Below are 230,686 nucleotides of genomic sequence, written 5' to 3' on the forward strand. Positions count from 1 at the left end.
TCAGACTTTCGTCCATTGCGGAAGATTCCCTACTGCTGCCTCCCGTAGGAGTCTGGGCCGTGTCTCAGTCCCAGTGTGGCCGATCACCCTCTCAGGTCGGCTACGCATCGTCGCCTTGGTGAGCCGTTACCTCACCAACTAGCTAATGCGCCGCGGGCCCATCTATGAGTGATAGCCGAAACCATCTTTCAGCTTTTCTACATGAGTAGAAAAGAATTATCCGGTATTAGCCCCGGTTTCCCGGAGTTATCCCAGTCTCATAGGCAGGTTGCCCACGTGTTACTCACCCGTCCGCCGCTAATCTTTGGGAGCAAGCTCCCAAAGATCCGCTCGACTTGCATGTATTAGGCACGCCGCCAGCGTTCGTCCTGAGCCAGGATCAAACTCTCCAATAAAGAGTAAGATTAGCTCTTAAAGTTAAAACGTTGGCTAGTGTATTTTTCAACACTAATCATTTTTTTGTTGACGTATGATTTGTTTAGTTTTCAAAGAACAATCACTGTCGCAACGAGGCGACTTTAATAATATATCATGTTTACTAAATCATTTCAACTACTTTTTTAAAAAAGTTTTAATAACAATTTAAAGTACCTGTTGAACTGACTTTTAATAGTATAACAAGTCATTGTTTATTATTCAATATCTAATAAATGGAAACATTTAAGAGCCAAATAGATAACACCTACTTGGCTCTACCATCCTAAGGAATCTTTACTTCATCGATAAAAATCATCCGGTTTCTCTGCAAATGAATAATTTCAGCAGTAGATAATACTTTTACCAGCGGCCTTGTTGGAGCATTCTCATCAATATATAGAATTTCTGCTTCTTGTCCATTTGAAAGTTTTACTAAACTTCCAATAGAAATATTCATAATTCCAGCTTGAAGTGCACGGATGGAGGCAATATCAAACTGTCCAAATAAATCTTGTAGCATCATCTCTAATACTTTAAAAGGAGACTGCTTTTTTCTATATAAGCGTTGTGAAGTCATTGCATGGAAGGTGTCAGCGACCCCAATAATTTTTGCATATTGGTGGATTTTCTGTCCTTTTTCACCAAGTGGATACCCACTTCCATCCAAACGCTCATGATGTTGAAAGATGGCAATTTTACCAGCCTCTCTAATAAAAGGTGTACTTTGAATAAGTCTATAACTATACGTTGGATGGTTTTTTACCTCTTGATACTCCTCTTGTGTAAGAGGTGTTCTTTTATTTAATATTCCTTCAGAAAGCTTTGCCATACCACAATCGCTTAAAGTCCCAGCCAAAGCAATCTGAACAATTTCCCCTTTATTAAAACCTAGTTTCTTAGAAATAAAACTACTAATTAATCCAACCGCAACCGCATGCTGGTACAAATAGTCTTCCTCAGTTGAAAAGTGATGAAGTTGAAAAAGGTCTGCTTGATTGTGTTCTATTTTTTCGATTAACGGAAATATAATACTTCGCACCTTTGTAACATCTACTGGTAAACCCGCCTGCCAGCTTCGAAACTCCTTTTTAAAGCTTCTTGATGCTTGAAGAAAGAGTTCGGTGAATGTAAGTTCCCTTTGTGCTTCATTTTCCTCATTCCTCACTTCTTCATCATCCATAAGGATCTCATTAGGTATAAAAGGATGCCCGCTAGACAGAGTCTTTTCAACCTCTAATTCGGGTATTAAGAAGGCTTTTAATACTCCGAGTAATTCGGAAGTTAATACTGTTTTCCTTTGGACAATTGCCCGTCCTGAAGACCCCATAACATCTTCAGAAAGAATGCATCCTTCTTGAACTTCTTTTATAAGAACTCGCACTAAATTACACCCTCTAGTAATAATATTCTTAGTCTATTTTACCCAATTCATAAAAAAAGAGGAACATAATAATGTCCCTCTCTTACAAATTATTCTTCTTCCGCTGGTTCAACGTCTTTTACTTCTTCTTCACCAACGATTAATTCTTCTTTTTCTTCATCTTTTTCTTCATCTTTTTCTTCTTCTTTTTCAACCATCGCTACAGTGGCTACGAATTCTTCTTCTGACTCATTCAATCTGATCAATCTCACACCTTGAGTATTTCGTCCCATTGTTGAGATATCACTAACCGCCATACGGATTAAGACTCCGCCTGTAGTAATTAACATGACATCTTCTTCACCTGTTACAGCCTTCATCGAAACTAAGTTTCCGTTTTTATCTGTAATATTGCAGGTTTTAATCCCTTTACCGCCACGACCTTGTATTCTATATTCATCAGCAGGTGTACGTTTACCATACCCATTCTTTGTAACAATTAATATTTCAGTGTTTTCCTCAAGAACTTCCATTCCGACTACTTCATCTGAAGCGTCAATGTTAATTCCTTTAACTCCTGTAGCAGTACGCCCCATAGAACGAACATCTGTTTCAGGGAAACGAATGAGTAACCCTTTCTTCGTTCCAATAATAATTTCCTTACTGCCATCTGTAAGACGAACAGAGATTAACTCATCTTCCTCACGTAAGTTCAAGGCAATTAAACCATTGTTTCGGATATTTGCAAAGGAAGTGAGTGGTGATCGTTTCGATATTCCTTCTTTGGTAGTAAAGAATAGGAACCAGTCATCTACAAACTCTGAGACAGGAATAATGGCATTCACCCATTCTCCTTTATCCACTTCTAATAGATTGATGATTGGAATTCCTTTCGCTGTTCTTGAGAACTCAGGAATTTCATATCCTTTCGAGCGATACACTTTCCCTTTATTTGTAAAGAAAAGGATTGTGTCATGTGTGGACGTTGTAACAAGATGTTCAACGAAATCATCTTCATTCGTTCCCATTCCTTGTATTCCTCGACCACCACGTTTTTGCGCGCGGTAGGTTGAAACAGGAAGACGTTTGATATATCCATTATGAGTTAACGAAATAACGATATTTTCAACCGGAATTAAATCCTCATCTTCAATGTTTTCGACTCCACCCGTTACGATTTCAGTACGACGAATATCGTTGAAGCGTTCTTTAATTTCAGATAGTTCTTCTCTAATTATTTCAAGAACCTTCTCTTCATTTGCCAAAATTTCCTTCAGCTCTGCAATTAGCTTCACAAGGTTTTGATACTCTTCTTCGATTTTTTCACGTTCTAAACCCGTTAAACGCTGTAATCGCATATCTAATATTGCCTGTGCTTGCTTTTCAGAAAGCTCGAAGGTAGTCATTAACCCCTCACGAGCAATATCTGTTGTTTGTGAAGAACGAATTAAGCTAATAACCGCGTCTAGATGATCTAGTGCAATTCGTAAACCATCTAAAATATGCGCACGTGCTTCGGCTTTTCGTAATTCAAATTCTGTTCTTCTACGAATGACTACTTTTTGGTGATCTAAGTAGTAAACTAAACATTGTTTTAAGTTCAATACCTTAGGTTGTCCACCAACTAACGCTAACGTATTGATTCCAAAACTAGTTTGTAGAGCGGTTTGCTTGTAAAGATTATTTAATAATACATTGGCATTTGCATCCTTACGAACCTCAATAACAATACGCATACCATTTCTATCGGATTCATCACGAAGGTCTGTTATACCATCAATTTTTTTCTCACGGGCTAGCTCAGCAATTTTCTCGATAAGCTTTGCCTTGTTTACCTGGTATGGAATTTCATTAACAATGATAACTTCCTTGCCATTGGCCTTTTGTTCAATAACAACTTTTGCTCGTAATGTAATAGAACCTCTGCCTGTTTCGTAAGCCTTTCGAATCCCACTTCTCCCCAGTATTAATCCTCCTGTTGGAAAATCAGGACCTGGAATAATCTCCATGAGCTCTTGAGTGGTTATCTCTGGGTCTTTACTAACTGCCAACACACCGTCAATAACTTCACCAAGCTGATGTGGAGGAATATTTGTTGCCATTCCTACCGCAATCCCTGTTGTTCCATTGACTAGAAGATTCGGGAATCGAGCAGGTAGAACAACTGGCTCCTTTTCTTCTCCATCATAGTTATCTTGGTAATCAATCGTGTCTTTATTTATATCTCGCAACAGTTCCATAGAGATTTTTGACATTCTTGATTCTGTATAACGCATGGCTGCCGCTGAATCTCCATCAACCGATCCAAAGTTTCCATGGCCATCAACAAGCATGTACCGATAGTTAAAATCCTGAGCCATACGTACCATTGTCTCATACACTGCTGAGTCTCCGTGTGGATGATATTTACCAATTACATCTCCTACGATACGAGCAGACTTTTTATATGGCTTGTCAGAGTGCATCCCAAGGTCATGCATGGCATATAGAATACGACGGTGAACAGGCTTTAATCCATCTCTAACATCTGGCAAAGCACGGGAGACGATTACGCTCATCGCATAGTCTAGGAATGAAGTCTTCATTTCTTGGCTTATATTTATTTCTTTAATTTGTGAATTTGGTGTTTCAGCCAACGTGTGTACCTCCTTTAAAGCTAATGATGATCCTTTGTAAGCCTTCTATGAAAAGAAAAGGAGGATAGTGGTTACCCTCTACCCTTTTTTAAATATCTAAGTTTTTCACGTACTGTGCGTTTGCTTCGATAAAGTTACGACGTGGCTCCACTTTATCTCCCATTAACATTTCGAATGTTTCATCAGCTTCAATGGCATCTTGAAGACTAACCTGTAACATGGTTCTCGTCTCTGGGTTCATGGTTGTTTCCCAAAGCTGATCAGGATTCATCTCGCCTAATCCTTTGTAACGTTGAATATTAGGTTTCGGTTGACTCGGAAGCTCTGCGAAAATACGGTCTAATTCTTTATCGTTATAGGCATATTCAATACGTTTCCCTTGTTGAACTTTATATAACGGTGGCTGAGCGATATAAATATAGCCCGCCTCTAAGATTTGTCTCATATATCGATAGAAGAATGTTAGTATCAGTGTTCGAATATGCGCACCGTCAACATCAGCATCCGTCATAATTACAACTTTATGGTAGCGAGCTTTCGAAAGATCAAAGTCTTCGCCAATCCCTGTTCCAATAGCTGTAATCATGGCACGTACTTCATTATTTGAAAGGATTTTATCCAATCTAGCTTTTTCTACGTTAAGGATTTTCCCTCTAAGTGGAAGAATCGCTTGGAAATGACGGTCACGTCCTTGTTTTGCTGATCCACCCGCTGAATCTCCCTCAACGATATATATTTCACTTATTCCAGGATCTTTAGAAGAGCAGTCAGCAAGCTTACCAGGTAAGCTCGATACCTCAAGGGCACTCTTTCGACGTGTTAACTCTCGTGCTTTTTTGGCAGCTAAACGGGCTCTTGCCGCCATTAAGCCTTTTTCAACTATTTTCCTTGCAACTGTAGGGTTTTCAAGAAGAAACTTATCCAGTGCCTCGGCAAAAATCGTATCTGTTGCTGCTCTTACCTCAGAGTTACCAAGTTTCGTTTTTGTTTGGCCTTCAAACTGTGGATCTGGATGTTTGATTGATACGATAGCTGTTAAACCTTCTCGTACATCATCACCAGACAGATTCGAATCGTTTTCTTTTATCTGACCATATTTTCTCGCATAGTCGTTTATGATTCTTGTAAGAGCTGTTTTAAAACCAGATTCATGTGTCCCACCTTCATGGGTATGAATATTGTTCGCAAACGAGTAAATATTACTTGTATAACTATCATTGTATTGAATGGCGACCTCGATGGTAATTCCCTCTTTTTCGCCTTCGATAAAGATCGGCTCTTCATGTAGAACTTCCTTTGATCTATTCAAGTGTTCTACATAAGACTTTATACCGCCTTCATAGTAATATTGGTTGCCTTTATTTTCTTCACGCTTATCTTCAATCGTTATTTTTAAACCTTTGTTTAAAAAAGCAAGCTCACGGATACGATTGGCAAGGGTCTCATAATCATACTCAAGAGTCTCTGTGAAAATTTCGCTATCTGGAACAAAGTGAATCGTCGTACCGGTATGGTCTGTTTCTCCGATCACTTCTAGGTCAGCTACAGGCACTCCACGCTCAAATTTCTGGTAGTGAATTTTCCCTTCTCGATGAACATACACTTCTAATAACGTAGATAGCGCATTAACAACAGACGCACCCACTCCGTGAAGTCCTCCAGAAACTTTGTAACCTCCGCCACCAAACTTTCCGCCAGCATGAAGAACAGTCATAATAACTTCAACAGCCGGTCTTCCCATCTTTTCATGGATCCCGACCGGAATTCCCCGTCCATTATCAATAACGGTAATGCTATTATCTTTTTCAATTACAACATTTATCTCTGAACAGAAGCCAGCTAGAGCTTCGTCAATACTATTGTCAACGATTTCCCAAACTAAATGGTGGAGTCCTTTGACACTTGTGGAACCTATATACATCCCCGGTCTTTTTCTTACGGCTTCAAGACCTTCCAGAACCTGTATCTGATTTTCATCATATGATTGTTCTTGGACTTCTTTTTGTTCCATTGCCATAAACCGTTCACCTACTCTTTCTTTCACAATTAAGCAAAAATCATCTGATTTTCGCGTACCAAATATATATTTTCACTTAGCAAGAGAGCTAAGATTATTCTAATACTGAGCTGCTAGTTTATAAGAGCGTTTTTTTAATGTTCCAGATGATAACGGTGAATAATAGACTTTATCTTTTGTGACCACGATAGATTTATATCCACCTTTTGAAAGATCGACAACCACTAAACAATCATGCATTAAAAATTCATTCATCTGTGATGAAGAAACGACACTTTCTTTACTTATGATGGCAACGATATCTATTGCTCGAACCAATGTCTCTTCTCCAATATGAACATACATATGACCACCTCATAAGATTTGTTTAATCGTCCCACTATCAACGGTAAAGGTTGACGCTTCTTTTAGTGTTTGATGGTCAATTCCATCTACATTTGTTGTTGTCACAAATGTTTGTACTTTACCCTGAATGGTATTTAACAAGTGAGATTGGCGATAATCATCCAGCTCTGAAAGAACATCATCAAGAAGCAAAATAGGGTATTCCCCAATTTCCGCATGAATGAGTTCGATTTCTGCAAGCTTGACGGATAATGCAGTCGTTCGTTGCTGGCCTTGAGATCCAAAAGTTTGCACATCACGCCCATTTACAAAAAAGAGCATATCATCACGATGAGGTCCAAACAGTGTAGTGCCACGTTCGATCTCTCTTCTTTTTATTTTATCAAATTTATGAGTAAATACTTCTACCATTTTCGACAAATCTTGTTCTTCTGATACATCAACAGAAGGTTTATACTCAATCTTTAATGTTTCTAACCCTCTAGAAATTCCACTATGGATTGGAATAGCCCATTTTTGAAGCAAACGGAGGAATTCATAACGTTTGGCAACGATACGAACAGCCTTGTCAATAAATTGCTCCGTTAATATATCAAGCATCGTTTCGTCTGATTGCTTTTTAATCTGCATCATTTTTAAATAATGGTTTCTTTGCTGGAGAATTTTCTGATATTGCCCCATTTCATGAAGATAAATAGGGGATACTTGTCCAATCTCCATATCTATAAATCGCCTTCTAACCTGCGGACTTCCTTTCACGAGTGTAAGATCCTCAGGCGCAAACATAACCACATTCATATTCCCTACATACTGGCTTAATTTTTGCTGCTCAAGATGATTGCATTTTGCCTTTTTTCCTTTTTTAGAAATAATCAGCTGCATTGGGAGAGGACCGTGACTTTTTTTTACCCGTCCCTCTATTGTAGCATATTCTTCATCCCAGCGAATAAGTTCTTTATCATTAGAGGTTCGATGAGATTTAGCCATGGCTAAAACGTAGATGGATTCCATGACATTTGTTTTCCCTTGAGCATTTTCACCTAAGATGACATTAACCTTGTTTTCAAAAGTCATAGTCAAATCTTCGTAATTACGATAATTTTTTAACCCTAAATGCTCAATATACATATTCAAAACATCCTTTATCCCTATACAGTAAGCGAGACTTCAACACATATGTCGAAGCCTGCTTCCTTTTACATGACAATGTATGAACCGATGGTAGGAATTTCAACAACATCTCCAGCTCTAAGCTTTCGACCTCTCCTTTGATCTTGCTCATTATTGACAAATATTTCATATTCACTAAGGAACCACTTTGCCATTCCTCCGGTATCTATAACGCCTGCTAGCTTTAAAAATTGACCTAACGTAATATACTCTGTGTCAATTTTTACTTCTTCTCTCAAATAGCCTCACTCTTTTCACGTTATTTTTCATGACGAGCGTTTTTCGTGTCTACTCTTTATTTTACTAAATAATTGGCTTATATACAAAGGGTTAAACGAAAAGCCACCAGAGACCTGGCAGCTTATTCTTAATATGTTCTTACAGGGAGAATCAATTGCAGAATCGAATCGTCATTTAAAGGTTGGATAATAAACGGTCTCATTGCCCCTGTAAAACTAATTTTTATTTCTTGTCCTTCTAAAGCTTTTAATGCATCCATTACATATTTTGCACTAAAAGATATTTTTAACTCTTCACCAGTAATGGCTTGTGCTTGCAGCTCTTCAACTACTTTTCCGATTTCTGGTGTATTAGAGGACACCTCTATCACTTTTTCTTCAATCGTTGAAAATTTAACTACGTTATTTCTCCCTTCTCTTGCCAGCAAGGAAGCACGATCAATGGATTGTAAAAACTCTTTTGTATTAACAGTTACTTCTGTCTTACTCTCTGACGGAATCAATCGAGTTGTATCAGGATAGTTCCCTTCAAGCAATCTTGAGAAAAACAATAGATGCTTGGCTTTAAATAACACCTGGTTTTCTGTTATAACGATGTCAACTAGGTCATTTGTATCATCTAGGATTTTACTCAATTCATTTAAGCTTTTCCCTGGAATAACTACATTGTAATTCACATCGTTCTCAATATCGACCTTCGCTTTTCTTAAAGCTAATCTGTGACTATCTGTTGCAATACAGATTAACTCTCCGTTTTCGACCTTCCAGTTTACACCTGTCAACACTGGGCGTGTTTCTGAGGTGGACACTGCAAAAACCGTTTGACGAATCAGAACTTTTAAGAGGTCTGTACGGATCTTAAAAGCATTTTGCTCTTCTATTTGTGGTAAATGCGGATACTCTTCTGCATCAAGACCATTTAAATTAAATTCAGATTTACCTGAACGAATAACGGTTTGAAAATGATTTTGAACATCTATTTCAACTGTATCTGTAGGTAATTTTTTTACAATTTCACTGAAAAACTTTGCTTGTAGAACGATAGAACCTGTTTGTTTGATTTCGACAAGTTCATCACCAGCTTCTTCTTTAGGTATAAATGATTCTATAGAAATGTCTGAGTCACTACCAGTTAATGTAACACCATCTTCAGTTACAACGATTTTTATACCGGTTAAGATTGGGATAGTTGTTCTGCTAGTTACTGCTTTCATAACATCTTGAACGCTTTGAACTAAACGGTCCCTTTGAATAATAAAACGCATAAAAAAAGTCCTCCCGTTATGAATGGAATATCAGCTTATTTATATATATTTTTATTATTAAAAAATAGTAGAAGTAATAGTAGGGCCTGTGAGTATGTGGATAACTCCCTTAAGTGAAAGGAAATACAGCCTATCCACATGTGGACAGACTGTGAGTAAACAAGTGAAAGTTATACACAGTATTAAATTTTCAAAAGCTCATTAATCTCATTCAATTGTTTTTGGAACTGAGCATCTGATTGAATCAGCTTTGAAATTTTTTCATGAGCATGAATAACTGTCGTGTGATCTCGACCTCCGAACTCTTCACCAATTTTCGGAAGGGAAAAGTCGGTTAATTCTCTTGATAAATACATAGCAATTTGCCTAGGAAAAGCTACAGACTTTGTCCGTTTCTTTGCTTTAAAATCCTCGAGTTTTACATTAAAGTGCTCTCCAACGACTCGTTGAATTTCATGAATCGTTATGACTCGTGGTTTTGAACTAGGAATAATATCTTTCAAAGCTTCCGCAGCTAAATCAGCATTAATATCTTTATTTATTAGAGATGAGTAGGCAACCACTCGAATCAATGCACCTTCTAGCTCTCTAATATTGGAATCAATTTGATTTGCTATATATAGCATAACTTCGTTCGGAATATCCAATCCCTCAGCTTTTGCTTTTTTACGAAGAATGGCAATCCTTGTTTCTAAATCTGGTGGTGTGATGTCTGTGATTAATCCCCATTCAAAGCGTGAACGGAGTCGATCTTCAAGCGTCGGAATTTCCTTCGGCGGGCGATCACTGGATATAACGATTTGCTTACTTTCTTCATGTAGCGTATTAAACGTATGGAAAAATTCCTCTTGAGTTTGTTCTTTTCCAGCAAGAAATTGAATATCATCAATAAGAAGAACATCTACATTGCGATATTTATTTCTAAAATCAACTGCTTTATTGTCTCGAATAGAGTTAATGAACTCATTCGTAAATTTTTCAGAAGATAAATATACAACCTTTGCTGATGGATTATGATCCTGCACATAGTGCCCAATCGCATGCATAAGGTGAGTTTTTCCTAAACCTACGCCCCCGTAAATAAAAAGGGGATTATATGCTTTAGCTGGTGCTTCAGCGACTGCTAATGAAGCAGCATGTGCGAATCGGTTCCCAGAACCAATAACAAATGTATCAAAAGTATATTTCGGATTGAGCATATTTAACGGTAGCTCTTGATGGTCATCATCTTTAATATTGCGTTTTTGTGGGATAGGAATATCATCTTCCATTTCATTTTGATTTTGCGGAATGATGAATTTTACCCCTAATTCTTCTCCAGTTATATCGTAGAGAATTCCAGCGATTAATTGCGAATAACGTTCTTCTAGCCAGTCACGAGCAAATTCATTTGGAGCCGTTACGGTTAACGTATCACCTTGCAAAGAATGGGCTTTAGTAGATTTTAGCCACGTTTCAAAGCTGGGTTTGCTTATTTTTTTCTCTATATTGGCTAACGCGTTATTCCAAAGATCCGAAATATTTTCCACACTGATCCCTCCTTTTAGGAATATAAATGCCATCTTTGAAGCGGCTAAACAGTCTACTAATTTTTCTATGTTTCCCGTAAGGATTACAAAAAAACATAGGTTATACAAGCTGTACAACCTATAAATTTATAAATATACAAATCTGTTAATGTGGGTAAGTATATATATAAGAAGTAATGAGGGATTTCGACAATATCCACGACTTGTGGACAACGTTCTACATAGGCTCTGAATAACCTATCCACAAGATATCCACAATCTGTGGATAGTCTATTTATCCACATGTTTTTATCCAGAGTGAAAACACAATAATAATATCAAATAAATTAAGTAGACGCAATGGTTTTTTAAGTTTATCCACAACAAGTACAAGCTGTGAGTATTAATTGTCCACAGCAAAAGAATCTGTGAAAAAGCTGTCAATAAGCGTTGTGGATAATGGAGAAACGTGTCGAAAGTTATTAACAGGAGCTAAAAAAGCTGTTTGGAGGACACTACATCAAAACATTAAAATAAAGAAAATCGTATCTTTTATTCTGTTCGTCAAAAGGAGTCGAAGATAGGCTATTGACTTTTTTTATAGGTCGCCTCTATAATTAGAAGGACTGTCTTTAAAGTTATTCCTCAGGGAGGTGTCATATAATGAAAAGAACGTACCAACCAAATAAGCGTAAACACAGCAAAGTTCACGGTTTCCGTAGTCGTATGAGCTCTGCAAACGGACGTAAAGTATTAGCACGTCGTCGTCGTAAAGGAAGAAAAGTATTATCTGCTTAGGCCACTGAAACGTCAGTGGTCTTTTTTCTCATTCAAGTGGAAGAAGAGTTCGATTTATGTATAGATGTTCACACAGAAGAAAATAATGGGAAGGGCAGTGTGCGCCTCCAGAAGCTAGAGCACTTGCTTTAATCTAGATCGTAGGTGTAATAAATGAAAAAGGAATTTCGAATTAAAAAGAATAAAGAATTTCAAGAGATATATAAAAAGGGAAATTCTGTAGCAAATCGTCAATTTGTGGTTTATTTGCGAAAAGTTCCAGAACAAACTCATTTTCATGTGGGTTTGTCTGTTAGCAAGAAGATTGGAAATGCTGTAACTCGTAATCAAGTGAAAAGGTATATTAGACAATCCTTACTAGAGCTTCAAGAATATATGAAAAATGACTTGGATTTGATTATCATTGCGAGAAAACCAGCTTCTGACATGACGTTTCATGAAGTGAAGGGAAGTTTAACTCATGTTTTAAAACTTGCGAAGGTTTTAAATGGTAGAGTAGAAAGAAGGAAATAAAATCTTTGTGTTTGCATTTTTTTAAGGAAATGTACTTATAAAAAATGATACAATACACTTGGATTATTAATAGACGAACAAGTAGTGTGTTTCTTTTTTTATCTAAAGATTGAAGTGGACATACTTGGAGGATATAAGATATTAAGGAGGAAAAAACGGTTGAAAAAGAAACTTCTTCTTTTAATCGGCCTCATATTTCTGATGGCACTACTTACGGGCTGTACAGAGTATAATAAGCCGATTACAGCAGAAAGCGAAGGTTTTTGGAACGAGTATATTGTATACCCATTATCGTTATTAATTGTCAAAACAGCGGAGTTTGCTGGTGGAAACTTTGGTTTAGGTATTATTTTAGTTACACTTTTGATTCGTTTGGTGATTTTGCCATTAATGATCAAGCAAACAAAGAGCTCAAAGGCTATGCAAGCTATTCAGCCTGAGATGCAAAAGTTAAGAGAAAAATATAGCTCAAAAGATCAAAAAACGCAACAAAAGCTTCAACAGGAAACAATGGCGTTATTTCAGCAGCATGGAGTAAATCCGCTTGCTGGATGTTTTCCATTAATCATTCAAATGCCAATATTAATTGGTTTTTATCATGCTATTTCTCGTACAAGAGAGATTGCAGAGCATAACTTCTTATGGTTTGACCTTGGGTCTCCGGATCCGTTTTATATTTTACCGATTGTAGCGGGGATCACAACATTCATCCAACAGAAAATTATGATGGCGGGTGTAGAGAATAATCCTCAAATGCAAATGATGCTTTACATTATGCCAGTCATGATTGTCGTGTTTGCATTTACTTTCCCAGCTGCTTTATCACTATATTGGGTAGTCGGGAATATCTTTATGATTGTTCAAACTTATTTTATTAAAGGTCCAGATTTAAAAAAGGTTGCTGAAACTGGTAAATCAGGAGGAGCGAAAAAGTGAGAGAGGTAACTGCTACGGGTAATTCCGTTGAGGAAGCAGTAGCGTCAGCTTTAGCTCAACTAGAAACAACAAGAGATCGTGCAGAAATAGCGATAGTTGACGAAGGGAAAAAGGGGCTATTTGGTATTTTTGGTACCCGCCCGGCTATTGTTAAAGTAACTAAAAAGATTGATGCGATTGAAGAGGCAAAAAACTTTTTAACTGATGTAGCAAACAAAATGGGTTCGCCAGTTGATATTGAAGTGATAAAAGAAGGCAAACAAGTTCAATTTATTCTTTCTGGGGACAAGATTGCTCTCCTAATTGGAAAAAGAGGACAAACTTTAAACTCCCTTCAATATTTAACGCAGCTAGTCATTAATCGATATGCGGAGCAATATGTAAATGTATTGCTTGATGCAGAAGATTATCGAAAAAGAAGAAATGATACACTAATGCAATTAGCTGAAAGACTTGCTTTTAAAGCTGTTCGTACAGGCCAAAGAGTATCACTTGAACCAATGCCATCGTATGAAAGAAAAGTGATTCATACCGCTTTAGTGGATAATAAGCGAGTGAAAACATACTCTGACGGAGTCGAGCCAAATCGTTATATCGTTATTACACCGAATAAATAAGAGTTAGGGCGATCCCACTTAGTGGGGTCGTTTTTTTTTGTTTTTTTGTGGTGCTGCTGTGAGTGGGTACTAGGAAAGCTTCCTCCGCTTTTCTTTGTCCAGCTCCGCCTCCTTGACCCTCGAGGTCATAAGTCAATCCCTTCCGGAAAGCAGGCTTTCCTACTGGGCTTGTCTTATGCTTGTCGGGTCAGAACAGTCGGCTCCGCTTTTCTTGTTATTCACATGTGGATAAGTTATGATAGAGCATAATGCGCTTTTTTATTTGTGGATAAATCTTTTTTATTAGAAATGGCTGTGCTATTCTAATAATTTGGGAAAAGATGCTTTTAATGAGTAAAGTTTCGTGACATAGATGAAGATAAGGAATATACAGTCCCTTAGTGGGAAGAGGTGAAGGCAATGGAATTTGATACAATTGCGGCGATATCGACTCCGCTTGGTGAAGGAGCGATTGCGATTGTTCGTCTGAGTGGAGACGAAGCAATCCAAATTGCCGATAAGCTATTTAGAGGAAAAAGAAATAAACGTTTGATAGATGTACAAACACATACCATCCATTACGGTCACTTACTGGATCCAAAAACAGGTGAGGTTGCTGAAGAGGTAATGGTGTCTGTGATGAAAGGACCACATACATTTACAAAAGAAGATGTAGTAGAAATCAATTGCCATGGTGGGATTGTGTCAGTAAATCGTGTCCTGCAATTGGTATTACGATTTGGAGCAAGATTGGCAGAACCAGGTGAATTCACAAAACGTGCCTTTTTAAACGGAAGAATTGATTTATCACAAGCGGAAGCAGTGATGGATTTGATTCGTGCCAAAACGGATCGTGCCATGAACGTAGCACTTGGGCAAATGGAAGGACGATTATCCAAGCTTATTCAAAGATTGAGGCAGGAGATTCTTGAAACCCTGGCTCATGTTGAAGTGAATATTGACTATCCAGAGTATGATGATGTGGAAGAAATGACTCATAACATGCTTTTAGAAAAGGCAAACCTCGTTCGAGTAGAAATGAAAAAGTTACTTGAAACGTCTCAACAAGGAAAGATTTTACGTGAGGGCTTATCAACGGTGATTGTTGGAAGACCTAACGTTGGGAAATCCTCCTTACTAAATAGTTTAGTTCAGGAAAATAAAGCTATTGTTACGGATATTCCTGGAACGACTCGTGACGTCATCGAAGAATATGTTAATGTTCGAGGAGTGCCGCTTCGCTTATTAGATACAGCGGGTATTCGTGAGACAGAAGATATCGTAGAAAGAATTGGCGTGGAAAAATCACGACAAGTGCTAAAAGAAGCAGATCTTATTTTACTAGTTCTGAACTATTCGGATGATTTAACAAAGGAAGATGAAAACCTGTTTAAGGCTGTTGAAGGAATGGATGTTATCGTCATTATTAATAAAACAGATCTTCCTCAAAAGATTGATATGGAGAAAGTTAAAGAACTGACAGGGAAAGGTCCACTTGTAACGACCTCATTGCTTGAAGATCGAGGCGTCGATGATTTAGAAGAGGCGATTGCTGCTCTTTTCTTCTCTGGATCGATTGAGTCAGGTGATATCACGTATGTATCTAATAGTCGTCATATCGCTCTTCTACACCAGGCGTTACAAACCATAGAAGAAGCGATTTCAGGTGTGGTAAGTGGAGTTCCAATTGATATTGTGCAGATTGATTTTACAAGAACTTGGGAGCTATTAGGGGAGATTATTGGAGAGTCCATTCATGAAAGCTTAATTGACCAGTTATTCTCGCAGTTCTGTTTAGGTAAATAATTTTTTATAGATACAAGGAGGCAGCATGATGCAATATAGTGCTGGAAATTATGACGTGATCGTCATTGGAGCGGGACATGCCGGCTGTGAAGCAGGTTTGGCAGCTGCACGTCAAGGTGCAAAAACATTAATGATTACCATTAATTTAGATATGGTGGCTTTTATGCCATGTAATCCTTCTGTTGGTGGACCAGCAAAAGGAATTGTTGTGCGCGAAATTGATGCTCTTGGTGGAGAAATGGGGAAAAACATCGATAAAACGCATATTCAAATGAGAATGCTGAATACAGGTAAGGGACCAGCTGTACGTGCATTACGTGCACAAGCGGATAAATTTAGTTATCAGCATGAAATGAAAAAAACATTAGAAAACGAAAAAAATCTTACATTAGTTCAAGGAATGGTAGAGCGTCTAATTGTTGAGGACGGAGTTTGTAAAGGAGTCATTACAAAGACTGGTGCTACCTATGAAGCAAAAACGGTTGTTATTACTACTGGTACCTTCCTTCGTGGTGAAATCATTCTTGGTGAATTAAAGTACTCAAGTGGTCCCAATAATCAGCAGCCATCCATCAGGCTTTCCGAACACCTCGAAGAGCTAGGCTTTGATCTTGTTCGTTTCAAAACAGGAACTCCGCCACGTGTGAATAGTCATACCATTGATTATAGCAAGACGGAAATCCAACCTGGTGATGACGAACCTAGAGCATTTTCTTATGAAACAACCAAGTTTATTACAGACCAACTGCCTTGCTGGTTAACATATACGAGCGAACAGACTCACCAATTAATTGATAATAATTTGCACCGTTCTCCTATGTATTCAGGCATGATCAAAGGGACAGGTCCAAGATACTGTCCTTCCATAGAAGATAAGGTAGTTCGTTTCAACGATAAGCCAAGACACCAAATTTTCTTAGAGCCAGAGGGACGAAATACACAAGAGGTATACGTTCAAGGATTATCAACGAGCTTGCCTGAGGAAGTTCAGCATCAAATTTTAAAGACCATTCCAGGTCTTGAAAATGTTCAAATGATGAGACCAGGATACGCAATAGAATATGATGCGATCGTGCCGACACAGCTATGGCCAACACTTGAAACGAAAGTGATTCAGAACCTTTATACAGCAGGTCAAATTAATGGTACTTCTGGTTACGAGGAAGCCGCAGGGCAAGGTTTAATGGCGGGTATGAACGCGGGTCGAAAAGCATTAGGCGAAGAAGAAGTCATTCTTAGCCGTTCGGAAGCTTATATAGGGGTATTGATCGATGACCTTGTAACTAAAGGAACGAATGAGCCGTACCGATTACTTACTTCCCGTGCGGAATATCGATTGTTGTTACGTCACGATAATGCCGATTTACGTTTAACCGAAACTGGTCGTAAAGTGGGACTTATTTCTGAAGAACGCTATGAGCGCTTCTTAACGAAAAAAGCTGCCATCGAAGCAGAGAAGGAACGTTTAGAAGGAATCATCATTAAACCAAAGCCTGAAGTGCAAGAACTAATTAAAGCTCAGGGTGGAAGTGAGTTAAAGGATGGTATCCGTGCTTCAGACCTATTAAAACGACCAGAGATGACCTATCAGCATATTGAAGCAATTGTCCCATCTGAGAAGGACTTAGATTTTGATATTAAAGAACAAGTAGAGATCCAAGTGAAATACGAAGGGTATATTGAAAAGTCTTTACAGCAAGTGGAACGTTTGAAGAAAATGGAGAATAAAAAAATTCCTGATAATATCGACTATGATGCCATTTCTGGAATTGCGACAGAAGCCAAACAAAAAATGAAGCAGGTACGACCATTATCAATCGCTCAAGCATCAAGAATATCAGGAGTAAACCCTGCAGATATCTCCATCTTACTTGTTTATTTGGAACAAGGAAAAATAGCACGTGTTTCAAATGATGCATAAAGTAAAATTTTTCCGGTGTGAGGAAGAAGGTACCGCATGAATACAGAGTTATTTATTAAAATGTTACAGGAGAAGGGGATTGAACTTTCTCCTCAACAGGTTAAGCAATATGAACAATATTTTCACTTATTAGTTGAGTGGAATGAAAAGATGAATTTGACGGCTATTACTGAGAAAGAGGATGTCTATTTAAAACATTTTTATGACAGTGTATCAGCTGCGTTTTATTATGACTTCTCTAAACCGTTGAGCCTTTGCGATGTGGGAGCGGGAGCAGGATTTCCTAGCATTCCAATTAAAATAGCCTTTCCTCATCTACAGGTAACTATTGTAGATTCTTTAAACAAACGTATTACATTTTTAGAGAATCTAGCGAAGGAATTAAAACTTGATGGAGTAACCTTTATTCATGACCGAGCAGAGACATTTGGTCAAAACAAAGAATACAGAGAACAATATGATCTCGTTACAGCTCGAGCGGTAGCACGATTATCTGTATTAAGTGAGCTTTGCTTGCCGCTTGTGAGGGTAGGTGGAAGCTTTGTGGCCATGAAGGCTGCTCATGCAAAAGATGAGTTAGAAATTGGGAAAAAAGCAATTGTCACACTCGGAGGATCCTTAAAAGAAACTCATTCATTCTTACTTCCTGTCGAGGAAAGTGAGAGAAATATTATTATTGTAGAAAAGGTAAAAACAACACCAAAAAAATATCCTAGAAAACCTGGGACTCCGAATAAAGCACCAATCGAATAGAGTTACATTTTAGCTCATTTTATGGCATAATTTTAATAAGTATGTAGGATAAAATAATCAATCATTGCATGTTTGGGCAGGAACTTGATTTTTTTTATAGAATACATTAATAGGGAGTTTCGTAAAGGTGGTGCAGGGTGATGAAGCAGACTTTCACACGCTTTTTTGGCCTAGGCGAAAAAGAGGGACAAGCTGAAGAGACGGAAGAACAGGTTGAAGTATTAACCGAAGCAGATCATGAAGAGATAAAAAAAATACCAATCGATTCAATTGTACCGAATCGCTTCCAACCAAGGACGGTATTTGATGAGGACAAAATTGAAGAACTCTCACGGACGATTCACATACACGGAATCATCCAGCCAATTGTTGTAAGAGAATTTGAAGAAGGTACGTTTGAAATCATCGCTGGCGAGCGAAGATGGAGAGCGATGAAAAAGCTTGGCTGGGATGAAGTCCCTGCCATAGTGAAAAATATGAATGATACAGAAACGGCTTCTGTCGCATTAATAGAAAACCTTCAAAGAGAAGAACTTTCACCAATTGAAGAGGCTATAGCCTACGGGAAACTATTGGAATTACACAATTTAACTCAAGAAGCTCTTGCGCAAAGGTTAGGGAAGGGGCAATCGACCGTAGCGAATAAGCTTCGCCTATTAAAGCTGCCGCAAGAAGTACAAGAAGCATTATTAAATAAATCAATAACCGAAAGACATGCGCGATCTCTTATTCCTTTGAAAGATGCAGAGAAGCAAATAAAATTATTAGAAGAAGTTATCGAGAAAAACTTAAATGTGAAACAAACAGAAGATCGAGTGGCCAAGCTTTTAGCAGATACGTCTGAAAAGCCAAAACCGAAGCGGAAGGCTTTTAGCAAAGATGTAAGAATTGCTGTTAATACCATCCGTCAATCTCTGTCCATGGTTTCAGATAGTGGCATCAACTTAAACTCTGAAGAGGAAGAGTTCGATGATTTCTACCAAATAACAATTAAAATTCCTAAAAAGAAATAATAGATTAAGAGAAGCTTTTTGAGGCTTCTCTCTTTTTTTTGTTATTTTTTTCAATTAACATCCTAGGGAAATAAAAAATATGATTCTCGTATCTTTTTCATGATAGAATAGAATACGTGATTGTTTTTTTAAAGTTTTAAAATGTAAATGTTATTATTGAAGATAAAGGTAGGTGACACCATTGGGGAAAGTTATTGCCATTGCGAATCAAAAAGGAGGAGTTGGTAAAACAACAACTTCTGTAAACCTAGGTGCCTGCTTAGCATATATAGGGAAAAAAGTATTGCTAGTCGATGTTGATCCACAAGGAAATGCCACAAGTGGTGTTGGTATTGAAAAAGCTGACGTGGAGCAATGTATATATGATGTATTAGTTGATGACGTTGAGGCAAAGGAAGTTATCATGCCTACATCCGTTGAAAACCTATATGCTATCCCCGCTACGATTCAGTTAGCAGGTGCAGAAATTGAACTTGTTCCAACCATATCAAGAGAAGTGAGATTAAAAAGGGCTCTTGAAGAAGTAAAGGGATCGTACGATTATGTCATTATCGACTGTCCACCATCATTAGGCTTATTAACCTTAAATGCGTTAACTGCCTCAGATGCTGTTCTTATTCCAGTTCAGTGTGAATTTTATGCACTGGAGGGGTTAAGTCAACTTCTAAATACGGTACGACTCGTTCAGAAGCATCTAAACCAAGATTTAAAAATCGAAGGTGTTCTGCTCACGATGCTAGATGCCAGAACAAATCTTGGACTTCAGGTTATTGAAGAAGTAAAAAAGTATTTTCAAGATAAAGTATACAAAACGATTATCCCCCGAAATATCCGCTTAAGTGAAGCACCGAGTCATGGGGAGCCGATTATCATTTACGATCCAAAATCTAGAGGTGCAGAAGTCTATTTAGATTTGGCAAAGGAAGTGGTTTCACATGGCTAAAGGACTCGGAAAAGGGTTGAACGCGTTCTTTGCAAACATAGATGAGCCAAACAAACAGGAATCAATTACGGATGTTAGTTTGAAAGAAATACGACCTAATCCTTATCAGCCGAGGAAGATTTTTACCCAAGAGGCAATTGAAGAGCTAAAGCAATCCATTATTGAGCATGGAATCTTACAGCCTATAATCGTTAGAAAAAGTATAAAGGGCTATGATATTGTTGTTGGTGAAAGACGATTTCGAGCAGCAAAAGAAGCGGGGCTCGAAAAAGTACCTGTTGTCATTCGAGAATTAACTGAACAACAAATGATGGAACTTGCCGTACTTGAGAACTTACAAAGGGAAGATTTGACACCAATTGAAGAAGCAGCAGCCTACCAGCTTTTAATGGAAAAGCTCTCTTTAACACAGGAGCAGTTGGCTAAAAGACTTGGGAAGAGTCGGCCGCATATTGCCAATCTTGTTCGTTTATTAACACTGCCACCAAAAATCCAACAGCTGATCTCAGATGGAAAGATTTCTATGGGACATGGCCGCGCCTTACTTGGACTTAGAAAAAAGGAAAAGTTACCTCTTATTGCTGAAAAAACGATGAAAGAAGGCTTGAATGTTCGCCAGTTAGAACAACTTATTCAACAGTTGAATGAAAATGTTCCACGTGAAACAAAGAAGCCAAAGCCAGAGAAAAATGTTTTTATTAAAGAACGCGAAGGATTTTTGCGTGAGAGGTTTGGCACAACGGTAAATATTAAAGAATCAAAAAATAAAGGGAAAATTGAAATAGAATTTTTCTCAAAAGATGATTTAGAAAGAATTCTCGAGTTATTAAATAATAATCAGGAATAGAAAGTGTAAAAACCATCAAATGGGATGGTTTTTTTTGTGAGTTTTATGCTATATTGATAGCATGTTTTTTCGAGAAACGAAATAATTATAATAGGTGAATAGAATGTTTTTATTAGGTACTCTTGTAAATGGTTTATTGATCGTGGTAGGGGCATTGTTAGGGAAGCTTCTTCATAGAATTCCGGAAGCAATGAAAACAACTGTTATGTTTAGTATTGGTCTTGCTGTGGTTGTCCTCGGACTTCAAATGGGTTTCAAAAGTGCAAATTTCCTCATTGTCATCATTAGTCTTGTCTTTGGCTCAGTGCTTGGAGAATGGCTAGACTTAGACGGGAAGTTGAATGCTCTAGGTGCATGGCTGGAGAGGAAGGTAGGGGGTTCCCAGCAAGGAAGCATTGCAGAAGGGTTTGTAACGGCAACGCTTATTTTCGTAATAGGTGCTATGGCTATTATTGGTGCACTCGATAGCGGTATTAGGGGTGACCATGATGTATTATATACAAAATCCATTATCGATGGATTTACTGCATTAATTTTGACGACCACACTTGGAATCGGTGTTATTTTTTCTGCTATTCCAGTCATGCTCTATCAAGGAGCTATAGCTGCTTTTGCTACCCAAATTGATCGTTTGGTACCAGATGCACTTATGACTAGCTTTATAGCTGAAATGACTGCTACTGGTGGAATTATGATTCTTGCCATTGGATTAAATATTACCGGAATCACGAAAATACGTGTGGCCAATATGCTTCCAGGTATTTTAGTCGTTGCCGTAATAATAACTATCATGTCATTAACAAAAACTATACTAGGATAACAAAAGAGGCCTACTAGTAAGGGCCTCTTCTTTTTATTCTCTACCACTAATTGCGTCTTTTGTTGTATGATTTCCAATGTTTTTCCATTTAGTAATAGGTTGATAAGTAACACTTGCTTGATAAATTCCGTTCGCAATGACTTTAGCCATTTTTAAAACTAAGTTCAATCTTGTGTTTTGTAGGACGAAATATTCCATAAATCCACTCACATTAACGATTCCAGTTATATGGTAATCACCAACAGATGGAAGCTCTTTATTTACTCCAGCTCCTGGCTTAACAGGACCATCAGCTAGTTGAATAAAACCAACACTTTTTAGACGACCTAAGCAAGCATCAATCGCAATAATGATAGGGTTAAAATGTTTCGCTTTAATTTCCTCAAGCTTTTCAACTAAGTTCACTGCATGAATAGGGTTCTCGAGGGTTCCATATACGTAAAAGGAGTTCATTCTTTTTTCTTCAAGAAGTGTGCCGACGAGTGGTCCCAATGAATCCCCTGTAGAACGATCAGTTCCAATACAAACAAATACAATCGGACGTTCAATGGTAGCTACTGGTAGAATGGATACTAGTTCAATTGCTAGTTTGTGAGAAGCACGTTGATCCTCGTAGGAAATCCTTGCAGCATTGTCTTCTTTCTTATCAAAAAAGCTAGATTTCAAGTTCACTGGGTCCACTCCTTCGTAAATTGTAGTAACAGTATACGGAAGAAAAACGAATTGTATACGTACTGTTTATGTAATTTGGAAAAGGGGTAGTTGGAAGGAGACTTTCTATTTTAATAGACAGGTCTTGGGAACTCTTTGGTAGTAAAATTATAGGTAATTTGAAGGAGGAAACCCTTTATACTACTAAGGGAGTATAGAAATTGATAAAATAAGTAAAATCTCCAACAATATATGATGAGGTGATTCGATGAAGTACTGGGAGAAAATAATAAATGATTTAAAAGAAAAAGCGATGAACGAAGATTTATGGCTTTCTTTAGGAGAAGGAGCGCTGAAAATCATAGCAATCTTTATCCTTTCAGGAATTTTCATAAAGGTTGGAAAAGTGATGATTGAAAATGTTTTTAAAGTCCGAACTCGTTCACCCTTACGCGTATCGGAGCGAAGGGAAGCAACATTACTAAAATTGCTTCAGAACGTCCTAACATATGTAGTGTACTTTATAGCCTTTATGATGATATTATCAACATTAACGATAGATGTAAGTGCAATGCTAGCAGGAGCTGGGATTGTTGGGCTTGCCGTTGGTTTTGGAGCTCAAAATCTTGTTCGTGATATTATCACGGGGTTCTTTATTATTTTCGAAGACCAATTTTCTGTGGGTGACTTTGTTCGAATAGGACAATTTGAGGGAACAGTTGAAGAGATTGGTTTAAGAACAACAAAGATTAAGACATGGACAGGGGAACTTCATATTTTACCAAATGGGAATATTACAGAAGTAACAAACTTCTCCCTGTATAATAGTATGGCAGTTGTTGATATAAGTCTTTCATATGAAGGGGATATTTCAAGAGCTGAACAAGTAATTACAGAATTATTAGCTGGTTTGCCAGAAAAATACGAGGAAATGGTTAAACCACCTGAAATACTAGGAGTTCAAAATTTAGCTGCATCCGATGTTGTATTGCGAATAGTGGCGGAAACTTTGCCAATGAAGCATTTTATAGTGGCTCGTGCCTTACGTAAGGAACTAAAAGCCTGTTTAGATAAAAATGGTATTGAAATCCCTTATCCACGCCTTGTCATGTACTCTCGTCAAGATGAGGTTACCCCTAAGAAGGCATTGGGAAATGAATAGGAGTGAGAGCATTGGAGCAAAAGGAATTTAACTTGAATGACGTGGTTGAAATGAAAAAGCCCCACCCATGTGGAGCCAATCGTTGGAAGATCATACGTTTAGGGATGGATATCCGTATCAAATGTATCGGATGTGACCATAGTGTGTTAATTCCAAGAAAGGAATTCTCACGTAAGATAAAAAAAGTATTAGAAAGAGCGGAGAGCTAGAGAAGTAGGGGGATGAGTATGGCGAGTACGTATACTTCTGCATGTCCGTTAAATTGTTGGGATAGCTGTGGATTTAAAGTAACAGTCGAGGATGGAAGGGTAATTCGGGTGGAAGGAGATGAAACCCACCCGATTACAAAAGGGAAAATCTGTGGAAGAGGTCGGATGCTTGAAGCACGAACCAATTCTGCTGAACGAATTCTCTATCCTTTAAAAAAGATAAATGGCGAGTTTCATAGAATTTCATGGACCCAGGCACTAGATGAAATAGCTGAAAAGATGTCCTGGTTAAGGGAAAATAAGGGAACCACTTCTATTTTGCATAGCCATGATTATGCTAATGGAGGTTTATTAAAAAATCTCGATCAGCGTTTCTTTAATAGTTATGGTGGTGTAACAGAGTTAACAGGCTCACTATGCTGGGGTTCAGGAATTGAAGCACAAAACTGGGATTTTGGCGATGCATACAGTCATGCTCCTGGAGATGTGCTGAATAGTAAAAATATCGTGATATGGGGCAGAAATGTAGCTCGAACGAATATGCATTTCTACTCTGTTCTACAAGAAGCAAAACGTAACGGATCCAAACTTTACGTAATAGATCCGTTATATAATGCAACTGCGAAGATAGCGCATAAACATATTACAGTTAAACCAGGGACAGATGGAATTCTAGCAGTAGGTATAATGAAAGAGCTCTTACGATTAAAACTGGCTGACGTAGACTTTATTGAAAAATATACAGTTGGATTTACTCATGTTAAGGAATTAATTCAATCTGTTTCTCTTGAAGAGATTAGTAGAATCACGGAAGTATCGATAGATGTCATAACAGAGCTTGCGTATTTATATGGAGATGGTCCAACATCCACGTATTTTGGGTTAGGAATGCAGCGTTATGGGAATGGGGGAAATACCATTCGACTCATTGATGCCCTAGTTGCTATAAGTGGAAACATTGGAATTCGTGGCGGTGGAGCAAACTATGCGAATAAGCAGGTAGGACAGAGCTTTCAGTTTGGTGAATTAACATTATCGGAGCGACGGAAAGAGGCTCGGAATTTTACCATGATGAAGCAGGCAAAAGGGATATTAGAAGCAGTGAACCCAACAATTGAAATGATTATTGTGACTTGTGGAAATCCGATTGCACAAGTGCCTAATACAAATGAGATGATTCAAGCTTTTTCTTCTGTTGATACGTTAGTGGTGATTGATTCATTCATGACAGATACAGCAGAAATGGCTGATTATATTCTTCCGACAACAACAGCATTTGAAGAAGAAGACATTTATTATTCTTCCATGTATCATCATTATGCTAACTATGGTCCAAAGCTTGTTGAGGCACCAGGAGAAGCAAAATCAGATTTATGGATTTGGACAGAATTAGCGAATCGACTTGGTTTTGGTGAGGATTTCAACTACTCTAGAGATGACTGGATGACAATGGCCATTCAACATTTAGAGGGTAAAGGAATTACGCTTCAAACATTTAAAGAAAATGATCATGTAGAACTTCCAATAGATGAAGTTCCATGGAGTGATTTTCATTTTAAAACACCAAGTGGCAAATATGAATTTCTTTCTAACCGAGCGATCCAACAGGGGGGAGATGGACGTTTGTCTTTATCTTTACCTAATGAATCGACCATCACAACTCCTGAGTTAGCTCAGAAATACCCATATCAGCTTTTAACTATTCATCCGATGCGCTCCAACCATTCTCAACACTATCATTTATTTGCTCAACAACCAAAGCTTCGAGTTGAACTATCGGTAAATATTGCTGAGGAGCTTAATTTAGCAGAAGATGATTATGTAGAAGTATGGAATGATCGTGGAACGGTAAAAGGCTATGTTCAAATCCTTACTAATGCACACCCAAATACTATTAATATAGATGAGGGCATTTGGAAGAAGTATGGAGGGTCCGTCAATCTCTTAACCCCAAGTGAGGAATCGGATAACGGACTGGGCAGTACTTTGTATGATTGCTTAGTAAATATTAGAAAAGTAGAACAAGAAGCTGCCGATTAGGTGGCTTCTTCTTGTTTGTCCAGCTCCAGCAGCTAGCCCCTCGGGGTCATAAGCTAAATCTCTCTAGAAGGCAGGCCTTCCTCCGAGATTCATCTTATGCCTGTCGGGGCTTACCGAGCTGCTTCCGCTTTTCTTAACTTGTTTTTTTTTCATCATATCTCTATAATTGTTTAAGGCTAAAGGCTTTAAAAAATAGAAAAAATGAAACAAATAGATATAGTTGTATCGACGAATTTTGGTGCGAATATATAAATGAGGAGTGACTTGGATGGCACTAACAGCAGGAATTGTAGGTTTGCCAAACGTAGGGAAATCTACATTATTTAACGCGATTACACAAGCAGGAGCAGAATCTGCGAACTATCCTTTCTGTACAATCGATCCGAACGTAGGAATTGTAGAAGTTCCAGATGAAAGACTACAAAAATTAACAGAGCTTGTTCAACCGAAAAAAACGGTACCTACAACATTTGAGTTTACTGACATTGCAGGGATTGTAAGGGGTGCGAGTAAAGGGGAAGGTTTAGGAAACAAGTTTCTTTCTCATATTCGTGAAGTGGACGCTATTTGTCAGGTTGTACGTTGCTTTGCTGATGATAATATTACTCACGTCTCTGGTAAGGTAGATCCTATTGATGATATTGAAACGATAAATCTTGAGTTGATTTTAGCTGATCTTGAATCAGTAGAAAAAAGACTTGCTCGTGTTGGGAAAATGGCGAAACAAAAAGATAAGGATGCTGTATTTGAAGCAGAAATTCTTGAAATGCTTAAGGAAGCATTTGAAGCGGACAAGCCTGCTCGTACAGTCGAGTTTACTGACGAACAAATGAAAGTAGTAAAACAACTTCACTTGTTAACGATTAAACCGGTCCTTTATGTGGCTAACGTAGGGGAAGAAGATGTCGCTGACCCGTCATCAAATGAATATGTACAAAAAGTAAGAGAGTTTGCTGAACAGGACAATGCACAAGTCATTGTCGTTTGTGCAAAGATTGAAGAAGAAATTGCTGAGCTTGAAGGCGAAGAAAAGGAAATGTTTCTTTCTGAGCTGGGTATTGAGGAATCAGGTCTTGATCAGCTGATTCGTGCAGCTTATCATTTACTAGGATTAGCAACATACTTTACGGCAGGTGTTCAAGAAGTGCGTGCATGGACATTCCGCAAAGGCATGAAGGCACCTCAATGTGCAGGAGTTATTCACTCTGACTTTGAGCGAGGGTTCATTCGTGCAGAAACCGTTGCTTATGAAGATTTACTAGCTGGCGGTACCATGGCTGCTGCTAAGGAAGCTGGTAAAGTAAGATTAGAAGGAAAAGAATACGAAGTAAAAGACGGAGACATCATCCATTTCCGCTTTAATGTATAAAATGAAAACCACCTTGTGAAATCAAGGTGGTTTTTTACGTTTTCTTAACAGTAAATCAACCTGATTTCAATGTTTTCGACTTAAACTGAAAGCATTAGAAAGGTGGGTGTTTAAGTGAAACGAACAATGGATTGGATTGTAAAATCTGATGAAATCATTTTCTACTTATTAAACAAGCAGCCGTCATTATTAATTCAAATCTTTAGATGGATTACTCATCTAGGTGGTGCTCTTTGCTCAATCGGGATACCTTTACTCGTCTGGGTGTTTGGTCCGTTAGAGCTTAGAGAAGTAGTTATCGTCGTTTACTTTTCTTTGACCTTAAGCCATTTGTTTGTCTTTTTAGCAAAGAGACAATTTCGACGACTTAGACCTCACTTATCTACTTTACAGGTTACCATACATGGACCAACATTAAAGGATCCCTCCTTTCCGTCTGGCCATTCAACAGCAATATTCTCAGTTGTAACACCATTTATCTTATTTGATCCATTTTTAGCTCCTTTTTTGTTTCCTATTGCAATCATGGTTGCACTTTCTCGTGTAATACTAGGCGTCCACTATCCAACCGATGTATTAGCAGGTTCGTTACTAGGTACGTTCACTGCAATGGGATTTTGTCATTTATTTTTCTAGGGGGGATCAGTATGAGAATAGCTATTTTTACTGATACATTTTTTCCGCAAGTAAACGGTGTAGCAAAGTCATTGAAAAGATACTCTGATTACCTTCTACAAAAAGGGCATACCGTAGAGATATTTGCACCTGAGTTAGAGGGGAGTAATACCTACCCCTATGTTCATCAATTTATGAGTATTCCCTTTTTTATCTATCCAGAATGTCGAACAGCATTGGCTCTACCGAATACTATCCTTGAACGGGTAGAAGCATTTTCTCCAGACTTAATCCACGTGGCTACGCCATTAACGATGGGAGTACTAGGTTCCCATGCAGCAAAAAAATTGCATATTCCTATCATTTCCTCTTATCACACACATTTTGATCAGTATCTTGATTATTACAAGCTTAGTTGGATATCCCCTATTCTGTGGAGATATTTAAAGTGGTTTTACTCTTCCTCAGAACGAATTTTTGTTCCCTCCAAGGAGACGTTAACGCATCTACAAACAAAAGGCTTCACTAACTTATCTATATGGTCGAGAGGGGTAGACTGCTCACTTTTTCACCCATCTAACCAAACCGTCAATATTAGGGAACAATATAATATAAGAGCTCCTTACATTCTGCTTTATGTAGGAAGACTTGCTCCAGAAAAAGACCTATTAACATTACAAAAGATCATTGAATATTTCTCGGGAAAGTGGAAAGAAAGCGTCCATTGGTTGATTGTAGGGGATGGCCCTAGTTTTGAGGAAATATCTAGTCTTTTGAGCGAGAGCACAAATATAACAATGACGGGGTATTTAAGTGGGAATGAGCTGGCTTCTTGTTATGCAGCTAGTGATTTACTCGTCTTTCCATCTCAAACAGAAACATTTGGGAACGTTGTACTAGAGGCACTTGCTAGTGGAACTCCTGCAATTGTCTCTAATCGTGGAGGAGTAAGTGGAATTGTAGAGCATAATGAAACAGGAAAGATATGTAGAGCGGGTGATTATCAAGATTTTATTAAGCAAACGGAACAATTACTCACTAATAAAGTAAGCAGGCTCATCATGGGTAAAAATGCAAGAGAATATGCACTAAAGCAAACATGGGAAGGAATTTTTGACGATCTAATCAATGAGTGTAAACGAACGATTAAGCAGAGATTAGTAACTTTAAAAAAGAATGCATAACCGTAAAAACGAGAGACTTTAATCTAATCTTGTGTTTCGCTACTTACTGTGATATAATCTCTTCTTGTGAGTAATGAATATTGCTCCTTGCCCAATTGGGCCGTTTAGACCAAAAGGAGGTGAACGTGATGAGAGCGTACGAAATTATGTACATCATCCGCCCAAACATTGAAGATGAGGCTAAAAAAGCCTTAGTAGAGCGTTTTAACACAATCTTAACTGATAATGGTGCGGAACTTACTGAATCAAAAGAGTGGGGTAAGCGTCGTCTTGCATACGAAATCAATGATTTCCGTGATGGCTACTACCAACTTGTAAAAGTTAACTCTAATGCAGCTGCAGTGGAAGAATTCTCTCGCTTAGCTAAAATCAGCGAAGATATTATCCGCCACATGGTTACTAAAGACGAAAAATAAGAATAGATAAGCACTTCTAATCTTGATGTTTCACGTGAAACATTAGACGTAGAAGAAAGGGGGTTGATTCTGATGATGAATCGTGTTGTTCTAGTCGGTCGGTTGACGAAAGATCCTGAATTACGCTATACACCAAATGGGGTTCCTGTGGCTACTTTTACACTTGCGGTCAATCGTACTTTTACGAATCAGCAAGGAGAAAGAGAAGCAGATTTCATCAACTGTGTGATTTGGCGTAAACCTGCAGAAAACGTAGCAAACTTCTTGAAAAAAGGTAGTCTTGCTGGCGTAGATGGTCGTGTTCAAACACGCAGCTATGATGGACAAGATGGTAAGCGAGTATATGTCACTGAAGTATTAGCTGAAAGTGTTCAATTCTTGGAGCCAAGAGGTGCTTCTGGTGGTTCTGCTCCTAGCGGAAACGCAGGAGGCTTCGGAGGGCAAAGAGAAGCTTCACCATACGGGAATAACAATCAGAATCAACCATATAGAAACAACAATAATAATAACCAAGGTTTTACAAGAATGGATGAAGATCCATTTGCAAATGATGGTGGTCAAATCGACATTTCTGATGATGATTTACCATTCTAAATCCTTGAACTTACGATAACTTTTATTAAAGGAGGGAAATACTCATGGCAATGGGCGGAGGACGTAGAGGTGGACGCGCGAAGCGTCGTAAAGTTTGCTTCTTTACAGCAAACGGAATCACTCATATCGATTACAAAGATGTAGATCTTCTTAAGAAATTCATCTCAGAACGTGGTAAAATCTTACCTCGTCGTGTAACAGGTACAAACGCTAAATACCAACGTAAATTAACAGTTGCTATCAAGCGTTCACGTACTATGGCATTACTACCATACGTTACTGGTGAATAATGAACGGAAAAAGACACCCTTAGTGGTGTCTTTTTTTATACTTCGTTTTGGTAACGAATCTCTATGAGTTGAATCCGTCTCTAGAACTAGATAAAATAGAAGTGATGCAATTAAATGAGGTGAGAGATTGAATAATGTTCGACAGTTAACAACAGGAGCTTTGCTACTAGCTATTTATGCAGCTCTTCTTTTTTTAACAACGTATATGCCCCTTTTAGGGATGGTAACCAACTTGTTCTTGGGATTACCTTTTATTCTTTTTGCGTATAAAAATGATCGCAAAAATATGCTAGTGTTTTTTGTTGCTTCCATTTTACTATCACTAATTGTGGGAACAGTATTTGCCATCCCATTAGCTATTACCTTTGGTCTAACAGGCTTAGTGATGGGGGACTTTATAAGAGAGAAGAAAAGTAGGGAAGCGATTTACTTTGGTGGCTCCATAGCCTTTCTATTAACCGTCGTGTTGACCTATGCTATTTCAGTCGCTTTTTTTCAAATCGACTTTATAGATGAAACGATAGCAGCAACCAAAGCTTCCATAGAATCATCCCTTTCCATCATGGATTCATTAGGACAAACTCCGAATGAAAAGCAGATGGAAGAATTACTTGCTGGAATAGATGCAGGGAGATATTTAAAACCAACTTTGTTTGTAATGGCTGCCTTTCTTGCCGTCTTCTTTATTCAACTAGTTAGTTTTCCTATTGCCAAACGTTTTCAAGTTGAGATTTCTAGTTGGAAGCCTTTTCGTTATCTTCAGTTGCCAAAAAGTATTTTATGGATCTATTTATTTTCCATTATTGCTTCGATGATTTTTAACCCTGAAGAGGGAAGTTTTGCATTTATGGCTATAGTAAATATCGCCTTTTTGCTGCAATGGTTGATGGTTTTACAAGGATTGGCTTTCATTTATTACTTTAGTCATGTAAAGAAATTTCCTAGAGCAGTACCGATAATGTTCACAATTGGAGTCTTGTTATTTTCACAATTACTTTATATTGTACGGATATTAGGTATAATTGATTTAGGCTTTGATTTAAGAAAGAGGTTTAAGAATCAATAAAATACACTACTGTGTGGGAGCTGAAATTATGCCTTCTTATCTAGAAAAGCGATCGATTCGCTACCCCATCTACGCATTAATTGCCATAACAGTGGTGCTTCTCGGATTAATTGCTGTGTACAATTGGTTACTAGGCTTAATCGGATTAATAGTAGCATTCCTTCCCTTTTTCTATATCTTTCAGCTTGAAAGAAAACAAAGAAAAGAAATGGAAGAATACATAACTACATTGTCCTATCGAGTAAAAAAAGTGGGCGAGGAAGCGCTCATGGAAATGCCAATTGGTATTATGTTAATTAATGATGACTACTATATTGAGTGGACGAACCCGTTCTTAGCTTCATGCTTTGAAGAGGATTCACTTGTTGGTAGGTCACTCTATGATGTAGGCGAATCACTTATTCCTTTAATTAAGCAAGATGTTGAAACAGAAATTATCACGATTCATGATCGGAAATTTAAAGTCATTCACCGTCCTGAGGAAAGACTACTGTACTTCTTTGACGTAACTGAACAAACAGAAATTGAAAAGTTATATGAAGATGAACGAACGGTCATTGCAATTATTTTCTTAGATAATTATGATGAATTAACCCAAGGGATGGAAGATCAGACAAGAAGTAGTTTGAATAACCTTGTTACATCCATTTTAAATAAGTGGGCTCAAGAAAATGGCGTCTTTCTAAAAAGAATTACTTCTGAACGATTCATTGCTGTATTCAATGAAAATATCCTACAGCTGCTCGAAAAAGGGAAGTTTTCTGTTCTTGATGACGTGAGAGAAACGACTTCAAAGCAAAACGTCCCGTTGACCTTGAGCATTGGAGTAGGTTCTGGTGTATCGTCACTACCAGAATTGGGCTCACTAGCACAATCTAGTCTTGATTTAGCGCTAGGTCGTGGTGGTGACCAGGTGGCCATTAAGTTAACAAATGGTAAGGTTAAGTTTTTTGGTGGAAAGACGAATCCAGTTGAAAAACGGACAAGAGTACGTGCTAGAGTCATTTCTCATGCGCTTAAGGAGCTTGTATCAGAAAGCGATAAGGTCATCATTATGGGGCATAAAAGTCCGGATATGGACGCTATTGGAGCTTCAATAGGTATACAAAAAGTTGCTCAAATGAATGAACGTGATGCTTATATCGTCTTAAATCCAAATGATATTGATACAGGTGTTCAAAGATTATTAGAAGAGATCAAAAAACACGAATCATTGTTTGAAAAATTTGTTACACCAGAGCAGGCACTAGAGCTTGCAACAGAGGACACCCTGTTAGTGGTTGTTGATACACATAAACCTTCATTAGTTATTGAAGAGCGTTTATTATCAAAAATCGACCATGTTGTGGTTATTGACCATCATAGACGAGGAGAAGAGTTCATTAAAAGTCCACTACTCGTTTATATGGAGCCATATGCGTCCTCAACAGCAGAGCTCGTTACTGAGTTATTAGAATATCAGCCAAAACGTGGAAAGATTGATATGCTTGAAGCAACAGCACTTTTAGCGGGTATTATTGTTGATACAAAAAGCTTTACGCTTCGTACAGGAGCTAGAACCTTTGATGCTGCTTCCTATTTAAGAGGCCAAGGGGCAGATACGGTTCTTGTTCAGAAGTTTTTAAAAGAAGATGTTGATTCATTCTTAAAACGTGCTAAATTGATTGAAACGGTTTACTTTTTCAAAAAAGGGGTCGCCATTGCAAAAGGAAATAACACGCAGATTATTGATCAAATTTTAATTGCACAAACAGCAGATACCCTGTTGACGATGGACGGAATTCAAGCTTCATTTGTTATTTCGAAGCGGTCGGATCAAACGGTTGGCATTAGTGCCAGGTCGTTGGGTGACGTAAACGTCCAAATTATTATGGAGAATCTCGATGGTGGTGGCCATTTAACAAATGCAGCAACACAGCTGACTGATGTAACGATTGAGGAAGCGGAAGAAAGACTGCAAACGGCCATTCATGAGTATATGGAAGGGAGAAAGAAAGTATGAAAGTGATCTTTTTGAAGGATGTTAAAGGAAAAGGAAAAAAAGGCGAAGTGAAAAATGTTGCCGATGGGTACGCACAAAACTTCTTGATTAAACAAGGACTTGCAGTAGAAGCGAATTCAACAAATGTTAGTACCCTTGAGGGACAGAAAAAAAAGCAAGAGAAGCTAGCTGCAGAAGAGCTTGCTGAAGCAAAAAAACTAAAAGAAACGATTGAAAAAATCACAGTAGAATTAAGTGCAAAAGCAGGCGAAGGTGGACGACTTTTTGGTTCGATCACTAGTAAGCAAATCGCAGAAGAGCTTCAAAAAAAGCATAGTATCAAAATTGATAAACGTAAAATCGAACTAGAAGATGCGATCCGTGCTTTAGGGTATACAAAGGTACCAGTAAAACTTCATACCGAAGTTCAAGCTACATTAAATGTACACGTAAAAGAATTAAACTAAATTTGGAAGTTCCATTTCGGTATATTCATGATAAAATAGAGTAGTTAACAAAATGTGGCCCGTTTTTCTGGTCACATTTTTTCTAGTTTTTATCATATCCTCTAAGAAAGTAAAGGGAGGTTACTATAAATGAATGATTTATATGCTGACCGTCTCCCTCCTCAAAATATAGAGGCTGAGCAGGCGGTTTTAGGTGCGATATTTTTAGAACCATCTTCTCTTACAATGGCATCGGAAATATTAATTCCTGATGATTTTTACCGAGCGGCACATCAGAGAATTTTCCAAATGATGTTACAACTGAGCGACAAAGGAAAAGCCGTTGATTTAATAACAGTGACAGAAGAACTTTCAGCTGCGAAACTCCTTGAAGATACGGGTGGAGTAAGTTATTTAAGTGAATTAGCTGGTTCAGTTCCGACAGCTGCAAATATAGAGTACTATGCTAAGATCGTTGAAGAAAAATCTTTGCTTCGACGATTGATTCGTACAGCAACAACGATTGCAACGGATGGATACACACGAGAAGACGAAGTTGAAGTGTTGTTAGGAGAAGCAGAGAAAAGTATTTTAGAAGTATCCGGGCGAAAAAATGCCGGTGCTTTTCATAATATAAAGGACGTGTTAGTCCGAACATATGACAATATTGAAGTCATGAATAACCGCGCGGGTGAAGTAACGGGGTTAGCAACAGGGTTCTCAGAGCTCGACCGTATGACAGCAGGGTTTCAACGGAATGATTTAATCATTGTAGGAGCACGTCCATCCGTTGGTAAAACAGCCTTTGCCTTAAATATTGCGCAAAACGTCGCATCAAGAACCGGTGAAAATATTGCTATTTTTAGTCTCGAGATGGGTGCTGAACAGCTTGTAATGCGTTTGCTTTGTGCAGAAGGAAATATTGATGCACAAAGGCTTAGAACGGGTTCTTTAACCGATGAGGACTGGGGTAAACTGACGATGGCTATGGGAAGCTTATCGAATGCTGGAATCTTTATTGATGATACCCCAGGGGTAAGAATTACAGATATTCGTTCAAAATGTCGCCGATTAAAGCAGGAACATGGCCTAGGAATGATTCTAATTGACTACTTGCAGTTAATTCTAGGAAGTGGTCGTTCTGGCGAGAACCGTCAGCAAGAAGTATCAGAAATCTCTCGTTCCTTAAAGGCTCTTGCTCGTGAATTGAAAGTACCTGTGATTGCCTTATCACAGCTTTCCCGTGGAGTAGAACAGCGTCAAGATAAGCGTCCAATGATGTCAGATATCCGTGAATCAGGAAGTATCGAGCAGGATGCCGACGTAATTGCCTTTTTATATCGTGATGATTATTATGATCGTGAATCGGAAAGTAAGAACATTATCGAAATCATTATTGCGAAGCAACGTAATGGTCCGACTGGAACCGTATCATTAGCTTTTGTGAAAGAATATAATAAGTTTGTTAATTTGGAGCGGCGTTTTGATGATAATGGAGTTCCACCTGGAGCTTAATAGATTAGAAGAAAAAAAGACTAGCTGACTGGTTAGTCTTTTTTTCTATGAAAAACGAATTAATTACGAACAAAAAATATTAATCTTACAAAAAACGTTCGGGTTTTATTGACTTTTAGTGGTTCACATTGGTAAACTAATCTTGTTTGATTTTGTACGAAAAAATGTTAAGTTACCTTTGGAGGTGCTGTTATATGTCATCAGTAGTTGTAGTTGGAACACAGTGGGGAGACGAGGGAAAAGGTAAGATCACAGACTTTTTATCAGAAAATGCAGAAGTGATCGCTCGTTACCAAGGAGGAAATAATGCCGGTCATACGATTAAGTTCGGTGGAGAAACGTATAAGCTTCATTTAATTCCTTCTGGGATTTTCTATAGTGATAAGGCTTGTGTGATTGGAAATGGAATGGTTGTTGATCCAAAAGCATTAGTAAAAGAGCTTGCTTACCTACATGATAAAGGTTTAACAACAGATAATCTTCGCGTGAGCAACCGTGCACATGTCATTTTACCTTACCATTTGCGTCTTGATGAAGTTGAAGAAGAGAGCAAGGGTGCAAATAAGATTGGTACGACGAAAAAGGGAATTGGCCCTGCTTATATGGACAAGGCAGCGCGTATCGGAATTCGTATTGCTGACCTACTTGACCGTGAAGTATTTGAAGAAAAGCTGGCACGTAATTTAGAAGAGAAAAACCGTTTGCTTGAGCGTATTTATGAAACAGAAGGCTTTAAAATTGAAGATATTCTGGATGAGTACTATGAGTATGGTCAACAAATTAAGCAATATGTGTGTGATACATCGGTCGTGTTAAACGATGCACTTGATGAAGGCCGTCGCGTTCTTTTTGAAGGTGCTCAAGGAGTTATGCTTGATATTGACCAAGGTACATACCCATTTGTTACATCTTCCAATCCTGTTGCTGGTGGAGTGACGATCGGATCGGGTGTAGGTCCTACGAAAATTAAGCATGTAGTTGGGGTATCTAAGGCTTATACGACTCGTGTAGGGGATGGTCCTTTCCCAACGGAATTAGATAACGAAATTGGTCACCAAATCCGTGAGGTTGGCCGTGAATATGGTACAACAACAGGGCGTCCGCGTCGTGTCGGTTGGTTTGATAGCGTAGTTGTAAGACATGCTAGAAGAGTTAGTGGAATTACAGATCTTTCTCTAAATTCCATCGACGTGTTAACAGGGATTGAAACGTTGAAGATCTGTGTGGCATATCGATACAAAGGGGAAGTAATTGAGGAATTCCCAGCAAGCTTAAAAACATTAGCTGAATGTGAGCCAGTCTTTGAAGAGCTGCCAGGCTGGACGGAAGACATCACAGGCTGCAAATCACTTGCTGAGCTACCAGCTAATGCTCGTCACTATTTAGAGCGAATTGCACAGTTAACAGGTATTCCATTGTCAATTTTCTCTGTAGGTCCAGATCGTACACAAACGAATGTTGTGTTAAATCCTTGGAGACAAAGCTAATTAAGCTAAGTCAATATTCGCCACTCAAAGTAGTGGCGAATATTTTATTTAACAAAATAATTTTTTTTATTAAAACATATTGCAAACTATAAAGCTATTATGCTAATATAAAAAACGTCGTCAGAATATGTCGAAATAGCACATGGCCCCTTGGTCAAGCGGTTAAGACACCGCCCTTTCACGGCGGTAACACGGGTTCGAATCCCGTAGGGGTCATCACACTATTCCAATCTCTTCAAAAGCAAGGGGTTGGAATTTTTATAAATACGGCTCAGTAGCTCAGTTGGTAGAGCACGATGAATAAGCTCCAAAGGAAAGACATCCAGCGTACCGATTGGTAAATCGGGACGAAGGACGAAGCAATACATATCTAGGGAATAATATTAAATTACGGCTCAGTAGCTCAGTCGGTAGAGCAAAGGACTGAAAATCCTTGTGTCGGCGGTTCGATTCCGTCCTGAGCCATCTATGAAAGAGGAGTTTGTCCTATGACAAATTCCTCTTTTTTGTTACAGAGATGTAATATTTGAGTAAATTTCTCCCAAGAATTTTGTCGAAAGTAGTCTCAGTGATTTTTCTGAAAAATGAAAGCGTTTCTCTTGGAAAAGCTGTTATATCAATGTTTTGCTAGGAAACATAATCAAAAAAGCATTCTACTAATTCGACTAACCTTTGTAATATAATGTCATTAATTATACAATTGTGTTACATATCAGGTGCTAGTAAACTCTTTATGGTTTATTTATGGTAAAGTAAAGAAGTCTTATTATGCAATAAAGTAAAAATAAAAAGAGTTAAAAGCACTAAAAGTGTTTTGTTGCGCTAGTCTAGGAGGATTAGAGAATGGGTTTTTTCAATAAGAGACTTTCCGAACTAACGATCAACGCATCTAATAGTCTAAAACCTACAATAAAAATGGCAGCTATATCAGCAATGGCATTAGGAGCACTTACATTTGGTGTAAGTACGGCATCTGCTAATGGCTCTAAATTAAGCACCGTATACTATGTATATATGAATAAAGAATATGTTGGTACTGTTTCTGACAAAGAAGTAGTTCAAGAAATCTTAGATGAAAAAGTAGAAGAGTTTAAGCAAACATATACAAATTTAGATTTATCAGCTGATTCACAACTTACATATGTTTCAGAGCAAGTATTTAGTTCTAATGCCAAAACAAATGACGAAGAAGTTGTAGAAATCATCCAAAGTAAGCTGGCCGTTCAAGCAAATGCTTCAGCCTTAGTGCTTGATGGAAAAGCAGTAGCTTATGTAAAAAGTGAAGCTGAGGCAGAGCAGGTATTAAATGCTTTGAAGTTAAAGTATGTTTCACAGGAGCAACTAACAGAGTTGGAATCTCGTAAAGCAACTCCTGAAGTGGTATTACCTACGCTAAAGGAAAATGAAGTTCGTCTATTAGACGTTTCATTCACAAAAGAAGTTTCACAAAATGTAGAAAAAGTTACTCCAGATAAAATACTAACTGTTGAGGAAGCAGTTAATTTTTTAACTAAGGGTACATTAGAAGAAAAGAAATACTCTGTGAAAGAGGGAGATGTGTTAGGTGGAATTGCCTCAGCACATGGAATGGAAATCGCACAATTATTGTCCATTAACCCTGGTATGACAGAAGATAGTGTGTTAAAGATTGGGCAAGAATTGAATGTAACCTTCCTACAACCCCTTCTTCAAGTAGTAGTAGTGAAAGAAGAGGCAAAAAAGGAAGCAATCGCATTTGCTAACCAAGTAATAGAAGATGAAACTATGTATAAAGGTGATACAAAAGTAGAACAAGAGGGGAAAGAAGGTGCTCGCGAGGTAACATATAAAGTCTCTGAGCAAAATGGAATCCGTGTAGCTCAAGAGGTTACAAGCGAAAAGACCCTTCAAGAACCTGTTAATTATATTGTTAGAAAAGGAACAAAAGTTGTACCATCTCGTGGTGACGGGTCCCTTGTATGGCCTGCAAATGGAGGGTATGTTTCCAGTCAAATGGGCTTTAGATGGGGCAAACAACATAAAGGTATTGATATTGCACGCCCTAGCAGTGGAACGATTAAAGCTGCTGACAATGGAACAGTCGTATCTGCTGGGTTTGATGGCGGGTATGGAAACAAGATTGTCATTGACCATAATAATGGGGTGCGTACCGTATATGCGCATTTAGCTTCGATTAGTGTAAGTGTTGGTCAAACCGTTGTTAAAGGGTCAGCTATTGGTGTGATGGGTTCAACTGGAGATTCAACAGGTGTCCATCTTCATTTTGAAGTTTATAAGAATGGTAGTTTAGTAAATCCACTAAATTATGTAAATAATTAATATATTCATACCTCTAGTGAAAACTAGAGGTTTTCTATTTCTAATGAAGTGATCTGCCTTCTAAAAACGTGAATTCATAGGCATATCATGATAAAGTAAGGATTATGAACAGTAAAAATAGTGGAAGATAAAATAAATAGACAGTTCAAATAAAGGAGCTATGAAATGGAAAAACGTATACTAGTTGTTGACGATGAAAAACCGATTGCTGATATCCTTCAATTTAATCTTAAGAAGGAAGGGTACGACGTATATTGTGCATATGATGGTAACGAGGCATTAAAGATGGTAGAGGAAATTATGCCAGACTTAATCTTACTAGATATCATGCTTCCTCAACGTGATGGAATGGAAGTATGTCGTGAAGTTCGTAAAAAGTATGAAATGCCTATTATCATGCTAACAGCAAAGGATTCAGAAATTGATAAAGTTCTTGGTCTTGAGCTAGGCGCAGATGACTACGTAACAAAACCATTTAGTACAAGAGAATTAATTGCACGTGTGAAAGCAAATTTAAGAAGGCATCAAACGAATATAAGTCAACAGGAAGAAGATGAGACAAATGAGATTGAATTAGGCTCATTGACGATCCATCCAGATGCTTATATTGTTTCAAAGCGCGGGGAAATGATCGAGCTTACTCACAGAGAGTTCGAACTGCTTCATTACTTAGCCCAGCATATCGGACAAGTGATGACGAGAGAACATCTATTACAAACTGTTTGGGGTTACGATTATTTTGGTGATGTTCGTACAGTCGATGTGACCGTTAGACGACTTCGCGAGAAAATCGAAGATAACCCAAGTCACCCAACATGGATCGTGACAAGAAGAGGGGTTGGATACTATTTACGAAATCCTGAACAGGAGTAATCAGTAAATGAAAAAGGTTGGTTTCTTTCGATCTATCCATCTTAAATTTGTAATGATTTACGTATTGTTAATTTTAATTGCGATGCAAATAATCGGTGTTTATTTTGTTAGACAGCTTGAGAGCACTTTATTACGGAATTTTGAAACCTCAATTGAAGAGAGAGTGAATCTTTTAGCTTATTACTTAGGGGAAGAGCTAGGCAAGGAACGTAACCCAGATGATGAAGGACCAACTCTGGAAGAGGCTGTTAAGAAGATTCTAGCTGATTTTCCAACGACAGATATCTCGGAGGTTCGTTTAATTGAAGCAAGTACACAAAAAATTATCGGCACATCAGATCAATATAATCAAGGAATTGTTGGCCAAAGATCTACTGACACCTTAATTAGACGTGTCATCGCTACTTCAGCTGAAGGGGAGGAAGTAACCCAAATCGATCCTGAGTCATTAAAGCGTATCTGGGTGTTAGTTACGCCCGTTCGATCCGATGATGAGGTCACAGGTGTTATATACTTAGTAGCAAAGAAAGAAAATGTGTATTCCCAAATGAAGACCATTAATAATATCCTGGCCACAGGGACGGGTATTGCATTATTGATTACAGCAGTACTTGGGATTCTACTTGCACAAACGATTACAAGGCCTATTTCTGATATGCGAAAGCAGGCACAGGCAATGGCTAAAGGGAACTTTTCTCGAAAGGTAAAAGTTTTCGGATATGATGAGATTGGACAATTGGCCATTACTTTTAATAATCTCACAAAAAAGTTGCAAGAGGCACAAGCAACCACTGAGGGAGAACGTCGAAAGTTATCCTCTGTTCTTTCCTATATGACAGATGGTGTGGTTGCTACCGATCGAAAAGGTCGAGTAATCCTTATCAATGAACCTGCTGCAAAGCTTTTGAGTGTTTCACGTGAAACAATACTATCTAGCTCCATTGTGTCTTTATTAGGCTTAGAAGAAGACTATTCGTTTGAAGATTTACTTGTTGAGAAAGAGTCACTTATTTTGGACTATAGCACGGCTACAAAGCCTCTTATTCTACGGGCGAATTTTTCGGTCATTCAAAAGGAAACTGGATTTGTAAATGGTTTAATAACGGTTTTACATGATATTACAGAACAAGAGAAAATTGACTTAGAGAGACGCGAATTTGTTGCCAATGTGTCACATGAGTTACGGACACCTTTAACGACGATGAGAAGTTACTTAGAAGCATTATCAGATGGTGCCTGGAAGGACGAGGAAATCGCTCCGAACTTTTTAAGTGTTACGCAAACAGAAACAGAACGTATGATACGTCTAGTAAATGATTTGCTTCAGCTTTCCAAGATGGATAGCAAGGATTATCGACTTAAGAAGGAATGGTTTAATTTCGTAGATTTCTTCAATCGAATTATTGATCGTTTTGAGATTATAAAGGACGAAAATACTGCTTTTGAACGAAAACTATTAGATTATGCTGCCTTTGTTGAGGGAGATGCGGACAAGCTTACACAAGTCCTTGATAATATTATTTCAAATGCAATGAAGTATTCTCCACAGGGTGGGAAAATCACTTTTAAAGTGGAGGAAAAGGAAGATCATATTGTAGTTAGTGTTAGTGATCAGGGGATGGGAATTCCAAAAGAAAATCTTCAGCAAATTTTTGAACGATTTTACCGAGTTGATAAAGCAAGAACTAGAAAGCTTGGTGGGACAGGTCTAGGACTAGCCATTGCAAAAGAAATGGTAGAAGCCCATGGAGGAGAAATTTGGGCGGAAAGTGTGGAAGGGAAAGGGACGACGGTCTCATTCACTCTCCCTTATGATCCTAATGAGGAGGATGACTGGACATGAAATATGAAACGATAAAGTCTATCGTCCTATTAATTCTTGTTGTTTTTAGTATTCTTCTTACATGGATGTTGTGGACATATCAGCCGAATTATGACACTTTGAAGGAAAGTGGAAATACCGTTGAAGAAGTATCGTTTGGTGAAACGAAGGAATTGAGCAAAATTGTTCGTCCTGAACGATTGTTTTTCCATCAAGGGGAGAAACATTACGGTACATTTGATTCCTTTGAAATTGATCAGACAATGAAAGAACTTAGCTTATGGGAATTTAGTGAGTTTGAAGATATATCCGATCTCGTAAAAAATATCCCTTCGTTTATTTATGATAAGAACGTTTTAGAACTTATTTTTCCTGATATTGTTCCTTTAAAGGTGTACCGTAGCGCGTTACAATTACCTAGTAATGATATTCCCAAGAGTAACTTTGACCGAATTGTTATTGATTTAGAGCCAGAAACAAGAGAGGGAGGAGCCGTTTATTTTATTTCCTCCAAAGAGAATGAAGTGCTTCGAGCATATGTTACAGCCACTTATATCAAAGATTTTAAAGAACGATATCTAGCGGACATAAGTGAGAATGAAAAGTTTGCACTATATGAACCAATTAATCGAGAAAGTTTTACGATGCTTCGAAAAGAGCCAGTAAAAGTTGCTTTATATAATTACCTGTTTTTGAAGTTATCGACAGAAAAACTTCGTGATGCCCTATTTAGCGATCCGAATCTAGTGTCAAAAAATTTCAGCTCTTTTGGTGAAGAGTATACTGATACAACTACTTTAATGAGTGTCAATTATGAAACGAGTACTGTTTCCTATGTGAAAACAGAAGATGTTGAAAGTGGAGCAACAGCGAAATCGAGTCACCTTCTGGAAAAAAGTGTTGATTTTATTAATAGTCATGGTGGCTGGACGGATAATTATCGATATGTAGGAATGGACCAGTCAGAACAGGTCATATTATTCCGATTATACGATTTAAGTGGTTACCCCATCTTTGGTGATAATGGAATATCGGAAATTTTACAAATCTGGAATGCTAGTGGAATTAATAAGTATTTTCGAAGTAATTTCATGTTAGGAAGTAGATTGGATGCCACTGAAATTACCCTTCCATCTGGTGTCAGTGTGCTAGAAGAGTTGAAAAAAGTAGAAGATTTTGACCTCGATTTTCTTCAGGACATTTCGATTGGCTATCACATGTCTAAGATTACTGATATTAACCAGAATTCACTAATTCATTTGGAACCAGCTTGGTACTATAAGTATAACGATGAATGGAAGATGGTTCCGAGTAGCGAGAATGGGGGGATAAAGCATGGATTGGAGTAGAATTAAAACCATCTTTATCCTTTCCTTTTTCGTTTTAAATATCTATCTTATGAATGAGTTCTTAAAGATTCGTACCGCAACTAAATACGAATATGCGACCAATCCTTCTCTAGAAAACCGATTAAAGGCAGATGAAATCACATACAATGATCTTCCAAAAAACTTTGAAAAGGACACGTACTTAAGTACGGTTCCAAGAGTGTTTACAGAGGAAGAGGTTGAAATGCTTATAGATACAACGCTCAGCGGTCAAACCATTACAATAAGAAACAACCAGTCTATTGAATCAGAATTGGATACACCTTTAAAAGTGAGCAGCAAAGGTCAACCACCTGAATTAGATACATTTTTAAAAGGATCAGTCATAAATGGTGACCAGTATCGTTATTGGGGTAGAGATGAAAGTGATAATAGTATAACTTATTATCAGCAGTACCAAGAAAAGCTATTTTATAAAAATCCAAGCGGTCAAATCACGTTCAAATTAAATAGCGATAATGAAGTAGTTTCCTACAAACAAACCATACTCGATAGTATCGAGGAACTTTCGGAAGATGAAAGAATTATTCAGCCCATTAAGGCGATAGAAACACTATATGAAAATGGCTATTTACCTTTTGGAACAAAGATAGAGAGAGTCGAGTTTGGTTATTACACACTTGTTCGTTTAACTTCTTCACAGGTTTTGACACCTGCGTGGCGCTTTGTATTAGACGAAGGGGATAATTTATTTGTGAATGCATTTGAAGGACAAGTCATTCAACTAAAGAATGAAGAAAACAATTGGAGTGAGTAGTATGTCATTGCATTTTAGTATCCTAGCGAGTGGGAGTACAGGGAATGCGATTTATGTAGAATCGGAAGATCAGTCCTTTCTAGTAGACGCAGGACATAGTGGGAAGCAAATGGAGGCTCTTTTTCAAAAGATTGATCGTGACATTAGTAAGCTGTCGGGACTTTTTGTCACCCATGAGCATAGTGATCATATTAAAGGAGTCGGAATATTAGCGAGAAAGTACAAGCTTCCTGTTTATGCTAACGCAAAAACATGGGATGCCATGAATCATTTAGTAGGGGAAATTCCTGTAGAACAGAAATTTACGTTTGATATGGAAACAGTAAAAAGCTTTGGTGGGGTGGATATTGAATCATTTGGCGTGTCTCATGATGCAGCAGAGCCCATGTTTTATGTATTTCACCATAATGGAAAGAAGCTAGTTCTAATTACAGATACAGGATATGTTAGTGATCGTATGAAGGGAATCATTCAGAACGCAGATGTGTTTGTTTTTGAGAGCAACCATGACGTACAAATGCTTCGCATGGGAAAGTATCCATGGAGCATTAAGCGCCGTATTTTGAGTGATGTTGGACATGTATCGAATGAAGATGCAGCCATTGCAATGAGTGAAGTAGCTGGTGATAACACAAAACGTATTTACTTAGCTCATTTAAGTCAAGACAATAATATGAAAGATTTAGCTAAAATGTCTGTCGAGCAAACACTTCAAAGCAAAGGCATCATCATTGGTGAGCAATTTGATTTATACGATACCGACCCTAAAGTTCCAACGGTGTTAACTGCGGTATAAAAAGGTGATTCCGACTTTTTCGGGTCACCTTTTTGGTTTATTCTCTGGCAAGAAGGGATTATATTATATATAGGGATAAAAACTACATAGATAATGATTGTTTGAAAGGATTGGTGAATCGTGGGTTATTATGATCAAGACTACGAAACACGGTACAGAAAACAAAAGGGAAATCGAGGAGGGTACTTTTTAGCGAGTCTAGTTGGAGCCATTTTAGGGGTTTTTCTTATTGTGGTTGCCTTGCCTCGAATTGGTTTTGATGTTCTTCCTTATTCCACAGAAACAGATTCGAATCTAGAAGAAGGTATGGCAAACAACGATGCGGTTAGGACAGAAAATGTTAGTTTAAACGTAGTGACAGATATAACAAAGGCAGTAGAAAAAGCTGGAGATGCGGTAGTTGGAATTACGAATCTTCAAACGACAAGTTTTTGGTCAGAATCAAGTAGTCAGGAAGCAGGATCAGGGTCCGGTGTTATTTATAAAAAAGTGGATGGCAAAGCATATGTTGTAACAAACCATCACGTAATCGAAGGGGCAAACTCACTTGAGGTGACATTGTCTGATGGAACAAAGCTTGAAGCCAAGTTAAGAGGTAGTGACGTTTGGACCGATTTAGCTGTTCTTGAGGTTGATGGAAGCAAAATTGAAACCGTTGCTGAGTTTGGAGATTCGGATGCTTTAAAAATTGGTGAGCCAGTGATCGCTATTGGAAATCCACTTGGAGCAACGTTTTCTGGCTCTGTTACACAAGGGATAGTATCAGGTTTAGAGCGTGCGATTCCTGTTGATATTAACCAAGATGGTGCAATTGATTGGCAGGCTGAAGTACTCCAAACGGATGCCGCAATTAACCCGGGTAATAGTGGTGGAGCATTAATTAATATCAGTGGCCAAGTGATTGGAATTAACTCTATGAAGATTGCCCAGAGCTCCGTAGAGGGAATCGGTCTCTCCATTCCAATAAAGTCTGCTGAGCCAATCATTAGTGATCTAGAGGAGTTTGGTGAGGTAAAACGACCTTACATGGGAATCCAACTTCAATCAGTAAATGAAGTATCAGCTTATCATCAGAAAGAAACACTGAAACTTCCGGAAGATGTAACTGCGGGAGTCGTAATTATGACGGTGGATCCAAACTCACCTGCAGAACAAGCAGGATTAGAAGATTTAGATGTGATTGTTGAAATGGACGGCGATCCAATTAAAGATGTCATTGATTTAAGAAAGCATCTATATAATAAAAAGAAAGTCGGAGATCAGCTGAACATTAAATTCTACCGTGCTGGAAAGCTTCAAGAAACAACGATGAAGCTAGGTGGAAATACCTTATAGTTGTGAGAGAAATGCAGGCGTCATGTCTGCATTTCTTTTTTGTGGATAGAAATTTCTCGATAGTTTTGGTAGGATGGGATAGGAATGTGGATAAGTTTTTGGATAAACTATATACATCATTTTTTGTTGAAGTTTGGAGAATTTTGAAGGAGGGAAATAACTTGATTTACTGCTGTGAGGAACATGTAGATCTTGCCATAGATACGATTGTAGATGAGTTTGAGACATTTCCAACCTTACTAAAAGTTGAGGGAAATGAGTTATCAACAACCTGTGAATATTGTCGAAATGATGCTGTATATATGGTAGGGAACAAATGATCCTATACAATATGTGGATGAAAAATGTGGACATGTGGATAACTTCTGTGGATATCTTGTTCGTAAAGTGAGGATGAAGTGTGAATATCTCATTATTAACAATTGGCAAACTTAAAGAAAAATACTTAAAGCAAGGAATCGATGAATATTTAAAAAGACTAACGGCCTATGCGAAGGTCGAAGTGATTGAGCTCCCAGATGAAAAAGCTCCAGAGCAATTAAGTGACATAGAAATGGAACAGGTAAAGAATAAAGAAGGAGAGAGGCTGTTAGCAAAAATTTCTCCAGATACATATGTCATTGCCCTAGCCATAGAAGGCAAGCAACGATCGTCAGAAGAACTGGCGGAAATGATTGATAAGTTGGCTACATACGGAAAAAGTAAAATTGCCTTTGTTATTGGAGGTTCGCTGGGTTTAAGTAAGGATGTTCTAAATCGTGCAGATGAGAAGTTATCATTTTCTAAAATGACATTCCCTCATCAACTTATGAGGTTAATTCTGCTTGAACAGGTGTATCGGGCTTACCGGATTAATAGGAATGAACCTTATCATAAGTAAGGCCAAATGTCTCTCCTAAGGATGGGAGGCTAAAACAGCAGAAGATCAGGTTAAATATCCAGTCTGATTAATAGAAGGAAGAATTCCGCTTAATGTATAAATTGGCTGAAATATTGGTTAAATAGACGGAGAAATTCCGCCTATTGGCTCAAAAACAGTAATAATGGGGGAAAATGTTGTGCATAATCGGAAATTCTCCGCTTATACATCATGAAAATAAGCTCCATTATGCATTTAACAGAAAAATCTCCGCTTATTTGCTTTTCGGAGGCTACCGGAATAAGGACTAGACTACTTATTTAAGAATACAGGAAAACCTCATCATAAATAATGAAGTTTAATTTGTAAGAAAATTTAAATAAGAATATTTTTCTACTTGAATGCTAGTAAAGAAGTTGTTAGAATATAAGAAATAAAAAGACTATGTGTAACTGGCGAAACGCGGATAACCGCGAGGGAGCACATGGTGTCGTAGCCGTTCGCCTGGGCAGAGGTAAGGGTTATAACCCCTTGCCTCTTTTTGTTCAAATTTATAATAAAAAAGGAGAAACAATATGAGCCCAATTACATTAAAAAAAGTGAACCAAATTAAAACATTAAATAATATTGCAGAAAGCGGATTAAAAGTCTTTAAAAAGGATAATTTTGCAGTCGACAATGATTGTGAAAATCCAGATGCAATCATTGCACGTAGCTTTAATATGCATTCAATGGATTTCGGTAGGAATTTAAAAGCAATTGCAAGAGCTGGAGCAGGTGTTAATAATATTCCAGTCGACAAATGCACAGAGCAAGGAATTGTCGTTTTTAATACTCCTGGAGCCAATGCAAATGCTGTAAAAGAAATGGTTTTAACTACAATAATGGCGTCATCAAGAAACCTTTTTGCTGGTGTGTCATGGACAAAGACCTTAGAAGGCGAAGGGGACCAAGTTCCAAAGCTTGTAGAAGCAGGGAAAAAGCAATTTGTAGGAAAAGAAATTAAAGGTAAGACTCTAGGTGTTATTGGACTAGGTGCAATTGGGGCACTTGTAGCGAATGACGCTATTGCTTTAGACATGGATGTAATTGGTTTTGACCCATTTATCTCTGTTGATACAGCATGGAATTTATCACGTACGGTCCAACGTGCTTTAACCATTGAAGAATTGTTTGCAAACGCTGATTATATTACTGTACACACACCATTAACGGATGATACAAAAGGAATGTTTAATCAAGCTACATTTAGCATTATGAAACCAGGTGTTCATATTCTGAACTTCTCACGTGGGGAACTAGTGAATGAAATAGATTTGGCGGTTGCGCTTGAAGAAGGTATCGTGGGTCAATATATTACAGATTTCCCTAATGAAAATGTATTGAAAATGGAAAACACTATTTGTGTTCCACACCTTGGTGCATCAACAGCAGAATCTGAGGAAAATTGTGCAATTATGGCAGGTCGCCAAATAAAGGATTTTCTAGAGACTGGGAATATTAAAAACTCAGTGAATTTTCCAAATGCCTCTCTTCCATATTCAGGGAAGCAACGTGTAGCAGCTTTCCATCAAAATGTTCCTGGCATGGTTGGAAAGATTACATCAGCTCTTTCAAGCTATGATTTAAACATTGCAGATATGGTCAACAGAAGTAGAGGGGAATATGCCTATACTATGATCGATATTGATAACAATGTAACGAGTGAAATTATCCCTCAGTTAGAGGAAAAAATCGGCTTGATTGAAGGTATTGTTACGGTACGTATAATTTAATAAGAGTTTACCAAAGGTGATACAAATTTTTGTATCACCTTTTTTGTTTCTAAAAAAGGGTCCATTTAAGGTTCATTTAAGATAATTGGTGTAAAAATGATATATACAAACAAGGAGGTTTAACATTGAATAGAAAACTAGGAAGCATTCTTTTAATCATATCACTCGTAGTGAATCTTTTATTAGTAGGTAAGATCATGATAGATTCAAGTGAAACAGAGCTGTCTTATGCTATTAGTGAATATCAAGGGAGCCCAGAGGAAGAATTAATAGACGTAATTAATAGCGCTAAAGAAGAACTTAATATTGCCATCTATAACTTAGATAATGAAAATATTGTAGAAGCTATTTCAGCCGCAGCGGAAAGAGGAGTTTCCATTAAAATCATAGCTGATGGGGAAAATACAGAAAACAAAGATAGTAAGAAAATATTCGATGAGCTAGAGGCACTGAATATACCGGTTAAAATAAATACAGATGAAAAAATGCATATAAAACTAACCATATCAGACAACGAAACCGTCGTAACAGGCTCTTTTAATTACACAAAAGACTCTGCAGAAGATAATCAGGAAATTCTCTTAACCGTAAGTGATTCGACATTAACTTCAGCTATGAATGATACATTTAATGAAATGTGGGATAGTGGTGATTTGGAGGAGTGGTAGAAATAAGGAAATTAAATCAATAAAAACACCTCTATGCCATTCGCAAAGAGGTGTTTCACTATTATTGATACCTGTCTCTAAAGGAAGTGTCAGCAATCGTTTCTACACTAAATTCACCGTTAGCATACTTAATGACGGAAACACTGCAATTATCATGGTGCGGATAATCGCTCATTTTTGTTAATTGCATTAAGTAGTTACCAATCGTTACTCCATGTGAGAAAACCAGTATATTTCCGCCTTCACTTTTATGCTTGTCGATGATTTCCTTAACGATAGAGGTTGTACGTGTATAAAGCTGGGAGTAGCTTTCTCCTTCTGGTGCAGCCATATTTAGGTCGTTAAGGGTAAATAATTGTTCAAGTATATCTCCGTATCGCTCGGTGATTTCTGATTCTACAAGTGATTCTAAAGCACCAAAGTTCATTTCTTTCAGGCGTGGGTCTGTCATTGTTGGAAGATTACGATGACCAACTGCATACTTAGCTGTATCTATAACTCGTTGGCTTTCACTAGTGTATACTGCTGTAAATTCAATATCATCAAGGCCCATACCTACAGACTTGGCTTGAGTAATTCCGCGTTCGGTAAGAGGGGAATCACAAAAACCTTGCATACGTTTTTCTATATTATATTGAGTCTCACCATGACGAACAAAATAAAGCTTTACTTCTTTTTCAGAGGACAAGCTATAACACCTACTTTGTATTGTAATATTGTTTAGTTACCAAGAATTTTACCATACCTACTGAAGAATTGTTAATTTATATAATGAGAAAGGAATTTTACCCCTTTTGGTTAATTTATATAATGTAAAAAGATACTCGTTCTTGTGTGCTTATATTGACTGACAATTAGGAGTGAAGAGCTATGCTAAAGTTAATAAAAAACGGAGAGGTCTATGCCCCAAACTATCTTGGTGTAAGGGATATTCTTATTGCTGACGATAAAATTGCTTTTATAGAAGAGCAAATAAATACTCCTATTTCTTTTGTCCCTATCGAAGTGATTGATGCATCTGGTCAACTTATCGTACCTGGATTTATTGATTCTCATGTTCATATTATTGGTGGTGGAGGAGAAGGTGGATTCAAAACAAGAACCCCAGAAATTATGTTAACGGATATAACGATGTCCGGTGTAACAACCTTAGTTGGTGTACTTGGAACGGATGGTACAACCAGGAGAATGGAAAGCCTTCTAGCAAAGGCTCGAGCACTAGAAGAAGAAGGCGTTACCTGTTATATTCATACCGGCTCTTATCAAGTACCAGTCAAGACATTAACCTCAAGAATTGAAGATGATCTAATTTTAATTGATAAAATTATTGGTGTTGGAGAAATTGCCATTTCTGATCATCGTTCCTCTCAGCCTACGTTTGATGAAGTAGTAAAAATTGCTACAGCAGCTAGAAATGGTGGCATTTTATCTGGGAAAGCTGGACTTATAGAAATCCATGTAGGGGATGGAATTGAAAAACTCTCATTACTAGAGGAGATCATCGAGAAAACAGAAATTCCTGCTAGGCATTTCCATCCTACTCATATTAATCGTAATAAAGAATTATTTGCTGCAGGGATTACATATGCAAAAAAGGGTGGATATGTTGACTTGACCACTAGCACCATTCCTCAATTCCTAGAAGAGGGGGAAGTGAAGTGTTCGACCGGTTTAAGATTAATGCTTGAAAAAGACATCCCCATTAGTAGTATTACTTTTTCGTCAGATGGGCAGGCAAGTCTTCCTTATTTTGATGAAATGGGTGAATTTAAAGGATTAAAAGTGGGGAAAACGGCTTCTTTATTCCGGGAGGTAAGGGATGCAGTCTTTAATGAGAAGATCCCTCTAGAGCAAGCAATCCAAGTAATTACATCAAATCCAGCACAAGTTCTCAAACTTTCTCAAAAAGGCAATATTCAAAAAGGGAAGGATGCGGACCTTGTAATTTTAGATAAAGAAACATTAACGATTCAAACGGTTATTGCAAAAGGTCAACTAATGGTGGCCCAAGGTTCTCCATTAGTAAAAGGGACATTTGAATAAAATCCTACAAGTAAAACCTGTACTAAAAAGGTAAGTAGTTCGGTTGTGAAGTACGAAATAGAACGAACCCAAAATAAACGGAGAAATTCTGTTTATTTTGGGAAATACCAACATTTCCCGCAAATTAAACGGAGTGTTTCCGCTTATATGAACCTAATCTTTAGATTTAGGTAAATATAGAGAAGTTAATCGGAATATTTCCGCTTATATCTGCTTCTTGAGCCCCTACTATACACATTAACCGGAATTTCTCCTCCTATGAATTCCTATACCTCCACGAAAAATTCAACAATGTCTTTTCTTTTCACCACATCAATCCCCAATAGTTTTTGTACTCGAAAACGGAACCCGTTACTAAGATGGTGCGAGTTTTTGCTTCCTCAAATTATGTAGTCTATCCTTTCAAGTTCTCAAATAAAATTAGAGGATGGGGATTTTTGTTTGTAAGGGGGAAGAGCATGATAAAACCTTTAAACAGTGAAGTATCTGATGTTCATACCAGGATAACCATCCAAGCGGCAGTGGACGCCATTCTGCAGGCTTCTCCAATGGATGAAGTGATTTATGGGTATGTTATAGCGGTTTTGGATCAGACTTTGCCTTCTACAGGAAATCAAGGAGAAACGATCTCTTTGTCAAAACAGACAGCAGATTTATTAGATCTGGCTGCTTTTCAACTATTGTACATAGAAAAAGGAATTATATCGGTATTTTCTATAGAAGGGGTATTCACTACTCTGTCACGTAGTGAGCGGTTAAAGGCAATCAATTTGTTAGAAAGATTAGAAGTCCCTTTGGAGAGCTTGCCAGAACCTTTTACTAATAATCCAGGTTTAACGCAAAGTATGAAGAATACGATAATCCAGCTTACATTTTTGGGCTTTTATTCGGAGTGGACTGGATATGGGACCACTAGATTTAATCGACCTGAATATAAATGTATCGAGTGTTTTCCAGTTGGGTGGATTCAAACAAAATACCCAGGACCAGCATTTGGGTATCGAAATCTTCGTGGATTTTCATTAGGTGATCCGAACAAAGGGGGAAATCATCATGTCTAATCCAGATGTTATAGTCATTGGTGCAGGAGGTGGTGGAGCAGTAATAGCGAAGGAGCTTGGGGAAAAGGGATTAAAGGTATTAATTGTAGAGGCGGGCCCATGGTACGGAAATCAAAAGTGGCCGAGTCCCAATCTTCAATCTGGGGATAAAGAAAGTTCCGATAAAAATGATTTAGATATTACTCTTTATAGGCAACAACTAAACAAGTATGAAGACAATATGAATAATCTGGTTACAGGTAGATTTCGATGGGGCCCAGCAAATAGAGATCGGGCACCATGGGTTCGCTTGGCACCACATAAGCAAATTATTTGGCAAAGTGCGGGTGTGGGAGGGTCCACACAGCATTATACAGCAAATTCTCCTCGTGCTTTCCCATCAGCCATTGACCAAGTATGGCCACTTTCCTATCGAGAACTCATTCCTTATTATGAAAAGGTAGAAGCCACACTGCCCGTTCACTTTGCCCCAACAACGGCAAAGGAAGAATTATTTTATTTCGGAGCAAAAAGAGCGGGGTGGCAGCTTAATGCCACCTTAAATGTTACAAGTCCGGCCTATCGTCCACAGCCAAACGCAATCTTACCAGTAAATAAGAATCTTAATAATGTAAATGTTTCACTTGAACAATTATCGTGGATGGAAGGATGCACCCTTTGTGGCCACTGTATAAATGGCTGCCCACATGGCCCTTCCATAGATAAGGTTGCAAAAAGGTCAACCACCGTTAGTTACATCCCATTGGCTTTAAGTACTGGTAATGTCACGATTAGACCCAATTCGTTTACAATAAAAATCTTAACAGAGACCAGTCATTCACGAGAGTTACATGCGACTGGAGTACGCATTAGGGATACATGGACAGGTGAAGAGGAAGAATTAAGAGCAAAGGTGATTGTTCTTGCTGGAGGTAGTATAGAGAGTCCGCGACTCTGGCTAAATTCTAATCTCCCACAAAATCCATGGGTTGGAAAAGGGCTAACGAACCACTATATGGACTGGGTAACGGGAATCTTTAATGAAAAAGATCTTATGTCTATCTTAGGCGAACCTGATCTCCATCCTTTTATTGGACATACATGTGGTGCAAGACTAGACTTTCCTGGCTTAGGTTCGATTCAAACGGCCGGAATGAGCCCAGGTCTAACAGCTACTCTTTCCTATGGAATTAGTCAATTTGGGTGGAGTATCTATCAAAAGGAACAGTCCAAATGGGAATTTTATCATCAAATTGTTGGAAGCAAATTACAAGATTTAATGTTAAATTACAGAAAAACATTGAATGTATTAATCATCACAGACGATGAGGTTGATCATAGAAATGGAGTGAACCTCCACCCTACAATTAGCGATGAACATGGTCCAGTACCGCACTTGAGCTATACTCCTACGAAAAAGTCCATGAAAAATAGAAAAGAATTAATGAAAATGGCTATTTATATTTTGCATAAAGCGGGTGCAAAACAAATGATTTCATCTAACTGGCCAGCAGGAGTCATGATTCATTTGGAAAGTACAATGAGAATGGGGTATGTAGTTGATTCTAATTGTGAAGCTTACCAGGTAAAACAGTTATTTATCGCTGATAATAGTGTTCATTTTAACGGTTTGGGTGGAGTAAATCCCACTCTTACCACTCAGGCATTAGCGACACGTACAGCTGAAAAACTAATTGAAAAATATTTCAATTAGTATGATTACTAAATGAATGGTTACGCATTCCTCCTTATTATAAATCATAAATACAAATTTAGGTCTTACTTGAAGTAGGGCCTTTTTGAATATTAACGATATTAATCAGATCATTTCCTTTGTTTACAAAAGCCGTATACATGTTTACTTAATGTAAACAACTTGTATACTTTTATGTTTACATGTATACAAAAGTGTATACATCCCGGTTTAATCATATGTATACGTGTTTGTAGGGATTGTTTACAATTACGTATACAAAATACAGTTTGTTTACAAGTTGTTTACAGGTTTACAATTTCATTTCTTTTCAGAAAGGTTCATTGAATAATCTAGCAATATCCTATACGCTTTAATAGAAAGATACATAGAAATGATCAGCAACTAAGAGCTATAAATCTATTAAAAATAAGAAGGGATGATCTATTATGTCAAACTCTAGAATTGCAGCAGTAGATGTTGGAAATGACTCGATTAAAGCAATCTTTGGGGAGATGGAATATGAAATTAATATTCCTAATATTGTTGCCAGGGATACAGAAGATAGACCGGTCATTGGAATAGAGGAACTGGATAGTAAAAATCCCTTTGATGGCATTCACATTAAGGTGCATTCTCCGGCCTTAAAAGACAATAATGCCATTTATCGTGTAGGCCATCTTGCAACAAAAAGCAACAATGCAACAGAATTGGACCCAGGAAGTAGCAAGTCAGAAGAGGATCAAACATTGGTCATGCTTTTTGCTACCCTTGCATTGGATGCTGTGAAAGAAGAGAATACGGGTATTTTTCCGAGATCAAAACAAGTGATAGATGCGAATTATACGCTTGGTACGGGTCTTCCGCTTCGAGAAGTAAAGGAAGGAAAGGATGCTGGGTACCGCTCTAAATTAGTCGGTTCTGTCCATCAAGTAGAATTTCTTGTTACCCCTAAATATCAAGGGTTAAAAGTAAATATTAAATTTAACGAAGTGAAAATATATCCAGAAGGTTTTGCAGCTTATATTAATCTTGTGATGGATACCCAGCTCAAGATTATTAATAAGGATTTAATAGATAAAAGAATTCTTATTCAGGACATTGGAGGACTTTCCACAGATATTGCAGTGATAAAGAATCGAAATGTCGACGATGACAAGGCACAAGGATTCAATCTAGGCGTATCAGAATCTCTAGAAGCCATAAGAGAAGAAATAAGAACAAAACATGGGGTAGAGTTAGATAGCCGTCGTGATGTCGTAGAAATTATCACCAGAAAAAATGACCGTAATCATATTATGGTGAAAGGCAGTCGTACGAGTGTTCATGACATTACCGATCGTATTTTACTGGAGCTAGCCAAAAAACAATACCGTTTGTTGCGGAATATTTGGCAAAAGAACTCACAAACGGAAATCTGTTACTTTGTTGGCGGCGGCGCACATGTATTAAAGGATTATATTAAAACACTAAATAATAATTTAGATGGTTATAATATTGAATTTTTTGAAGATGAAAAAGAGAGTATTTGGATGATGGCTAATGCCTATTACAAGCTTATTACGGATTATGTAAGAAAAGTAGAAAAGCCAAAGAAAGCCCAAGAACCAGTTAAGAATTCATAGGTGATGATATGAAAAAATCAGCTTCCAATGAAGTGAAGAGAGGCCAAGCTATTTCCTTTCGAATTCCTTCTGATACACCAGATCATTTATTAAAGTATTTACAAAAGCTGAAGGAAACCGAAAGAAGAAATTTTTCTAGTAAAATAGCTGAATTTGTCATGCAGGGAGTTAGCCAGTCTTCGTCCAGGGAACAGGAAACGATCACGATTCCGATTCCTCATAAATTAAGCAAATCCCAACGAAACTGGTTAAAGCATGAGCATTCAGAGGCTTTACTTGGAAGTATCATGTACCAGCTGTTAACGGATCCGGTTCGAGCAACTGCATTGCTCGCTTCCTTAAATAGTAATGCTCTAGATATCTCTGAAGCACTATATTTACAGGAGGAATCCAATCTTGATGAGCATTTCATTGAGCCTATCCCTGAAATAGCCGTTTCAAAAGAGCTAGAGGCATCAGAAGACGATCTGGATGCCTTTAGCTGGGAGAGTATTAGCCAGGAAGAACCTGAAACAACGGACGAAGAGGAAGATCATGAGAATGACCTTGATAGTCTTTTAGGCGATTTCCTTTCAAAAATGAATAAATAGAAATGTTTGATCCCTTGTCTATTTCTAGATGAGGGATTATTTATTTTTCTAAAAAAATTTCCCAGGAAGTTATTCGGCAACTTTGAATGAATATATTTTTCTTGTAATATACTTCCTTTATATATTAAGATTTCCATAATTAGTAAGGGTCATCTTATGATGGAGGAGAAACAAGTGAAGCTATTTTTAATTATTACTCAAATCCTGTATGTTCTATCTTTACTGCCTTGGTTTGTTATTTTGGGTATGTCTTTTATGAGCTTTGATGCGGGCATAGGTCTCTATAATTCTTTATTTGTCATCACTATTACCTTATATCCGGTTGCGGTCATTGTTGCCTCGATTCTTTCTTGGGTATTCCACCGAAAAAGAAAGAAGCTTTCCGTTACTTTTAATTTGGTTCCGATGGTATGGGTCATTGCCTTCGCTATATTTATGTTATGGGTGTAATAAAACGAGAAGGACGATCATGATGAGGGATGTACTCATGATCGTCCTTCTGTTATATCATCGTATTTGTCCGTTACCAGACATCATAAATTTCACCGTTGTTAACGCAGGTAAGCCCATGGGTCCGCGAGCATGTAATTTTTGAGTAGAAATTCCAATCTCAGCCCCAAATCCAAGTGCTCCACCATCTGTAAACCGTGTGGATGCATTATGGTATATAGCTGATGCATCTACTAAACTCATAAACTTTTTCGCTGTTTCTATATTCTCGGTTACAATTGCTTCGGAATGCTTGGTTCCGTAAGCTTCAATATGATCAATGGCTTCTTCGACGTTGGTAACGGTTTTGACGGCTAAGTCTAAGCTTAAATACTCGTTTGCCCAATCTTCCTCCGTCGCTTGGACCGCATTGGGAATATAAGTTTGAGCCTCTTCATCACCATGAACTGTAATACCATGTTTATTAAAAATATCAACGAGATGACTCTTGTTTTTGATAAGCCATTCCTTATGAATAATGGCTGTCTCTAACGCATTACATACAGCAGGACGGTCCGTCTTCGCATTAACTAGGATGTTTAATGCTTTATCAACATCTGCTTCAACATCAATGTATAGGTGGCAGTTTCCAACTCCAGTCTCGAGTACAGGAACGGTTGCTTGGTTCACCACTGCATTTATTAGAGAAGCTCCACCTCTAGGAATGAGCACATCGATATGTTCCTTCATTGTGAAAAGCTGTTGAGTAGCTTCGCGATTTGTACTTGCGATAAATTGAACAGCTTCTTTTGGGACCAGTGTGTGATCTAGTGCTTCATGCATGACTTGAACGATCGCTTGATTTGATAATAAAGCAGATGATCCGCCTTTTAACACAATAGCATTTCCTGATTTAATGGCGAGCCCGGTGGCATCAACGGTCACATTTGGACGTGCCTCATAGATCATTCCAATGACGCCTAATGGAACGGATACTTTTTCAACTAATAAACCATTGTCTAGTGTCCAACTTGATAGAATCTTTCCCGTTGGATCCTCTAGAGTAGATACTTGTCGTAGACCTTCAGCAAATTCCAATACTCTTTCTTTAGAAAGGGCCAGACGATCCATATAGGCGGTGTCATAACCTTTTGCTCGACCCGCATCTAAGTCTAGCTTATTTGCTTCTAAAATTACGTCTGTCTTTGTTTCTAACGCGTCAGCTAAAACATGCAAAACTGTATTTTTTTCAGAAGTTGATAATTGGCTTAGGACTTTTGCTGCTTGTTTTGCAGCAATGGCTTGCGCTTCGACATTTGATATTTCCTTTGTTACTGACATGCAATTCCTCCTTTTATATGACAACAGGCAGTGAGAGCTCTAGTTCACACACAAAGTGTTCGAGTTGAATAACTTCATGATGACTCAATTCTTTATCTGAAGAGTTCAAAATACTTTCAAGTTCTTCAGTTGAATAATTTACTACACCTAATCCGACTCTTTCGCCCTGGTGATCTAGAATTCGAATAACAGAACCTTTTTCAAACCGTCCGTTCACTTTCGCAATATGGGAAGATAGAATGCTCTGTTTACACTCAACAACGGAAAGCTTTCCCTTTTCATTTATAAAAATTTCTCCCTTTGGACCGGAGTGGAAGGCAATCCACTGTTTCTTTTGATCTAAGTTGACCATCTCGGTAGAAACTTCGAAATAAGTCCCTTTGGCGGTACCTTCAACAGCATCATTTAATATATTTGAAATGGTTGCTTTGCCAAGAAACGTGCTTATACCAGAAGCCATAGCAATCTTCACGGCGTCAATCTTAGACTTCATTCCTCCCGTTCCAACAAGACTTCCCGAACCACCTGCACCTTGTTCAATTTCCGGTGTAATTTCGTATACTTTTTCTAGAAGTTTGGCCTGCTCATTTTTCCGGGGATCTGAATCGTAAAGGCCATCTATATCAGATAAAATGATCAGCTGGTCAGCTTCAATTAATCCGGCTACTTTAGCAGATAAAGTATCATTATCTCCAAACTTCAACCTGTCGACTGTGACGGTGTCGTTTTCATTAACAATAGGTATAATTCCTCGTTCTAATAATACGTTTAGTGTATTTCGAACATTGTGATACCGAGTTTCATCGGAAAAATCACTACGTGTAATTAATATCTGAGAGGCAATATACCCATGGGATAGGAAAATCTCTGAATAGGCTTCAATTAGTAGCCCTTGGCCAATAGAGGCTGCGGCTTGTTTCTCTGGGAGAGAAGTGGGGCGATTAATGCAGCCTAGTTTACGATATCCAGCCGCGACAGCTCCGGAGGATACAAATACAATTTCATGACCAGCATCCTTTAAAAGAGCAATCTCATCTGCTAATTTTTCAAGTTTCCGCCGACTAATTTCCCCGTGTCGACTGGTTAAAGAACTGCTTCCTACTTTTATTACAACCCGTTTCTTACTGTTATCAAGGGTCGTCATTTTATCACTCCTGAGAAAAGTTTATATATCTTTACTTATTTGTGGCAGATCTAACTAAAAGACTTTCTTTTATCTGCTCGCTAATTTCCTTCGAACGTTTGGCAGCAAACTCGACGGCTTTAGCTATTGCTTTTCCACCGCCATTCACATCTAGTGCTTGTAGACCAGCAGCTGTGGTGCCGTTAGGGGAGGTCACTTTTTCTCTCAAAACGGCAGGTGTCTCATCTTGTTCCTGAACCATTTTTGCAGCTCCAACAATTGTTTGAGCGATAATTTGTCTCGTGGTTTCTAAGTCAAATCCAGATTTTGCGCCTTGCTGTTCCATATGCTCCATTAAATAATAGAAGTAGGCCGGACCACTTCCTGCTAGTCCTGTAAAAGTATCCATATTTTTCTCATCGATTTGAAAAACCTCACCGATGCAATCAAGTAACTCTTTTGTTACGGAAACATGATTATCTGTTGTTTTATGACCTGGGGATATGGCAGTAGCTGATTCGCCAATTGCACTTGATGTATTCGGCATCACTCGAACTACTTGCTGGTCATCATGAAGGTTTTGTTCTAGGTATGTTGTTGTAATTCCAGCTAGGACTGACAAAAGTAGTTGGTTAGGGTTAATTTGCTGTTTTAAAAAGCTTAATGCTTGATCCACATCTTTTGGTTTCATGGCCAAGATAAAAATATCTATTTGGTCAAACGGTAAATGTTCAAGCTTCATTGCTTTAATTCCATACTTTGCTTCGAGTGCAGCTAGTCTTTGTTCATTTGAGCGGTTAGTAGCAATGATATTTTCTGCTGGGATTCTTTCTGATAAAACGAATCCAGCAATCATTGCTTCTGCCATAGAACCTGCACCTATAAAGGCAACTTTCTTATTGTGTAGCATCTCATCTCTCCAGTTTTGTTCGTATTTTTGTTCGTAATGTATCTCAGAATTTAATACTAACACGATGATTTTCATATTCAAGGAGTTCAAGAAATGTTAGGAGCATTTCTTCCAATTAGTAAGTGTAAGCGTTACCATTTGAAGTTGTAGCCTCGAGAAAGCCTCTCAGCATGATATAAAGCGTCTCAGTCGTAAATATAAAGATTTTTCTGATATATACGGTTGGGTTGCTTCTAGAGTAACGAACATGAAAAAGCTCTCAAGAGAACATGTTCTCCTGAGAGCGAGGGTATTAGTATACTCTTTTAATTCTCCCTTCAGACTTGTAGTCAACAGGGGAAGTAAGGGATTTAACAAAATCGACAGTTGCATCTAAATCAACTGGGCCAACTTCCATGCTTGAAGATAACTCATTAATGCTTGAACCTGTGTTTCCGTACATATAGTTGTTCACGACCACCGTGTATTCTTTTACTGGGTCAATTGGAGTTCCATCAGGTAATGTGATATCAACAACTTTTCCAGTCTTAGCAGCATCGTCATATGTGTACGTATATTTGAATCCAGAAATATGGTAATCAAGGCCTCTAGTTGTGATTTGCTCATTTAGGATCACGCGTAAGTCTGCACCACTTAGAGTCGCTTTATTTAGAACATTTCCAAATGGTTGAATGGCAAATAAATCACCGTAAGTTACTTCTCCTGCATCAAGTTGAGAGCGTACTCCACCACCATTCATAAGTGCGAAATCAGAGTCCATAGCTACTTTCATGCCATCAGCAATCAGGTTTCCTAATCCTAAATCACCAAATTCCTTTGCAACTGTTGGATATCCTTTTTCAAGGGTAGTAAGGGATTGTCCAACTACTTGTGCTTTAATAGGTTCTACTTTTTCAGCATACTTTTTCATAATCGCAGCCACTGCTGGATCTGGAGTGTACTTGTCTTGGTAAACAGTTTTAATTTCTGCGGATTTCTTAAAAATATCTCCTGTAAAAGGATCGATTTCTAAGTCTACATCAGAGAATGCAGATCCGTAGGAATAGGCTTGTACAATCAGCTTATTGTCTACTACACGATTCACTTTCACATGGTTGTGAGCAGCGAAAATCACGTCAACTTCATCATTTACTTGTTCTGCAATTCTGCTAGCATCATAGGAATCAGTGTATCCAGTTTGTGTAGCAGGATTGTGGGCAAGAACAGCAATTGCTTCGACACCTTGAGATTTTAACTCAGAAGTGTACTTGTTAATGGCTTCTACTTCATCTGTGATTTTAAGAGATTCATTGCCTTTTGTGACAATCATAGTAGGAGTTTCTTGAGTTACCACACCAATAACTCCAATCTTTTGCCCACCAGTTTCAAGCACTGTGTATGGTTCAGTGATTAACTCTCCATCTCTTGTGTCATATGCATTTGCTGCAACAAGAGGGAAGTTCATTCCATCATATCCTGGAGTACCGTTGGGATGGTCTCCACCGTTCATCATACGGTTAAGCTCATCGATCCCTTCATCAAACTCATGGTTTCCTAAAGTTCCAGCATCAAAGCCGATTTCTTCAAGAACTTCAATCGTTGGTTCATCTTGGAATAATGCAGATATTAAAGGGCTTCCTCCAATCATATCACCAGCATGTAAGATTAATGTGTTAGGGTTGGTAGCTTCTTCTTGCTTTAAGGCACCAGCTGTATACTCAATTTGACCAGCCAAAGAAGTGCCAACTTTTGTAACTGTGTCTAACTGACCGTGTAAATCATTTACACCTAAAAGCTGAACCTTCACTCCACGGTTTAGGTTAATATTAAAAATACCAAATCCAGCTAAATCTGTTTTGCCAGTATAAGAGAATGGGCTATTTTCTCCAATGTATTGCTCTGCCTTTGGTGAAGTTGTAAATGTTACATTCACATCGCCTGAAATAGGAGCAATAGACCAGTTATTATCTGCTGTTGGAGTAATTACTTTTTCTTCAGAAATGTAATCCATTAAAATTTGACGGTTTTCATCCGCTGAATCAACCACTAATTCACTACCCTTTAGTCCTGGGAAGTTTCCGCCACCACCAGCACGGTAGTTATTGGTGACAACAATAAATTCTTGTTCAGGGTCAACTGATTCACCGTTGAATTCTAAATTCACGACACGGCTAGATTCAGGGTTTACTAGATTGCCTTTTGTATCGTACTTAGCGGGCTGTGTTACATCAATTTGATACTCAACTCCATCAATTACATCGAAGTTATAAACAGGGAAGGATGGATTTAGAAGCTGCTGCTCATCTGTTTTAGCTGGATCAATTTGATTGAATTTCCCTGCAGTCATTTCAATCCATTCCTTAACAACAGATCCTTTTACTTTCACAGCCTTTAACGTATTGTCGTAAAGGTATAAATCACCAGCGCTACGAATCGTTAAGTCACCTTGCTTAATTTCTGTATACTCTTCAACGCCATTTCGTCCTGCTTTAAATGGCGCACCAACAGAAAGGATAGGAAGGTCTTTTAATTCGGGTTTATTTAAACCAATATACTTTTCTACATACCATTTTTGTGCGTTTGTTACCACTTGAATAGATGGATCATCTTGCACAAGAGCAAAATAGCTATAAATATCATCGGTGGTTGTTCCGATAGGAGTGTTTACATATTCAATCGTTGCATCGTGATCAGCTTTTACTGCTTCCACAATTCTCTCATCTGGCTTTACTGTATCGATGGCACGTGTAGAAGATTGAGAATCTGCAACAGACCATTTTCCTTTTACCTTTTGAAGGGTAAGGTCGATAATACCTAAAGCTCCACCACCGTAACCAGCTTGCACAGCTGCAACGCCATTAATGGTTCCTTTTGCATTATCTACGCCAGGTAGAGGTTGTCCATCAGCACCTTTGAATAAAGCATCTAGTGCACTAACATCTTTTGCAGGGAATACTTTATGAGTGTGTGAGAATGTAATTGCATCAATGCCATCTACTTTACTTAAAGCGTAGACTGTATCTTCTGAGTTAGCTTCACTTCCGCTAAAGCCAGAGTGAGCCATTGCGATAATCACATCAGCTCCTTCTTCCTTCATCATCGGTACGAAGCGTTCAGCTGATTCTACAATATTTTTTGTGATGACCTTGCCGTCTAAGTTTGCCTTATCCCACTCATTAATTTGAGGAGGAACAAATCCGATATAACCAATTTGAATAACTGCTGTTTTGCCGTTTTCATCTGTTACTTTTTTATTAACGATTTTATAAGGTGTATATTTATTTACATCATTGGTTGGATCATTATCATGATCATCTTCATAAACGTTCGCATTAACGAACGAAAAGTCCGCATCATCATATACTTCATCAAGATATTCTAAACCATAGTTGAACTCATGGTTTCCAAGGGTTGCCATGTCATAACCCATTAAATTCATTGCTTTAATAGCTGGATGAACTTCTCCGTCCTCTAAAGGATCAATCTTGGCTTTGTAAGTTCCAAGAGGAGTCCCTTGAATAAGGTCACCATTGTCTACTAGGACAGAATTATCTGCCTGTGCTCGTGCTTCTTTTACAAGTGTCGCTGTTTTTGCCAAACCTAACTTTGGAGCGGTTGCATTCTTGTAATAATCAAAGTCTAATAGATTCGTATGAATATCAGTTGTCTCCATGATACGAAGTTCAACTTCTGATTGAACTTTGTTAACGGAAGGCTTTGCTGCAAGTACATTGGTTGGTATTAATGGTGCTGCGATCATGCTGAGAGCAAGTGTGCTAGATAAAATCTTATTACCTTTCTTTTTGCTTTGCAGTTTCATTCGATCCATCCATCCTTATCGTCGTATTGAGATATTTAGGGTCTCTAAGATAAAATATAGCATGGCTAATATTAAGTTGGTGTTAAAAAATGACTAAGTTTAATAAGTTGAATAGATAGACCTAATGTGCAGAAAAATCGACAAATTTCACGTGGTCTTTTCTACCTCAAATTTATATACTAATATAGGTATAATTACATGGATGATCAATTTTGGAATAGATTAACAGGGTGGAGTTGTTCTTTAAAAAGAAATAAATAAAAAGGCGAAAAGGCTAAATATTCTTGACGAATACATGGATAAAAATTATAATATTCTGCAAAGAAATAATGAACGAAGAAGCGATGAGAGGAATTAGTACATCTTGTACATGTGTGAAGAGAGTGGGGTCCTAGGCTGAGAGTCCCTGCCACCGCTGACAGATAGAACCTGTCCTTGAGCAGTTAGCAAAAACTAACCGTTTCCCCTCGTTACGGGGTTTTGAGAGGCAGCCTTTTTAAGGTTGCTAAAAAGGTGGTACCGCGGATCAACTCTTCCGTCCTTTTAAGGATGGAGGAGTTTTTTTATTTAGGTGAAGAATTTTAGAGAATGAGGGATTGAAGTGGCTAAACAGCGCATTGTTGTAAAAATCGGGAGTAGTTCGTTAACGAATTCGCAAGGTGGACTATCAAAGAATAAGATCGCAGAGCATGTGGCTGCACTGTCTAAGCTGAAGAAGGAAGGAAACGAAGTGATTCTTATTTCTTCTGGAGCAGTGGCTGCAGGGTTTTCAGTTTTAGGATATCAGACAAGACCTGTGACCATTGCTGGTAAGCAAGCAGCTGCCGCTGTGGGTCAGGGGTTGCTCATGCAAAGCTACTTTGAAGAGTTTCAAAAAGAAGGAATCGTGTCTGCACAGCTTCTTCTAACAAGAAATGATTTTTCCCAACAAGAACAATACAATAATGCCTATTCCACATTATCGGAGCTATTGAAACGTGGGGTCATACCAATTATTAATGAAAATGATTCGGTTGCGGTAGATGAACTAACATTTGGCGATAATGATATGCTTTCTGCTTTGGTTAGTGGATTTATTCATGCCGATACGCTCATTATTCTTACAGATATTAATGGTTTATATGACGGAAATCCACGCAAGGACCCAAATGCCAAAAAGTATAATTTCCTCCCTGAGGTAACAGAGGATGTACTAGAGGTAGCAGGAGGCTCTGGTTCAAAGGTCGGTACAGGTGGAATGAGATCTAAGCTTGAAGCAGCAAAAACGGCTTTGTCCGTCGGTGTGAAGGTGTTTATCGGCAAGGGAGAAGGAACGGATAAGCTAATAGATATTGTTACTGGTAAGGGTGATGGCACTTATATTGGCTATAACCTTGGGGCGTCATTAAAAAGTAAGAAACAATGGATAGGAATTCATTCACATATTTCCGGTCGGATTGACATTGATTCAGGGGCAGAACATGCCGTCATTCATCAAGGTAAAAGCCTTTTGCCAGCAGGGGTAAAACATGTGGAGGGCTCCTTTACACGTGGTGACGTGGTAGAGGTATGGAATGAAAAAGGAGAGTTAATTGGAAAAGGGCAAATCAATTATACAGTTGAAGAGCTATCCAAAATTAAAGGACTTTCTAGTAAAGAAGCAAATATAGTAAATATGCATAATCGGATTGAAGTCATTCACAGAGATAACTGGGTTACTTTTACGAAGGAGAGGAAACAAAGATGACAGAATTATTAGAAAAGGCACGTCTGGCAAGTACTCTAGCAACTAGCTTAGCTCTTTGTACAACCAAGCAAAAAAATGATGCGTTGCTCCTAATTGCGAACCAATTACTTGAGGACATCCCTTTTATTTTGCAAGAGAATAAGAAGGATATCGAGGCTGGAAGGCAAAGTGGGATGGGGGAAAATCTACTTGATCGCCTTAAATTAACAGAAGAACGTATTCAAGACATGGCAGAAGGAGTAAGACAAGTAGCTACCTTACAAGATCCAGTGGGGGAGATTTTGGAAGGCTGGGATCGTCCGAATGGTCTTCATATAGAGAAAGTTCGAGTTCCTCTTGGTGTCGTCGGAATGATCTATGAAGCAAGACCGAATGTCACTGTTGATGCAGCAAGTCTTTGCCTAAAAACAGGTAATGCGGTGTTATTGCGAGGAAGTTCATCTGCCATTCATTCAAATAAAGCGATTGTAGCGGTTATTCACCGTGCACTTGAAAAGAGTGAATGTCCTCCGGAAGCGGTACAGTTACTCGAAGATACAAGCAGGGAAACGGCGTCTCAAATGTTTAAGTTAACCGAGTACCTAGATGTTCTTATCCCTAGAGGAGGAGCAAACCTCATTCAGTCCGTTGTAAATAATGCTTCGGTTCCTGTTCTTGAAACAGGGGTGGGGAATTGCCATATTTATATTGATGAAAGTGCAGGTCATAAAATGGCCATTGATATTGCCGTCAATGCGAAGACGCAACGACCATCTGTGTGTAATGCTGCAGAAACGATACTAGTCCACCAAAAATGGGCAGATCAGCATTTAGAGGATTTAATAAAAGCATTACAGGAGAAAAAGGTGGAAATAAGAGCAGATGAACAGGCAAGACAATTCGATAAAGATTTACTTCCTGCTACCGAAGAAGATTGGGAAACCGAGTTCTTAACCCTAACAGTAGCACTTCGTGTGGTGTCTCATGTTGATGAAGCAATCAATCATATTGCGAGCTATGGATCAAAGCATTCAGAAGCGATTATTTCGGAATCTGCTGAGAATGTAGAGGCATTCTTTAATAGGGTAGATGCAGCGGCCCTCTATCACAATGCTTCTACAAGGTTTACGGATGGCTTTGAATTTGGATTTGGGGCAGAGATAGGGATTAGTACACAAAAGCTTCATGCACGAGGTCCAATGGGCTTACCAGCTCTTACCTCTACTAAGTACATTGTTCGTGGAACGGGACAAATAAGAGAATAAAAAATAGCAAAAATAGAGTAGCAGATTCCCTGAGCTACTCTATTTTTGATTTAAATTTTTTCCAAAACAAAAGGGTAATTATGGTAGTATAAAGGGAGAATCGTATTAACCGAATTGCAACCCTGGTTTAAAGGAGTAAGTATGAAGGAACTTTATACGGAAATTAATAAAAAACTGTATTATTTTACGATAACTGTTGTTATTGCCATTATGTTAATGGGGCTGTTAGTTGACAACCCACATTATAGTCAAGATGGAGTAGCCTTTTTTACCCATGGGTTATTTCTTGCATTTTTTGCTATTTGTTTATTGTTGTATCCGAGATATACATCTCATTATTCCCGATTGCTCATCATGATTTCATCATTTGTGTATTTTTATTCGCTATTCTTTATATATCCTGATACATGGTCAAACTTTATCTTTTTGTGCTTTATTCCAGCTATCTCGATTTTATTTTTTGATCCAAAACTCTTTTATTTTTCATTGGGACTTAATAGTTTTGCGATCATGATGACTTTCCTATATATCATACTTGTTGATCAAGGTGTTCGTTATTCCTATATCCAAGAGGATCTGGTGGGAAATATAATCAATTTCTTTGGTAGTCAAGCCATCATTTACTTTATTTTTTATATATCTTATGGTCGGTTAAAAAAACAACAACTATATTTTCAACAAATAAAACAGGCAGAGCGTTTGAAGACGACTGGACAACTTGCAGCTGCAGTTGCTCATGAAATCAGAAATCCTTTGACAGTAGTTAAAGGATTTCTACAGTTTTACGAGCAATCCAATGAAGTAGATATGGAGTTAAAAAAACATTTTCATTTAATGGTCGATGAGTTGAACACAGCGGAACAGGTTATATCCCAATTTTTATCGATTGCAAAGCCAACGAAGGAAAAGGAGTTAGAACCGGTAAATATAAGGCAGGTTCTTCAAAGCGTAACTGATTTGCTCCATTCCTACGGTCTATTACATGATAATAAAATCGAGTTGCAAATTGTAGAAGATTCCTATGTGGCAGCAAATACAATTGAAATGAAACAGTTATTCATTAATATCATTAAAAATGCAATCGAAGCATCGAATATCGGAGATTCTGTCGTAGTAAATGCTTCAAAAATAAAGGATATGGTTGAAATTAATGTGATTGATTTTGGCCAAGGAATGACAGAGAAGGAAATTGAATCTTTGGGTACTCCTTTTTATTCTTTAAAAAGTAAAGGGACCGGACTTGGAATGATGATTTGCTTTAATATTGCAGAGAATTACAAAGGGAAAATAAGCTTTAAGAGTGAAAAAGGAGAAGGAACAACAGTCACCATCCGTTTTCCATCCCTCATATAATCATTTTTAGAAAAGTTAGTGAACGTCCGTATTCGGGCGTTTTTTTTTGTGGAATTTTATTTTTAAAAAGTAGATTGACAGATTTGTATATACAAGTTAGAATGAAAACGTAAACAACACATGTATATACAAGTTGTCCGAAAATGTAAGCGAATTTATTTTTCTTATTTGTTTCATAATAATATTATTTGGTAACTTTTTACCAAGGAGGAATTCGAATGAGTAACTATGCTCAACCGGCAAAAGACTTGCTTGAACATATCGGTGGTAGCGAAAATATTTCCGTTGTTACCCACTGTGTGACAAGAATGCGCTTTGTTTTAAAAGATCCAAAAAAGGCAGATATAGATAAGATTGAGTCCATTAAGCTTGTAAAGGGTACTTTTACACAAGCGGGACAATTCCAAGTGATTATTGGGAATGAAGTGTCATCCTTCTATAATGAGTTTATTAAAATAGCTGGTGTAAGTGATACTTCTAAAGATGAGGCAAAACAAGCAGCGAAACAGAATATGAACTGGCTTCAACGTATGATTGCTCACCTTGCAGATATCTTTACTCCATTAATTCCAGCCATCGTTGTTGGGGGTCTGATTCTTGGTTTCCGAAATGTAATCGGTGACATTAAAATGTTCGAGGATGGAACGAAGTCATTAATTGAGATTTCTCAATTTTGGGCTGGAACTCATGCGTTTCTATGGTTAATTGGGGAAGCGATATTCCACTTCTTACCGGTAGGGATTACATGGGCAGTTGCTAGAAAGATGGGGGCAACTCCGATTTTAGGGATTGTATTAGGGATTACGCTTGTATCACCACAGCTATTAAATGCTTATGGTGTGGCAGGTGCGACTGAAGTACCATTCTGGGATTTTGGTTTTGCAAAAATAGATATGATTGGTTACCAAGCACAAGTGATACCAGCGATTTTAGCAGGTTTAGTTCTTTCATTCCTTGAACTAAAATTACGTAAGGTCGTACCAAATGCGATTTCCATGATTGTTGTACCATTTTTAGCTCTAGTTCCAACTGTATTAATTGCACATACCGTACTTGGACCAGTAGGTTGGGCGATTGGTTCTTTCATCTCTGATGTTGTATACTCTGGCTTAACTTCTGCAGTGGGCTGGTTATTTGCAGCTGTATTTGGATTTGCCTATGCACCACTTGTTATTACAGGTTTACACCATATGACGAATGCGATTGATTTACAGTTAATGAGTGAGCTAGGTGGAACAAATCTTTGGCCAATGATCGCATTATCAAATATTGCTCAAGGTTCTGCTGTATTAGCGATGATTTATATTAACAGAAAGAACGAAGAAGAAAAGCAAGTGTCTATTCCTGCAGCGATCTCTTGTTATCTTGGTGTAACAGAGCCAGCGATGTTCGGTATTAACTTAAAATATGGCTTCCCATTCCTAGCTGCAATGATCGGCTCCATGGTAGCAGCTGTTATCTCCGTAGGAAGCAATGTAATGGCGAACTCGATTGGTGTTGGTGGTCTTCCTGGTATTCTTTCGATCCAGCCACAACATATGCTAACATTCGCTATTGCGATGGTTGTTGCGATCGTTGTACCGTTCATCTTAACGGTTGTATTTGCAAAGGCAAACGTAGGTAAAATATCTTTCAAAAGAAAATAAAGTCGAGAGGAACATTTACTTGTTCCTCTTTTACTATTAAATAAGGGCTGGTGCTACAAACATGACTCAACCTTGGTGGAAAAAAGCAGTCGTATATCAAATTTATCCAAAAAGTTTTAATGATACGACAGGAAATGGTGTAGGAGATATTAAGGGGATTATTGAAAAATTAGATTACTTAGCAACTCTTGGTGTAGATGTTGTTTGGTTAACACCTATATACGAGTCTCCGCAGCGCGACAATGGGTATGATATTAGTGATTATTTTCGTATCTATGAGCCTTACGGAACAATGGAGGACTTTGATTCTTTATTAAAAGAAGCCCATAAACACGGGATCAAAATCATTATGGACATTGTTGTGAACCATACGTCAACGGAGCATCAATGGTTTATTGAATCTAAGTCTTCAAAGGACAATCCGTACCGTGAGTTTTATATATGGAAGGATGCGAAAGATGGTGGAGCTCCGAACAACTGGGAGTCAAAGTTCGGCGGAAATGCGTGGCAATATGACGAACAAACCAATCAATATTATTTACACTTGTTTGATGTGACACAAGCGGATTTGAACTGGGAGCATGAACCGGTTCGTCGAGAGGTTTACGATATGATGAAATTTTGGCTAGATAAAGGGGTGGACGGCTTCCGTTTAGACGTGGTGAACTTACTGTCTAAGGATCAGCGCTTCTTAGATGATGATGGGTCAACCGGTCTAGGAGATGGCCGTAAATTCTATACAGATGGTCCGAAAATTCATGAGTATCTAAATGAAATGAATCAAGAGGTATTTTCTCACTATAACATCATGACCGTTGGAGAAATGTCCTCTACATCCATTGATAACTGTATTAAGTATACAAACCCAAAGCGAAAAGAGTTGGATATGACCTTTAGCTTCCATCATTTAAAGGTTGATTATCCAAATGGTGAGAAATGGACAAAGGCAGACTTTGATTTCCACAAGCTGAAGCAAATATTATCTGACTGGCAAGTGGAAATGAATAAGGGTGGTGGTTGGAATGCCTTATTTTGGTGTAACCACGACCAGCCAAGAGTGGTGTCCCGCTTCGGAAATGATAAGGAATACCATCAGAAGTCAGCAAAGATGCTTGCGACAGTTATTCATTTGATGCAGGGTACTCCTTATATTTATCAGGGGGAAGAGTTTGGAATGACCAATCCAAACTTTGGTTCCATTGATGACTATCGTGATGTGGAGTCGTTAAATATATTTGAGATCCTTAAAGGGAAAGGCATGACCGAACAGGAAATTCTCGACATTCTAAAGCAAAAGTCACGTGATAATTCGAGAACACCCGTTCAATGGAGTGATGAGGAAAATGCAGGATTTACTACGGGCACTCCTTGGATTCAACCAGCAGCAAACTACAAAGAGATTAATGCAGAAAAGGCAATGGCCGACCAAGATTCAGTTTTCTATCATTATCAAAAGCTTATCCAGTTAAGAAAAGAGTACGATATCGTGACAGACGGAAATTATGAGTTGCTTTTAGCCAATCATGATGCTATTTTTGCTTATATACGAGATAATGGTGATGAGAAATTACTAGTCGTGAATAATTTTTATTCCAAAGAAGTAGAGTTTCAATTACCTGAGCAAGTGGATATGGAAGGTGTGACTAGCACCATTTTACTATCCAACTATGCTGACTCATCAGAAGAGATGAAGCAAATGAAACTAAGACCGTATGAGTCTGTTGTGTACTATTTAAAAAAGTAAACTGGAGTTTTTAACATGACAAATAAGTATTTAACGATCCATAACGATATTGTACAGCAAATAGAAGCAGGGCAAATTGCCCCTAATACACTTTTGCCCTCTGAGCATGAGTTAAAGGACCGTTACAATACATCGAGAGAAACGATCCGAAAAGCACTAAACCTACTGTCACAAAATGGGTATATACAAAAGGTGCGGGGAAAGGGCTCGATTGTCATTAAAAGTACAAAAGTAGATTTTCCAGTCTCTGGACTAGTCAGTTTTAAAGAACTAGCTGATAAAATGGGGCAAAAGCCGGTCACCATCGTTCACGAATTGTCGTTGATGAAACCCGATCCATTCATCATGAAGCAGTTGAACTTATCTAGTAAGGACCATGTCTGGCAAGTGTTTCGAGTGAGAGAAATGGGTGGAGAAAAGGTAATTCTTGATAAAGATTATCTGAATAAAAAATTCGTTCCTGCTTTAACTAAGGAAATTTGTGAGCACTCGATATATGACTATCTTGAAAATGACCTGCAGCTCAGTATCAGCTTCGCAAAAAAGGAAATTATCGTAGAAGAACCGACAGAGGAAGACCGGCAGTTATTAGATTTAGATGGTCATCATAATATTGTTATTATCAAAAATTATGTGTATCTGGATGATGCGAGTTTGTTTCAGTACACCGAATCCAGACACAGACCAGATAAATTCCGCTTTGTCGACTTTGCGAGAAGAAATCATATATAAGACGAGTTTTATAGAAGGATTCCTTCCTAATTAAAAGACACAAGGAAAGACGTATGAGCATACGTCTTTTCTTTCTTTCTTTAGCTGCTGATTCCCACATCTAGGTTCAAGTGGATCAGGTTAAGCACTCGAGCTGAAAATAAACGGAGAAATTACGGTTAATTATTAATTATTATTAAAAAAAGCGTAAATAGAAGGAGAGATTCCGCCTATTGGCTCGAAAAAGTCAAAAAGGAGCAATTTTTCTTTGCATAAGCGGAAAACCTCCCCTTATTTACCCCCAAACGAGGCTCCATTCTGCATTTAACCGGAAAATCTCCTCTTATTTTACTTTTGCTGGCAAGAGGCTAATATGGATGGTTCTCTTGCTTTGTTTAAGTTACGCTTCAGGATCTATATGTTTGACGATTCTCTCACAAATCTCATGGGTGGTGAGAGAGTCATCAATGGATGGGTCTGGTGTCGAATTTGTTTGGACACATTCGATGAAATGGTCCAATAGCTGGTAAAAACCACGCTTATATAGCGTCGGCTCCCAGTCACCGAATTTTGTTATGCTAATTTCTTTATCATGATATCTCGTTGTTTCTACTAGGCTGTTCACGACAAATTTCTGATGCCCAGACATATATTCAATGATTTCTTCAGTTACACCACCGTTCCGATTCATGATTCCGATAGCTATACAACCATCACCAATTAGCTGGATAACAAGTTGATCCAGTTTTTCTTTGGTTTTTACATAATCAACCTTTACCTCTTTGACTTCAGTAGCCATGAGGAAACGTAGCGTATCTACAACATGGATAAAATCTTCTACCACAAATCTACGTACATAATCTGGTGCTGCAAAGCGATTCTTTTGCATAATAATAAGGCTTGGTTTCCCGTGTTCTTTTAGCTCTCTTACTCGAGGGATAAATCGTCTGTTGAAACCTACCATGGCAATTTTCCCTTTGTCTTTAGCTAGCTTAACAATTCTGTCAGTTTCATGAAGGTTCATGGATATGGGCTTATCGATGTATGTATGAACCCCATTTTCCAGCAACATTTCTGCTATTTCAAAATGACCTTCTGTCGCTGTGCTTACGATGGCTGCATCAATTTTTTTTGAAAGTAACACATCGATATTCTCAGCGGTTTCTTGAATTCGGTATTTTTTAGACAATTGAGCAAGCGTTTCAATATTTCTTGTACAAAGGACAAGCTCAATTCCTTCTTTTTCAGAAAGTACGGGTAAATATGCTTTCTTTGCAATATCTCCTAATCCAATGATTCCAATTTTCATAAAAACACCTCATTTCTACTCATTTAAAAAGGCTGTTTTCTAAAACATTGTTGCTTTTAGCACTACTTTATTGAAATAAAACACTTATTTTCTAAAAAGTCATAAGTTCATTGAACGTTTTAGAAAACAGGGGCTCTATATTTAAAGAGTAAGATTGAATATACGGTTAAAAAGCCGGCATTAGGGCTTTTTACAAAACAACAAACTTTACGAAAACAACCTTTAAAAAACAGCCCCACAATTCTTATTGTGGGGCATAAACTCTTAAATCTCAATATCTACACCAATGCTATCAAGTCTTCCAACCTCGCGGATGAAGGCAGCAACTTCTTGGTGTTGTTCATTTATTGTATAGGCTTCAACGGCAGCCACATTTTCGAAGCGAACCATAAGAATCACCTGATATTCCTTACTTTTTTCAGAAAGATTGAAGGCAGCTTGAATTTCAACCACTCCAGTAATTGCTTTTTTCAGTGCTTTAAAGCGTTTGATTACCTCTTCCATTTGCTCCTGTGTTGTTGTTTCAGCGAATTTTAGTAATACAGTACGTTGTATCATGTTGATCCTCCTACTAATTTTCTTTTCTTGTATTCTATAATGTTCGAGCATATATATCAATAAATACATGAATTCCCATTTTTACTACAGAAATAGTGTTCATTCGGCAAAATCATTTTCATAATAGAACAAAACTAGTCAAAGGAGAAATTTCTCCTACCTAGAAATTAAACTAGTACGCGTAATTTCTAGTAGATTTACTAGAAAATTACATAGAAAAATAGCTTTAAGGGAGGAATACTTGTTGAAGATAGCAAGGAGTTTGAAAAGTATTTTTGGAGTTCTCTTAATTTCTCTATTAATTTTTACAGCAGCTGTACCGATTCAAGCGATAGTAAAAAATGATGATGGACAATCTTCTGTTACCGTAGACAGTGAATATGCTTTTATACAGTTTGGAGACGTCCCAATTGCTTCCTATGAGGGAACGATTGCGGGATATGAGAAGACAAAACCATCACAAGGGAAAAAAGTAGATTTGCAGTCACGAGCGGCAAAAAAATATGGAAGTCGTTTGGAAGCCCAGCGCACAAATTATATAAAATGGTTAGCTAAACAATTTCCTCAAGTAGAAGTGGTCACAGAGTATGATGTTACGTTCAATGGAATTGGCTTAAAGTTAAACGGAGCTTCCCTAAAGGAAGTTAGCCGTGGTCCAGGAGCCGTAAAGAGTGGGTATAGTGCAACCTATCAAAAAGCAATGAGTGAAAGCACGGCTTTAATTGGTGCAGAAGCGATTTGGGAGTCTGTTGGTGGACAAGCAAATGCAGGGGAAGGAATGAAAGTCGGTATCATTGATTCAGGAATTGATCAAACACATGAATTCCTTGAGCCAAATGAGGGAATGACGTATCCAGAAGAATTTCCTAAAGGGGATACAAGTTTAACTACTCCTAAAGTCATTGTAGCTAAGGTATATAGCCAGAATCCAAAGCTAAGCGCAGAAGCAGTCGATAGCCATGGTACGCATGTAGCAGGAACGGTTGCAGGAAAGGCAGGTACAGAAACGGAAATAGATGATAAGACCTTGAGTGGAGTAGCACCTGGAGCGTACCTAGGGAACTATAATGTTTTCCCGGGAGATATCGCAAATGCAAAAAGCTTATTTATTGCTAAAGCCGTTGAAGAAGCGGTTGAGGATGGTATGGACGTTCTTAACTTAAGTTTAGGGGGAACACCACATAAAGGGGCAGACCTGCTTGATATGACCGTGAATTCTGCGGTAGATGCTGGGGTAGTAGTGGCCATCTCAGCTGGAAATGAAGGACCAGGGAACTATACGGTTGGATCTCCTGGAACAGCGGAGAACGTAATCACGGTAGCAGCAACAACAAATAGTCGAACCTTTGCGATGACATTGGAGTCAGAAGCATTTGCAGAACCAACCATTGCGACAACAGGTACACAGGGTGGAGAGGTAAAAGAACCTTTAACAGGAGAGTATGCGGTATGGGCTGATGTGGCTGGTGGCGATAAATTGGCATGTACCGCTATATCTGGAAAGCCATTAGAAGGAAAAATTGCGGTGATTCAACGCGGCTCTTGTACATTTGCTGAAAAAATTAATAACGCGGCTGCAGCAGGTGCAGTAGGGGTGATCATCTATCAGCTTGACGGAATTGCTGAACCAACGCCAATGTCTTCTGATGGTGCACTAGTTCCAGCCGTTATGATTGGAAACGAAGCAGGAAAGGCGCTTATAAGCTGGACGGGAGATCATACCGTTACCATCAATAGTGACTTACAAAAGGTAAGCACAATTCCCAATCTGTTAGCAAACTTTAGCTCGTGGGGACCAACGCCAAATTACACACTTAAGCCTGATGTGGCAGCTCCAGGGGTAAATATTTTCTCATCTGTCGTGGGTGGAGGTTATGAGCTTTACCAAGGTACATCCATGGCATCTCCACATGTAGCAGGTTCTGCCGCCGTATTATTAGCGTATAGCAAGCAAAATGATTTAGGCTGGGGGCCAGCTGAAGTGAAAGCGGCCTTAATGGGAACAGCAAATGATGTAGAAGGAAGTGTTTTACCTGATACAGATGTTTCTGATCCATTAAAAGTGGGAGCAGGTCTTATTGACCTTAGCAAAGCAATGAGTCCATCAGCGCTTGCCTTTCCATCATCCTTAAGCTTTGGATTAGTTCGCCCGGTTGGAAACCAGACGTATAAGATGAATGTTACGTTAACGAACCCAACTAATGAGGAGTTAGCTTATACCATTAGAGATGATGAAAATGTAAAAGTGAGTGATATGGAAGTAACGATTCCTGCTAAAGGAAGTAAGGAGATTACGGTAGAAGTGGTGAACCGTGGTACTCATACAGGGGAACAAGCAGGTACACCAAATTTCGTTAGCAGCTACTTGAACGTAAGCTCAGCTGCAGGTGATATTCGGATTCCATACTTATATGTAATGGATTACAATCGCTAAAACATATAAAAGGAGATTGCCAGGGGGGAAGGGCAATCTCCTTTTTTCAAAGTTAAGAGATATTATTATTGTTAATAATACTAGGCTGTGAAGTTTCCGTCGTAACTTAGCATTATGGCAGATCTTACTCCATCCATTTCGGAAATATTGTTGATAAAGCTCATGTCATTGTCCTTCACGCGGACTTCATAGGTAACTTCATATTCACTACCAGGCATGACAGATTTTGATTTAATCGTATGCTTTTTCGAGTTCTCAGATACCACATGCTCTAATGATTTTTCAATTGAATGGCCATTGTATCGTACGACTAATAGATATGGATTTTCCACTTTAATACGATTTCCAAAGAAGATTAGAATGGCTGCAATGAGTAGTGAACCAAGAACAGCAAGTGGCACAAAGCCAGCTCCGCTAAGAATACCTACAATGATTGCCCAGAACAAGTAGACGATGTCAATTGGATCTTTAATCGGTGTACGGAAACGAACAATCGATAATGCACCAACCATACCAAGTGATAATAATACATTAGATGAGATACCGATAATCACTAGGGATGTGGCCATTGACATAACAATAAGTGAGATATTAAAGGTATGTGAATAGATCACACCTGTGAACGTCTTTTTATATACCCAATAGATAAAGAGACCAATCACTAATGATGCAAATAATCCAATTAAGGAATCGACGATTGAAAAGCTGCTTGTTTGCTCTAAAAATTTAGACTTGAAAATATCCTGAAAATTAATTGTATCCATTTTCTATTCCTCCAATATTGTTAACCGAACATACGGCTTATTTGGTATTTTGAATAAGTGCCTCTTCGTCTGTCATGAAGCTGAACTAACTGCTTGATGACATCAGGTAAAAACTCATCGTATTTTACTTCTAAAATGACAATACCAGGGGTTGTTTCCACCATTGGTACATCCGGATTTAAAAGATCATTGTTTCGGAAGCTTGTCTTAACGGAGCTATCGAATGTGACTCGGACATTTCCATACTCGTAAATAAAAACCTCTCTCTCATAATCCACGATGGTCACAGGTTTGATTTGCAGCAGATTCATTTGCATGTACAAATCCCTCATCAATGGTCGTGAATCATTTTCCATCCAAGCGATGTCTCCGATTCTTACCTTTTCATATTCATCAATCGTCATACGACACTTCTGTTTATAGGTCATATTATTTCGTTTGCTCTTCTTTTCGAGATTAATGTAGCTCGTGTTATGGTCATACAGACGAACACGGAACTTGTCTCGTTCGAAAAAACCTTCCTTCTTTTGTTGAAGAACTTTATTATCAAAATTATCGAAGTATACACTTCGGATTAAGTATTTCCCATCATTATTCGCATTTGGGTCAGCCGTCATCACATGCTGTAGCTTGCTTCTTAATAAGTAGCAATCCATTTTTGTGATTTCGTGCTTAAGTTCATATCTCCCTTGAACACCATTTAAGGTCATTGCCTTCACCATGTTTCAACTCCTTTATGTTAGCTCCTTGAATTACATTATCGGTGGGCAACCTTAAACAAACCTTAAAAGAAATTTACAATATAATTTTTTGTACAAAGGAAAGCTAGTAAAATAGTAGTAATAATTTTTTCCGTTGAGAAACGGAAAAAAGATAGATATTAATGAAATCGCTTTCATTGTAATATGAAATCAACAAGGAGATGCCAACACATCTTCTTCATAAAAAGAACTTATCTCAGTTATTTACAAATAAGCAATTAAAACACTTTAGGGGGAATTTATGATGAACATTCTATTATGCTGTGCGGCAGGTATGTCTACAAGTTTACTAGTAACAAAAATGGAAGCGGCTGCAAAAGACCAAGGACTTGACTCAAAGATCTGGGCAGTAAGTGCAGACCAAGTAAAAGCAAATATCGATCAAGCGGATGTATTGCTTCTTGGACCACAAGTACGTTACCTCTTACCTCAAATGCAACAACTAGGAAAAGAAAAGAATATCCCAGTTGATTCTATTAACCCAATCCACTACGGAATGTGTAATGGTGCAGAAGTATTAAAAACAGCAGTAGGACTAACGAATAAATAATTTCTAAAAAACTCTAGGTAGAGAAGGGAATGAAACGTGATGAATAAGTTTTTAAATTTCCTAGAATCAAAGTTTATGCCTTTTGCTGGTAAATTAGCCGCACAAAGACACTTAGGTGCGCTAAAAGATGGAATCATCCTAGCGATGCCAATGATTATTATTGGGTCTGTATTCCTAATCTTAGGTTTCCTACCGATTCCTGGCTATGCTGATTTCATGGCAAGTGTGTTCGGAGATCAATGGTTAGCAAAACTAATGTATCCAACTGATGCAACGTTTAACATGATGGGTCTAATCGCAGCATTCGGTATTGCATATCGTCTAGCTGAGCGGTATGGCATTGACGCCATTACAGCAGGGGTAATCTCACTGTGTGCATTCTTATTAGCTACACCATTCAATGTACCGTTTACTCCAGATGGAGCAGCAGAAGCCATTGCAGTTGGCGGAGCGATTCCAGTTGCATTTATGGGAAGTAAAGGACTTTTCGTAGCCATCTTAATCGCATTATTCTCAACAGAAGTATATAACCTTATTCTTAAGAAAAATATCGTTATTAAAATGCCAGATAGCGTTCCACCGGCAGTAAGTAAATCGTTTGTTGCACTTGTTCCTGGTTTTATCGTTATTACTACGATCTTCCTTATTCGCTTAGTAATTGAGTACTTTGGAATCAACAGTATTCATGACGTGGTTCAATTAGTACTTGGTAAGCCACTTGGATTATTAGGCGGAAGCTTAATCGGTTCAATTTTTGCCTACATGCTTATTATGATGCTTTGGTCTGCAGGTCTACACGGAACAAACATCGTTGGTGGTGTTTTAAGCCCAGTTTGGTTAATGGCAACAGAAGAAAACCAAATTGCGTTCCGTGCTGGTGAAGAATTACCAAATATCTTTACATCACAATTCTTTGAAGTATTCGTTAATATCGGTGGTACAGGTGCTACATTTGGTCTAGCGATGCTCATGCTTTTCTGGGCAAAGAGCCAACAGATGAAGGCGCTTGGTAAATTATCGGCTGGTCCTGGAACATTCATGATCAACGAACCAATCATCTTTGGTACACCAATCGTTATGAACCCATTACTAATCGTACCGTTCTTCTTAACACCAATCGTGTTAATCATTGTAACGTATTACTCAATGAAGTTAGGTTTAGTTGCGAAGCCAGCAGGTATCGCAATTCCTTGGACAACGCCGCCAATTATCGGTGGATACCTAGCAACTGGTGGTAAAATCTCAGGTGCGATTATGCAGGCTGTCAACGTCGTTATTGCTCTAGCTATCTACTTCCCGTTCTTCAGAATGTGGGATAAGATGAAGCAACAAGAAGAAGGCGGAGTAAATAATTCATCAAAAGTGAGCTAATAACATCAAGACATCAAAACAATTAGTCTCACATGAGTACATGTGAGACTAATTTCTTACGGAGGGTTTTACAATGGCATCTATGGAAGAAACGATATTTCAAATTATTTTACATGGTGGAAATGGAAAGAGCTGTTCAATGGAAGCAATCGCAGCAGCGAAACGTGGAGATTTCACAGAAGCACGAGCAAAACTTCAAGAAGCGGCAGAAGCTTTGAACGAGGCACATCATGTTCAAACGTCATTAATCCAAGGTGAAATTAGAGGAGAAAAAGTAGAGATTTCTCTATTAATGGTTCACGCGCAGGATCACCTGATGAACGCCATTTCCATGAAGGATTTAGCAACTGAATTTGTTGAATTATACGAAACAATAAAGTTAGAAAAGGTATCTGGCTAATGAAAAAAAATCAATATTACTAATAAAGGTGTGGATGAGAAAAATCCATGCTTTTATTTTGTGTAAAAAAAGAGCCACGTTTGTGACCCTATCTAGGTAGTCTTACTTTAAAGGTAGTTCCTTTGTTTTTATTCTGGCTTGCCTTTATCGTTCCATCATGCTGCTTCACAATCCAGTGAGCAATAGATAACCCTAGACCAACTCCACCTGTTTCTCTAGAACGGGCTTTATCTTCGCGATAGAAACGATCAAAAATGTATTTCATATTCTCTTCCTTGATCCCGATTCCTGTATCACTCACTTCAAAAATAATTTTGTGGTCTTCTTCATACGTTTTTACGCCAATGCTATCATTTTCACCGGTATATTTTAACGCATTATCAAGCAATATGACGAGCAACTGGTGTAGGCGGACTTCGTCTGCTTCCATTTTCATGTCGCAATTCAACTGAAGCCATAAATGCTTGTCCTGTGACTCCGCAATTTCGATATAAGGGGCACATACGTTTTTCACAAATGTGTCGACATGAATCGTTTGCTTCACCAGCTGTGTCTCAGCAGAATCAGCACGAGCTAGGGTTAATAAATCAGAAGTAAGCTTCGATAGTCTTCTAGTTTCAGATAAGCTTAGCGCAATATTTTCAAATTTGTTCGCTATTTTCTCTTGAGGGGAAGTTAACAAAAGTTCAAGTTTATTTTGAATAATCGTCAAAGGTGTTCGTAATTCATGTGAGGCATTCTCGACAAATTCGGCTTGTTTTTTCCAAGAAAGAATAATCGGTTGCATCATTTTTTTCGATAAAATATAACTTGCTGAAATAGATAGGACGATAAAGACGATAGAAAAAATAATGATTAGCTTTTGGAAGTTATTGATGATTGTTTCTTCCGCGTCGGTATTGATCATTAATTGTACATATGCTACTTCATCATTCTCGTTTGTATCTTCAAATAGCAAATATCTAAAGTGGTATTGATCGTCTATAGTTATATTGGTTACCGTATCAAGATTGTTTTTGTCTAGAGTAAAGTCTTGTAAATAACTTTCGTAAAATAATGATCCAATTTGATCTCCCTCAATGATTTCACCATCTTTATTCCAATTTAAGATAAAGATACGTGGATTCTTGATTGCCCTTTGGTCGTTATTCGGAGGAGTACGATCGATACTATCTAAAGGTCGGTCTCCATTAGTTATATCTGAGAATTCACTCATATGTTTCTCTTTTACCATTAAAAGTTCTTCGTCTGTTTTTTTAAATAACGTTCCTTGAACTTGGCTAAAAATAATAATTCCAAAAATCGTAAAAATAATCGTAAAAGCAATAAGGTTAAAAATCATGAACTTGAGCTGTTGGCTACGGAAGATTTTCTCCTTAAACATTTCCTTCACCTTCTGAAAGCATATAGCCTAATCCTCGAAAGGTTTTGATATATTGATCATAATCGTATTTTTTTAAGTTTTTGCGTAGGTTGCTTGCATACACTTCCACAACTGTTGTTGATGTATCAGACTCAAATCCCCAAATTCGGTCAAAAATTTGTTCTTTGGTTAGGATCGTATTTTTATTGTTGATTAAGTACTCGAGTAAATCAAACTGCTTGCCATTTAGTTTAATCACTTCCTCACCAATTGACGCTGTTTTATTTTTCAAGTGTAAATGTAAGTCCTTAAAGGAAAGGATATTTTCTTTAAATGACCCCACAGAACGTCGAACCATAGCTTCTAAACGTAATAGAAGCTCCTCGCGATGGAAGGGTTTGACTAAATAATCGTCTGCACCCACCTTAAATCCTTTAATCTTATCATCTATGCCGTCTTTTGCTGTCAGGATAATAACAGGCGTTGTAATATTCTTCTTTCGGAGTTCCTCTAGTACCTCGTAACCATTCATATGAGGCATCATAATGTCTAAAATGATCACATCAAAAATATTTTGTTCTGCTAAATACAATCCTTCTTCTCCATCAAATGCTTGTTCAACTTGAAACAAATCATTTGTCGTTTCTTTGATCGATTCCGATAGGACTTTATCATCTTCTATAATTAATAGATTCAATATTCTTCGCCTCCTTGTATGAACTGTTTTTGCTTGAATGAATTAAGTTCGATTATAGGGGCTAATTCGAGAAATGCAAATTATTTATTGAATATAAATTTTTTTAAGGTTTTGTTAAGGTTGGGCAAACATAATAGGCTTATCAAATAGAAAAGGAGCCAAGTTGATGAAACGAAAATATAAATTTACGAAGTTAATTGCACCTTTATTGTGCACCACATTATTATTTGCCTGCAGCAATACGGAAGAGGAGTCTAGTTCAGAAACAAGTACTGCTACAGAGGTTAATATAGAGAGTTTAAGCACACTAGCAGACAGCGACATACAATCTGTTGTAAGTGGACTTGTAAGTTATAGTGATGATGATCTTTATACAGACTGGGAATATGAAGAGGTAACAAGTATCCAGTTGAATGGATCAACAGCAACCTATGAAGGATCAGGTGGTGTAGTTGTTTCAGGAAGTACCGTTACGATTAAAACAGGGGGCGTATATGTTCTTAGTGGAACATTAGACGATGGTCAAATTGTTGTAGATGCAGAAGATAAGAATACCGTTCGAATCGTATTAAATGGAGTAGATATTACTAGCAGCTCTTCAGCCCCTATATATGTGAAGAATGCAGAGAAGACAGTTATCTCTATGCCGGAAGGAACGGAAAATACAATAACAGATGGATCACAATATGTGTACGATGATGCAGAAGCAGAAGAACCAAACTCAGCCATTTTTAGTAAAGGCAATTTAACGATTAATGGGGAAGGAAAACTTGTGGTTGAAGCGAACTTTAACAACGGAATTACAGGAAAAGATGATCTGAAAATCACGGGTGGAAATATTGAAATTACCGCTAAGGATGATGCGATTGTTGGACGAGACCTGCTGGCTATTAAGAACGGAACGTTTACGATCACAGCAGGTGGTGACGGCATGAAAACGACCAATGATGAGGATGCTGAAAAAGGAAATCTAGTCATTGAAGCTGGAACATATTCGATTTCAGCAGAAAATGACGGAATTCAAGCCCAAACCTCTCTGTATACATTAGGTGGAGACTATACCATTACAACTGGTGGAGGAAGCCCTGAGACGGTTGCGGCTAATGAAAATGCAATGGGTGGAAGAGGCCAAAGTGAATCAACTACTACAACAACAACGACAGAAACAAGCAGCTCAAAAGGGTTAAAAGCAACAGCTGAACTGGCCATCGCTGGTGGAACATTTGACATTGATTCTCTTGACGACGCCGTTCATAGTAATGGTAACGTCCTTATTGAAAGTGGGGAATTAGCGATTGCGACCGGAGATGATGGCATCCATGCGGACTCTTCAGTCTTAACGAAAGGTGGAAATATCACCATTACTAAGAGTTACGAAGGAATCGAAGGTGGAGTCATTGCGATTGCAGATGGAAACATCGATGTAACGGCAAGTGATGATGGACTCAATGTTGGTGGTGGAGTCGATGGGTCAGGAATGGACATGGAGAGCAGTGCATCTTCTGATATGATGCTTCAAATCAGTGGTGGTTATGTGTCTGTTAATTCACAAGGTGATGGACTTGACTCGAATGGAAACTTTGTTATGACTGGAGGAACGGCGGTCGTAAGTGGCCCAACCAACTCTGGAAATGGTTCATTAGATTATAATGGGACCTTCGAAATCTCTGGAGGATTATTAATCGCAGCTGGCAGCTCCGGAATGGTCCAAGCAAGCTCTGATACGTCTGAGCAAAATGGCATTCTTATGACATACCCAGCAACTCAAAGTGCAGGGACATTAATACACTTAGAAGATAGTGAAGGAAATACAATAGCTACATTTGCACCAGAAAAAGAATATTCTTCTGTATATATCAGCTCGTCTGATTTAGAAAAGGACTCTAGTTACACATTATATTCTGGAGGAAAATCAACAGGTACAGAAACGAATGGTTTATACACGGATGGAGAATATAGTGGTGGCACGAAGGTGGTCGAGTTCACCATTTCTGATGTCGTAACCTGGCTGAATGAATCAGGAGTGACAGAAGCCCAAAGCGGTATGGGTGGAATGGGAGGCCGTGGTGGTGGCGGCGGAATGAGAGGCGATGGAGGAACACCGCCTGAAGGCATGGAACGACCAGATAGAGGGACAACACCTGGCACGGATTCTAGCACGACCGACCAAAGCACAACAACGGGTGATAGTTTATAAGAACGAGTAAAAGGTAGAAGGGATTTCCTTCTACCTTCTTTAACATGGAATATGTTTTTGATTTTTTACATCATACAGTCCTTGAGCGGTTAGCTTAATTTCTGGGATGACTGGTAGAGATAAGAAGGATACCGTTAAGAACGGGTTGAAGCCTTCGCCTACGCCAATTTCCTCTAGTGCAAAGGTCAGCTTATTTAAACCAGCATACACGTCTTCATATGTGCCCATTGAAAGAAGACCAGCAATGGGGAGGTGAAGAGAGGCTAATACTTCTCCATCTTTCACAACGACAAGTCCGCCCTGCATTTCCTTTATTTTTTGAGCAGCAAATAAGATATCAGAGTCGCTTGTTCCAGCGACCACTAAATTATGTGAGTCATGAGCAACAGTAGACGCAATCGCTCCATTTTTCAATCCTAACCCTTTGACGATTCCTACGCCAATTTCATTCGTATAATGATGCCTTTCAATAACAACTAGCTTGCATTGATCTTTTTCTAACGAAGATTCAAAACAACCCGTTTCGTTTACGGTCACTTCTTCAATGAGATGATTGGTTACGAGGCTATTTTTATTGATTTCTATAATATTGGCTTTGTTTTCAGCAATAGGAAGATGTAATGCCTCTTCGGTAAAATCATGAAAACAAACGGTGTTTACATATTCAGAGGAGATATCTGCTTGCTCATTTTCTGGGAAATAAATTAATTGCCCATGTTCAACGATAAGATTTCCATCTTTAAATACATGGGAGATGCTTACAGATTCCAGATCATCTAGCAGTAAAAAGTCCGCGTCATATCCTGGTGCAATTGCTCCTTTTTCCTGTAACCCAAAGCACTCAGCTGTATTAATGGTAGCTAACTGAATAGCCGTAAGGGGGTCGAGTCCTTCTGAGATGGCTAATCGAACATTGTAATCAATGCTTCCTTCATGAAGGATATCATCAAGATGTTTGTCGTCTGTAACAAATAGACAGCGTCTAGCATTTCTTTCATTAACGACAGGAAGCAGCTTCTTTAAATCTCTAGCAACGGTACCTTCTCGAATCATAAGGTACATCCCGCGGCGCAAACGAGCCGTCGCATCTTCGGCCGTAGTACACTCATGATCGGTACGTACACCAGAAGTCATAAAGACATTAATGTCCATATCACTTAGACCAGCGGCATGACCATCAATTTTTGCGTTTAACCGCTTTGCTTCATATAGCTTATTTAACATCGACTCTTCCGCATGTTTCACAGCTGGAAAATTCATAACCTCTGCTAAACCGAGCACTCTTGGATGGGAAAACAATGGCGACAGATCCTCAATCTCAAGTGTGGCACCCGCTAACTCAAAGCTAGTGGCAGGTACGCAGGAAGGAAGCATAAAGTAAAAATTAAAGGGGAGATTTTCTGAAGTATCAAGTAAAAGCTGAATGCCTTTTACACCTAGTACATTGGCGATTTCATGAGGATCGGCAATAATAGTGGTCACTCCTCGTAGCAGCTCAACCTTCGCAAATTCCTTTGGAGACACCATAGATGATTCAATATGAACATGACCATCAAGAAAAGCAGGGCATACATATCGCCCGCTTGCATCAAATTCCTTTTTACCAGAATAATTCCCTACTCCAACAAAGGCACCATCTGTAATAGCAACGTCACCTTCATAGATTTCACCGGTAAATACATCAATAATTTTGCCATTTTTTATGACAAGGTCAGCCTCCATTTTCCCTGAGGCTGCTTCAATACGTTGTTTTAGTCTGTTTTTGTCCATACTCTCCTCCTAGAGTGTCTATAAGAGACTAGTATTCTGTTTTGTCAGATGATACTTCCCACATTTTAAACGGTAGATTGTACTGCTCAACCGTAATTTGATTCATCATAATCGTTCTGTTTTCAATTGGCAAGCTAATTTCTTCATAAATAAAGTGGTCATCAAAGCCAATTTGAGCCGCTTCCTCTTTCGTACAAGCATAATAAACTGCCTTTGGTCTCGCCCAATAAATCGCTCCGATGCACATCGGACATGGCTCACAGCTTGTATAAATCTCACAATCTGTTAATTGAAAGCTACCTAAATAGGAGCATGCCTCACGAATCGCTTGAACCTCAGCATGGGCAGTAGGGTCATTGCTGCTCGTGACCTCATTTTTTCCTTTTCCGATAATTTTCCCGTCTTTAATCACAATGGCCCCAAAAGGACCACCATGATTACTTAACACATTTTCACAAGCTAACTTAATCGCTTCATTCATAAAAAATACTTTTTCCAATAAAATCACCTTTTCCGATGTTGTGAATGTTTGAGTAAGGCTGTTTTCGTAAGGTAGTTGTTAAAATCTTAAAGCCGATTTTAACGTGAAAATAACTATTTTACGCTTAAGAATTTAGTTTGCAGGCTCTCTTCTTATTAAATTTATGCTATTTTCTGCGGGAACTTAGCACAATTATTACAATTTTGTTCCAAAAAGCAACAAAGTTTAAGAAAAGAGCCTTGAGTAAAAAACTAACCTTTGTAAAAAGGTTAGTTTTTTGGGGTTGGAGGGATAAAGAAGGTTTATATAATAGGTGGGTATATTTCTGTATTATATGTATGTTTGAATATTCTGTCTGTTATGTTGTAACATTTTTTAACAATAAAAAAGCTCTTACCTGGAAAAGGTAGGAGCAACTTGTCAGATTATTTACTTAGAACGTAGTCTCTTGATAGCTTTTACGAGTAAGGTGATATACCCAATCATGATCCCATAACCAATCAGAAGAATAAGCATAGGCACATATTCGGGAGTAGTCCCAGAATCGGTAGACATGCCAGCCAAGAACAAAGGCATGATTGGAAGCATGATGACACCTGGTCCCATTCCAAGTACCGGTAAGGCACCGATCCCAATGACTACCCATGGCCAAATGGGTTTTTTCTCTTGAGGAGTCGGATCTAGATTTGTTTCAATGACAGTGTATTTTGCTTTATATTCGTTATATTTCTTAATGGCTGTCCAAGCTCTCTTCATTCCCCATAGCAAAACAACAATCATGCAAACACCAATTGTAAAGAAAATGATAGAGATAGAAGTTACGATTTCTAGTTGTCTGATTTGCATAAAAAGTGTTAACAGTATACCGGGTAAAGAGAAAACGATAAAAAGGCCACCCAAAATAAGAACAACCCAAGCCCAAATAGGTTTTTGTTGGTATGGTTGAGACATATGTAATCCCCTTTTTAATAGAATAAGTGATATTTTCTTCCTATTATAATGGGTAAAAAGGGAAAAATGTTACTTTGTTTTATAAATATTGGAAAAATTTATTTGAGGTAGATTATGATATCTAATAGGTATAAGGAACTATTTAATGGTTGCTCCTGTTATTAATTGGAATTGCTATTTCTGAAAAATAAAGATGATAAATGAGGAAATTGAAGATACTACTCTATATGGGAAAATAGTATAGAAAATGGTGTTTTTAAAATAATGTTTAGCCAACATTTCCTAATAGTAAATTTACATAAAACCTCTTTTTTTTTCATTTTTTTTAGTGTAGACTACTAGTAAATAAGTAATGTTTATCACAGAGTCTTTTCATTAGATAAGGGCGCGAAGAAATATGACTTGTACGTGGGCACCTGAGTCATATCGAGCGATTGGTGCAACCGACCTTTACAACTACATTCCATAGAATGAGCTGTAAAGGTTTTTTTATTCCCAAATTTTAAGAAAAAGCTCTCGAAAAAACATAAAAATTAAAAGGGGGACCTTTCTTCATGTTAAAATCATTAAAGAAGAAAATGAAAGACCAAGCGGGTTTAACACTAATTGAACTACTTGTTGTTATTGTTATTTTGGGGATTATTGCTGCTGTGGCGGTGCCGATGGTTATGGGCAATAAGGATAAAGCAGAGATTAATACTAATAAGCAGACTTTATCTATTTTAAAGGATGCAGTTAACAGATATGAAGTAGAAGTGGGAAGCGTACCAGCTGACGTAGGTGCACTTGTAGCAGGCAAATATCTAGATTCTGCACCAACATGTGCTGAAGATACAACAAAGTTTTTCACAGTTACTAACGGAGCTATAAGTTCATCTTGTAATGGTGTTTCAACACCATCTTCTGATGATTCAGACGAAGATTAATAGCTAATATTAGCTGTCGCAACATAAAAAATGCGGCAGTTTTATTTTTATGAAATGGAAACCTCGATGAAAGGGGCTGAAGTAATTGCTTATAGTTGATCTATTCATTATTATTATATCCCTCGTATTGGGTAGCTTCTTTAATGTAGTAGCAATCCGTCTCCTAAAAAAAGAATCCATCTCCTACCCACCATCCCACTGTACCTCCTGTAATCACAGGTTAGGTTTCTTTGACTTATTTCCTCTATTTAGTTACCTATTCTTAAAAGGTCGTTGTCGTTATTGTAAAGAAAGGATCTCTCCTTTATACCCATTAGGAGAGGGAATGACTGCAATCATATTTTTTATTGTTTACAAAGAAATAGGGCTTACTTCAGAACTACTACCTGCAATCCTATTATCAACGTTATTAATTCTTTCTGTACTAACAGACATTCGTGAAAAGTTAATTTTAGACGTGATTACTCTACCAAGTATTGTAGTTCTAGTAATTGTACGTTTCTTTATCGGAGAAGAACCATTTTTAACTTACTTACTAGGCAGTGTAGTTGGTTTCGGTTTGCTCTTGTTGCTTGCTGTTGTTAGCAAAGGCGGCATGGGTGGCGGTGACATTAAGCTGTATGCAGCTATTGGAGTGGTACTCGGCCCAGCACTAACTGTAATGAGCTTGGTTTTAGCCTCATTTGTAGGAGCCGTTGTTGGAGTACTATTAATCGCACTAAAAGTTGTTAAACGAAAAGAACCGATTGCCTTTGGGCCTTCGATTATGATTGGAACATTAGTGGCATACCTGTACGGAGAGGATATTTGGACCTGGTACAGCTTACTACTCCTATAAGGGGAAGATAAAAATGAACAACGAAAAGGGAGTCACATTAATTGAATTATTGATCTCTGTCGTCATTGCTGGAATGGCTATTATCCCTCTGCTGTTAATTATGACAGGCAGTTTTACTAGAACAACTGAACAGGGAAGGGATACACAGCTAATATATTTTGGCCAACAAGTAATGGAAGAAATCCGACAAAACGGCTTCACTGGTTCAACGCAAAATTATGACTGTTCCACTACGCAAGGCTGTAATATGCCTGGAACTCTCGGGGACCTGATAGACGCAACAGTTAAAGTGGTTGGGCAGGAATATACTCAAGAGAATATAACTCAAAGCTATAGTGAAATCCAAGTAATTGTAACTTCTGAAATAGATTCTAATGACCAAATCGAACTTTTTACGGTGGTGAGAAATGGTGAATAACCAAAAAGGTGTAACATTGATTGAATTATTAATTGTTATTCTTATTATGGTTAGTGTATCTGGACTTGTTTTCGCTCTATTTAGTTATGGGATAAAAATGGAAAGTGCAGTATCAAAGGAAAATGAATTGCAACGGGAAGCTAGATTTATAATGGAAACCATCTCTAATGCTGTTAGAGATGGGGAAGATGTTCGCAGTAAGATTTCATTTTCAAATAATGAATTAAAACTGGAATCAAATCTCTTATCGAATAACGTTAAGCAATTTGACTTTATGCCAGATGTAGAAAACGCAAGCCAATTCAAAGTAACCTTAGTTTTAGAAAAAGATAAACAAGAGTATAAAATATCTACTAAGGTAACCTCTAATGGAGAAGAAAGAGTAAGGTATTAGCTTTTTAGGGAGGAACTTTATGTTTGATAATTTGAGGAGGAACCAATCTGGAGCTGCACTAATGATTGTTCTAATCTTGGTTGTAATTGTCAGTATAGTTGGAACCTCTATGTTAGCAACCACTACTTATGGATTAAAAAATATAGTGAAAACAACTAAGGAGCAAGAAGAGTTTTACCGTGCTGAAGGAGCAATTGAAATAGTGTTAAATGAAATGGCTAATTATCAAGGTAAGGAAGGAAATGGCCCTTTAGCATACCTTCAAGAAAAGAGTAATGTAGCTAACTATTCAATTGGTGAAAAGAACGTTGAAGTTAGTTTAAGTACTAATATTGATCCTGATAATGTGAAATCCGGGGATACTATTGAGTTAACTTTAGGAGCTAAGTATACGAATGAACAAGAATCACAACTTAGTAGGGTAGTGAAAGTAGATATTACTGTGGATAATAAGATGGATTCTCCCTTTAAACAACCATATAACTTTGTAGATGATGATGATCTTAACTATAAATACGATAAAGATTCAGAACACCAAATAAAGATACCGATGCAAGAAACAGAACTAAAAATATATGAAGATGTATTAATCGATTATGGTGTCGTCTGGCCAGAAACTGATAAGAAAGGTAACAAAACAAGTTATTCAATAGAAGAAATGAAAGAAATAATAGAGGATCAGTCCGATCCAAGTAAAACCGAGACATTAATCTTCGATACTCTTGATATGAGTGGTAATAGTGACCCAACTATAACAATCCCAGAAAATAAAAGGGTTTTTATTAAAAATGTCATTCTTAGAGGTAGCGCAAATAAAGATCAGATAGTAATAAAAGGAGCTCTTATTGTAGATATATTGGATTTTAATGGTAATAGCATAATTAATGTACACAGTGGAATTGTTATTAATGAGGTGGCAGGACAGTCTAAAAGGTTTAAAGTTTATAGTGAACTAGATGAGGCAACGGGGATAAGTTGTGAGCTCATGAAAGTAACATGTGAGCGTCTTATTCTAGAAGAAGGTGGAAAAAGTCTCGCTTCTAGCATGAAAAAAGAAAGTATATCATTTTCTACCATACGATAATTCATCAACAGAAAGAAGGTGCAACATGTTCAATTTCAAAAAAAACGATACATTCTCCGGAATAGACTTTCGCGATCAGTATATTACAACTGCGAAGGTACAAATCCAAAACAATAAACCTGTTTTACTTGATATAGATGTAACAGATGCAAAGAATACCATATTAGAAAATTCAAGAATAGCCGATATAAAGGGTGTAGCGGACTTGTTGAAGGAGAAGGTGTTGGACAAGCATGTTCATCTGGCCTTTCCTACTCAAAACATTATTGTGAGACGAATAACTTCGCTTCCTGATTTAAAGGAAGAAGCACTTGCGAAGCTTCTTCAATACCAGGTTGGAGAAAGTATCCATCTCCCTTTTGAAAAGTCTATTTATGATTTTGTGAAGATCGGGACAATTAAGGCAGAGCCCGACGAGCAGATGGATATCGAAAATTTGACGGCTGTGGAATTTGCTTCTGAGGTAAGAGAAAAGGCAACCGATAAAGCGGATATTCTGTTTTTTGCGACGTCTTTGCCGTTATCGGAGGACCTTTTGGAAGTGAGTATTCAGGCAGGTTTGAAGCCGTTAAGCGCGGAGATTCGCGGCACAGCTTTGCAGAGATTGGTTTCACATACAAACCCAGAGTGGTTGCAGGGAACCGAAATGATCGTGGACCTTTCTAAAGACTCTATAGATATCCATATTTTCGACAATGGAACCATAGCCTTTTCAAGAACGATGACAGTGGGAGCAATCGAGTCGGAACAGGAAGATTTGTTTTCAACCAGTGATGTGTTGCCTTTTGATGGGTTTGTTGAGAGCTTAGTAGAGGCGTCTGTATCAGTTGAGGAGACAGCCATCTATGAAGAGACTTATATTAACGATGTTGTTACTGAAATAGAGAAAGCACAGAACTTCTTTCGATTCTCATTAAGTAAGGGAAATGGCTATTTTAAACGAGTGATTGTTACCGGGGTTAATGCTTGCCAATTTGTATCTGTTCTTTCTGATAGACTTGAGGTACATGTAGCAGATATTGATTTTTCAAAGATTGTTACGGACCATTTCCCAAACAAAGACCTATTGAACTCAACAAGTGTTGCGATTGGACTAGCTCTTAAAGGAAATGAAATTGTAAAGAAGAAGTGGAAAAAGTAATGGTGGTAGTTAGGAGAGATCGTAGTGAACTTTAGTATTGATTTATTGCCACAGGAAAGGAGAAACAGGTTAAATAGATTGCCATATTTACTTGGCACAGCAGCCTTGTTTCTTGTGATTTCCGCATTACTCATTATTTTATTTATTACGGGGAAAAGTTCAATCCACGAGCTCGACGAGAAAATTGCAACGAGCACGGAAGCGAGAGATACGGTATTAGCGGAGATTACGGCCCGTCGATCGGGTGTGACAGAATATAATTTTGTAGATAAATATAATAAAATTCATGGGTTTTTAAATGCTATTTATAAAAACCCAATCAGTATAAAAGAAGATTTATACAAACTTCTTCCAGAAGGTGGTTCCGTCTCCAATTATACCTTTGAACATACGGGTGCACTGACTATGACGGTTTTATTCCCAACAAAGGATTCAGCAGCGACCTACCTTCAGCAGCTATTACAGGCTGACTTTGTTACAGAGGCAAAGGTGACGAGTATTAATTTAAATACGGAGAACAATTTATACGAAGCATATTTTGAGGCGACTGTTGTGACGTTAGAAGGTGAGCTGCAATGAAATTAGAGAGTTTGCTAAAAGAAAAGATACTAATAATTGCGATTGCGATATTGGTTGTATTTAGTGGAATCTTTTACTGGGCTATCTTACGACCACTTTCTGCGGAACAAGCAGAAAAGGAAGCGAACCTACAAATAATTGAAGCTGACACTAGCAGCTATGAAAAGGTGCTCCAATCATTAGAGCCACAAACGATGACGGAAGCGGAAAAGCAGGAGTTATTTCAAGGAATTCCTGGACGTCCGAATATCGAGCAGGTCATCAAGGATATTGAACAAACTGAAGGAGAAACAGGAACATCGGTTTCTACTATTTCTTTCCAAACGGAGTCAGACGAAGAGACTCAAGCTGAAGTGACAACTACCGCTGATGGAACGGTAGAGCAGGATCAGTGGAGTACATTATTTCCTGAATCGATCTACAAGCTTCTTGAAGAAAGAGTAAGTGAAGTCAAGGAGTTTACGGTTTCTTACAATGATGTACAAATCTCATTGAATGGCAGTGATGAAGACATCAATGAGTTCGTGGATAAGCTTGAACAATTGCCGAGAGTGTTTCATATACAGAATGTCACATACTCTTTAAATTCTGAAAAGGGTAATATGGATGCAACCGTCTCTGCGCGAGTATTTTATTGTGAAGCTTTTCAACAGGTACTTGAATAACTCAGGAACAAATACATCAAAAAGGAGAGCAACCGAATGGCACTAAAGCGAAAGCGTATAGGCGATCTGCTTATTGAAACAAATGTAATTACAGAAGAGCAATTAATGGATGCCCTGCTTCAGCAAAAAAGTTCTGGTTTGCGTCTCGGTGATCAATTAGTTGCGATGAATATTGTGGATGAAGACACGATTATTCAAGTGCTAGAGTTCCAGCTCGGCATTAAAAAGGTGAATTTGTATGAGCTTGAGATTGATCGAAAGCTTATTAATATAATAGATGAAGAATTAGCGAGAAAGTACCAGCTACTTCCGCTTAAAAAGACGAATGATAAATTACTAGTCGCGATGGTGGACCCGCTCGATTATTTTGCGATTGATGACCTACGTTTGAGCACCGGCTTTCGGATTGAGCCTGCGATAGCCAAAAGGCATGAAATTCAAGTAGCCTTAAATCGTTACTATGGCATGCAAAAATCGATTGATAAAATGCTCGAGGATATGCCGTTAAACGATGATGATGAGGGCTTTTTAGAAGCACAGCAGTCCGATGATTCGCCAGTCGCTAAAATGGTGAATCAGCTCTTGAGTCAGGCGCTTCAAGTCGGAGCGAGTGATATTCATATTGACCCGCATGAACACGAAACGCTTATTCGTCTTCGTGTGGATGGGGTTCTGAGAACAGAACGAACCCTTCCGAAAAACATGAACAATGTTCTTGTTTCAAGAATCAAGATTATGTCCAAGTTGAACATCGCAGAAAAGCGCCTTCCGCAAGATGGCCGTTTTAAAATGGACATTGATATGAGAAATATTGACCTTCGTGTATCCATTCTTCCAACTGTTTTTGGAGAAAAGGTTGTTATGCGTTTGTTGGATACAGGAAACGTGGTGCTCGGAATTGAAAAGCTTGGTTTTTCAGAGAGAAACGAAACCAATTTCCGAAAAATGATTAGCAATGCGTACGGAATTATTCTCGTTACAGGTCCTACTGGGTCAGGAAAGTCGACGACCCTTTATACCGCGTTACAAAAGCTGAATACCGATGAAGTGAACATCATCACGGTTGAAGATCCTGTTGAATATCAAATTCGTGGAATTAATCAGGTTCAGGTGAAGGCGAATATTGGTATGACGTTTGCGGCTGGGCTTCGCTCCATCCTCAGGCAGGATCCAGATATTATCATGCTTGGTGAGATTCGTGATACTGAAACAGCAGAAATTGCTTTACGATCAGCGCTCACCGGACACCTTGTATTAAGTACGCTTCATACGAATGACTCGGTTTCTGCGGTGAGCCGTCTAATGGACATGGGTATTGAGCCTTTCCTTGTGTCATCAGCTGTTACGGGAGTAGTCGCACAACGTTTGGTTCGAAAAATATGCAAAAATTGCGCTAGTCCATATGAACCGACAATGGAAGAGACGGTGATGTTTCAATCAAGAGGAATCGATACAAGCCATTTGAAAAAGGGGAAAGGTTGCTCTGTATGTAATAACTCAGGCTATCGCGGACGTATGGCCATTCATGAGACGCTCCTCATTGATGATGAGCTACGAAATATGATTACACAAAAGATGCAGGACTCTGCTTATCGTAAGTACGTAAACACAAAAGGTTTTGTATCGATGTTTGAGGACGGACTGCAAAAAGCCGCACAGGGTTTAACCACATTGGAAGAGGTTTATCGCGTAACGGTAGAATAATGGGGGAAGAGCACGATGATTCAAAAACTATTATTATTCGCGTTTCAAAATGGGGCATCGGATTTACACATTACAACGGCGGTTACTCCCATTGTAAGAATCAATGGAAAGTTAAAGAAGGTAGGAAGCCAAGCACTCACTCCTAATGAAACTGAGGAAATGGCAAGGGAGCTCATGACTCCAGAGCTGCAGGATCATTTTGACCAAAAAGGTGAGGTTGATTTTTCCTATGCTTTGCCAGGGATCTGCCGTTTTCGTGTGAATGTTTTTAGACAGAGAGGTTCTGTTGGAATTGTCTGTCGTGTGATCAATAGTAATGTACCAAACTTTCTTGATCTTCATCTCCCAGACATTATCAAGGTGTTTGCACAGAAGACACAAGGATTATTAATTGTTACAGGACCAACGGGAAGTGGGAAGTCCACGACGCTTGCGTCCATTGTTGACTTTATAAATGAGAATATGAGCAAGCATATTTTAACGCTAGAAGATCCAATCGAATACTTGCATAAGCATAAAAAAAGCATCGTGAATCAGCGAGAGATTGGATTGGACTCTAATTCCTTTGCGATTGGTTTACGAGCGGCCCTAAGGCAGGACCCTGATGTGATTCTCGTGGGAGAGATGCGAGATCTTGATACGATTCGAACAGCGATTACGGCTGCTGAAACAGGACATCTGGTTCTTGCAACTCTTCATACATCTGGTGCAGCACAGACGGTTGACCGAATCATCGATGTGTTTCCAGCCGAGCAGCAACAGCAAATTCGTACCCAGCTCGCAGGGACGTTAGTGGGGGTTGTGTCTCAACGATTATTGCCTGTTGCCAAAGATGACGGAAGAAGAGCAGCTATGGAGATTTTAGTGAATAACCATGCAGTTGCCAATTTGATTCGCTCCAATAAAATTCACCAAATTCAATCCATTTTGGAAACAAATAAGGCTCTTGGTATGCAAACGATGAATATGTCAGTTAGAGAGCTGGTCCAAAGTGGGATTATTACGAAACAAACGGCTGATGAGTTTATCCCGAATTGGGATGCCCATCAGTAATCATGGACATTACGCGCTATAGGCGGTGAAATCATGCAATTTAAATACAAGGGAATTGACTCCCTTACCGGCAAAGAGCAAAAAGGAAAGCTCATGGCTGCCAATCAAGGAGCGGCAGCAGAGGAGCTTGAACGAAGAGGTTTATATATTGCCGAGCTAAAGGAAATAAAAGAGTCGATTTTAAATAAGGATCTTAATATTATTATTGGAGCACCTGTAAAGAATCAGGACTTCGTTATTTTTTGCCGTCAGTTAGCTACCTTGCTGAATGCAGGGACGCCGATTGTCGATGCGATTAATCTTTTGTCCGAGCAAGTGTCATCAAAGCCCTTACAACAAGCGTTAAAGACGATTTATCAAGATGTTCGTTCCGGGACGTCTTTGTCAAAATCATGTTCACAGTTTCCGAAAATCTTTGATCGTATTTTTGTCAATATGGTTCTTGCTGGGGAAACGAGTGGGGACTTAGAAAATGTAATGAACCGGTTGGCGATCTTTTATGAAAAAGATCGTAAGGTGAAGGAAAAGGTAAAGTCAGCGATGGTCTACCCGATTGCTGTTTCGATTGTTGCAGTTATCGTTGTCGTGATCCTTTTAACAAAGGTTCTTCCGAGTCTATTAAACAACTTACTATCAGTAGGTGGAGAAATTCCTATTCCGACGAAAATCGTGATGGCAGCGTCTGATTTCTTGATTCATCAATGGTATATCGCCCTTTCCGTTGTCATCTTATTAGTAGTAGGATTTATCGCAACGAAGCGCAATCCAAAGGGTAGATATATGCTTGATTTAATCGCTATACGAACGCCAATCTTTGGGACATTATTACAGAAAACGATCTTAGCTCGTGTATCAAGGACGATGGCTTCTCTGTTTGCTAGCTCGGTTCCGGTTCTGCAAACACTAACCATGAGTGCAGAGGTGGCAGGGAATTCAGTAGTCGCGAAGGTGCTAGAGGACTCAAAGAATTCATTAAGACGAGGGGAAAGCTTATCAACACCGCTTGCAAACAGCTGGGTATTTCCTAAGATAACTACGCATATGGTACGAATTGGGGAAGAAACCGGTCAGCTTGATACGATGTTTGAGAAAATTGCCGAGTTTTATGAAGATGATGTGGAGGAAATGTCAACTCGATTGAGTGCGATCTTAGAGCCGCTTATGATCGCTGTGTTGGGAAGCATCGTCGGGTTAATCGTAATGGCTGCGATGCTACCGATGTTCTCCATCTATGAAAATTTTAAATAACAGCAAACCACATAAAAAAGCTGACTCACCTAGAGTCAGCTTCAACTTTTACGCCACTCGATTCCAATTCGAAATATCTTCTTCAAGCGGTAAATTGTTTGCCCGTGCTTTTTTCGCCGCTCGGAAGAACATGACCACTAAAACCACTGTTCCGATCAACCCACCAATCCATGAAGTATTCATAGAAAGTCCGAATCCAATTTGGGCATTTAATATATACGTGATAACCATCACGAGCATAAATGTTCCTGGTACGAGTGCAATATAGTAATTCTTTTTCGCAATGTAAAGGTACATGGATGCAACGAATAATGCGATTACAGCCGTGGACTGGTTAGCCCAGCTGAAGTATCTCCATAATAAGTTAAAGTCCATTTGAGTTAGAACGGCAGATACTGCAAATAATGGAACAGCGATCCATAAACGGTTGCTCAGTTTCTTTTGTGCGACATTGATATATTCAGCAATAATCATACGTGCACTTCGGAAAGCTGTATCACCCGAAGTGATGGGAAGAACGACTACACCAAGGATCGCTAATGTACCACCGATAGCACCAAGTAAAGCGGTAGACGCTTGGCTAACAACGGCTCCAGGTCCTCCAGCAGCTAGAACCTCTTGTAATCCTGCATAACCACCATCAAATACACTCATGGCAGCTGCCGCCCAAATCATAGCAATGATACCTTCTGTAATCATCATGCCATAGAAAATTTTACGCCCTTGTTTCTCATTTTGAGTGGTACGAGAGATGATTGGCGTTTGTGTGGCATGGAATCCAGAAAGAGCTCCACAAGAGATTGTAAAGAATAACAATGGTAAAACTGGTAGATTATCAGGGTGGAAGTTTGTTAATGATAGTTCAGGAATAGGTGCACCTGTGACCACCAACATGACTCCAACACCTAGTGCACTGATTAGTAAAAGCGCTCCGAAATATGGATACAAACGACCAATTAATTTGTCCACTGGAAGCAAAGTAGCTAAAACATAATAAGCAAAAATAGCAAAAATGATAAGAGACAAGGCAATTTTTCCATCTATCACAACATGTAATAAGCTAGCTGGAGTGGTGACAAACACGGTTCCAACTAGTAAAAGAAGAAGAACCGCAAAGCCATTTACAACGTGCTTCATCACTTTTCCTAGGAAGCGGCTCGCCAGCTCAGGGAGATGAGCTCCTTTGTTTCGGATAGAAATCATACCGGTTAAATAGTCATGAACAGCACCTGCAAAAATACAGCCAATGACAATCCAAATGAAGGCAACCGGTCCGTAAAGAGCTCCTAATATCGGTCCGAAGACAGGTCCTGTACCAGCAATATTTAATAGCTGAATAAGGGAGTTCTTTGGTGTGCTCATTGGCACATAGTCAATTCCGTCGCTATTCACATACGCGGGTGTCGCACGATCCGCTTTCACCCCAAAGATTTTTTCAACGAATTTTCCATAAGTAAAGTAACCAACGATGAGTAGGGCAATTCCTGCTAAAAAAGTATACAAATTAATTCCCCCTTATAAGATTAATGAATGCGTTTTCAAAAATAATTATAAAAGACAAGAAAGCTTGAAAGGGGGATTTTGGATTGAAAAGCAGTTTTCTAACGTTATCATGTCGTTAACTTGAATTAACGTGCATAATAAGTAGATCATTAGATTTCGAGTCTTGCTCTTAGTGCTTTGACGTAGTTTCTACTTACTGATAGAAGCTCCTTTTTTCCTTCAAGTTCTAGCTGGTAAGCACCGTTAAACCATGGAGTTAGCCGTTTAACATAGGTTAAATTCACAAGAAAGCTTTTATGAATACGGAAAAAGCCAAAGGGAACGAGCCTTGATTCAAATTCTTTAAGAGGGAGCTTTGTAATGAGCTCATGATCCTCCGTAACCAGCTTCGTACTCTTTTCATCTCGTACAATATAGTAAACTTCCTTTGGGTCAATAAATAAAATTTCCCCGTCTGCTTCAATCGCAAGCTTTCCAGAGGTTTTGCTTTGTTCCTTTATTGGAGAAAGCTTTTTTTCTAATCTTCGGATGGTTTCGTGTAGCTGATCTTCATCAAAAGGTTTCAGCAAATAATCCAGTGCATCATACCGAAAAGCTTCCGCAGCAAACTCAGGATAGGCGGTAGCAAACACAATATAAGGCGGTTTTTTAAATTCTTTAAGTGCCTTTGCTAACTCCATTCCGTTCATACGAGGCATTTCGACGTCTAAAAAGATAACGTCTGGCTGAAGCTGTAATACTTTCATAAGGGCCGCTTCACCAGACTCTGCTTCTCCAACCACTGATATGGTTGAAAGGGACTGCAGCAGATGCTTTAATTCTTCGCGACTGTACGGCTCGTCGTCCACGACCATCACTTTAATGAATGAATCCATCTTCGTCCACCTCCCCGATTGGTATCGAAAACTGTATGCTCGTACCTTGTTGTAATAGGCTGTTGATTTGAAGGGTATTTTTTTCACCAAATACAAATGATAGGCGACGGTTTACATTGTATAGTGCGACTCCACTTCCTATTTCTGATGAAATGGGCTGCGCTAATAATTGGTGAATTCTCTCGGGAGGAATTCCTTCGCCATTATCTTTGATGGTGATAAGTATATGTGTTGGTTCTTTTTTAATAGAAATATAGATGAAACAATTCTTCTCTTTATCTTTAAAACCATGCTTAATCGCATTTTCAACAATGGGTTGAAGCGTAAGCGGAGGAATATTTTGCAACAGTGTATGTTCGTCTATATCGTAGGTGACCGATAATTTATTAGAAAATCGTGCCTCCTCAATGGCTAAGTAAGCTTTCACATGCTTTAGTTCCTGTTCGAGTGTAGTTAAGCTTTGAGTGGTAACGGACAAGTTTTGCCGTAAAAAATGTGATAGTGAAACAAGTAGCTTGCGTGCCTTCATAGGATCCAGACGAATGAGCGACAAAATCGTGTTCAGTGTATTAAATAAAAAATGCGGACTGATTTGTGCCTGCAAAGCTTTAATTTCCGCTTCCTTTGCCAGCTGATAAGCACGATCAACATCAGCGATTTCAAGCTGATTACTTAATAATGAGCTTAATCCTGACACAAGCTCCATAATTACAGGAGTGATTTCTTTTTCAGAACGAAAGTAAAATTTTAACGTTCCAATTGTTTCTCCTCTTTGTCGTAATGGAGCAACCACTACAGCACCAAGAGGACAACTCTTTTCGCGGCATTGGATGGCAGTTTTATCGGCAACGATGGTTTCTCCCTTTTGGATAGCAGACTGTGTAATTTGCGTTTGGATGGGGCTCCCAACTTGATGATGACCATAACCAAGCCCTATATGCGCAAGAATTTCCTTCGTATTGGTCATAGAGACAGCACTTGTACGGATCTCGTTATGGAGAATATGACAGACTGCTTTTGCCGAATCATGGGACAGTCCATGGCGTAAATGGCTAAGCGTTTTTTCAGCAATACGAAGTGTTTTTTGTGCTTGAATGGCACCGGTTCGCTCTTCTTCGTTAATTACGCTTTTGATAATTAGTAAAAAGAGTGCGCTTCCAATTCCGTTTGCGAGAATCATAGGAATACCGATAATTTCTACAAGTGTCCAAGCCTTTTCAAACGGGCGAGAAATCAGTAAAATAATGAGCATTTGAACAGACTCTGCTAGGGCCCCGATAAAAAATGCCGATGGCAATCGTACATGTTTATTTTTGCGGTGAAACAGACCCGCGAGAATTCCAGCGATGATGGCGGCAAGTCCACAAGAGATGCCGGTAAAGCCCCCAAGCGTGAACCGGTGCAGACCCGCGATAATTCCTGCCCCAATGCCAACCTTATATCCTCCAAGCAGTCCAGCAATCACCACACCTACGACACGCGAGTTCGCAATCGCTTCATCTTGGTTCAAACCCGCTGTCCACGAGCTAAAGTGTAAACTTTCCGTGCTTAATGTTAATCCCGAATAAGTTCCAATAATGCCAAAGAAGCCAAAGAAGAGGATGGCCGTAAATTGCTGTTTTCGATCCAGCTGTTCTTGATAAATCATGTCCCGGAAAAAAGGAAAACGTGTTAACACGAACGCAATCGTAACAATAATCCCCAACCGTTCAACCATCGTGAGCAATAATTCAAACATGGCGCAAGACCCCTTATCGTGATTACTCTTCTATATATATTTTAGCAGTTTTGTAGGGAGGGGGGCATTTTAATTTTTAGTGGTTGGGTGGGGCAGTGCCCGTAAGTTTAGAAAAAGCTGTTAATCAGTAAGATAGAGGCATTCTAATTGCCCGCAGCAACCCAAAAGATCACCAACCGGTCAAATAGCACAACTCTAATTGCCCGCATCAACCCAAAAGATCACCAACCGGTCAAATAGCACAACTCTAATTGCCCGCATCGACCCAAAAGGTCACCGACCGGTCAAATAGCGCAACTCTAATTGCCCGCATCGACCCAAAAGGTCACCGACCGGTCAAATAGCGCAACTCTAATTGCCCGCATCAACCCTAAAAGTCATCAACCGGTCAATTAGACCAGCCCAAAATATAAAAAAATCAGGTTTGCGCTTCTCCTAACCTGGGTATTTCATTAAAACAAAAAAGAAGCAGCAGATGATTATCCATCCACTACTCCTTTTTTGGAATATGATTAAATATTTCCTTTGATTCGAGGCTGTCAACAAAACGGTTAAGCCAGTCATAGTAATCTAGTGCATATTGATATTTTTCAATATCTAACTCTGCAGAAGTCTTTACTTCGTCACTTGTTTCTGGATTTTCAAGAAGAGCACGGAGCTCTTTCAGGGATCTATTAATAGTAGAGATATTAAGGGAGATGCCTGTTCGCCAGCTTGTGGTAAACAAAGCAGAGAAGGATTCGTACCAGTCGTCTGCGGCTTGGTATAAATCTTTTCTTTCACCTTTCTTCCACACTTTTTCTACCATATTTAGTTCTTGAAGCTGTCTGACAGCTGTGCTCATACTCGTTTTGCTCATTCCAAGCTCGTCTTTCATTTCATCAAGAGTCATTGGCTTTTCATTAAAGTATAACAATCCATACAGTCTTCCTACCGAATGGGTAATTCCGTAAAGACTCATATTTTTAGCCATAGAATCAATAAAACGATCTCTTGCCTTCAATAGTTTGTCTTGTTCATTCAAGATATTTTCACTTCCCTGAGCTTTCTATCTATAGATTATCACATTGAATTTAAAAGTAGAAACCTATTATTTTGGAGGATTCTGGAGCATTCGGGAGGAATTTTAACCATTTTGTTGTTTAATTTGTACAGTTAAAACTTTACGAACTATATCTACGGAATATACAGAAATTTCGGCTTTGTTAAACACATGACAATCAAGCTACAATAAAAGGGCAGGAAAACTTTAAAACTACTTACTCTCTTCGTTTTTCCTCTTATATACAATACACATCTTTTCAATCTATCAATCTATCAAATAAATAAGAGATACAAAAAAAGGGGTTATAAAATGAATAAAATTCATGTGAAAAATCTCACGAAGGTGTTTGGCTCAAATCCAAAAGAAGGAGTTAAGCGCTTACAACAAGGGCAAAGCAAGGAACAAATATTAAAAGAAACAGGAATGACCGTCGGTGTCAACAATGCTTCTTTTGAAGTGAAGCCCGGAGAGTTCTTTGTTCTTATGGGACTATCAGGGAGTGGGAAGTCGACACTGATTCGCTTAATCAACCGTCTGATTGAACCGACCGATGGTGAAGTTCTGATCGATGGTCAAGATATTACGAAAATGAATAAAAACGACCTAATGCAAACAAGAAGAAAAAAATTATCAATGGTGTTTCAAAAGTTTGCTTTGTTTCCACATCGGAATGTACTAGAAAATGTGGCTTATGGCCTTGAAGTACAAGGAGTAGAAAAAAGCGTAAGAGAGGAAAAAGCTCGTAAATCTATTATGGATGTTGGGTTAGAAGGATACGAAAATAGTTATCCTGATCAACTGAGTGGTGGGATGCAGCAACGAGTGGGGCTTGCGAGAGCTCTTGCAAATGATTCCGATATCCTTCTCATGGACGAAGCGTTCAGTGCACTAGATCCCATTATTCGTAAAGAGATGCAGGATGAGCTTCTACAGCTTCAGAGCAAGCTTGGAAAAACGATCCTCTTTATTACACATGATCTTGATGAAGCGCTGAAACTTGGCGATAGAATAGCGATTATGAAAAATGGAGAAATCGTTCAAATTGGAACCGCTGAAGAAATTCTTGAGAATCCAGCCAATGAATATGTGTACAACTTTGTGGAGGACGTGGACCGTTCGAAGGTACTTATGGCTTCTAATATTATGAAAAAGCCTGACGTTATCACAACGTGGAAAGATGGCCCAAGGGTCGCGATGAAAAAGATGGAGGATGCAGGCCTCTCAAGTATTTTCGTCGTGGATAAGGATAAAAACTTAAAAGGGATTTTAACGATCGATGCGGCCATCAAGGCCTATAAGGAAAACAAATGGGTGGAAGACGTACTAGAGTCAGATTTCCATACGACTGATCCTTCCACTCCGCTAAGTGAACTGATTGGTATAGCAGCAGAATCAAGATATCCTATCGCTGTTGTAGAGGAAAACAAGCTAGTAGGAATTATTGTTAGAGTTTCGATCCTTTCGGGACTTGTGTTAGGGAAAGAGCAAAGCGAGGGGATGAAAGAATGAACTACTTTACATTACCGTTAGAGGATTGGACGAATAATTTTGTATACGACTGGTTAATTCCAGTCATGGGTGGCTTTTTTGATTCGGTCAGCTCCATTATCTCTTTTTTCATCAATGGCGTGGCTGACTTGTTTCTTATGATTCCAGCTGAAGTCATTGCTATATTATTAATTTTATTAGCTTGGAAACTTGCTGGAAAAGGAATTGCTATTTTTACTTTAATCGGTACTTTATATCTTGGTTCCGTTAACCTGTGGGAAGATGCGATGTTAACATTGGCCGTTGTTATGGTAGCCACCGTCTTTTCCATCCTCATTGGATTACCATTAGGAATTTTAACGGCAAAATATGCCGTTTTAGATAAAATTGTTCGCCCTATATTGGACTTTATGCAAACTTTGCCGAGCTTTGTGTATTTGATACCGGCCATTCTGTTATTTGGATTAGGTGAAGTTCCAGCCGTTATTTCAACGTTTGTGTTTGCGACTCCGCCAGCGGTGCGTATGACAACCCTGGCCATTAAACAAGTTCCTGAAGATATGGTTGAAGCAGCAAGGGCTTTCGGATCCACTTCATGGCAAATGCTCGTGAAGGTACAGCTACCCGTTGCGATTCCAACGATTATGGCAGGGGTAAACCAAACGATTATGTTAGCACTATCGATGGCAGTTATAGCATCTATGATCGGTGCACCGGGCCTTGGTTCAACCGTTTTAGCCGGAATATCTAGCGTTAACGTTGGATTAGGACTGGTTGGTGGATTAGGAATTGTTGTATTAGCTATTATCCTAGACCGTATTACACAAGGTTTAGGTAATAAAAATAAAAAATAGTCAAGGAGTGGGGAAGATTGAAAAAACTAAAGGTAAGCTTATTATTACTACTGGCCTTCATTTTACTTGTTGGTTGTAGCAGTGGAGCAAGTACTTCTGGAGAAACTGAAGGAGACAGCAAAGAGGTCACCATTAACTTTGGAGTAACACCGTGGACGAGTACAATCCCACCTACAAAGGTTGCCAAGCTTCTTCTTGAAGACCTGGGTTACACAGTAAAAGAAACAAGTGCTGACGCTGGTGGAGTGTATACCGGTCTTTCAAAAGGAGATCTAGATGTATTTATGGATGCTTGGCTTCCGGTCATGCATGCGAACTATATGGAGCAATTTGGAGATAAACTTGAAGATACAGCAGTAAGTTATACAGATGGAGAGCTTGGTTGGGTTATTCCAACTTATGTAGAAGGCATCGAGTCTGTTGAAGATCTAAAGGGCAAAGAAGATTTATTTGGTGGAAAGGTTTATGGAATTGAAGAGGGAGCAGGAATGAGTGTAACCTCTCAAAAAATGATTGAAGAGTTAGGATTGGATCTTGAATATGTGGCATCCAGTGAAGGTGGGATGCTTGCACAAGCACAGCGTCTAATGGCGAAAGAAGAGCCCGTTCTTTTCCTTGGTTGGAGACCACATCCAATGTTTGCTAACTATGATTTAAAGGTACTTCCAAGTCCAGAAGGATACTTTGATACATCTGAAGTTCATGTTATTACAAACAATGAGTTAAAAGAGAAAGCACCAGAAGCATTTGAACTATTAACCAATTGGAGTATGAACGTATCAGATATTGAAAAAATGATTGTTGAGATTGAAGATAATAACCGTGATGCAGAAGAAGTGGCACAAGAATGGATTGACAATCATCCTGATGAAGTAAAAGCGATTAAGGGTGAGTAATAGCAAGTAGAAAGGCTGACGATTAAATGTCAGCCTTTTTTTATGAAAAAAGTGTATATTTACACTGTGTTTACTTGGTGAACTAAATGAAAAAGGGTATTATATCGCTGTCATGATCTTAGTTGCTGTAGGCGCGATCTTGACTCAAAAAGTAACAAGAGATAATGCAGAGGATAACGAAATTCTCGCTGAGCAAGAGCGTCAGCGTTCACATTCAAATAGTGTTGAGTAAGAAAGAGGGAATGACTTGGGTCATTCCCTCTTTTATTTTTTCACAAGCTAAAATTCCGCGTTTTTCCTAGTTACTAGCCTGTACACTTTTTTATTTTATGAATCTAATGTAAAGAGAATGTAAATAAAACACTGGTTTGTAGACCGTGAATAGTATGGTAGAAAGGTGGTTACTTTTTTTGAACACTAAAGAGTTAAGACAGATGGTTGAGAGCATTACAGTCAATAATCTAGAAAATCAAGATGTAGAAGTGATCAATAATAGCCCGCTTCGAATGATCGGGAAGGGGCGTCAAGGAGCAGTATTTCAATATACCGACGATGTATGTGTCAAGGTATTTGGAAATGAAGAAGATTGCGCGAGGGAGTATGAAGCATTATCAATGGGAGAGCACACGGGTTTGTTCCCACGGCTTTATGATCATGGACCTCTTTTTATTGTGATGGAAACCATTAAAGGCATTGATTTGAGGGAGTACTTACAATCACACCCGCTAACAGAAGAATTATCAGCAAAGCTGATTGAAATGCTAGTCACTTTTAAAGATATTGGCTATGAGAGAATTGACCATCATAAGAGGCAAATTTATCTCCAAGCAGATGGTAGTCTTCGCGTAATTGATGTCGCAAGGACGATTTGGCGTGACCGGGTATATCCATATCCTCGCAAGCTATTAACCTCACTAGGAGAAGCTCATAAAGAGACGTTTCTATCGCATGTAAAGGCTTTTTCTCCAGAGCTTCTCGAGGAGTGGAGCTATTATATGCGCATGGAAGATCTAGCAAGAGAAATTTACCCATTGTTATTAGAGAGCGGAAAAACGAAGGAAGTGGTTAAGGATATAAGTAGTCGACTGTTAACGAAGGATGAAAAGGAAAATGCTCGCAATCTCGTTAACTTAATGCACAAGGTATTTAAAGAAGAATGGGTAAAAACAATGTTGGCTAGAGGTCATAATCCTGATGAAGTGATGCAGAAAATTGATGAGCACTGGGATGCATTAGAGCAGAATCAGCAACTACAACAGCAGCAACCAGTAGTTGAAGGGTCAAACACAAAACCACAAAAAATTGATTTTACAGACATTCAACGTATCATTGATGGATTTAGCAAGCCAGACAAAAAAGAAAAAGATGACAAGAAAAGCAAGATGGATAAAAAGAAATTTGAAAAGGCTTCTCCAGTAGAGAAAAGCAAAATGCTAAGAAAGGAACTAACATCCATATTAATGCAAAAAATTATGGATAACAGTAAAAAGGACAAAAAGTAAGGAGAGTCATGATGAAAATACTAGTAATCTGGCGTCTACTCACGGTTGGAGGAGTGAATGCTGGGTGGCGTAACCGGGCGATTTATTTTAAAAAATATGGCATAAAAACAGAGTTTCTGTATACGACAGATCACGGTGGTATGCATATTATGGAAGATATCGCTCCCGTTTATTTGACGAAGGACAAAAACGAAATAGTGAAAATCATACAAGATAATCAATATGACGCAATCATTGTTGTTGACACAAAGGATGCTTTTAAATGGCTACAAATGGCCAATTACAATGGACCAGTAATAGTTGAAGCACGTACCCCGGAACTTATAAAACTCACTCCTCATCTCCAGAACTTTTACGGCATTCAACCGGTTGCAGTCATTGTTCCCTCCCATTATCAAAAAGGGCTTGTATCCATCCTTATTGAAGGAATTCCAATCGAGGTGATTTATAACGGAATTGATCCAGCTTATTATCATGCACTTAATGAAGAAGAAATCGATTATGATGCTGAGCCCAGCCTGCCAAAGGATAAAAAGGTAATCGGTTGGATTGGACGATTGGATAAAAGGAAGAACTGGCCAATGCTTGTGGAAATCGCTAAAAGAGTAAAACAGGAACGAGAGGATATTGAATTTTGGATCATTGGTGGAGCACAAAGTGTGCAGAGAGATGAGTTTGCGGCAAAGTGGAAAGAAGAAGGATTAACCGACATCATCAAGTGGTTTCCGGTCATTCCTTACCAGCAAATGCCACATGTGTATGCAAAGATTCGTCAATCTGGTGGCTGTACAATCGCGACTACAAAAACGGAGTCATTTGGGAACACCTTTGTGGAATCTATGATTTGTGGAGTCCCAGTGGTTGCGTCTCGCATGATGCCCGTCACAGAGATTGTAAAAGATGGAGAAACAGGGAAACTGTTTTACGGAATGAATATTGATGAGGCAATCAAGAAGCTATATTTCATTATCGACCAGCCAGTAGTACAGAAAGAGATGTCTGAAGCGGCAATCTTACACACACTTGAGCACTTTCATATTCATCGAGTGGCCGAGAAATATGTCCAGTTTTTACTAGCAATCATGCAAAAAGAAACAGGTAAAGATGGTGTGGTGAAGGTGGATGATTAAGCCGGTTTCATACGTAAAGAAGTTAGAAGGGAAATCAAACACTCACTTAATCAGGTTTGACGATGGATATGAGTATGCAGTGAAGTATTTCATACCAGGGTTCGAAAAATCATTGCCAAACGAATGGGTAGCATACTGCTTAGCCAGATACTTACAGCTACCAATTCCCTATGCTCAAATTGTGGAAATACCAGCGGAATTCTCCGCTCAAATTCCTGATTTTAGCGAAAGTCCCAGTCGCTATCAGTTTGCCTCACGATATATTTCTGGTTGTTACAACGGACATGAAGTCTCTCAAATTAAGGGAATTGTAAACGAGCAACAGCTAGCCTCAATTATTTTATTTGATTACTGGTTATCAAACCGCGATCGAACGAAGAAAAATATACTACTAAAAGAAGCGGGCAATGAGACGTATCATCTATGGATTATTGACCATGCGGAATGCTTTGGTTCCTATAACTGGACAGGAGAACAAGTAGAAGATCTTCCCGTGAAAATATTAAAAAGTGCGACTCATCGTTTAATGGCCCAATTTGTAAAGGATGAATCGGATTTTTATGAAGCAATAAAAGTGATTCAAACCATCCCTAACTTTCTAATTGAGGAAATTGTCAGCATCATTCCTGATGATTGGCAAGTAAATGCAGAAGAGAAAAAAATACTTTCTCAGTATTTAATTAGACGTCGTAAAAAGATGCTTCCACGTAGTTTGAGAAAATTCATGGAAAGAGAGTACCTCCCGCTTCAATCGGCAGAGAGGACTAGAGGGGAGGGTGAAGGATGAAGGTACGAAAGGCAATTATCCCTGCTGCAGGATTGGGAACAAGATTCCTGCCAGCAACAAAGGCACAGCCAAAAGAAATGCTTCCCATCGTCGATAAACCGACGATTCAATATATTGTCGAAGAGGCAGTCGCAGCTGGAATAAAGGAAATTGTGATTATAATCGGGCGAGGCAAACGTTCGATTGAAGATCATTTTGATAAATCTTATGAGCTCGAAGACACATTAACAAGGAAAAATCAGGTAGAGCTTCTAGAAGAAATTCGGAAGTTATCCAGTTTAGTAACCATCTATTATGTACGTCAAAAGGAACCACTTGGATTGGGTCATGCGATTCTATGTGCGAAAAGCTTTATTGGGCAGGAGCCGTTTGCCGTCATGCTCGGTGACGACATTGTGGAATCAGAAGTACCTTGCTTAAAGCAGCTCATGAATGTTTTCGAATACTGCAATAGTTCGGTTGTGGCTGTTCAAACAGTGAGCGATGATGAGGTAAGCAAGTACGGAATTGTGAAACCGAAAGGAGCCATCGGAATTCCTAATCTATTTTCACTAGATTCATTAGTCGAAAAGCCAAAGAAGGAGGATGCTCCCTCAAACTATGCGATTATCGGAAGATACGTATTTAGACCAGAAATTTTTGAAAAGCTTGAGTCATTACCGATCGTTCCTAATGTTGAGTTGCAGCTAACTGATGCAATTAATGAACTGAATAAAGAACAAGCTGTATTTGCTTATTCATTTGAAGGTACACGTTACGATATTGGAGACAAACTCGGGTTTGTGAAAGCAACACTCGATTTTGCGCTAAGAAGGGAAGACATGAGGGAAGTGGTTCTAGAGTATATAAGAGACATCTATGAGAATATGGATTTTCAACAACGAGAGAATGATGGAGTATGAGAATAGCTGTAATTGGAACGGGGTATGTAGGATTATCTACAGGTGTTTGTTTAGCGGAAATCGGCCACCACGTTACATGCATTGATACGAGTGAGGAAAAAATAAACCTTCTTCGTGGGGGAAAATCCCCCATTTATGAACCAGGAATGGAAGAATTGATAACGAATAATATGGATGCCAAACGATTGCAGTTTACCACGTCGCATCAAGAGGGCTTGGAGAAGGCTGAAGCCATTATCGTTGCGGTGGGTACTCCTCAGAAAAGTAGTGGGGAAGCAGACTTAATGTATCTATTTCAGGCAATCCAAGATGCTGCTCCCTATTTAAAAGAAGAAGCAATCATTGTGATAAAGAGTACCGTACCTGTTGGCACAAATGAAAAGGTGAGAGAATTACTGGAGGCAACTGGTCAAAAGAAAATCTCGCCTTCCGTTGTATCCAATCCGGAATTTTTGCGGCAAGGATCAGCTGTGCTAGATACATTACATCCTGACCGCATTGTGATTGGGTGTGAGAACAAGGAGGCAGCTGCAGTAATCGAAAAGATGTATGCTCCTCTAAATGCTCGGGTTGTCACGACAGATGCAAGAAGTGCAGAAATGATTAAGTATGCATCGAATGCTTTTTTAGCAACGAAAATTAGCTTTATTAATAATATAGGAAATCTGTGTGAGGCAGTAGGTGCAAACGTAGAAGATGTATCGAAGGGAATGGGTCTAGATCAACGAATAGGGGCGGCCTTTTTACAAAGTGGAATCGGTTATGGCGGGTCCTGTTTTCCTAAGGATGTTAGTGCTCTTTTAGCTATCGCGAAAGAATATCAGGTGCCTTTTTCAATGATTGAAGAAACGATGATGATTAACAACCGACAAAAGCAGCTTCTTGTGAATAAGGCTCTGAATCGTTTCGGAAATCTAAAGCATAAGAAAATAGCTGTATTAGGCTTTGCTTTTAAACCGGAGACAGATGATATGAGAGAAGCACCTTCGATTACAATTATCCATTCTTTACTGAAAGAAGGAGCAACCGTAATCGGATACGACCCAGTGGCAACTCGTAATGCGAAAATGATTTTTGGAGAACAAATCACATATGCTACTTCGGTAGAAGAGGCGTTAAAAGACGCAGATGCAGTCTTTATCGTTACGGAGTGGAAGGAAATCAAACAGCTCGTATTATCAGAAGTTATTTCTCATATGAAAGAGCCAATCGTATTTGATGGAAGAAACAGTTATTCGGAAGAGGCCGTTCGGAACTGTGAAGAAATTGAATATTATCCCATCGGTAAACCAGCCATCATTAATAGAAAAAGCTGAAGAATACCCTTCAGCTTTTTCACTGTTTCGGTTCGTAATTCAGGTCTTTAAACAGTTCCCTTTTTTCTTCTTTTGTTAAATCTCTCCACTGACCAAGAGGGAGGCTGCCAAGATGAATGTTCATAATTCTAGTACGCTGAAGGCGAACGATTCCGTACCCTAAGCTTGAACACATGCGACGAATTTGTCGGTTTAATCCTTGTGTTAAAATAATTTTAAACACGTACTTTGAAAGCTGCTCTACTTTACAAGGAAGGGTTTTTGTATCAAGAATTTCTACACCCGATGACATTTTTGCGACAAACTCTTTTGTGATGGGTCTGTCTACAGTCACAATATACTCTTTCTCATGTTTGTTTTCGGCTCGAAGAATTTCATTGACGATGTCCCCGTCATTTGTAAGCAGAATTAAACCATCGGAGTCTTTATCAAGCCTTCCAATATGGAATATCCTTAGTGGGTGATTAACGAGATCGATAATATTCCCTTTAATATGACGCTCGGTTGTACTCGTAATTCCGACGGGTTTATTAAGCGCAATATATACATAGTTTCTCGCTACCACGATGGATTTGCCGTTCACCCTTACATCGTCTCCCGCTTCCACCTGACTCCCAAGTTCAGCGACACGCCCGTTAATGGACACTTTCCCTTCACTAATGAGCTTGTCTGCTCCGCGTCTGGAAGTAAAGCCCGATTCGCTAATAAATTTATTTAATCTCATTATTTTTACATCCTTTAGGTGTTTTGTCCTTTAAAGAATACAGCAATTGTTTGTTTGTTTTCAAGCGGGTGGGTGGATGAGGGGGTCATTCCCTTTAATTTCAACCATTTTTTCTAGAAGAACTCATTGAATCTATCGAATGATAGGAGTACGATGAAACATAAGATTACTAGTTCAGTTCATTAGGAGAAGTTGCCCTATGCGAAGTTACCTTGTTTTAGCGATGTGTGGCCTTTATTTGATTCAATATTTTGTAGAGCTTACGTGGCTTCGGTATGTGGTGGTGGCTCTAGCTTTAATTGCGTTCGTCGGTAGTGCTCCGAAAGCAGACCCTTTACCAAGACTTCTTGGCTTTTTAATGATGGGACTTGGAACTGTCCTTGAAATGGGGAAGGGGACAGGGGTTGAAGGAATAAGTGAGGGCCTGTTTCTTATTTTGCCTCTACTTTGTTTAATTACGTTAGCCCCTCTATTGTCGATTCCCTTGCGATTCGGAGGGTACTTTGAGGCGGTAGCTCTTCTTCTAAAAAAGTTGATGCAGCAGCCAAAGAAATTATATGCCGGAATTACAGGTACTTTGTTTTTATTAAGTCCGGTCTTAAATCTAGGTTCGGTTCGGATTATCAATGAATTTTTAGATGAATTAAAGCTCCCATCGATGATGTCGGCGAAAAGCTATCTCGTTGGTTTTACGACCGCCATTTTCTGGTCTCCTTATTTTGCATCGGTTTCATTAGTGCTTCATTATTTACATGTTCCGTTCACTCAGTACATTGGATATGGAATCGTTCTGTCATCTTTGTCTTTATTGATCGGAAATGTCTTATTTGCCCTTTGGCAGAAGAGAAATCCTATGAATGTGGAATCAACAACATCTCATTTACTAGATAACAAGATTCGTAATCAGCTTATTCGACTCGTTTTCTTCGTGGTCTTGTTAATGAGCTCTTGCCTTTTAATTGAGTGGGCTACCCATTGGTCGATGATCGTTATTGTTTGTCTGATTTCTGTTCTTGTTCCGGCAGCATTTGCCGTTCTCCCTCGCAACTGGGAGAAAATGCGCCCACTGTTAATCGATTATCGAGATCGTACCGTTCCACTGATGAATAATGAAATGATGCTCTTTATGAGTGCGGGAATGCTTGCCTTTGCTATAAAAGGAACCGCGTTAGCAGAGGGTGTCAATTTTGTCTTAACTGGGTTTGCAAAGGAGTCCTTTTTCCTCTTTGCACTAGCCGTCATTATGATCGTACTTATACTCACCTATATGGGAATTCACCAGATTGCTGTTGTCGGAGCGCTAGCGATGCAGCTTCAGCCTGCCGAGCTTGGGATAACAAGTATTTCTCTGGCGCTATTATTGTTACTCACCTGGGCGATGTCAACGGCGCTTAGTCCGTTCTCTGGTTTGAACTTAATGGTTAGCCGCTTTGCAGGAATTTCTGGTGTTCAGGTTGGATTGCGAGCCAATGGGGTGCATATGTCCCTCGTTGCAATCGTAGGAGTCACGATTATTTCATTTATTAGTTAACTAGTCACCAATGGGCCTCTTAGATATTCTAAGAGGTTCTTTTTTTACAACAAAAGAGCCGTACCGTTATACTTATATAAAAAGCAGGAACGATAAAAAGAATTGAATTCGCATGTAAAAGAAAGGGAAGGGAGTAATAAAATGGGTTATCATGAGCAGTATTTTCTAAAAACAAACCGTCACAAAGAGCTCTATAACATGGTGAGTAAGCTAGCTGATTCCTTTCAAGAACGCTCAGAACAATATGACCGGGAGGGGAGCTTCCCCTATGAAAATATCGAGGAGTTAAAGAAAAGTGGCTACACGAAGCTTTCTGTTCCAAAGGAGTTGGGAGGAGAAGGGATTTCACTTTATGAACTTGTTCTTCTGCAGGAAAGACTCGCCCAGGGAGATGCCTCGACTGCTCTTTCGATTGGTTGGCATTTAGGAATTGTCATGGATACTGCCGAAAAGAAGTTATGGAAAAATGGTGCTTTTGAGAAAATTGCAAAAGACATCGTACATAATGGAGCGTTATTAAACAGTGCCGTATCTGAGGCAGCAACAGGGAGTCCAACAAGAGGAGGCAGACCGCAAACTCTTGCCGTACAAGAAGGAGATCATTGGGTATTGAATGGTCGAAAAACGTTTACGACGATGTCCCCTGTACTAGATTATATTATTGTCGTTGCAGCGGTGGAGGAAAATGGCGAAATTGCTCAGTTTATTGTTCCACGTGAAACAAAAGGGTTGGAAATCGTCGAAACATGGGACACTATGGCGATGCGTGGAACAGGAAGTCATGACATTGTTTTACAAAATGTGAGAGTTCCTTATGATGCGCTTGTACAAGTTCTTGACCAGGAATCAAAGAAGAAGGCAAGCGGGTGGCTTTTGCATATACCGGCCTGTTACATGGGAATCGCGTTAGCAGCAAGAAATTATGCGGTTAAATATGCAAATAATTACAAACCTAATAGTATCAAAGGTCCCATCAGTGAGCTTCCTAATATTCGTCAGCTTATCGGGGAAATGGAGCTGAAGTTAATGAGCGCCAGAACCTTCCTTTATTCCGTTGCGGAAAGATGGGATCAAGATCTGGAACATCGCTATGAACTACATGCGGAGCTTGCAGCGGTGAAACATGTGGTCAACAATACAGCCATGGAGATTGTTGACAAAGCAATGCGCATCGTAGGAGCGCAAAGCCTTTATCATAAAAATCCACTGCAAAGATATTACCGAGATGTTCGAGCGGGTCTTCATAATCCGCCAATGGATGATGCAGTTGTATCAATGCTTGCACAAAGAGCCCATAATGAGAAATAGATATGTCAATAAATAGCCTTTCTTTCAAAGAGATAGGCTGTTTTTTTTTGCGTGATAAAATGCTATTCTAGTGTAAGAGCAAACGATTGCACAAAACCAGTGCATATGAGAGGAGAAATACATATGGATCAATCATGGTGGAAAGAAAGTGTCGTTTATCAAATTTACCCTCGAAGCTTTAAGGATAGCAATGGAGATGGAATTGGTGATCTTCAAGGTATTATTGAAAAGCTTGATTATTTAAAGGAGCTTGGTGTTGATATCATTTGGCTTTCTCCTGTATATAAGTCACCAAACGACGATAATGGGTATGATGTAAGCGATTACCAGGATATTATGGATGAGTTTGGAACGATGGCAGATTGGGAGCATTTAGTTCAGGAGATGCATGACCGGGAAATGAAGCTCATGATGGACCTTGTAGTAAACCACTCATCAGATGAACACCGATGGTTCCTTGAGGCGAAAAAGTCCAAGGACAATCCATACCGGAATTATTATATTTGGCGCAAGGGAAAGGATGGCAAAGAGCCAACGAATTGGGAATCATTTTTTAGCGGTTCAGCATGGGAGTATGATGAAACCACTGACGAATACTTTCTCCATCTATTTAGTAAAAAGCAGCCTGATTTAAATTGGGAAAATCCAAAGCTTCGCAGAGAAGTGTACGATATGATGAATTGGTGGATGGACAAGGGTGTTGATGGATNATACCGGAATTATTATATTTGGCGCAAGGGAAAGGATGGCAAAGAGCCAACGAATTGGGAATCATTTTTTAGCGGTTCAGCATGGGAGTATGATGAAACCACTGACGAATACTTTCTCCATCTATTTAGTAAAAAGCAGCCTGATTTAAATTGGGAAAATCCAAAGCTTCGCAGAGAAGTGTACGATATGATGAATTGGTGGATGGACAAGGGTGTTGATGGATTCCGAATGGATGTAATCAATCTAATTTCTAAAGCAGGATATCAGGATGCACCGAATCTAGAAGGAAAAAAGTATGCTTCAGGTGCAGAGTATTTCTTTAATGGTCCTAAAATACATGAGTATTTACAGGAAATGAATAAAGAGGTGCTTTCAAAAGGTGTCGTTACGGTAGGTGAGACGCCAGGTGTAGATGTGGAGCAGGCGAAGCTTTATACCGGTTCAGATCGAAATGAGCTAAATATGGTGTTTCAATTTGAACATATGGATCTTGATTCAGGACCAGGTGGGAAATGGGATTTGCGTCCGTTGAAGTTAAAAGACTTGAGAGACAATTTTACTAAATGGCAAAAGGGACTTGAAGGGGAAGGTTGGAATAGCTTGTACTTAAACAATCATGACCAGCCTCGTATGGTTTCACGATTTGGGAATGACGGGAAGTATCGAGTAGAATCAGCAAAAATGCTTGCTACCTTCCTTCACACTCTACAAGGAACTCCTTATATTTATCAAGGTGAGGAAATTGGCATGACAAATGTCAAATTTGACACGATAAAAGAGTATAAAGATATTGAAACATTGAATATGTATAACGAAAAGGTTAAAGAAAACAACGAAGATGAAGCAAAAGTAATGGAGTCCATTTATGTGAAAGGTCGGGACAATGCGCGAACACCGGTACAGTGGAATGCTAGTGAACATGCTGGTTTTACAACAGGAACGCCATGGATCGCTGCAAATCCAAATTACAAAGAAGTGAATGTGGAACAAGCAATGGCTGATCCGGATTCAATTTTCCATTACTACAAAAAGCTGATCAAATTAAGAAAAGAGAATGATGTTATCGTGTATGGGACATATGATTTACTTCTTGATGATCATGAACAAATCTATGCCTATACGAGAACACTTAAAAAAGAAAAGCTGTTGGTAATCCTGAATTTCTCTGATCATCGACCGGTGTTTAAGCTACCAGAAGATATGATTTGCCGTGATGTAGAAGTACTAATCAGCAATTATGAGCAGCCAGGGAAGCCGGATGTGACTTCGATTAAGCTTCGTCCATACGAGGCAGTCGTGTATAAATACAGATAACAAAACAGGCGAGGGAAGAACCCTCGCCTATTTTAATACGCCCTCAATCACTTTTTTGGTTAGTGTGGGAACCACTTCTAAGGAGTAGGTCATTTCGAGTCTTTCTAATCGTTTGTGTGCGTCAATTCCGTATGGTCCGATATTGATGACAGGAACATTAATATCTCGTATATCTTGGAAATTGATATAGTGCTTCCGTCCCCAGCTTGGATTGTTGTTTGTGACTGCTTGTAGGCCTGCATCATCATCGCTTAATGCAACAAAGCTCATATCAGAGATATAAGGGAAAAAGTTACGTGTGACGATCGGAAATGGGTAGTCTGGCTGTACTTCAGCAACTGCATCATCAAGTGCCTCAATAAGGATGGATTCATCAGATGTTTTCCCTGTTAGTTCAATTCTTGGTGAATACAATGATGAATAAAACAATATCATGGCAGGGCTCTTGTCCTTCATCCATTTCCATGCTTCCTCTACTACACGCGCGGCATACATCCGGCTATCCAATGATTTGTCCTGCTGCAGGTGATCTTTAAATTGGTTCATATGTTCTTTGTACGTATCCCCATGATCAGCAAGCAGCTTTTCTTCCATCTGCTCATAAGTAAACACTCGTGTTTTCCATGAAAGGGGTCGGTAAGTTTCTCCGCTAATTTTATAATAATTTTTATAGCGCTCATCATATGTACGTAAGGCACGATCAAAAGCAATGGTCGCTTGTTCGGTCAGCTTGTCGATGACATCCTTTGGCGTCCACGAATGAATAAAAAAGTTATAGTACACATACGCAGCTAAGGCGGTTTGTACGTCATATGAAGGCTTCATATCCATTTGTTTTAGAGATACAGGAGGGACGGTCGTTTCCCCTAACGCCTCGTTGCAAAGCTCCGGATTATAATTGATTTGCTGCGTTAACTCGGCTGCTAAAAAATTGGGGTCTAATCCTTCAAAGCAAGCTCCGACATGTGTTTCTGCACCGGTGATGAAAAAGGAAGGCAGGAGCTTTCCGACAGTTCCTTTGTATATGTATCGATTTTGATCCCCTTTGAATCGTGGAGCTACGAAATCAGCGTTAATCGCTGCAACATAGTCGAAGTGATGCTCCGTTTTCCATCTTTTTAATGTTTTTAACGATGATAAAATTCCGTTTGAACTGTCCTCCTCGTCACATTCTGCCAAGAAGACCAGATTTCCATTAAGCTCTTCAGGATGTTCGGAGTAGTATTTTAGTAGATAAAGGTGGCTCGCAAGTCCGCTCTTCATATCCAGAGTGCCTCTACCGAAGAGCCAGTCCCCAGATTCAAGCTGTTCCCTTACCTCTTCAGCTAAGTTTTCTTTCTTTAAAGCTTCAGCTAGGTCGTCAGGATAACAAGCAAGGCTTTTTAATTGATTGAAATCATCTATCCCAACGGTATCCACATGCCCCATTAGAATGACCGTGCGGCTGCTTGTTCCTTTTGTTCCTTTTACAAAGGCAAGAACATTATATCTTTCGTAATCATCATCAATGGTTGGTTCAATGACGAGATGTGAAGGGTTTTCTTGAAAATAAGGAAATGAAGTCAGGAGTGTATGCAATGAATGTGAGATGACTTTTTCTCCATCTGTATTGACGACACTTTCAATTTGAACGAGCTGTTTGGTGAATGTTAACACATCAGTAAGACAAGGTAATAGCATGGGTTTTCTCCTTTTTCCTTGAAATAATCAGCTACTTTCACTATACGACAACGAATTCTTAATAGAAAGTAGCAAGTGTAAGAGGATTGTAACAATATGGATGATTCAACGAGTTTGTTAACTCCTATAATGAGAACATTGAAAAATTAAAAAGATGGTTAGGTGATACGATGCATGGGAAACATGTTCCTGTTGATTACAGCCAAAATCCGTTTATTGTCATATGGGAAGTAACGAGAGCTTGTCAGCTTAAGTGCGTGCACTGTCGAGCGGACGCACAGCTGACGCCAGACCCAAATGAGTTAACCCATGAAGAAGGGATTGCTTTAATCGACGAAATTTATGAAATGAACAACCCAATGCTAGTTTTTAGTGGTGGTGATTGTATGATGCGCGAAGATCTACTGGAGCTAGCACATTATGCGGTTAAAAAAGGAATGCGAGTTTCTATGACTCCTAGTGCAACGGTCAATGTGACAAAGGAGAAGATGAGACTAGCAAAGCAGGTGGGGTTATCAAGGTGGGGATTTAGCTTGGATGGACCGACTGCTGAGATCCATGACCAATTCCGTGGCATTCCTGGTTCATTTGACTTAACACTTGAGAAAGTGGCGTACTTGCGTGAGTTAAACATGCCGCTTCAGATCAACACAGTGATTTCGCGTTATAACTATGACCATCTTGAGCAAATGGCCAAGCTAATGGAAGAGCTTGATGTGGTGATGTGGTATATCTTTTTACTCGTACCTACGGGAAGAGGCCAAGTGGATGATTGTTTAACGCCGCTTGAACATGAAAAGGTATTTAAGTGGTTGTACGACTTAAGTAAAAAAGTCCCGTATGATATTAAAACAACGGCAGCGCAGCATTATCGGCGTGTGGTTCTTCAGCAAAAAATGAAAGAGCATAAAATTGAAACAGGTCATATTCGCTACGAAGATACCATGACGATGGATCAGAACAGAATCCGAGATGGTTTAAAGCGAGCGCCGAAGGGTGTGAATGATGGAAATGGATTTATCTTTGTTTCTCATACCGGAGATGTGTATCCGAGCGGCTTGCTGCCAATAAAAGTCGGGAATATCCGTGAGAATCGGTTAGATCATATTTATCGAACATCACCAGTCTTAAAGGAACTTCGTAATCCAGACCTCTACAAAGGAAAATGTGGAATGTGTGAGTACCGTCAAATTTGTGGAGGTTCCCGTTCTAGAGCATATGCTATGACAGGGGACTACTTAGCAAGTGAACCGTTTTGCGTATATGTACCACAAAGCTTACGATAGCTGCTTGTATAAGTATGAAAAAAGGTAAGCCTGCTGATTCATGTCAGCAGGCTTTTTGATTTAACTATTTTGAACGTTTCGAAGAATTTCATAAGCTTTTTCACCAGCTTCACTTGTTAGACTCTCCCAGATTTCGTCTCGAAGTAGATCTAGTTCAATAATCATCTTGGCTAAGGTAATCGCATCTTCAGTTTTCATCATCATTCTTCCTTTCCTTTTTCTTTCTTGATGCTACCCATTTTCTATAGACCTCTTCCATTTCGGTAAGAGTGAAATCAGCTGAGTCTTTACGAACTGTGAGGGCACCGGCTTTTGTTAGGAAACTCTCATACTCTTTTCGCCTTTTCTCAACCATTTCTCTTAGAAGCGCCATGGGGAGTTCATCCTTTCTGATTGGTATTAACGTTATTGTAAGCGGAATGGAAGTACTTATCACCCCGAGTGTTAGTTTAATTAACATCATATTTAAAACTTGTTAGAAAATCTTACAGGTTAGACGTCTATTGTGTAAGGTAATGGTATAATCTAGAAGCAAACGGTGTGGGAAACGGAGGAATAAACCATGGGGGAAGATACATCATATAAAAGTCGAAAAGTCATAACGATTGGTGTAGTTAGTGAATTAACAGGACTTTCCGAAAGGCAAATCCGTTATTACGAGGAAAGAAAGCTCATTTTCCCTGAGCGGTCTGAACGAGGAAACCGAAAGTATTCATTCTCTGATGTAGAAACGCTAATAGAAATAGCGAATAAGCGAGAAGAAGGCGTTCGAACGTACGAAATTAGGCAGGATATGATTAAGAAAAATAATTTAGCCAAAGATGAAAAACTCCGTAACAAAATGCTTCGTGGCCAAATTAACGCTAGATTCGGAATTCAAAAAAATCAATAGCCCTTACTTGAAGAGCCTGCATAAGGCTTTTTTGTTTGCCATGAAAGATGATTGAATATTTTGTACACTCTATTAATATGTTACAATTAAAATATTGAGGGTAGCTAAATAATTTGTAGATTTTCTGTAATGGAAATGGAGGGATCCGCCATGAAGAAGCTTTTTAAATATATATTTCCCTATAAATATGCAACGATCATCGCTTTATCACTTACCGGCTTTGAGTTGGTAGTGGAGCTTATACAGCCTTTACTCATGGCAAAAATCATTGATGAAGGCATTACAAACGGAGACATGAGTCCTGTTTACCTATGGGGAGGCATTCTCCTACTTCTTTCTTTTATCGCCTTTGTTGCAGGAATTATAAACTCCTTTTACTCCTCGCAAGTAGGTCAAGGGGTCGGTTACGATCTTAGGAGAGACTTGTTTGAAAAGATCCAACAATTTGCCTTTAAGGACTTTCAGGAAATTCCCACTTCTAGCTTAATTACGAGGCTTACAAACGATGTAACTCAAATACAAAACTTTCTTTTTATGAGCTTACGAATTGCACTCCGAGCTCCTTTGTTTATTTTGGGTGGTATGATTATGGCGTTCACGGTAAATGTGAAGCTTGCTACTATTCTGCTTATTTCCGTTCCTCTCTTATTGGTAATTGTTTTGACACTTATTCGAAAAGGAGTCACTCTTTTTCAGCTTGTTCAAAAAAAGCTTGATACAGTGAACAGTATCATTCAGGAAAATTTAGTAGGTATCCGTCTTATTAAAGCGTTTACAAGAGGTAACCATGAGCAGGGACGGTTCGAAAAGGTAAACAAGCTGCTAAGAGAAGATAATAAGAAAGCCCTTCAAATCATGGAGATGACCATGCCTATTCTTATGTTCGGAATGAATGTTGCGATGGTGATCATTCTTTGGTTTGGCTCTCTTCAGATGGATATGGGTGGGGCACAAGCGGGAGAAATCGTCGCTGTTCTGAATTATGGAACGAAAATTATGTTTGCTTTTACCGTTTTTTCATTTGTTATGATGAATTACTCAAGGGCACAAGCTTCTTCAGGAAGGCTTGTTGAAATACTTGAACAAGAGACAAATGCTGAACAGCTAAAGACTTCTTCAACAGGAAAAATCATAGACGGAAGAGTGGAATTCCAACAGGTGAGTTTCCACTATCCACAATCGCTCAAGCCAACACTGGATAACATTAGCTTTACGGCCGAGGCAGGTCAAAGAATTGGAATCTTAGGGGAAACAGGGTCAGGAAAAACATCCTTATTTCAGTTAATTCCTCGTTTGTTTGAGGCAACTGAAGGACAAATTACGATTGATGATGAGGATATTACTAAGTGTGAGAAGGAAGAATTGCGGAGGCAAATCGGAATGGTCCCGCAAGAAGCCCATTTATTTACGGGAACAGTAAAAGAGAATATTGGCTGGGGCAAGGAGAATGCCACTTTTGATGAGATCATAGAAGCTGCAAAAAAGGCAGAAATTCATGAGTTCATCATGACTCTCCCACATCAATACGAAACCATGGTAGGACAGCGTGGGGTAAATTTATCAGGTGGTCAAAAGCAACGTCTCTCCATCGCGCGGGCAATTGTAAGACAGCCAAGTATCTTGTTAATGGATGATAGTACGAGTGCGCTTGATGCCAAAACAGAGGCGAATATTCTAGCCTCGATTAAGGAACAAGCATGTACCACATTTATCATAGCTCAAAAAATTAGTTCGGTTATAAAAGCCGATCAAATTCTTCTTCTTGAAGAAGGCCGATTAGTCGCAAAAGGGACGCATGAACAATTGCTAAAAGAAAGTAACAGCTACCGTAGAATTTACAAGTCCCAGATGCAAAAGGAGATGGAGCAGCTTGCATAAACCTCAAACAAAGCCAAAAGCAAAGAATATGAAAGTAACACTGCTTAGGGTTCTTGGCTACGCAAACAAAGAAAAGACCCTGCTTTCTTGGGTTCTTTTTATGGTAATTGCAAGTTCTGTTTTTTCCTTGATTGGTCCTTATCTATTAGGAGTGGCGGTTGACGATGTGATAGCGGGAACCAATAAAGAACGATTTTTATTATTGTTATTTGGAGTCATCATCGTCTTTCTTTTGCAATCAGGGGCCCTATTTTTCCAAAACTATTGGATGATTGGAATCGCTCAAGAAATTGTTTTTCGAATGAGAAATCAGCTTTTTAAAAAGCTACATATGCTTCCTATTTCCTTTTTCCAGAAGCGTCAGCATGGGGAGCTTATGAGCCGCTTAACAAATGATATGGAAAATGTTAGTCGAACATTAAACACAGCTATTTTACAAGTGGTGACAAGCACATTAACAATTATAGGAACGGTTGCCATGATGTTATGGCTGAGCCCGTTGCTAACGGTATTAACATTAACAATCGTTCCTGTCATGTTTGCTGGACTGAAATGGATTACGAACCGAACAGGGAGGTTTTTTAAGGAGCAGCAAAAAACACTCGGTGATATGAACGGTTTTATCGAGGAAACACTGTCTGGTCAAAAAATTGTAAAAATGTACTCGCAAGAACGAAAAGTCATTGGGCAATTTGCGGAGAAAAACGATGCGTTAAAGAAAACAAATTATTGGGCACAAACATACTCAGGTTTTATTCCGAAACTGATGAACATGCTAAATAACGTCAGCTTTGCGATCATTGTTGGGATTGGTGGAATTCTTGCCATTAAGGGGACGGTTTCGATCGGTATTATTGTTACCTTTACTACATACTCTAGGCAGTTCACGAGACCATTAAATGATCTCGCCAACCAGTTCAACATGATTTTATCGGCTGTAGCTGGTGCTGAGCGTGTGTTTCAAATCGTGGATGAAAAAGACGAACAGGAGGATGAAGGGAAAGCAATATCGATTGATCGTTTGCATGGAGAAATTGTATTCGATCAGGTTGGCTTTTCCTATGATAAGGGCCTTGCGACATTAAGGGATGTCAGTTTTCAAGCAAGAGCTGGTGAGACGGTTGCATTAGTTGGACCAACGGGAGCGGGCAAAACGACGGTGATTTCCTTGCTTGCTCGGTTTTATGACAGTGATCAGGGTACGATTTGGATTGATGGAAGAGATAGCAAGGAAATTACACGAGACAGCTTAAGAAAGCAAATTGGTTTTGTTTTACAGGATTCCATCCTTTTTGAGTCAACCGTTCGAGAAAATATTCGATTTGGTCGTCTAGATGCTACTGATGAAGAGGTGGCTCAGGCAGCGAAAGAAGCAAATGCACATGATTTTATCATGAAGCTTCCCCATGGATACGATACCGTGCTAAACGGGGAGGGAGCAGGAATTAGTCACGGACAGCGACAGTTGCTATCCATTGCCCGTGCGTTATTAGCGGACCCAGCTCTGTTGATTCTAGACGAGGCGACAAGCAGCATTGATACGATTACGGAAATGAAAATTATTGAGGCGTTAGAAAGACTGATGAAGGGCCGAACCACCTTTGTGATCGCCCACCGCCTTAACACGATTCAAAATGCAGACTTAATCGTAGTATTAAAGGATGGTCAAGTGATTGAAAAAGGTTCAAACAAAGAGCTTCTGAAACAAAACGGATTTTATGCAGATTTAGTACGTACACAACAACAAAAGGCAATTATGTGAAAGTTGGCCCTTAGTGGGTCAGCTTTTTCTTCTTTTATAGCAAAAAATACGCGGTAGTTGGGCAAGGTAAGGAGGTAGAAAGGAGCGGAAAACAGTGATGTATGATTGCGTGATTATCGGTGGAGGAATTGCTGGATTACAGTGTGCCATACAGTTAGGAAGATATATGTATAAAGTGCTCGTGATTGATTCCGGAGATGGCCGGTCTACTCTGTGCCGAAGCTATCACAATGTACTCGGTTATCCATCCGGGGTGAGCGGGGAGTATTTACGGTCGATTGGGGAGAAACAGGCAAAGCAGTATGGAGTCGAATTTTTACTAGAAAAGGTTGAAAAGGTGGAGAAGAAAAAAGAGGTCTTTCATGTAACCACTCATCATGGAGACGAGAAAAAGGCAAAGAGATTGTTAATTGCAACTGGAGTTATGGACCGGATTCCACCTATCCCTGAGCTGTACCCGTGCCTAGGTCAGAGTGTGTATATATGTCCTGATTGTGATGGATACGAAATTAAAGACGAGGAATGTATTGTGATCGGCTCTGGTAATGTTGGAGCCAATGCGGCGTTGACTTTATTGTTTTGGTCAAAAAAGCTAGTTTATGTGAATCACGAGCGAAAAGAAGTGGATGAAAAACTACTTAAACAGCTTAAAAAGGAGAATATTGAGTACTATGAACAGGCGATTGATCAGGTACAGGAGAATAACGGCCAGTTTCAAGGTGTCACCTTGGCAGATGGAACTCAGTTAGTTTCAAACCACGGATTTGTCGCATTTGGAAACAACGAGGTACGTTCTGAGCTTGCTGCTCAACTGGGAGTGGAACGCATGGAAAATAAACATATCCTTGTTGACCCTCGTTCCAAAATGACCAATATCAAACATGTATGGGCAGCAGGTGATGTGGTCGCACATTCCGAGCAAGTGACTGTTGCGATGGGAGAAGGTCTTCAAGCAGCCATTTTTATTCATAAATCACTGATGAGTGAATCTTGAATGGGAAACTGGCCGTTTTTTAGGACGGCCAGATGATTTTTTGGGTTAAGTGGGGTGGTTAATTGAAAGGGTTCATTCGCAACGGAGCAAAAAAGAAATCAGTATTGCGTAAATTCCATGTAGGCATTAAACTATAAACAACAGCGCAACCTTTTAATGGGGTATTTTTTATCTCATTTTATGCAAACGATTGCGCACTTAAAAAATAATTTATAGCATGAAAAAATAGAATGTCAGAGGGGTAATGTATGAAGAAGATATGGTGGAAGGAAGCCGTGGCATATCAGATTTATCCAAGAAGCTTCCAGGATTCAAATGGAGATGGAATTGGCGATTTACAGGGAATCATTGGGCGCCTTGATTATATAAAAGATCTTGGGATTGATGTGATCTGGATTTGTCCCATGTATAAATCACCGAATGACGATAATGGATACGATATTTCTGATTATGAAGACATTATGGAAGACTTCGGGACGATGGAGGACTTTGATGCTCTTTTAGCTGCCGTTCATGATCGTGAAATGAAGCTAATTATTGATTTGGTCCCTAATCACACAAGTGATGAGCATCAATGGTTTATCGAATCACGTCAATCAAAGGACAATTCGAAGCGCGATTGGTATATTTGGCGGGATGGGAAAAATGGGGCAGAGCCGAATAACTGGGAAAGTATTTTCGGAGGTTCTGCTTGGCAATACGATGAGCAAACACAGCAATACTATTTGCATGTGTTTTCAACTAAACAGCCTGACTTGAATTGGGAAAACCCGGAGGTTCGTGAGGCTGTTTATAGTATGATGAATTACTGGTTAGAAAAAGGCATAGATGGGTTCCGAATTGATGCGATTAGCCATATTAAAAAACGTCCAGAATTCCCGGATATGCCAAATCCCGAGAATAAGAAATACGTTTCTTCTTTTGACATGCATATGAACCAGGAAGGAATTCATGAATTCCTTTCCGAGATGCAAGAGAAGACGTACGGAAAATATGATGTGATGACGGTAGGAGAAGCAAATGGGGTGTCAGTAGACGAAGCACATCTTTGGGTAGGAGAAGAAGAGGGTAAAATGAACATGGTATTCCAGTTTGAGCATCTGGATCTTTGGGATACCGATCCTGCCAAAGGTCTTGATATTTTAGGCTTGAAAAAAGTGCTCACACGCTGGCAAAAGGGATTAGAAAACGACGGCTGGAATGCGTTGTTTATTGAAAATCACGATAAACCGCGAATTGTCTCCACATGGGGGAACGACAAAGAATACTGGTACGAAAGTGCAACAAGTATGGCCGCGATGTATTTCTTGATGCAGGGGACACCATTTATTTATCAAGGTCAAGAAATAGGAATGACCAATGTCCACTTTGCAAGTATAGATGACTATGATGATGTGGCTGTTAAGAATATGTATCGTTTGAAGCGTGAAGAAGGGGTTTCACATGAGGATATTATGGATATCATTTGGGCCACTTCAAGAGACAACAGCCGTACACCGATGCAATGGTCAGATGAGCACGAAGCTGGATTTACAACAGGAACACCTTGGATGAAGGTGAACCCAAACTATAAAGATATAAATGTAAAAAAACAGCTAGAGGACGAACAATCTATCCTTTCCTTTTATAAAAAAATGATTCAACTGAGAAAGAACAATGAAGTGTTTACGTACGGTAAATATGAGCTTCTATTAGAAGAAGATCCACAAATTTACGTGTACACACGAGAAAGCGAAAACGATAAGGTCGTGGTTTTAGCGAATCTAACAGGGGAAGAAGCAAGCTTTGCTGTAGACGGATTAGAGTTAAAACACAATCAGCTGTTATTAGCGAATTATGAGATGGATCAACATGAAAACATCAACGGATTTACATTAAAACCATTTGAAACAAGGGTATATCGTTTGACATAATACTGCTCGAAAAGACCATATCCACTCGGTATGGTCTTTTCAATTTCTTAACACGATCTTAGCAATTCTCTCCACTCATACAAACTATACTGATAATAAGACAGAGTAGATATCAGTGGGGGTGGTCTGGATGAAAATTACCGTCTGCGGGACAGGGTATGTTGGATTGGTAACCGGTGTATGCTTAGCTGAAATAGGGCATGAGGTGGTTTGTTTTGATCGTGATGAACAAAAAATCAATATGCTTAAAGCGGGACAATGTCCAATTTATGAACCAGGTTTAGAAGAGCTTCTGTTAAAGCAGCTTATCGCAAAAAGGCTCCACTTTTCAACAGATGCAAAGCAAGCTTATAAGGAATCCGAAGTGATTTTTCTAGCAGTTGGCACTCCACAAAAAGAAGATGGAGCGGCAGACCTAACGTTCATAGATCAAGCTGTAGAAACCATCGCACAACATATCAATTCTTATAAAATTGTCGTAACAAAAAGCACCGTCCCCATTGGTACGAATGATCAGATCCAAGCAAGATTTGACGAGAAAGGTGTGTCTGTTGATGTAGTCTCAAACCCTGAATTCTTGCGAGAAGGTTCGGGCATCTATGATACGTTTCACGGTGACCGAATTGTTATTGGTTCTAATCACAAGGATGCCAAGGAGAAAGTGGAGAAAATCTTTCAACCTCTTCAGATTCCAATTGTTCATATGAGTAGACGAAGTGCGGAAATGGTTAAGTACGCGTCCAATACCTTTTTAGCGACAAAAATTTCATTTATTAACGAAATCGCAAAGCTTTGTGAATTTGCGGGTGCAAATGTAGAGGATGTTGCACTTGGAATGGGGATGGACAGTCGAATTGGTACGCCTTTTTTAAAGGCAGGAATTGGTTTTGGTGGGTCCTGTTTTCCAAAGGATACGAAAGCATTAGAAAATGTGGCAAGTCTGTACGGATACGAGTTTCAAATTCTCCAATCCGTTATTAAGGTGAATGAAAAGCAAAAGTCCCTTCTTTTTGAAAAAGCGGTGGACCGTATGGGGACGGTTAAAGGAAAAACCGTTGCTGTTTTGGGTCTTTCCTTTAAACCAAATACAGATGATATAAGGGACGCTCCCTCTATTCCATTAATGGATGATTTATTAGAAGCAGGGGCCCATGTCCGGGTGTACGACCCTATTGCTCTTCATCATGTCAAAAAGAGATATCAAAATACAATCCACTATTCGAAAACGATAGAAAACGCTATCGAGCAAGCAGATTTAGTATGCATTGTGACGGAATGGGGAGAAATTAAGGATTTTCCACTCGACAAGTACAAACGAATGATGAGCGAACCACTCCTTATTGACGGTCGAAATTGTTATAAGCTTGAAGAAGCGAAACAAGCGGATATCACGTATATCTCAATCGGTCGAGAAGTAGTTGAGAGGAAAACACCAATATTCCGTTATTAAATACACCTTCAGTGGCAGGGAATTGTATCTCCCTGTCTTTTTTCGTAATATAAAAAATAAAAAGGGTGCGGTGTATGGCGAAGCAGGCAAAAACCAATGCGATGCGAATTCTAGATAGTAAAAAAATAGACTATGAATTAATCACGTACGATTCACATGATGGGAAAATTGATGGAGTGTCTGTGGCAGAAAAGATAGGAAAAGACCCAAAGCAGGTGTATAAAACGCTTGTTGCCCAAGGTGCGAGCAAGCAACTGTATGTTTTTATTGTTCCTGTTGAGAAAGAGTTAAACCTGAAAAAAGGGGCGCAAGCATGTGGTGAGAAAAAAATAGAGATGATCCCCGTCAAGGATATTCAAAAATGGACAGGTTATATTCGTGGCGGTTGCTCACCCATAGGGATGAAAAAACAGTACCCAACTGTAGTTGACGAGAGTGCAGAAGAGTTATCTTCCATCATCGTGAGCGGTGGGAAAATCGGAGTCCAAATGGAGCTGAAGCTGCAAGACTTACTTTTTGTTACAGGTGGGAAATTAGCCGAACTTACGAATGAATAAGTAAAAATCATTTGGGGTCATCCTCTATGTTAGATTATGTGCTAAGACAAGGAGAGAAACGCATATATTTCTAATGCTCCATGTATGAATTTTCAGCAAAGGATGTGTGCGGATGGCTGGGAGTATTAGAAACTACTATGCTGGCGGAAATACAGCTAAGGGTTTTCATAGTTTATTTGATGACTGTTTAAAAGATTTACAGAAGGTTTTTATATTGCAAGGGGCACCAGGTACAGGAAAATCAACACTTATGAAGAAAGTGGGAGAATACTGGGCGGGAAGAGATTATCAAGTGGAATACATGCATTGTCCGCTAGATACTTCCTCTGTTGATGGTGTGATCATTCCAGAGCTCAAGGTGGGAATCGTGAACGGTTCGAGTTTCTATACGATTACCCCAAGGGCAATGGGTGCAATAGAGGAATACGTAAACCTAGGAGAAGGCTGGGACTCAAGTAAACTAACAGAACAAAAAGATCCAATTCTGAGATTGTCAATGCTAGCAGGTAATGCCAAACAAAAAGCGTATGAGCACTTTGCCGAAGCGTTAAGCATTCATGATAATTGGGAAAAAATCTATATTGAAGCGATGGATTTCCAGAAAGCAGATGATTTAACTAGAAAATTAGTATCACAGTTTTATGGAAATATGACCTTAAATAAAGAATCAACGGTAAAGCACCGATTTTTAGGTGCAGCTACTCCGGATGGAGCAGTTGACCATGTTCCTAATTTAACAGAGGATGTGGCTAAAAGGTATTTTATTAAAGGAAGACCAGGATCTGGGAAATCAACGATGCTAAGAAAAATTGCTGAAGAAGCACAAGTCCGTGGATTAGATGTAGAAGTATATCATTGTGGATTTGATCCAAATAGTTTAGATATGGTCATTGTTAGGGAGCTGGGAATTGCCATCTTTGACAGTACGGCACCGCATGAATATTTTCCAAGTCGCGATGGAGACGAGATTGTGGATATGTACGGCTCCGTCATAGCTAGTGGAACGGATGAAATTTTCGAAGAAGAGATATCCAATCATAAAGCAGCCTATAAAAATAAGATGGATCAAGCGATGGGATTTTTAAAGGAATCAAATGAGTACAATCAAGAACTAGAACAAATTTATACAGATGCTATGAACTTTGAAAAGGTCAATGAACTGACAGAACAGGTTCAAGATATGATTCATCAGCTCGAGGAAAAATAAATGACCACTCACCCCTCGTAGGCGTTTTGCATACATTACAACGAGATGTATGTAGAGAGGGGTATGAACGTGAACTTTTATCATCCGAATTATTTTTCAAATGACCGACAACAGCCAACAACTGGAGGCTTCCCGGGCGGATTTCCAGGCGGCGGCGGATTCCCTGGAGGAGGCTTCCCGGGCGGCGGATTTCCAGGCGGTGGCGGATTCCCTGGAGGGGGCTTCCCGGGTGGCGGATTTCCAGGCGGTGGCGGATTCCCTGGAGGGGGCTTCCCAGGTGGGGATGACGACTTTCCAGGAGCAGGCTTCCCACCATTTGGCGGCGGCGGAGGTGACCAATACGGTCCACCATCAGGCCCACCGCCTTCTTACACACCGCAACAAGGTTTTTCTCCTTTCGCGGTTGACCCTGGTGCCATTAGAAGATGTCGATTCCGCTTCACGTATATTTGGTTAAATAACGGTCGTAGCTTCTGGTTCTATCCAACGTATGTTGGAAGAGATTCCATTGCCGGCTACCGTTGGAGAAACAGACGTTGGGTTTATTATGGTACGGATTTAAGAAGAATCAGCAGCTTCCAATGCGGTGGAAGATAGCTAAGACTGAACAGGCATGAACTCATCTGGGTTCGTGCCTTTTTCTATTTAGTAAAAGGGGGTTTCCCTCATCTACAGTCAGGTAGCTCTATCATCAGTCAAGTTCAGGCTAAGTATCCAAACTGATAAATAGCCGGAGAAGTTCCGCTTAATAAGTAATTATTATTAAAAAAAGCTTAAATAGCCGGAGAGATTCCGTCTATTGGCTCGAAAAAATGGAAAAGGGGAGGTTTTACGTTGCATAAGCGGAAATCCTCCCTTTATTTACCCCGAAACGAGCTCCAATCTGCATCTAACCGGAAAATCTCCGCTTATTACGATTGTTGATTTCAGCACGTATTTTAAGAAAAGCACTTCAAAATGGCCCCCCTACTTTCGTGAATTTTGGCCATTTAATAAATTTTTACAGTTGCATTGTTGGAAAATTTACAAAAAAACTCTTACAATAAAGTTATGTCACTATAAAGGAGCACTGTATGAAAGAGATCCTCATCCTAACAAAATTATTTCGAGCGAATGGAAATCGCGAGAATGCTTATTATATGGAAAAATATATGCGAAACCAATTTCCTTTTCTAGGAATCAAAACGCCATTAAGACGTGAGCTTATGAAGCAGTTTTTTGAGGAAACCAGTTTATTAAAACAGCCATATAATGAAGAGTTTGTCGAAGAGGTATGGGCCCTTCCAGAAAGGGAGTTTCAAGCAGCTGCACTTGATTATATGGAAAAATCGTTAAAAAAGCTGGAAAAACGGCATCTGCCTGGAATTGAAAAGCTCATCACCACCAAGTCATGGTGGGACACTGTTGATGTTCTCGGTCCCAAAGCAGTCGGAAAAATAGCAGCCGATCATCCAGAAGTAATTAAGGAAACGATTGATAATTGGGCGTATGGTGATGATTTATGGTTAAGGCGTGCAGCAATTCTTTTTCAATTAAAATATAAAAAGAATACAAATGAAGAGCTTTTGTATCGTTATTGTAGAGAAAACGCCGACAGCAAGGAGTTTTTTATACAAAAGGGGATTGGCTGGGCATTGCGTGAATACTCAAAAACGAATCCGAGCAGTGTAAAGAATTTTATTGAACGCTCGTCTTTATCCAAGCTCAGTATTCGTGAAGGCAGTAAATACATATAGAGGTGGAACCGATTATGATTAAATGCATCGCTAGTGATATGGATGGAACATTATTAAACTCAAAGCAGGAAGTATCCGAAAAGAACCGCGAGGCGATTCAAAAGGCGCTGAATTCAGGAGTAGAAGTCGTTATTGCAACGGGTCGTTCCTATGAAGAGGCTATATCAGTTTTACAAGAGTCTGGCTTACAGTTACCGATTATTTGTGCCAATGGAGCAGAGATACGAACAAAAGAAGGCGAAGTCGTCAAGGCTCATCCGCTAGATCACAAGATCGCAAAACAAGCAGCAGACGTGTTAAATCAATTCGGCATTTACTACGAAATTTATACAAGTGAAGGTACTTATACAGTCGATTATGATAAGGGAGTTGATATCATTATCGACATCTTTACGACTGCGAATCCTGAGCTTTCAAGAGAATTAGTGGAAGAAGAAGCTCAACATCGATATGAGAAAGGCTTGATTCATATGGTGGATAGCTATGAGCCGATTTTAAACGGAGAAAAAACCATTTATAAGCTATTAGTATTCCATAAGGATCACAGCTTTTTAGATGAGGTCGAGGAAAAGCTTAAGCAAATTGATCATCTAGAAGTGACCTCTTCAGCATTTGGAAATCTAGAGTTGATGAACACACAAGCACAAAAGGGGATTGCATTAGCTGAGTTTGTAGAAGAAAAGGGAATATCCTTACAAGATACGATGGCACTTGGCGATAATTATAATGACTTATCCATGTTTCGAGTGGTGGGTCGATCAGTAGCCATGGGCAATGCCAATGATGATATTAAAGAACAATGCACGTATGTGACATTGAGAAATGACGAAAGCGGTGTAGGAGAAGCGATCCTACAAGCATTAGCTGAGTAAAACAGAAAGGCTTGAGGAATGAACCCTCAAGCCTTTTCTTTTGGTGCTAATCCATGCAAAATAAATTGAATCGTTGCTTCGATTTCTTGTTCATCGTCCCAATCTAGCTCGGGAAATAGAAGATAGCGCCCGATCAGGAATCCGAAAATACTGGAAGCTGTCATTCGAACGACTTGATATGGAGGAAGGTCAATCAATTGGCCAGCCTCTTGATAATGCTTGATAATAGCTTCCATTCTTTCGTAAACCTTAATCGCAATATGCTCTTTGAATTGCTTTTGAAGTTCTGGTTGAAAAGGAATTTCTTGAAGGACAATTTTGAACAAGGGAATGTTTGCATTTAGAAACTCGGCCCGATTATGAATCATTGCCCGTAAAAAATCTTCTAAGCTTTCAAAATCCTGGTTCAACACTTTATTCAAGTCTTTTATCACAAACGGTGCAATCAGCTTTGCCATCATAGGAGCAACAATCGATAACAAGAGATCTTTTTTTGTTTTATAATGGCGGAAAATGGTCCCTTCAGCTACACCTGCTTTCTTTGCGATTTCACTCGTGGAAGTAGCGGCATAGCCTTTTTCAGCGAAGGATTCAATAGCAGCTTCGAGAATGAGCTTTTGTTTTTCGGTAAGATTCTCGTTTTTATCTATAATCTCATCAATCATATGATTATCTGACATATAAACTCCTTGTTAAATAGAACGATATTTTTTTAGGGCAAGGATGTTTAAAACCATGAAAAGAAGTGAAAATCCTGCTAACATAAGCAAATCAAATGAAATATCACCCCACCCATACCCTCTTATCATAACATTTCTTAAGGCGTCTGCTCCATAGTACAAGGGAGTGAGTGGACCAATCCAGCTTAAATAATCTGAAATCGTTTCAAGATTAAACAATCCAGAGAAAAAGATCTGTGGAACGATGACAAGCGGAATAAACTGAATCATTTGCAATTCATTGTTTGCGAAGGCTGAAAGCAATACCCCTAATGTTAAAGCGGTCAAAGATAAGAGTAAGGTAATGACAAGCACATAAATAAACGCACCCTCCATCATCATTCCAAGAACATAGATGGCATAGGAGGCAATAATGGTCGCTTGTATCATCGTGAAAATTCCAAAGCCGATCACATAACCAACCACGATTTCCCATTTTCGAAGAGGACTACAAAGCAGCCTCTCAAGCGTTCCGGTCGTTCGTTCTCGTAAAAAGGATACTCCAGCAATAAGGAATACGAAAAAGAAGATAAAAAATCCGAGCAACACGGGCCCAAACGAGTCAAACTGGCTCATCTCACTTGAACCGTGGAGATAGTTGACCTCAAGCATAGCGGCGGAGGAGTCAGGTTGCATGGACTTCAGTGACTCCTGTAACCACTTCATCGTTGCTCCATTGATGGTGGGGTCACTACCTTCTAACGTTAGCTGAAGAGTGGCTCCTGACATATTCACATATCCATCAATATCTCGTTTCTTTAAGGCCGTCTTTGCTTCGTCGGCTGTATCGTATAGGGTGATGGCGGCTTCATCATCATCGAGCTGCTCTACAAGGGGAGTGGGAAGATCAACAAAACCAACCTTTGGTGAGTAGCTATCTCCATTAAAGACAAGATGAAGCATCGTTAAAACTAGAATGGGAGCCATAATGAGCAGTAGCATCGTTCGTTTATCACGAACAATTTGTTTTAAAATTCTCCATACAAGGGCCATGACGCGCATCAGTTTCCACCTCCGTAGCTCAAAAAGGCATCTTCAAGATTCGTACTGTTCATGCTTTCTTTTAGTGCTTGTGGAGTACCGACAGCGATTAAGTGTCCGTCTCTTATCATCCCTAATCGATCACATTTTTCTGCTTCATCCATGACATGTGTGGTGACAATAATGGTTACTCCTTGCTTTTTTAACTCATAAAAGGATTCCCAAATGCTTTTCCGAAGCACAGGGTCAATCCCGACCGTAGGTTCATCTAAAATTAATAGCTTTGGTTCATGGATAAGGGCAATTGCAAGTGAGAGGCGGCGCTTCATTCCTCCTGAGTAATTGGAAACGGGTTTATTGATATGGTCAGTTAGCTGAACAATCTCCATACAAGCTTGAATTCTTTCCTTTTGACGGGCTCTTTTTATTCCGTATAAAGAAGCAAAGAATTGAAGATTTTCTCTTGCCGTTAGTTCTCCGTACAAGGCATCCGACTGAGCCATATAACCGATTTTTGAAATGATTTCAAGTGAAGGCATCACGACGCTAAATACTTTGTTTTTCCCCGTTGAAGGGAGCTCAAGGCCCACAAGCTGCTTCACGAGGGTGGTTTTTCCTGCGCCGGATGGACCAAGTAATCCGAAAATTTCTCCCTCGTTAATATCTAAACTAATTCCTTTTAATACTTCTTGCTTTCCAAAGTGCTTTGTCACCTGTTCAATTTGGACAATTGGATTCATGTGTATCCCTCCTTAAAATAAAAGTGAGTAATCACTCATTACAATCATAAGCGAAACTTTTTCAAATGAAAAGGGAGATTTTGTGAATATTTTCGACAGATATTTTACGGTATTTTAGTATAATAAGGACAAACAATCGTCCCGAGGTGCATAATAAATGGCTGATTTTCGAGTAAGTGAGATCATTCACCGACCGATCGAAGAAGTATTTAGTTATCTATCAAACCTAGAAAATGCCACAACTCTATTGCCGTTTGTGACGGATATGGAGAAATTGTCTAATGGACCAGTTGGACATGGAAGCCGTTACTTAGAAACAAGGCTAGTCAGAAGAAGACATATACAAGCGGAAGTTCACATAACCATGTTCAATCGACCAACGGCCTTTACTTCAAAAAGTACTTCAAATGGAGTAGAAATCCTTTATCACTATACATTTTCGGCCATTGAGGAAGGTACCCAGGTAGAGATGGTGGCCGAAGTGAATACAGGGGGATTTTTAAGCTTCCTTACGAAAAAACAGCTAGTCAAAATTATTAAAAATGAAGATGGCGGACAGTTACAGAAGTTAAAAGAAGTACTTGAGGCGGAAGAAGTTTACAGATAAAGAAAGTGCCCACAGACTAGGAATCCTGTGGGCATTGTTTTTAAAATTTATACGTCCAGAAACGTTCGTTATTAACCCAAGCAATCATGTCGGGATCATTTGCTTTAAGCTTTTCAGCCATATTTTGAATCATTAATTGCGTTTGTGACGCATGAGCCTGGATCGTGGCAATTTTCTGATCAGATACTGCAGTAACATCATTTACGATGTCCGGTGCTCCAAGTTCATCCAACGAGTTTTTAGAAAAAGCGACACAGTGCAGCTTGGGTCTTTTTTCTGGAGCTAATCGACCGACCGCGTTTACAACTGCAGCACCCGTTGCATCGTGGTCAGGGTGTACGGAATATCCTGGGTAAAACGTGATGATTAAGGACGGGTTCACATCGGCAATGATTTCCCCCATATGATCGGCCAATTTTTCAGGATCCTCAAACTCTACCGTTTTATCGCGATATCCAAGCATGCGTAAATCTTGGATTCCAATCGATTTGGCTGCATTTTGAAGTTCCACTTTACGAATTTGCGGGAGCGATTCTCTTGTTGCAAACGGTGGATTCCCTAAATTGCGCCCCATTTCACCAAGCGTTAAGCAAGCATATGTGACAGGTGTCCCGTTTTGAATATGCAAAGCAAGGGTGCCTGAAACACCAAATGCCTCGTCGTCAGGATGAGGGAAAATGACTAAAATTTGACGTTCTTTTTCCATGATGCGCTCCTCTCTACTCAAATGGTGTTGGACTGATTTGGAAAGCAACTGCTAGTTTTCCTTGATAATCGTGTCCAGCCATTAATAATCTATTTTGATCATCTACTTCAAAATGAGTAATTCCTTCTGCATAAACCCAGCCAATATTCAGCTTCAAGCCAATGCGATAAGGACCATTTCCTTTGATTTGACCAATCTCGTATTTCACCAGTGCATTGCGAATAAATGCCCCTGAGGAAAAAAAGGATTCATCATTATGAGTCGCATACGCTCCATTTGTCGTTTCTAAATGTATATACACATCTTGGTTCGCAAGACGGTTTAGCTCTTTTTGAACTTCTTCCACTATGACAAGCTCCATCTTATTTCCTCCTTCACTTCTTTAACACATATAATAATCTATATATTACTAAAAACGTGCTGGAAAAGCGAAAAGTAGGATTGGTTGATTTTAAACAATATTGTGTCTGTAAGAGTTTTAGCTTTTCATTTGCGGAATGTTTAGGGTATAATGAGAGCAATTTAAATAGTATTCCTTCGGGGTCGGGTGCAATTCCCAACCGGCGGTGATGAAGCAAGAGCTTCTTAGTCCGTGACCCGTTTGAGTGTTCATTCAAACGGTGGATCTGGTGAAACTCCAGAGCCGACAGTTAAAGTCTGGATGGGAGAAGGAAAAAAAATTTTGGTTTATGTGTATGGGTGAAGTGTACCCATTTTTAGACCTTTATTTGACATTGGCTTTTTTCTGACCCCGTTCCTTAATTGGTGCGGGGTTTTGTTTTTGTTTATGACTCCATCATGAAGGAATATTTGAGGCAAAAGGTCATAAAAGAGTGGTTATGACTTGTTGCCATTTGAAGATTCAGGTTAAAAGGTCATAAACTATGGTTTATGACAGGTGCGCTTTTAAAAAGAGAATGCTTTAGGTCATAAAAGCTTGTTTATGACCCTTATGGATGAAAATTCGGTCTCTATCAGTCATAAGCAATAGATATGGTCTTACACGAGAGAATCCCGAGATTTTCGGAAATGCTACAAGTAGGAAAAGGTAAAATGAGCGACATAAGTAGCTTGACCAAGGAAGGAGGCAAGAAAAATGTTTACAGGGATTATTGAGGAAATTGGACTGGTAACCAATACAAAGAATACAGGGCAATCTTCGGTGCTAACGATTGAGGCCAATCATATTCTCACGGATGTAAAGCTTGGCGACAGTATCGCCGTGAATGGAGTATGTTTAACGGTCACTTCTTTCACGTCTAACGCATTCACAGTAGATGTGATGCCGGAGACGATTAAGGCGACCAGCTTGCGAGATGTAGAACCAGGGTCCCATGTGAACCTGGAAAGGGCGATGGCAGCTGGCGGACGGTTTGGTGGTCACTTCGTGTCGGGGCATGTGGATGGTCTCGGAGTGATTAAAGAACAGAGAGAGGTTGCCAATGCCGTGTACTACGAGATAGAAGTATCGAGTGACCTTTTACACTATATAATCGAAAAAGGGTCTGTTACAGTGGACGGAACTAGTTTAACGGTTTTTGGTGTGTCAGAAACGAGTTTCCTTCTTTCATTGATTCCACACACGTTATCGGAAACGATTATCGGGCGAAAAGGGGCTGGGGATATCGTGAATATTGAGTGCGATATGATTAGTAAGTACATTTCGCATTTTTTATTCAAACAAGCAACTCAAACCATTCAAAAGAGTTCTTCTCTTTCGGCTCAATTTCTAGAGGATAATGGGTTTAAATAAGGAGGAAAAGATATGTTTAATTCGATTGAAGAAGCATTGGAAGACTTAAAGAATGGAAAAGTCATCATCGTGTGTGACGATGAAGACCGAGAAAACGAAGGAGATTTCATTTCGTTAGCGGAAAAAACAACGCCTGAGGTCATCAATTTAATGGCCACACATGGTAGAGGGCTGATTTGTGTTCCAATCGAAGAGGAGTTAGCTCAGAAGCTCGAGCTCATGCCGATGGTTGCTAGAAACACGGATCCGCATGGGACAGCCTTTACTGTAAGTATTGATCATAAAAACTCTACGACAGGGATATCCGCCTTTGAGCGTTCGGATACGATTTTAGAAATGCTCAATCCGGAATCAAAACCTGCTGATTTTAAACGTCCTGGTCATATTTTTCCGCTAATAGCGAAAAAAGGCGGGGTACTGAAGCGTGCAGGTCATACGGAGGCAGCTGTTGACTTGGCCATGCTATCAGGCGCAAAACCAGCAGGGGTTATTTGTGAAATCATGAATGAAGATGGCAGCATGGCACGTGTACCACAGTTAAAAGAGATTGCCAATAAGCTGAATGTCAAAATGATTACCATTAAAGATTTAATTGAGTATCGTAATCGCGAAGATCGCTTAATTCAAAGAGAAGTGGAAATTGAACTTCCAACTGAATTTGGTCAATTCCGAGCTGTGGGATATTCCAATGTCATTGATGGCAAAGAGCATGTCGCTTTAGTAAAAGGAACGATTGACTCTAGCAAACCAATTCTAGTTCGCGTTCACTCTGAATGCTTAACAGGTGATGTGTTCGGTTCGTATCGTTGCGACTGTGGTCCTCAGCTACATTCGGCTTTAAGCCAAATTGAGCAAGAAGGTACAGGAGTGTTACTGTATTTACGTCAAGAAGGTCGCGGACTTGGACTTTTGAACAAGCTAAGAGCGTACAAGCTTCAAGAGGAAGGCTACGATACGGTTGAAGCGAATGAGGAGCTTGGCTTTGGGGCCGATTTACGAGAGTACGGGATTGGTGCTCAAATTTTAAAAGACTTAGGGATTAGCCAAATTCGACTGTTAACAAACAATCCTCGAAAAATGAAAGGATTAAAGGGGTATGGTTTGGAAATTGTTGATCGTGTGCCGATCCAAATGCAATCACGAGAAGAGAACGAAAAGTATTTAAAAACAAAACAAAGTAAATTAGGACATTTACTACACTTCTAGGAGGAATTAATGATGGGAAAAAGCTTTGAAGGAAATTTAGTTGGCAGTGGGTTAAAGGTTGGAATCATTGTAGGTCGTTTCAATGAGTTTATTACAAGCAAATTACTTAGCGGAGCACAAGATGCTCTGAAAAGACACGGTGTGGCTGACGAAGATGTAGATGTGGCTTGGGTACCAGGTGCATTTGAAATTCCATTAATCGCCCAAAAAATGGCCCAAAGCAAGAAATATGATGCGGTAATCACATTAGGAACCGTTATTCGTGGAGCCACTCCACATTTTGATTTTGTATGTAATGAAGCAGCAAAAGGCGTACAGGCAACCACACTAAACACAGGCGTTCCCGTTATTTTCGGTGTGTTAACAACCAATACGATTGAACAAGCGATTGAAAGAGCAGGAACAAAGGCTGGAAACAAAGGCTGGGAATCAGCAGTTTCAGCAATTGAAATGGCGAATTTAGGTCGTATGTTTGAATAAGGCTCTTTTCTAAAACATTGTTGCTATATACACACTTTTTCAGAATTAAACTATAGGTTTCAGCAGCCAATTAGGATTTTATCATTCTTAGAAAAGTGCTACTCTCCAAATAGACCAATAAACTCAGCGTTATGCGGGGAAAAATCCGGCTTCTGGGATTTTTCCAAAACAACAATCTTTACGAAAACAGCCTTGAATAAAGAAAAGCGAAAGTACACTAGTTGCTGGGCGCTGGAGCTAGACATCTAAAGGAGAAAAGCCGCTGGAATCTATTCCAGCGGCTCTCTTTATTATGCATTCACTTTTGCACCAAAAGTACGGTACGCACCGTGCATTGTTGGTCCAACATACTCATTTAACTTAAATCCATGTGCGATTGCCGCTGTAATGAAGTCCTTTGCTGTAGCAACAGCTTCCTTCACCGATTTTCCTTTTGCAAGCTCGGCTGTAATAGCTGAAGAGTAAGTGCAGCCTGCGCCATGAATATAAGTGGTATCAATTTTTTCACTTTCTAGTAAAGTAAATTCCTCCCCATCAAACAGAAGGTCGACTGCTTTTTCGTGATGTAGCTTACTTCCACCCTTAATTAATACATACTTGGCACCAAGTGCATGAATTTTTACCGCTGCTTGCTTCATATCTTCAATCGTACGAAGAGGAGCGGTTTGTGCAAGCTGACTGGCTTCAAATAGATTTGGAGTGACAACTGTTGCACGTGGTACAAGGATTTCACGAAGAGCATCGGTCGTCTCTGGATGCAATACTTCGTCTTCCCCTTTACATACCATAACTGGATCAATAACGACGGTTTGAAGCTGGTTCTCATCAATTACCTTAGCAGCTAGCTCAATGATTTCCACCGTTCCTAACATGCCTGTCTTCATCGCATCGATTCCTACAGAAAGAATCGTTTCAAGCTGTGCTTCTAGCGTTTCAATCGCAATGGGAAACACATGGTGATGCCAATGATTTTTCGGATCCATCGTTACAATCGTTGTTAGAGCGGTCATTCCATACACGCCAAGCTCCTGGAATGTTTTTAAATCCGCTTGAATGCCAGCGCCTCCGCTTGTGTCAGAACCAGCGATTGTCATTACCTTTTTTAATGTCATTGTGTTGAACCTCCTATGAGCTTTATTTTTCTAATCATAGTCTAGTTTCCCAGATGTTTCTAGTATTTTCTTTCGGTTACCTAAATTAGTGATAAACTGTGCTGAATTTGTAAATAAAGGCGAACAGACTTAATAGTCTTTCTCCTCTTTCCATATTAAAATAGAGGAATATATTCTTAAAGAAAGGTGGACGAAGAGCCTGAGCAGAACAGGGATTATTTTAGCAGGTGGTCAATCAAGTCGAATGGGGCAAAACAAGGCATTGATGATGATTGACGGTGTACGAGTCATCGAAAGAATTAAAAATGAACTTGAAAAAATCACGGATGAGCTACTCATCGTTACCAACACATTTCATACTTATGAATATTTGAACATACCGATGGTTGAAGACGAGCAAAAAGGGAAAGGTCCCCTTGCAGGCATACAAGCAGGACTTAAAGCTTCCAGGTTCGAGAAAAACTTAATCGTGGCCTGTGATATGCCGTTTATCTCTTCATGCCTGGGGGAATTTTTACTAGAGGAGTTAGAAGACTATCAAGCAGCCATTCCAAAACTTGAAGGTCGAATGCATCCTCTATTTGGTGCATATCGAAAGGATGTTTTACAAGCAGTTTCGCAGTCTTTAGAGAAGAACGAGCTTCGTATCATGAGCCTGTTTCAGAATCTTCATGTGAACTATATTTCAGAAGATATCTTGAGCAGAGAAGGCATCCTAGTGAAGAATACGGATGTTTTTAATATGAATAATCAGATAGAGTATGAAAAAGCGTTAAAGCTAGATTGTGATGGGAACTCGTTTTGTGAGAAGAGCGAGGGAATATGATACAATCTTAAGACAAGATAGAACGGAAGTAGGTGCAAACATGAATTTTGAAATATCGAAAGAGCCCCTTGATACGCAATCGATTATTGACAAAGTCGTTCAAAGGGAAGCGGGAGCCATTACCACGTTTATTGGAACGGTAAGGGAGCTAACCGCTGGGAAAAAGACTTTATACTTAATTTATGAAGCATATGAGAGCATGGCTGTTAAAAAGCTGGAGCAAATTGGACGTGAAATCGAAGAGCGCTGGCCGGGGGCAAAGGTGGCGATATCGCACCGAGTAGGTAAGCTTGAAATCACGGATATAGCTGTTGTTATTGCTGTATCTACTCCACATCGTGCGGATGCATACGAAGCTAATCGTTACGCAATCGAACGAATCAAGGAGATCGTTCCCATTTGGAAAAAAGAGCATTGGGAAGACGGAGAAGAATGGATCGGAAATCAACTTGAAACGGTTGCTTATCCAAAAGGAAAACCAGAGGAGAGTGATCTAAATGAATAAAGTCATGTTTTTCGCTCATTTGCGTGATGCGGTTGGAGAAGAATCGGTAGGGGTAGACCTTACTGGAAAAACAATTGCGGAGGCTAAAGCAATTTTAAGCGAGCAGTATGGAGTGAATTTGGATACGGTTATGGCAGCAGTAAACGAAGAGTTTGCTGGTGACGAAGATGTGCTGAGTGATGGAGATGTGGTTGCGTTTATACCTCCTGTGAGTGGAGGATGATTAGAAAAGAGTAGCCGGACAGAGAAAGGAGGTTTGAAGCATGGATGATCGGTATTCAAGGCAAATTCTTTTTTCGCCGATTGGAAAAAGTGGACAGGACAAGCTGAGATCTAAGCATGTGCTGATGATTGGTGCCGGTGCACTTGGGTCGGGAAATGGTGAAGTGCTTACGCGCGCGGGAGTTGGGAAGCTAACGATTGTGGATCGAGATTATGTGGAAGCAAGCAATCTGCAAAGACAGCAGCTGTACACAGAAGAAGATGTTCGAGAGAAGCTTCCAAAGGCGATTGCAGCTGAAAAGAGATTGCGTGCCATTAATAGTGAGGTTGAGATTGTGCCGATTGTTGGCGATGCATCGCCTGACATCTTAGAGGAGCTTGTTGCGGATGTGGACTTGATCTTGGATGCGACGGATAATTTTGAAACGCGAATGGCCATTAACGATATTTCTCAAAAGTACAAAATCCCTTGGATCTATGGCGCTTGTGTTGGGAGCTTTGGCATGAGCTTTACGATTATTCCAGGCAAAACTCCGTGCTTAAATTGTTTGCTGAAAAGAATCCCTATTCAAGGAATGACCTGTGATACAGGAGGAATCATTGGACCGGCTGTGCAGATGGTCATTGCTCATCAGTCGGCAGAAGTGCTGAAGATTCTTGTGGAGGATTGGGAGGCGGTTCGTGATTCATTCGCAAGCTTTGATTTATGGCGAAATCAGTATACGAACATGAAAATGGGTAAAGGAAAGGATCCAGGCTGCTTGTCATGTGGCGAACTTCGCGAGTATCCGTATTTGGATAAGGAAAATCTTTCACGCTCAACGGTACTCTGTGGTCGTGATACGGTGCAAATTCGGCCACCACGACAAAGTGAACTAGATCTAGCGGACTTATCGAGTCGTCTAGTTCAGCTGGGGTACGTGGTGAAGGCAAATCCATATTTGCTTTCGGTTGAAATGGACGAGCAGCGTGTGGTTCTTTTTAAAGACGGAAGAGGACTTGTTCATGGAACGAAGGATATGAGTCAGGCACGGTCGATTTATCAGAGATTGTTGGGGTAGTTTGGTAGTTGGAGAGACGCTTTTTGAGTGCTTACTTATTAAAAGACACAAGAAAGACGTATGAATACGTCTTTTCTTTATGTATTAACATTTCTATTCCCATATCTAGGTTCAAGAGGGGCCGCGCTTATCGGATTGGGGATCAGGTTAAGCCTCGAGCTGATAAATAAACGGAGAACTTCCGCTTAAATAGTGATTATGATTAAAAAAGGCCTAAATAGAAGGAGAGATTCCGCCTATTGGCTCAAAAACTACGAAAATAGAAGATTTTGCTTTGCATAAGCGGAAAACCTCCCCTTATTTACCCCCAAACGAGGCTCCATTCTGCATCTAACCGGAAATTCTCCGCTTATTTCACTTTTGCTGGTTACTCAATTAAGGACAAGCCATCTTATTTAATCTACTAATATCTTCTAAACGACTTCTTTCTGCAAAATTCTACAAATTCCCTCGGCAGCCGTTATAATAAAATTTAGAAGTTTGTAAGGAGGGTGAAGATGAACGAGAAAGAAGTACAGGCGCAATTAGAGGCCTTGCAGAAGGAACTTACGGAAGCGAAGCAGCAAATGGCGGCCTCAATAACATTCAATGAGCTACAATATCATAATCAATCAAAAGCGAGAGTGATTCCGAAATCATTAGCATGGAAGCTAATAGGAATGGCCATTTTCATTCTAGTCATAATCGGAGCCGTTTTTGCGATAAAAGGAACCAATCAAGCTACCGTACAAAAAGGTAGTTTTATAGAGCAAATAAAAGACTTGTCGTCACTTGCGTCAGCACAGGCGTATGTAAAGGCAGTTATTGAAAAAGAGGACAATCAGCTATTTGGGAAGGAAATTAGTACGAATCTTCCAGGAACAAAGAGAAAGTTCCTTCTTATTATTCCAGGTACAGTTACAGCGGGAGTGGACTTAACTGGAATCACCCCATCCAATCTCCACGTAAATGAAGAAGAAAAAACAATAGAAATCAAGCTTCCACAAGCTTCGATTATCCAAGAGCCAACACTAGATTTTGACCAAGCTCAGGTGTTTTCCGTGGAAGGAATCTTTCGGGATGAAGTGAATTGGGATGAGGCTTACGAGCTTGCAGAGGAGGCCAAGGGGCTCATAAAGGAACAGGCACTATCTCAAGGACTCATACAGGTGGCAGAACAAAATGCAGAGAAAACATTAACGGAATTTTTCTCAGCACTTGGATATCGCGCGGTGATCACGTATGAAGAGTAATTGGAATGGCTGGGAGTCTTACATCGGGGACGAGTTTAAAAAGGAATACTTCACAAAGCTCGTACACCTGATTGAAGAGGAGTATGAACGGTATACGATCTATCCGAAAAGAGAGCATATCTTTTCTGCATTACAGTACACAAGGTATGAGCAGGTGAAAGTCGTCATACTTGGTCAGGATCCTTATCATGGACCAGAGCAAGCTCATGGCCTGAGCTTCTCAGTTCTCCCTGGTGTTCCAACGCCACCATCGTTAAAAAATATTTTCAAAGAGTTGCAGAGTGATGTAGGCACCCCCGTACCAAACCAAGGATATTTAAAAAAATGGGCCGATGAAGGGGTTCTTCTATTAAACACCGTTTTAACCGTTCGAGCGGGTCAGGCACATTCTCATAAAAAAATAGGCTGGGAAATCTTTACCGATGCAGTGATTAAAAAGCTTAGTGAGAGAGAGAAACCGATGGTGTTTTTGTTATGGGGGAAACCAGCACAAGAGAAAAAGAAGTTGATTTCCGATCATCATTTTATCATTGAAGCTCCTCATCCAAGCCCGCTTTCAGCTCATCGTGGTTTCTTTGGGAGCCGACCGTTTTCAAAGGCAAATGGCTGGCTGAAAGAGAACGGCTACACAGAGATTGATTGGACAATTAAATGAAAAAGGTGGATCACATGAAGGTGGAAAAAAAGGACTGCTTTAAGTGTCAGTATTTCTACGTGACCTGGGACCCTCATTTTCCAAAAGGATGTAAAGCATTTGGGTTTAAAACCAGGCAGCTTCCGTCGGTTGAAGTAATGAAGGCTTCGGGACAGGCTTGCCTACGTTTTGAGAAAAAGTAACGCTATTCTTTGGAAAAATCCGTGACAGGTCGTATACTATAGGGTAGACAAGGGTATGAGGTGAACGAATTGGATATTAGTGTGCAAAAGCTACTTTTAAAAATGGACCAGGAGCTGCAGGCAGCCAAATCAAGTGGAACAAACTCACAAGTGAGAGAACGAGTTCAAGCGATTAAAACGTTATGCGAGCTTGTCCTTGAAAGTCAAATGGGTGAGACCACACGTGAGCTACCGCGAGCGAATCCTATTATTCCAACAAACGAGAAGCAAATTCTAACTCCTTCACCCCTTCAAACACAGCCGAAAAAGCTGCAAATAGATGATGAAAGTAATGGAGATTCACTGTTTGATTTTTAACATAATGGGGTGGAGAGGTTGAAAACATTTATTATTATTGGTGCCATTAATGCTTTTTTAGCAGTAGCATTAGGGGCCTTCGGCGCACATGGTCTAGAAGGTCGAGTGGAGCAAAAATACTTAGAGATTTGGAAAACGGGAGTAACGTATCAAATGTTTCATGCTACCGGATTACTGATTGTAGGTGTGTTGCTTGGACGCTTGCCGGCTAATTCGCTTTTATCATGGTCAGGCTGGATGATGTTAATTGGTATCATTCTTTTCTCAGGTAGTTTGTACGTCATGACATTAACGAAAATAAGCATCCTTGGTGCGATTACACCATTAGGAGGCTTGTCGTTTTTAGCTGCATGGATTTTAATCATAGTAGCAGCGGTAAAATATTTGTAAACAACGAGGAGCATCCTGCATTTGGAGGATGCTCCTGTTTTTATATGTTATTAGCGGGGCGGATAAGAAGCTAATCCAGGAACATAGCCAGGATAATCATACTCAAGTTCCTCATCAAATGTTGCGTACGCGAAGTAGACCATCGGAATTAAATATCTCATTCCTGTTTGCGGGTCACTTAAAATTAAATGGTCGCGGCCAGCAGCTTCAATAATTCCCTTAAAGGTTCTAGATAGACCCTCATCGTTTCCGTCAAAATTGGTGTAAACGGTAGTTAGCTTTCCTTTGTTTAGGCGGAAGATGTTTTCGATATATGACTCCTCAAGCGGTAGCATACCTGGTACTTGAGGACCAGCTGATGGCGCGTTAAAGGCACCTGTGTATCCAGGAACAGCGCCTGCTGGTGGAATCGTTGAGCCCGCTGGCATAGTAGGATATGCTTGTGGTGGTGCACCGTATGTAGGCACACCGGTTCCAGCGCCTGCTACTTGGCCTGCTGTCGGATATTTTGGTGCAGTGGGCTGGACAGGGGCTCCGAAATAAGGTTGTTGATACCCTGTTTGTCTGTAAAAAGCATTTGGATCATAATTTTGTGACAAAGAAAATCCCTCCATTAGTAAACACATTTAATATACTTTCGGACAATCCTGCTGAGATGGACTGAAGAAGCAGTGCTGTTTATGCCGGCCTGTATTCCATTGGTTATACCATTGGGCAGGGCAAGAACCTGTAGGTCTGAAAAACCATAAAGAATTGGAGGCAGGATGGAAACGTTCCCCTTTTATCACGCGTCTAGCAAGTTTGATTTCATTTTCCCGGGGAGCTTGGTAAAAATAGCCCTTGATGGTTGCCTCAAAACCACCAGGACGCTGAAAAACCATTTTTTGCAAGTTGCGTATGTCTTTAAAATCCAGACATTGTCCTCTAACTCTATTCACACCAACATTTCCAACCATTAGCATACCTAAGTTTCCTTCACCTTCCGCTTCAGCTCGAATTAATCGGGCCAACAGCTTTACATGTTCTTCTGTGTAAGGGATCACACCCATAAATTTCACCTCTCTTCGTGTTGTACCTTCTGTGGTGAGATGAAAGGGTCAATTAAAAGGAAAAGCTCACTAATTCATTCGTATGTGAAGAGAAATTCTTTTATTCCTAGGTAATACAAAAAACCCTCTAGCCGAAGCTAGAGGGCCAAACATAATTTAATTAACGTGTAAGAAGCTATGTAGACGATCAATTTCTAATAAATTTCCTACAAAGAAGGCACCGAATTCACCGTAACGTGCACTAACTTCATCGAAGCGCATTTCGTATACGAGTTTTTTAAATTGTAGTACATCATCTGAGAACAGTGTTACGCCCCATTCGTAATCGTCGAAGCCAACAGATCCTGTAATAATCTGCTTCACTTTTCCTGCATACTGTCGACCGATCATGCCGTGGCTGCGCATCATTGTACGGCGCTCTTCCATCGGTAGCATATACCAGTTGTCATTGCCTTGGCGACGCTTGTCCATTGGATAGAAGCACACATGCTTCGCTTTTGGTAGAGTTGGATACAAACGAGCAAGGATTTCAGGGCTTTGATAAGGATCCTGATCAGCTGGAAGATAATTGCTTAGCTCAACAACAGAAACGTATGAATGAGCTGGAATGGTATATTCCGCAAGCATGGTCTTACTGAATTCTGTTTCGATTTCATTTAACTCTTCCATCGTTGGGCGTAAAATCATCATCATAAAATCAGCTTTTTGACCAACAATTGTATATAAAGCATGGCTGCCCTCTTTCTTATCTTGAGTGGCATTCCATTTTTCTACTAAACCTAAAAATTCATGAATAGCGGTTTGTCTGTCGTCGCTTGATAGTAATTTCCAAGCACTCCAATTAATTGTACGGAAGTCATGTAAACAATACCAGCCATCAAGGGTTTGTGCTGCTTCTGCCATTTGTTTCACTCCTCATTAGAATTATTATAATGTACAAAACATACTATACCATAGTTTCACCAGGAAACGTGTGAATAAAACCTGAATTTTCACGATGGTATGATTAAAAAAGGATATTTTTAATGAGAATTGCAGATAGTAAAGAAGATAAGTATTTTGTGGATTATTCAGAAAACAAAAACTTTTTAGGTGGAAACGGTAACAATCTGTGAAATAGTTGAAATTTTATGTGGTAAGCGTATGCTAAAGGTATAGTACATAAGGGAGGATTCGTCATGAGCGACCTATTTACAGGACTGAAGGAAAAAGTAAGTGGACAAAACATTAAGATCGTTTTTCCTGAAGGTCTAGACGAAAGAATTATTAGTGCAGCTGGACGTTTAGCTGAAGAGAATGTATTAACGCCTATTTTAATAGGAAATATAGAAGCAATTGAAACGAAGGCGAAAGAATTAGGCGTGTCTCTAGAGAAGGCTGAAATCTACGACCCAAGTCAATTTGCGATGATGGATGAGCTAGTGGCATCCTTTATCGAGAGAAGAAAAGGGAAGGTAACTGAAGAGGATGCACGCAAGATTTTACTTGATGAAAATTACTTTGGAACGATGCTTGTTTATTCAAACAAAGCGGATGGACTAGTAAGTGGTGCAGCCCATTCAACGGCTGATACGGTAAGACCTGCGCTTCAAATCATCAAAACAAAAGAAGGCGTTCGTAAAACATCAGGTGTATTTGTTATGGTACGTGAAGATGAAAAGTATGTGTTTGCAGATTGTGCGATCAACATTGCGCCAGATGCACAAGACTTAGCGGAAATCGCAGTAGAAAGTGCAAAAACAGCAAGAATGTTTGATATCGAGCCAAGAGTGGCGATGCTAAGCTTCTCAACAAAGGGTTCTGCGAAATCTCCAGAAACGGAAAAGGTATCTGCTGCTGTTCAAGAAGCAAAGCTAAGAGATCCTCTTCTAGTATTAGATGGAGAATTCCAATTTGACGCTGCATTTGTTCCTTCTGTAGCAAGGAAAAAAGCTCCAGACTCAGTGATTCAAGGGGATGCGAACGTATTTGTTTTCCCAAGCCTAGAAGCTGGTAATATTGGGTATAAAATTGCACAGCGTTTAGGAAACTTTGAAGCGGTTGGACCTATTTTACAAGGCTTAAACCGCCCCGTAAATGATCTTTCTCGCGGTTGTAATGAAGAAGATGTATACAAGCTGTCATTAATCACAGCTGCCCAAGCATTAAGTCAATAATGATTGTGAGCCAGTTTTTTAGCTGGCTCTTTTCTATGGTAAAATAAAGGCAAGAAAACAAGAGGTGACGGAAACGATGGAAGAAGCGCAGAAGCTATTAAACCAGCCTATATGGCGAATAATTGATCAATCAAGTACGGGACTTCATATGAGTGCTCTTCATTCGTTCGGGTATGATGATACACTCTGCGCCTCGATTGGTACAAAGGGAGCACCTGCAACGGTTCGAGCTTGGGTTCATGCTGATACCATCGTACTCGGAATCCAAGATACTAGATTGCCTTTTATAAGTGATGGACTAGAGTACTTGAAAGACCAAAGCTACGAGTATATCGTTCGTAATTCAGGTGGATTAGCTGTTGTACTTGATGAGGGGGTTCTAAATCTATCAATTATTCTCCCAGAACAGGAAAAGGGAATCGATATCAATCGAGGATATGATGCGATGTGGACGCTTGTTCAAGAGATGTTTGCTGATTTTGACCGTTCGATTGAGGCTCGTGAAATTGTAGGTTCTTACTGTCCAGGAAGTTATGACTTAAGCATTGCTGGAAAAAAGTTTGCTGGAATCTCCCAGCGACGTTTACGAGGCGGCGTGGCAGTACAAATCTATCTTTGCGTTACGGGAAGTGGAAGCGAACGTGCCAAGGTCATACAAGAGTTTTACAGTCGGGCCATTCAAGGGGAGGAGACGAAGTTCTCTTATCCAAAAATAGAGCCAGAGGTCATGGCCTCTTTGTCTGAGTTGTTTGGTGTTTCACTTTCGGTTCAAGATGTGATGTTAAGGCTCTTGCTCACCTTGAAAAAGAAGGCAGGACTCTTACAGGCAGGAGTGTTAACGGACGAAGAATTGCAAATGCTTGATTCTTATGTCTTAAGAGTGGTAGAGCGGAATGATAAATTTTTAGTTGAGGCGAATGAATAAAGAGAAGTACAAAAGCCGTACCCTATGCAGGTACGGCTTTTCAACTAAGAGATATTATTGCCTACTCTCCCAAAATAAGTCTCTATGTTTAAAAGAAAATATAAATTTTTGAACTTTGAACAGTGTCTAGCTCCAGCGCCCAGCGACTAGTGTACTTCGCTCTCTTCCCTACGATAAGTCAACATCGGAACGCTTACGCTCTCCGTGTTTCCTTTATCTCAGTCAGAGTGCTCCAGTCCATACGTCACTATACGGGCGCTTCCGCATTTCGTTATTCTGCGATTTTTTCAAGATTTCCATTTCGATCCATCTTAAATTTAGTGGCAGGACGTTCTTCTTCTTCCTCTAACACCACTAGTTTACGAGCACGATTCATGATTTTCATTAATGTCTCGTAATCTTCTTGGATAATTTCTGTATTTTGCTCGAGATGGTTTATCTTTCCTTCTAGTTCTTCATTGCGTCTTTTTAATGAAGCAATTTCGCGCTTCAGTCTCTCATTCTCACTTTTTAAAATATCCACTTGAATATTGGACCCACCTAGTGATCGGAGATAAGAGATGACGGTTTCCATATTCATCTCTCTTGAAGATGGCATTTGTGATGCTGCCGGGCTTGGTAAGGCTACTTGTGTAACGCTTTGCGCGATTTCTGCTGGTTCAATGGCCATTTCTTCAGAGAAATTTGGTACTTCATAAGTTTCTACTTCAGCTGCTGCAATGGGACCAACTTCTTCTAGTGTTGGAACTGGTGGTGAGTATAATAGTTTCTTTTTCCCACCTTGGTCTTTTCCTAGTATTCTTTGACGCTGCTTTCGTTGCTTTTTCGCTAATTGTAATGCTTTTTCATAGCGATGTCTTACAACGGCATTCCAGCGGAAACCACATGCTGCAGAGGTACGATTAAGCTTGTCCCCAACCTCTTCAAAAGCATTTAGCTGTGTGCTTCCTTCTCTTACATGTCGTAAAACCGTTTCGGCTAGTAATAAATCATTTTCATCTGTCCACGCGTCTTGTCTAACTTTCATTCTACTCAACTCCCTAACGAAAATTACATTTTCAAGTTCTTAGTTAAAGCATGACCACATGTGGCAGGTTTTATACAAATTGATTGCAAGGATAGTAGAGTTTTTTTGAAAAAAATTGAGATTTCACTAGATAGACAGGTTTTTTATGGATAATCGGCTAAGGATTACAGCTTGCATTAGAAGAAAAGAAACGGTAAAATACCGTTTAGATTATTAAAAAGAGTTTAATTGGCTTAGTTTGCACCGAAGAAAGGGTTGTAATATAGATGGCAAATGAATTTCGTGTGTGTGACGATTGTCAGGCCGTAAATTTAAAAACGTTGGTTCCTCGCTTAAAGGACATCGATCCTGAGGCAACAATTGAAATTGGCTGTCAATCATACTGCGGACCAGGGAGAAAGAAAACATTCGCATTTGTGAATAACCGTCCCCTTGCAGCGCTAACAGAAGAAGAATTAATGGATAAAATTAATAAGAAGCTGAAAAAATAAAATCACCTATTGGAACGGAAGATAGGTGGTTTTTTTCTTTGATAATTTGTCTGATGGGATGCAGAATCGAGCCTTTATTTCGATAGAAATAACAGCGAAGAGAATGCAGCCCATCAGACATGTTACTACCCGATTTGGGGAGAAAAAGGTTGGAATGTTGTCTTCTAATTTTGTCGAAATTCTGTAGATTTTTTCCTTTTTTAGGGTGAATTGTAGAATGAATCAAGTTATAATAGTTTAAAGATAGATAGGAAGAGGGATTCTACAGTGGCATATTCACAGGAAAAGCTAGTGGAGGAAAAGGTTTTTAAAGATCCCGTTCATCGTTATGTACATGTGAGAGACCGTGTGATTTGGGATTTGATTGGTACGAAGGAATTCCAACGTTTACGCCGGATTAAGCAGCTTGGAACGACATATCTTACATTTCACGGGGCAGAGCATAGCCGTTTTAACCATTCGCTCGGAGTCTATGAAATCATTCGTCGCATTATTGATGATGTGTTTGATGGACGACCGGAATGGAACAGTGAGCAGCGCTTGCTTTCACTTTGTGCTGCACTCCTTCACGACCTCGGACATGGACCCTTTTCGCATTCGTTTGAAAAAGTATTTGACCTCGATCATGAAGCTTTTACTCAAAAGATCATTCTTGGTAACACAGAAGTAAATAGAGTTCTTACAAAAGTAAGCAAGGATTTTCCGAAGATGGTCGCTGAGGTGATCGCCAAAACCTCGCCAAACAAGCTTGTGATTAGCTTGATTTCTAGCCAAATTGACGCGGATCGTATGGATTATTTGCAGCGTGATGCGTACTTTACAGGTGTGAGTTATGGGCATTTTGATATGGAACGGATTCTTCGTGTAATGCGGCCGAAGGAAGATCAAGTCGTGATCAAGCAAAGCGGTATGCATGCAGTGGAAGACTACATCATGAGTCGATACCAAATGTATTGGCAAGTGTACTTCCATCCCGTTACTCGTAGTGCAGAGGTGATTCTGACCAAGATTCTCCACCGTGCCAAGCATTTGTACCAAAAAGGCTACCAATTTAAGCAAGAGCCGATTCATTTTTATTCTGTATTCGCTGAAAATATTACCCTTCATGACTACTTGAAATTAGATGAAGCGGTTATTCTCTATTATTTCCAAATGTGGGAAGAGGAAGAGGATCCCATCTTACGTGACCTGTGTGTCCGTTTTATGGATCGCAATCTGTTTAAATATGTGGAATTTGACCCAGCAAAAGAGTATAAGAAGTTAAGTGAGCTTTCTACTTTATTTGCTAAGGCTGGTCTTGACCCGGAGTATTATTTAGTGGTTGATTCTTCGTCTGATTTACCATATGACTTTTATCGCCCAGGTGAGGAAGAAGAACGCCTGCCGATACAACTGCTCATGAAAAATGGAGAAGTAAGAGAGCTTTCAAGGGAATCTCAAATCGTTGATGCCATTTCAGGGAAAAGAAGAACGGACCATAAGTTGTATTTCCCTGCGGATCTTTTAAAAGACGATTCATCAAAAAGGAACATTAAAAAGCAAATTCGCAACTTACTAGACCTATGAGATAGGTTCTTGATATAAATATGAAGTAGGAGAGGGTCTCATTGTTAAAGGATCATGCCAAAATAATGCAAGCTTTTGCAGCGGCAGGGGAAATTGTTGGTCGGAAAAAACTGCAAAAAATGATTTATATAGCGAAAAAAGTAGATTTTCCTTTCCAAGAGAGGTTTCAGTTTCACTTTTATGGACCTTACTCCGAAGAGTTGACCCTTCGCGTAGAGGAGCTATGCAATATGGGCTTTCTTAACGAGGTAAAGGAGAAAAAGGGCGGTTACATGCAATATCGCTACTCCTTAACAGATGAGGGAATGGAATTTTTAAATATGAACCTAGTGGAACTTCCGGCACTAGAGGATTGTTTAACAGACATGAATAGCCAGAATGCTAGGTTTCTAGAACTCGTATCAACGGTACTTTTCTTCGACGATTTAGAAGTAGAGGAAGTAAAGGAGAAAATCTTTACTCTAAAGAGCAAGCAAAAATACACCGAAGACGAAATTAAGCAGGCATATGAATATATTGAAGCATTAAAGGGGAAAGTAGTCCCTGTATAAAAAGAGAGGCTTGGACATTTTTTGTCCAAGCCTCTTTCGATAAGTTGTCGGTTGTTATGCAGAATCGAGCCTTTATTCCAAAGGAATACCAGCGAAGAGAATGCATAACAACCGACACTCAACTCTATTTTTACTCGTCAGATAGCCTTTTCCCAGCAATTCCATAATTATTTTTCGTCATTTCATCAATGAATACAACGACTTTCTCAGCAGGTGCTCCAGTTGTTTCCACAACAGCAGCGGTTACTTTTTCCACAAGAGCTTTCTTTTGGTCGTCTGTACGGCCTTCTAGCATTTTTACGGTTACGTATGGCATGGTGATTGCCTCCTTGAGAGATATGTAAGTTCTTCATACATAATCATAATGTTCCAAACGTGAGAAAGGAATACTCATTTTTCCATTTATCCTATATATCATGTATAATTTGGCTAAATAGAGTCTTCGAAAAGGAGTTGTCGTGTTGGAGCAACTATCTAGGTTTTTAGCTTTTGATTTAGAGATGATCCCATACGTGGTTATTACGCTTATCATAGCGTTTTCCGTCCATGAATTTGCACATGCGTGGGTAGCCTATAAGTTTGGGGATCATACGGCGAAAAATCAGGGCAGACTAACTCTAAATCCGATGAAGCATTTGGACCCATTTGGCACTTTGTTAATTTTTTTAATTGGATTTGGTTGGGCGAAACCTGTTCCTGTGAATCGCTTTTTCTTTAAAAATCCTCGGCTAGCAGGTATTCTTGTATCGATAGCAGGACCTCTCAGCAATCTATTGCTATCCATTCTTGGCTTTGTGTTATTGTATGGATTGGTGGCTACTGGTGCGGCGGAAACTCTACCATCATACGTATTTGAGTTTCTTAATATATTTTTGTATTTAAATGTTGCTTTATTTGTGTTTAATCTACTGCCGTTCCCACCGTTAGATGGATACCGAATCGTTGAAGACCTCGTACCGGTGAATGTACGGGCGAAAATGACACAGTATGAGCAATATGGAGCACTAATCTTTCTTATTTTAGTTATTACTCCACTTGATCAATATACGATTGACCCATTGTATTCCACTGTCGTTCCGTCGATTCTTTCGACTTTAGATCAGTTCTTTTATCAGTTATTTTTGTAGGAGGCGTTCATTTTTATGGAAGAAAAAAAGAAGAAAAATATTGGCTTTAATATTATTAAAAGTGATCCAACTGAGGGACATGGAGGATTTGGTGTTGGAGCTCTAACCCTAGATAATGTATCACCGGTTATTATTGATGTGGATGCAGGGGACGCGGTCATTGATGTTGGGGCCATGCATGCAAGAAGTGTGGTGGAAAAAGGGATTAAGTTTTTAAAAACAAAGGAAGAAGTTCCAAATGCAAAGCCGTACTGGTTGGTATGGGTCACGATTGACCGAAAGCAGGAAGGACCTTATTATGCGGGTGTGACCGCTTGTGAAATGACCGTAGATCGTGAAATTCGTCGTGGCTATAAGTCACTACCAGAGCATGTGAATCGTATGGATAAGTCGATTAAACGTCATATTATCGTCGACCATATGGATAGTCGCTCAAAAGGAATTTTAGCTGAATTTTTGAAAAATCATGACGCGGGTATGTGGGAGAGATCAGAAGAGAAATTGAAGGCTGATCTTCAAGGGTAAGAAAATTATTCCAAAAAGGTTTTTTTAACAAATTGTAAGGAAATACTTGCCGTTTTCCGTTAAAAAAAGTAAACTTTAAACAGCGATAACACGCTATAGCACTAGGACAGAAAAAGCCCCGAGTACATGTGACTCGGGGCTTTTTCGTATTTTTTGAATAGTGATGGGTTGTGGCGATGGCCTGTAATCGCAAGTAAGTAGGGTGAACCGCAAATAACTGGAGCAAATAAATTTTGAAGATCGCAAATAAGTTTCAGGAATCGCAAATAAGTTTCAGGAATCGCAAATAAAATCTGAGAATCGCAAATAAATTTTTGAAATCGCAAATAAAATCTGAGAATCGCAAATAAATTTTTGAAATCGCAAATAAAATCTGAAGATCGCAAATAAATCTGTTAAATCGCAATTATCCTGAAAAAAATTCCCCCATTTTCCTTATAAGAGGCCTCGAAAAACCGCAATTTCAAATAAAAAGGAGCCAACTCAGGTGAAAACCTGTTAGCTCCAATCAAAAATCCTCTTATACCACGTCTTTTTCTCTTTCTTTTCTTCTTTTTTCTTTTCGGTTGGCTTTTCGGCATCATGTTCTAGATGATTGATGCAGTGCTTGGTTGGTTCTGTTCCTTCAATAAAATAGGTGAGTCGTTTGATCGGGCAGTCGTCGGTTGCTAATAGGCCGCTTTCAGGGTCGATATATACTCCAACGGTTCCTTTAGGGGCTTTGAAGTTTTTAATCGGCTCATCAGCTAATGCGTCCTCCATATAGTTGACCCAGATGTTTTTCGCGTACGATTTCTCGGCCACGATTTCAATCGGGTTTCCTTGGTCATAACCTGTCCATACCGCGGTCACTAACTGAGGAGAAAAACCGACCATCCAGCTATCGGAATCTGTGGAGCCAGACTTTCCCGCATAAATCCGTGTCATATCATTGATCATGGAGCTCCCGGTCACATTGGAATAGCCATCGAGCTTTTTATCAAACATCCCTGTCATCATATGAGTCATAACGAATGCTTCATCAGCTTTTAATACACGCTCATTTTCCTTTTCGTACTCATAAATGACTTCCCCACGATGGTCTTCCACTCTTTTAATAAGAACCGGTTTTACTTTTTTCCCACCGTTAGCAAACAAACTATAGGCATTGGCCATATCAATCACCTTAACCCCACTAGTCCCAAGTGCCAATGACGGTACTTTTTCCATTGGAGTCGTAATCCCAAATTGCTTGGCTGTTTTTACGAGTGTGTCTTCTCCTAAAAATAAATGTGTTTTAACTGCATACACATTATCGGAAAGGGCTAGCGCTTGTGCCATCGTGATTTCTTTTCCCGCATACTTATTATTAAAATTATGTGGTGTATACTCCGCTCGGTTATCGTCAAATCGGAAGGTCGTCATTTCGCTTCGCACTAATGATGCGGGCGTAAATCCTTGGGATATTGCCGCATAGTAAAGAAGTGGTTTGATGGTCGAACCTGGTTGACGGACCGCTTGAACGGCACGGTTGAACGGACTTTCCACATAATCTCTTCCGCCTACCATCGCCTTAACATACCCGTTTTTCGGATTCATCGACACGAGTGCTACCTGCAATTCAGAATCCTTTGCCATATGAGTGGAAACATTTTTCTCTGCTAACTCCTGCTGTTCAGTATTAAGTGTTGTATATACACGTAGTCCGCCAAGCTCAATCGTCCGGTCATCCAAACCTAAGTCATTTTTTAATGCTTGCTTGACAGCATCCTGAAAATACGGAGCAATTTGTGTCACCGCATGGGAATGCTCACCAACAAAGGAGAGCGTCTCATGTATCGCTGCATTGGCATCAGCTTCAGTAATGTATTTGCTTTTTACCATAGAATCCAAAATGATTTTTTGACGACTCTTCGCATTTTCCTCAGAAATAAGAGGAGAGTAGATGCTTGGACCTTTTGGAATTCCAGCTAGCATAGATGCCTCAGCTAGAGTCAAGTCAGCGGCATTTTTTCCTAAATAATACTGACTGGCTGCTTGTATTCCATATGCTCCTTTTCCATAATAGATCGTATTTAAGTAACCTTCGAGAATCTCGTTTTTCGTATAATTCATTTCAATTCGAATCGTGTAGAGTGCTTCTAGCAGCTTACGTTTCCACGTTTTTTCATGCTCGAGAAATAGATTCCGGGCATACTGCTGACTAATCGTGCTTGCACCTTGAACTTTGGCCATTGCCTTAAGGTCAGCAAGGGCAGCACCAGCAATTCGTTTAAAATCAAATCCGTTATGCTTGTAAAAGGATCGATCCTCTATCGCTACGGTTGCTTCAATTAAATGGGGAGAAATTTCATCGATTCCTACCCAGTATCTCTTTTCTCCATTATTGCTTTCACCGATAACTTGCCCATCATCCGAGTAATATAGAGACGATTGTGGCACGGCAAGAGGAGGAGGGCCCTGCACCTTGGCGTATATAAGAACACCGGTCACTACTAAAACAAGCAAACCAAGACCGATTGATCCAAGTATGAGTAAGGCACGTATGTATTTCATCGTTCTTCTAAACCGCTGATCCGTAATTACCTCCAAGGATGACACCTCACCTTCAGATAGATTTTTCCTGTTTTCCCATCTTTCTTACTAGTATGAAAAGAAAGAGGCTGTTTTAAACGCCTATCTATTAAAAAAAGAATTTTTTTCTTGCAATTTTGCTAGATTCATCTATACTTTTTCTCATGTTTGAGTTTTTTTGGGGAAGAATAACAATACAGGAAATTAGTATTGAAACCGATAGATATTTTTTAAATAAGGAAGGATGGCGTAAATGGGACTTTGGTTTACGGAAAAACAAACTGAGAATTTTGGTATCACAATGAAGGTAAAGCGCACATTACATACGGAGCAAACAGACTTTCAAAAGTTAGATATGGTAGAAACAGAAGAATGGGGCAATATGCTTCTTTTAGATGACATGGTAATGACGTCTATTAAAGACGAGTTCGTATACCACGAAATGGTTGCGCATATTCCATTATTCACTCACCCAAATCCAGAAAACGTACTAGTTGTTGGTGGCGGAGACGGTGGAGTTATTCGTGAAGTGTTAAAGCATCCAAGCGTGAAAAAAGCAACACTTGTTGAAATCGACGGAAAAGTAATTGAGTACTCTAAAAAGTACCTTCCAGAGATCGCAGGACAGCTAGATGATCCACGCGTAGAAGTAAAAGTGGATGATGGTTTTATGCACATCGCTACAGCAGAAAACGTATACGATGTAATCATGGTTGACTCAACGGAGCCAGTTGGTCCAGCAGTAAACCTATTTACAAAAGGTTTCTATGCAGGAATCTCTAAGGCGTTAAAAGAAGACGGAATCTTCGTTGCACAATCAGATAACCCTTGGTTCAAAGCGGACTTAATTCGTTCGGTACAAAAAGACGTAAAGGAAATCTTCCCGATCACTCGCCTTTACATCGCAAACATCCCAACCTATCCAAGCGGAATGTGGGCATTCACTTTAGGATCAAAGAAGCATGATCCACTTGAAGTAGCTGAAGAGCGCTTCCATGATATTGATACTAAGTATTACACAAAAGAACTTCACAATGCAGCATTCGTGCTACCGAAGTTTGTTAAAGATTTAATCGAAGGCTAATAATAAATAAGACGGGGGGAGATTCTCTCCGTTTTTTACTGTGGAAGGATTAGAATGTGGGGGGGCAGTTTCCGACTGAAGGAAGCCTTTGTTACGTAGTAACACCAGCTGGCGGATATGAAACTGACCCCCTCTTAATTTAAAGGAGGAAACAAAATGCGTTTTGATGAAGCATACTCAGGTAATGTGTTTATTAAAAGCCATCCAAGCTTTGAGGAAAGTAAAGCGGTATTGTACGGAATGCCAATGGACTGGACAGTAAGTTACCGCCCAGGATCTCGTTTTGGTCCAGCGCGTATTCGTGAGGTGTCCATCGGATTAGAAGAGTACAGCTTATACTTAGACCGTGAGCTAGAAGATGTGAAATACTATGATGCGGGAGATATTCCACTTCCATTCGGAAATCCACAGCGCAGTTTAGATATGATTGAAGAGTTCGTTGATCAGGTGCTTGATGCAGGGAAATTTCCACTTGGCATGGGTGGAGAGCATTTAGTTTCTTGGCCCGTTTTTAAAGCAATGGTGAAAAAGTATCCGGATTTAGCCATCATACATATGGATGCACACACAGACCTTCGTGAGAACTATGAGGGAGAGCCATTATCTCACTCCACACCAATTCGTAAGGTCGCAGATTTAATCGGGCCACAAAATGTGTATTCATTTGGGATCCGAAGCGGCATGAAAGAAGAATTCCAATGGGCGAAGGAAGTGGGCATGCATATTTCTCCGTTCGAAGTGCTTGAGCCTTTGAAAAAAGTATTGCCAACATTAGCGGGACGTCCCGTGTACGTAACAATTGATATCGATGTTCTTGACCCTGCGCATGCACCAGGAACAGGTACAGTTGATGCAGGTGGAATCACTTCAAGAGAGCTACTAGCTTCCATTCACGAAATTGCACGCTCGGAAGTGAATGTAGTGGGAGCAGACTTAGTAGAAGTAGCCCCAATTTACGACCACTCAGAACAAACAGCAAACACAGCAAGCAAACTCATCCGTGAAATGATTCTTGGATGGGTGAAATAAGGATGGGAATCGTGCACCTGCCAGGTTTTGGTGGGTGTTTTTTTAATAAAAGAAATGGTTATGACCTGTAAAAGTAAAAATAGCATTGCTCTAATGTCATAAAGTTCTTTTTATGACATTAGATGGACTAAAAACAAGGTTGCATACGTCATAAAAACGAACTTATGACATGAAAACAAGGTGCGACCACTCCAATAAGGTCATAAGAGGCATACCGCCACCTTAAATCGTAGCATCACACCTTGCGTTCCCCCACCAAAATCTTTATAATTATTAAGTTATAGAGAATGCAATGATAAAAGGAAGTGTATGGCCGTTGCCGATTCAACCAGCGGATCAAATTCCCGTTAAAATTAAGGTACATACGACGATTGAGAATGGTGGGGAAAAGGAAACTTTTGAACTCACAACTTTTGGTCGATACTATGTAAAGAATGCGAGCGGCTACCTTCAATACGAGGAAAGTACGGAAGAGGGGCCGATGAAGACGACGATGAAGCTCACGGATGATGGAATTCTTCTGATGAGAAGTGGCTCGATTAAGATGCGAATGCTGTTAGAAGAAAAGAAACAGCATCGTGGCAGTTATACAACTCCATTTGGAGAGCTGCTAATGATTACAGATACAAAAGAACTTCAGCATAGATGGAACAGTGAGAGTAGTAATGGAAGGATTGAGGTTTTATACGACCTTTCAATACAAGGCTCAAAAGCAGGTACATACAAATTGCAAATCGTGTTTGAGGAGGAATAAAGTTGAATATCGTTGAACAGGTACAATTGAAGCTTAAAGAGGAAATAAGAGCGGCTGTTATCAAAGCTGAGCTAGCAACAGAGGAGCAGCTTCCAGATGTGATTTTAGAAACGCCGAAGGATAAAGCAAATGGGGACTACTCGACCAATATGGCGATGCAGCTAGCGAGAGTAGCAAAGAAAGCACCGCGTGCGATTGCGGATGCGCTTGTGGCAAATTTTGATCAATCCAAGGCATCGATTGAAAAAATTGATATCGCTGGTCCTGGATTTATTAATTTTTACATGAACAATAATTATTTAACAGATTTAATTCCAACCATTCTTACAGCTGGTGAAAAGTACGGGGAAACAACGGTTGGAAACGGGCAAAAAATTCAGGTCGAGTTTGTGTCTGCGAATCCAACCGGAGATCTTCACCTTGGACATGCTCGTGGTGCGGCTGTTGGGGATTCTCTTTGTAATGTGCTAGCAAAAGCTGGTTACGATGTATCGCGTGAATACTATATTAACGATGCAGGAAACCAAATCAATAATTTGGCGTTATCGGTAGAAGCTCGCTACTTTCAAGCGCTTGGGATGGAAAAAGACGTGCCGGCTGATGGATACCATGGGGAAGATATCATTGGAATTGGTAAGCGTTTGGCTGAGGAGTATGGCGACAAGTTCGTGAATGTTGATGAGAAAGAGCGCTTTGACTTTTTCCGTAGCTATGGGTTAAAAGAGGAAATGGCTAAGCTGAAGCAGGACCTTGAGGACTTCCGCGTGCCATTTGATGTGTGGTACTCAGAAACATCTCTTTATGGAGATGGAAAAATTGATGTAGCTTTAGACAAGCTTCGTGAAAATGGCTATATTTACGAAGAAGATGGAGCCACTTGGTTCCGTTCAACCGATCTAGGAGATGACAAAGACCGCGTGCTTATTAAGCAGGATGGTTCTTACACCTACCTAACACCTGACATCGCTTATCATAAAAATAAGCTTGATCGTGGCTTTGAAAAGCTTATCAATATTTGGGGTGCGGATCACCACGGATATATTCCTAGAATGAAAGCAGCGATCGAAGCATTAGGATATGGAAAAGATGTACTTGAGGTGGAAATCATTCAGCTTGTTCACCTTTACAAAAACGGTGAAAAGATGAAGATGAGTAAGCGTACAGGGAAAGCTGTTACGATGCGTGATCTAGTGGAAGAGGTAGGATTAGATGCGACTCGTTACTTTTTTGCGATGAGAAGTGCGGATACACATATGGACTTTGACCTTGATCTAGCCGTATCACAATCCAATGAAAATCCAGTATACTACGCTCAATATGCACATGCGCGTATTTGTAGCATCCTTCGTCAAGGGGAAGAGAATGGGTTCACGTACGATACGAACGCTGATTTCTCTTTAATCGGCGCTGAAAAGGAAATTGAAGTGCTTAAAAAGCTTGGTGAGTTTCCTTTAGCAGTGGCAGAAGCTGCCGAGAAGCGCATGCCACACCGAGTGACGAACTATATTTATGAGCTTGCATCTACTTTCCATAGCTTTTATAATGCAGAAAAAGTATTGGATGCGGAAAACGTGGAGCGCACAAAGGCACGCCTTTCATTAATTAAAGCGGTGCAAACGACGTTAAAGAATGCACTGAAATTAATCGGAGTTTCCGCTCCTGAAAAAATGTAAAAAGTGAGAGGCTTCCGGATTGGAAGCCTCTTTTGAAACTTAAAGGTGGAGGAAGACATGATTAGAGACTGTTCAGTTGAAAAGTTTTTAGAAAATAAAGAGCGATATACGACGATCGATGTACGGTCACCAGGTGAATTCGCTGATAGCCATATTCCTGGATCGGTCAATATTCCTCTTTTTACAAATGAAGAGCGGGCCTTGATTGGAACCCTATATAAGCAAGAAGGGCAAAAGGAAGCTAAGTGGAAGGCGATGGAGATTGTTAGTCCGAAAATTCCTGATATACTTGCTCAAATTCAAAAGATTGAAGAGTCTGGTCGCGAGCCCATGGTGTACTGCTGGAGAGGTGGAATGAGAAGCCAATCCGTTGCCACGTTTGCCACACTTGCTGGGCTTCATGTGAGGAGAATCGAGGGAGGCTACCGTGCCTATCGTGAGCATGTGATAGAGCATATCTCTGACTTAATTCCTGCTGAATCTGTGGTCATTACCGGGATGACAGGAACAGGGAAAACAGAGATTCTTCAGCATTTAAAAACGGCGGGGTATCCAGTGCTCGATTTAGAGAAGTACGCGAACCATAAAGGATCGGTTTTTGGCTCGATTGGTGGGGAAACGCCACATAACCAAAAGATGTTTGATGCTCTTCTTTTTGAAGATTTAAAGAAGCTCAAAGGCTCTCCCTATTTCATTATGGAAGGAGAAAGCAAACGAATTGGACATGCAGTGCAGCCGCCTGAGTTAACCGAGAAAAAACTAAAAGGACTTCATATTACGGTTTACTCCTCTATTGAAAAACGAATGGAACGTATTTATGAACAATACGTAAAGCCTTACGAGCATACGGATGCCTTTCATGAACGGGTCGAACTTGCTTTAAAGATGATTATTAAGAGAATAAAATCAGTCGATTTTCAAACGGAGCTGCTAAGATGTGTGGAAGAAAGAGATTATTTGCCCCTTATCAGACTGTTAATGGAACATTATTATGATCCGCGCTACAGCAATAAAGTAGGGGACTATGAGAACCCGGAAATTTTTGTTTGCAGTGATTCGATTTTAGAAGCAACAAACAAGATAGCTGAGATTATTGAGCAATCAAGAAGAGCAAAAATCGAAGTATAAAGGAGCATTGTGGGGAATGCTTTAAAGTATACAAATGATTTTTGGAGGGGTTCTATGAAGCTTGTCCTGCTATCGTTAGTCACAGGTTTTTTCGTCGGGTTTATTTTTGCCCTCTTTCGTCTACCGATTCCGGCTCCACCTGCTTTAGCGGGTATCACCGGGATTGTTGGAATTTATTTAGGTTTTAAAGTGTTTGAACAGTTAACTCCATGGCTGCAAAGTTTCGGGAGATAAGTAAGTGTGACCAGGAAAATAAGCGGAGATTTTTCCGTTAGACGCTGAATGGAGTTCATTTTGGGGTAAATAAGGGGAGGTTTTCCGCTTATGCAAAGCAAAACCCCCCATTTTCGATTTTTTCGAGCTAATAGGCGGAATCTCTCCGTTTATATAAGCTCTTTTTTAAAAAAATTACTAGTTAAGCGGAATTTCTCCGTCTATTCATCAGCGCGGGTACTTAACCTGATCCCCCAGCCTAATAAGTCGGACCTTACAGAGGGTCATTTCCATTCAATCTCAGCACCGCCCACTCGTTTCACCCCCCGAATGCGGCTAATGTCTTCTACGAGTTTGAGGCATGCCATATCCTTCGCCTTTGCTTCAATCATAAAGTCGACATCCACATTCATGGAACGGAGAAGTTCGATCAAGGGCATGATATATTCCAAATCAACAAAATCAGCATGTGCTCGGTACATTTTTTCCGACTTCGGTGAAGAAATATGGATTTTCGGTTTTAATGAATGGCCTTCCCATGTTTGAAAGACTTTTGGAAGCAACGTATCCAGAGGCTCTTCACTCAAATTGGCCATATGATGGTGATAATCAAAGACCAGACGAATGCCTTCTTTCCGACATACAGAAAGGGTCTCCTCGGTTGTGTACGTTTTATCATCATTCTCTAAGGTGGTGACCTCTTTAATATGGGATGGGAGAGATTGGATGTTTCCGTGAAACCGTTTTAGTGACTGTGTTTTATCCCCGTAGGCTCCTCCGACATGAATATTGAGGACCCCCTCTTTTTCCACTCCCATCGCTTCTAACATTCTGTAATGATAGTCCATATCAATCACCGCATTCTTTGTTACTTCTTCACGAGGAGAGGTGAACAAAGTGTATTGGTTAGGGTGAAAGCTTACACGCATCTGATGTCTGTGAATTAAATCGCCAAGCTCCTTCCACTCCTTTCGAAACGGGGTGACAAAATCCCAGTTTACCTCTGGGTGGGTAGAAAGAGGGGCGATCGAACTAGATAAGCGATACACTTGAATGCCGTGCGCGATATTATAGGATACCATTCGTAACGTATTAAAGATATTTTCACCCGTAACAGCCATTAGTTTTTCCTCGCGTTCAGAAGCAGGAAGCTGCTTATACCGGGTAAAGGTTAAGGCTCTTGCAGGCGACGCCTCCCAAAGAGAGAGAGCAGTCGATACATAGCCAAAGCGAATTCTCATGGTTATATGAACTCCTAACTAAAGAAAATAAGAAATAGGGCGGGCGATCCATTCGAGTATTTTTTGCTTGAAGCTTAAATGAGTTAAGTCATGAAGGGATAGTTTTTTTCCATCTTTTATATCCGTTTCATATATGTCTTTCATATGTGTGATGATGTCTGGATCGTACATATAGCAGTTAATTTCATGATTTAAAAAGAAGCTTCTTTTGTCAAAGTTGGCAGTGCCAGAATCACAAATCCGGTCATCAATGATGATGATTTTTGCATGGTAAAAGCCTTTGAGATACCCGTAGACATTGGCCCCTTTGGAAATAAGCGTGCGCAAATAAGGAAACGAGGCTTCTTTCACAAATGCGTGATCAGGAGTTTGTGGGACAAGGATGGTCACTTCCACACCGCGATCCAATGCAGCCAACAAATCTTGAAAGATGCGCTTGCTAGGGATGAAATAAGGAGAACCGATGTGAATCGATGTCTCAGCTCCTCGAATCATTCCGGAGAAGGTTTCTTCGAGGTAAAACCCTTCGGATGGGATAATTTGGTGACGAATCGGTCCAGAGACTGGATCAGGAAAATATGTGGGAATCTTCAGAAGATGCTCTTGCGTTTCCTCCTCCCAGTCCTTTAAAAACTCACGTTGTAGATCATGAACCCCTTCACCCATAATTTTCAAATGATAATCACGCCAAGGGTTCAGCTTTGGATCTTCGTTTAAATACTCTTTTCCGACATTGAATCCCCCAATATAACCAAGTTTTCCATCAATGACCGTAATTTTTCGGTGATTTCGAACTTGTGAACGGTAAAAAAGAAAGGGGAATTTCGGTTTATGGCTATACGAAAAATGTATGCCGGCTTGTTTGGCTTCATTTACGATTCTACGTGGAACACTAAAGCATCCTGCCCAATCGAGGAGCAGTCTAACTTCCACCCCTTCTAATGCTTTGTTTTTTAATATCTGCAGAAACCTGCGGCCATATGGATCATCTTTTAATATATAAAAAAGGACATGAATATGCTCGTTTGCGTGTTCGATTTCTGAAAATAAGTCAGTAAAGAGGGCATCTCCTCTGGTAAATACATCAATATGACTTTGCCTCATGGGATAACTTTTTCTATAAATCGAAGATAAATGTTGTCTTCTGCCGAGGATAAAGTCGACATACAATAGCAATAGGATGAGTATGAAAGCAAGCAGGATGAAACCAATAATCTTCATCAAATTCTCTCCCTTCAGAGGATATCCCATTGGTTCAGGAGTGATCGTACGTTGTAGTATCTCCTGTTAATGTTCTTTCTATGAAGACAGAAAGTTGCGATAAAAAAAACGTTGACTGAATGATCATTCATTATATAATAGGGGTAGATACTATTCAGAAAATTATCCATTTTCACGCAAAACCTGTGCTACTTGAAGGGGAGTTCGAGTAAGCCAGAAAGGGGTAGAAAAGATGAATGCCATGCTTTGGATCAACTTGATTGCTTTTTTAATTGTAACCGCTTACGCAGTTAGTCTGTTTGTTTATGTAGTAAAAACGAGAATCGAGTACATAAAGCTTGGGAAAAAGGTTGAGTTTGATTCTCGAGTAAAGGAAAGGCTCGAGAAAATTTGGGTCAATGTATTTGGTCAAAAAAAGCTATTAAAGGATAAGAAAAGCGGAATTATTCATGTGATGTTTTTTTACGGATTTATCCTTGTTCAATTTGGGGCAATCGACTTTATTGTTAAAGGTCTTGTACCTGGTGCGCACTTGCCACTAGGGCCTCTGTATCCAGGTTTTGCATTTTTTCAGGAAATCGTCACTTTAATGATTTTAGTTGCTGTTTTCTGGGCATTCCATCGTCGATATGTAGAAAAACTGGTTCGTTTGAAACGAAATTTCAAATCGGGACTTGTGTTAATTTTTATCGGTGGATTAATGCTTTCTGTACTACTTGGAAATGGAATGAGTCTCATCTGGCATGCTCATGAAGCCTCATGGACAGAACCAATTGCCTCATTAGTGAGCGTAGCTTTTTCTTGGATTGGAGAAACAGCTTCCATCGCGATTTTCTATGTGGCTTGGTGGATTCATCTTTTGTTCTTACTAGCTTTCCTTGTGTATGTTCCCCAGTCCAAGCACGCACACTTGATTGCGGGTCCAGCCAATGTATATTTTAATCGCTTAGAAAAGCCAGGGAAATTAACCAAGATTGATTTTGAAGATGAAACACAAGAGACTTTCGGTGTGGGGAAAATTGAGGATTTTACTCAGCACCAGCTCATCGACTTATACGCGTGTGTTGAATGTGGACGCTGCACGAATATGTGTCCAGCAACAGGGACAGGAAAGATGTTGTCGCCAATGGACTTGATTGTAAAAATGCGCGATCATTTAACGAATCACGGTGCCGCCATTACGCAAAAGCAGCCATGGGTTCCGACCTTTGCTTTTTCCAGTACAAAAGGTAATCAAATCGCATTAGCAGCTGCTGGTAAAGGGGTTCAGGAGTCTGCGGCAAGTCTAGCTTACAGTCCAAGCTTGATCGGAGATGTGATAACAGAGGAAGAAATTTGGGCTTGTACCACTTGCCGAAACTGTGAAGATCAATGTCCGGTCATGAATGAGCATGTGGATAAAATTATCGATCTTCGCCGTTATCTTGTTCTAACAGAAGGAAAAATGGATGCCGATGCACAAAGAGCAATGCAAAACATCGAACGTCAAGGAAATCCTTGGGGACTAAACCGCAAAGAGCGCGAAAACTGGCGCGGTGAGAGAGAAGATGTTCTCATTCCAACGGTAAAAGAAATGAAAAAGTCTGGTGAAGAGTTTGAGTACTTATTCTGGGTGGGGTCTATGGGCTCTTATGATAATCGCAGTCAAAAAATTGCTTTGTCCTTTGCGAAGCTTTTAAACGAAGCGGGTGTGAAGTTTGCCATCTTAGGAAGCAAGGAAAAGAACTCGGGCGACACAGCAAGACGTCTAGGAAACGAGTTTGTATTCCAAGAGCTTGCAACAAAGAACATCGAGGAATTTGAGAAGAACGAAGTAAAGAAAATCGTGACGATTGATCCTCATGCGTATAATACATTCAAAAATGAATACCCTGATTTCGGATTACAAGCGGAAGTGTACCATCATACCGAGCTACTTGCTGAGCTTGTGAAGGATGGAAGATTAAAGCCTAAGTTCGAAGTGAACGAAACAATCACGTTCCACGATTCTTGTTATTTAGGACGCTACAATGAAGTGTATGAAGCCCCACGCGATATATTAAAAGCGATACCAGGCGTTACACTCGTAGAAATGGCTCGTAACAGAGATACGGGAATGTGTTGTGGAGCTGGTGGTGGGCTGATGTGGATGGAAGAAGAAACGGGCCATCGTATCAATGTGGCAAGAACTGAGCAGGCATTAGCGGTTAAACCGTCTGTGATTTCATCTGGGTGTCCGTATTGCTTAACCATGCTTTCAGATGGCACAAAGGCAAAGGAAGTGGAAGAAACGGTTTCAATCTATGACGTGGCAGAGCTATTAGAGAAAGCTGTTATTGGAGAGACACAAATCGTATCATAAACCAAATAGAAATAATTTACATGATTTTTGTGTAAATTATTTCTATTCTAACTTTTTTGATAGTAAAATAGAAGAAGGTAATAAAGCGCTTACAAACTAAATTTACTCCAAAGGAGAAACTCAAGTTCTCCTTTTTTCCACCTCACATACTGAGCGAGCGTTCAGTCACATCACAGAATCAATCAAACAAAGAAAAAACCCAAACAAATGAATACGAAAAAGGGGAGAGTAACATGGGGAAAACAGTTATTTTAAGCGGAGTTCGTACACCTTTTGGAAAAATGGGCGGAAGCTTAAGCTCATTTACAGCTTCTGATTTAGGGGGAATGGTGATCAAGGAAGCACTTGGTCGCGCAGATGTGGAAGCAGAAAAAGTGGATGAAGTGATTTTTGGAACGGTTCTGCAAGGGGGACAGGGTCAGATTCCATCACGACAAGCAGCTCAAAAAGCAGGACTTCCATGGAATGTAAAAACAGAAACGATTAATAAGGTTTGTGCTTCTGGCATGCGGAGTGTGACGTTAGGAGATCAAATTATCCGTTTAGGAGATGAAGAAGTCATCGTTGCCGGAGGAATGGAGTCGATGAGTAACGCTCCTTATTTTCTTCCAAAGGCTCGTTGGGGATTACGAATGGGTGATTCGTCAGTAAAGGATTTAATGGTGTATGACGGATTAACTTGTACGTTTACGGGTGTTCATATGGGAACATACGGAAATGGTGTGGCAAAGGACATGGAGCTGTCGCGTGAGGAGCAGGATCAATGGGCGCTTAGAAGCCATCAACGTACCGTTCAAGCAATGGAATCTGGTGTCTTAGCCGAAGAAATGGTAGCCGTCCAAATTCCGCAGCGTAAAGGCGAACCACTTGTAGTGTCGACTGATGAGTCACCGAGAAAGGATACGAGCATTGAAAAGTTGGCTAAGCTTGCACCAGTGTTTAACTCAGACGGAACGATCACAGCAGGGAACGCACCTGGAGTGAATGATGGAGCTGCCGCATTGGTGTTGATGAGTGAAGAACGAGCAACTCGGGAAGGAAGAACACCAGAAGCATACATTATCGGGCAGGCAGCTGTCGCGGTAGAAGCAAAGGATTTCCCGAAAACACCGGGAATCGTGATTAACGAATTATTGAAGAAAACCGGCAAATCCGTTGAGGAAATTGATTTGTTTGAAATCAACGAAGCCTTTGCAGCGGTTGCCTTAGCAAGTGCAGAAATTGCAGGACTGGATCATGAAAAGGTCAATGTGAATGGAGGAGCCGTAGCGATTGGTCATCCGATCGGTGCAAGTGGAGCAAGAATCATCATTACATTAATGTATGAGTTGAAAAGACGCGGTGGTGGAATCGGTATAGCAGCGATTTGTTCAGGTGGAGGGCAAGGAGATGCGATAATGATTGAGGTGCCAAAGCAGTAGATTTTTATGGGGGATTTCCGAACATCTTGTACGGAATGTCCCCTTTTTTAAGAACTCTAATGGTAGAAAAGGGGGATTAGATGGAAATCAAAAAGGTAATGGTCATTGGTGCTGGCCAGATGGGATCGGGAATTGCTCAAGTTTGTGCACAAGCTGGTTACGATGTCATTTTGCACGACTTGACGGAGGACTTTGTTCTGCGTGGGCTGGGTGTCATCCGAAAAAACCTAGCTCGTCAAATCGATAAGGGAAAAATGACACAAGATCAAATGGAAGTGATTTTAGCCTACATCCAGCCTTCAACCGATTTGCATAACGCAAGTGGTGTTGACCTAGTGATCGAAGCAGCCGTGGAAAACATGGAAATCAAAACAAAGATTTTCGGTGATCTCGATAAAATCGCTCCTGATCATGCGATCTTAGCGAGCAACACTTCTTCGCTACCAATCACAGAAATTGCGGCAGCAACCTCAAGGCCAGAAAAAGTCATCGGAATGCACTTTATGAATCCTGTCCCAGTGATGAAGCTCGTAGAAATCATCCGCGGCTTAGCAACAGATGACGAGGTATATGAACTCATCGAAGGTATGACAAAAACGATTGGAAAAGTGCCAGTTGAAGTGAATGATTTCCCTGGATTCGTGTCCAATCGAATTCTCATGCCAATGATTAACGAAGCCATCTTCACTCTATATGAAGGGGTAGCAACGAAGGAAGCCATCGACGAGGTCATGAAGCTTGGGATGAATCACCCAATGGGCCCACTCACCTTGGCCGACTTTATCGGGCTCGATACCTGTCTGTATATTATGGAAACCCTCTACGAAGGCTTTGGTGACAGCAAATATCGCCCATGCCCACTGCTCCGCAAATACGTTAAAGCTGGCTGGCTCGGAAAAAAATCGGGTCGCGGATTTTATGAGTATAGTTAACTACCCCTATATCAGGAGGAAATGATATGGATTTACGATGGACGGAAGAACAGCAGATGATGAGAAAGATGGTTCAGGATTTTGCCCGAACCGAGATCAGTCCATTTATTGAAAAAATGGAACAAGGGGAGTTTCCCAGAGGCATCCTTAAGCAAATGGGGGAACTCGGCCTCATGGGGATCCCTGTTCCCGAACAGTACGGCGGAGCGGAGATGGATTTCACCTCATATATCATAGCGATTCACGAGCTTTCAAAAGTCAGTGCCACAATCGGAGTCATTCTCTCTGTGCATACATCAGTCGGTACGAACCCGATTCTTTACTTTGGTAATGAAGCGCAAAAGAAAAAGTACGTTCCTAAGCTCGCAAGTGGGGAATACTTGGGCGCCTTTTGCTTAACCGAACCAAGTGCTGGCTCTGACGCTGCGAGCCTAAAGTCACGTGCCGTCAAAAAAGAGAATCATTATGTCGTAAACGGCTCAAAAGTGTTTATTACAAATGGTGGGGAGGCAGATATTTACATTGTGTTTGCCACAATAGAAGGCAAGGGAATCTCGGCTTTTATCGTTGAAAAAGATACCCCAGGACTTGTGATCGGGAAAGATGAGCACAAGATGGGCTTGCACGGGTCAAGAACCGTTCAGCTTACATTTGAAGATATGCAGGTGCCAGTAGAAAACCTACTGGGTGAAGAAGGCCAAGGCTTCAAAATAGCACTTGGAAATTTGGAGGTTGGACGAATCGGCATTGCGGCCCAAGCGCTTGGAATTGCCGAAGCAGCCTATGAGGCAGCTGTCGACTACGCGAAACAACGTATCCAGTTTGGAAAACCGATCTCCCATCAGCAAGGAATTGGATTTAAATTAGCTGATATAGCAACGAATATTGAAGCTTCAAAACTATTAATCTATCGAGCAGCCGAGCTCCGTTCTCTGGGGCAACCATGTGGAAAAGAAGCTTCCATGGCGAAATTATTTGCCACTAAAACGGCGATGGAGGTAACGACGGAGGCCATTCAAGTGTTCGGTGGTTACGGCTATACAGAGGATTACCCAGTTGAGCGTTTTTTCCGGGATGCAAAAGTGACCGAAATCTACGAAGGAACGAGCGAAATTCAACGTATCGTTATTAGCAAGCATTTATAGACTTTGAAAAAGCGAGGAGAACAGGATGAATTTCAAATTGTCAGAAGAACATGAAATGATTCGTAAGATGGTTCGTGACTTTGCGAGAAATGAAGTGGCACCAACCGCCGCAGAAAGAGATGAAGAAGAACGATTTGACCGCGAGATTTTCGATAAAATGGCGGAGCTCGGTTTGACGGGGATTCCGTGGCCGGAAGAGTACGGTGGAATTGGCAGTGATTACTTAGCCTACTGTATCGCTGTAGAGGAGTTATCTCGCGTTTGTGCATCTACCGGTGTGACACTGTCCGCTCATACCTCTTTAGCTGGCTGGCCCATTTATAAGTTTGGTAGTGAAGAGCAAAAGCAAAAGTTTTTGCGTCCGATGGCATTAGGTGAAAAGATCGGTGGTTACGGGTTAACTGAACCTGGTAGCGGGTCTGATGCAGGTGGCATGAAAACCACCGCCCGTCGAGATGGTGATGATTTTATTTTAAAAGGCTCCAAAATCTTTATCACGAACGGCGGCATTGCTGATATTTATGTCGTGTTTGCCGTAACAGATGCCACCCAAAAGCATAAGGGCACCTCGGCCTTTATTGTTGAAAGTGATACTCCAGGCTTTTCGGTCGGAAAAAAGGAGAAAAAGCTAGGCATTCGTTCGTCACCAACAACAGAAATCATCTTTGAAGACTGCCGTGTACCTGCCGCTAACATGCTCGGAGCTGAGGGAGAAGGATTTAAAATTGCGATGATGACGCTTGATGGTGGACGTAACGGAATTGCGGCTCAAGCCGTCGGAATCGCGCAGGGTGCACTGGATGCCGCAACCGATTATGCCAAAGAACGCGTGCAGTTCGGAAAGCCAATCGCCCAACAGCAAGGCGTCGGCTTTAAGCTAGCTGATATGGCAACAAGCATTGAAGCCTCTAGATTATTAACCTATCAAGCGGCATGGCTAGAGTCGGAAGGCCTTCCGTACGGAAAAGAATCGGCGATGTCCAAATTATTTGCGGGTGACACGGCGATGAAAGTAACAACCGAAGCAGTCCAAATCTTTGGTGGTTATGGATACACAAAGGATTATCCAGTAGAACGATATATGCGCGACGCAAAAATCACGCAAATTTATGAAGGAACACAGGAAATCCAGAGGCTTGTTATTTCAAGGATGATTACGAAATAAATGAAAATCTCTCTAAAGGGGTAGAAAAATCGATGAAAAAAAGAGAAGTTCATGCCTCTGTGAAGGATGAACAGCTCGTCGTGAAAAGGCGTGACCAGATGATTAAAGGGGCGGTTGCGCTTTTTAAAGAGAAGGGCTTTCATCGCACTACAACTAGAGAAATTGCGAAAGCATCCGGATTTAGCATTGGCACCTTGTATGAATATATACGGACAAAGGAAGATGTGTTGTACCTAGTCTGTGATCATATTTATGACGAAGTGCAGGAGCGGTTGCAAAAGGATTTAGATACGAAAAAGGGAACGTTACAAAGCTTGGAACGAGGAATTGCCAACTATTTTCGCGTCATGGATGAGCTTCAATCAGAAGTGCTTGTCATGTACCAGGAGGCAAAATCACTGAACAAGGATGCTCTTCCGTATGTACTAAGAAAAGAAATGGAAATGGTCGCGATGTTTGAAGATGTCATTGCCCGCTGTGTGGAAAATGGGGAGATTAGCCTTAGTGAAAAACAGGTGAAAATGATTGCTCATAATATTTTTGTTCAAGGACAAATGTGGGGATTCAGACGCTGGGCACTTCAAAAGCTCTACACACTTGAGGAATACATCACCCTTCAAACAGAGCTATTGTTTTCAGGCATAACGAGGATGGGAGGAGAACAATGAGTACGAAACCAACGTATACACATAAGCATCATATCCGATTTGTCACCGCGTCTAGCTTGTTTGACGGACATGATGCCTCCATCAATATTATGAGAAGAATCCTACAGGCAAGTGGGGCAGAGGTCATCCACTTAGGCCATAATCGCTCGGTGGAAGAAGTGGTGAATGCTGCGATTCAAGAGGATGTTCAAGGAATTGCGATCTCCTCTTACCAAGGTGGACATGTGGAATACTTTAAGTACATGTATGATCTTCTAAAGGAAAAGGGTGCCACTCATATCCGTATCTATGGTGGTGGAGGTGGGGTGATTATTCCACGTGAAATTAAGGAGCTTCATCAATATGGCATTGCTCGGATCTTCTCACCTGAGGATGGGAGATTACTTGGTTTGCAGGGAATGATTGACCTCATGCTAGAGGAGTGTGATTATCCAACGATTACGACCGAAGTGGATTCGTATCTTTCAAAGCTAGATTCGGGTGACACGATTGCGACAGCCAAGCTAATTACTTTTGCCGAGCAGCAGGTGGGTGTAAACAAAGAAAGCGCCGCTGCTGTAGAAACCGTGATGCAGCAGGTGAAGGCACGGCAAAAATCGGTACCTGTCCTCGGAATTACAGGGACAGGTGGTGCCGGAAAAAGCTCGTTAACCGATGAACTGATTCGTCGCTTTATTAATGAAGTACCGGAGAAAAAGGTCGCGGTACTATCTGTTGACCCGACTAAGCAAAAAACGGGTGGAGCGTTGCTGGGGGACCGAATCCGTATGAACGCGATTTTTTCCCCAAGAGTATATATGCGAAGCTTAGCGACGAGACAATCAAAGACCGAGCTATCGCTTGCGATTCAAGATGCGATTGCGGTCGTCAAGGCGGCTGGCTTTGATCTCATCATCGTTGAAACGAGTGGGATTGGCCAAGGTGATGCAGAGATCGCGGAAATTTGTGATGTATCTATGTACGTCATGACAAGTGAGTTCGGTGCCCCATCACAGCTTGAGAAAATAGATATGATCGATTACGCGGATTTAATCGTCATCAATAAGTTTGAGCGAAAAGGATCCGAAGATGCTCTTCGACAAGTACAAAAGCAGTATCAGCGGAGTCGCATGCTTTTTGAAAAAGAGCTGGATGACATGCCAGTGTACGGGACGATTGCAAGTCAGTTCAATGATTCGGGCACAAATGCTCTGTTTGCGGCATTGATTGAAACATTGAATGAAAAAACGGGATCCTCTTTCTCGACTACTTTTACAAAAAATGCTCTTGTAGAAAAGCAGAGCGTCATTATTCCTACTGATCGCCGCTACTATTTACGTGAAATCTCAGATGCTGTTCGAGGCTACCATAAAAAAGCGGAGGACCAGGCAAATCTCGCTCGAAAGCTTTTTCAAATAGAAGGCACGATTGATACTTTAACAGAAACAGGCACGAGTGAAGATGCGATAAAGGCGTTAGAAGAACTAAAAGCTCAAGTGGAGGAGAAGCTTACTGCAGAAACCCAAAAGGTATTATCTTCTTGGGAGGAAAAACAAAAGCTGTATAGCTCTGACCGATTCGTGACCAAGATTCGAGACAAGGAAATCGTTACGATTTTAAAAACAAAAAGCTTGTCTGGCTTATTGATTCCAAAGGTTGTACTACCGAAATACAAAGACTATGGAGAAATTATTCGCTGGGTGTACAAAGAAAATGTACCAGGTGAATTTCCATACACAGCAGGAGTGTTTCCGTTTAAGCGTGAGGGCGAGGACCCGAAGCGTCAGTTCGCAGGGGAAGGAACGCCGGAAAGAACCAACCGACGCTTTCATTATCTTTCGAAGGATGACGATGCGAAGCGCTTGAGTACGGCGTTTGACTCGGTTACTTTGTACGGGGAGGACCCGGATTATCGGCCAGATATATACGGCAAAGTTGGGGAAAGTGGTGTAAGCATCTGTACATTAGATGATATGAAAAAGCTGTATGATGGCTTTGATTTATGTCATCCGTCTACTTCGGTGTCCATGACGATTAACGGTCCAGCCCCGATTATTTTGGCGATGTTTATGAATACCGCGATTGAACAGCAAGTGGAAAAAAAGGAACAGGAACTAGGTCGACCGCTATCACTCGAAGAATGGACGGGAGTCAAGGCGGCCACTCTTTCAACCGTGAGAGGCACAGTTCAAGCCGATATATTAAAAGAAGATCAAGGGCAGAATACATGTATTTTCTCTACAGAGTTTGCGCTTCGAATGATGGGAGATATTCAGCAATATTTTATAGATCATAAAGTTCGTAACTATTATTCGGTTTCCATTTCTGGCTACCATATCGCTGAAGCGGGGGCCAATCCCATTTCTCAGCTGGCCTTTACACTTGCAAATGGACTGACGTATGTGGAGTACTACTTAAGCCGTGGTATGCATATTGATGAATTTGCACCGAATTTATCCTTCTTTTTCTCAAATGGGCTTGACCCAGAATATACGGTAATTGGACGCGTCGCCCGACGTATTTGGGCTACCGTAATGAGAGAAAAGTACGGAGCGAATGAGCGTAGTCAAAAGCTGAAGTATCATGTTCAAACAAGCGGTCGCTCTCTTCATGCGCAGGAAATTGATTTTAACGATATCCGCACGACACTTCAAGCACTTATGGCTCTTCAGGACAACTGTAACTCGCTTCATACGAATGCGTACGATGAAGCAATTACGACCCCAACAGAAGAGTCCGTTCGTCGCGCAATGGCGATTCAAATGATTATTACAAAAGAACATGGTTTATCGAAAAATGAAAACCCTCTTCAAGGCTCTTTTATTGTTGAGGAGCTCACGGACTTGGTGGAGGAAATGGTTCTTCAGGAGTTTGAGCGATTGAATGACCGTGGGGGAGTCCTCGGTGCGATGGAGACGCAATACCAACGCGGAAAAATCCAAGACGAGTCAATGTACTATGAAATGAAAAAGCATACGGGGGAGCTGCCGATTATCGGAGTCAACACGTATTTGAATCCAAATCCTCCGTCAGAAGAAGAGACAGACAATATGGAGCTTGCACGAGCAACAAAAGAAGAAAAAGAACTACAAATTCAAAATTTGCGTGAGTTTCATGAGAGGAACAAAGATCAAATAGCAAAAGCGTTACAAAAACTAAAACAAACAGCAGTCAATAACGGCAATATTTTCGAGGAACTAATGGAAACAGTAAAAGTAGCAAGCCTCGGTCAAATTACCCGGGCGTTGTATGAGGTGGGCGGGCAGTACCGGAGAAATATGTAGTAACAATAAGAGCAAAGTGAAAGCTAGCGCTTTCTCTTTGCTCTTTACACTTTTTTTACATAACTCATACCTAAAATGTCCTAATTTTTACTATAATAGAAGAAGATCAAATGGTCTTTTTCGAAGGCTCTTTTCTAAAACATTGTTGCTATATACACACTTTTTCGGAACTATATGTTTCAACAGCTAATCAGGATTTTATCATCCTTAGAAAAGAGCTACTCTCAAAATAGACCAATATACCCAGTGTTATAAGGGGAAAAATCCGGCTTCTGGGATTTTTCCAAAACAACAAACTTTACGAAAACAGCCTTTTCAAACGAAGGACCTAACCATTTATCACGGGATGTGAGATTATTTGAAACAACTTCTTCAATTTATTGCTGTTATTCTTACTGTTGTTTCTGCTATTTATCTATACTCATTGCAGCTTGGCGCCATCCCTTTCTTTCTATTGGCCATTTTTTTCTTTTATTTAGCAGTCAGATTGTTTGTTAAGGAGAAAAAGAGGCAAAAAAGTGAGGGCAAGTACTAAAAAGTTTGGTATCGATTAGATAGAACTAGCATAAAGGTCCATATTTTGTTTATAATGAAGAATATGCAATAATTGTGTACATATTTAATTTGTCGTGTTTTACATAGCGAAAGGAAGTGCAAATATTGAGTTTGAAACAAGTTACTCAAGAAGAATTGCAAGAAATGTCCTTAATTGAGATTGCGTTTGAATTGCTTAAAGAAAAGAAACAGCCGGTCTCTTTTAAAGAATTAATGGATGAGATTACAGAACTGCGTGGATTAACAGAAGATGAAGTGAGAGCGAGAATTGCTCAATTTTATACGGATTTAAATATAGATGGACGCTTTATGACGATTGGTGAAAACCGCTGGGGTCTTCGCGTTTGGTATCCAGTAGACCAAACAGAAGAAGAACACGTAACAGCTGTGAAGCCGAAGAAGAAAAAGGCGAAGAAAGTCGTCGATGAGGACGAGGATCTTGACATTGAAGAGTATGACGAGTTAGAAGAAGAAGAACTCGACTACGATGATGTGGATGATGACTTTGATGACGAAGATGATGAGGACGACGATCTTCTAGAGGATGACATTGATGAAGATCTAGAAGACGATGATGAAGAGCTACTCGAAGATGATGAGGAATTCGATCTGGACGAAGATGAAGAAGATGAAGACCTTGAAGAAGATGATTTTGATGATGAGGACGATGAGAAGCTTTAAGTCGAAATTTGTAGGATTTCGACTTGACTTTTCACAGAGCTGTAGGTAGAATACTTTTTGGGCTCCTTAAAAAGGAACAATCGAAACGTTATTTCACGCTCCCCTTGCTATTTCTAGCAGGAGGGGCGTTTTTATTTTTTTATAGGCTTTTTTCAGGTGTGAAAATCGGTCTTCAAAAATCGTTTGATCCCCTTGCCAATGTAATGGATTGATATTTTAAAAATATGCACAAACTTAAGTAAGAGGGGGATTACAGATGACAAAGTATATTTTCGTAACAGGTGGAGTGGTTTCTTCATTAGGAAAAGGAATCACAGCAGCATCTTTAGGACGATTATTAAAAAATCGTGGCTTAAGCGTAACAATCCAAAAATTTGATCCATATATTAACGTGGATCCAGGGACAATGAGTCCGTACCAACACGGAGAAGTATTCGTCACAGGTGATGGTGCTGAAACGGATCTTGACTTAGGTCACTACGAGCGTTTCATTGACATTAACCTAACGAAGTACAACAACGTGACAACTGGGAAAATTTACTCAACGGTTCTAAAGAAAGAGCGCCGTGGAGATTATTTAGGTGGAACAGTACAGGTTATTCCGCATATCACTAACGAAATTAAAGAGCGCGTATTCCGTGCGGGTCGTGAAACAGGTGCGGATGTGGTAATCACGGAAATTGGTGGAACGGTTGGGGATATCGAATCATTACCATTCCTTGAAGCGATTCGCCAAATTAAGAGTGATATCGGTCGTGATAATGTCATGTACATCCACTGTACACTGATTCCTTACATTAAAGCAGCTGGCGAAATGAAAACAAAGCCAACTCAACATAGTGTAAAAGAGCTTCGCAGCTTAGGAATTCAGCCAAACATTATCGTTGTGCGTACAGAAATGCCAGTATCACAGGACATGAAGGATAAAATCGCTTTATTCTGTGATATTGATTCGAAGGCAGTCATTGAGTGCCAAGATGCAGACACATTGTATGCAGTACCAATCGCCCTTCAAGAGCAAAAAATGGATCAAATCGTATGTGACCACTTAAAGCTTCAAAGTCCAGAACCAGAAATGACAGAGTGGTTAGCACTACTAGATAAAGTTCGCAATCTCTCGAAAACTACTCGTATTGCATTAGTTGGTAAATACGTGGAACTTCAAGATGCGTATATCTCTGTTGTCGAATCATTAAAGCACGCAGGATTTGCATTTGATTCGGATATTGATATTAAGTGGATTAACGCAGAAGAAGTGACTGAAGAAAATGCACGTGAGCTTCTTTCTGATGTGGATGGAATTCTTGTTCCTGGTGGTTTCGGAGACCGTGGAATTGAAGGGAAAATCACGACCATTAAATATGCACGTGAAAACAAAGTGCCTTTCCTTGGAATTTGTCTGGGTATGCAGTTGGCTTCTGTTGAATTTGCGCGTAACGTGCTTGGTCACGCAGATGCGAACTCTGCGGAAATTAACCCAGAAACAAAATACCCAATCATTGACCTTTTACCAGAGCAAAAAGATATCGAAGATCTTGGAGGAACACTGCGCCTAGGTATCTTCCCATGTAAGCTAGAGGAAAATACAAAAGCATTTGCTGCTTACAATGATGAAGTGGTGTACGAGCGTCACCGCCATCGTTATGAGTTCAACAACCAGTTCCGTCAAGAAATGGAGCAAGCAGGCTTCATCTTCTCTGGTACTAGTCCAGATGGACGCTTAGTGGAAATCATTGAGCTTGCTGACCACCCATGGTTCGTTGCATCTCAATTCCACCCAGAATTTATCTCAAGACCAACAAGACCTCAACCATTATTCAGAGATTTTGTTGAAGCTTCATTGAAGTCTAAAAACTAGTATAGAAGGCCTCTAGCGGATGTTAAAGAGATTGACAGTCGTATTGGGGTATAAAATAAACTCGCCATATTGGCGAGTTTATTTTTTTTTGAATATAAAACCTCACTCCTTTATAAATAAGATGTTTTGTCCTTAATCAAGTAGCTAGCGAAAATGAAATAAGCGGAGAATTTCCGGTTAGATGCAAAAAGGAGCCTCGTTTTGGGGGAAATAAGGGGAGGTTTTCCGCTTATGCAAAGCAAAATCTCCTATTTTCGGATTTTTTGAGCCAATAGGCGGAATCACTCCGTTTATTTAAGCCTTTTTTAATAAGAATTACTAATTAAGCGGAATTTCTCCGTCTACTTATCAGCTCGGGTGCTTAACTTGATCCCCAAAAGAAAGTAGGGACCATCGCTTCCGCTTTTCTATCAATACTCTTCAATAATCTCATCAATCGTGAATTTTAATCCATAATAAACATATAGAGCAGCCATGGATGCGGGGTAGCCATAGCGGTTTCCTTCCTCATCTGGAAGCAGTCCCTTTTTTAATTGAAGGTCGATATGAACGTGAGCTAAATCATTTAGCGCATCTCCATCACCCTCGTCTACAGTAGCAACCGATACAAATGGAATTCCTTTTTCTTCAAGAGCTTTCCCAATCGCGACTGCACGGTCATCGTGAGTGGTTCTCGCCATAATTAATACACGATCAGCAACTGTCACCTGATCGATTTCAGCCAAACCCTCAAGTACACGTGCGCGTTGTAAGGGCTCCTTGCTATGAATAGCTTCCGCTTGAACGGCAGAAAGTTCATTCTCTGCAAAAATAAATATATGGCCATCTCCAATAAGTGCTTGGGCAAGAAGTCTTGCGCCATCCTCTATGGCAAGATCTTCTTTATCTTGGATTTTTTTAAATAATCCAGTCAATTGGGTTGTGAACATTTTTAACATAAAAGGCCTCCAAATCGTAATCTTCATATATTATAAAAGAAACGGACAAGGAAGGTAAAATCATTAACTGTAAAAATTTATATGATTTTGATGTAAAATGTTAGCAGGAGAAATTAAGCAGTATATCGAACTACATGAAGGTGGATAGTCCTAATCGTTTAATTACATACAAAAATTAAAAATCTAGAAAAAGAAGGTGGCTTTTCATGAAAGGCAAAATATTAATAGTAGATGACCAATTTGGTATTAGAATTCTGTTAAATGAAGTGCTACAAAAGGAAGGCTACGAAACATTTCAAGCGGCAAATGGAGTACAAGCACTTGAAATCGTGACGAAAAACCCGCCAGACCTTGTATTATTAGATATGAAAATTCCTGGGATGGACGGAATTGAAATTTTAAAAAGAATGAAAGTAATTGAAAAAGATATTCGTGTCATCATTATGACTGCCTATGGGGAGCTAGATATGATTCAGGAAGCAAAGGATCTTGGAGCACTCACTCATTTTGCAAAACCATTTGATATTGATGATATTCGTGCGGCGGTTAAGAAGTATTTACCAGTAAAAAATAGTTGATTTCCACAAAGTTTGGCAAAATATACAAATGGTAGCGATTGCATTTCATCTATTTTATGACATCCTATAAAAGTGACCAAGATTGATAGCATTTCTATTTTTTATTTGGTATGATTACAAATGAATTTAGCGGATGATCAATCAAAGTCAGGATCTCAAATTACATAACGTTAATTGTTTAGGGAAAACTCTAATAGGGAACCTGTCTATAAAAAGGTCATCATGAATAGGAGGAAGAAGAATGCCTTTAGTATCTATGACAGACATGCTCAAGAAAGCAAAAGCTGAAGGGTATGCAGTAGGACAATTCAACTTGAACAACCTTGAGTTCACACAAGCAATTTTACAAGCGGCTGAAGCAGAAAAATCTCCAGTAATCCTTGGGGTTTCTGAAGGTGCAGCTCGTTACATGGGTGGCTTCAAAACAGTTGTAAAAATGGTAGAAGGTCTTTTAGAAGATTACAAAATCACTGTACCTGTGGCTATCCACTTAGACCACGGTTCAAGCTTTGATAAGTGTAAGGAAGCAATCGATGCTGGTTTTACATCAGTTATGATCGATGCATCTCACCATCCTTTCGAAGAGAATATCGAAACTACAACTAAAGTAGTTGAGTATGCTCATTCAAAAGGTGTGTCTGTTGAAGCTGAGCTTGGAACAGTTGGCGGACAAGAGGATGATGTTGTTGCTGAAGGTGTTATCTATGCTGACGTTCAAGAATGTAAAGAACTAGTATCTCGTACTGGTATCGATTGCTTGGCTCCAGCACTTGGTTCAGTTCACGGTCCTTACAAAGGTGAACCTAACCTAGGCTTCAAAGAAATGGAAGAAATCGGTGCAGCTACTGGTGTACCATTAGTTCTTCACGGTGGAACAGGAATCCCAACAGCTGACATCCAAAAGTCAATCTCTTTTGGAACAGCAAAAATTAATGTAAATACTGAGAACCAAATTGCTTCTGCAAGAACGGTTCGTGAAGTGTTAGCAGCGAAACCAGATGAATACGATCCACGTAAATACTTAGGACCAGCTCGCGATGCGATTAAAGAAACAGTTATCGGTAAAATGCGCGAATTCGGATCTTCAGGTAGAGCGTAATCGAATTTATTTGCTTCATAAGTTGAAACCGCCTTTTCTTGAAAAGGGCGGTTTCAATTGTATTGATGTCATTTTAAAAAAAAAGTCGATTTTTGTAAAAGGGAGAGTGGAACAGGTGAAATTTTTTATTGATACAGCGAATATGGAAGAGATTAGAGAAGCGTATTCTTTAGGAGTTGTTGCAGGGGTTACAACAAATCCATCATTAGTAGCAAAAGAAAAAAATGTTTCATTTGAAGACCGTCTTCGTGAGATCACGGCATTAGTTCCAGGTTCAGTTAGTGCAGAAGTGATCGCGCTAGATGCAGATGGTATGATTCGCGAAGGTCGCGAGCTAGCTGCCATTGCTCCAAATATTACAATTAAAGTGCCAATGACACCAGAAGGTTTAAAGGCGGTATCGACTTTTTCTAAAGAAGGCATCAAGACAAACGTAACATTAATTTTTAGTGCAAACCAAGCGTTGCTAGCAGCAAGAGCTGGCGCTACATATGTATCTCCTTTTGTTGGTCGATTAGATGATATCGGTTTCAATGGACTTGATTTAATCTCAACCATTGCAGATATTTTTGCGGTTCATGGTTTAGAAACAGAAATTATTGCTGCTTCAATCCGTCATCCGCAGCACGTGACAGATGCAGCTCTACGCGGGGCGCATATTGCTACGATACCATACAAAGTAATTATGCAATTATTCAATCATCCTCTAACTGATAAAGGCATCGAAGCCTTTTTAGCAGATTGGAAAAATAGAGAAAACTAATAAGTGGGACATTTTTCCTATTTATAACTTTTTTATAATTCCATACATGAAGTTTAAAATTTCGTGTAAACTATAAATTAAAGGTATATGTCGTTTTTTTTATTTTTTTAGTGGTAAAATATACCTCGTATAGATTGTCGAAAAAGCATATATGGAAAAATAAAAAAGATGAGCCAAATCAGTACAAGATATAACACGTATTCTGTGTGAATGATATGGCTTAGAAGGGAGTCAACGATGGATAAGCTGATGATTGCCGGTGGAGACCCTTTAAAGGGAACCGTTCGTATAAGTGGTGCCAAAAACAGTGCAGTCGCACTCATTCCAGCGACCATTTTAGCCGATTCACCAGTAACGATTGAAGGATTACCTGATATTTCCGATGTTCAGATTTTACAAGGATTGCTAGAGGAAATCGGAGGGAAGGTCACTTTTACAAACAATGAAATGTGGGTGGACCCTTCTGAAATGATCTCTATGCCTTTGCCAAACGGAAAGGTGAAAAAACTTCGTGCAAGCTATTATTTAATGGGTGCGATGCTTGGCCGTTTTAAAAAGGCAGTGATTGGCTTGCCTGGTGGCTGTCATTTAGGACCAAGACCGATTGACCAACATATTAAAGGTTTTGAAGCACTAGGGGCGACCGTGACCAATGAACAAGGCGCGATCTATCTGCGTGCGGACGAGCTTCGTGGGGCAAGAATTTATTTGGACGTGGTGAGCGTCGGTGCAACCATCAATATTATGCTTGCGGCAGTTCGTGCGAAAGGGCGTACGATCATTGAGAATGCGGCAAAAGAGCCGGAAATCATTGACGTGGCTACGTTGCTTACGAATATGGGTGCGAAGATTAAAGGAGCAGGAACCGATGTTATTCGTATTGACGGAGTGGACGAGCTTCATGGCTGTCAGCATACGATTATTCCTGACCGGATTGAGGCTGGTACGTATTTAATTCTTGGTGCAGCAGTAGGAGACGGGCTGTTAATAGATAATATTATTCCTCAACACTTAGAGTCGTTAATTGCGAAGCTTCGTGAAATGGGTGTTCCGATCGAAACAAGTGATGACCAAGTATTTGTAGGAAAAGCCGAGTCTTTTAAAGCGGTCGATATTAAAACATTAGTTTATCCAGGTTTCCCAACGGATTTACAGCAGCCGCTAACCTCGTTGTTAACTAGTGCTGTTGGGACAAGCATGGTGACGGATACGATTTATGGAGCTCGCTTTAAGCATATCGATGAATTAAGAAGAATGAATGCCAACATTAAAGTGGAAGGTCGCTCAGCGATTATTCATGGTCCTGTCAAACTGCAGGGTGCCAAAGTGAAGGCTAGTGATTTACGAGCGGGAGCTGCATTAGTGATCGCAGGATTGATGGCAGAAGGAGTTACAGAAGTAACGGGCCTTGAGCATATTGACCGTGGATACAGCCATCTTGTCGAAAAATTAAATGGACTTGGTGCAACCATCTGGCGTGAAGCGATGACAAAAGAAGAGCTTGAACAGCTCAAGAACGTTTAAAACCTAAAAATAGATAAAGAAAAATAGAAAGAAGGCAGACCTGCTTTCGTCTGCCTTTTTTTATTATTATCCTCCTTACTAACTTCCCTATAAAAATAATGTTGATTAATAATTAATAAAAAGGGTAAAATAGAAATTGTTTTTTAAAAAAAAGGCTTACACTAAAAAAGCCTTGTCTTTATAGAATATAACTTTCTCTATCTCTTCTTATACTTCTAGAAAGCCTCAAACATTCAATTCTTTCCATCCATTTTTATTGAACAAATTCATAAAGCCTGTGGTGGAACAACTTATTTTGTAAAAGAGTGGTGTACTAATGGAATTAACAATTTCAAGCCTGGAAAATATGAAGCTAAAAGAGCTTTATGAGCTAGCCAAGACCTTTAAAGTGTCTTATTATAGCAAGCTAACAAAAAAAGAACTTATTTTTGCGATTTTAAAAGCACGTGCGGAATCAGAGGGCTTTTTCTTTATGGAAGGTGTTCTTGAAATCATCCAGTCTGAAGGCTTCGGTTTCCTACGACCTATCAACTACTCCCCAAGCTCAGAGGATATTTATATTTCAGCCTCACAAATTAGACGTTTTGATCTCAGAAATGGTGATAAAGTATCTGGTAAAGTTCGTCCACCAAAGGAAAACGAGCGTTATTTTGGACTTTTACAGGTTGGTGCCGTTAACGGTGATGACCCAGAATCAGCAAAGGAACGTGTTCATTTCCCTGCGTTGACACCTTTATATCCTGATCGTCAAATGAAGCTTGAAACGTCACCAAAGCATGTGAGTACGAGAATTATGGATCTTATATCTCCTGTCGGTTTTGGTCAGCGTGGATTGATTGTTGCTCCACCAAAAGCGGGGAAAACGATGTTATTAAAGCAAATTGCCAATAGCATTACGACGAATCATCCAGAAGCAGAACTGATTGTTCTGTTAATCGATGAGCGTCCGGAAGAGGTAACAGACATCGAGCGTTCGGTTGCTGGAGATGTGGTGAGCTCAACGTTTGACGAAGTACCTGAAAATCATATTAAAGTGGCTGAGCTAGTGCTAGAGCGTGCGATGCGTCTAGTGGAGCATAAGCGCGATGTAATCATCCTTATGGACAGTATTACTCGTCTTGCTCGTGCGTACAATCTGGTTATTCCTCCAAGTGGTCGTACGTTATCAGGGGGGATTGACCCTGCAGCCTTTCACCGTCCGAAACGATTCTTCGGTGCTGCACGTAACATCGAGGAAGGTGGTAGCTTAACCATCCTTGCCACAGCGCTTGTGGATACAGGATCTCGTATGGATGATGTGATTTATGAAGAATTTAAAGGAACCGGTAATATGGAGCTTCACCTCGATCGCGGCCTAGCTGAACGCCGCATTTTCCCTGCGATCGACATCCGTCGTTCGGGAACTCGTAAGGAAGAGCTGCTTATTCCGAAAGATCATTTGGATAAGCTATGGGCTATCCGTAAATCGATGTCCGATACGCCTGACTTTGTCGATAAATTTTTACGTAAGCTGAAGCAAACAAAGTCAAATGAAGAGTTCTTTGCTAAGCTTGACGAAGAAATAAAAGCAAAAAGGAATTCATAGGGAAATAAATCCCATGTTGCAAAACCTATACCTGCTTGTTATAATAACATCAGTGTGTTTTTCCATTACACCTTGTGTGTATGAATAACTCTGTTTCGAACGACTCAGGGCAAAAGGAGATGAAAGGTAATGAGAGAAGGAATTCATCCTAACTATAAAAAAGTAACGGTATCTTGTGCATGTGGCAACACATTCGAAACTGGTTCAGTAAAGAAAGAACTTCGTATCGAAACTTGCTCAGAATGTCATCCATTCTACACAGGACGTCAAAAGTTTGCTGAAGCAGGCGGACGTGTTGACCGTTTCAACAAGAAATACGGAATTAAAGCTTCAAACTAATAAGAAAAAAGAAACAGGCAAGAAGATTTCAGACCTTGCCTGTTTTTTTATGAGGCTCTTTTCTAAACTTCATTGCTTTTAGAGATGAAAAATGCTTGATTGAGCTAAAATTTTTATGAAAATGAACGTACATAGTTAGACAGTGAAAGGATAATTTACGTAAAAACTGTCTACTTTAAAATAGAGAGCGAAGCGGAAGGAGAGGCCGTTTATGTATGTAATGAAGCACCATGGTTGGGTAGAAGTGATTTGTGGCAGCATGTTCTCTGGGAAGTCAGAAGAACTGATCCGCCGCGTAAGAAGAGCCCAGTTTGCCAAACAAAACATTGCCGTCTTTAAGCCGAAAATTGATAATAGATACAGTGATGAAGCTGTTGTCTCTCACAATGGTACATCGTTTATTGCGCGTCCAATCGCGCATTCAACAGAGATTTTTCAGCATATTGATCCTGAAATCGATTTGATCGCCATTGATGAAGTGCAATTTTTCGATGACGAAGTCGTAAAAGTGATTCAGCACTTAGCTGATAGTGGTCATCGCGTTGTGGCTGCAGGCTTGGACCAAGACTTCCGTGGCGAACCATTTACCGTCATGCCAGCATTAATGGCTATCGCAGAGCTAGTAACAAAGCTGCAAGCGGTATGTGCGGTTTGCGGATCACCAGCTAGTCGAACGCAACGTCTTATTAACGGAGAGCCAGCCTCTTACGATGATCCCATTATCCTGGTAGGTGCATCAGAAGCATACGAACCGCGCTGTCGCCACCACCATGAAGTACCAAGATCACCAAACATAATCGAACGAGCGGACTTTACACAGTCAAAATTATAAAATGGTATCCACCCTATGTGTAGGGTGGATTTTTGGTTAAAAGAGAAACCGGAAATAATTAGCGAGAGTAATTTCGAAAGGCGATTGCAACACTATCCATAGGAGGTGTTGGCAGTGAAAAGATGGCTTTTTATACTTTTGGCAGTTTTATTTTTGGCGGCTTGTAACAATAATCCGAAGGGCTTGGCTGATCAACAGGAGGATCGTGCGGGAAGGTCATTTGTTGCTAATAAAGATACTGGGCAAGACAATACTCAGTCAAGAGGGTGGCAACGAGGTGATCAAAATCCAAACTTTTTGAATACTGATGGTGGTCGGGTTGATTACGATGGGTATATTGATAAAGCGAGAGAAACGGTGAATGCGACCGATGAGTTCGAAGCAGGATCGATTTGGGTGAATGGAAATCGTCTGTGGGTTACCGCCTATAAAAAAGGACAGATGTCACGTCAGGAACGAGTGGATGCAGAAGCGCGATTACACAAGAAGCTCGTCAAGGCTGTCCCACGTTATGATATTGAAGTACAGGTCAAAGAAGACCGCTCATAACATGTCCCAAAGGGCATGTTATTTTTCTATGGGGAGGATGGTTTTGACGAGGTGTTTCACCTATACTATAATAGAAATGTTAAGCACTTATAGATTTGCTTTTAGATTCGGAATAACTAGCGTGTAACCACGCGTGACTAATATAAGAGGTGAAGGACTTTGTTTGATCGTCTTCAATCAGTAGAGGATCGCTATGAAAGGCTGAACGAGCTTTTAAGTGACCCAGAGATCGTAAATGATTCGAAAAAATTACGTGAGTACTCGAAGGAGCAGTCAGATTTATCTGCAACTGTCGAAGTGTATCGTGAGTATAAAGAGGTAAAAGAGCAGCTTCAAGATGCAAAAGCGATGCTTGAAGAAAAGCTGGATGCAGATATGCGTGAAATGGTAAAGGAAGAGCTAAGTGAATTAGAAGACCGTATGGAAGAGCTTCAAGCTCGTCTACGTATCCTGTTGATTCCGAAGGACCCGAATGATGACAAGAACGTTATCATGGAAATCCGTGGAGCAGCTGGTGGAGATGAAGCAGCGTTATTCGCGGGTGATCTGTATCGCATGTACTCTAGATATGCAGAATCGCAAGGTTGGAAAACAGAAGTGATGGATGCCAACACAACGGGCGTTGGTGGCTACAAAGAAATTATTTTTATGATTAATGGTACGAGTGCATACTCGAAGCTAAAGTTCGAAAACGGAGCTCACCGCGTACAGCGTGTTCCGGAAACTGAATCAGGCGGACGTATTCATACATCAACAGCAACGGTTGCGGTTTTACCGGAAGCAGAAGAACTAGAAGTAGAAATTCATGACAAAGATATTCGTACAGATACCTTTGCATCAAGTGGAGCTGGTGGACAGTCCGTTAATACAACGATGTCAGCCGTTCGTTTAACGCATATTCCAACAGGTGTTGTCGTTTCGTGTCAGGACGAGAAGTCACAGATTAAAAACAAGGAAAAAGCGATGAAGGTACTTCGTGCCCGCGTGTACGATAAATTCCAACGTGAAGCACAAGCAGAGTACGACCAAGTTCGTAAATCGGCAGTTGGAACAGGTGATCGTTCTGAGCGTATCCGTACGTATAACTTCCCGCAAAACCGTGTGACTGACCACCGCATCGGGTTAACGATTCAAAAGCTTGACCAAATTTTACAAGGAAAGCTTGATGAAGTGCTTGAAGCGTTAATTATGGAAGAGCAATCAAGAAAGCTAGAAGAAGCATCAAATGAGTAAAAAAGTGTACGAAGCCCTCGCTTGGGCTTCTTCTTTTTTAAAGGAGCAAGGCCGCGACGAAAATGCAGGGGAATTATTGCTTCGGCATTATATGAATATGTCTCGGTCAAGCCTTTTGGCGAGTTTGCATGATGTGGTCGAAGAACAAATATGGGAGCAGTTTGTTGAATCAGTCAAAAAGCATGGCGAAGGAACTCCTGTTCAATACATGATCGGTTATGAAGAATTTTACGGTCGTCGTTTTTCTGTTAATCAAGAGGTGTTGATTCCAAGACCAGAAACCGAAGAACTGGTGTATAGCGCATTAGACCGTATAAAGAGGTTATTCGGTGAGGAGCAGGTTCAGCTGGTTGATATCGGAACCGGGAGTGGAGCGATCGCGATTACGATGAAGCTGGAGCGTCCCGCTTTACAGGTGACAGCGACCGATATTGCTGAGACTTCGTTAGTGGTTGCTCGGAAAAATGCGATGGAGCTTGGAGCCAAGGTTGATTTTTTACAAGGAGACCTGCTCTTGCCATTTATAGAGTGTGGAGCGAAATTTGACGTGGTACTCTCTAATCCCCCTTATATTCCGACCGGAGATGAGAAGGAGATGTCGGTCGTCGTGACGAAGCACGAACCACACCGAGCCTTATTTGCGGGAGAAGACGGCTTGGACTTGTATCGCCGCTTCATGAATGAACTCCCTCAAGTAGTAAAAAATAAAGCGTTAGTTGGCTTTGAAATAGGTGCCGGACAGTCAGAAGCAGTTAGCGGAATGCTCCAACAAACATTTCCAAGTGCATTGGTTGAGGTTGTATATGATATCAATGGTAAGGACCGGATGGTTTTTGCGGAAATAGGGTTTTGATTAAGATGATGACTCAACAGATGTTGGATGACTTCTGTTGAGTTTTTTTATTTGAAAAAAAGAACTCTATTAAAAACACTCTGTTGATTGGAGCGGAAGGCGCTTGACTCCTGGGGGATTAGATTGTTACAGGCGAGACCCCCGCAAGAGCAAAGCGATGAGGAGGCTCGGCGAACGCCCCCCGGAAAACAAGCGTCTGGAGCGGAAATCAACGACCCAATTGTTCTACTAATTTTTTTTCAATTTACTAGTTTAAGATGAACATCTCTTGTCCACACTGTTGATAGTGAAGGGATGGTGCTAGTAAATGAAAACAAAAACACTTGCGAAATTATATATAATCATATTATCCATAGGAACTTTATTAAGTTTATACATACCAAAAAACGAAGTCACTGCCGACGAAGCGATTGTCATCCCAAATGAGGCCATTCGCTTACGAATTCTAGCAAACAGTGATTTAGAAGTAGACCAAGAACTTAAGCGTGAAGTTCGAGATGAAGTAAACGCAGCGATCACCGAATGGGTAGCAGAATTAACCTCCGTTGAAGCAGCACGCGATTTAATTCAATCACGCTTACCGGAAATCAAGGCGATTGCAGAAGAAGTATTAGAGAAGAATGGATCGAACCAAAGTGTAAAAACAGATTTCGGAAAAGTAGAGTTTCCAACGAAGTTATATGGTGAGTTCTTGTATCCAGCAGGTGAGTACGAAGCGGTGCTGATTACGTTAGGAGCAGGAGAAGGAGCGAACTGGTGGTGTGTGTTGTTCCCGCCTTTATGCTTCCTAGACTTCTCTAATTCCGTAGCCGTAAAAGAAGGCGTGGACGAGCAAGAAGAGAAAGAAGCAAAAGTAGAAGATGAAAAAGTCGAAACTCAAGAAGCAAAAGAGCCAGTGTTCGTAGAGGAAAAGAAGGATGAGCAAGAAGTTGAAGTGAAGTTTTTCCTGGTAGAGCTTTGGGATAAGATCTTTTCATAAGAAAATGGGGCGCAACCGTTGTGGTTGTGCTTTTTTTAAATGGAAATGGCAGCGTTCTTTGAGAATTTCGGGATTTTACTTGCTATTTAGAAGATTTTATTTGCGATTTCAAAAATATATTTGCGATTCTAGGATTTTACTTGCGATTTCAAAAATATATTTGCGATTCTAAAAATTTACTTGCGATTTCAAAAATTTACTTGCCATTCCAATGATATATTTGCGTTTATTTTCCCGCCTCAAAAAATTATCCCCAAATCTAGTTCTACTTTCCCTACCTTTTCATATTCATAGAGTAACAACAAAAAAATAGAGGTGATTTGGGTGGAAACGATGGTTCGTTGTGCACAAGTAGAGGATGTAAGAAAACTAGTAAACTTTTTAGAAAAGGCAAACCTAGGAACAGATGGAGTAGAGGAAGCTGTGGATTATTTTCTTCTATTAGAAGACGAAGCTGGAAATATTCAAGCAACACTTGGAATCGAACCACATGGTCCCGTCGGATTGTTGCGATCATTAGCCATTACCTCCCGCGCGAGTGAAAAGGAATTGTTGTTAATTTTTGAACAAATGCTCTTACTAGCGAAGGAAAAGCAGATGCAATCATTATATTTAGCCACAAACAAAAAGGGATCTGTCCAATTTTTCGAGATGATGGGTTTTCAACCGGTGGAAAAGAATGCGTTACACGTAAAAATATTTGAGTCCGCTCATGTTCAACATATCCTAACTGTGGATAACTCTTTGTTCATGGAGTTGAAACTGGATTAATCCACAAAGTTACCCACAAAATAGCAAATGTTATACACAATTTGTGGATAAAACTTGAGTTATACACCATCTTCTTTTATACTTTCTTACGTATTACAAGAAAAATAGGGAGAAATACTCAAGGTGGAAAACATACAAACAAAGCTATGGTCAGTGGATAAAAATGTGGATAATCCAAAAAACTATCCACAAATTGCACAGGCTGCATCAATTTTAAGAGAAAATGAAGTGGTTGCATTTCCTACTGAGACGGTATATGGACTCGGAGGAAATGCACATTCGGATAAAGCCATTCAAAAAATATATGAAGCAAAGGGTCGCCCGAGCGATAATCCACTAATTATTCACATTGCCGACAGGGAACAACTAAATGAATTTGTTACCCACATTCCGGAAAAGGCTAACAAGCTAATGAATGAGTTTTGGCCGGGCCCGCTTACGATCATCTTTGAAAAAAAGACCTCTGAATTGTCTCAGCTAGCAACAGCGGGTTTATCCACAGTGGCAGTAAGGATGCCGGGTCATCCCGTTGCTTTAGCAGTGATAAAAGAAGCGGGAGTTCCGATTGCAGCGCCAAGCGCGAACAGTTCAGGCAAACCGAGTCCGACGAAAGCATCTCATGTGCTAGAGGATTTGAATGGAAAAATCGCTGGCATTGTGGATGGTGGAGCAACAGGAGTGGGAGTGGAATCAACCGTCATTGATTGCACAGAAGAAATTCCGATTATTTTACGGCCGGGTGGAGTGACAAGGGACGAGCTTGAGCAAGTGGTAGGTGAGGTTCTGGTGGACCCAGCTCTAAAGGATCAGAACGAAGCCCCGAAATCACCTGGCATGAAGTATCGTCATTATGCACCTAAATCACCTCTTTTTTTAGTAAAAGGAGACAGAGACAAGCTTCAGAAACTGATTGAAAAAGAAAGAAGTGAAGGTCGAAAGGTTGGCGTGTTAACGACAACAGAGAATGAAGGGTTTTACCAAGCAGATGAAGTGATTTTCTGTGGAACAAGAGAAAATTTGGCCACTGTGGCAAGCTCTTTATACGATGTGTTACGCTCGTTCGACCAAAGAGAGGTAGACATTATTTTTAGTGAAATGTTCCCTTCAACAGGAGTGGGAGAAGCGATTATGAACCGACTGATGAAGGCAGCAGGAAACCAGATTATTGAATAAGCATTTTTGAATGATTTTCTCATTCTAAACCCTTTTGGACGTGCATATGCTGAATTAGCAAGTCCAAGGGGGCGAAAGTATGTCATCAATGGTTGGAGAATTGGTCACACTAATAATAATGGCATTTGCACTAGGAATGGATGCATTTTCCGTGGGCTTGGGAATGGGAATGTTCAGGCTCGGCCTTCGGCAAATTTTAAAAATTGGAATCACCATCGGGTTATTTCATATTTGGATGCCGTTATTAGGGATGATTGCAGGAAGATTTTTGTCCGAGCAGTTTGGCGCATTTGCTGCTTATTGTGGTGGAGGCCTGTTAATTGTATTAGGATTGCAAATGCTTTGGTCGTGCTTTAGGGAAGACGACAGTTCCTTTATCACTCCGGTAGGTTTTGGGTTACTCGTATTTGCACTAAGTGTAAGTCTTGATAGCTTTTCGGTCGGGTTGACACTAGGGATATATGGTGCCAAAACATTTCTAGTTCTGACTTGCTTCGGAATTGGTGCCACTATTTTAACTTGGTTAGGTCTTCTTGTAGGGCGTAAAGTTCAAGGGTGGCTTGGAACATATAGTGAAGCATTAGGAGGCACGATTTTGCTTGCCTTTGGGATTAAATTATTGCTACCATTCTAATACAATAAACCATAGTAAAAAGGTGTTTTCTATATGAAAATGCCTTTTTGCGTTAGAAGTCGGACTTTAGTAATAAGGAAATATGTCATATAATAAAAATGGAGGAGAGAATTATGATTAATGTTCTGTTTGTATGTACCGGAAACACGTGCAGAAGTCCAATGGCGGAGGCTATTTTAAAAAGTAAAAATATACCCGGAGTAGAAGTTCGTTCTTCCGGAGTATTTGCGATGAATGGAAACGAGGCATCTTCACATGCAAAAAAAGTACTAGACACTCAACAGATTGTGCATGACCATCAATCCTCTTTATTAACGGAACAGCAGGTAGAGTGGGCCACGTATATCTTAACGATGACAGCGGGTCATAAAGCGAATATTGTTGCCACGTTCCCGTCAGCACAAGTGAAAACCTTTACATTAAAAGAGTTTGCTGGTGAATTTGGGGATGTGAGTGATCCTTACGGTGGTTCTCTGTCTGTTTATCAACAAACATTCGAAGAGCTGAAGCAATTAATTGAAAAAAGCTTACACAAATTATCGTAACACAACCAGGGGGAAGGCTTTATGGGGGAGAAAAAGGCATTCAAGTTTGGTCTTAGGAAAAAGCTAGTTTTATTTACAACTATTTTAGCAGTGATTACGTATACAACGAGTGCGTTATTTATTGATGTATTATTTCCGATCATTCAGGACGTTATTGGAATGAATAAAGCAGGCTTTTCCATCATCACTTATTTATTGGGGATCCTATGGTCCGGGATTTTAGCGTTTTTAGCGGCTGGTTTTATCATTAAGCCTCTTCAAAAGCTAGAGCGAGTCACACTAAAAGCAGCGCACGGGGACATTTGTGAGGATGTGGAGTTATCCCAATCGGATGACGAAATTCGCTCGCTAGGAGTCGCATTTAATCATATGCTGTTTAATTTACGTGATATGGTCCAAACCATTGATGAGAACTTCAAGCAAACGAATGAAAAAGTAATTGCCATTTCAAAAGAAAGTGCCTTGGCGGCAGAAAGGGCAGAAATGATCGATCGAACGGTCAATGAAATCTCACTTGGAGCGGAAAACTCAGCGGCTGCGACTCAAAACTCAGCCAGTTCGATTGATGAAGTGACTCACCTGGCGGAAGAAGTTCAATTAACGGCAAAGCAGTCGAAAGAAATTTCCGATGAAATGGTTGAGGAGCTTGACCAGTCTAAAAAGGTGATATTCTCACTAGTATCAGGTATTCAATCGCTAGCTGAAGATAATAAACAGTCACTAGTATCAGTAAAAAAACTAGAGGAGAATGCGTCGCAAGTGGAACACATTATCCAATTGGTTGGGGATATCGCAGCCCAGACTAACCTTTTAGCGCTTAACGCATCGATTGAAGCAGCTCGGGCGGGTGAGCATGGAAAAGGCTTTGCTGTTGTAGCGGATGAAGTTCGTAAGCTAGCGGATGAAAGTGCAAAAGCGGTTCAAGGAATTTCTGAGCTGATTCAAAATATACAGGGTGAAGTACGAAGTGTGGTATCTCAAATAACAAACCAAGTAGAAACAACACTTGGACAAGCTGAAAAAGGCAATGCGACTAACCAAGCAATTGGAGAAATGACAAGGACAGTCGTTCAAATGGCGTCAGCAGTAGAAAAAATTTCAACTCTTGTTGACCAGCAAATGGAAGGAATTCAGCGTACGGCCACGCAATCACAGGAAGTGGCTGCGATAGCAGAAGAAACATCAGCAGGAGCAACAGAGGTAGCCGCGGCGATCGGTCAGCAAACAGAGGTCATCGAAAACGTTGAGCGCCTTGCACACGAGTTGAACGACCAGGCGGTTAAACTTAAAGGAACGATCACTAGATTTAAGATGTAAGAGATATGGACTCTGCAAACGGATGCAGGGTCTTATTTTTTTAGAAGCACAACCTTTATCTTTATATAAGGTTATGTCAAAATAAAGGTAGTTTTTACAAATGGGAGGCGTAACGATGAAGGTAGCAATTGCATCTGATCACGGTGGCGTAAATATTCGAGAAGAAATTAAAAGTCTTATGGATGAAATTGGCATTCAGTATGATGATTTTGGCTGTGAATGTGATACATCAGTCGATTATCCTGATTTTGCTTTGCCGGTTGCGCAAAAGGTAGCAAACGGGGAATACGATCGTGGAATCTTGATTTGTGGGACAGGAATTGGTATGAGTATTGCTGCCAATAAAGTAAACGGCATTCGCTGTGCCCTTGTTCACGACGTATTTAGTGCGAAGGCAACACGTCAGCATAACGACAGCAATATGCTAGCTATGGGAGAAAGAGTTATCGGACCTGGACTGGCACGTGAGATTGCTATGGTGTGGCTTGAAACAGAATTTGAAGGCGGAAGACATGCAAATAGAATTGGGAAAATAAGCGATTACGAGAAAAGCAAGTAAGTCGATGGAGGGGTACAAATGACAAGCGATTTGTCCATTTGGAAAAACCAGCTGCAAACGATTTTAGCAGATTTTTCGGACCAAGTATTGTTAACGGATAAGCATGTACTTGTGATTGGCTGTAGTACGAGTGAGGTGATTGGGAAGAAAATTGGTACAGCGGGAACAAATGAAGTAGCTGAGCTGATTTTTTCAAATCTTCGTGACTTCAGTCAACAAACAGGAGTAGCTCTTGCTTTTCAGTGCTGCGAGCATTTAAATCGTGCCCTTGTTGTTGAACGAGCGACTGCTGATCAAAAGGGTTGGGAGGAAGTGTCCGTTGTTCCAGTCAGACAAGCTGGGGGAGCAATGGCTACTTATGCTTATAATCATTTTTCTGAACCGGTAGTCGTTGAGTTTATTCAAGCGGATGCGGGGATTGATATTGGAGATACTTTTATTGGGATGCATATAAAGCATGTAGCAGTTCCGGTTCGAGCATCGATTTCTGAGCTTGGCAGTGCACATGTGACGATGGCTCGTACACGACCAAAGTTAATTGGAGGAGCTCGAGCAATATACGAACATTCGAAGGGGAATGAGTCTTGTTCATAAAGCTTTTGCAGATTTTGCAGAAGCTTTTTTCTTTCGAATAGCGAAAAATGTTGGAAAAAGGCGAAAATAACGCTTACAAAAATATTTTTTTCGTGCCTGTCATATGGAGGTTGTGTTAAGATAAAGTAGGAATTTTCGAAACTGCTATATAAATTAGTTTTTTAACATACAAGGGGGATTACGATGAAGCATTTAGCACAGCAAGATACGCAAGTTTTACAAGCTATTCAAGACGAATTAGGGCGTCAAAGAACGAAGATTGAACTAATTGCATCAGAAAACTTTGTAAGTGAAGCGGTAATGGAAGCACAAGGATCTGTTTTAACAAACAAGTATGCAGAAGGCTATCCAGGCAAGCGTTACTACGGTGGCTGTGAGCATGTTGATGTGGTAGAAGACATCGCTCGTGACCGCGCAAAAGCAATCTTCGGTGCTGAGCATGTAAACGTACAACCTCACTCAGGTGCTCAAGCCAATATGGCAGTTTACTTTACTGCTCTTGAGCAAGGTGACACGGTACTTGGGATGAACTTATCACATGGTGGTCACTTAACACACGGAAGTCCGGTTAACTTCAGTGGTGTTCAATATAACTTCGTAGAATACGGAGTGGACGAGCAAACACAAACGATTAACTATGACGTCGTTCGCGAAAAAGCATTAGAGCATAAGCCGAAAATGATCGTTGCTGGTGCTAGTGCATACCCTCGTGCCATCGATTTTAAAAAGTTTAGAGAAATCGCTGATGAAGTGGGCGCTTACTTAATGGTCGATATGGCTCATATCGCTGGTTTAGTAGCAGCTGGTTTACACCAAAATCCAGTACCATACGCTGATTTCGTAACTACAACTACACATAAAACATTACGTGGCCCTCGTGGTGGTATGATCCTTACTAGCGAAGAATGGGGTAAGAAAATCGACAAGTCGATCTTCCCTGGAATTCAAGGTGGTCCATTAATGCACGTAATCGCTGCAAAAGCAGTTGCTTTCGGAGAAGTGTTACAAGATAGCTTTAAAGAGTATGCTGGAAACATCATTTCTAACGCAAAGACATTAGCAGAAAGTCTTCAAAAAGAAGGGATCAACCTAGTATCTGGTGGAACAGACAACCACCTTCTATTAATTGATGTACGTTCTTTAGGCTTAACTGGTAAAGTAGCTGAGCATGTACTTGATGAAGTAGGAATCACGGTTAACAAAAACACGATTCCATTTGACACAGCAAGCCCATTCGTAACAAGCGGAATCCGTATCGGAACAGCAGCTGTTACTTCTCGTGGATTTGGTGCGGCTGAAATGGAAGAAATCGCAGGCATTATTAGCTTCACGTTGAAAAACCATGAAGATGAAGCGAAGCTAGCAGAAGCAAGAGACCGCGTATCTGCATTAACGAGCCGTTTCACTTTATACCCAGAAAGACAAATATAATTTTTTGCTAGCCAGCCTCTTGTTTTTTAAAGGGCTGGCTTTTTACTTTGTCTCAGAATTGTTATATCCAATTTCTGTTCGAGGTTGCCCGCGGGAAGTTTTTTCTGTAAAATTAGACGAAGTGTTTATGAATCGAGTTAGAAAAGGAGAGATGCTAGATGGCAAAGGTATATGTGTTTGATCATCCCCTCATTCAGCATAAGCTTACATACATCCGCGAAAAAAATACAGGAACAAAGGACTTCCGTGAGCTAGTAGACGAAGTAGCAACATTAATGGCGTTCGAAATTACTCGTGACATGCCGTTAGAAGAAATCGAAATCCAAACACCAGTAAGCACAATGAAATCAAATGTGTTATCAGGGAAAAAAATAGGGATTGTTCCTATTTTACGTGCGGGAATCGGAATGGTAGATGGTATCTTAAAACTTATCCCAGCAGCAAAGGTTGGTCATATCGGTCTTTATCGTGACCCAGAAACATTGATGCCAGTTGAGTACTACGTTAAGTTACCGAGCGACGTAGAAGAGCGTGACTTCATCGTAGTGGATCCAATGCTAGCAACAGGTGGTTCAGCGATCGAAGCGCTCCACTCATTGAAAAAGCGCGGCGCGAAGCATATTAAATTCATGTGCCTAATCGCAGCACCAGAAGGTGTGGACGCTCTTAAAGAAGCACACCCGGATGTAGACATCTACATCGCAGCACTAGACGAAAAATTAAACGACCACGGCTACATCGTCCCTGGATTAGGTGACGCTGGTGACCGTTTGTTTGGAACGAAGTAAGAATGGGCTAACCGCTGGAGCGGTTAGCTTTTTTACATAGAGAAGTTGAAGTGTGCTGAAGGGTACTTGGACAACTAATCCCGCTAGCACAAGGTTTGAGTCTGAATAGGGGTGTGATTCGGACAAAAAGAGTACGGGGTCCAGGCGATGAGTCTGAATAGAGGTATCATTCGGACAGGAAAGAGCGCTGGGACCAGGGGTGCAGTCTGAATAAAGGTGTGATTCGGACGAAAAAAGGACTGGAACTATGTTGAAGTCCGAATATAACTCAACCTTCAATTCTCTGGCAATAAAAAAAGGCACTATCGATCACTCCCACATACGCATAACTCACCACCCTATGGCAAAACATAGTAAAAAACTTCGGAGGTGCTAACACAAAGTGAAACTGAAAATCTTCACTCTTTTAACAGCCGTAGTATTCTCATTTGTTTGCACTCCACCAACATCAGCAAAAACACTCATTCATCCTCCTATTCCTGAGGAAGACCCAACAACTGAAAAAGTGGCAATCGTGACATTGCCGGAAAAAACTAATGTACACCAAATTAAAGAGCTCATCACACCATACCCTGACCTTGAGCTCCGCCATATTTTCACTGAAGCTCTGAATGGTTTTTCGGTTAAAGGGACGAAGGGATCTCTTGATAAGCTCGCACAAACGTCCAAAGTCGAGTCAGTTTCCCCGGTGACAACCTACAGCGTACAATCGGAAACGAATACGGAGATCATCGGTGCAGAATCGATCAGGGGCTATTTTGATCCGAAAAATCAAAGACTTACCGGAAAAGGAATCACCGTTGGGGTCATTGATACAGGCATTGATTACAATCATCCTGACTTAAGACGAAGCTATAAAAGAGGCTATGATCTGGTTGATATAGATGATGATCCGATGGAAACGAAGGGAATGTATGGCCAAAGCACCTTACATGGGACACATGTGGCCGGCATTATTGCAGCAAACGGAAAGATCCAAGGAGTGGCTCCGGATGCGAAGATTATTGCCTATCGTGCACTGGGTCCAGGTGGCTCGGGAACAACAGAGCAAGTGCTTGCTGCAATTGAAAAAGCCATCAAGGATAAGGTCGATGTATTGAATTTATCACTAGGAAACAATGTGAATGGACCTGATTTACCAATATCACTTGCTCTAAATAAAGCGGTAGAGAACGGTATTGTCGCTGTGACCTCGTCTGGAAACTCGGGCCCGAATATGTGGACGGTTGGTTCCCCTGGTACGGCTGCAAAGGCCATTTCGGTTGGTGCCTCCACACCCCTTTTAAAAGTTCCATATCTCACGATCGATGGAACAAAAGAAACGTTAAGGCTTGAACCGATGCAGGGCTCTATGGATTGGAAGCTTGATCGGTCGTATGAAGTGGTATATGGGAAGCTTGGGAAGAAAGAAGATCTTGCAGATGTGTCTGGAAAAATTGCTCTTATTCAAAGAGGCGAACTAACCTTTTCGGAAAAAGCATGGTATGCACAGGAGGCTGGTGCCGTCGCTGTGATTATTTTTAATAATATGAATGGTGAGTTTGCTGGAAATCTCGATCGTCCGATTGATATTCCGGTTGCTACCATGTCTAGAGAGCTCGGGTTAAACATCGTAAAATCAATGGCTAGCCAAAAAGTGCTTGCAAAAACAAATATAATAGAAGAAAAGGATTTGCTTGCTAGTTTTAGTTCGAGAGGACCTGTTACTTCCACTTGGGAGATTAAGCCGGATGTGGTAGCACCAGGAGTAGCCATAACAAGCACGATACCTGGGGGCTACCTAGCCCTTCAAGGAACTAGTATGGCGGCTCCACATGTGGCTGGAGCAGCAGCGCTTATCAAACAAGCACATCCAGATTGGGGACCGGAAGATATCAAGGCTGCTCTCATGAATACGGCCATTCCTATTGTGGATGGAAAAGATGTTCCTTATAAAACGTACGAGCAAGGTGCTGGAAGAATAAGAATTCCTGAAGCGATCCAAACCGGTACGCTTGTCAAACCAGCTTCCTTGCAATTTGGGAAATTTAAGTTAGTAGAAAGGCAGCATGAACATACACAGCAGCTTACTTTTAAAAATGTAAGTAATCACCGGATGTCCTATCGATTTGAGGTTCCTCATCAAAGGGATGGCATACAGTTTGAACTGCCGCAATCTTTTTCGGTAGATGCGGGAAAAGAAAAGACGGTGAACGTTACGATGAGTGTGGATCCCAAAGAACTTACGAAGAAGATACATGAAGGTCATTTAACCATTATGGCTGGCTCTCAAAAGGTGAGTGTTCCATACCTTTATGTTTTGGAAGAACCAAACTACCCACGTATTATGGGGTTTGAATTTGGTCCGGGAGATAAACAGGGTGTGTATCATTACGAGGTGTATTTGCCGGGTGGAGCAGATGAATTTGGTATTGCTCTCTTCGATCCAGACACGTATCGGTTCGTTAAATTCTTAGATTGGAAACGGAATGTAGGGAGAGGAATGCTGAAGATGGACATCCTGCCTGATCAACTACCAGAAAATGGATTATACTTAGCAAAGGTTTTTGCGAAAAAAGCTGGGAAAGAAGATATGGTCGAAACAGGGATTGCTGTCTCGAAAGTGAAAGAGCGGTAAGGAAAACAGAAGCGAGAACAACGCTTGCTCCATTTGCAATAGGAAAATAAAAAACTTTTTGAACATAATGTGAACAAGAATTTCTATTGTTTGAATTGTGAACTTTTTCACTCCAAACTAATTGACATTGACAAGTGCCTATTGTATGCTTACAAAGGGTATTAATGATAGGGTTTTCAACATGGGTACTGTATAAATGATGCTTTCCTAAGCAAGCAAGTCCATTGTAAAAAACAAACTTCTATCTACCAGTCTCTTTAAAAGGACGTGCCTGAAATGAATCAAAAAAACCGTCGTCCATATCAAGCAATGGCATTAATGTCGGGGATTCTTTCGCAGTTGGTAGGCTCCGTATTAATCGGCATTTTTGCTGGAAGATGGCTTGACCGTTCACTGGACACCGAGCCGCTCTTTTTAATCATCGGACTACTCCTCGGATTAGCCGCTGGCGTATATGCCATGATCAGACTAATTCAACATTTCTTTTCAGGAGATAATAAGTGATGCCCGAAATACAATCGATCTACATCCGGCAACGAAAGTACATATTCTTCTTACTAGCTTTATACGTGCTAGGGTGGGGATTTACCTCATATCAAACTATTTTTTTAGGGCTTATTTTAGGTACGAGCTTAAGCCTTTTTAATTTGTGGTTATTGGCCAGAAGGACTATTAAATTCGGCGATGCGATAGCAAAAGGTGAAAAGGTCCGTTCCCTCGGCATGTTTTCAAGAATGGCGACGGCTGTTTTAGCCGTGATGATTGCTCTTGAATATCCTGACAAGCTCCATCTTTATAGCGTAATTATTGGATTAATGACCTCATACGTGGTTATTATGATAGATTTTTTTCTTCAAGCATTTCATTCACATAAATAGCGGGGAAGAGAGGTGAATACTGTGCATCATGAAGCTCCTTTAAGAGAATTTATGGGCCTAACCTTTAACTTATCAAATGTCTTGATGATAACAATTGCTAGTGTGATTGTCTTTATCATCGCAGTGCTTTCCACTCGCTCATTGGCTATGAAACCAACGGGGATACAAAACTTCTTCGAATGGGTAATGGATTTCGTCAAAGGAATCATTAATAGTACAATGGATTGGAAAGATGGTGGGAGATTCCACATTCTGGGTATTACATTGATTATGTATATATTCGTATGTAATATGCTTGGACTTCCATTCGGAATTACTTATGACGGGACATTGTGGTGGAAATCACCAACAGCTGATCCAGTGATCACGCTGACATTAGCAACGATGGTCGTCGGGCTTTCTCACTATTATGGTGTAAAGCTGAAGGGAGTAAAAGAATACGGTCGCGATTTCGTTCGACCAATGTGGTTCTTGTTCCCGCTGAAACTTATTGAAGAGTTTGCAAACACCTTAACACTCGGGCTTCGTCTCTACGGTAACATATATGCAGGAGAAATCCTTCTAACGTTACTAGCAGGAAGTCTAGCAACTGGAGTCGGCGGCCATCTCGCTGCGGTTATTCCAATGCTTGCTTGGCAAGGGTTCTCAATCTTTGTCGGCGCGATACAGGCGTTTATCTTCACCATGTTAACAATGGTTTACTTGGCACACAAAGTGAGTCATGACCATTAATATATACCTGTTCATTTAATGAACAAAAAACAACAAAATCATGTTTATACAATTTAAGGAGGAACTTTATAATGGGTCTTTTAGCAGCAGCAATTGCAATTGGTTTAGCGGCACTAGGTGCAGGTATTGGTAACGGTCTTATCGTATCTAAAACAGTTGAGGGTATCGCTCGTCAACCAGAAGCTCGTGGTATGCTTCAAACAACTATGTTCATCGGGGTAGCGTTAGTAGAAGCGGTTCCGATCATCGGCGTAGTTATCGCGTTCATGGTTATCGGCGGCTAATATACGGTTTTTTAACAAAACAATGGCGAAGAACATTTTACGTGCAGCTTCGCCATTCCTTTATGTTCATCTATTAACATGTGTAACGTTATAAATTGTAAGTGTACGACTCTTGAAGGGAGTGAGCAAGGGTGTTAACAAGCAGTCTAGTATTAGGTGCAGCTGGTGGTGGGTTTAATAGTGGAGATATCCTTTTCCAATTAGTAACTTTCATCATCTTGTTAGCATTACTTAAGAAGTTTGCATGGGGTCCATTAATGGGCATCATGAAACAACGTGAAGAGCATATTGCTGGAGAAATTAATGCTGCTGAACAAAGCCGCAGTGAAGCAAAGCAATTACTAGAAGAGCAACGTACGCTTTTAAAAGAAGCTCGTACAGAAGCTCAAGGATTAATTGAAAATGCGAAAAAGCAAGGCGATGTACAGCGTGAAGAAATTATTGCGTTAGCGCGTGCGGAAGCAGACCGTCTGAAGGAATCTGCTAAGCTTGAAATCGAACAGCAAAAAGACCAAGCGGTTGCTGCTATTCGTGAACAAGTCGCTTCATTATCTGTACTTATTGCTTCTAAAGTAATTGAAAAAGAACTTTCAGCTGCAGATCAAGAGAAGCTAATCAATGAATATATCCAAGAGGCAGGAGAAGGGCGATGAGCAACTCGACTGTAGCGAAGCGCTATGCGTTAGCTCTTTTTCGACTAGCAAAAGAGCATCAACTTCTTGACCAAATGGAAAATGAAATGCGTGTAGTTAAAAATGTAGTAAAAAATAACGGCGACCTAGGTGTTGTCTTAAAGTCTCCTAAGCTTACGAATGAGAAGAAAAAGGAGATTATTAAACAGGCATTCTCTGGTGCTAGCGTGTACGTTCTAAATACGTTAATGATCTTAATTGATCGTCATCGTGAAGACTACATGGAAGCAGTAGCTGATTATTTTATTGAATTCGCAAATGATGAAAGAGGAATTGCTGAGGCGAAAGTGTACTCCACTCGTCCGCTAACAGAAGCTGAGCAACAAGCATTATCTGCTTCGTTTGCAGCTAAAGTTGGGAAGCAATCTCTCCGTATTGAAAATATTGTTGATACCAATCTGCTCGGCGGCATCAAGCTTCGAATCGGAAACCGAATTTTCGACGGTAGCTTGCGCGGAAAGCTGGAGCGCTTGGAACGTCAATTGTTAGGCTAAGATTCGTAGATAGGGGTGAAACTCATGAGCATCAATGCTGAAGAAATTAGTGCGCTGATAAAACAGCAAATCGAAAACTATCAGTCGGAAATTCAAGTGAGTGATGTAGGTACTGTTATCCAAATTGGTGACGGAATTGCTCGTGCTCATGGTCTTGACAATGTAATGTCAGGTGAGCTAGTTGAATTTTCGAACGGCGTTATGGGTATGGCGCAAAACCTAGAAGAAAATAACGTTGGTATTATCATCCTTGGACCTTTCACTGATATTCGTGAAGGTGACGAGGTTCGTCGTACAGGACGTATCATGGAGGTTCCAGTTGGTGAAGAGCTAATTGGCCGCGTGGTAAACCCTCTTGGACAACCGGTTGACGGTATGGGTCCAATTCAAACAACAAAATCTCGTCCAATTGAAGCTGGAGCACCTGGTGTTATGGATCGTAAATCTGTACACGAGCCACTTCAAACGGGTATTAAAGCGATTGACGCACTTGTGCCAATCGGTCGTGGTCAACGTGAGTTAATCATCGGAGACCGTCAAACAGGTAAAACATCTGTTGCTATCGATACCATCCTTAACCAAAAGGATCAGAACATGGTATGTATCTATGTAGCCATCGGACAAAAGGAATCAACGGTTCGTAACGCAGTTGAAACCCTTCGTAAAATGGGTGCATTAGAGTACACAATCGTTGTAACAGCTTCTGCATCTCAACCAGCTCCATTATTATACTTAGCTCCTTATGCTGGTGTAACAATGGGTGAAGAATTCATGTACAATGGCAAGCACGTACTAGTAGTATATGATGATCTTTCTAAGCAAGCTGCGGCTTACCGTGAATTATCACTATTACTACGTCGTCCTCCAGGTCGTGAAGCATATCCAGGGGATGTATTCTACTTACACAGCCGTCTATTAGAGCGTGCTGCAAAGCTTAGCGATGCAAAGGGTGCTGGTTCAATCACAGCTCTTCCATTCATCGAAACTCAAGCAGGTGACGTATCTGCTTATATTCCAACAAACGTAATTTCGATTACGGACGGACAAATCTTCTTACAATCTGACCTATTCTTCTCTGGTGTACGTCCAGCGATCAACGCAGGTCTTTCTGTATCACGTGTAGGGGGCTCTGCCCAAATCAAAGCGATGAAAAAGGTTGCAGGTACACTGCGTCTTGACCTTGCTTCATACCGTGAGCTAGAAGCATTTGCTCAGTTCGGATCTGACTTAGATAAAGCAACGCAAGCAAAACTTAACCGTGGAGCTCGTACTGTTGAAGTTCTTAAGCAAGATCTTAACAAGCCGTTAAAAGTAGAGAAGCAAGTAATGATTCTTTACGCATTAACTAGAGGTCACTTAGATGATATTCCGGTAACGGATATCCAGCGTTTCGAAGGTGAGTTCTTATCTTGGTTAGACCACAACCGTAAGGACGTGCTTGACCAAATCGTAACTACAAAAGACCTTCCAGCTGACGATGTATTAGTTTCTGCAATTAACGACTTCAAAAAGACGTTTGCTATTAGCGAGTAATTAATGAATGGGAAGAGGAAGACCGGTTCTTCCTCTTTCCCAAGTGTTTCACTTTGAAAACAAGGTGGTGAGAATCTGTGGCATCATTACGCGATATAAAATCTCGTATTACTTCGACGAAGAAGACGAGCCAAATTACAAAAGCCATGCAAATGGTATCTGCTGCAAAGATGAATCGTGCGGAAATGAACGCGAAAGCTTTCGTTCCTTACATGACGAAGATTCAAGAGGTTACTGCTTCGATCGCACAAGGAAGTAAGGGCGTGCAAAACCCATTGCTTACAAGCCGTCCGGTAAAAAAGACTGGGTATGTAGTCATTTCTTCTGACCGTGGTCTTGCGGGTGCATACAACAGTAACGTGCTAAGGCAGCTTTTTAATACAATTAAAAGCCGTCACAAATCAAACGATGAGTTTGCGATTATCGCAATCGGACGTGTAGGCCGTGACTTTTTTAAGAAACGAAATATGCCGGTTATTCTGGACATCATTGGAGTTCCAGATCAACCAAGCTTCGCTGAAATAAAAGACATCGCTTCAAAGACCGTTGGTATGTTTGCTGACGAAACATTTGATGAGTTGTACCTATATTACAGCCACTACGTAAGTGCGATTCAACAGGATGTAACGGAGAAGAAACTTCTCCCTCTAACTGATATTCAATCAGAAGGGAAACTTACATCTTACGAGTTTGAACCATCTGCGGAGGAAATTCTTGATGTCCTATTGCCACAGTACGCGGAGAGCCTAATTTATGGCGCCCTTCTTGACAGTAAAGCAAGTGAGCACGCTGCAAGGATGACTGCTATGAAGAATGCAACAGACAACGCAAATGATCTAATCAGCAACCTAAGCCTTGTCTACAACCGTGCACGTCAAGCGGCAATTACACAAGAGATAACAGAAATTGTTGGTGGAGCAGCGGCACTAGAATAGCGGAAGCGGCTCGAACAGCTCCGACAGGCATAAGACGAACACCGCAAGAGGTCCTGACCTCTGGAGGGGTTTGGCTTATGACCTAGGAATAATGGCATTAAATTATTCCCCGAGGAGCTAGCCGCTGGAGCTGGACACCGAAACACAATAACATTCTTCTATGGACCTGATATCCATAGATTATATTTGCTAAGTTTTATGAAGTATTAGGGAGGGAACACAATGACTAAAGGACGCGTTCTTCAAGTTATGGGTCCGGTTGTTGACGTAAAGTTCGAAAGCGGTCATCTACCACAGATCTATAATGCACTTAAAATTGTAAACAACGCGCAGAGCGAATCTGAAGTTGATATCAACTTAACCCTTGAAGTTGCCCTTCACTTAGGTGACGATACAGTTCGTACCATCGCAATGGCTTCTACTGATGGATTAACTCGTGGAATCGAAGTAGAAGACACTGGTGCTGCTATCTCTGTACCAGTTGGTGATGTAACACTTGGACGTGTATTTAACGTACTTGGTGAGGCAATCGACTTAAATGAGGAGATTCCTGCGAGTGCTCGTCGCGACTCTATCCATAGAGAAGCACCAAAATTCGAGCAACTTTCTACACAAGTAGAAATTCTTGAAACAGGTATCAAAGTAGTAGACCTACTTGCTCCATATATTAAAGGTGGAAAAATCGGTCTATTCGGTGGTGCCGGTGTAGGTAAAACAGTTCTTATCCAGGAGTTAATCAACAACATCGCTCAAGAGCACGGCGGTATCTCAGTATTCGCAGGTGTTGGTGAGCGTACACGTGAAGGTAACGACCTTTACCACGAAATGACTGACTCTGGAGTTATTAAGAAAACAGCGATGGTATTCGGACAAATGAACGAGCCGCCTGGAGCACGTATGCGTGTTGCTCTAACGGGTCTGACAATGGCTGAATTCTTCCGTGATGATCAAGGACAAGACGTTCTTTTCTTCATGGATAACATCTTCCGTTTCACACAAGCAGGTTCTGAGGTTTCTGCCCTTTTAGGTCGTATGCCATCAGCGGTAGGTTACCAACCAACTCTTGCTACTGAAATGGGTAGACTGCAAGAACGTATCACATCTACTAACGTAGGTTCTGTTACATCTATCCAAGCGATTTACGTACCTGCCGATGACTATACGGATCCGGCTCCAGCTACAACTTTCGCTCACTTAGATGCAACAACTAACCTTGAGCGTAAGCTTTCTGAGATGGGTATCTACCCTGCGGTGGATCCACTTGCTTCAACTTCTCGTGCCTTGTCACCTGATATCGTTGGAGAAGAGCACTACTCAGTAGCTCGTCAAGTACAATCAACATTACAACGTTATAAAGAACTTCAAGATATCATTGCGATCCTAGGTATGGATGAGCTTTCTGATGAAGATAAGCTTATCGTAGCTCGTGCTCGTCGTATCCAGTTCTTCTTATCTCAAAACTTCCACGTGGCTGAACAGTTCACGGGACAACCAGGTTCGTATGTTCCTGTTAAAGAAACGGTTAAAGGCTTCAAAGAAATCCTAGAAGGTAAGTATGACCATCTTCCAGAAGATGCATTCCGTCTTGTAGGTAGAATTGAAGAAGTAATCGAATCTGCAAAGAAAATGGGCGTAGAGGTCTAAAATAGGACCAGGAGGGTAAAAAATGAAGACGATTAAAGTCAGTGTTGTTACTCCCGATGGCCCGGTGTATGAATCAGATGTGGAAATGGTAAGCACGAAAGCTCAAAGTGGTGAGCTAGGGATCTTACCAGGACATATTCCAATGGTCGCACCGTTACAAATTGGATCTGTTCGTTTGAAAAACGGCGGCAAAACAGAATACGTAGCAGTAAGTGGCGGTCTTTTAGAAGTTCGTCCAGACCAAGTATCCATCTTGGCTCAATCTGCGGAAGTATCTGATAGCATCGACGTCGAACGCGCACTACGTGCAAAAGAGCGTGCAGAAGAACGCCTGCGCGAACAACAACGTGCACACGTAGACTTCAAGCGTGCCGAAATGGCATTGCAACGTGCCATCAACCGTATCTCTGTTTCAGAGAAGCGATAAAACAATCAATCAACCCCCTTGGGCGATCCTAAGTCAGATCGTCGGAGGGGGTTTTTTATGTTTATATTTTGGTGGAGCGGGGAATAAGAGGGTGTTAGGTTCCCATGAGCGAGGAAAAAGCAGTGTGACGGTAACCATTATCAGGCTTTAGTGCCCGTGAAGCTGGAAAAAAAGCTCGTATGGTAACTGAAAGGGTGATTCAGTGCCCGTGGAGCAAGTAAAAAAGTTCGTATGGTAACTGAATCAAACAAAGCCTCATCAGCATAACTCAATGATCTACTAATCCTCCAAAAATAATAATATTTTCATATTTTATTGATTATTCTCACAGACAAACACCGCTTTTTACCATTTAATAGAATAAAGATTATTATTTCACATACTATATCCTCGAGGGACAAGAAAACATTTTTTTAGAAATTCCAATAAAAGTCTTTGGCTTGTCGACACAAATTTGTAACAGTGTTATAATGAATTCGGTTACATATTTAAATGTTTAGAAAATTATAAGACATTGGAGGGGATGGACATGGAGCTATTAAATGTATATCAGAATAACTATCTGATTGTCTTTGTGTTTCTATGTCTTGGTGTTTTATTACCTGTGGTTGCGCTGTTTCTGGGGAAACTATTGCGTCCGTATAAGCCTTATGATGCGAAGTACACCACATACGAAAGCGGAATTGAACCATTTCACGATTCTAGAGTGCAGTTCAATGTCCGCTATTATATTTTTGCTCTAATGTTTGTAATCTTTGATGTTGAAACCGTGTTTCTTTATCCATGGGCAGTAGCTTATGAGAAACTCGGTATCTTTGCATTGATTGAAATGCTTATTTTCGTATTAATGCTGCTTGTAGGACTTGTCTACGCTTGGAAGAAGAAGGTGTTAAAATGGACTTAAAATTGGAAAACATCTCACCAGAAGAATTAGAAGAGTTAAAGAGAAATGTATTTTTAACAACACTTGAACAAATTAAAGCCTGGGCGCGAAGCAATTCATTGTGGCCAATGACGTTTGGGCTTGCTTGCTGTGCGATCGAAATGATGGGCGTAGGATCTTCACACTATGACCTTGACCGGTTCGGATCGTTTTTTCGTACGTCACCACGTCAGTCAGATGTCATGATTGTGTCAGGTACCGTGACGAAGAAAATGGCGCCAATTGTTCGACGACTATACGATCAAATGCCTGAACCTAAGTGGGTAATCGCGATGGGGTCATGTGCTACAGCAGGTGGACCTTATGTGAAATCCTATTCGGTGGTAAAGGGAGTTGACCAAATCGTACCGGTCGATGTGTATATCCCAGGCTGCCCTCCTAACCCAGCAGCACTTATTTACGGAATTAATAAATTAAGAGAAAAAATTCGCTATGAGGCTAAGACTGGGAAGAGGGTGATTTAATCCATGAGTGGGGAAAAGGACCTGGAACAGTTAAAGAAGGAAGCTGCGGAAAAAGCCAAAGCTGCCGCACTTGCAAAAATGAAAGCGAAGGAAGCTTCAACAGATGCATCCAATGATAAGCCGATGACGGATGAGGAAAAAGCAAAGGCGAAGGCCGCTGCCGCAGCAAAGGCAAAAGCTGCTGCATTAGCAAAAATGAAGGAAAAAGAGCAAGCTGAGGAAGAGTCGTCTAGCTCGGAGGACACGGATTTAGCTAAACAAAAAGCTGCCGCCGCTGCCAAAGCGAAAGCCGCAGCAGCCGCAAAAGCAAAGGCCGCTGCACTAGCAAAACAGCAAGGTGGAGCAGAAGAAGCACCAGCAGAAGGTGACGAAAAGGCCAAAGCCATCGCCGCTGCCAAAGCGAAAGCCGGAGCAGCCGCAAAAGCAAAGGCCGCTGCACTAGCGAAACAGCAAGGTGGGGCGGAAGAAGCACCAGCGGGAGATGACGAAAAGGCCAAAGCCATCGCAGCAGCAAAGGCAAAAGCTGCAGCAGCTGCCAAAGCGAAAGCTGCCGCACAAGGCGGAGCTCCTGGAGATGATGAAAAAGCAAAGGCGATTGCCGCCGCCAAAGCCAAAGCTGCCGCAGCAGCAGCTGCAAGAGCAAAGGCAAAGCCTGTGGAAGAAGAGGCTCCTGAAGAGTTGGTCCCATCTCCAAACCAACCGTATTTGGATAAATACGTGAAGGTGATTGAAGAGCATCTCGGCAAAGATGTATTGGAAGACTTCTATATTAATAATCTGTCGAAGGACGTACCAACCTTGGTGGCAAAGCCAGAAACCTATTATAAAATTGCTGAGTTCCTTCGCTACAATGAGCAGCTTGGTTTTAATTATTTATCAGAGTTTCATGGGGGAGATTTTGAGACGCACATGGAAGTGTATGCTCATCTTTACTCATATAATAACAGGCAATCCGTTGCGTTAAAGGTGAAGATTGATCGTGAGAAACCTGAGGTGGAGTCGCTTTCTAAGCTTTGGGCAGGTGCCAACTGGCCTGAGTGTGAAGCGTATGACTTACTGGGAATTCAGTTTAAAAATCATCCGAACTTATACCGAATTATGCTCGGTGATGATTGGATTGGTCACCCTCTACGCAAAGACTATGAACCATACGATGTGGAGGTGTAACGAGTGCTTCGAACGGAAGAAATGCTATTAAATGTAGGACCTCAGCATCCAAGTACGCATGGTGTTTTCCGACTGGTGTTAAAAATTGATGGAGAAATCATCAAGGAAGCAAAACCAGTCATTGGATATTTACACCGCGGAACGGAAAAGTTAGCTGAGAATCTACAATACACTCAAATCATTCCTTACACAGACAGACTCGATTACTTAGCAGCAATGACGAACAACTACGTGCTCTGTCATGCAGTTGAAACGATGATGGATCTAAAGATTCCGGACCGAGCAGAATACCTGAGAGTCATTGCGATGGAGCTTGGTCGTGTCGCGAGCCATTTGGTTTGGTGGGGTACATATTTACTTGATATTGGAGCGGTAAGTCCGTTTCTTTACGCATTCCGTGAGCGTGAAATGATTATTAATATGTTAAATGAATTATCTGGTGCACGCCTTACCTTTAACTACATGCGTGTAGGCGGCGTGAAGTGGGATGCACCTGAGGGTTGGATTGAAAAAGTGGGCGAGTTTATTCCATATATGCGTGAGCAGCTGAAAGGCTACCATGACCTTGTGACGGGGAATGAAATCTTCATGAACCGTGTGAAGGGTGTAGGTCGCTACACGAAAGAAGATGCAATTAATTACTCACTAAGTGGAGCTAACCTAAGATGTACGGGAGTCAAATGGGATCTTCGTAAAGATGAGCCGTATTCAATTTATGATCGTTTTGACTTTGATGTTCCTGTTCAAGAAGGTGGAGACGCATGGGCAAGATACCATGTTCGTCTAGATGAGCTCGAGGAATCTTTGAAAATCTTAGAACAAGCGGTCGAGCAGTTCCCGAAAGAGGGAGAGATCCTCGCGAAAGTCCCAAAGATTATTAAAGCACCCAAGGGTGAGGCTTACGTTCGTATTGAGTCACCTCGTGGAGAAATTGGATGTTATATCGCGAGTGATGGAAAAAAAGAGCCGTACCGCTTGAAGTTTAGAAGACCTTCTTTTTACAATTTGCAAATTCTTCCGAAGCTATTGGAGGGAGAAAATATAGCAAACTTAATCGCGATTTTAGGTGCAATTGATATTGTCCTAGGGGAGGTTGATGGCTAATGGTAGAGGGACTGCTGCAATCACAACCAGGACTCTTAAACTTTGGGATTTTCTTTTTACTAGCAACGGTTCTATTATTAGTGGTTTTAGGATTTGTTACGTATGCCATTTTAGCAGAGAGAAAAGTCATGGGATTTATGCAGTTGCGTCAAGGACCGAATCAGGTTGGTGGACGCTGGGGCCTTTTGCAAACGGTAGCTGACGTATTAAAGCTTCTATTAAAAGAAGACACGATTCCAAAGCTAGCAGACCGCCCACTCTTTATCCTTGCTCCTGTCATTGCATTCGCACCGGCATTTATGGTGCTAGCAACGATTCCGTTAACTGATCATCTGCAGTTTGCTGATATTGGTGTTGGGTTATTGTACTATATCGCCATTTCCGGTTTAACCACTGTGGGAGTGGTAACAGGTGGATGGGCATCGAATAATAAGTACGCCCTACTTGGTGGGATGCGTGCGGCTGCCCAAATGATTTCCTACGAAATCCCACTCGTTATGTCGGTGATTGGGGTTATCCTTTTTGCAGGCAGCTTGAATTTAAACGATATCGTCGCCGCTCAAGATGAGCAAGGCTGGTTCATACTTTGGCAACCGATTGCGTTTCTTGTCTTTATCATCGCGTCCGTTGCTGAGTTAAACCGTACACCTTTTGACTTACCAGAAGCCGAGTCCGAACTAGTAGCCGGATTCCACGTCGAGTACTCAGGCTTCCGTTGGGCATTTTTCATGCTCGCGGAATATGTATACTTATTCGCAATGGCATCACTAACAACCGTATTATTTTTAGGAGGATGGCTACCACCATTCGACTTCTTAGGATTCATCCCAGGAGCCGTATGGTTCGCCCTAAAATTCAGCGTCGTCATCTTCTTCCTAGTCTGGATCCGAGTAACCTTCCCACGCCTAAGAGCAGACCAACTAATGGAATTCGGATGGAAAGTACTATTACCAGTAGCCTTAGCAAACATTTTCTTAACAGCATTGGTTAAAGAATTACTAAAGCTTTTCTAAAAATAAAACTCTGTTAGGGTAAAGTGTATTTTGTATTTGTTGATTGGAGCGGAGGGTGCTTGACTCCTGGGGGATCAGCGTACAGGAGAGACCCCGCAGAAGCGTTAGCGCCGAGGAGGCTCTCCGAACGCCCCCCGGAAAGCAAGCGCCCGGAGCGGAAATCAACACCAGAGTTTAACAAACACATTAAAGGAGCTGTTTCGCCTGAAGGAGCCTTTGTTGCAAAGCAACACCAGCGAACGGAAGGCGAAATAGATCCTTTGCCCAAACAAAGCCTACTTACTAGAGAGGGTGAGTCAACGTGCTTGGATTAGCAAAAGGGTTAGCCTATACACTCAAGAACCTAACAAGGGAAAAAGTAACCTACGATTATCCAAATGAGCCGCTGCCACTTCCGGACCGGTTCCGTGGGATACAGAAGTTTTACCCCGAAAAATGTATCGTCTGTAATCAGTGTGCAGCCATTTGTCCAACCGATTGCATTCAATTGACCGGGAAAAAACACCCTGACCCTACGAAAAAAGGAAAAATCATTGATACGTATGATATCAATTTCGAAATCTGTATCCTATGCGATCTTTGTACGGAGGTATGTCCGACAGAGGCCATCATTATGACGAATAACTTTGAACTCGCGGAATATAGCCGAGATGAGCTTTTTAAAAACCTAGAATGGTTAGATGAAAACGATGAAAATATTCGGAAGGTGAATAAAGCATGACAGTTACGGGTGAATTAATCGCATTTATGTCGCTAGCGCTCGTTGCGGTCATTGGCGGCGTTCTGTTATTGAATTTAACGAAGGTTGTTCATATGATCGTGGCTCTTGTGTTCACCTTTGTGAGCATTGCGGGAATTTACGTGATGCTCTCTGCTGAATTTGTCGCAGCGGTTCAAATATTAATCTACTCAGGCGCCATCACCATCATTATGCTATTTGGGATCATGCTTACCCGTCATAATGATACGAGCGAACCAGAAGAAGGTTGGATTCGAAAGACTCTCCTTTTTATCGGTGTCCTTGGTTTTGCGGTTGTGATGTATATCGGGTTGTATGATTTAGATTTGGCCTCTGTACCAAATACTCTTCATGAAAATAATACCGAGCAAATTGGTGTGGCGCTTTACTCAAAGTTTGTCATTCCATTTGAAATCACTTCTGTCATCTTGTTAGTTGCTTTGATCGGAGCGATTGTGTTGGCGAAAAAAGATGATGAAAAGGAGGCGAATAAGGAATGAGCTCAGTTCCCGTTTCAGCCTACCTCACGCTTGCGTTAATTCTGTTTTGTATCGGATTGTACGGTGCATTAACGAAGCGAAATACGGTTATCGTATTAATTTCCATTGAATTAATGCTAAACGCAGTCAATATTAATCTGGTTGCCTTTAGTAAGTACGGTGCGAATCCAGGGATTACGGGTCAAGTGTTTGCATTATTTTCGATCGCTGTGGCAGCAGCGGAGGCAGCCGTTGGGTTGGCGATTTTAATTGCCCTTTACCGTAATCGAAAAACCGTTAATATGGATGAAATGAACACCTTAAAGCATTAAGAAAAATATGACTCGCTTATTACAGCGGGCCTCAATCAAACGCGCAACATAACAAAACCGATGCGCGTTCTAAAAAGGGGATTGTGATATTGATGGAAAATGCATGGATCATACCGCTTTTCCCGCTACTATCATTTTTGTTCCTTCTTCTGTTCGGAAAAAAGCTTAAAGAAAACAGCGCCTATGTCGGAATCCTGCTAGTGGGTGTTTCGTTTGTGTATTCGCTCATCGTCTTATTTGCGCGTTTTACACAACCGACCTATAAAGCAGAGGGCATATGGCTTTCGATCGGAGATGTTCAACTAACAGCGGGTTTTGAAGTAAACCAGTTAAATGCGCTAATGCTCGTCATCGTATCTCTCGTTAGTTTGCTTGTACATACGTATTCAAAGGGATATATGCACGACGATGAACGCTTTCATGTGTTTTATGCGTATTTAGGATTATTTACGTTTGCAATGCTTGGTTTGGTTTTATCACCGAACCTTTTACAAACGTATATTTTCTGGGAATTAGTCGGGGTTGGTTCCTTCCTATTAATCGGTTTCTACTTTTATAAGGAAGACGCCAAAAAGGCGGCAAAAAAAGCTTTTATCATGACCCGTATTGGGGATGTTGGCCTTTTTATCGGGATGATTCTATTATTCTGGCAGGTAGGAAGCTTTGAATATGATGAGATTTTTGCTGCGGTAGAGGCGGGCTCGATTTCTGCAGGCATGATCACATTAACGGCAATCCTGATCTTTATTGGAGCCGTTGGGAAATCAGGTCAATTCCCGCTTCACACTTGGTTACCGGATGCGATGGAAGGTCCGACACCTGTGTCAGCATTAATCCATGCGGCAACAATGGTTGCGGCAGGGGTATACTTAGTAGCGGCTTTATTCCCGCTTTTCACTGCGAGTGAAACCGCGTTAATGACCGTTGCTGTGATTGGAGCAGTTACCGCGATCTTTGCGGCTAGTATCGGCTTAGTTCAAACCGATATCAAACGGGTCCTTGCTTACTCAACGGTATCTCAGCTTGGTTATATGATGTTAGCACTTGGATCGGCAGGATATGTAGCTGGGGTATTCCACCTGATGACACACGCGTTTTTCAAAGCGTTATTGTTCTTAGCCGCAGGCAGTGTCATCCATGCCGTTCATACGCAAAACATTGAAGAAATGGGTGGCTTATGGAAAAAGCTTCGCGTCACTGGTCCATTATTTTTAGTGGGAACATTGGCAATTAGTGGAGTTCCATTATTCTCAGGGTTTTTTAGTAAAGATGAAATCTTAATTTCAGCTTGGGTTCATGGAAACACAGCATTATTTTGGTTAGCTGTGATCGCTGCTTTCTTTACGGCTTTTTATATGTTCCGTTTATTCTTCCTCGTCTTTACGGGTGAGGCTAGAAAAGAAATCAAAAATGTACACGAGTCACCTTCAGTGATGACACTTCCTATGGTGGTGCTTGGCGTACTGGCTGTGGTTGCTGGATATGTGAACACACCTTGGTTTGGGACATTTTTAGGCGATTGGTTAGTGGAAGGCAATGAAGCACTTGGCCATGGTCACGTCGAAGGTCCAGCGTGGATCATGATTGTGGCAACACTTGTGTCACTTGCGGGAATTTTCCTTGCTTATCTCATGTATGGGAAAAAATCTCTGTCACGCGATTGGTTATCCAGCCGTACACCAGTGACGTACAGTGTTTTATACAATAAGTATTTTATTGATGAGTTTTACGAGTTAACGATTGTGAACATTACCAAGTTCTTTAGCTTGTTCCTCAAGTATATTGAAGTGTTTATTGTGGAAGGGATCGTTAACCTGGTTACCCAGTTTGTTCAAACGTTTGGAAAAGCAGGCTCACGCGTGCATAACGGTCAGGTGCAAATGTACGGAACCGTTGCTTTCGTTGGCTTAGCTGTATTGTTTGTGATCTTTGCTGTAACAGGGGGGTACTTCGGATGAATTTGATGTTAGCACTCATCGTGTTTTCCCCGTTACTTGGGATTCTCGTTTTATCATTTATACCAAAATTGCAGGAGAGCTCCATTAAGCTAGTTGGGATTCTTGCCACTTTGCCAGCGATGGTTCTTTCATTGGCTGTTTTCTCTCAATATAAAAATGGCACAGAGCTGTTTGAGTACAATCTGAAATGGAACTGGATCCACTTTGGAATGAGTGAAGGAGTATTTGAAATTCCGTTTGAGTTAGGGATGGATGGCTTCTCATTGATCATGGTTGTTTTAACAAGCATTCTTTCTTTGTTAGCGGCCATTGCTTCGCTTCATATTAAAAAAGAGTGGAAGGGTTACTTCATGCTATTCCTTCTCCTTGAAGTAGGGATGCTCGGAGTATTCGTGGCCGAAAACCTCATTCTGTTCTTCTTATTCTTTGAAATCACGCTCATACCGATGTTCTTTTTAATCGGAAAATGGGGTTATCATGAAAAAGAAAAAGCGGCTTATAGCTTCCTGATTTACAATGGACTTGGTTCAGCTGTCCTACTGATTGTCATTATGGTGTTGTTCGCTCGCACAGGAACATCCAATATTGATGTGTTGCAGCAATTGCTTACGGCAGATGCAGGTCATGCACGTATCACAGACAACGTAAAAATGGGACTATTACTAGCATTATTAGTTGCGTTTGGTGTAAAGCTGCCAATTTTTCCGCTACATACATGGATGCTACGCGTTCATGTTCAGGCTCCACCATCGATCGTTATGCTTCACTCAGGAATTCTTTTGAAAATTGGGGCATACGGGTTAATTCGCTTTGGAATGGGCATTTTTCCAGAACAATTCACCTCCATCGCTTGGTTGCTTGCCACACTAGGTGTTGTGAACTTGCTGTATGGTGCCTTTCTTGCACTGATTCAAAAGGATTTCAAGATGGTGCTCGCGTACTCTTCGATTTCTCATATGGGAATTGTGTTAATCGGAGTGGGAGCGCTCAATGAAGCGGGGATACAAGGAGCGATCTTCCAAGTGGTTTCTCACGGCTTGATTTCTGCCTTATTGTTCTTCTTAGTAGGAATCTTTTACGAACGTTTCCATACGTCTGAAATTACCAAGCTTGGCGGAATGGCAAAAGGAATGCCGATTGCAGCTGGTTTCTTATTAGCCGGAGCAATGGCTTCACTTGGTCTACCAGGAATGAGTGGTTTCGTAAGTGAGTTCATGGCATTTTTAGGATTATTCGAAGCCATGCCGGTACTCGCTGCAGTCGGCTGCTTAGGAATCATTTTAACAGCTGTGTACTTACTGCGAGCGGTGTTAGGGATGACATTTGGAAAAGCGCACCGTGAATTCACTAGCATACCGGATATTCGTTCCTTTGAATGGGCACCGGTTCTCGTGCTTGTGATGTTAATTGTGTTAATTGGTGTTTACCCAAGTGTATTAAGTGAACCGCTACAAGCCACACTTGAGACTATCATGCTTGGGTTAGGAGGGTGATGAAGGATGGATCTTGAACAAATGTTATCGTATCAATGGGCAATTATGACACCGGAGTTCATCATCCTTGGTATTGCAACCGTCCTTTCCATCATGGACTTGTTCATGCCGAAAAACCAAGATCGAAAAATTCTTGGTTGGATAGCATTCACGGCTATTATTGCAGCGTTTGTTTCACTATTAGGGTTGGTGGATTTAGAATTAACGAGTATTTTATATGATACGTTTCGCTTAGATTCATACGCAAAAGCATTCAAGTTGTTACTGCTCCTTGGTGCAGCGCTTGTTATGTTACTCGCGATCAGCTATGAACCAAAGGAAGGGATGAGTGAATACAAGGGAGAGTTCTATTATTTGTTTTTAACCGCTTTGCTCGGAGCAATGGTTATGACGTCGAGCGGAGACTTAATCACATTATTTGTCGGACTTGAACTTTTATCACTTTCTTCTTATATATTAGCGGGCATTCGTAAAAAGCATCTTCCATCCAATGAATCAGCCATGAAATATGTCATCAATGGTGGAATTTCAACAGCTGTCACATTGTTTGGATTAAGCTATGTGTTTGGTTTGACAGGATCAACCAATTTAACCGAGATTACAGGTGTGTTATCAGCGAATTTTGATACACAGCAAATCTACTTGCTTGGGTTATCCTTTTTACTAGTATTTGTTGGTTTATCGTTTAAATTGGCATCGGTACCGTTTCATATGTGGGCGCCGGATGTGTATCAAGGGGCACCAACTCCAGTTACTGCGTTTTTAAGCGTAGTGTCCAAAACAGCTGGATTCGTGATTTTGCTTCGTATTCTATTGACTGTATACGGGGCGGCACCATCTGGTTCGAGTACGGCATCGTATCCGATGTTAATTAAGATGCAGGATTATATCGCACTGCTTGCAGGAGTGACGATGATCATCGGGAATGTGATTGCGTTACGTCAGCGTAATGTGAAACGACTATTCGCATACTCGAGTATCGCGCATGCGGGTTACCTATTGGTAGCGATAGCGGCATTGTCAGCGTTCATGTTTGACGCGATGTGGTTTTACTTAGGAGCTTACTTGTTTATGAATCTTGGTGCATTTGCCATCATTCAGCTGATCAGTGGAAAAACTGATAATGAAGATATTAGTGCATTTGCTGGCCTTTATAAGCGTTCACCCATTTTGGCTGTTTCGATGGGAGTGTTCCTCCTTTCGTTAGCGGGAATTCCTGGAACAGTAGGCTTTATCGGAAAGCTGAACATCTTTATGGGAACGTTCTATGTGGATCCAGCACACTATGTGCTAGCATCGGTCATGATCGCCACGACCGTCATTTCGTACTTCTACTATTTTGGCATTTTTACACAAATGTTCTTCCGACCAGCAGCAACCGATGAAAAAATTCAACTGCCAGCTGGAATACTCGTCGTGTTAGTCATTACGGTCGCAGCAACGATTGTATTCGGTTTATTCCCGAATTTGGCGTTTGATTTCTTGCACAATCACTTCAACGGCTTTTCGGACATGTTTCAATAAGTAATACTGGGAGAAAAACTAGCAAGAGTTGGGGGACTTTTGCTAGTTACACAACACGGTAAGATGGGGTTTTAATAGAGGAAGCAAGAAGAGGGTTGGGGAACCCTCTTCTTTTTTTATGTAAGGTTTTAAATACTGGGATGTGGGGAAAAGAGGGTTTTATGACGTGTTAGAGGAGAAAATTCAACTGGTGCACGTCATAAAGAAACGTTTATGACATGTAATGATAAAAATCATGATACATAAGGTCATAACCATGGTTTTATGACGCTTCACGCGATTACCCATAGCTTGAATATGTCATAAAACCTCCACCGATAAAAATCCCTCAAAAAAATGAAACTTTTCCTGACCCTCATTCGTCAATAATGAGGTATGTGGTTCTGTTTTCGTTAAAAAAATGATACAATGAAAGGTAGGCTTGCCCAAAGACCAATTGTACAAAGGGAGAGAAGAAGTACCGATGATCGCAGAATTTGGACATCAAGCGTTGATTAGTATTATGTCGCATTTGTTTTTTATTGCACTTGCCTGGTGGGCGCTACAGTCCATTAATTACGAAAAACTACTAAGAGCGAACCATGTGTTACAAGCACGAGTGTTATTTATATTTTTATCCATTGTGATTGGTTCTACTGTTAGTAATTTTTTCCTGGATTACCTGCTATGGTCACAACAACTACCACTAATCTTCAAATGATTTGTAAAATATAGGTCTTCTGACATTTTTATTAGCGTCTAAATTTAAGTACAATTCTCTTTGTGTGTTACTGCACAAAATCTTACATAAGACTTGTCAAAAAGTGACGACAATTCCTAAGTATGACCTTGAGCTACCTGGTAACAATGGTAGTAAGGGGAGGAATTGTAGATGAAAAAACTTTCTTATGTCTTATTAATACTTTGCTTAACAGGTTTTGCCATTATAAACATTGGGAATAAAACGATAGTAGCTAAAGAACAGCTTGACTTACTAACACTTGCATCTGTCGTGGAAGGGGAACAAATTCCCATCACTGAATGGTCTCTACATGCAAGAGAGAAAATGGATCATTTAACCAGCCTTGAGGACGTGAAGGAGTTCGGTAACGACTTGCAAAAAAAATTTCCTGAATGGTCATGGAACGTGAATTCTAAAGCGAATATGTGGGAAGCTACAGGTATAAGCACCACTGACCATGGTCCAAAGGAAAAAATCCAAGTTTTAACAACCCTCACAAATCAGCACCCTCAAACGTATATCATTTATGAGGTGAATGACGAGAATTTTTCGCAACAAACCACACAATTTCTTGAAAAGGAACTACCATTGCTGCTCTCTGACATATTTCGAGGAAAACCAACAATTTTCTCTTGTATAAAAGGCGAATTCAGTGATAAGATGAATACGTCTTTGCCTGATACTGTCAATCAATTGCTGTCACAGTTTAAGGCGGAAGAGATCGAATCATTAGACGAAAATAATTTTGTATCAACATCGGCGTATTCGCCTATGTTGTCAGAAAGTTTAACAAGCAACCAGAAAGAAATGAATCTACAAGTAGGACTTAGAACGCAAGGATTGGGCGCAAAGACTACCCTAGTAGTTGGCACACCAATCATTACGATTGAATATTAATATAGAGAAAATGGACGCGGAGGGGAATACACTTGGAAAAAATCATCGTCCGCGGCGGAAGAAGGCTTAGTGGCTCAGTGAAAGTAGAAGGCGCTAAAAATGCAGTTTTGCCTGTGATCGCCGCAACATTATTAGCAAGTGATGGAAAATGCGTAATTAAAGATGTGCCGACGCTCTCCGATGTATATACAATCAATGAAGTGTTACGCTATTTGAATGCCAATGTTGGATTTAAAGATAACACGGTAACGGTTGATGCATCTGGAGTATTAAGAGAAGAAGCACCATTTGAATATGTTAGAAAAATGAGAGCATCTGTACTAGTAATGGGTTCATTGCTAGCTCGAAATGGCCGTGCACGAGTTGCATTGCCGGGTGGCTGTGCGATTGGTTCACGTCCAATTGATCAGCATTTAAAAGGCTTCGAAGCTATGGGTGCTAAGGTAAAAGTTGGAAACGGATTTATTGAAGCCGAAGCTCCAGAAGGTCGCTTACACGGCGCAAAAATCTATCTAGACTTCCCAAGTGTCGGTGCGACTGAAAATATTATGATGGCCGCGACTCTTGCCAATGGTACAACAGTGATGGAAAACTGTGCGAAAGAGCCAGAAATTGTGGACTTAGCGAATTTCCTTAACAAAATGGGTGCCAAAGTAAGAGGAGCAGGAACAGGTACAATTCGCATTGAAGGTGTAGACGTTCTATTTGGTTGCGAGCATCATATTATTCCTGATCGTATTGAGGCTGGAACATTCATGGTCGCTTCCGCTATTACTGGTGGAAATGTGCTTGTAAGAGGAGCCGTTCCAGAACATTTAACCTCACTTATTGCGAAAATGGAAGAGATGGGCGTTATTATTGAAGAAGAGGCGGACGGCTTACGTGTCATTGGACCAGAAAAGCTTAAAGCTGTTGATATTAAAACAATGCCACATCCAGGATTCCCAACAGATATGCAATCACAAATGATGGCATTACTTCTTCACGCAAAAGGAACAAGTATGATTACGGAAACGGTATTTGAAAACCGCTTTATGCACGTGGAAGAATTCCGTCGTATGAATGCTGATATTAAAATTGAAGGTCGTTCAGTGATTATGAATGGACCATCTAACCTGCAAGGAGCAGAGGTTGCTGCAACAGATTTACGTGCGGCTGCTGCGCTTATTTTAACAGGGTTAGTGGCTGATGGCATTACTCGTGTAACAGAGCTTAAGCATTTGGACCGTGGGTATGTTGACTTCCATCATAAGCTTGCAGCACTTGGTGCAGATATCGAGCGTGTGACAGAAGTCGTTGAAACAATCCAAGAAACATACGTTAGCGATATGAATGCTTAAATAAATATATATTCGAAAATGTAAACCGTAGAAGTATTCCATACTCTGCGGTTTTTTACATTTTTATTACATAAAAAGGATGACCACCTAGAATATTGTGATGCTTCCACGATGTTTTTATTCATAAAATAAGAAAAAGTCATATTTGCTTGTCCAAGTCCATATGTATGAATGGAGACGGGACTACATATTCCTTGTTACCTAATGCGTACTGGAGGCACAAGCATAATGAAACTAAAACCATTTGTAATCGTATCCGCCATTCTATTCGTCGTCACACTCATGATTCCTACACTCGTCGTGCTCCCTTTTTCAGAGGGTAAGGTAAGTGGTAAACTTGGAGAGGAAACCGCTAAAGAGACGGTAGCTGAAGCACCACCAACGGGTCCGGCTGTAGAAGTTGCTGTCTATCGTACGGCATCAGAATCGGTTGAGACACTAGAACTCGATAACTATGTAACGGGCGTCGTTGCATCGGAAATGCCAGCCACGTTTGAACTTGAAGCATTAAAGGCACAAGCTCTTACAGCCAGAACCTATATCGTGAGACAAATGATCAGCTCGGAAAAGCTAGAGGTACCTGACGGGGCGATCGTGACGGATACAGTACAGCACCAAGTATTTAAAAATGAAGAAGAGCTTCGGAGAATTTGGGGCAAGGATTATTCTTGGAAAATAGAGAAGATCCGTAAAGCTGTACAGGAAACGAGCGGACAGATACTAACCTACGAGGGAAGCCCGATCGATGCAACGTTCTTTTCAACAAGTAATGGGTACACAGAAAATGCCGAATCAGTCTGGCAAGGGGCACTTCCTTATTTAAAAAGCGTTGAAAGTCCTTGGGATGTGAACTCAAAGGAATTTAACGGACAAAAGGTCGTTTCAGTGGCAGACTTTGAACGCCTATTAGGAGTAAAGATTGGCTCTGGTGATACAATTGGGAAAGTGGTCGAACGAACATCCAGTAACCGAGTCAGCAAAGTGGATTTTAGTGGCACGGTTTTGACAGGGCAAGACATTCGTACGAAGCTGGAGTTGAAATCCACTGACTTTACGTGGGAGCGAAAAGGCGATCAAATCGTAATTAATACAAAGGGATACGGCCATGGCGTGGGTATGAGCCAATACGGGGCGAATGGAATGGCGCAAGAAGGCAAGAACTACGTAGATATCGCGAAGTACTACTATCAAGGAGTAGAAGTCGTATCATCAAACGATCTGCTCACGAAGATTACTGCCCAGAAATAAGCTAGAGCTTTTGCTCTAGCTTATTTTTTTTCAAAAGATAAAAACGGTTGACGGCATAATAAGCTACGGTGACACCAATGACGTCCTTTACAAGGTCAATCCACGTGGCGGAGCGGTAGGGAACGAAGGACTGGTGGATTTCGTCTAGTGCCCCGTACAGGCAAGCGATGATCGCAAAGAGTAGGCTTGTCTTTTTTGTTAGTTGACCATTTCCATATAAAGCAAGGGCGAATAAAAGATACAGAATACCGAATTCAACCAGATGTAATGATTCTTTAATGATACGATCGAGGGACAAATCAGTTAGTGCGACGAATTCGTCCGCCGGGAAGCTGGAAAGTGTCCAAATGAGCGCCATATATGCAAGGGGAAGGGCCCAAAGAAATTTTTTCATAAAACATTCTCCTATCATGAATAATTGTAAAAGCTTTGTCGAAAAATAAGTCTAAAAAATTTTTTAATCACAAGGTATATATTTCTCTCACATTGTTCAAACTGGTTGCTGAGGTGATGATAAATGAGAGAGGAAGAAAAGAAACGATCTTCTCAAGATTCAAATGTTAAGCGCTTTTTAAAGAAAAGATGGGCATTCCCAGCAATTTATCTAGGAAGCGCAGCGATCATTTTAACCGCGGTTTTATGGTATCAAAACGGTGCAACAGACTCAGACAAGTTTGGGTACAACAACGAGGCTACTGACGTTACAGACAAGAAGTTCAATGAGCCAGCTGTTGAAGTATCACGTACAATGGAAAACTTTGTAATGCCGGTAACAGATCCAAACAAAGTCGAAATTCAAAAGCAATTCTATGATAATAACGGCTCAGAAGAACAGCAAGAAGCAGCCCTAGTATTCTACGACAATTCATACCATCCAAACACAGGTATTGATATTGTTCAAAAAGACGGGGAAGCATTCGATGTAGTAGCAGCTCTTAGCGGAACCGTTACGAAAGTGGTTGATAACGATTCCCTACTTGGAAATGTGATTGAAATTGAGCATGACAAAGGCATTGTAACACAATATCAATCAGTTAGTGACATCAAAGTAAAAGTGGGCGATGAAGTAAAGCAAGGTAAGTCAATCGCAACAGCAGGTGAAAGCCTTGTTAATGAAGAAGCTGGCGTTCACGTACACTTTGAAATTCGCAAAGATGGAGTCGCTCTAAATCCAATTGACTACTTCCAAAAGCCTTTAAGTGCACTGAAAGATGTTAATGTGTCTGATATGGAAAACAGCGGAAAAGATGATCCAAATGCAGTAGAAGAAGAAGAGGAAGCAACGGATGATGAAGCAGAAAAGAAAGCTGCTGAAGAAGAAGATGCGGACAAGTCTACTGAAAAAGAAGGAACAGATTCTGGTAAAGAAGAAACTCCTGGAACTGAAGAAGGAACTGACAGCACAGATAATTCTGATGCATAGGATATAGTAAGAGGAAACCCGCCATGTGCGGGTTTTTTTGTTGAGGAGAAGGAACTTTGTTATCAAGTGTCCACCTGAGACGGACAAAAACCGAAATTTGTCCACGTGCGGTGACAGACACCCTAGTTAGTAATTTCTTAATTATTGGAAAAATTCAAAATCTATCGTATAATATTTCGAAAGACGAAGTTTAATAGGGGGAGTTTCATTTGTCATACCTTACATATCCATATCGATCGCAGCGAATGGCGACGATTGCTAGAAATGGCATGGTGGCGACATCTCAGCCACTGGCAGCACAGGCAGGGCTTGATATGCTAAAAAAGGGCGGAAATGCCGTGGATGCGGCGATTGCGACAGCTGCGTGCTTAACCGTCGTTGAACCAACGTCAAATGGCATCGGTGGCGATGCATTTGCCCTTGTTTGGATCAAAGATAAACTGTACGGCTTAAATGGGAGCGGACCTTCCCCGCAAGGAATATCAATTGAAAAAGTAAAAGAGCTCGGACATGAACAAATGCCATCCCACGGATGGATTCCGGTCACGGTACCTGGTGCACCCTCTGCATGGGCGAAGCTCTCCAAACGCTTCGGACGTTTGCCATTAACGGAAGTGTTACAACCGGCGATTTCATATGCACGTGATGGCTATCCAGTTTCCCCAACGCTTGGGAAGTACTGGGCTGGTGCGTATAAAATTTATCAGAAGCGCTTTGGTGATGATGATTCCTACAAAGAATGGTTCCGCGTGTTTGCTCCAGATGGAAAGCCGCCACAAATCGGTGAGATGTGGAAGTCGGAGGATCATGCGAATACCCTTCAAGAAATTGCTGAAACAAATGCTGAAAGTTTTTACCGTGGCCGATTGGCAGATGAAATTGACGCTGCTTCTAAGGCTCATGGAGGATTTTTACGAAAAGAGGATTTAGCAGCCTACCAAGCGGAGTGGGTCGATCCGATTAGTGTAAACTACCGCGGCTACGATGTGTGGGAAATTCCACCGAACGGACAGGGCTTGGTTGCGCTTATGGCACTCAATATATTAAAAGGCTACGAGTTTTCACATCGTGAAGATTTAGCTGGATTGCATCTGCAATTAGAAGCGATGAAGCAGGCATTTACAGACGGGAAAACCTATATTACGGATCCAACCACGATGAAAGCAAGGGTTTCAGATATGCTTTCGGAGGAATTTGTCGAGCAGGCACGTGAAAAAATCAAAGACGAAGCTCAGATACCAGAACCAGGCACACTTCCAAAGGGTGGAACGGTGTATTTGGCGACTGCTGATGGGGAAGGAAATATGGTTTCTTTTATCCAAAGTAACTATATGGGCTTTGGCTCTGGAATCGTCGTTCCCAACACAGGGATTGGACTGCAAAATCGTGGCCATGATTTCTCATTGAATGAGGAGGACGAAAATGCGCTAGCTCCTGGGAAAAAGACGTATCATACGATTATTCCTGGTTTTATAACGAAGGATGGCGAGGCAGTCGGACCGTTTGGCGTGATGGGTGGATATATGCAGCCACAAGGTCATGTACAGGTAGCGATGAATATGATTGATTATGACCTCAATCCACAAGCGGCGCTGGATGCTCCTAGATGGCAATGGATATCAGGAAAGAAAATAGAAGTAGAGCATGATTTCCCGAATCATCTGGTTCAGGGTCTAGTGAGAAAAGGACATGAGATGTTTGTTGCTCATGATTCTGGCGGATTTGGTCGAGGTCAGGTAATTGTTCGCAATCCAGAGACTGGCGTGCTTACGGGAGGTACGGAGAAACGTACGGACGGTAGCATTGCTAGTTATTAAGGGGAGACTTCTCTATGAAAAAGCTATTGTTAACAGGGTTTGAACCGTTTCTAAATCATCCGATCAATCCAACAGAGGATATCGTGTTAAGACTGGATGGAGCACAAATTGGTGATTACGAGGTGAAGGGGGTACTTTTGCCGGTAGATTTTGAAAAAGCACCAGTGACGATATTGGAAGCGGTTCGTGAGTTTGATCCTGATGCGGTCCTGTCGCTAGGCCTTGCTGCTGGACGAACGGAAATAACACCAGAGCGGATTGCCATTAATTGTCGCGACGGGGCAGCGGATAATAGCGGGAGAGCTTTAGTGGATTCTAAGATCGTTGAAGAGGGAGCGGACGGCTATTTTTCTACGCTTCCTATTCGGATGCTAGTGGATGCTCTTAATGAGAAAGCTTATCCTGCTAGGATCTCCAACAGTGCGGGTACGTATTTATGCAACAATGTGATGTACACCGTTTTACATGAGTTGAAGGAGAAGCAATTGGATATTCCAGCTGGCTTTGTACATGTTCCGGCCTCCCACGAACTTGTGATCGATGAGAAAAAAGCGATGCCAAGCTGGTCCTCAAGAGACTTGTTT

219 protein-coding genes, 2 tRNA genes, 1 rRNA gene, 1 pseudogene, 3 riboswitches and 1 other annotated feature (1 of these 227 cut by a window edge) are annotated in these 230,686 nt (G+C 40.2%); of the genes and pseudogenes, 175 read left to right on the plus strand and 48 right to left on the minus strand.

Annotated elements, in window-relative coordinates; translation table 11 throughout:
• From ACVBAX_RS07505 to dnaA, 9 genes are all read right to left on the minus strand, one after another.
• Positions 1–395 (minus strand): 16S ribosomal RNA (locus tag ACVBAX_RS07505); the annotation flags it as partial.
• A 305-nt stretch (positions 396–700) separates the two neighbouring features.
• Positions 701–1,798: an HD-GYP domain-containing protein gene (locus ACVBAX_RS07510; RefSeq protein ID WP_447116506.1), complete on the minus strand. Its 1,098-nt coding sequence runs from the start codon at positions 1,796–1,798 to the stop codon at positions 701–703.
• An 89-nt stretch (positions 1,799–1,887) separates the two neighbouring features.
• The gene (gyrA, locus tag ACVBAX_RS07515) at positions 1,888–4,362 is read right to left on the minus strand and encodes a DNA gyrase subunit A (RefSeq protein WP_447116727.1); all 2,475 of its coding nucleotides are present in this window, start codon (positions 4,360–4,362) and stop codon (positions 1,888–1,890) included.
• Between the two features lie 139 nt (positions 4,363–4,501).
• Positions 4,502–6,424, minus strand: coding sequence for a DNA topoisomerase (ATP-hydrolyzing) subunit B (gene gyrB, locus ACVBAX_RS07520; protein ID WP_447116728.1), 1,923 nt, complete (start codon positions 6,422–6,424; stop codon positions 4,502–4,504).
• 105 nt (positions 6,425–6,529) lie between these two features.
• On the minus strand, positions 6,530–6,775 hold the full coding sequence (gene remB / locus ACVBAX_RS07525) for an extracellular matrix regulator RemB (protein WP_447116507.1): 246 nt from the start codon (positions 6,773–6,775) through the stop codon (positions 6,530–6,532).
• Positions 6,776–6,784: 9 nt separating this feature from the next.
• Complete coding sequence (recF, locus tag ACVBAX_RS07530; protein WP_447116508.1) at positions 6,785–7,903, minus strand: DNA replication/repair protein RecF; 1,119 nt, start codon at positions 7,901–7,903, stop codon at positions 6,785–6,787.
• 68 nt (positions 7,904–7,971) lie between these two features.
• On the minus strand, positions 7,972–8,184 hold the full coding sequence (yaaA, locus tag ACVBAX_RS07535) for a S4 domain-containing protein YaaA (RefSeq protein WP_430776760.1): 213 nt from the start codon (positions 8,182–8,184) through the stop codon (positions 7,972–7,974).
• 128 nt (positions 8,185–8,312) lie between these two features.
• Positions 8,313–9,449: a DNA polymerase III subunit beta gene (gene dnaN, locus ACVBAX_RS07540; RefSeq protein WP_430776761.1), complete on the minus strand. Its 1,137-nt coding sequence runs from the start codon at positions 9,447–9,449 to the stop codon at positions 8,313–8,315.
• A gap of 182 nt (positions 9,450–9,631) precedes the next feature.
• Positions 9,632–10,978 carry a chromosomal replication initiator protein DnaA gene (gene dnaA / locus ACVBAX_RS07545; RefSeq protein ID WP_430776762.1) on the minus strand — a complete coding sequence of 449 codons (1,347 nt, stop codon included), beginning with the start codon at positions 10,976–10,978 and terminating at the stop codon, positions 9,632–9,634.
• A 642-nt stretch (positions 10,979–11,620) separates the two neighbouring features.
• Here dnaA and rpmH point away from each other — a divergent pair.
• From rpmH to ACVBAX_RS07600, 11 genes are all read left to right on the plus strand, one after another.
• A complete protein-coding gene (gene rpmH / locus ACVBAX_RS07550; RefSeq protein ID WP_066059809.1) occupies positions 11,621–11,755 on the plus strand; it encodes a 50S ribosomal protein L34 in 135 nt (44 codons plus the stop codon).
• 153 nt (positions 11,756–11,908) lie between these two features.
• Positions 11,909–12,268, plus strand: coding sequence for a ribonuclease P protein component (gene rnpA, locus ACVBAX_RS07555; RefSeq protein ID WP_430776763.1), 360 nt, complete (start codon positions 11,909–11,911; stop codon positions 12,266–12,268).
• Positions 12,269–12,427: 159 nt separating this feature from the next.
• Positions 12,428–13,204 carry a YidC family membrane integrase SpoIIIJ gene (gene spoIIIJ / locus ACVBAX_RS07560; RefSeq protein WP_160547696.1) on the plus strand — a complete coding sequence of 259 codons (777 nt, stop codon included), beginning with the start codon at positions 12,428–12,430 and terminating at the stop codon, positions 13,202–13,204.
• A complete protein-coding gene (gene jag / locus ACVBAX_RS07565) occupies positions 13,201–13,821 on the plus strand; it encodes an RNA-binding cell elongation regulator Jag/EloR (protein ID WP_447116509.1) in 621 nt (206 codons plus the stop codon). Before spoIIIJ ends, jag begins: the two co-directional genes overlap by 4 nt.
• Positions 13,822–14,220: 399 nt before the next feature.
• The gene (mnmE, locus tag ACVBAX_RS07570; RefSeq protein WP_447116510.1) at positions 14,221–15,606 is read left to right on the plus strand and encodes a tRNA uridine-5-carboxymethylaminomethyl(34) synthesis GTPase MnmE; all 1,386 of its coding nucleotides are present in this window, start codon (positions 14,221–14,223) and stop codon (positions 15,604–15,606) included.
• A 28-nt stretch (positions 15,607–15,634) separates the two neighbouring features.
• Entirely contained in the window at positions 15,635–17,527 is a 1,893-nt protein-coding gene (gene mnmG, locus ACVBAX_RS07575) for a tRNA uridine-5-carboxymethylaminomethyl(34) synthesis enzyme MnmG (RefSeq protein ID WP_447116729.1), read from the plus strand.
• A gap of 36 nt (positions 17,528–17,563) precedes the next feature.
• A complete protein-coding gene (gene rsmG / locus ACVBAX_RS07580; protein ID WP_447116511.1) occupies positions 17,564–18,280 on the plus strand; it encodes a 16S rRNA (guanine(527)-N(7))-methyltransferase RsmG in 717 nt (238 codons plus the stop codon).
• Between the two features lie 140 nt (positions 18,281–18,420).
• Positions 18,421–19,293, plus strand: coding sequence for a nucleoid occlusion protein (noc, locus tag ACVBAX_RS07585; RefSeq protein WP_447116512.1), 873 nt, complete (start codon positions 18,421–18,423; stop codon positions 19,291–19,293).
• 181 nt (positions 19,294–19,474) lie between these two features.
• Positions 19,475–20,236, plus strand: a complete 762-nt coding sequence (locus tag ACVBAX_RS07590; protein ID WP_119710426.1) for a ParA family protein — start codon at positions 19,475–19,477, stop codon at positions 20,234–20,236.
• A complete protein-coding gene (locus ACVBAX_RS07595; protein WP_430776769.1) occupies positions 20,229–21,083 on the plus strand; it encodes a ParB/RepB/Spo0J family partition protein in 855 nt (284 codons plus the stop codon). The genes ACVBAX_RS07590 and ACVBAX_RS07595 overlap by 8 nt, the downstream gene beginning before the upstream one ends.
• Positions 21,084–21,186: 103 nt before the next feature.
• The gene (locus tag ACVBAX_RS07600) at positions 21,187–21,903 is read left to right on the plus strand and encodes a DUF554 domain-containing protein (protein WP_447116513.1); all 717 of its coding nucleotides are present in this window, start codon (positions 21,187–21,189) and stop codon (positions 21,901–21,903) included.
• Positions 21,904–21,936: 33 nt separating this feature from the next.
• Here ACVBAX_RS07600 and yyaC read toward each other — a convergent pair whose 3' ends face one another.
• Positions 21,937–22,575: a spore protease YyaC gene (gene yyaC / locus ACVBAX_RS07605; protein WP_447116514.1), complete on the minus strand. Its 639-nt coding sequence runs from the start codon at positions 22,573–22,575 to the stop codon at positions 21,937–21,939.
• A gap of 247 nt (positions 22,576–22,822) precedes the next feature.
• Here yyaC and ACVBAX_RS07610 point away from each other — a divergent pair, with 247 nt between their 5' ends.
• From ACVBAX_RS07610 to ACVBAX_RS07740, 27 genes are all read left to right on the plus strand, one after another.
• Entirely contained in the window at positions 22,823–23,716 is an 894-nt protein-coding gene (locus tag ACVBAX_RS07610) for a mechanosensitive ion channel family protein (protein ID WP_447116515.1), read from the plus strand.
• An 11-nt stretch (positions 23,717–23,727) separates the two neighbouring features.
• Positions 23,728–23,925 (plus strand): DUF951 domain-containing protein, encoded by a 198-nt coding sequence (locus ACVBAX_RS07615; RefSeq protein WP_430776773.1) that lies wholly within the window; start codon positions 23,728–23,730, stop codon positions 23,923–23,925.
• Between the two features lie 18 nt (positions 23,926–23,943).
• The gene (locus tag ACVBAX_RS07620) at positions 23,944–25,965 is read left to right on the plus strand and encodes a molybdopterin-dependent oxidoreductase (RefSeq protein WP_447116516.1); all 2,022 of its coding nucleotides are present in this window, start codon (positions 23,944–23,946) and stop codon (positions 25,963–25,965) included.
• A gap of 268 nt (positions 25,966–26,233) precedes the next feature.
• Positions 26,234–27,334 carry a redox-regulated ATPase YchF gene (gene ychF / locus ACVBAX_RS07625; RefSeq protein WP_447116517.1) on the plus strand — a complete coding sequence of 367 codons (1,101 nt, stop codon included), beginning with the start codon at positions 26,234–26,236 and terminating at the stop codon, positions 27,332–27,334.
• A gap of 114 nt (positions 27,335–27,448) precedes the next feature.
• On the plus strand, positions 27,449–27,970 hold the full coding sequence (locus tag ACVBAX_RS07630) for a phosphatase PAP2 family protein (RefSeq protein WP_430776776.1): 522 nt from the start codon (positions 27,449–27,451) through the stop codon (positions 27,968–27,970).
• An 11-nt stretch (positions 27,971–27,981) separates the two neighbouring features.
• Positions 27,982–29,133, plus strand: a complete 1,152-nt coding sequence (locus tag ACVBAX_RS07635) for a glycosyltransferase family 4 protein (protein ID WP_447116518.1) — start codon at positions 27,982–27,984, stop codon at positions 29,131–29,133.
• Positions 29,134–29,261: 128 nt separating this feature from the next.
• On the plus strand, positions 29,262–29,549 hold the full coding sequence (gene rpsF, locus ACVBAX_RS07640) for a 30S ribosomal protein S6 (RefSeq protein WP_430776778.1): 288 nt from the start codon (positions 29,262–29,264) through the stop codon (positions 29,547–29,549).
• A 72-nt stretch (positions 29,550–29,621) separates the two neighbouring features.
• The gene (gene ssb, locus ACVBAX_RS07645) at positions 29,622–30,143 is read left to right on the plus strand and encodes a single-stranded DNA-binding protein (RefSeq protein WP_430776779.1); all 522 of its coding nucleotides are present in this window, start codon (positions 29,622–29,624) and stop codon (positions 30,141–30,143) included.
• A gap of 50 nt (positions 30,144–30,193) precedes the next feature.
• Positions 30,194–30,433, plus strand: a complete 240-nt coding sequence (gene rpsR, locus ACVBAX_RS07650) for a 30S ribosomal protein S18 (protein ID WP_066059822.1) — start codon at positions 30,194–30,196, stop codon at positions 30,431–30,433.
• 127 nt (positions 30,434–30,560) lie between these two features.
• Positions 30,561–31,499 carry a YybS family protein gene (locus ACVBAX_RS07655; RefSeq protein ID WP_447116519.1) on the plus strand — a complete coding sequence of 313 codons (939 nt, stop codon included), beginning with the start codon at positions 30,561–30,563 and terminating at the stop codon, positions 31,497–31,499.
• Between the two features lie 28 nt (positions 31,500–31,527).
• Positions 31,528–33,501 (plus strand): DHH family phosphoesterase, encoded by a 1,974-nt coding sequence (locus tag ACVBAX_RS07660; protein ID WP_447116520.1) that lies wholly within the window; start codon positions 31,528–31,530, stop codon positions 33,499–33,501.
• Positions 33,498–33,947 (plus strand): 50S ribosomal protein L9, encoded by a 450-nt coding sequence (rplI, locus tag ACVBAX_RS07665; RefSeq protein ID WP_447116521.1) that lies wholly within the window; start codon positions 33,498–33,500, stop codon positions 33,945–33,947. Before ACVBAX_RS07660 ends, rplI begins: the two co-directional genes overlap by 4 nt.
• Positions 33,948–34,076: 129 nt before the next feature.
• Positions 34,077–35,441, plus strand: a complete 1,365-nt coding sequence (gene dnaB, locus ACVBAX_RS07670; RefSeq protein ID WP_430776783.1) for a replicative DNA helicase — start codon at positions 34,077–34,079, stop codon at positions 35,439–35,441.
• Between the two features lie 194 nt (positions 35,442–35,635).
• A complete protein-coding gene (locus ACVBAX_RS07675) occupies positions 35,636–36,928 on the plus strand; it encodes an adenylosuccinate synthase (protein ID WP_447116522.1) in 1,293 nt (430 codons plus the stop codon).
• 144 nt (positions 36,929–37,072) lie between these two features.
• Positions 37,073–37,144 (plus strand) — tRNA-Glu (locus ACVBAX_RS07680).
• A 176-nt stretch (positions 37,145–37,320) separates the two neighbouring features.
• Positions 37,321–37,393: transfer RNA gene (locus ACVBAX_RS07685), tRNA-Phe, on the plus strand.
• Positions 37,394–37,771: 378 nt separating this feature from the next.
• On the plus strand, positions 37,772–39,247 hold the full coding sequence (locus ACVBAX_RS07690; protein ID WP_447116523.1) for a peptidoglycan DD-metalloendopeptidase family protein: 1,476 nt from the start codon (positions 37,772–37,774) through the stop codon (positions 39,245–39,247).
• 165 nt (positions 39,248–39,412) lie between these two features.
• The gene (gene yycF, locus ACVBAX_RS07695; RefSeq protein WP_430776785.1) at positions 39,413–40,120 is read left to right on the plus strand and encodes a response regulator YycF; all 708 of its coding nucleotides are present in this window, start codon (positions 39,413–39,415) and stop codon (positions 40,118–40,120) included.
• Positions 40,121–40,127: 7 nt separating this feature from the next.
• Positions 40,128–41,963 carry a cell wall metabolism sensor histidine kinase WalK gene (gene walK, locus ACVBAX_RS07700; RefSeq protein WP_430776786.1) on the plus strand — a complete coding sequence of 612 codons (1,836 nt, stop codon included), beginning with the start codon at positions 40,128–40,130 and terminating at the stop codon, positions 41,961–41,963.
• Positions 41,960–43,291, plus strand: coding sequence for a YycH family regulatory protein (locus ACVBAX_RS07705; protein WP_447116524.1), 1,332 nt, complete (start codon positions 41,960–41,962; stop codon positions 43,289–43,291). The genes walK and ACVBAX_RS07705 overlap by 4 nt, the downstream gene beginning before the upstream one ends.
• Positions 43,278–44,087 (plus strand): two-component system regulatory protein YycI, encoded by an 810-nt coding sequence (locus ACVBAX_RS07710; protein ID WP_447116525.1) that lies wholly within the window; start codon positions 43,278–43,280, stop codon positions 44,085–44,087. Before ACVBAX_RS07705 ends, ACVBAX_RS07710 begins: the two co-directional genes overlap by 14 nt.
• A gap of 1 nt (position 44,088) precedes the next feature.
• Complete coding sequence (locus ACVBAX_RS07715; RefSeq protein ID WP_447116526.1) at positions 44,089–44,883, plus strand: MBL fold metallo-hydrolase; 795 nt, start codon at positions 44,089–44,091, stop codon at positions 44,881–44,883.
• A 120-nt stretch (positions 44,884–45,003) separates the two neighbouring features.
• Positions 45,004–46,218, plus strand: coding sequence for a S1C family serine protease (locus ACVBAX_RS07720; protein ID WP_447116527.1), 1,215 nt, complete (start codon positions 45,004–45,006; stop codon positions 46,216–46,218).
• Positions 46,219–46,379: 161 nt separating this feature from the next.
• Positions 46,380–46,538, plus strand: a complete 159-nt coding sequence (locus ACVBAX_RS07725; protein ID WP_447116528.1) for a CxxH/CxxC protein — start codon at positions 46,380–46,382, stop codon at positions 46,536–46,538.
• Between the two features lie 80 nt (positions 46,539–46,618).
• Entirely contained in the window at positions 46,619–47,098 is a 480-nt protein-coding gene (gene rlmH / locus ACVBAX_RS07730) for a 23S rRNA (pseudouridine(1915)-N(3))-methyltransferase RlmH (protein WP_066059556.1), read from the plus strand.
• Between the two features lie 417 nt (positions 47,099–47,515).
• Positions 47,516–47,594: riboswitch (ZMP/ZTP riboswitch) on the plus strand.
• 58 nt (positions 47,595–47,652) lie between these two features.
• Entirely contained in the window at positions 47,653–48,852 is a 1,200-nt protein-coding gene (locus ACVBAX_RS07735) for a phosphoglycerate dehydrogenase (RefSeq protein WP_447116529.1), read from the plus strand.
• A 125-nt stretch (positions 48,853–48,977) separates the two neighbouring features.
• Positions 48,978–49,520, plus strand: coding sequence for a phospholipase D-like domain-containing protein (locus ACVBAX_RS07740; protein ID WP_447116530.1), 543 nt, complete (start codon positions 48,978–48,980; stop codon positions 49,518–49,520).
• 61 nt (positions 49,521–49,581) lie between these two features.
• Here the strand turns inward: ACVBAX_RS07740 and ACVBAX_RS07745 are convergent, their stop codons facing one another.
• A complete protein-coding gene (locus ACVBAX_RS07745; protein ID WP_447116531.1) occupies positions 49,582–50,208 on the minus strand; it encodes a histidine phosphatase family protein in 627 nt (208 codons plus the stop codon).
• Positions 50,209–50,390: 182 nt separating this feature from the next.
• On the opposite strand from ACVBAX_RS07745, the gene iadA reads away from it, so the two are divergent.
• From iadA to ACVBAX_RS07775, 6 genes are all read left to right on the plus strand, one after another.
• Positions 50,391–51,563 (plus strand): beta-aspartyl-peptidase, encoded by a 1,173-nt coding sequence (iadA, locus tag ACVBAX_RS07750; protein WP_447116532.1) that lies wholly within the window; start codon positions 50,391–50,393, stop codon positions 51,561–51,563.
• Positions 51,564–52,021: 458 nt separating this feature from the next.
• Positions 52,022–52,624: a hypothetical protein gene (locus tag ACVBAX_RS07755; RefSeq protein ID WP_447116533.1), complete on the plus strand. Its 603-nt coding sequence runs from the start codon at positions 52,022–52,024 to the stop codon at positions 52,622–52,624.
• Positions 52,617–54,317 carry a GMC family oxidoreductase N-terminal domain-containing protein gene (locus ACVBAX_RS07760; protein WP_447116534.1) on the plus strand — a complete coding sequence of 567 codons (1,701 nt, stop codon included), beginning with the start codon at positions 52,617–52,619 and terminating at the stop codon, positions 54,315–54,317. The genes ACVBAX_RS07755 and ACVBAX_RS07760 overlap by 8 nt, the downstream gene beginning before the upstream one ends.
• A gap of 428 nt (positions 54,318–54,745) precedes the next feature.
• Entirely contained in the window at positions 54,746–55,921 is a 1,176-nt protein-coding gene (locus ACVBAX_RS07765; protein WP_447116535.1) for an Alp7A family actin-like protein, read from the plus strand.
• Between the two features lie 8 nt (positions 55,922–55,929).
• Complete coding sequence (locus ACVBAX_RS07770) at positions 55,930–56,511, plus strand: hypothetical protein (protein WP_430776800.1); 582 nt, start codon at positions 55,930–55,932, stop codon at positions 56,509–56,511.
• 174 nt (positions 56,512–56,685) lie between these two features.
• A complete protein-coding gene (locus ACVBAX_RS07775; protein ID WP_447116536.1) occupies positions 56,686–56,961 on the plus strand; it encodes a hypothetical protein in 276 nt (91 codons plus the stop codon).
• A 57-nt stretch (positions 56,962–57,018) separates the two neighbouring features.
• On the opposite strand, the gene ACVBAX_RS07780 is transcribed toward ACVBAX_RS07775, so the two are convergent.
• The 4 genes from ACVBAX_RS07780 to ACVBAX_RS07795 all read right to left on the minus strand — a co-directional run bounded on the left by ACVBAX_RS07780 (position 57,019) and on the right by ACVBAX_RS07795 (position 64,113).
• A complete protein-coding gene (locus ACVBAX_RS07780) occupies positions 57,019–58,281 on the minus strand; it encodes a glutamate-5-semialdehyde dehydrogenase (RefSeq protein WP_447116537.1) in 1,263 nt (420 codons plus the stop codon).
• Between the two features lie 13 nt (positions 58,282–58,294).
• Positions 58,295–59,425, minus strand: a complete 1,131-nt coding sequence (gene proB / locus ACVBAX_RS07785; protein ID WP_447116538.1) for a glutamate 5-kinase — start codon at positions 59,423–59,425, stop codon at positions 58,295–58,297.
• 31 nt (positions 59,426–59,456) lie between these two features.
• On the minus strand, positions 59,457–60,314 hold the full coding sequence (proC, locus tag ACVBAX_RS07790) for a pyrroline-5-carboxylate reductase (protein WP_447116539.1): 858 nt from the start codon (positions 60,312–60,314) through the stop codon (positions 59,457–59,459).
• 292 nt (positions 60,315–60,606) lie between these two features.
• Positions 60,607–64,113, minus strand: coding sequence for a bifunctional 2',3'-cyclic-nucleotide 2'-phosphodiesterase/3'-nucleotidase (locus ACVBAX_RS07795; RefSeq protein WP_447116540.1), 3,507 nt, complete (start codon positions 64,111–64,113; stop codon positions 60,607–60,609).
• 335 nt (positions 64,114–64,448) lie between these two features.
• Positions 64,449–64,659: a binding site (T-box leader), on the plus strand.
• 55 nt (positions 64,660–64,714) lie between these two features.
• On the opposite strand from ACVBAX_RS07795, the gene proB (ACVBAX_RS07800) reads away from it, so the two are divergent.
• From proB (ACVBAX_RS07800) to treR, 6 genes are all read left to right on the plus strand, one after another.
• A complete protein-coding gene (gene proB, locus ACVBAX_RS07800) occupies positions 64,715–65,839 on the plus strand; it encodes a glutamate 5-kinase (protein ID WP_447116541.1) in 1,125 nt (374 codons plus the stop codon).
• Complete coding sequence (locus tag ACVBAX_RS07805; protein WP_447116542.1) at positions 65,836–67,083, plus strand: glutamate-5-semialdehyde dehydrogenase; 1,248 nt, start codon at positions 65,836–65,838, stop codon at positions 67,081–67,083. The genes proB (ACVBAX_RS07800) and ACVBAX_RS07805 overlap by 4 nt, the downstream gene beginning before the upstream one ends.
• A gap of 141 nt (positions 67,084–67,224) precedes the next feature.
• The gene (locus tag ACVBAX_RS07810) at positions 67,225–68,436 is read left to right on the plus strand and encodes an ATP-binding protein (protein WP_447116543.1); all 1,212 of its coding nucleotides are present in this window, start codon (positions 67,225–67,227) and stop codon (positions 68,434–68,436) included.
• Positions 68,437–68,654: 218 nt separating this feature from the next.
• The gene (gene treP, locus ACVBAX_RS07815; RefSeq protein ID WP_447116544.1) at positions 68,655–70,082 is read left to right on the plus strand and encodes a PTS system trehalose-specific EIIBC component; all 1,428 of its coding nucleotides are present in this window, start codon (positions 68,655–68,657) and stop codon (positions 70,080–70,082) included.
• 61 nt (positions 70,083–70,143) lie between these two features.
• The gene (gene treC, locus ACVBAX_RS07820; RefSeq protein ID WP_447116545.1) at positions 70,144–71,826 is read left to right on the plus strand and encodes an alpha,alpha-phosphotrehalase; all 1,683 of its coding nucleotides are present in this window, start codon (positions 70,144–70,146) and stop codon (positions 71,824–71,826) included.
• Positions 71,827–71,841: 15 nt separating this feature from the next.
• Positions 71,842–72,558: a trehalose operon repressor gene (gene treR / locus ACVBAX_RS07825; RefSeq protein WP_447116546.1), complete on the plus strand. Its 717-nt coding sequence runs from the start codon at positions 71,842–71,844 to the stop codon at positions 72,556–72,558.
• A gap of 379 nt (positions 72,559–72,937) precedes the next feature.
• Here the strand turns inward: treR and ACVBAX_RS07830 are convergent, their stop codons facing one another.
• Entirely contained in the window at positions 72,938–73,846 is a 909-nt protein-coding gene (locus ACVBAX_RS07830) for a Gfo/Idh/MocA family protein (protein WP_447116547.1), read from the minus strand.
• Positions 73,847–74,110: 264 nt separating this feature from the next.
• A complete protein-coding gene (locus tag ACVBAX_RS07835; RefSeq protein WP_447116548.1) occupies positions 74,111–74,404 on the minus strand; it encodes a Dabb family protein in 294 nt (97 codons plus the stop codon).
• Between the two features lie 244 nt (positions 74,405–74,648).
• On the opposite strand from ACVBAX_RS07835, the gene ACVBAX_RS07840 reads away from it, so the two are divergent.
• Positions 74,649–76,838 carry a S8 family serine peptidase gene (locus tag ACVBAX_RS07840; protein WP_447116549.1) on the plus strand — a complete coding sequence of 730 codons (2,190 nt, stop codon included), beginning with the start codon at positions 74,649–74,651 and terminating at the stop codon, positions 76,836–76,838.
• Between the two features lie 80 nt (positions 76,839–76,918).
• Here ACVBAX_RS07840 and ACVBAX_RS07845 read toward each other — a convergent pair whose 3' ends face one another.
• Together ACVBAX_RS07845 and ACVBAX_RS07850 are read right to left on the minus strand one after the other, a co-directional pair.
• On the minus strand, positions 76,919–77,602 hold the full coding sequence (locus tag ACVBAX_RS07845) for a DUF4956 domain-containing protein (RefSeq protein WP_447116550.1): 684 nt from the start codon (positions 77,600–77,602) through the stop codon (positions 76,919–76,921).
• A 20-nt stretch (positions 77,603–77,622) separates the two neighbouring features.
• Positions 77,623–78,321 carry a polyphosphate polymerase domain-containing protein gene (locus ACVBAX_RS07850; protein ID WP_391557107.1) on the minus strand — a complete coding sequence of 233 codons (699 nt, stop codon included), beginning with the start codon at positions 78,319–78,321 and terminating at the stop codon, positions 77,623–77,625.
• A 286-nt stretch (positions 78,322–78,607) separates the two neighbouring features.
• Between ACVBAX_RS07850 and ACVBAX_RS07855 the strand changes: the two genes are divergently transcribed.
• From ACVBAX_RS07855 to ACVBAX_RS07865, 3 genes are all read left to right on the plus strand, one after another.
• A complete protein-coding gene (locus ACVBAX_RS07855; RefSeq protein ID WP_119710361.1) occupies positions 78,608–78,913 on the plus strand; it encodes a PTS sugar transporter subunit IIB in 306 nt (101 codons plus the stop codon).
• A gap of 39 nt (positions 78,914–78,952) precedes the next feature.
• The gene (gene celB, locus ACVBAX_RS07860; RefSeq protein WP_447116730.1) at positions 78,953–80,284 is read left to right on the plus strand and encodes a PTS cellobiose transporter subunit IIC; all 1,332 of its coding nucleotides are present in this window, start codon (positions 78,953–78,955) and stop codon (positions 80,282–80,284) included.
• A 73-nt stretch (positions 80,285–80,357) separates the two neighbouring features.
• Positions 80,358–80,684 (plus strand): PTS lactose/cellobiose transporter subunit IIA, encoded by a 327-nt coding sequence (locus ACVBAX_RS07865; protein WP_447116551.1) that lies wholly within the window; start codon positions 80,358–80,360, stop codon positions 80,682–80,684.
• Between the two features lie 88 nt (positions 80,685–80,772).
• Here ACVBAX_RS07865 and ACVBAX_RS07870 read toward each other — a convergent pair whose 3' ends face one another.
• Positions 80,773–82,068 (minus strand): sensor histidine kinase, encoded by a 1,296-nt coding sequence (locus ACVBAX_RS07870; RefSeq protein ID WP_447116552.1) that lies wholly within the window; start codon positions 82,066–82,068, stop codon positions 80,773–80,775.
• Positions 82,061–82,744, minus strand: coding sequence for a response regulator transcription factor (locus tag ACVBAX_RS07875; protein ID WP_447116553.1), 684 nt, complete (start codon positions 82,742–82,744; stop codon positions 82,061–82,063). The genes ACVBAX_RS07870 and ACVBAX_RS07875 overlap by 8 nt, the downstream gene beginning before the upstream one ends.
• Positions 82,745–82,910: 166 nt before the next feature.
• On the opposite strand from ACVBAX_RS07875, the gene ACVBAX_RS07880 reads away from it, so the two are divergent.
• Positions 82,911–84,941: a carbohydrate-binding domain-containing protein gene (locus ACVBAX_RS07880; RefSeq protein ID WP_447116554.1), complete on the plus strand. Its 2,031-nt coding sequence runs from the start codon at positions 82,911–82,913 to the stop codon at positions 84,939–84,941.
• 39 nt (positions 84,942–84,980) lie between these two features.
• On the opposite strand, the gene ade is transcribed toward ACVBAX_RS07880, so the two are convergent.
• The 3 genes from ade to ACVBAX_RS07895 form a co-directional block, all read right to left on the minus strand.
• Positions 84,981–86,711 carry an adenine deaminase gene (ade, locus tag ACVBAX_RS07885; protein WP_447116555.1) on the minus strand — a complete coding sequence of 577 codons (1,731 nt, stop codon included), beginning with the start codon at positions 86,709–86,711 and terminating at the stop codon, positions 84,981–84,983.
• A gap of 28 nt (positions 86,712–86,739) precedes the next feature.
• Entirely contained in the window at positions 86,740–87,210 is a 471-nt protein-coding gene (locus tag ACVBAX_RS07890) for a deaminase (protein WP_430774390.1), read from the minus strand.
• Between the two features lie 411 nt (positions 87,211–87,621).
• On the minus strand, positions 87,622–88,143 hold the full coding sequence (locus tag ACVBAX_RS07895) for a hypothetical protein (RefSeq protein WP_447116556.1): 522 nt from the start codon (positions 88,141–88,143) through the stop codon (positions 87,622–87,624).
• 374 nt (positions 88,144–88,517) lie between these two features.
• Positions 88,518–88,601, plus strand: a riboswitch (cyclic di-GMP riboswitch).
• Positions 88,602–88,697: 96 nt separating this feature from the next.
• Between ACVBAX_RS07895 and ACVBAX_RS07900 the strand changes: the two genes are divergently transcribed.
• The 11 genes from ACVBAX_RS07900 (at position 88,698) to ACVBAX_RS07950 (ending at position 98,193) form a co-directional block, all read left to right on the plus strand.
• The gene (locus tag ACVBAX_RS07900) at positions 88,698–89,069 is read left to right on the plus strand and encodes a type II secretion system protein (RefSeq protein WP_447116557.1); all 372 of its coding nucleotides are present in this window, start codon (positions 88,698–88,700) and stop codon (positions 89,067–89,069) included.
• Positions 89,070–89,154: 85 nt separating this feature from the next.
• Positions 89,155–89,907, plus strand: coding sequence for a prepilin peptidase (locus ACVBAX_RS07905; protein ID WP_447116558.1), 753 nt, complete (start codon positions 89,155–89,157; stop codon positions 89,905–89,907).
• A 13-nt stretch (positions 89,908–89,920) separates the two neighbouring features.
• Positions 89,921–90,325 (plus strand): type IV pilus modification PilV family protein, encoded by a 405-nt coding sequence (locus ACVBAX_RS07910; RefSeq protein ID WP_447116559.1) that lies wholly within the window; start codon positions 89,921–89,923, stop codon positions 90,323–90,325.
• A complete protein-coding gene (locus tag ACVBAX_RS07915) occupies positions 90,315–90,719 on the plus strand; it encodes a prepilin-type N-terminal cleavage/methylation domain-containing protein (protein ID WP_447116560.1) in 405 nt (134 codons plus the stop codon). The genes ACVBAX_RS07910 and ACVBAX_RS07915 overlap by 11 nt, the downstream gene beginning before the upstream one ends.
• 19 nt (positions 90,720–90,738) lie before the next feature.
• Complete coding sequence (locus ACVBAX_RS07920) at positions 90,739–91,803, plus strand: hypothetical protein (protein ID WP_447116561.1); 1,065 nt, start codon at positions 90,739–90,741, stop codon at positions 91,801–91,803.
• Positions 91,804–91,828: 25 nt separating this feature from the next.
• Positions 91,829–92,944, plus strand: coding sequence for a type IV pilus biogenesis protein PilM (gene pilM / locus ACVBAX_RS07925; RefSeq protein ID WP_447116562.1), 1,116 nt, complete (start codon positions 91,829–91,831; stop codon positions 92,942–92,944).
• Between the two features lie 24 nt (positions 92,945–92,968).
• Positions 92,969–93,523, plus strand: a complete 555-nt coding sequence (locus ACVBAX_RS07930) for a hypothetical protein (protein WP_447116563.1) — start codon at positions 92,969–92,971, stop codon at positions 93,521–93,523.
• Positions 93,520–94,188, plus strand: a complete 669-nt coding sequence (locus tag ACVBAX_RS07935; protein WP_447116564.1) for a hypothetical protein — start codon at positions 93,520–93,522, stop codon at positions 94,186–94,188. The genes ACVBAX_RS07930 and ACVBAX_RS07935 overlap by 4 nt, the downstream gene beginning before the upstream one ends.
• A gap of 36 nt (positions 94,189–94,224) precedes the next feature.
• Positions 94,225–95,892 (plus strand): GspE/PulE family protein, encoded by a 1,668-nt coding sequence (locus ACVBAX_RS07940; RefSeq protein ID WP_447116565.1) that lies wholly within the window; start codon positions 94,225–94,227, stop codon positions 95,890–95,892.
• A gap of 15 nt (positions 95,893–95,907) precedes the next feature.
• Positions 95,908–96,945, plus strand: coding sequence for a type IV pilus twitching motility protein PilT (locus ACVBAX_RS07945; RefSeq protein WP_447116566.1), 1,038 nt, complete (start codon positions 95,908–95,910; stop codon positions 96,943–96,945).
• 33 nt (positions 96,946–96,978) lie between these two features.
• Positions 96,979–98,193 carry a type II secretion system F family protein gene (locus ACVBAX_RS07950; RefSeq protein ID WP_447116567.1) on the plus strand — a complete coding sequence of 405 codons (1,215 nt, stop codon included), beginning with the start codon at positions 96,979–96,981 and terminating at the stop codon, positions 98,191–98,193.
• A 48-nt stretch (positions 98,194–98,241) separates the two neighbouring features.
• Here ACVBAX_RS07950 and ACVBAX_RS07955 read toward each other — a convergent pair whose 3' ends face one another.
• From ACVBAX_RS07955 to ACVBAX_RS07970, 4 genes are all read right to left on the minus strand, one after another.
• Entirely contained in the window at positions 98,242–99,696 is a 1,455-nt protein-coding gene (locus tag ACVBAX_RS07955; RefSeq protein ID WP_447116568.1) for a carbon starvation CstA family protein, read from the minus strand.
• 149 nt (positions 99,697–99,845) lie between these two features.
• Positions 99,846–100,571 carry a LytR/AlgR family response regulator transcription factor gene (locus ACVBAX_RS07960; RefSeq protein ID WP_447116569.1) on the minus strand — a complete coding sequence of 242 codons (726 nt, stop codon included), beginning with the start codon at positions 100,569–100,571 and terminating at the stop codon, positions 99,846–99,848.
• On the minus strand, positions 100,555–102,309 hold the full coding sequence (locus ACVBAX_RS07965; RefSeq protein WP_447116570.1) for a LytS/YhcK type 5TM receptor domain-containing protein: 1,755 nt from the start codon (positions 102,307–102,309) through the stop codon (positions 100,555–100,557). The genes ACVBAX_RS07960 and ACVBAX_RS07965 overlap by 17 nt, the downstream gene beginning before the upstream one ends.
• Before the next feature lie 490 nt (positions 102,310–102,799).
• Positions 102,800–103,336, minus strand: coding sequence for a GbsR/MarR family transcriptional regulator (locus tag ACVBAX_RS07970; protein WP_430774651.1), 537 nt, complete (start codon positions 103,334–103,336; stop codon positions 102,800–102,802).
• A 327-nt stretch (positions 103,337–103,663) separates the two neighbouring features.
• On the opposite strand from ACVBAX_RS07970, the gene ACVBAX_RS07975 reads away from it, so the two are divergent.
• From ACVBAX_RS07975 to ACVBAX_RS08015, 9 genes and pseudogenes are all read left to right on the plus strand, one after another.
• Complete coding sequence (locus ACVBAX_RS07975) at positions 103,664–104,863, plus strand: quaternary amine ABC transporter ATP-binding protein (RefSeq protein ID WP_447116571.1); 1,200 nt, start codon at positions 103,664–103,666, stop codon at positions 104,861–104,863.
• On the plus strand, positions 104,860–105,696 hold the full coding sequence (locus ACVBAX_RS07980) for an ABC transporter permease (RefSeq protein WP_447116572.1): 837 nt from the start codon (positions 104,860–104,862) through the stop codon (positions 105,694–105,696). The genes ACVBAX_RS07975 and ACVBAX_RS07980 overlap by 4 nt, the downstream gene beginning before the upstream one ends.
• A gap of 17 nt (positions 105,697–105,713) precedes the next feature.
• Positions 105,714–106,592 carry a glycine betaine ABC transporter substrate-binding protein gene (locus tag ACVBAX_RS07985; RefSeq protein WP_447116573.1) on the plus strand — a complete coding sequence of 293 codons (879 nt, stop codon included), beginning with the start codon at positions 105,714–105,716 and terminating at the stop codon, positions 106,590–106,592.
• A 79-nt stretch (positions 106,593–106,671) separates the two neighbouring features.
• A pseudogene (locus ACVBAX_RS07990) lies at positions 106,672–106,824 on the plus strand (YiaA/YiaB family inner membrane protein); the annotation flags it as partial.
• A 178-nt stretch (positions 106,825–107,002) separates the two neighbouring features.
• On the plus strand, positions 107,003–108,094 hold the full coding sequence (locus ACVBAX_RS07995) for a hypothetical protein (protein ID WP_447116574.1): 1,092 nt from the start codon (positions 107,003–107,005) through the stop codon (positions 108,092–108,094).
• Positions 108,095–108,105: 11 nt separating this feature from the next.
• Positions 108,106–109,224, plus strand: a complete 1,119-nt coding sequence (locus ACVBAX_RS08000; protein WP_447116575.1) for a glycosyltransferase family 4 protein — start codon at positions 108,106–108,108, stop codon at positions 109,222–109,224.
• Positions 109,217–110,011 carry a HipA family kinase gene (locus ACVBAX_RS08005; RefSeq protein ID WP_447116576.1) on the plus strand — a complete coding sequence of 265 codons (795 nt, stop codon included), beginning with the start codon at positions 109,217–109,219 and terminating at the stop codon, positions 110,009–110,011. Before ACVBAX_RS08000 ends, ACVBAX_RS08005 begins: the two co-directional genes overlap by 8 nt.
• Positions 110,008–110,913 (plus strand): UTP--glucose-1-phosphate uridylyltransferase GalU, encoded by a 906-nt coding sequence (gene galU, locus ACVBAX_RS08010; protein ID WP_430774413.1) that lies wholly within the window; start codon positions 110,008–110,010, stop codon positions 110,911–110,913. Before ACVBAX_RS08005 ends, galU begins: the two co-directional genes overlap by 4 nt.
• A complete protein-coding gene (locus ACVBAX_RS08015) occupies positions 110,910–112,229 on the plus strand; it encodes a UDP-glucose dehydrogenase family protein (protein WP_447116577.1) in 1,320 nt (439 codons plus the stop codon). The genes galU and ACVBAX_RS08015 overlap by 4 nt, the downstream gene beginning before the upstream one ends.
• 19 nt (positions 112,230–112,248) lie before the next feature.
• Here ACVBAX_RS08015 and rluF read toward each other — a convergent pair whose 3' ends face one another.
• Positions 112,249–112,953 carry a 23S rRNA pseudouridine(2604) synthase RluF gene (gene rluF, locus ACVBAX_RS08020; RefSeq protein ID WP_447116578.1) on the minus strand — a complete coding sequence of 235 codons (705 nt, stop codon included), beginning with the start codon at positions 112,951–112,953 and terminating at the stop codon, positions 112,249–112,251.
• Positions 112,954–113,152: 199 nt separating this feature from the next.
• On the opposite strand from rluF, the gene ACVBAX_RS08025 reads away from it, so the two are divergent.
• From ACVBAX_RS08025 to ACVBAX_RS08035, 3 genes are all read left to right on the plus strand, one after another.
• Entirely contained in the window at positions 113,153–114,484 is a 1,332-nt protein-coding gene (locus tag ACVBAX_RS08025; protein WP_447116579.1) for a hypothetical protein, read from the plus strand.
• A gap of 141 nt (positions 114,485–114,625) precedes the next feature.
• Positions 114,626–115,792, plus strand: coding sequence for an acyl-CoA dehydrogenase family protein (locus ACVBAX_RS08030; protein WP_447116580.1), 1,167 nt, complete (start codon positions 114,626–114,628; stop codon positions 115,790–115,792).
• A 123-nt stretch (positions 115,793–115,915) separates the two neighbouring features.
• On the plus strand, positions 115,916–117,817 hold the full coding sequence (locus ACVBAX_RS08035; protein ID WP_447116581.1) for a glycoside hydrolase family 13 protein: 1,902 nt from the start codon (positions 115,916–115,918) through the stop codon (positions 117,815–117,817).
• A gap of 27 nt (positions 117,818–117,844) precedes the next feature.
• Here the strand turns inward: ACVBAX_RS08035 and ACVBAX_RS08040 are convergent, their stop codons facing one another.
• On the minus strand, positions 117,845–119,497 hold the full coding sequence (locus ACVBAX_RS08040) for a M20/M25/M40 family metallo-hydrolase (protein WP_447116582.1): 1,653 nt from the start codon (positions 119,495–119,497) through the stop codon (positions 117,845–117,847).
• A gap of 170 nt (positions 119,498–119,667) precedes the next feature.
• Here ACVBAX_RS08040 and ACVBAX_RS08045 point away from each other — a divergent pair, with 170 nt between their 5' ends.
• Positions 119,668–120,783, plus strand: a complete 1,116-nt coding sequence (locus tag ACVBAX_RS08045; protein ID WP_447116583.1) for a TIGR04053 family radical SAM/SPASM domain-containing protein — start codon at positions 119,668–119,670, stop codon at positions 120,781–120,783.
• Between the two features lie 60 nt (positions 120,784–120,843).
• Here ACVBAX_RS08045 and ACVBAX_RS08050 read toward each other — a convergent pair whose 3' ends face one another.
• Positions 120,844–120,981, minus strand: coding sequence for a hypothetical protein (locus tag ACVBAX_RS08050; RefSeq protein ID WP_447116584.1), 138 nt, complete (start codon positions 120,979–120,981; stop codon positions 120,844–120,846).
• Positions 120,971–121,156: a hypothetical protein gene (locus tag ACVBAX_RS08055; protein WP_430774422.1), complete on the minus strand. Its 186-nt coding sequence runs from the start codon at positions 121,154–121,156 to the stop codon at positions 120,971–120,973. Before ACVBAX_RS08055 ends, ACVBAX_RS08050 begins: the two co-directional genes overlap by 11 nt.
• A gap of 189 nt (positions 121,157–121,345) precedes the next feature.
• Between ACVBAX_RS08055 and ACVBAX_RS08060 the strand changes: the two genes are divergently transcribed.
• The 11 genes from ACVBAX_RS08060 (at position 121,346) to ACVBAX_RS08110 (ending at position 134,044) form a co-directional block, all read left to right on the plus strand.
• The gene (locus tag ACVBAX_RS08060) at positions 121,346–121,675 is read left to right on the plus strand and encodes a MerR family transcriptional regulator (RefSeq protein ID WP_066057067.1); all 330 of its coding nucleotides are present in this window, start codon (positions 121,346–121,348) and stop codon (positions 121,673–121,675) included.
• A gap of 150 nt (positions 121,676–121,825) precedes the next feature.
• On the plus strand, positions 121,826–123,553 hold the full coding sequence (locus tag ACVBAX_RS08065; RefSeq protein ID WP_447116585.1) for an ABC transporter ATP-binding protein: 1,728 nt from the start codon (positions 121,826–121,828) through the stop codon (positions 123,551–123,553).
• 28 nt (positions 123,554–123,581) lie between these two features.
• Positions 123,582–125,315 carry an ABC transporter ATP-binding protein gene (locus tag ACVBAX_RS08070; RefSeq protein WP_447116731.1) on the plus strand — a complete coding sequence of 578 codons (1,734 nt, stop codon included), beginning with the start codon at positions 123,582–123,584 and terminating at the stop codon, positions 125,313–125,315.
• A gap of 97 nt (positions 125,316–125,412) precedes the next feature.
• Positions 125,413–126,309: an NAD(P)/FAD-dependent oxidoreductase gene (locus ACVBAX_RS08075; RefSeq protein ID WP_430774653.1), complete on the plus strand. Its 897-nt coding sequence runs from the start codon at positions 125,413–125,415 to the stop codon at positions 126,307–126,309.
• Between the two features lie 248 nt (positions 126,310–126,557).
• Positions 126,558–128,222, plus strand: coding sequence for a glycoside hydrolase family 13 protein (locus ACVBAX_RS08080; protein WP_447116586.1), 1,665 nt, complete (start codon positions 126,558–126,560; stop codon positions 128,220–128,222).
• A 130-nt stretch (positions 128,223–128,352) separates the two neighbouring features.
• The gene (locus tag ACVBAX_RS08085; RefSeq protein ID WP_447116587.1) at positions 128,353–129,672 is read left to right on the plus strand and encodes a UDP-glucose dehydrogenase family protein; all 1,320 of its coding nucleotides are present in this window, start codon (positions 128,353–128,355) and stop codon (positions 129,670–129,672) included.
• A 74-nt stretch (positions 129,673–129,746) separates the two neighbouring features.
• On the plus strand, positions 129,747–130,229 hold the full coding sequence (gene ybaK / locus ACVBAX_RS08090) for a Cys-tRNA(Pro) deacylase (protein ID WP_447116588.1): 483 nt from the start codon (positions 129,747–129,749) through the stop codon (positions 130,227–130,229).
• A 112-nt stretch (positions 130,230–130,341) separates the two neighbouring features.
• Positions 130,342–131,436 carry a PRK06851 family protein gene (locus ACVBAX_RS08095; protein ID WP_447116589.1) on the plus strand — a complete coding sequence of 365 codons (1,095 nt, stop codon included), beginning with the start codon at positions 130,342–130,344 and terminating at the stop codon, positions 131,434–131,436.
• Between the two features lie 63 nt (positions 131,437–131,499).
• On the plus strand, positions 131,500–132,033 hold the full coding sequence (locus ACVBAX_RS08100) for a hypothetical protein (protein ID WP_447116590.1): 534 nt from the start codon (positions 131,500–131,502) through the stop codon (positions 132,031–132,033).
• Between the two features lie 476 nt (positions 132,034–132,509).
• On the plus strand, positions 132,510–133,172 hold the full coding sequence (locus ACVBAX_RS08105) for a DNA alkylation repair protein (protein ID WP_447116591.1): 663 nt from the start codon (positions 132,510–132,512) through the stop codon (positions 133,170–133,172).
• 14 nt (positions 133,173–133,186) lie between these two features.
• The gene (locus tag ACVBAX_RS08110) at positions 133,187–134,044 is read left to right on the plus strand and encodes a Cof-type HAD-IIB family hydrolase (RefSeq protein WP_447116592.1); all 858 of its coding nucleotides are present in this window, start codon (positions 133,187–133,189) and stop codon (positions 134,042–134,044) included.
• A 26-nt stretch (positions 134,045–134,070) separates the two neighbouring features.
• On the opposite strand, the gene ACVBAX_RS08115 is transcribed toward ACVBAX_RS08110, so the two are convergent.
• From ACVBAX_RS08115 to ACVBAX_RS08125, 3 genes are read right to left on the minus strand one after another with little or no spacing between them, the layout of a single operon-like run.
• Positions 134,071–134,724: a TetR/AcrR family transcriptional regulator gene (locus ACVBAX_RS08115; RefSeq protein ID WP_447116593.1), complete on the minus strand. Its 654-nt coding sequence runs from the start codon at positions 134,722–134,724 to the stop codon at positions 134,071–134,073.
• A gap of 12 nt (positions 134,725–134,736) precedes the next feature.
• The gene (locus ACVBAX_RS08120; protein ID WP_447116594.1) at positions 134,737–135,765 is read right to left on the minus strand and encodes an ABC transporter permease; all 1,029 of its coding nucleotides are present in this window, start codon (positions 135,763–135,765) and stop codon (positions 134,737–134,739) included.
• Positions 135,765–136,484, minus strand: coding sequence for an ABC transporter ATP-binding protein (locus ACVBAX_RS08125; RefSeq protein ID WP_447116595.1), 720 nt, complete (start codon positions 136,482–136,484; stop codon positions 135,765–135,767). The genes ACVBAX_RS08120 and ACVBAX_RS08125 overlap by 1 nt, the downstream gene beginning before the upstream one ends.
• Positions 136,485–136,641: 157 nt before the next feature.
• On the opposite strand from ACVBAX_RS08125, the gene ACVBAX_RS08130 reads away from it, so the two are divergent.
• Complete coding sequence (locus ACVBAX_RS08130; protein ID WP_447116596.1) at positions 136,642–137,091, plus strand: SRPBCC family protein; 450 nt, start codon at positions 136,642–136,644, stop codon at positions 137,089–137,091.
• 40 nt (positions 137,092–137,131) lie between these two features.
• Here ACVBAX_RS08130 and bshB2 read toward each other — a convergent pair whose 3' ends face one another.
• Both bshB2 and ACVBAX_RS08140 read right to left on the minus strand, forming a co-directional pair.
• Positions 137,132–137,797 carry a bacillithiol biosynthesis deacetylase BshB2 gene (gene bshB2, locus ACVBAX_RS08135; protein WP_447116597.1) on the minus strand — a complete coding sequence of 222 codons (666 nt, stop codon included), beginning with the start codon at positions 137,795–137,797 and terminating at the stop codon, positions 137,132–137,134.
• Between the two features lie 13 nt (positions 137,798–137,810).
• Entirely contained in the window at positions 137,811–138,158 is a 348-nt protein-coding gene (locus ACVBAX_RS08140; RefSeq protein ID WP_119710310.1) for a YojF family protein, read from the minus strand.
• Positions 138,159–138,326: 168 nt separating this feature from the next.
• Positions 138,327–138,474: riboswitch (FMN riboswitch) on the plus strand.
• Positions 138,475–138,893: 419 nt separating this feature from the next.
• Here ACVBAX_RS08140 and ribE point away from each other — a divergent pair.
• The 3 genes from ribE to ribH are packed head-to-tail and all read left to right on the plus strand — an operon-like array spanning position 138,894 to position 141,236.
• On the plus strand, positions 138,894–139,550 hold the full coding sequence (gene ribE, locus ACVBAX_RS08145; RefSeq protein WP_447116598.1) for a riboflavin synthase: 657 nt from the start codon (positions 138,894–138,896) through the stop codon (positions 139,548–139,550).
• A 12-nt stretch (positions 139,551–139,562) separates the two neighbouring features.
• Complete coding sequence (locus tag ACVBAX_RS08150; protein ID WP_447116599.1) at positions 139,563–140,756, plus strand: bifunctional 3,4-dihydroxy-2-butanone-4-phosphate synthase/GTP cyclohydrolase II; 1,194 nt, start codon at positions 139,563–139,565, stop codon at positions 140,754–140,756.
• Between the two features lie 12 nt (positions 140,757–140,768).
• Complete coding sequence (gene ribH, locus ACVBAX_RS08155) at positions 140,769–141,236, plus strand: 6,7-dimethyl-8-ribityllumazine synthase (protein ID WP_447116732.1); 468 nt, start codon at positions 140,769–140,771, stop codon at positions 141,234–141,236.
• A gap of 290 nt (positions 141,237–141,526) precedes the next feature.
• Here the strand turns inward: ribH and pdxK are convergent, their stop codons facing one another.
• Positions 141,527–142,348 (minus strand): pyridoxine/pyridoxal/pyridoxamine kinase, encoded by an 822-nt coding sequence (pdxK, locus tag ACVBAX_RS08160; RefSeq protein ID WP_447116600.1) that lies wholly within the window; start codon positions 142,346–142,348, stop codon positions 141,527–141,529.
• A 244-nt stretch (positions 142,349–142,592) separates the two neighbouring features.
• On the opposite strand from pdxK, the gene mobA reads away from it, so the two are divergent.
• The 9 genes from mobA to ACVBAX_RS08205 all read left to right on the plus strand — a co-directional run bounded on the left by mobA (position 142,593) and on the right by ACVBAX_RS08205 (position 147,778).
• Positions 142,593–143,174, plus strand: a complete 582-nt coding sequence (gene mobA / locus ACVBAX_RS08165; protein ID WP_447116601.1) for a molybdenum cofactor guanylyltransferase — start codon at positions 142,593–142,595, stop codon at positions 143,172–143,174.
• Positions 143,175–143,214: 40 nt separating this feature from the next.
• Positions 143,215–143,679, plus strand: a complete 465-nt coding sequence (locus tag ACVBAX_RS08170) for a molybdenum cofactor biosynthesis protein MoaE (protein WP_160545904.1) — start codon at positions 143,215–143,217, stop codon at positions 143,677–143,679.
• Positions 143,672–143,902: a molybdopterin converting factor subunit 1 gene (gene moaD / locus ACVBAX_RS08175; protein WP_430774445.1), complete on the plus strand. Its 231-nt coding sequence runs from the start codon at positions 143,672–143,674 to the stop codon at positions 143,900–143,902. Before ACVBAX_RS08170 ends, moaD begins: the two co-directional genes overlap by 8 nt.
• A 40-nt stretch (positions 143,903–143,942) precedes the next feature.
• Positions 143,943–144,962, plus strand: coding sequence for a MoeB/ThiF family adenylyltransferase (locus ACVBAX_RS08180; protein WP_447116602.1), 1,020 nt, complete (start codon positions 143,943–143,945; stop codon positions 144,960–144,962).
• A gap of 497 nt (positions 144,963–145,459) precedes the next feature.
• Positions 145,460–146,194, plus strand: coding sequence for a DUF4230 domain-containing protein (locus ACVBAX_RS08185; RefSeq protein WP_447116603.1), 735 nt, complete (start codon positions 145,460–145,462; stop codon positions 146,192–146,194).
• On the plus strand, positions 146,184–146,849 hold the full coding sequence (locus tag ACVBAX_RS08190) for a uracil-DNA glycosylase (RefSeq protein WP_447116604.1): 666 nt from the start codon (positions 146,184–146,186) through the stop codon (positions 146,847–146,849). The genes ACVBAX_RS08185 and ACVBAX_RS08190 overlap by 11 nt, the downstream gene beginning before the upstream one ends.
• 14 nt (positions 146,850–146,863) lie before the next feature.
• On the plus strand, positions 146,864–147,031 hold the full coding sequence (locus ACVBAX_RS08195; protein ID WP_391557972.1) for a uracil-DNA glycosylase: 168 nt from the start codon (positions 146,864–146,866) through the stop codon (positions 147,029–147,031).
• A gap of 60 nt (positions 147,032–147,091) precedes the next feature.
• On the plus strand, positions 147,092–147,388 hold the full coding sequence (locus ACVBAX_RS08200; protein WP_447116605.1) for a YwdI family protein: 297 nt from the start codon (positions 147,092–147,094) through the stop codon (positions 147,386–147,388).
• Positions 147,389–147,406: 18 nt separating this feature from the next.
• Entirely contained in the window at positions 147,407–147,778 is a 372-nt protein-coding gene (locus tag ACVBAX_RS08205; RefSeq protein WP_447116606.1) for a DUF423 domain-containing protein, read from the plus strand.
• A 50-nt stretch (positions 147,779–147,828) separates the two neighbouring features.
• On the opposite strand, the gene gerQ is transcribed toward ACVBAX_RS08205, so the two are convergent.
• From gerQ to hemQ, 3 genes are all read right to left on the minus strand, one after another.
• Positions 147,829–148,377, minus strand: a complete 549-nt coding sequence (gene gerQ / locus ACVBAX_RS08210; protein ID WP_447116607.1) for a spore coat protein GerQ — start codon at positions 148,375–148,377, stop codon at positions 147,829–147,831.
• A 27-nt stretch (positions 148,378–148,404) separates the two neighbouring features.
• A complete protein-coding gene (locus ACVBAX_RS08215; RefSeq protein ID WP_447116608.1) occupies positions 148,405–148,827 on the minus strand; it encodes a cell wall hydrolase in 423 nt (140 codons plus the stop codon).
• A 156-nt stretch (positions 148,828–148,983) separates the two neighbouring features.
• Positions 148,984–149,730 (minus strand): hydrogen peroxide-dependent heme synthase, encoded by a 747-nt coding sequence (hemQ, locus tag ACVBAX_RS08220; protein WP_430774453.1) that lies wholly within the window; start codon positions 149,728–149,730, stop codon positions 148,984–148,986.
• A 275-nt stretch (positions 149,731–150,005) separates the two neighbouring features.
• Between hemQ and pta the strand changes: the two genes are divergently transcribed.
• Together pta and ACVBAX_RS08230 are read left to right on the plus strand one after the other, a co-directional pair.
• Entirely contained in the window at positions 150,006–150,983 is a 978-nt protein-coding gene (gene pta, locus ACVBAX_RS08225) for a phosphate acetyltransferase (RefSeq protein WP_447116609.1), read from the plus strand.
• 76 nt (positions 150,984–151,059) lie between these two features.
• Positions 151,060–151,908, plus strand: a complete 849-nt coding sequence (locus ACVBAX_RS08230; protein WP_447116610.1) for a lipoate--protein ligase family protein — start codon at positions 151,060–151,062, stop codon at positions 151,906–151,908.
• 271 nt (positions 151,909–152,179) lie between these two features.
• Here ACVBAX_RS08230 and ACVBAX_RS08235 read toward each other — a convergent pair whose 3' ends face one another.
• Positions 152,180–152,935 carry an RsfA family transcriptional regulator gene (locus tag ACVBAX_RS08235; RefSeq protein WP_447116611.1) on the minus strand — a complete coding sequence of 252 codons (756 nt, stop codon included), beginning with the start codon at positions 152,933–152,935 and terminating at the stop codon, positions 152,180–152,182.
• Positions 152,936–153,201: 266 nt separating this feature from the next.
• Here ACVBAX_RS08235 and ACVBAX_RS08240 point away from each other — a divergent pair, with 266 nt between their 5' ends.
• The 3 genes from ACVBAX_RS08240 to ACVBAX_RS08250 all read left to right on the plus strand — a co-directional run bounded on the left by ACVBAX_RS08240 (position 153,202) and on the right by ACVBAX_RS08250 (position 155,543).
• On the plus strand, positions 153,202–153,426 hold the full coding sequence (locus ACVBAX_RS08240) for a DUF1450 domain-containing protein (RefSeq protein WP_119710294.1): 225 nt from the start codon (positions 153,202–153,204) through the stop codon (positions 153,424–153,426).
• 267 nt (positions 153,427–153,693) lie between these two features.
• Positions 153,694–154,992, plus strand: a complete 1,299-nt coding sequence (locus ACVBAX_RS08245; RefSeq protein WP_447116612.1) for an HD domain-containing protein — start codon at positions 153,694–153,696, stop codon at positions 154,990–154,992.
• A gap of 41 nt (positions 154,993–155,033) precedes the next feature.
• The gene (locus ACVBAX_RS08250; protein WP_119710292.1) at positions 155,034–155,543 is read left to right on the plus strand and encodes a YwgA family protein; all 510 of its coding nucleotides are present in this window, start codon (positions 155,034–155,036) and stop codon (positions 155,541–155,543) included.
• A 130-nt stretch (positions 155,544–155,673) separates the two neighbouring features.
• Here the strand turns inward: ACVBAX_RS08250 and ACVBAX_RS08255 are convergent, their stop codons facing one another.
• A complete protein-coding gene (locus ACVBAX_RS08255; RefSeq protein WP_447116733.1) occupies positions 155,674–155,883 on the minus strand; it encodes a 2-hydroxymuconate tautomerase in 210 nt (69 codons plus the stop codon).
• 160 nt (positions 155,884–156,043) lie between these two features.
• Here ACVBAX_RS08255 and ACVBAX_RS08260 point away from each other — a divergent pair, with 160 nt between their 5' ends.
• Positions 156,044–156,670, plus strand: coding sequence for a site-2 protease family protein (locus ACVBAX_RS08260; RefSeq protein ID WP_447116734.1), 627 nt, complete (start codon positions 156,044–156,046; stop codon positions 156,668–156,670).
• Between the two features lie 15 nt (positions 156,671–156,685).
• A complete protein-coding gene (locus ACVBAX_RS08265; protein WP_430774458.1) occupies positions 156,686–157,195 on the plus strand; it encodes a YwhD family protein in 510 nt (169 codons plus the stop codon).
• A gap of 498 nt (positions 157,196–157,693) precedes the next feature.
• Here the strand turns inward: ACVBAX_RS08265 and ACVBAX_RS08270 are convergent, their stop codons facing one another.
• On the minus strand, positions 157,694–159,766 hold the full coding sequence (locus ACVBAX_RS08270) for a transglycosylase domain-containing protein (RefSeq protein WP_447116613.1): 2,073 nt from the start codon (positions 159,764–159,766) through the stop codon (positions 157,694–157,696).
• A gap of 235 nt (positions 159,767–160,001) precedes the next feature.
• Between ACVBAX_RS08270 and speE the strand changes: the two genes are divergently transcribed.
• The 6 genes from speE (at position 160,002) to ACVBAX_RS08300 (ending at position 165,650) form a co-directional block, all read left to right on the plus strand.
• A complete protein-coding gene (gene speE, locus ACVBAX_RS08275) occupies positions 160,002–160,832 on the plus strand; it encodes a polyamine aminopropyltransferase (RefSeq protein WP_119710289.1) in 831 nt (276 codons plus the stop codon).
• A gap of 156 nt (positions 160,833–160,988) precedes the next feature.
• Positions 160,989–161,861: an agmatinase gene (gene speB, locus ACVBAX_RS08280; RefSeq protein ID WP_160545889.1), complete on the plus strand. Its 873-nt coding sequence runs from the start codon at positions 160,989–160,991 to the stop codon at positions 161,859–161,861.
• A 292-nt stretch (positions 161,862–162,153) separates the two neighbouring features.
• Entirely contained in the window at positions 162,154–162,615 is a 462-nt protein-coding gene (locus ACVBAX_RS08285) for a DUF1934 domain-containing protein (protein ID WP_447116614.1), read from the plus strand.
• A 2-nt stretch (positions 162,616–162,617) separates the two neighbouring features.
• Positions 162,618–164,288, plus strand: coding sequence for an arginine--tRNA ligase (gene argS, locus ACVBAX_RS08290; protein WP_447116615.1), 1,671 nt, complete (start codon positions 162,618–162,620; stop codon positions 164,286–164,288).
• Between the two features lie 57 nt (positions 164,289–164,345).
• Complete coding sequence (mnmH, locus tag ACVBAX_RS08295; protein ID WP_430774462.1) at positions 164,346–165,416, plus strand: tRNA 2-selenouridine(34) synthase MnmH; 1,071 nt, start codon at positions 164,346–164,348, stop codon at positions 165,414–165,416.
• Between the two features lie 54 nt (positions 165,417–165,470).
• Positions 165,471–165,650, plus strand: coding sequence for a XapX domain-containing protein (locus ACVBAX_RS08300; protein ID WP_430774463.1), 180 nt, complete (start codon positions 165,471–165,473; stop codon positions 165,648–165,650).
• A gap of 263 nt (positions 165,651–165,913) precedes the next feature.
• Here ACVBAX_RS08300 and uvsE read toward each other — a convergent pair whose 3' ends face one another.
• Positions 165,914–166,870: a UV DNA damage repair endonuclease UvsE gene (gene uvsE / locus ACVBAX_RS08305; protein ID WP_447116616.1), complete on the minus strand. Its 957-nt coding sequence runs from the start codon at positions 166,868–166,870 to the stop codon at positions 165,914–165,916.
• A gap of 18 nt (positions 166,871–166,888) precedes the next feature.
• Complete coding sequence (gene cls / locus ACVBAX_RS08310) at positions 166,889–168,091, minus strand: cardiolipin synthase (protein WP_447116617.1); 1,203 nt, start codon at positions 168,089–168,091, stop codon at positions 166,889–166,891.
• Positions 168,092–168,323: 232 nt separating this feature from the next.
• On the opposite strand from cls, the gene ACVBAX_RS08315 reads away from it, so the two are divergent.
• From ACVBAX_RS08315 to ACVBAX_RS08360, 10 genes are all read left to right on the plus strand, one after another.
• Complete coding sequence (locus ACVBAX_RS08315) at positions 168,324–170,432, plus strand: heterodisulfide reductase-related iron-sulfur binding cluster (protein WP_447116618.1); 2,109 nt, start codon at positions 168,324–168,326, stop codon at positions 170,430–170,432.
• A 233-nt stretch (positions 170,433–170,665) separates the two neighbouring features.
• A complete protein-coding gene (locus ACVBAX_RS08320) occupies positions 170,666–171,853 on the plus strand; it encodes an acetyl-CoA C-acetyltransferase (RefSeq protein ID WP_447116619.1) in 1,188 nt (395 codons plus the stop codon).
• Positions 171,854–171,933: 80 nt separating this feature from the next.
• Positions 171,934–172,785, plus strand: coding sequence for a 3-hydroxybutyryl-CoA dehydrogenase (locus ACVBAX_RS08325; RefSeq protein ID WP_447116620.1), 852 nt, complete (start codon positions 171,934–171,936; stop codon positions 172,783–172,785).
• 26 nt (positions 172,786–172,811) lie between these two features.
• Positions 172,812–173,930: an acyl-CoA dehydrogenase gene (locus ACVBAX_RS08330; protein ID WP_447116621.1), complete on the plus strand. Its 1,119-nt coding sequence runs from the start codon at positions 172,812–172,814 to the stop codon at positions 173,928–173,930.
• A gap of 25 nt (positions 173,931–173,955) precedes the next feature.
• Positions 173,956–175,095 (plus strand): acyl-CoA dehydrogenase, encoded by a 1,140-nt coding sequence (locus ACVBAX_RS08335; protein WP_447116622.1) that lies wholly within the window; start codon positions 173,956–173,958, stop codon positions 175,093–175,095.
• Between the two features lie 32 nt (positions 175,096–175,127).
• Positions 175,128–175,763, plus strand: a complete 636-nt coding sequence (locus tag ACVBAX_RS08340) for a TetR/AcrR family transcriptional regulator (protein ID WP_251520525.1) — start codon at positions 175,128–175,130, stop codon at positions 175,761–175,763.
• Positions 175,760–179,026, plus strand: coding sequence for a fused isobutyryl-CoA mutase/GTPase IcmF (icmF, locus tag ACVBAX_RS08345; protein ID WP_447116623.1), 3,267 nt, complete (start codon positions 175,760–175,762; stop codon positions 179,024–179,026). Before ACVBAX_RS08340 ends, icmF begins: the two co-directional genes overlap by 4 nt.
• A gap of 358 nt (positions 179,027–179,384) precedes the next feature.
• Positions 179,385–179,561, plus strand: coding sequence for a hypothetical protein (locus tag ACVBAX_RS08350; RefSeq protein ID WP_430774473.1), 177 nt, complete (start codon positions 179,385–179,387; stop codon positions 179,559–179,561).
• A gap of 125 nt (positions 179,562–179,686) precedes the next feature.
• Positions 179,687–180,262, plus strand: a complete 576-nt coding sequence (gene rpoE, locus ACVBAX_RS08355) for a DNA-directed RNA polymerase subunit delta (protein WP_447116624.1) — start codon at positions 179,687–179,689, stop codon at positions 180,260–180,262.
• Between the two features lie 256 nt (positions 180,263–180,518).
• The gene (locus ACVBAX_RS08360) at positions 180,519–182,120 is read left to right on the plus strand and encodes a CTP synthase (RefSeq protein WP_430774475.1); all 1,602 of its coding nucleotides are present in this window, start codon (positions 180,519–180,521) and stop codon (positions 182,118–182,120) included.
• 410 nt (positions 182,121–182,530) lie between these two features.
• Here ACVBAX_RS08360 and ACVBAX_RS08365 read toward each other — a convergent pair whose 3' ends face one another.
• The gene (locus ACVBAX_RS08365; protein ID WP_447116625.1) at positions 182,531–183,058 is read right to left on the minus strand and encodes a DUF2529 domain-containing protein; all 528 of its coding nucleotides are present in this window, start codon (positions 183,056–183,058) and stop codon (positions 182,531–182,533) included.
• A gap of 206 nt (positions 183,059–183,264) precedes the next feature.
• On the opposite strand from ACVBAX_RS08365, the gene ACVBAX_RS08370 reads away from it, so the two are divergent.
• The 46 genes from ACVBAX_RS08370 (at position 183,265) to spoIID (ending at position 226,862) form a co-directional block, all read left to right on the plus strand.
• Entirely contained in the window at positions 183,265–183,636 is a 372-nt protein-coding gene (locus ACVBAX_RS08370; protein WP_119710273.1) for a response regulator, read from the plus strand.
• 241 nt (positions 183,637–183,877) lie between these two features.
• Positions 183,878–184,735 carry a class II fructose-bisphosphate aldolase gene (locus ACVBAX_RS08375; protein ID WP_119710272.1) on the plus strand — a complete coding sequence of 286 codons (858 nt, stop codon included), beginning with the start codon at positions 183,878–183,880 and terminating at the stop codon, positions 184,733–184,735.
• Positions 184,736–184,850: 115 nt separating this feature from the next.
• On the plus strand, positions 184,851–185,498 hold the full coding sequence (gene fsa, locus ACVBAX_RS08380) for a fructose-6-phosphate aldolase (RefSeq protein WP_447116626.1): 648 nt from the start codon (positions 184,851–184,853) through the stop codon (positions 185,496–185,498).
• 237 nt (positions 185,499–185,735) lie between these two features.
• On the plus strand, positions 185,736–187,022 hold the full coding sequence (locus tag ACVBAX_RS08385; RefSeq protein ID WP_447116627.1) for a UDP-N-acetylglucosamine 1-carboxyvinyltransferase: 1,287 nt from the start codon (positions 185,736–185,738) through the stop codon (positions 187,020–187,022).
• A gap of 316 nt (positions 187,023–187,338) precedes the next feature.
• Positions 187,339–188,607: a transcription termination factor Rho gene (gene rho / locus ACVBAX_RS08390; RefSeq protein ID WP_066056852.1), complete on the plus strand. Its 1,269-nt coding sequence runs from the start codon at positions 187,339–187,341 to the stop codon at positions 188,605–188,607.
• Positions 188,608–188,736: 129 nt separating this feature from the next.
• Entirely contained in the window at positions 188,737–188,946 is a 210-nt protein-coding gene (gene rpmE, locus ACVBAX_RS08395; RefSeq protein WP_430774478.1) for a 50S ribosomal protein L31, read from the plus strand.
• Between the two features lie 211 nt (positions 188,947–189,157).
• Entirely contained in the window at positions 189,158–189,778 is a 621-nt protein-coding gene (locus ACVBAX_RS08400; protein WP_447116628.1) for a thymidine kinase, read from the plus strand.
• A 114-nt stretch (positions 189,779–189,892) separates the two neighbouring features.
• Complete coding sequence (locus ACVBAX_RS08405) at positions 189,893–190,327, plus strand: fimbrillin family protein (protein ID WP_447116629.1); 435 nt, start codon at positions 189,893–189,895, stop codon at positions 190,325–190,327.
• A gap of 159 nt (positions 190,328–190,486) precedes the next feature.
• Positions 190,487–191,560, plus strand: a complete 1,074-nt coding sequence (gene prfA, locus ACVBAX_RS08410; protein ID WP_447116630.1) for a peptide chain release factor 1 — start codon at positions 190,487–190,489, stop codon at positions 191,558–191,560.
• On the plus strand, positions 191,553–192,413 hold the full coding sequence (gene prmC / locus ACVBAX_RS08415; RefSeq protein WP_447116631.1) for a peptide chain release factor N(5)-glutamine methyltransferase: 861 nt from the start codon (positions 191,553–191,555) through the stop codon (positions 192,411–192,413). The genes prfA and prmC overlap by 8 nt, the downstream gene beginning before the upstream one ends.
• A 307-nt stretch (positions 192,414–192,720) precedes the next feature.
• Complete coding sequence (gene spoIIR, locus ACVBAX_RS08420; RefSeq protein WP_447116632.1) at positions 192,721–193,392, plus strand: stage II sporulation protein R; 672 nt, start codon at positions 192,721–192,723, stop codon at positions 193,390–193,392.
• 333 nt (positions 193,393–193,725) lie between these two features.
• On the plus strand, positions 193,726–194,163 hold the full coding sequence (locus tag ACVBAX_RS08425; protein WP_447116735.1) for a GNAT family N-acetyltransferase: 438 nt from the start codon (positions 193,726–193,728) through the stop codon (positions 194,161–194,163).
• A 132-nt stretch (positions 194,164–194,295) separates the two neighbouring features.
• A complete protein-coding gene (locus tag ACVBAX_RS08430; protein ID WP_447116736.1) occupies positions 194,296–195,336 on the plus strand; it encodes an L-threonylcarbamoyladenylate synthase in 1,041 nt (346 codons plus the stop codon).
• 79 nt (positions 195,337–195,415) lie between these two features.
• Complete coding sequence (locus ACVBAX_RS08435) at positions 195,416–195,970, plus strand: manganese efflux pump MntP (protein WP_447116633.1); 555 nt, start codon at positions 195,416–195,418, stop codon at positions 195,968–195,970.
• 113 nt (positions 195,971–196,083) lie between these two features.
• Entirely contained in the window at positions 196,084–196,515 is a 432-nt protein-coding gene (locus ACVBAX_RS08440) for a low molecular weight protein arginine phosphatase (protein ID WP_447116634.1), read from the plus strand.
• A 21-nt stretch (positions 196,516–196,536) separates the two neighbouring features.
• The gene (locus tag ACVBAX_RS08445; protein ID WP_447116635.1) at positions 196,537–197,832 is read left to right on the plus strand and encodes a methyl-accepting chemotaxis protein; all 1,296 of its coding nucleotides are present in this window, start codon (positions 196,537–196,539) and stop codon (positions 197,830–197,832) included.
• 115 nt (positions 197,833–197,947) lie between these two features.
• Positions 197,948–198,391, plus strand: a complete 444-nt coding sequence (gene rpiB, locus ACVBAX_RS08450) for a ribose 5-phosphate isomerase B (protein WP_119710259.1) — start codon at positions 197,948–197,950, stop codon at positions 198,389–198,391.
• 18 nt (positions 198,392–198,409) lie between these two features.
• Positions 198,410–198,985 (plus strand): TIGR01440 family protein, encoded by a 576-nt coding sequence (locus ACVBAX_RS08455; protein WP_447116636.1) that lies wholly within the window; start codon positions 198,410–198,412, stop codon positions 198,983–198,985.
• A 183-nt stretch (positions 198,986–199,168) separates the two neighbouring features.
• Entirely contained in the window at positions 199,169–200,416 is a 1,248-nt protein-coding gene (glyA, locus tag ACVBAX_RS08460; protein ID WP_447116637.1) for a serine hydroxymethyltransferase, read from the plus strand.
• Between the two features lie 158 nt (positions 200,417–200,574).
• Entirely contained in the window at positions 200,575–201,204 is a 630-nt protein-coding gene (gene upp / locus ACVBAX_RS08465) for a uracil phosphoribosyltransferase (RefSeq protein WP_430774490.1), read from the plus strand.
• A gap of 382 nt (positions 201,205–201,586) precedes the next feature.
• Positions 201,587–203,821 (plus strand): S8 family serine peptidase, encoded by a 2,235-nt coding sequence (locus tag ACVBAX_RS08470; protein ID WP_447116638.1) that lies wholly within the window; start codon positions 201,587–201,589, stop codon positions 203,819–203,821.
• 276 nt (positions 203,822–204,097) lie between these two features.
• Positions 204,098–204,325 (plus strand): AtpZ/AtpI family protein, encoded by a 228-nt coding sequence (locus ACVBAX_RS08475; protein WP_430774492.1) that lies wholly within the window; start codon positions 204,098–204,100, stop codon positions 204,323–204,325.
• Positions 204,325–204,699 carry an ATP synthase subunit I gene (locus ACVBAX_RS08480; protein WP_066059976.1) on the plus strand — a complete coding sequence of 125 codons (375 nt, stop codon included), beginning with the start codon at positions 204,325–204,327 and terminating at the stop codon, positions 204,697–204,699. Before ACVBAX_RS08475 ends, ACVBAX_RS08480 begins: the two co-directional genes overlap by 1 nt.
• A gap of 21 nt (positions 204,700–204,720) precedes the next feature.
• On the plus strand, positions 204,721–205,431 hold the full coding sequence (atpB, locus tag ACVBAX_RS08485) for a F0F1 ATP synthase subunit A (protein ID WP_119710252.1): 711 nt from the start codon (positions 204,721–204,723) through the stop codon (positions 205,429–205,431).
• A 71-nt stretch (positions 205,432–205,502) separates the two neighbouring features.
• On the plus strand, positions 205,503–205,715 hold the full coding sequence (gene atpE / locus ACVBAX_RS08490; RefSeq protein ID WP_066059974.1) for a F0F1 ATP synthase subunit C: 213 nt from the start codon (positions 205,503–205,505) through the stop codon (positions 205,713–205,715).
• Positions 205,716–205,846: 131 nt separating this feature from the next.
• Positions 205,847–206,368 (plus strand): F0F1 ATP synthase subunit B, encoded by a 522-nt coding sequence (locus tag ACVBAX_RS08495; protein ID WP_447116639.1) that lies wholly within the window; start codon positions 205,847–205,849, stop codon positions 206,366–206,368.
• On the plus strand, positions 206,365–206,901 hold the full coding sequence (locus ACVBAX_RS08500) for a F0F1 ATP synthase subunit delta (RefSeq protein WP_447116640.1): 537 nt from the start codon (positions 206,365–206,367) through the stop codon (positions 206,899–206,901). Before ACVBAX_RS08495 ends, ACVBAX_RS08500 begins: the two co-directional genes overlap by 4 nt.
• A 24-nt stretch (positions 206,902–206,925) precedes the next feature.
• On the plus strand, positions 206,926–208,434 hold the full coding sequence (atpA, locus tag ACVBAX_RS08505; RefSeq protein ID WP_317458086.1) for a F0F1 ATP synthase subunit alpha: 1,509 nt from the start codon (positions 206,926–206,928) through the stop codon (positions 208,432–208,434).
• Between the two features lie 77 nt (positions 208,435–208,511).
• Positions 208,512–209,369, plus strand: a complete 858-nt coding sequence (locus tag ACVBAX_RS08510) for a F0F1 ATP synthase subunit gamma (RefSeq protein ID WP_430774495.1) — start codon at positions 208,512–208,514, stop codon at positions 209,367–209,369.
• Between the two features lie 222 nt (positions 209,370–209,591).
• On the plus strand, positions 209,592–211,013 hold the full coding sequence (gene atpD / locus ACVBAX_RS08515) for a F0F1 ATP synthase subunit beta (protein ID WP_251520574.1): 1,422 nt from the start codon (positions 209,592–209,594) through the stop codon (positions 211,011–211,013).
• 22 nt (positions 211,014–211,035) lie between these two features.
• Entirely contained in the window at positions 211,036–211,440 is a 405-nt protein-coding gene (locus tag ACVBAX_RS08520) for a F0F1 ATP synthase subunit epsilon (RefSeq protein ID WP_251520576.1), read from the plus strand.
• Between the two features lie 529 nt (positions 211,441–211,969).
• Complete coding sequence (locus tag ACVBAX_RS08525; RefSeq protein WP_066059966.1) at positions 211,970–212,344, plus strand: NADH-quinone oxidoreductase subunit A; 375 nt, start codon at positions 211,970–211,972, stop codon at positions 212,342–212,344.
• Positions 212,335–212,847, plus strand: a complete 513-nt coding sequence (locus ACVBAX_RS08530) for a NuoB/complex I 20 kDa subunit family protein (RefSeq protein ID WP_430774497.1) — start codon at positions 212,335–212,337, stop codon at positions 212,845–212,847. The genes ACVBAX_RS08525 and ACVBAX_RS08530 overlap by 10 nt, the downstream gene beginning before the upstream one ends.
• A gap of 3 nt (positions 212,848–212,850) precedes the next feature.
• Entirely contained in the window at positions 212,851–214,014 is a 1,164-nt protein-coding gene (locus ACVBAX_RS08535; protein WP_447116641.1) for an NADH-quinone oxidoreductase subunit C, read from the plus strand.
• A 3-nt stretch (positions 214,015–214,017) separates the two neighbouring features.
• On the plus strand, positions 214,018–215,118 hold the full coding sequence (locus ACVBAX_RS08540) for an NADH-quinone oxidoreductase subunit D (protein WP_119710244.1): 1,101 nt from the start codon (positions 214,018–214,020) through the stop codon (positions 215,116–215,118).
• Positions 215,118–216,131 carry an NADH-quinone oxidoreductase subunit NuoH gene (gene nuoH / locus ACVBAX_RS08545; RefSeq protein WP_447116642.1) on the plus strand — a complete coding sequence of 338 codons (1,014 nt, stop codon included), beginning with the start codon at positions 215,118–215,120 and terminating at the stop codon, positions 216,129–216,131. The genes ACVBAX_RS08540 and nuoH overlap by 1 nt, the downstream gene beginning before the upstream one ends.
• 301 nt (positions 216,132–216,432) lie before the next feature.
• A complete protein-coding gene (gene nuoI / locus ACVBAX_RS08550; RefSeq protein WP_066057898.1) occupies positions 216,433–216,852 on the plus strand; it encodes an NADH-quinone oxidoreductase subunit NuoI in 420 nt (139 codons plus the stop codon).
• The gene (locus ACVBAX_RS08555; RefSeq protein ID WP_430774500.1) at positions 216,849–217,370 is read left to right on the plus strand and encodes an NADH-quinone oxidoreductase subunit J; all 522 of its coding nucleotides are present in this window, start codon (positions 216,849–216,851) and stop codon (positions 217,368–217,370) included. Before nuoI ends, ACVBAX_RS08555 begins: the two co-directional genes overlap by 4 nt.
• Entirely contained in the window at positions 217,367–217,681 is a 315-nt protein-coding gene (gene nuoK, locus ACVBAX_RS08560; RefSeq protein ID WP_160545851.1) for an NADH-quinone oxidoreductase subunit NuoK, read from the plus strand. Before ACVBAX_RS08555 ends, nuoK begins: the two co-directional genes overlap by 4 nt.
• Before the next feature lie 89 nt (positions 217,682–217,770).
• The gene (gene nuoL / locus ACVBAX_RS08565) at positions 217,771–219,639 is read left to right on the plus strand and encodes an NADH-quinone oxidoreductase subunit L (protein WP_447116643.1); all 1,869 of its coding nucleotides are present in this window, start codon (positions 217,771–217,773) and stop codon (positions 219,637–219,639) included.
• Positions 219,636–221,132 (plus strand): NADH-quinone oxidoreductase subunit M, encoded by a 1,497-nt coding sequence (locus ACVBAX_RS08570; protein ID WP_447116644.1) that lies wholly within the window; start codon positions 219,636–219,638, stop codon positions 221,130–221,132. Before nuoL ends, ACVBAX_RS08570 begins: the two co-directional genes overlap by 4 nt.
• Before the next feature lie 6 nt (positions 221,133–221,138).
• Entirely contained in the window at positions 221,139–222,656 is a 1,518-nt protein-coding gene (gene nuoN, locus ACVBAX_RS08575; protein ID WP_447116645.1) for an NADH-quinone oxidoreductase subunit NuoN, read from the plus strand.
• 463 nt (positions 222,657–223,119) lie between these two features.
• Positions 223,120–223,356: a DUF1146 family protein gene (locus ACVBAX_RS08580; RefSeq protein ID WP_447116646.1), complete on the plus strand. Its 237-nt coding sequence runs from the start codon at positions 223,120–223,122 to the stop codon at positions 223,354–223,356.
• 171 nt (positions 223,357–223,527) lie between these two features.
• A complete protein-coding gene (locus ACVBAX_RS08585) occupies positions 223,528–224,274 on the plus strand; it encodes a YwmB family TATA-box binding protein (protein WP_430774505.1) in 747 nt (248 codons plus the stop codon).
• Positions 224,275–224,306: 32 nt separating this feature from the next.
• Positions 224,307–225,614 carry a UDP-N-acetylglucosamine 1-carboxyvinyltransferase gene (gene murA / locus ACVBAX_RS08590; RefSeq protein ID WP_430774506.1) on the plus strand — a complete coding sequence of 436 codons (1,308 nt, stop codon included), beginning with the start codon at positions 224,307–224,309 and terminating at the stop codon, positions 225,612–225,614.
• 225 nt (positions 225,615–225,839) lie between these two features.
• On the plus strand, positions 225,840–226,862 hold the full coding sequence (gene spoIID / locus ACVBAX_RS08595) for a stage II sporulation protein D (protein ID WP_447116737.1): 1,023 nt from the start codon (positions 225,840–225,842) through the stop codon (positions 226,860–226,862).
• A gap of 1 nt (position 226,863) precedes the next feature.
• Here the strand turns inward: spoIID and ACVBAX_RS08600 are convergent, their stop codons facing one another.
• A complete protein-coding gene (locus ACVBAX_RS08600; RefSeq protein ID WP_430774507.1) occupies positions 226,864–227,256 on the minus strand; it encodes a VanZ family protein in 393 nt (130 codons plus the stop codon).
• Positions 227,257–227,379: 123 nt separating this feature from the next.
• Here ACVBAX_RS08600 and ACVBAX_RS08605 point away from each other — a divergent pair, with 123 nt between their 5' ends.
• From ACVBAX_RS08605 to ACVBAX_RS08615, 3 genes are all read left to right on the plus strand, one after another.
• Positions 227,380–228,285, plus strand: a complete 906-nt coding sequence (locus tag ACVBAX_RS08605) for a peptidoglycan DD-metalloendopeptidase family protein (protein WP_430774508.1) — start codon at positions 227,380–227,382, stop codon at positions 228,283–228,285.
• A 209-nt stretch (positions 228,286–228,494) separates the two neighbouring features.
• Positions 228,495–230,102, plus strand: a complete 1,608-nt coding sequence (locus tag ACVBAX_RS08610) for a gamma-glutamyltransferase family protein (protein WP_447116647.1) — start codon at positions 228,495–228,497, stop codon at positions 230,100–230,102.
• 14 nt (positions 230,103–230,116) lie between these two features.
• Positions 230,117–230,686: the 5' portion of a pyroglutamyl-peptidase I gene (locus ACVBAX_RS08615; protein WP_447116648.1), read on the plus strand. It continues 39 nt past the right edge of the window; 570 of the gene's 609 nt are visible here — the first part of the coding sequence; it begins with the start codon at positions 230,117–230,119; the stop codon falls past the right edge of the window.

The sequence above is a fragment of the Robertmurraya sp. GLU-23 genome (genome assembly GCF_052983275.1).

Excerpts from the sequence above, each read along its gene's own strand:
- gyrA (WP_447116727.1), bottom strand. The coding sequence starts at position 4,362 with ATGAAGACTTCATTCCTAGACTATGCGATGAGCGTAATCGTCTCCCGT.
- gyrB (WP_447116728.1), bottom strand. The coding sequence starts at position 6,424 with ATGGAACAAAAAGAAGTCCAAGAACAATCATATGATGAAAATCAGATA.
- remB (WP_447116507.1), bottom strand. The coding sequence starts at position 6,775 with ATGTATGTTCATATTGGAGAAGAGACATTGGTTCGAGCAATAGATATC.
- recF (WP_447116508.1), bottom strand. The coding sequence starts at position 7,903 with ATGTATATTGAGCATTTAGGGTTAAAAAATTATCGTAATTACGAAGAT.
- dnaN (WP_430776761.1), bottom strand. The coding sequence starts at position 9,449 with ATGCGTTTTATTATTCAAAGGGACCGTTTAGTTCAAAGCGTTCAAGAT.
- rpmH (WP_066059809.1), top strand. The coding sequence starts at position 11,621 with ATGAAAAGAACGTACCAACCAAATAAGCGTAAACACAGCAAAGTTCAC.
- rnpA (WP_430776763.1), top strand. The coding sequence starts at position 11,909 with ATGAAAAAGGAATTTCGAATTAAAAAGAATAAAGAATTTCAAGAGATA.
- mnmE (WP_447116510.1), top strand. The coding sequence starts at position 14,221 with ATGGAATTTGATACAATTGCGGCGATATCGACTCCGCTTGGTGAAGGA.
- mnmG (WP_447116729.1), top strand. The coding sequence starts at position 15,635 with ATGCAATATAGTGCTGGAAATTATGACGTGATCGTCATTGGAGCGGGA.
- rsmG (WP_447116511.1), top strand. The coding sequence starts at position 17,564 with ATGAATACAGAGTTATTTATTAAAATGTTACAGGAGAAGGGGATTGAA.
- noc (WP_447116512.1), top strand. The coding sequence starts at position 18,421 with ATGAAGCAGACTTTCACACGCTTTTTTGGCCTAGGCGAAAAAGAGGGA.
- ACVBAX_RS07595 (WP_430776769.1), top strand. The coding sequence starts at position 20,229 with ATGGCTAAAGGACTCGGAAAAGGGTTGAACGCGTTCTTTGCAAACATA.
- ACVBAX_RS07600 (WP_447116513.1), top strand. The coding sequence starts at position 21,187 with ATGTTTTTATTAGGTACTCTTGTAAATGGTTTATTGATCGTGGTAGGG.
- ACVBAX_RS07610 (WP_447116515.1), top strand. The coding sequence starts at position 22,823 with ATGAAGTACTGGGAGAAAATAATAAATGATTTAAAAGAAAAAGCGATG.
- ACVBAX_RS07620 (WP_447116516.1), top strand. The coding sequence starts at position 23,944 with ATGGCGAGTACGTATACTTCTGCATGTCCGTTAAATTGTTGGGATAGC.
- ychF (WP_447116517.1), top strand. The coding sequence starts at position 26,234 with ATGGCACTAACAGCAGGAATTGTAGGTTTGCCAAACGTAGGGAAATCT.
- ACVBAX_RS07635 (WP_447116518.1), top strand. The coding sequence starts at position 27,982 with ATGAGAATAGCTATTTTTACTGATACATTTTTTCCGCAAGTAAACGGT.
- rpsF (WP_430776778.1), top strand. The coding sequence starts at position 29,262 with ATGAGAGCGTACGAAATTATGTACATCATCCGCCCAAACATTGAAGAT.
- ssb (WP_430776779.1), top strand. The coding sequence starts at position 29,622 with ATGATGAATCGTGTTGTTCTAGTCGGTCGGTTGACGAAAGATCCTGAA.
- rpsR (WP_066059822.1), top strand. The coding sequence starts at position 30,194 with ATGGGCGGAGGACGTAGAGGTGGACGCGCGAAGCGTCGTAAAGTTTGC.
- ACVBAX_RS07660 (WP_447116520.1), top strand. The coding sequence starts at position 31,528 with ATGCCTTCTTATCTAGAAAAGCGATCGATTCGCTACCCCATCTACGCA.
- rplI (WP_447116521.1), top strand. The coding sequence starts at position 33,498 with ATGAAAGTGATCTTTTTGAAGGATGTTAAAGGAAAAGGAAAAAAAGGC.
- dnaB (WP_430776783.1), top strand. The coding sequence starts at position 34,077 with ATGAATGATTTATATGCTGACCGTCTCCCTCCTCAAAATATAGAGGCT.
- ACVBAX_RS07675 (WP_447116522.1), top strand. The coding sequence starts at position 35,636 with ATGTCATCAGTAGTTGTAGTTGGAACACAGTGGGGAGACGAGGGAAAA.
- ACVBAX_RS07690 (WP_447116523.1), top strand. The coding sequence starts at position 37,772 with ATGGGTTTTTTCAATAAGAGACTTTCCGAACTAACGATCAACGCATCT.
- yycF (WP_430776785.1), top strand. The coding sequence starts at position 39,413 with ATGGAAAAACGTATACTAGTTGTTGACGATGAAAAACCGATTGCTGAT.
- walK (WP_430776786.1), top strand. The coding sequence starts at position 40,128 with ATGAAAAAGGTTGGTTTCTTTCGATCTATCCATCTTAAATTTGTAATG.
- ACVBAX_RS07705 (WP_447116524.1), top strand. The coding sequence starts at position 41,960 with ATGAAATATGAAACGATAAAGTCTATCGTCCTATTAATTCTTGTTGTT.
- ACVBAX_RS07710 (WP_447116525.1), top strand. The coding sequence starts at position 43,278 with ATGGATTGGAGTAGAATTAAAACCATCTTTATCCTTTCCTTTTTCGTT.
- ACVBAX_RS07715 (WP_447116526.1), top strand. The coding sequence starts at position 44,089 with ATGTCATTGCATTTTAGTATCCTAGCGAGTGGGAGTACAGGGAATGCG.
- ACVBAX_RS07735 (WP_447116529.1), top strand. The coding sequence starts at position 47,653 with ATGAGCCCAATTACATTAAAAAAAGTGAACCAAATTAAAACATTAAAT.
- iadA (WP_447116532.1), top strand. The coding sequence starts at position 50,391 with ATGCTAAAGTTAATAAAAAACGGAGAGGTCTATGCCCCAAACTATCTT.
- ACVBAX_RS07755 (WP_447116533.1), top strand. The coding sequence starts at position 52,022 with ATGATAAAACCTTTAAACAGTGAAGTATCTGATGTTCATACCAGGATA.
- ACVBAX_RS07760 (WP_447116534.1), top strand. The coding sequence starts at position 52,617 with ATGTCTAATCCAGATGTTATAGTCATTGGTGCAGGAGGTGGTGGAGCA.
- ACVBAX_RS07765 (WP_447116535.1), top strand. The coding sequence starts at position 54,746 with ATGTCAAACTCTAGAATTGCAGCAGTAGATGTTGGAAATGACTCGATT.
- ACVBAX_RS07770 (WP_430776800.1), top strand. The coding sequence starts at position 55,930 with ATGAAAAAATCAGCTTCCAATGAAGTGAAGAGAGGCCAAGCTATTTCC.
- ACVBAX_RS07780 (WP_447116537.1), bottom strand. The coding sequence starts at position 58,281 with ATGTCAGTAACAAAGGAAATATCAAATGTCGAAGCGCAAGCCATTGCT.
- proB (WP_447116538.1), bottom strand. The coding sequence starts at position 59,425 with ATGACGACCCTTGATAACAGTAAGAAACGGGTTGTAATAAAAGTAGGA.
- proC (WP_447116539.1), bottom strand. The coding sequence starts at position 60,314 with ATGCTACACAATAAGAAAGTTGCCTTTATAGGTGCAGGTTCTATGGCA.
- ACVBAX_RS07795 (WP_447116540.1), bottom strand. The coding sequence starts at position 64,113 with ATGAAACTGCAAAGCAAAAAGAAAGGTAATAAGATTTTATCTAGCACA.
- ACVBAX_RS07805 (WP_447116542.1), top strand. The coding sequence starts at position 65,836 with ATGACAGAATTATTAGAAAAGGCACGTCTGGCAAGTACTCTAGCAACT.
- ACVBAX_RS07810 (WP_447116543.1), top strand. The coding sequence starts at position 67,225 with ATGAAGGAACTTTATACGGAAATTAATAAAAAACTGTATTATTTTACG.
- treP (WP_447116544.1), top strand. The coding sequence starts at position 68,655 with ATGAGTAACTATGCTCAACCGGCAAAAGACTTGCTTGAACATATCGGT.
- treC (WP_447116545.1), top strand. The coding sequence starts at position 70,144 with ATGACTCAACCTTGGTGGAAAAAAGCAGTCGTATATCAAATTTATCCA.
- treR (WP_447116546.1), top strand. The coding sequence starts at position 71,842 with ATGACAAATAAGTATTTAACGATCCATAACGATATTGTACAGCAAATA.
- ACVBAX_RS07830 (WP_447116547.1), bottom strand. The coding sequence starts at position 73,846 with ATGAAAATTGGAATCATTGGATTAGGAGATATTGCAAAGAAAGCATAT.
- ACVBAX_RS07835 (WP_447116548.1), bottom strand. The coding sequence starts at position 74,404 with ATGATACAACGTACTGTATTACTAAAATTCGCTGAAACAACAACACAG.
- ACVBAX_RS07845 (WP_447116550.1), bottom strand. The coding sequence starts at position 77,602 with ATGGATACAATTAATTTTCAGGATATTTTCAAGTCTAAATTTTTAGAG.
- ACVBAX_RS07855 (WP_119710361.1), top strand. The coding sequence starts at position 78,608 with ATGAACATTCTATTATGCTGTGCGGCAGGTATGTCTACAAGTTTACTA.
- celB (WP_447116730.1), top strand. The coding sequence starts at position 78,953 with ATGAATAAGTTTTTAAATTTCCTAGAATCAAAGTTTATGCCTTTTGCT.
- ACVBAX_RS07865 (WP_447116551.1), top strand. The coding sequence starts at position 80,358 with ATGGCATCTATGGAAGAAACGATATTTCAAATTATTTTACATGGTGGA.
- ACVBAX_RS07870 (WP_447116552.1), bottom strand. The coding sequence starts at position 82,068 with ATGTTTAAGGAGAAAATCTTCCGTAGCCAACAGCTCAAGTTCATGATT.
- ACVBAX_RS07880 (WP_447116554.1), top strand. The coding sequence starts at position 82,911 with ATGAAACGAAAATATAAATTTACGAAGTTAATTGCACCTTTATTGTGC.
- ade (WP_447116555.1), bottom strand. The coding sequence starts at position 86,711 with ATGGACAAAAACAGACTAAAACAACGTATTGAAGCAGCCTCAGGGAAA.
- ACVBAX_RS07895 (WP_447116556.1), bottom strand. The coding sequence starts at position 88,143 with ATGTCTCAACCATACCAACAAAAACCTATTTGGGCTTGGGTTGTTCTT.
- ACVBAX_RS07900 (WP_447116557.1), top strand. The coding sequence starts at position 88,698 with ATGTTAAAATCATTAAAGAAGAAAATGAAAGACCAAGCGGGTTTAACA.
- ACVBAX_RS07910 (WP_447116559.1), top strand. The coding sequence starts at position 89,921 with ATGAACAACGAAAAGGGAGTCACATTAATTGAATTATTGATCTCTGTC.
- ACVBAX_RS07915 (WP_447116560.1), top strand. The coding sequence starts at position 90,315 with ATGGTGAATAACCAAAAAGGTGTAACATTGATTGAATTATTAATTGTT.
- ACVBAX_RS07920 (WP_447116561.1), top strand. The coding sequence starts at position 90,739 with ATGTTTGATAATTTGAGGAGGAACCAATCTGGAGCTGCACTAATGATT.
- pilM (WP_447116562.1), top strand. The coding sequence starts at position 91,829 with ATGTTCAATTTCAAAAAAAACGATACATTCTCCGGAATAGACTTTCGC.
- ACVBAX_RS07935 (WP_447116564.1), top strand. The coding sequence starts at position 93,520 with ATGAAATTAGAGAGTTTGCTAAAAGAAAAGATACTAATAATTGCGATT.
- ACVBAX_RS07940 (WP_447116565.1), top strand. The coding sequence starts at position 94,225 with ATGGCACTAAAGCGAAAGCGTATAGGCGATCTGCTTATTGAAACAAAT.
- ACVBAX_RS07945 (WP_447116566.1), top strand. The coding sequence starts at position 95,908 with ATGATTCAAAAACTATTATTATTCGCGTTTCAAAATGGGGCATCGGAT.
- ACVBAX_RS07950 (WP_447116567.1), top strand. The coding sequence starts at position 96,979 with ATGCAATTTAAATACAAGGGAATTGACTCCCTTACCGGCAAAGAGCAA.
- ACVBAX_RS07960 (WP_447116569.1), bottom strand. The coding sequence starts at position 100,571 with ATGGATTCATTCATTAAAGTGATGGTCGTGGACGACGAGCCGTACAGT.
- ACVBAX_RS07965 (WP_447116570.1), bottom strand. The coding sequence starts at position 102,309 with ATGTTTGAATTATTGCTCACGATGGTTGAACGGTTGGGGATTATTGTT.
- ACVBAX_RS07975 (WP_447116571.1), top strand. The coding sequence starts at position 103,664 with ATGAATAAAATTCATGTGAAAAATCTCACGAAGGTGTTTGGCTCAAAT.
- ACVBAX_RS07980 (WP_447116572.1), top strand. The coding sequence starts at position 104,860 with ATGAACTACTTTACATTACCGTTAGAGGATTGGACGAATAATTTTGTA.
- ACVBAX_RS08000 (WP_447116575.1), top strand. The coding sequence starts at position 108,106 with ATGAAAATACTAGTAATCTGGCGTCTACTCACGGTTGGAGGAGTGAAT.
- ACVBAX_RS08005 (WP_447116576.1), top strand. The coding sequence starts at position 109,217 with ATGATTAAGCCGGTTTCATACGTAAAGAAGTTAGAAGGGAAATCAAAC.
- galU (WP_430774413.1), top strand. The coding sequence starts at position 110,008 with ATGAAGGTACGAAAGGCAATTATCCCTGCTGCAGGATTGGGAACAAGA.
- ACVBAX_RS08015 (WP_447116577.1), top strand. The coding sequence starts at position 110,910 with ATGAGAATAGCTGTAATTGGAACGGGGTATGTAGGATTATCTACAGGT.
- rluF (WP_447116578.1), bottom strand. The coding sequence starts at position 112,953 with ATGAGATTAAATAAATTTATTAGCGAATCGGGCTTTACTTCCAGACGC.
- ACVBAX_RS08025 (WP_447116579.1), top strand. The coding sequence starts at position 113,153 with ATGCGAAGTTACCTTGTTTTAGCGATGTGTGGCCTTTATTTGATTCAA.
- ACVBAX_RS08030 (WP_447116580.1), top strand. The coding sequence starts at position 114,626 with ATGGGTTATCATGAGCAGTATTTTCTAAAAACAAACCGTCACAAAGAG.
- ACVBAX_RS08040 (WP_447116582.1), bottom strand. The coding sequence starts at position 119,497 with ATGCTATTACCTTGTCTTACTGATGTGTTAACATTCACCAAACAGCTC.
- ACVBAX_RS08045 (WP_447116583.1), top strand. The coding sequence starts at position 119,668 with ATGCATGGGAAACATGTTCCTGTTGATTACAGCCAAAATCCGTTTATT.
- ACVBAX_RS08050 (WP_447116584.1), bottom strand. The coding sequence starts at position 120,981 with ATGAAAACTGAAGATGCGATTACCTTAGCCAAGATGATTATTGAACTA.
- ACVBAX_RS08055 (WP_430774422.1), bottom strand. The coding sequence starts at position 121,156 with ATGGCGCTTCTAAGAGAAATGGTTGAGAAAAGGCGAAAAGAGTATGAG.
- ACVBAX_RS08060 (WP_066057067.1), top strand. The coding sequence starts at position 121,346 with ATGGGGGAAGATACATCATATAAAAGTCGAAAAGTCATAACGATTGGT.
- ACVBAX_RS08065 (WP_447116585.1), top strand. The coding sequence starts at position 121,826 with ATGAAGAAGCTTTTTAAATATATATTTCCCTATAAATATGCAACGATC.
- ACVBAX_RS08070 (WP_447116731.1), top strand. The coding sequence starts at position 123,582 with ATGAAAGTAACACTGCTTAGGGTTCTTGGCTACGCAAACAAAGAAAAG.
- ACVBAX_RS08075 (WP_430774653.1), top strand. The coding sequence starts at position 125,413 with ATGTATGATTGCGTGATTATCGGTGGAGGAATTGCTGGATTACAGTGT.
- ACVBAX_RS08080 (WP_447116586.1), top strand. The coding sequence starts at position 126,558 with ATGAAGAAGATATGGTGGAAGGAAGCCGTGGCATATCAGATTTATCCA.
- ACVBAX_RS08085 (WP_447116587.1), top strand. The coding sequence starts at position 128,353 with ATGAAAATTACCGTCTGCGGGACAGGGTATGTTGGATTGGTAACCGGT.
- ybaK (WP_447116588.1), top strand. The coding sequence starts at position 129,747 with ATGGCGAAGCAGGCAAAAACCAATGCGATGCGAATTCTAGATAGTAAA.
- ACVBAX_RS08095 (WP_447116589.1), top strand. The coding sequence starts at position 130,342 with ATGGCTGGGAGTATTAGAAACTACTATGCTGGCGGAAATACAGCTAAG.
- ACVBAX_RS08100 (WP_447116590.1), top strand. The coding sequence starts at position 131,500 with ATGAACGTGAACTTTTATCATCCGAATTATTTTTCAAATGACCGACAA.
- ACVBAX_RS08105 (WP_447116591.1), top strand. The coding sequence starts at position 132,510 with ATGAAAGAGATCCTCATCCTAACAAAATTATTTCGAGCGAATGGAAAT.
- ACVBAX_RS08110 (WP_447116592.1), top strand. The coding sequence starts at position 133,187 with ATGATTAAATGCATCGCTAGTGATATGGATGGAACATTATTAAACTCA.
- ACVBAX_RS08115 (WP_447116593.1), bottom strand. The coding sequence starts at position 134,724 with ATGTCAGATAATCATATGATTGATGAGATTATAGATAAAAACGAGAAT.
- ACVBAX_RS08120 (WP_447116594.1), bottom strand. The coding sequence starts at position 135,765 with ATGCGCGTCATGGCCCTTGTATGGAGAATTTTAAAACAAATTGTTCGT.
- ACVBAX_RS08125 (WP_447116595.1), bottom strand. The coding sequence starts at position 136,484 with ATGAATCCAATTGTCCAAATTGAACAGGTGACAAAGCACTTTGGAAAG.
- ACVBAX_RS08130 (WP_447116596.1), top strand. The coding sequence starts at position 136,642 with ATGGCTGATTTTCGAGTAAGTGAGATCATTCACCGACCGATCGAAGAA.
- bshB2 (WP_447116597.1), bottom strand. The coding sequence starts at position 137,797 with ATGGAAAAAGAACGTCAAATTTTAGTCATTTTCCCTCATCCTGACGAC.
- ACVBAX_RS08140 (WP_119710310.1), bottom strand. The coding sequence starts at position 138,158 with ATGGAGCTTGTCATAGTGGAAGAAGTTCAAAAAGAGCTAAACCGTCTT.
- ribE (WP_447116598.1), top strand. The coding sequence starts at position 138,894 with ATGTTTACAGGGATTATTGAGGAAATTGGACTGGTAACCAATACAAAG.
- ACVBAX_RS08150 (WP_447116599.1), top strand. The coding sequence starts at position 139,563 with ATGTTTAATTCGATTGAAGAAGCATTGGAAGACTTAAAGAATGGAAAA.
- ribH (WP_447116732.1), top strand. The coding sequence starts at position 140,769 with ATGGGAAAAAGCTTTGAAGGAAATTTAGTTGGCAGTGGGTTAAAGGTT.
- pdxK (WP_447116600.1), bottom strand. The coding sequence starts at position 142,348 with ATGACATTAAAAAAGGTAATGACAATCGCTGGTTCTGACACAAGCGGA.
- mobA (WP_447116601.1), top strand. The coding sequence starts at position 142,593 with ATGGGGCAAAACAAGGCATTGATGATGATTGACGGTGTACGAGTCATC.
- ACVBAX_RS08170 (WP_160545904.1), top strand. The coding sequence starts at position 143,215 with ATGAATTTTGAAATATCGAAAGAGCCCCTTGATACGCAATCGATTATT.
- moaD (WP_430774445.1), top strand. The coding sequence starts at position 143,672 with ATGAATAAAGTCATGTTTTTCGCTCATTTGCGTGATGCGGTTGGAGAA.
- ACVBAX_RS08180 (WP_447116602.1), top strand. The coding sequence starts at position 143,943 with ATGGATGATCGGTATTCAAGGCAAATTCTTTTTTCGCCGATTGGAAAA.
- ACVBAX_RS08185 (WP_447116603.1), top strand. The coding sequence starts at position 145,460 with ATGAACGAGAAAGAAGTACAGGCGCAATTAGAGGCCTTGCAGAAGGAA.
- ACVBAX_RS08190 (WP_447116604.1), top strand. The coding sequence starts at position 146,184 with ATGAAGAGTAATTGGAATGGCTGGGAGTCTTACATCGGGGACGAGTTT.
- ACVBAX_RS08195 (WP_391557972.1), top strand. The coding sequence starts at position 146,864 with ATGAAGGTGGAAAAAAAGGACTGCTTTAAGTGTCAGTATTTCTACGTG.
- ACVBAX_RS08215 (WP_447116608.1), bottom strand. The coding sequence starts at position 148,827 with ATGGGTGTGATCCCTTACACAGAAGAACATGTAAAGCTGTTGGCCCGA.
- hemQ (WP_430774453.1), bottom strand. The coding sequence starts at position 149,730 with ATGGCAGAAGCAGCACAAACCCTTGATGGCTGGTATTGTTTACATGAC.
- pta (WP_447116609.1), top strand. The coding sequence starts at position 150,006 with ATGAGCGACCTATTTACAGGACTGAAGGAAAAAGTAAGTGGACAAAAC.
- ACVBAX_RS08230 (WP_447116610.1), top strand. The coding sequence starts at position 151,060 with ATGGAAGAAGCGCAGAAGCTATTAAACCAGCCTATATGGCGAATAATT.
- ACVBAX_RS08235 (WP_447116611.1), bottom strand. The coding sequence starts at position 152,935 with ATGAAAGTTAGACAAGACGCGTGGACAGATGAAAATGATTTATTACTA.
- ACVBAX_RS08240 (WP_119710294.1), top strand. The coding sequence starts at position 153,202 with ATGGCAAATGAATTTCGTGTGTGTGACGATTGTCAGGCCGTAAATTTA.
- ACVBAX_RS08260 (WP_447116734.1), top strand. The coding sequence starts at position 156,044 with ATGATCCCATACGTGGTTATTACGCTTATCATAGCGTTTTCCGTCCAT.
- ACVBAX_RS08265 (WP_430774458.1), top strand. The coding sequence starts at position 156,686 with ATGGAAGAAAAAAAGAAGAAAAATATTGGCTTTAATATTATTAAAAGT.
- speE (WP_119710289.1), top strand. The coding sequence starts at position 160,002 with ATGGGACTTTGGTTTACGGAAAAACAAACTGAGAATTTTGGTATCACA.
- speB (WP_160545889.1), top strand. The coding sequence starts at position 160,989 with ATGCGTTTTGATGAAGCATACTCAGGTAATGTGTTTATTAAAAGCCAT.
- ACVBAX_RS08285 (WP_447116614.1), top strand. The coding sequence starts at position 162,154 with ATGATAAAAGGAAGTGTATGGCCGTTGCCGATTCAACCAGCGGATCAA.
- mnmH (WP_430774462.1), top strand. The coding sequence starts at position 164,346 with ATGATTAGAGACTGTTCAGTTGAAAAGTTTTTAGAAAATAAAGAGCGA.
- ACVBAX_RS08300 (WP_430774463.1), top strand. The coding sequence starts at position 165,471 with ATGAAGCTTGTCCTGCTATCGTTAGTCACAGGTTTTTTCGTCGGGTTT.
- uvsE (WP_447116616.1), bottom strand. The coding sequence starts at position 166,870 with ATGAGAATTCGCTTTGGCTATGTATCGACTGCTCTCTCTCTTTGGGAG.
- cls (WP_447116617.1), bottom strand. The coding sequence starts at position 168,091 with ATGAAGATTATTGGTTTCATCCTGCTTGCTTTCATACTCATCCTATTG.
- ACVBAX_RS08315 (WP_447116618.1), top strand. The coding sequence starts at position 168,324 with ATGAATGCCATGCTTTGGATCAACTTGATTGCTTTTTTAATTGTAACC.
- ACVBAX_RS08320 (WP_447116619.1), top strand. The coding sequence starts at position 170,666 with ATGGGGAAAACAGTTATTTTAAGCGGAGTTCGTACACCTTTTGGAAAA.
- ACVBAX_RS08325 (WP_447116620.1), top strand. The coding sequence starts at position 171,934 with ATGGAAATCAAAAAGGTAATGGTCATTGGTGCTGGCCAGATGGGATCG.
- ACVBAX_RS08330 (WP_447116621.1), top strand. The coding sequence starts at position 172,812 with ATGGATTTACGATGGACGGAAGAACAGCAGATGATGAGAAAGATGGTT.
- ACVBAX_RS08335 (WP_447116622.1), top strand. The coding sequence starts at position 173,956 with ATGAATTTCAAATTGTCAGAAGAACATGAAATGATTCGTAAGATGGTT.
- ACVBAX_RS08340 (WP_251520525.1), top strand. The coding sequence starts at position 175,128 with ATGAAAAAAAGAGAAGTTCATGCCTCTGTGAAGGATGAACAGCTCGTC.
- icmF (WP_447116623.1), top strand. The coding sequence starts at position 175,760 with ATGAGTACGAAACCAACGTATACACATAAGCATCATATCCGATTTGTC.
- ACVBAX_RS08360 (WP_430774475.1), top strand. The coding sequence starts at position 180,519 with ATGACAAAGTATATTTTCGTAACAGGTGGAGTGGTTTCTTCATTAGGA.
- ACVBAX_RS08365 (WP_447116625.1), bottom strand. The coding sequence starts at position 183,058 with ATGTTAAAAATGTTCACAACCCAATTGACTGGATTATTTAAAAAAATC.
- ACVBAX_RS08370 (WP_119710273.1), top strand. The coding sequence starts at position 183,265 with ATGAAAGGCAAAATATTAATAGTAGATGACCAATTTGGTATTAGAATT.
- ACVBAX_RS08375 (WP_119710272.1), top strand. The coding sequence starts at position 183,878 with ATGCCTTTAGTATCTATGACAGACATGCTCAAGAAAGCAAAAGCTGAA.
- ACVBAX_RS08385 (WP_447116627.1), top strand. The coding sequence starts at position 185,736 with ATGGATAAGCTGATGATTGCCGGTGGAGACCCTTTAAAGGGAACCGTT.
- rho (WP_066056852.1), top strand. The coding sequence starts at position 187,339 with ATGGAATTAACAATTTCAAGCCTGGAAAATATGAAGCTAAAAGAGCTT.
- rpmE (WP_430774478.1), top strand. The coding sequence starts at position 188,737 with ATGAGAGAAGGAATTCATCCTAACTATAAAAAAGTAACGGTATCTTGT.
- ACVBAX_RS08400 (WP_447116628.1), top strand. The coding sequence starts at position 189,158 with ATGTATGTAATGAAGCACCATGGTTGGGTAGAAGTGATTTGTGGCAGC.
- prmC (WP_447116631.1), top strand. The coding sequence starts at position 191,553 with ATGAGTAAAAAAGTGTACGAAGCCCTCGCTTGGGCTTCTTCTTTTTTA.
- spoIIR (WP_447116632.1), top strand. The coding sequence starts at position 192,721 with ATGAAAACAAAAACACTTGCGAAATTATATATAATCATATTATCCATA.
- ACVBAX_RS08425 (WP_447116735.1), top strand. The coding sequence starts at position 193,726 with ATGGTTCGTTGTGCACAAGTAGAGGATGTAAGAAAACTAGTAAACTTT.
- ACVBAX_RS08435 (WP_447116633.1), top strand. The coding sequence starts at position 195,416 with ATGTCATCAATGGTTGGAGAATTGGTCACACTAATAATAATGGCATTT.
- ACVBAX_RS08440 (WP_447116634.1), top strand. The coding sequence starts at position 196,084 with ATGATTAATGTTCTGTTTGTATGTACCGGAAACACGTGCAGAAGTCCA.
- ACVBAX_RS08445 (WP_447116635.1), top strand. The coding sequence starts at position 196,537 with ATGGGGGAGAAAAAGGCATTCAAGTTTGGTCTTAGGAAAAAGCTAGTT.
- rpiB (WP_119710259.1), top strand. The coding sequence starts at position 197,948 with ATGAAGGTAGCAATTGCATCTGATCACGGTGGCGTAAATATTCGAGAA.
- ACVBAX_RS08455 (WP_447116636.1), top strand. The coding sequence starts at position 198,410 with ATGACAAGCGATTTGTCCATTTGGAAAAACCAGCTGCAAACGATTTTA.
- glyA (WP_447116637.1), top strand. The coding sequence starts at position 199,169 with ATGAAGCATTTAGCACAGCAAGATACGCAAGTTTTACAAGCTATTCAA.
- upp (WP_430774490.1), top strand. The coding sequence starts at position 200,575 with ATGGCAAAGGTATATGTGTTTGATCATCCCCTCATTCAGCATAAGCTT.
- ACVBAX_RS08475 (WP_430774492.1), top strand. The coding sequence starts at position 204,098 with ATGAATCAAAAAAACCGTCGTCCATATCAAGCAATGGCATTAATGTCG.
- ACVBAX_RS08480 (WP_066059976.1), top strand. The coding sequence starts at position 204,325 with ATGCCCGAAATACAATCGATCTACATCCGGCAACGAAAGTACATATTC.
- atpE (WP_066059974.1), top strand. The coding sequence starts at position 205,503 with ATGGGTCTTTTAGCAGCAGCAATTGCAATTGGTTTAGCGGCACTAGGT.
- ACVBAX_RS08500 (WP_447116640.1), top strand. The coding sequence starts at position 206,365 with ATGAGCAACTCGACTGTAGCGAAGCGCTATGCGTTAGCTCTTTTTCGA.
- atpA (WP_317458086.1), top strand. The coding sequence starts at position 206,926 with ATGAGCATCAATGCTGAAGAAATTAGTGCGCTGATAAAACAGCAAATC.
- atpD (WP_251520574.1), top strand. The coding sequence starts at position 209,592 with ATGACTAAAGGACGCGTTCTTCAAGTTATGGGTCCGGTTGTTGACGTA.
- ACVBAX_RS08520 (WP_251520576.1), top strand. The coding sequence starts at position 211,036 with ATGAAGACGATTAAAGTCAGTGTTGTTACTCCCGATGGCCCGGTGTAT.
- ACVBAX_RS08525 (WP_066059966.1), top strand. The coding sequence starts at position 211,970 with ATGGAGCTATTAAATGTATATCAGAATAACTATCTGATTGTCTTTGTG.
- ACVBAX_RS08530 (WP_430774497.1), top strand. The coding sequence starts at position 212,335 with ATGGACTTAAAATTGGAAAACATCTCACCAGAAGAATTAGAAGAGTTA.
- ACVBAX_RS08535 (WP_447116641.1), top strand. The coding sequence starts at position 212,851 with ATGAGTGGGGAAAAGGACCTGGAACAGTTAAAGAAGGAAGCTGCGGAA.
- nuoH (WP_447116642.1), top strand. The coding sequence starts at position 215,118 with ATGGTAGAGGGACTGCTGCAATCACAACCAGGACTCTTAAACTTTGGG.
- ACVBAX_RS08555 (WP_430774500.1), top strand. The coding sequence starts at position 216,849 with ATGACAGTTACGGGTGAATTAATCGCATTTATGTCGCTAGCGCTCGTT.
- nuoK (WP_160545851.1), top strand. The coding sequence starts at position 217,367 with ATGAGCTCAGTTCCCGTTTCAGCCTACCTCACGCTTGCGTTAATTCTG.
- ACVBAX_RS08570 (WP_447116644.1), top strand. The coding sequence starts at position 219,636 with ATGAATTTGATGTTAGCACTCATCGTGTTTTCCCCGTTACTTGGGATT.
- nuoN (WP_447116645.1), top strand. The coding sequence starts at position 221,139 with ATGGATCTTGAACAAATGTTATCGTATCAATGGGCAATTATGACACCG.
- ACVBAX_RS08580 (WP_447116646.1), top strand. The coding sequence starts at position 223,120 with ATGATCGCAGAATTTGGACATCAAGCGTTGATTAGTATTATGTCGCAT.
- ACVBAX_RS08585 (WP_430774505.1), top strand. The coding sequence starts at position 223,528 with ATGAAAAAACTTTCTTATGTCTTATTAATACTTTGCTTAACAGGTTTT.
- ACVBAX_RS08600 (WP_430774507.1), bottom strand. The coding sequence starts at position 227,256 with ATGAAAAAATTTCTTTGGGCCCTTCCCCTTGCATATATGGCGCTCATT.
- ACVBAX_RS08605 (WP_430774508.1), top strand. The coding sequence starts at position 227,380 with ATGAGAGAGGAAGAAAAGAAACGATCTTCTCAAGATTCAAATGTTAAG.